The organism is Nitrosospira sp. TNL300 (assembly GCF_055385915.1).
This window is the reverse complement of record NZ_AP041005.1, coordinates 1,552,774-1,783,459: the sequence shown is the minus strand read 5'-3', so window position 1 is coordinate 1,783,459 and position 230,686 is coordinate 1,552,774. Positions and strand designations below refer to the sequence as shown.

The following is a 230,686-nucleotide window of genomic DNA, read 5'->3' as shown; positions in this document are numbered from 1 at the left end:
GAATGGCTCGAATCGTATTGTCAATATCGGTGGCAGCGGCGGCACTCTGACCTGGGGGAGCGGAAACTTTGTCCCCAGCGGACATGCCCTCATTCTCGGCACATCCAGCGCAAACATGCTGGATTTCCAGAATGGAATCGACCTCGGCGGGATAACCCCTACCATTCGAGTCCAAGGGGGCTCCATTGGCGGACATGCACGGATTAACGGTATTTTGTCCGGCACGGGAGGGCTTCAGGTGATTGGTACCGGGAACGACATGCTGGAGTTGACAGGGGCCAATACTTACTCGGGCGCTACCTTCATCAGCTCCAGCACCCTGGTTGTAAGTGCCGACAACAACATGGGGACTTCTACAGGGCCGCTTATACTTTTTAATGGCACGCTGCGAAATACCGCAAGCTTTACCACGACACGGAACATCTTTCTTAATTTTGGCTCAGGTACATTCCATACAGACGCGAATCTGGAGGTGGCCGGTTTCATCAACGGCATAGGCGGCAGTCTCATCAAAACCGGCTCCGCGCAGCTGACCCTGACTAATACTTATTTCGGTGACACCGTGATCAGTGCCGGAACACTCCAGGTCGGCAACGGTGGCACCACGGGCAGTATCACCGGGAACGTGATCAACAATGGCACGCTTGTGTTCAACCGTTCCGATGACACGAGCTATGGCGGCGCGGTTTCCGGAGCTGGAGGGTTAACCAAGCTGGGCCCGGGAAGGCTGACATTGACTGGTGAAAACACCTATATCGGCGGCACGACAATTACCGCCGGTGCCCTGCAAATCGGCAACGGCGGCACCACGGGCAGCATAGCCGGGAACGTCACCAATAACGGCACACTCGCGTTCAACCGTTCCAATGATATGAGCTATGGCGGCGTGGTCTCCGGAACTGGCGCGCTGAACAAGCTGGGCGCGGGAAGGCTGACATTGACAGGGGAAAACACCTATACCGGCGGCACGACAATTGATGCCGGGGCTCTGCAAATCGGCAATGGCGGCACCACCGGCAGTATCACCGGGAACGTGACCAATAACGGCACGCTCACGTTCAATCGTTCCAATGACATGAGCTATGGCGGCGTGGTTTCGGGAACTGGCGCGCTGAACAAGCTGGGTGCGGGAAGGCTGACATTGACAGGGGAAAACACCTATACCGGCGGCACGACAATTGATGCCGGGGCTCTGCAAATCGGCAATGGTGGCACCACGGGCAGTATCACCGGGGATGTGAATAATTTCGGCGGCACCCTCGAGTTCAACCGTTCGAATAACCTGGGCCATTCAGGGGCGATTTCGGGTTTTGGCACGATCGTCAAAGATGGGGCAGGGGCGCTGGAACTGACAGGGAATTCAGGAGGGTTTGTGGGTTCGATTCTCGTCAATTCCGGCACGCTTGCCGTCAATGGCGTCCTGGGGGGTGTGGTGAATGTGGATGCGGATGCCCGCCTTCAGGGCAACGGGGTGATCGGTACGGGAATTGTTGCTGGCACGATTGCTCCAGGAAATTCCATCGGCACGCTTGGGGTAAGCGGCAATTACACGCAGCTTCCCGGCTCCGTCTATGAGGTTGAAATCGACCCTGCCGGAAACAGCGACCGGATCACTGTTGCGGGCACGGCGAACCTCCATGGCGGCACGGTCGCGGTCACTCCAGCGATGGGTACCTATTCCGCCGGCACGCGCTACACCATCCTGACGGCGGCAGGCGGACGGACAGGAGCATTCGATGCGCTCAACCTTACCCGGACGCTGCCCTTTCTGGATGTGATATTGAGCTACGACCCGAACAACGTTTACCTCAATGCCAACCCCCTCGCATTTTGCGCTGTCACTGTTACAGCCAACCAGTGTGCGGCGGGCCAGGGCGTGGAGAGCCTGGGCTCCGGGCGTTCACTGTATGACATAATCACGGGTCTTCCTGATCGGGATGCCGCACGGCGGGCTTTCGACAGCCTCTCAGGGGAGCTTCATGCCAGCGCAAAGGGCGTCATGATCGAGGATAGCCGTTTCCTGCGCGAAGCGGTCAATGATCGCTTGCGCCAATCCTTTAGCTGGGCGGGCATCCCTGTTTCCCGGGCATCGGGGCAAACACTGCAAGAAAACAGGGCGACTGGCCATGCATTCTGGACCCGCGCATTCGGTTCTTTCGGACACCGTGGCGGAGACATGAATGCGGCGCGCATCAATCGGAACATCGGGGGCTTTTTCATGGGGGGCGACACCCTTATTGCCGATCTCCTGCGTCTGGGGATTGCCGGGGGCTACAGCAATTCGTCCTTCAATGTGAACGAACGCTTTTCAACAGGTTCAAGCGACAACTATCATGTGACGGCTTATGGGGGCACTCGCTGGCACGCTCTCGGCCTGCGTTTTGGCGGCGGTTATACTTGGCATGACTTCGAAACGAACCGCAATATTCTTTTCCCGGGTTTCAACAATCAGGTGAAAGGGGATTATCGCGGCCGCACCGGCCAGGTGTTCGGCGAGCTGGGCTACGAGTTGCCGTTCAAGAACGTTTCACTGGAGCCCTTCGCGGGAGTGGCGTATGTCAATCTCGCCACCAAGGGCTTCCAGGAGCGGGGAAGCATCGCAGCGTTGAGCAGCGCCAGGGATAACGAAGGGGTCACCTACAGCACGGTGGGCATGAATGCGGCGAGCATGTTTTCCACAGCAGGGGGGACGACCACAAGGCTGCGGGGCAGTCTGGGATGGCGTCATGCCTTTGACAGCGTTCCAACCCGCTCGGCCCTGGCTTTCAGTGGTGGCTCGACATTTAGTATTGCAGGCACCCCCATTGCGAAAGAGGCAATGATCATGGGGGCGGGTCTCGACGCAAACATTGGCAAGAACGCGATCCTGGGCATTGCCTACACCGGACAAGTATTTAGTAACGTCGTGGATAACGGTGTCCGGGCAAATCTCGACTGGAGGTTTTAGCCCGCGTTTCTCACAAATGGCAGGTGCATCGCGGCCGGAATCATGAGTAAGTTGTTTTACGAGAACGACTTAAATCATGGAAAGGAAGGGCCGCGATGCAGCACCGTGTAGCGTAAAAGCAATCCGCGCAGGACGTATTAGAGCTATCAAACTACTGTTCGCCGGCCGCTTTCTTGCCGAGATAGGCTGCCTGGCCCAAGCCGAATATTGACAGCAGGGTGGCATCGACATCCGGCATGGTAACCACCCGGCGGAATTCGATGTTCTCCATGAATTCGACTGCGGATATGGCATAAATGATTACCGTGAGGATGGTGATCGCCACCATCTGGAAATCCCCGAGATCCGGCTTATTGTTGTCGTCGCAGATGAGGTCAATCGCCCTTGGTTTGGAGGCAGGACGTTTCAGGTCAGGTTTTTCATCCACTTTGCCCGTTGTAATCGCTTTTGCTCCGGCAAATGTCAGGACGCTGATCCCGGAAAGAATGAGCAGGTGTGGCGGAATATCCACGCCGCCTACATAGCTCCAGCCTGCCGCTGTAATTCTGTGAGATACGATGGCGATATAGGCGCTGATGACCAGCCAGAACCAGAGGAAGGTCTGGAACATGGAGCTGCTGTAGCGGTTATCACGCCCGAGGTAAAGGTGAGTGGGGTGTCCGCGGGTGAAAATGTACGCAAGGATGAAAAGCACAAAGATCGCAATGAGTAGCGATGCCCAGCGAGCAGCGCGCCCGACGGGCTCACTCTGCCACTCGAGCGATCTGACGTGATTGATTCTAACCTGAGCAGTTTCGTCGGATGAGTTTATGCCACCTTCGCGTACGTACGTGGCCCTGATTCCATCGCCCTGTCGCATGGCGGACACCAGAGGCTTGAAATCGACGCCTGTCTGGAGCGGTATGTTCACCTCGTACTCCCGCTTCTCCGGCAGTTGCGTGCGTACAACGATCCAGGAGTCATCCTCCCCGATTTCCTTGATTGTGCCGACAATGGTTTTACCCACTATCTCGATATCGATGAGCGCATGGCCTCTCGCACGTGGGACGTAGGTAAGTAAAACCAGGTCGCCTGGATTGGGCCAGTCAGCCCTGAGCTCAGCCGGCGCTTCCTGGCGCGACGGAATAAATGTCTGCACATCCCCGTAAACCGATTTCACCGCCAGCGGGTCGGCCTGAACGACAATGCCCTCGAACTTTACAGGAACGGGATTGGGCGGAAGCTCCTCTTGCCTCCTTGCCGGTTGAGCCTGGGTCTGAGTCAGGAACCGGCGCTGTGGCTGGGGCTGAGACTGTAGTTGAGGCTGAGCCTGCGCTTTTGGATTGGCATTGGCATTCATGCTTTGGCTCTGGCCAATGCTGGGTGGTGGAACAGCCTCCTGACCATGAACTGGCGGCGTGAGCAGAAGAAGGGCGAGGATAAGCAAGAGTTTTCTGTTATTCATCCCATTTTGTTCCTGCGAAAGTGGATTCTATTTTCCCGGCAGTTCCGGTTAATGCTGCCATGGAATCTCATCTCATTCCTCCCACTCTCGGGGGCCATTACTGCCCGGTCGCAAAATATTCCAGCAGGAGTAGAAGTCCGTAGCCGCCGGACGGCAATGCGATCGCCGCCCCGAATATCGGGTGCTGGGTGAAGGGGAGGAAGGCCCCTCTTTTGTTATTTTTGATCGTGTGAGTTGCCCATTCGATCTGCTGCCTCTGCTTTATTTCTTCCGGTGTCTGGCCGGATAGCTGGATCAGCCTGCTCTCCAGACGCCTGATGGCCTCGTGCCGGGCTTTTTCGGCCGATCTTCGCAACGCCAGTGCATTCCCGACAACGAGTATCGCATTGAGGGAGAAGATAATGACCAGTGAGGCGGGAAATCCCCAGTTATCGATATAACCATGGCGTCCGATGATTAGCAGAACAATGATGATAAATGGGAAATAGATGAAATTGCCGATGACAGTCGTGCGCTCGGCAATCAGTTCGATGCCCAGCCATTCATCCAGGTTCTCCTTATTGATGCCGCTTTTGCCGGCTATTCTCCCGAGCGTGCCGGCAGGCCAATGGATTTTATTCGTGGCAATGCAATTGACCCAGCGCCGGCACAACCTTGTGGCATCCACCACATAAAATATCAGTATCATCATCGCCGTGCCGCTCATGATGATGAGGCTATTGCTTATCAGGAAACAGCCGGAACCCCGGCATGGCGTATTTGGAAAGCCGAACAGCATCATCGTCAGCCATGCAAAGCTTAATGCGACAACCAGTTGCGGCAGGCCACGGATTGCGAAATTTTTCAGGGTGCCGAGGGAAATATATTCTCGCCAGAGGCGAACAGCGTCGATCTCGTCAGTGCTTTGTGGACGCCAGACATGCAGCCCCAGGATATGGCGAATAGCGTGGGAAAAGATTCTGAACGGAAGCCTCTTGTGACTGGCGTCTTTTTCGGGATCACATAGGGAAGTATCGGTAAAACTTGTACCTTTATCTTCGAGATCCAATTCGTGCGTCAGAACATTTTCGTTATTTTTCATCTTCCGCCAGGAATACCATAAAAAGAGCAGGCTCATGAGCAGTGCAAGCAGGCGGATCGCCGCTGTTGGCCATGCGCTGATCCCTTCGGTGAACACGAAAGGCTCGCCTGCGACATCAAGCGTCTTCCAGGGTACCCATTTGACCAGACCGTAGCACGCACCGACCGCAACAATCAAACCTGCCCAGAACAATTTGGTCATGGCAAGGTTGTGAAAAAAATCGGCTACCCTGGTACTGATCAGTATGATGCCCAGAACGAGAATGATGATTGCGGCGAATGCTTCCGCCATCCACCTGAGATTTCGTTGCGTGTCGAAATAGGCGTCCAGATCGGGACGAGTCGGATGGATGCTTGGATAATGTGGCGACTCCAGGCGAGGATCGATACTGATATCGAAAGCTCCGGTCCTTCCGATCTCGTACAACCTCGTTCCGGTATTTGCAAAAAAATTATCCGGCTTGCTATCCCTGTTCCCTTTATTCTCTTCTGTTTTCAGCCTGACGCAATCGGGGCAGTTCGTTTCATCTGCATGAACAGGGGTGAGATGTCCGAGTGCCATCAAAGCTGCATAGAACAGGGATGTCTGGTAGCTATCCCGAAACGGGGGAATGGGTATTTGCAGCCCGGGTTGCAGCTCCAGCCCGAAGTGTGAGGCGATGACAAGATTGTGGGTAAATTCCCACTGGGCAGGATAGGCGAGCCTGGCATTGAGGTCGGTCGTGAAAAATATGGCGCTTGGAAACTGCTGGCGAAGCGCTTGAAGAATCAGAAGCTTGTCATAGACATCACTTCCCAGCACACCAATTGCCTTGAATTTTCCATCCTTCACTTCCTCCTGTTTCAGCGCCGCCGCCAGTCTGACGAGATAATCGATCTGGCTGCGGCCCTCAGGTCTTTGGCTCGCATTTCCCTTGGTCGGCGCTGATCTTCCTTCGTACCATGCCTTGCCCTTGGCCAGAACACCCTCGGTATCTTTATCGCTGCTCCTGTCTTCCGTTTTGCTGCTTTGCGTTGCCGGCAGTTCGCCGTCAAGCCCTGCAAGATACGAGTGGTGCGACACCCATTCTGGCCATTCGTCTCTACGCAGCTTATTCAATTCCGCCTCCAGCTCAGGGCCGGACCTGCCAGAGCCGGTTTCACTTGACGCTACTGCCACAAAGGTGCGTGGGAGGGCTCGTCCATATAGGGTATCCCATTCAGAAATCAGGGCCACCTTGAATTCGCAGGATTCTTTTGTATCTTTCCCGAATTTGCTTCCTGAACAATTCTTCAACCTGAGCTGGCGGCGGCTCAGTTCCTGAACCAGGTGCTCGGCCAGTGCTGCGTCTGTGCCAATCGTCCTGCGAAAGTTTTTAATACCCGCGCACGAAAACAGGCGTTCCACAATCAGCGGATTCTCCGCGGTTTCCGTTCGTCCGTCACCGCCATTGCCGGTGAGTGTTCTGCCGGGGCAACCGCAGAGCTTGTCGATGGCTTCCGCCGCTTCTTTTTCCGCCTTGCTTTTATCTGGGTAGGGTGAATCATCAAGCAGAAACGTATCTTCCGCCGTTGCCCAGGGTGAATAAAACTGAACGTTCCTCAATGCATCGAGTGGTGGATGGGAGGAAGGACATTCCCCGCTGGATTGCCTTGCCTCCTCGCCTAACTTGTCTTTTACCTCCTGCACCATTGCGCGCAGGCCGGTGGAGAATCTGGGACCTAGAACGTCATATGTCAGATTTATTCGATATTTACCGAATTTGCTGTCGAGGTGTGTCATCAACTCGCTCAAGGAGATGAACGGATTGCGGCCGAAGTCCTGCGCCTTAAGCCATAGAACAAGCACATGTGGTTTATTTTCCGGAAGTTTTTCCCTGGGAATGAATAGCTCGGCAGGGATCAGCACAGATTTGGTTGCCGCAACCTCTCGCTGCCCGTTCGATTTTTTCTCACATGTGCGATTCCACGTAAAAAAACGGATATATTCCCCCGACTCCGGCACGTACTCTGCGGCGCCAAAGGCAGAAACTACAGCATAACGATCATTGAGCCTGGTCTCAGCGCCACTGGAGTAGGGGCTTCCATCGACGAACACCGGCAGGACCTGGAGCTGGGAGGAAACGCCGGAATTTGCGAGAACTTCGACAAGTTTGTCCAGGTGATATGGATCCGCTTCTTCGCACATCGTCCCGGATATTTTCGGTTCGCTCAGCCGATATGCTTCTACCGCCTCGAATGGGTCCTGCCAGAGCCGTGACTGGACAATTCCCTCTTCCATGAAAACATGGGAACTGATCCCCTTGCTGATGGGCCGGGAGGTCTGGAGTGAGATTTCCTGGTAGATGAGAAAACTGCTGACCATCGCCAGTAGTGCAAAGATTCCAGTGAGTGGCAGTTTTGGCTTCTCATCCTGTTGTTCCGCCATGTGATGAGCCTTTCAGTTGGCGGGGCAAACGGCGGTTGGCCGGTTTCAAGACCGCGCCATAGCGAGTTGCGGGAGTCGGCAGTTGCAATTATGTATAGCACAAATGCCCGTAAATGCTGAATGTGTGCAGCCATCTAGCTATCGATGCCTGGGCCTGGAAACCAGTGATAAAGGACGTATGCTAGCCTTCATCCGCCTTGACTGGAAACGTTGCCGCCCGAAGATACAAACGTTGCCATATCCCCGAGTTGTACCTTGGTCCAATAGGCAAAGCTGTTCAAGCTGGTAATATGCAAACCGGGGAAGCAAGGGTGGATCGGAAACAGACAGCTTCTCCAGTAGCAGTAAACGAGGTAGAAGTAAAAGTCATGTACATATAATGAGTAGTAGAAGCAAACGCCACCGCGCCCGGCAGCAGGCCTCCTGCGTCGGGCTTTTTTTGGACAACTTTATCATTCCTTTTGAGACGTCCGCTGTGCGTATAAAAATCATAATTGTTGCGCTGGTGATTGGATTGGTGTGGAAGGGAGGAAAGGTGCCGGATAACGGCGATAGCAGCACATTGGTTTGTTCCTTTTTTACTGCAATGCTGGACGGGAAGGTACGGGGGAAATAGGCGACAGTTGGATTGGTATAACGTAATCCAGCCTACTTGTCATGCTGATTCCGGCACTGGGCCGATTAGATCATTCTCAGAGCAGGATTGCCTCTCCTAATCCCATTCATTTATCCTGCGAAAAAATACTATGGCCTTCGTCATTCCAGGCTATGAGCCGGAATGCAGCCTAGGCTCAGGACCTATTGATTTTGGGATTCACGGAAGTGAGCGGATGTGATTCACTTATGTCAGGAGGAGTTGCCATGAGTGATCTTTTTATGCTGTCAGAGAAACAATTCAACCGCATAAAGCCTTATTTTCCCTTGTCCCATGGGGTGGCGCGTGTGGATGATTTGCGGGTGCTCAGCGGGATTATTTACGTGATAAAGAACGGCCTGCAATGGAAGGACGCTCCCAAAAGCTACGGCCCGCACAAGACGCTCTACAATCGCTTCATGCGCTGGAGCAAGATGGGTATATTCAACCGCATTTTTGCGGAACTGGCTGGCAAAGAGGAAACGCCCGATCGGCTAATGATTGACGCCACACATCTGAAGGCGCACCGCACGGCAGCCAGCCTTTTAAAAAAGGGGATGTTCCCCGCCGTATCGGTCGCACCAAGGGCGGCTTGAATTCAAAACTCCATGCCGTGTGCGACAGCATGGGCAAGCCTGTTGTCCTGCTGCTCTCCGAAGGGCAGATGAGCGATTACAAGGGTGCGGCCCTGTTGTTGCCTGTTCTACCCAAGGCAAAAGAGTTGCTGGGGGATCGCGGCTATGATGCTGACTGGTTCAGGGCAGCCCTCAGAGAAAAGGGTATTACGCCCTGCATTCCCCCGAAGAAGAACCGTAAAACCCAGATCGAATACGACAGGGAACTCTACAAGCAACGCCACAAGGTAGAAAATATGTTCGCCAGGCTCAAGGACTGGCGACGCATCGCCATGCGTTATGACCGTTGCGCCCACACCTTCTTCTCCGCCATCTGTATCGCCCCTACCGTCATCTTCTATCTCAATTAATGAGTCCTGAGCCTAGTTGTATTCACCCTTTTACATTGCTACACTTGTTCAGTTTATTGTACAAGTTTGCAATCATCAATTTTACCGGCCATCTTGTGCGGTTCTAATTTTAGAGCGCGGCTGCATGAAATCGCAATGAGGAGCATTAGAAATGCGAATCGTAAATTTTTCCGAGGCCCGAAACAACTTGAAAGATATCATTGACCAGGTTGTCGCAGATGCGGATGTGACGGTCATTTCCCGCCGCGATGCGCCTGATGCGGTAGTAATGTCCTTGGATCATTACAACAGTTTGATAGAAACGGTACATTTGCTGAGTTCGCCAGCAAATGCTGCTCGCCTGGCACACTCAATCGCCCAGTTGCGGGCTGGTCAAGCTCAGTCCAGAGCTTTGGTCGAACCAGAAGAAAATGGGAATGCAGCCCAGTGAGGAATATAACCTTCACTGATGACGCATGGGAAGACTATATTTTCTGGCAGTATCAGGATAGAAAGACCTTAAAGCGGATCAATGAATTGATCAAATCCGCGCAACGTACCCCGTTTGAAGGGATCGGAAAACCTGAACCGTTACGGGAAAATCTATCTGGCTTCTGGTCCAGGCGGATTGATGAGGCAAATAGATTGGTTTACGAAGTGTCAGATAGCAACATCGCAATTATTTCCTGTCGCTATCATTACTGATGCAACTCCCATCCATGGCTGGGAGTTGTTAGGTTCGACTCTTCCGCAGGCCTATCCTGAGCCTGTCGAAAGGCTTGGGCTTAGCTAATCTATTATTCCGGCAAAAAACCGAACTCGACCGGAAAATTGACGTAAAAAAGGTCGATATTTTCCGCTTGCAGCAGATGCATGAAATTTTCGGCTTCTTCTTTACTGAGAACAAAACTGACTTCCACGGGCAAGTCCGGCGCCAGTTCAAGAAAGGTTTCCGTGTGCAATACGCCATGGCGACCGAAACCAGCCAAGGCGCGGGTTGCGGTACCGCCATTAAAGCCGCTTTTTTTTGCACGCTCCAGCAGCCACTCGTACAGCAGTATGCCATTATGCTCGCGGTATTCGCTTACGTAGAATTTGAGAAAGACTCCTTGCATATCCTCCTCCGTTTGCCCCTCTCATTCCCTGTATCATTCTTTCCCCGGATTTGGACAGTCCCGTTTTAATGCTGGGCCAGCCATTTGATGGTCATTATTCCCAGTATAGTCATCACGAGAGAGCCAGCAAGGTGTGAAAATATGATGACAAACGTCCAGGCATATTGTCCACGCAACAGCAGCGTGACGGTTTCGGCTGAAAAGGTGGAGAAGGTTGTCAATCCGCCGAGAAAGCCGGTGATGACAAACAGCCTTGCCTCGGGCGGGAGAAAGCTGTTGTGATGAAAATACTCGATTGCGACGCCGATAAGATAACCTCCGGTCAGGTTGGCGGCGAGAGTACCCAGGGGAAGGGTCGGAAACAGGGGGTTTAATGTCATCCCAAACCACCAGCGTAACCAGGCGCCCAGCGCCGCACCTGCGCCTACCGCTGTTAATGCATAGACGCCCATTGCTTACACCCGTGTCTGCAAGTTCAGCTATCTTCCATCGAGCGGTTATAAAGTCCTTCCCGCGCCAGGCCATTTAACTGGCAACGTTTGGAAAATGCGCGCTGTGCTTCAGCCACATTTTTTTCCTCTCCCTCCCAGGCGGCAAGAACCGGTTCCTGGAGCGCCCGGCCATAAGAAAAGCTGAGTTGCCAGGGGCAGTTTCCCCTCATGATGTTAATGGCATTCAGGTTATCGGTCGCTTCCTCGGGACTTTGACCGCCCGAGAGAAACACGACTCCCGGTACTGCCGCCGGGACATAACGGCGCAGGCAGCGGATCGTTGCTTCCGCAACTTGCTGAGAACTGACCTGGAGCGCGCATTTCTTTCCCGGAATGACCATATTGGGCTTGAGCAGCGTCCCCTCGAACACTACGCCATGGGCGTCGAGTTCCCCGAACAAAGTTTCGAGCATGGCGGAGGTGATGCTTTCGCACCGTCCGATATCGTGCGCGCCATCCATCAGAACTTCCGGTTCCACAATGGGCACCAGGCCGGCTTCCTGGCAGAGGGCTGCATAGCGAGCCAGAGCGTGACAGTTTGCCCGGATGGCATAGGCAGAAGGAAGGGATTGCTCATCGATTTCCATGACTGCTCGCCACTTGACAAATTTTGCACCCAACTGTTTGTATTCCGCCAGCCGGTCGCGCAAGCCGTCCAAACCTTCAGTGATTTTGTTCCCAGGTTGCAGCGCCAGCGGCTTCGCACCCTTATCCACCTTGATGCCCGGTATGATTCCCCGCTCCGACAGTACCTGTGGAAACGGTATCCCGTGCTTCGAACTCTGCCGTATCGTTTCATCATATAGGATGACGCCGCTGATGTAGCGTTCGATGCCCTCGGCAGTGAAAAGTAGCTCCCGGTAGCGGCGCCGGTTTTCCTCGGTGGATTCAACGTTGATCGGAGCAAAACGTTTTTTTATAGTGGGGTTGCTTTCATCCGCTGCCAGAATCCCTTTTTGCCTGGCAACAATGGCCTCCGCCACTGACTTGAGTTCATCGATGTTCATAAGCTTTTATCCTCCTTAAACAAGCGCAGATTCAGGACAGGTAGCCGGATATGCGATTTTTCAACCTCATTGCCGGATTACCGAATGGGCGGCGGTCCAAAAACACCCAGTTGCCACATAATGAGCAAGAGAATGAGGATTCCGATGGTCAAAAGATAGAATGGCCACACGGTTTTTTTATCTTCGTATGGATCCGCCAGAGAGCGGCGCGCCCCTTCCGGCAAGCGGGCGAGCCTGGTAAGGGATGTTCCAAACGGAATATTGATGCGTGCACGCGCATTGATGGCCCATCCATTTGCGTCCAGAACCGGACCGAGGTTGCGTTTTTTCAGCTTGAACCATGCGACCAGCATAGCGGGGCCGGAAACCAGCAATATCAGGCCGATTATCGCAAGCGGTATCTGCCAGAATTCAAGTCCCAGTATACCCGTGACAATGGAAGCAACGACACCTCCGATTGCGCCAAGAGCCAGTCCTATCGCTGCAAATATCCCGGCGAATTTGCCTACATCGAATGGTTGCGCGGAGGGTGGAGGAGGAGTGCCGCCGGAGGGCGGGGGGACACCGATCCCAACCGCCGCGGCGGTCAGTTTTTCATCTGCCTCGGCGGCTTTCCGGCTAGCCATTTTTTCCAGTTGCTCATTGATGAATTTCACCAGCTTTTTGTAGGGGGACCAGAAAGCTTGACGAATGCTGATAGGGTGGTCGATGATTCGCACGATCGTGGCATCCCAATCCTGGCCTTTTCGATCATAGAAAATGCCGTTCCGCCCGACCATCAGGAAATCGGAATCGCCGGCGGTAAAAGCGGCTGCGATACTCATTTTCTCGGTGCCACCCTTACGTATACAGTCGCAATATGCCAGATAGATTCCGCTCATGCTGGCAAACTCCGCATGCTTGGCAATGTCGTCCACTGTTACGCACAGATCACAACTTCGTCCGTCGAGATACAGTGTCCCCAACTGGAAGAGCGCTCTATCCCTGCCTGTATAAAAGCTGCGGAAGGATACGAAATTATTGACCAGATTGAACAGGTCACGGTTGTAGCGCAACAGTTTTTCCACCGAATGGATTGCCTTTACTTTCTCTTCTACCGCTTTATCCTGGCTAATCAGCCTGTCGATCTCCTCCTTGTGTCTGCCGGTGGAAATTTCGCGCAAGCGTTCGCCTCCAAGAGGTTCGACAGAGCAGGCAGGCTTGTTTGTCTGCCAGGCTTCGAATGCCGCAAACCTGTCGCATAGCGCTTTCCATTCCGAAGCCGATAAGTTTTCTTTCTCGCCGAGTGATGGTACGACGACCAGGCTGCGGAATGCATCGATTTCTTCCTGCCAGGCAGGATTGATTCCTGCCATTAATGGCAGAGGTTTTTCCGGCTCCACGGTGGCCAGAGGAAAGCTGGCGATATCCTCGCTTTTTGCCGACAATGTTTGCGCGGCAATGCCTTTGTAGTCGTCAGCAGAGCGGCTCAAGGGCACGGCTGAGCGTATGTCATAGGCGGCCAGCCGGCAGCGCGTGAAGTAATCATCGACTTTTTCTTTGACCGCGTAGAGGGCCTCTGCCGCTGCCTGCGTTTTGTTTCCCAGAAACCGGATACCGTCGTCACTTTCGCCCCTGGCTTGCCAAGCGGAATAGCCCGCAACTTCGGCAAAGAACGCGTCGCTGATTTCCTGATCGATGCCTGGCTTCCCGCTCACGTCGGTTGCTGATCCACGGCACTTCATGATGTCTTCCACGGTTGCGCGCAGTGCTGCATCGGAAATCTGGCTCGCGGTGATTACCCCATCGCCGTTGAAATCCAGTCCTGCGACAAACTTCTCGATGTCCGCCATATCGGCAAGAGAAATTTCAGGTGCATCGGGCTTACCGAGACTGCTCAAGATGTATTGTGCCGATGCCAGCACCTGCTGCCCCTCATCGGCGCTGTTGTCAATATCGGCCAGGGCAACACTGCCGGAGCCATTGATCAGCAGGTCCGGATTCCTCAGCAGCTTGCCTGCCCACGCGATCGCGGCGAGCACCTCATTTGCGTGCACACGTCCGTCATCGTCATGGTCGATCAGGTCGAGTGTTTTCGTGTCAAATTCTATGCCGCGTGTAGGGCAGCTCAACGCTACCCACAATTTCTGATCCAGGTCTTTTAATGCCAGCAGGTCGGCTCCGGTATCAATTTGTACCTGATCAAAACCGCCTGCCCGGAAAAATTTCCATTGGTGCGTGGTAGCCATTGTGTCTCCTTTATTTTTTTTGGTTTTATTCCTGAACTATGTCCTTATACAGAATTTATAGGCATAGCATATTTGTATGTGAACGGATAGCGTTGAAGTTTGCGGCGACCGCAGGGATAACGCTGCATCCGGGGAAAGGATTACGTTCACAGCGTCGCACTTTTGAATCAAAAAGCTATTTTATGGCCCTGCCGGCCATGCCATCGAAACCCAGTTTTATCAATGCCTTTCGCTCGGCTTCACTTTGGACGCCCAGCGCGATCGTTTTCATACCCAAGGCGTGAGCTTGCTCGCACAGATTTTTCAGGAATTTCTGGTTTGCTTTATTCTGGTTAATGCGATGAATGAAACTGTCGGTTACTTTAAGATAGCTTAGCCCGGCCCTGGCGAGACTTTCAATGCTGTCGAGATGGCGCCCGAAATTCCTGATACCAAGGTGGCAACCCAGCTGCCCGAAAACGTGGCAAAAATCGCAGAAGGCTTCGAACTTGCGAAAAGCACCATACTCCGGCACTTCGATCCAGAGTCGCCGGCACAGTTCGGGATGCGGACGCAGCAGTGCGTCAAGTTTATTGCGGAAACGATAGTTTGCGACTGTTTCAATCGATAAATCAACCGCGACCTCGCCAGTATTCGATTGCAGGAATTCCAGTGCGTGGCGCAATACCGCTACGTCAATGGGACCCGTGATGTTCAGGCGAGCGGCGATGTTGATAAAGTCGGACGCATCCAGCCAGCCGCCTTCCGGTTGAGCTTGCATGCGTGCAACGGCCTCCTGGTGCAGGACTGCGCCAGTGGGGTCGACAACAGGATAGAAAGCCAGCATGAAGCGGTTGGCAGTCAAAGCATCACTGAAAATGTGGCGCCAGTCGGCGATATTGAGGGAGACTGGAGAAGCCTGTCCTGATGGCGGGGCCGCGAGATGCCAGGCGTTTGCTCCGGTCTGCTCCGCCGTGGCCAGTGCTGCGTCTGCTCTGGAAAGAAGCTCGCTGAGCGTATCGCCGCGTTGATAGGGCACGGCTCCGATATGGCAGAAATCGGTGATCCTGTCACCGTCACGCAGCGGGAGTGCTGCGAGTTCCTCGGACAATCGCCTGGCAAATTTGGTCGCATTACTGACATCAGGAGTGAGAAGTGCGAAATCCGAGCCATTCAGGCGCGCAGCAAGCGGCGGAGAAGATGCGATCTCCTCGAATTCCTCGGTGATGCCGCCAATCAGTGACCCGACCCGATGAAGCAGTTCGTTTGCGCCAGCTCTGCCGAGTTTGCGGTTGATCTCTTCCAGATTATTGATGCGTATGAGGAAAAAAATTCCTCGCGTGCTTTGTATCTGGCCTTGTATCTGTCCTGTCGTCGCGTTTGCAACAGTTTCAGTTGGAGTGGAAGTCTTTTCCTCGTGCAGGACAACTTCACCATGTCCACCCATAGGGTGATATTCTCCCTCGCTGACCTCATCCTGGGTCGTGTCCTGTACTTCGCTGGCAGCCGAGGGTTTCTGTTCTATTTCATGGCCTTCTTCCCTGCTAATTAAAATCTGGCTAAGCTGGTTCATGAAGTACTCCCGTCGGGCCAAGCCTGTGACCGGGTCGAAGTTTATCTGCTTGTGCAAAGCTTCCAGGCGCTTGGCTTCTTCGATGCCGCGGTTATGCAGGCGTCTGATCATGTCATTGGTGGCGCGCGCCAAGCTGCGCAGTTCTGGTATGCGGGGTTCTGAAATAGTGAGAAAGCGGCGTTCCATGATCTCATCAGCCTGCTCGACCATCTCCGCCAGCGGTTTGTGGATACGCTGCAATATCATCGCCCCGATCAGCACACATACGATCGCTGCACCCAAAAACCAGAGCATCAGGGTTTTCGCCTGCTCCCAGAGCGCCTGATGCGCGAGCTGAGCCTGGCTGACCACCTTGATCACGCCAAAATGCAGTAAGGCGTCCGATACCTGGGCTTGACCCGGTGTTGCACTGATTGGAAAGAGACGAGTGAACCATCCGGGAACAGTCGTTTCTATCTTGTTCTGCACGCGTTCTGTGATCAGCTTGCCATCGGCGGAGGTGATTGAAATTGCCTGGTATTGGCCACTATCAAAAAATGCAGCGATTTGAAGACCGATGGTGATAGGGTCCTTGCGGAGTTGGGAAATCGAATATGCGAGAGAATTCGCGCTATCGATGTTTTTGCGGTGAAGCTGTTGCTCCAGATAGCTTCGTGTGCCAAGCAGACTTACAAAAAGGCTACCGGTAAAACTTGTGATGGTCACCAGGATAACGGCTAACCATAGTTGTCGAAAGAGAGACATTGAACGCCTTATTGTTTTAGACAGCGTCTTCAGGACAATGTCCTCCGCGGGCGCGATGACGGTTTCATCAAGGAATTATCAACCTGCGGTGGATTCCTGAGTTATGAGATTAGCACGGAGTGGACAGGGGTTCAATTTGCAGAAAACACATCCTGAGAAGGCAACGAGACGAAAGGCAACGAGACGACATCAAGAGAGATAGCCCATGCCGCCCACTTCCCATACTGCCTTCATTTCCCATCCGGATTGCCTGTTGCACGAAATGGATTTTTATCATCCTGAAAGTCCAGCACGGCTGAAGGCGATCGAGGACGAGCTATCTGCTTCAGGACTGATGGAGAAGCTGAGACATTATCCGGCGCCATTAGTGACTATCGGCCAACTGGCGCGTGTGCATACACAGGAACATATTGCAAGGTTGCAAGCAGCAGCCTCCCGTGCAGTTTCGGGAGGTTTCATGTACCTCGATCCGGATACCGCCATGAACCGCCATAGCCTGCGAGCGGCTTATCGGGCTGCGGGGGCAGCCGTCCTCGCTACTGATCTCGTGATTGGAGGAGTGGTGGAAAATGCGTTTTGCAGTATTCGCCCTCCGGGCCACCATGCCGAACGCGAACACTCGATGGGTTTCTGCCTCTTCAACAATATTGCCGTAGCGGTTGCCCACGCGCTTGAAACACATGCTCTGGAACGGGTCGCGGTGGTGGATTTCGACGTGCATCACGGCAATGGTACGGAAGATATCTTTCAGCACGATCCGCGCGTCATGATGGTCTCGACATTCCAGCATCCGTTTTATCCTTATAGCGGCATCGCAGGCCGCTCGGAGCGGATGGTCAATATTCCGCTGCCGGCAGGGAGCAACGGCAAGGTATTTCGGAAAGCAGTGGATGAATTCTGGTTGCCGGCGCTGGAAAGATTCGAACCGCAAATGTTGTTTGTTTCCGCTGGTTTCGATGCTCATGCCGATGATGAGCTTGCTTCTCTGAATCTGGTGGAAGACGATTATGCGTGGGTAACTGAAAAAATCAAAGAGGTTGCCCGCGTTTATGCAGGGAAACGTATCGTGTCGGTGCTGGAAGGCGGGTATGCGTTGGCTGCGCTCGGACGAAGCGTGGCAGCACATATAAAAATCCTTATGGAGTGCTGACAGCTCAAAACGTGCCCTCCAACGCCCACTATTCCAGGTACCCCTTCGACCCTTCCGGTTTGTCCTGAGAGCCCTTCCTCAAGCATGCCCTGAGCCTGGCGAAGAATTCAGGGTGAACGGGAGTGAAGGGCTCAGGGCGAACGGAGAAGAGGTATACAGGTCGAATAGGAGGAGGGTCAGGTCGAAAACAGGGGATTTTTGTTCAGGGGAATTTCCCCGAAGGCGTTTCGCTATTCTCCTATCAAGTCTATGATGGAAATAGCAAGGGAGGGATCAGACACGGTATTTTCCGCTCATATCGAAGAGGGTGGCATTGAAGGGCAACCATAAACTGGGTATTCCCCTGATTCTGTTAATCGTTCTCGCGGTCATGGTGGGGGCGGTATGGCAATACTTTGCCGGAAGTAAGCCAGGCATCAGGATAGGCGTATTGCACTCCCTCTCGGGTCCAATGGCCGCAAGCGAGAAACCACTGGTCGATGCGATACAGTTGGCTATTGAGGAGGCCAATGCCACAGGAGGTATACACGGTCATAAAATTGAAGCTGTGGTGGCGGATTGCAGGTCGGACGAGGCTCATTGCGCCCGCGAGGCCGAACGCCTGATTCTCGAAGAGAGAGTAGAGGCATTGTTCGGTTGCTGGACTACTACCTGTCGCAACCTCGTGAAACCGATCGTGGAACGGCACGATCACTTGCTGTTTTATGCGCTGCGGTATGAGGGCATGGAACAGTCGCCCAATATCGTCTACGGAGGTGCTGTGCCAAATCAGTTGGTGATGCCTGCCGTATACTGGGCGCTGGAAAACCTTGGCAACCGAAAACACCTGGGTACAAGGGGTAAGCGAGTCTATCTGACAGGATCGGATGACATCTTTTCGCGAGTCGTGAATATCCTTATCAAGGATCTTCTGGCAGCAAACGGCGCAATCGTGTCAGGAGAGCATTATCTGCCTCCGGGGTTCCAGGACATGGACTCTCTCGTAGCGGATATCGCGGAGCAACACCCCGATCTGATTCTGAGCACCATCGCGGGGGCCGACAATGCAAGTTTTTTTCAAACGCTGAACAGGAGAGGAGTCACAGCGGAGAGCATTCCGGTATTGTCGTTCAGTGTTACCGAGGTCGTGTTGTCGGCCCAGGATAAGATACCGATGACCGGACATTATGCTGCGCGCGCTTATTTCCAGACCATTCCTTCACCGGAAAATCAGTCATTCGTTCAGCGGTTCTGCGATCGCTATGGGGAGAACGCCGTTATTGACAGTCCGACAGAAACCTCCTACGTCAACGTGCACATGTGGATTCAAGCTGCCTCCGAGGCGGGGTCAGGTAATCTGGCAAAGGTACAGAGATTGATATTGCGTCAGAGCCTTCCTGCTCCGGAGGGGGTCGTGGCGCTTGATCCGGTTACGCGTCACGAATGGAAGATGGCTCGAGTTGGCAAGGTGCGGGAAGACGGTCAATTCGATATTGTCTGGGACTCCCTCCGGCCGCTGGAGCCATCGCCATTCCCGTCCTACCGATCGCGTGAAGAGTGGAACGCTTTGCTGGAAAAGGCACTGAACAAGCCCTCAACGTTGCAGACCACGCAATTCATGGGAAAACCCGTAGGCGGTTCCCCGGAGCCGGGAGGGTGAGACGATGATACGCTTTACCTCCCTTACACAGCGTTTTGCTGTCTGGTTTGTAGCCGTTTCCCTGCTGCCTATCCTGATCATCGGTTATGCCCTGTTGCGCACCTTTGAGACGGAGGCGGAAAAAAGTGCGATTCAACAGGTGTCAGCGATCGCCGACATGAAAGCGGAACAGATCGACAGCTATTTGCGCGAGCGTTTGCTGGACGCGAGGGTGATCCAGACTACCAGTACGGCGCGCATGGCTATGCGGGATTTCAGCCGTGTATATGCGAAGAGTGGAGTAGATTCCGATGCCTATCACCAGCTCGATGCGTTTTATCGCGAACAGTTCAAGCGCTTCGTGGAGGATGCAGGGTATTACGATCTGTTCCTCATCTCCCCCCAGGGCGAAATCGTCTACAGTCAGGCCCATGAATCGGATTTTGCGACGAGCTTGATTACAGGGCCCTATCGAAACAGCAGTTTTGCCCGGCTTGTGCGCGCCGCACTCCATACCTTGCAGGGGGGCGTCTCGGATTTCGAATACTACCCGCCCTCGAAAGGTGCGATTGCGGCCTTCATGGCATTGCCCATCATCGTTGATGGAAAACTGGAAGGTGTGCTGGCGTTGCAAATCTATAGCGAACGCGTGTTCGAGGTTGTGACTGATAATGTGGGACTGGGAGCAAGCGGTGAAACTGTCGTAACACGTCTTCTCAATGATCGCACTGCGCTTGTGATTGCGCCGCTCAAGCATGAATCCAATGCAGCGTTGGAGCTCAAGATACCTTTGACAAATCCCCCATTTTCAATCGCTATTCAGAGCGGATTGCACGGAGAGCGCGGGGGCGGAGTGAAAATGGATTACCGCAACAAGGAGGTAGTGGCCGGCTGGCGTTATCTGCCGCGCATGAACTGGGGCATCGAGGTCAAGATGGATGCGGAGGAAGTGTTTGCTTTCGTTCCCAGGGTGCGCAACTACAGTTTGATCATCCTGGGCTTCACCCTGATTGCCGCCATGCTGGGAGCATTGTTGTTTAGCCGGCGCGTGGTCACCACATTGAAAAACCTCAGCCATAGCGCGCAGCACATCACCAGCGGAAATCTGAAGCAGCGTGTTCCCGTTGCCGGATGGGATGAAATCGGTCAAATGGCCAGCACTTTCAATACGATGACTGAGCGCCTGACCGCCAGCAATCGCCAGCGTGACGTAGCCGAAAAAGATTTGCGCCAGCTCAATCAGAACCTCGAAAACCGTGTTGCCAAACGCACAGCTGACCTGGAACAGGCGAATGCGGTGCTTATCAGCAAGGAAGAGGAAATGCGCTCGATCGTGGAGCACATGGTGGATTGCATCATTACGATCGACGACAAAGGCATAATACGCTCGGTCAATCCCGTTATCGAAAAACTCTTCGGTTACACTCGGGAGGAGGCAATCGGTCAACCTATTTCCATTCTGATGCCCGAACCTTTCCGCAGCGGTCATGAGGGATACGTCGAAAGATACTATCGGACAGGGAGGGGCCGGTGTGAATTCGATCACATTCTGACGCTGGAAGTAGAGGGCGTGCATAACATTGGCATGGGCCGCGAAGTCGAAGGCCAGCACAAGAATGGCGAACTCATTGATCTGTACGTTGCGGTCAGCGAATACTTCGTTGGCGGGAAACGTTATTTCACGGGCGTTCTGCGCGATATCCGCGAACGCAAGCGGGTCGAACAGGCTCTGCGCAACAGCGAACAGCGTTTTCGAACCATCGTGGATAATCTGGCCGCGCTTGTTGGCGAAATGACGTCCGAGGGAGTGTTGGTGGAGATGAATCGTACCGCCCTGGAGGTGGGCGGCCTGCAGAGCCGGGATGTCATTGGCAAGTGTTTGGCCGAAACCGGGTGGTTTTCCTATAAGCCGGAGGTGCAGCAACAGATCCGCGACGATATCCGGCGGGCAGTGGCGGGTGAGATCGTTCGCCATGACGTCGAGATACACATCGCCAATGGCGATCTCATGACAATCGATTTCATGCTGGTGCCGGTGCGTGATGATAAAGGCAAGGTGATCAAGCTGATTCCGTCCGGCATCGATGTCAGTGAGAGAATCCGGATTCTCAAGGACCTCGAGCAGGCCAGGCATGATGCCGAGCAGGCCAACCAGGCAAAATCCATCTTTCTTGCGGCCATGAGCCACGAGATACGCACCCCCATGAATGGTGTGATCGGCATGGCTGACGTCCTGCAGCAGACCAGCCTGAGCGGTTATCAGATGGAGATGGTCGATCTCATCCGTGAATCGGCTTTTGCCCTGCTGGAAATCATTGAGGATATCCTGGATTTTTCAAAAATCGAGGCGGGAAGATTGGAAATCGAGCAGGCGCCGATGTCCGTGGAAAAAGTTGTGGAAAAAGCATGTGCCATGCTCGAAAGCCTGGCTGCCAGGAAGGCAGTGGAACTTACCCTGTTTCTCGACCCGGCGATACCTGATGAAGTTCTCGGTGATGCACTGCGGCTGCGCCAGGTGCTCGTTAATCTTGCCAATAACGCCATCAAGTTTTCCAGTGGATTACAGGAGCCGGGTCAGGTGTCAGTGCGCGCGCTGCTCGTTGACCGCGGCCAGGATACGGTAACGGTGGAGTTCGAGATAACCGATAATGGCATAGGTATGAACGAGGAGGTGCAATCGCGCCTTTTCACCTCTTTTACTCAAGGCGATACATCAACTACCCGGCGATACGGTGGAACCGGGCTGGGTCTGGCGATTACTCATCATCTGGTTCAGTTGATGGGAGGTAGTATCCAGGTGCAGAGCGCCCTGGGTGAAGGTTCGGTTTTCACTGTGCGATTGACGTTTGACCTCGTTCCTTCCTCGCACGTGGAAGATAAGGTTATCGATCTCACCGGCGTCTCCTGCCTTGTAATCGGTGCTGAAAAAGGTTTGGCGGACGATCTGGCGGTATATCTGAGATACAGCGGTGCGACTGCAGAGCGGATGATCGATTTGCCAGCCGCGCTCAAACGGATCGAGACGCTTCCGCCGGGACTATGGCTGCTGGTCATGGACGCCGGACATGAAACACCACCGCTTGAAGAATTGCGTGCTGCCTTCCGTTCCCGCCCCGACCTGGACCCGCATTTCGTAGTCCTCGAGCACGGTCATCACGAGCCTGATATTGAACCCCGCTTTGTCGTCATCCGCCGGGGACGCAGGCGGCATGAGCGTACCGAAGAGGTCGATACTGTTACGCTGGATGGCGATGTCATGCATCGTGACGCCTTCCTGCGGGCGGTCGCACTCGCGGCCGGAAGACTGCAGGAGGAATTACCCCCACCGCCATCCGAGGAAGTAAAGGCGGTGGCATTGCCGTCGCGAGAAAAGGCGCTAAGTGAAGGCCGCCTTATCCTTGTCGCCGAAGATAGCGAAATCAACCAGAAAGTGATCCGGCAGCAGCTTTCTCTGCTGGGTTATGCGGCGGATATTGCGAAGGATGGACGGGAGGCGCTCAAGCGCTGGGAAAGCGGTAACTACGCATTGCTGCTGACAGATTTGCACATGCCGGAAATCGACGGTTATGAATTGACTGCGGCAATTCGCGTCAAAGAGGGGGAGCACGGTGCTGCGCGCAAGCCCATTATTGCCATCACGGCCAATGCGCTCAAGGGTGAGGCTGAACATTGCCGTGCCGTGGGAATGGATGACTATTTGAGCAAGCCCGTGCAGCTATCGCATTTGAAAGCGGTACTACAGAAGTGGTTGCCTTCCCCTGCCAGCACTGAATTGCTCGAACTGGCTCCACCAGGCTCTACTGCGCCGGCGCCTTCCGCCACGGCCACACCTGTTGCTCCCGCTACGCCCGGGGAATCTGCTACTACCGGCGCCTCCGCTCTATCTACGGTTGCGGCAAAACCTGTCGATGTCAGTATCCTTGAACAGCTCGTAGGTAACGACCCCGCCGTGATCAGTGAATTCCTCCAGGATTTCCGGGTGAGCGCACGAAAAACAGCAGATGAGTTGCGAGCAGCGTGGCAGGCAGGTGATGGGAAAACAGCCGGCAGTATCGCACACAAGCTTAAGTCCTCGGCTCGCTCAGTAGGCGCATTGCAATTGGGTGAGTTGTGCGCTCAAATGGAACAGGCGGGCAAGGCGGGTGACATGACCCGGTTGAATGAGCTATTGCCATCTTTCGAATCGGAATCTGCTGCTGTGGATAAGTACATCGGGTCATTGGCATAATGTCGTCGTCTGACAGAAAAGTTGCCTCCAGCGACGTCCGGATTCAGCAACCTGACTGAACAATAACTGAAAAGATAAACGTTATGGTCGAACGATCGGCAGTGAAGATTCTGGTGCTTGATGACGAGTCTTTCATGCTCAAGCTGTTGAATCGCGTTTTATCCAACCTTGGATATGGCTCGATCACACTTTGTGACAGCGGGCGTGCCGCACTGGAAAAAATAGCCAATGCAGACGCTGATACAGTACCCAATGTGATTCTGCTGGATCTCAACATGCCCGAAATGGATGGGATCGAGTTCGTGCGGCATCTCGTGGATCTTCACTATCCCGGCAGCCTCATATTGGTCAGCGGTGAGGATGAGCGCATACTTCAGACGACTGAAAAACTTGTGCGCGCTCACAAGATTCCCATACTGGGTTACCTGCATAAACCAGTGACACCTGACGCTCTGGCCGCCATGTTGGGAAAGTGGGGATCGCCTTCCGCCAGTGTCCCTGGTACAACGAAGAAAGTCTACAGCGCGGATGAGCTTCGTACTGCCATAAAAGGGGGTGAACTGATCAACTATTATCAGCCCAAAGTCGCAGTGGCGAGCGGTGAAGTGGTCGGCGTAGAGACACTTGTAAGATGGCGTCACCCGACAGATGGAATAGTATTTCCGGATCAGTTCATTGGAGTGGCGGAAGCTTCGGGTTTGATCGATGATTTGACTCAGACCGTATTTACTGCCGCTATGATCCAGGCGAAAGCCTGGCAGGAAGCCAGGCTGCCGCTGCGGACTGCCGTTAATATTTCCATGGATAACCTCGCGTCGATCGATTTCCTGAACTTTGTAGCGGAAGCGGCGGCAAAGGAGGGGATAGCGCCCCAAAATGTGGTGCTGGAGGTAACTGAAAGCCGACTGATGCAGGATACACGGGCGCCACTTGAGATTCTGACGCGGCTGCGGTTGAAGCGTTTCCGCCTTTCCATTGATGATTTTGGCACAGGACATTCATCACTGGCCCAGTTACGCGACATTCCCTTCGACGAACTAAAGATAGATCAGGGTTTCGTACACCGCGCATCGATGGATGAAACCCTGCGCGCAATTTACGACGCGAGCTTGTCTTTGGCTCGACAGTTGAATATGGAAGTCGTGGCGGAAGGCGTGCAGGACCGGGAGGACTGGGACCTTCTGCGCCGTACCGGGTGCGATCTTGCACAAGGAACTTTTGTCTCGCGCCCCCTGCTGCCGGAGGAGATACCGGGCTGGATAGAACTGTGGCGGGAGCGGGTTCGAACCGAACTTTTTCCGACGGAAGATGTAAAGGAATAACCGGCAGAGCGGCAGGGCAGGAGCGATCTCTGCGGGACGGGAGTGTCCTCATTGAAGCAGCAACAGGGCGCACGCAGGTTGTGAGCTGTGAGAGGAAGGCAGCGGGAATTACTATGAAGTCCGCTTTCTGGATGAAGCGGGGGGATGAGTTTATTGCATGGAATGTAATCCGATCATATTGCCCTCGGTGTCGAGGACCAGGGCGATGAAACCATATTTACCGATGGACATTTTTTCCTTGAAAAGGCGTCCACCATGCTCGGCAGCACGACCGGCTTCTACCGCACAGTCCTCACACTTGAAATAAACCAGGGTGCTGCTTCCGCCGGACGGGCAACCCTCCATTTTTGCCAGCGCGCCCGCCGCGCCATAGCCTTCCTCTGACATGGGGAATGCCCACAGTTCTATATCAGGGCTTGGTATCCGCTCGAGCTTTCCTTGCAGTACGCCTTCATAGAAGGTTTTTGCACGTTCCATGTCCTGCACATAAATTTCAAACCAGACGACTGGATTGGTTTTCATGGCGTTACTCCTTGATGTTTATCGTCATCCCATATTTGCGGTAAATCCTCACCGGAAGCGCGCGTTGTACATCCAGCGCCGCTGCTTTTTTGCCTGGATTCGCGAAGCCTCCGGGTGAGCGGGATTGACAAGGATGTTTTTTTCTTCCGGCACGATGACAGATGGCACGAGCAGAAGTGCCGAACTTTCGGTCGTGACCCAGCGATCTCCAGCATCAAGGCTTGTTATCCCCGCCGGGATCGCATCCCACCTTATATGATCCTCCGGATTCAGGATGACGGCCGCCTTCCAGACATCGTCAGGCACCTCGATCGACACGAGGTATCGGTTGAGAGGCAGATCGCTCGCGTTGAGATGGGTTTCGGGTGCACAGGCTGAGTGGGCGATCAGCTAAATGAGCAGTGCTGCTGCCACACGCCGTTCTTCCGCCGATAATATGTTGTAAGTGCGGCAGGCGGCGGCGGTATCCATCACTTCTATGCCAATGCCGGACTCGATCAGGCTTCTGGTAAGTTGCGGATGGGGAAAACGCAATGTGACGCCCGTTCCGAAGAGGACCATTTCCGGTTGCAGCGAGAGGATGAACTGAAAGTGTTCGGTGTTGAGTTCCTCGAACGTTTTTGCCTCCCACTCTTCAATCAGGCGATCGGGCAACACGATCAGGCTATGATCGTAGCGTACGTGATTGATCATGACGTAGTCGGTTCCGTAACCAGTAAACAGGTTGTGCCCGGTAGGACCGGAAAGATGCAGTTTCACACAATACTCCATTTGCGGCAGTTTAGCGGGTCGGGTAACATTACATCTTTTTCCCGTCGCGATAAAGGTTTTGCGTCGAATAAAGCCGGAACGACAGAATCTCTTGATTTTCAATGCTCAACACTCGCCGGCGTTCCCGGTCACGGCGTTTTCCATCTGAACCCGGCATTGCAATGATCCTTCGCTGACCTTTGCTGTAACGCTTCTACCACCCATCTCTCCCATATCTGATGCAGCCCATCCTGAAATCCAGCAAGTTGGCCAACGTATGCTATGACATTCGCGGGCCGGTACTTGACCGGGCGCGGCAAATGGAAGAGGAAGGGCACCGCATCATCAAGCTCAATATCGGGAATCCGGCATCATTCGGTTTCGAAGCTCCCGAAGAAATTCTACAGGATGTGATGCATAACCTTTCCGCCGCTTCCGGTTACTGCGATTCGAAAGGACTGTTTGCGGCACGCAAGGCCATCATGCATTACACGCAGGAGAAGCGTATCGAGGATGTCCGGCTGGAGGATATCTACATCGGCAACGGCGTTTCAGAACTGATCGTGATGGCAATGCAGGCGCTGTTGAATACGGGCGATGAGGTTTTGATTCCTTCACCCGATTACCCGTTGTGGACAGCAGCGGTGGTGCTGGCTGGCGGTACTCCGCGCCATTATGTGTGTGACGAGCAATCGGGCTGGTTGCCTGATCTGGAGGATATTCGCTCGAAGATTACCTCGAACACCCGTGCGATCGTTGTCATCAATCCCAATAATCCGACCGGTGCGCTTTATTCAGACGAAGTGTTGCGTGAAATCATCGAGATCGCACGTCAGCATCAACTCATCGTCTATGCGGACGAAATTTACGACAAAGTCTTGTACGATAATGCGACCCACACTTCGATTGCTTCCCTGGCGGATGACGTGCTGTTCGTTACATTGAACGGATTGTCCAAGAATTATCGTGCTGCGGGATTTCGCTCGGGATGGGCAGTGGTTTCCGGAACAAAACACTATGCCAGTGACTATATCGCTGGTCTGACCATGCTGGCCTCCATGCGGCTGTGTGCAAATGTTCCTTCGCAGTTTGGTATTCAAACGGCGTTGGGGGGGCATCAAAGCATCAAGGATCTGGTCATGCCCACTGGGCGGCTTATGCGGCAACGCGATCTCGCTTGGAAACTGTTGACGGAGATTCCGGGTGTATCGTGCTATAAGCCACGGGCCGCAATGTATCTGTTCCCGCGTCTGGACCCCGCAATCTATCCGATCGAGGACGACGAGCAATTTGTACTGGATTTACTGCTGGAAGAGAAGGTGCTGCTGGTGCAGGGTAGCGGTTTCAACTGGCCGTATCCTGATCATTTCCGTGTTGTATTTCTACCTAACAGTGACGACCTGACCGAAGCCATTAGCCGCGTTGGAGGTTTTCTGGCCCGCTACCGCAGGCAGCACGGAACCGGGTGAGGCAAACTCAATCTCTGTAAACGAGAACGCCGCGTACGAATAAAAGTCTCTTTCAGCAAATATGGCAAATATGTCCGAAAAATTCATCATTACCGAAGATATGAAACCTATCAACGTGGGCCTGTTGGGGGCAGGCACTGTCGGTAGCGGCACGTTCGCCGTGCTCAAACGCAACCAGGAAGAGATTACGCGGCGCGCCGGTCGCAGTATCGTCGTTCGCATGATTGCTGATCGAGAGGAAGAGAAAGCCCGCCGGATTGCAGGCGACGATGATGTCATCGTCACGCGCGATGCGAATGAAGTGGTGATGAATCCCGATATCGATATCGTGGTCGAACTGATCGGTGGCTACACCGTGGCCAAGGATTTGATACTGAAGGCCATCGAGAATGGCAAGCATGTCATTACCGCCAACAAGGCATTGCTTGCTTCACATGGGACCGAAATCTTCGCCGCGGCGCAGAAAAAAGGCGTGATGGTGGCATTCGAAGCGGCGGTGGCCGGAGGCATTCCTATCATCAAGGCCCTGCGTGAGGGGTTGACTGCCAACCGCATTGAGTGGATTGCCGGCATCATCAATGGCACGAGCAACTTCATCCTCTCGGAAATGCGGGATAAGGGGTTGACGTTCGAAACCGTATTGAAGCAGGCGCAAAAACTGGGCTATGCCGAGGCCGATCCCACTTTTGACATCGAAGGTATCGATGCGGCGCATAAACTCACGATCATGGCCTCGATTGCCTTTGGCATTCCGATGCAATTTGACAAGGTATATACCGAGGGTATAACGAAATTGACCCGCGAGGATATCCGGTATGCGGAGGAACTGGGCTATCGCATCAAGCTGCTGGGCATTACGAAACGTACGTCCGGAGGAATCGAGTTGCGTGTGCATCCGACACTCATCCCTGCTCGCAGGCTGATCGCCAATGTCGAGGGTGTCATGAATGCCATCGTGGTGAGAGGCGATGCGGTAGGCTCTACTCTCTATTATGGTCCGGGCGCAGGCGCTGAACCTACAGGGAGTTCAGTCGTGGCAGACCTGGTGGATGTAACTCGCATGCACACAGCCGATCCCAAGCATCGCGTTCCTCATCTCGCTTTCCAGCCCGGACGCCTGTCAGATACGCCGATCCTCGCGATGGACGAGGTGGAAACGTCTTATTACCTGCGGCTGCGGGTCATGGACAAACCTGGCGCCCTAGCCGATATCACGCGTGTGCTTGCCGACCTCGGCATTTCCATCGAAGCCATGATGCAGAAAGAGCCAAGCGAAGGCGAAGACCAGGTGGATATCATTATGCTCACCCATTTGGCAGTGGAAAGGAACGTTAACGACGCTATCGCCCGAATAAAGCGATTGCCCATAACAACGGGCAAGGTGACCCGCATCCGACTGGAGCATCTGGGCAGCAAATAATTTCCAGAACTGGTTGCAATCTATACTGCTTCGCGGGTATGACGAGACTTGAGGAGCCTATTGCGAAAATTCCTCATCCCGCTTTCATATTTTATGCATCGCGTCACTTTTACCTTTTTGCGAATTTGTACAAGGCGGATTTAGGATAATGCTCTACATTTCCACTCGTGGCGGCATGCCGCCTAAAAAATTCTCCAGGATTCTTCTCGGCGGCCTTGCTCCGGATGGCGGCCTGACGATGCCGGAAACCTATCCGAGGTTCGATAGCGCCCAACTGCAGGAACTGCGTGGCATGGATTACCGGGAACTCGCATTCGAGATCCTTTCGCGTTTTGCGGATGACATTCCTGCCCCGGACCTGCACGACATCATTGCGCGAACCTATACCGCCCAGTCGTTTCAAAACGATGAGATCACACCGCTTAAAACCCTGGAACCGGGGCTGCACATACTCGGTTTGTCGAATGGGCCGACGCTGGCTTTCAAGGATATCGCCCTGCAATTACTGGGCAACCTGTTCGAGCACGCGTTGGACAAGAGTGGCGAGCAATTGAATATCCTCGGTGCAACTTCCGGCGATACCGGGCCGAGCGCAGAGTATGCCATGCGGGGCAAGCGCAGCATTCGTGTGTTCATGCTTTCGCCGCATGGGAAAATGAGCCCGTTCCAGACAGCTCAAATGTTTTCCCTGCATGATCCGAATATTTTCAATATCGCGATCCGTGGCGTGTTCGACGATTGCCAGGACATTATCAAGGCTGTCAGCAATGATTATGCGTTCAAGCAGAAATACCGTATTGGTACGGTTAATTCCATAAACTGGGCGCGCATTGCCGCTCAGATCGTTTATTACTTCAAAGGTTATTTTGCCGCCACCCGCTCGAATACAGAGCAAGTATCTTTCGCCGTGCCATCGGGAAATTTCGGCAACATTTGCGCTGGGCATGTGGCGCGCATGATGGGTCTGCCCATCAAAAAACTGATACTTGCCACCAATGAAAATGATGTACTGGATGAATTTTTCCGGACGGGACATTATCGCCCGCGCACAACCGTTGAGACTGTCCAGACCAGTAGCCCTTCAATGGATATCTCCAAGGCCTCGAACTTCGAGCGCTTCATTTTCGACCTGGCTGGAAGGGATGCCGCCAAAGTGAAGGAATTATGGCAGGCAGTAGATGAGGGAGGCGCCTTTGATCTCGTCAATACGCCTCTGTGGGAGAAAATCGAAGACTTCGGTCTTGTATCAGGAACCAGCAGTCATGCAGATCGAATCGCAACCATTCGTCGAGTGCATGATCGGTATGGGCTGGTGATAGATCCGCATACAGCTGACGGTGTGAAAGCGGGATTGGAACATCGTGACGCCAATGTGCCGCTGATCTGTCTTGAAACGGCATTGCCCGTCAAATTCTCGGCAAGTATTGTCGAGGCAATCGGACATGAGCCTCTGCGCCCGGCCGGGTATGAGAATATTGAAGAAAAAGCGCAGCGCTATGTAGTCATGGATGCTGATGCGGGGGCGGTCAAGGCATTTATTGTGGAGCAGGCGGGGCAGGCCCAAACCGCGGCTGCGGTATAGGCCAGCGATGAGACGGAAGGTGGAGCGCCAGTAAATATAAGCGCGGGGGGCATTATTCGCGCTGCTTTTCGGCTGCAGCAAGAAAATCATCCAGTATGGGACCGGAATCGAGCAAGTCTGTGGCGGGGCCATGGAATTCGGGATGCCATTGGAATCCCGTCACGTAGTTATCTCCGTGCATGCGTATTGCTTCGATGATGCCGTCAGACTCGGACACTGCCTCGACCATGGAATCCCGTCCCAGTTCCTTGATTGCCTGATGATGTATGCTGTTGACAAGGTGTTGGTAGCGATTGCCGTAGAGCCTCGCCAACCGGGAATTTTCTTCAATCAGCAACGCATGCCGATGCTGGTCATACAACACTGCATCTACGTGAATGAGGCATTCTGGGCGATCCGTCGCGATATCCTGGTACAGGCTTCCACCTAACGCTACATTGATGAGCTGGAGTCCGCGGCAGATACCTAATACCGGTTTTCTTTGTACCACACATTCCCAGAAAAGCTCCATTTCGTAAAGATCACGCACCCGGTCGCCGGACCACTCCGGCCGGTGAGGTGTTTCACCGTAGGAAACGGGAGATACATCCGCCCCGCCTTGCAGCACCAGGCCGTCGATTTCCCGGACGTAGTCGCTTATACGCACATGAGAACGCTCGACGCCGCCGGTTTCTATTGCCGGCAACATGAATGCCAGCGCTCGTCGGCGCATGATCCAGTGGGCGACAGTCTGTTCAAGGTATTGCAGGGTTTTATTGCGAAAACCCAGTTCAGGGGGCGGTTGATGCAGGATACGGGGTGACAGGCCGATACGTAACGGGCGGGGCATCTCAGGTAACGGATGAGTCCTCAGAAATATGAATGTAATTAGATTTTGGAATTTCCGCGGTGTTCTTCGTTACATATAGCTAGCCAGTGTGGTTAATACGCCCTGGATAACTTTGCGCCCTCCTTATAGTGGCCTAGCGGCAATCGAGCCGACGTTGCGCTACTTTGTTCCGCTGGTTTTTCTCATCGATCCGTTATCTAACTGACAGTTTTGACACTCCTCACGAGAATCAGTTTCCCATCCATAATTCGGCTTGCAATTGCATGACGTCGGCAAGGTTGTGCTCGCTCGCATAAGCCCTGCGCTGCCAGCTTGTGCCGTTGCCGACGATGAGTATTTCGCGGATGCGTTCCATCGCTTCCACCGCGCGCAGTTCTCTTGCGTGGTCGGAAATGTGTTCAAGCATCTCCATTATATCTTCCCGGATACTGCGCTGCTGGTGGGTACGAGGATCGATAAAGACGCCTTCCAGGCCAAAGCGGCATGCCTGGAAGCGATTGAACGTATATACCAGATAGTCATCCTCTTCGGGTGCCATACGCTGTTCCACCATGATGTATCTGGACATTGCCTGGATATAGCAGGCAATGGCAGCGGCAATCTCGACTGTAAGGGGCGTGTCGCACACTCTCACCTCGATGGTACCGAATTCGGGCTTTGGCCGTATATCCCAGTAAAAATCTTTCATGGATTCGACCACTCCCGTTCCAGCCATCTTGGCAAAGAATTTTTCGAAATCATTCCAGCGCAATACAAAAGGCGCTCTTCCACTTAACGGAAAGGAAAAAACGGAGTTCAGCCGCGCAGAGGCAAAACCGGTATCATGCCCCTGCACAAACGGCGAACTGGCTGACAGGGCAATAAAATGCGGAATGTAGCGCGAGAGCATATGCATCAGATGCAGCGCTTCGTCCGGACCGGGACAGCCGAGGTGTACGTGCTGTCCGAATATCGTGAATTGTTTAGCCAGATAGCCATACAGTTCCGAGAGGTAATGAAAGCGCGGCGCATCGGAAATCTTCTGCTCGCTCCAATGCTGGAACGGGTGAGTGCCTCCGCCTGCAACAGCAACGTTGAGAAAACGTCCGGCATCGGAAACGACATCCCGCAGGGCGCGCAGCTCCGCCACCAGCCCCGCATATTCCTGCTGCACCGAGGTGTTGATTTCGATCATGCTGCGCGTCATTTCCGGCTTGATTTCCCCGGGATGGGTGCGTTTTGCTACGCGACGCAAAATCTCGGGTGCAGAGGGGGCGAGGTTGTAATCGTTGCAGCCGAGCAGCTGCAGTTCAAGCTCCACTCCTATGCTCAGGGGACGGGAGGGCGCGAAGGGCATCAGGCTCATGGCATCAGGCTCATGTTTTTTTTTCCGGTGTTTCTCCGGCTCTTCGCAGGGCAACTTGCACCAGAATAGGTCCGGCCAATTCAAGTATGACGATCCAGCTCATCAGCACCATTCCAAGGCCGAACGCGAATTCGGGAAAATCGATTGCAGTATCCATTGTCAGCAGAAGCGCCACGCTTGACATGGGGACCAGTGCAATACCGAGTGATATCGCCTGACGCCAGCCAATGCCGCTGTGGGTTGCCAGCGGTAGTACGGCCAACAGCTTTGCAATGATTCGTACGACGATTAGCAGCAGAACCAGTAAAAAGCCATCCCGCAAGCCTCTGAGATCAGCGGCCAGACCATTCGCGATAAACATCAATACCACCAGAACAGCGCCCGCGGAGCCGAAGTGCGGGGGGAACGTGCGGGTGTGTTTGCGCTGGTAGCGGGTGATCAATCCGGCAGCAAGCAGGACAAGGATCGGGCTGAGCCTGAGCGTCGAGGCCATGATGGTGGCAAAGGCGATCATGCCGAACAGGATGAAGGAAAAAGTCTCCTCGTGTTGTCCCAAGTGGTGATGGATGCGTTCGAAGGTAACGCCGAACAACCATGCCAGCAACGCGGATCCCCCGAGGAGATAGAGCGGGGGGAATATGGTATGCACGAAGCTCGTGCCCGCCTGACCGTGCATGACAGCAACCGCCAGCTTGTGGAAAATCACCGCATAGATGGTGTTGAGCGCTGTCATGAGCAAGAGCCGATCGGTTACCTGACCCTGAGCGCGAGATTCCGTTACGGTGCGCACTATGATAGCGGGCGAGGTTGCGATTGCGATGGTTGCAACGACGGCAGCGGCAGTGCTGGTAACATCAAGCCATACCAACACCGAGAAGACAGCCCCAAAAGTAGTGATGGCTTCGAGAAGACTGGTGCCCGCAAGCCACGGGTTGGCTTTCAGCCAGCGCAGATTGACCTTGCTGCCCAACTCAAACAGGAGAATCCCAAGTGCGAGATCAACTACCAGGCGCCATTCGTCCACGGGGAGTTGAGGGATAAGACCCAATCCACCTGGCCCCAATACCGCGCCAATGCCGATATAGCCAACTATCCGGGGGAGCCTCAGATGACGTACCAGTGCTTCGCCCAGAAGTACAGCGACAACGAGTGTGAGCGCCAGCCACAGCGCTGGACTGATTTGAAGCGGCCACGCTGGAAGATAATCAGACCAGGTCATGCGTTTATGATCAAGTACTCCTGAGAATGAAGAACCGGCATGAGATTCATCCGACCGTTGTAAACGTTACTGTAAGACACATCGGTGCCTCCTTCAGACAAATGCGGATATTGGATCTGTTCAAATCCGGTAAAAACCGGCCAGACCCGAAACTGACTCCAGAAAGCGTTGTATTTTTTACTGCTTTTGCGGGATTATGAATGAGGTATTGAGTCAATATTGGGAGAGATGCCCGGATTATAAACCATGAATCGAAACAGGGATAACTCTTCGAAGCTGACGAATATGGGACAGACCGCAGTTTTTCTCATGATAGTGACCCTCAGGGAATTTTCAGTTGCGCAGCAGTCTGGGGTATGTGACGGGACGAACAGACAGGCTCTGATTCAGTGTTCAATAATTTCCAAGCTCTTCTTCAGCGGGCGGAGGTGCAGAAAAGGACCCGGCTCTCAGGAGTGGTTTTGAAACAACGGTCCGAAAATTTCGAAAGTTTTGCTCTCTTTTACACCTTTTTACCTTAACCAGCCTTCTCTTCGAAAATCACAGGCTGCGGGCTACGTGATCTCACCTGCTTCCCCAAATGGGTGAGATAGAGACATGGAAGCCGGGGAATGAAGGTAATCGACAGATCAAGTCAAGTAAATTGTTTCGCTCATACGGAAAAAACTTGGGAAAAACAGTCATCTATCCCCGATTTTTGCGCGCTGCAATTACCAGTGCGTATCGGCGCAACGAGACCGAGAGCGTGAATTGTTTATTGAGCCAGCTCGATTGGCCGCCGCTCAGCCGCGCGCGAACAGAGGAGCTCGCTCGTAAGCTGGTGACCTCGATGCAAGGCAAACACAGCCATAGGGGAAGCGTGGTTGCGTTGATGCACGAATTTTCCCTGTCGAGCCAGGAGGGTATAGCTCTGATGTGCCTGGCCGAGGCGCTGCTGCGCATTCCGGATCGGGAAACTGCCGATCGCCTCATACGGGACAAGATCAGCAAGGGCGACTGGCGCGCGCATGTGGGGCACAGCCCTTCGCTTTTCGTAAATGCAGCAGCCTGGGGCTTGCTGATCTCTCGCAAGCTGGTTTCGACCCACGGGGAGGGCGGGTTGTCGGCTGCATTATCCGGATTGGTGGAGAGGGGGGGCGAGCCACTGATTCGAAAAGGAATGGATCTGGCAATGCGTATGCTGGGCCACCAGTTTGTAATTGGCGAAACCATCGAGGAGGCACTGGAGCGCAGCCGGGAGCGCGAGATGCGGGGGTATCGTTATTCGTACGATATGCTGGGGGAAACAGCAATAACGGAGGCTGACGCCCAGCGCTACTGCGCTTCCTACACCTCGGCCATCCATGCTATCGGCAAGTGGAATGGCGGACGTGGTATTTACGAGGGACCGGGAATTTCAGTAAAGCTCTCCGCGCTGCATCCCCGCTATGTGCGCTCGCAGCGCGAGCGTGTGATGGCTGAGCTGTTGCCACGTCTTAAATCACTGCTGCTGCTTGCTAAGCACTATGACATGGGTCTCAATATGGATGCGGAGGAAGCCGATCGACTCGATCTCTCGCTCGATCTCCTGGAAGCGCTCTTGTTCGACCCGGATCTTGCGGATTGGGATGGCATCGGCTTCGTCGTCCAGGCCTATCAGAAGCGATGCCCGTTCATTGTCGATTGGCTCATCGAGCTTGGGCGCCGCAGTGGTCATCGCATCATGGTTCGACTTGTAAAGGGCGCATACTGGGATGCGGAAATCAAGCGTGCACAGGTAGAGGGGCTGGATGGCTATCCCGTTTATACGCGCAAGATTCATACCGACATATGCTATATGGTTTGCGCGCAGAAGCTTCTTCGCGCGGCGGAGGTGGTCTTTCCCCAGTTCGCCACCCATAATGCGCACACATTATCAGCCGTATGCCAAATAGCGCAGGATGCGGGTATCGAAGATTACGAGTTCCAGTACCTGCATGGGATGGGCGAGACGCTGTACGACCAGGTCGAACTCCTGGAGGAGGATCGGCTCGCAAAGCCGTGCCGCATCTATGCGCCCGTAGGCAGCTATGAGACGCTGCTTGCTTACCTCGTGCGCCGCCTGCTTGAAAATGGCGCAAATTCGTCATTCGTCAACCGCATTCTCGACGACGATATCAGTATAGAAGAGCTGGTTGCGGATCCGATCAGCCAGATCGAGCAGGAGGGGGTGCATCCTCATCCGGCGATTCCCTTACCCCGCGATTTGTACGGTCACAAGCGCAGGAATTCCGCAGGCTTTGATTTCAGCGACGAGCAGGCGCTGGCTACACTGGCTGCTGAATTGACTGAAATGGAAACGCGTGAATGGCGGGCTGAGCCTGTGCTTGCAGATGGTGGGCATGCCGGAAATGCAGGTTCACCGGTTCTCAATCCGGCTGACCACAATGATTCCGTCGGCATGGTGATAGAGGCGACCGAGCATAATATCGAAGTGGCGATCGCTGTCGCGCACGCGTTCGTGGCCGAATGGCAAAGTGTATCGCATGAAGCCCGGGCTGCGATGCTTGAACGGGCAGCGGATGCATTGGAAGCGCACCGTACGGAACTGATGGGGCTGGCGGTACGCGAGGCTGGCAAGTCGTTACCGGATGCAGTCGCGGAAGTGCGTGAAGCGGTTGATTTCTGTCGTTATTACGCGCAACAGATACGCGACCGGTCCAATACGAGTCCACCTTCAGCGCTCGGGCCTGTAGTCTGCATCAGCCCCTGGAATTTCCCCCTGGCAATATTCATTGGCCAGGTAAGTGCTGCACTTGCTGCCGGGAATCCCGTACTCGCGAAGCCAGCTGAGCAGACGCCCTTGATTGCCGCCGTGGCTGTCAGGCTGCTGCACGAGGCTGGCATTCCACGGCCAGCGTTGCAGCTTTTGCCCGGACGGGGTGAGAGGGTTGGAGAGCAGCTTGTCAAAGATGTCCGTGTGCGTGGAGTTATTTTCACCGGCTCCACGGAAGTTGCGCAACTCATTCATCGTGCGCTCGCTCTTCGTTCGCAGAAAGGTGAGATCCTCTTCATCGCCGAAACCGGAGGCCAGAATGCGATGATCGTAGATTCGTCCGCTCGTATCGAACAGGTTGTGCAGGATGCGCTGACGTCGGCGTTCGATAGCGCGGGGCAGCGTTGCTCGGCACTGCGGGTATTGTGCTTGCAGGAAGATATCGCTGAACAGTTGCTGGAGGTTCTGAGAGGCGCAATGATGGAACTCACGGTGGGTGATCCCCGGCGGCTCGCTACCGATGTCGGCCCGGTAATTGATGCAGATGCTCAGCATGCGCTGCTCGATCATATCGAAAAAATGCGCGCGGCAAGTCATGCCGTGTTCCAACCGGCGCTGCCGTCAGTTTGTACGAACGGCACTTTCCTTGCGCCCACTTTGATCGAGATTGATCATATAGATGAGCTGGAGCGCGAGGTGTTCGGGCCGGTGCTGCATATCGTGCGTTTTGCCCGCGAACGGCTGGGCGAGCTTGTTGGCCAGATCAATGCGACTGGTTATGGTCTGACGCATGGCATTCACAGTCGGATCGATGAGACCATTGATTTCATTACCAAGCGTATGCATGCCGGCAACATCTATGTCAATCGCAACATGATCGGTGCCGTGGTCGGCGTGCAACCCTTTGGCGGGGAGGGCAAATCGGGTACCGGACCCAAGGCCGGAGGGCCGCTCTACCTGCATCGGCTGATGCCTCAGACGCCCCTGTTGCTGGCGAATAACGGCGGCCTGCGGGTAAATAATGCGCCTGCTGAGCTGCAAGCTCTTGCCGATTGGGCTCGGCAAGGCGGACGGGACGTGCTCGCCTCGTTGTGCGAGGATTATGCGAGACGCACACCGCTCGCATTCAGCATTCCGCTACCGGGACCGACAGGCGAGAGCAATACATTGAGATTCGCCCCACGGGGAGTGGTAGCCTGTATTGCCATAGACGAAGACGCGCTGCTTGAGCAGATGGCGGCGGCGCTGGCAACCGGCAACCAGATTATATTGGCTGATAACTCGCCTTTGCACGCGTTACTGGATAAGCTGCCGCTCCAGGTGCGGGAGCGATTGCGCGTTGAGCGGAACTGGATCCACGCACCAATTTCTGCGGTACTCTATTCAGGCTCTGAAGACGAGGCGTACCGGCTTCGAAACGAGCTGGCGGAACGCGAAGGTGCTCTAGTCGCATTCATTACTGCCTCCGGTAACGATTTCCCTTTATACCGTTTGACGGCTGAGCGGGTGGTTAGCGTGAATACCGCTGCTGCTGGCGGCAACCCTGGCTTGATGGCACTTGATTTCAATGGTGACCCTATTGATTCTGAAACTTCAAGTGCCCAGAACGCGAACTCCATGTCCAACGCTAAAGTTTTCAACAATTGCTGACGTATTTCAATCTCGAACCTGATCCCGCAATTCTTATTTAAAAGCAGCAACGATTCAGGCGCAATGCATTACCCCGTCTGCGGAACATTTCATACAGCACCATTGTTACACACGACTATTTGTCATGACGACCCGCAATAGCACAATTGACGTGGCAAAAGGGATTGGCATTTTTTTTGTCGTGCTCGGACATAATTGGTTGTCGACACACGAGAAAAGCGAGCTCACCCGAGTTATTTTCTCCTTTCACATGCCTTTGTTTTTCTTCCTGGCAGGAATATTCCTGAGAGCACCGGACGGAATCCTGAGTTTCGCAATAGGCCGGACAGGATCGCTACTGAAACCCTATTTCGTTGTCCTGATAGCCTTGGGCGTACTCAAGATGCTGGGAGCCGCATTGGGTGTGAGTGGCGAAGCTGGCATGAGCGGCACCGGTTATTTTATAGGCTTGCTTTACGGTACCGGCGACACGATCGAGTGGATTGCCCTGTGGTTTTTACCGCATCTTTTTATCTCGCTGATCGCGTCACTGATCATTTTGAGGGCGATTGAAGCTTGCACGGACAACAAGGTATGGATAGTGTCAGTTGCCCTCATGCTCTTAGGGATGGGCATAGGTTCTATCGATGCCTATCGTTACCCTACAGTGGTCGCCGCAAGCGTTATGGGACCGGGGCGGTACCTCGGGCTTCCCTGGGGCGCTGACCTTATTCCAGTAACATCCTCCTTCATTATCTTCGGGTATCTGCTCGCTGAGCCTGCGAAATCGATGAGGTTTAACCTGCCCGGCTTATTTGTATCTGCCGTGGTGTTTGTTCCCTTGCACTTTTATTTTGATGACACCATTGATCTTAATGAAAGGATATACGATAGTGCGGTTGTATCGACCGTGGAGGCGGCGACAGGAATATATATAACGCTCAGTGTCGCTTCGTTACTGCAAAATTTTCCGCCCTTCAGAAAACCGCTGGCATACCTGGGATCAGGTACGCTTTTTATCCTGATCTTTCACGACTTCCTGCAAACACGGGCATTTGACGTGCTGCACTACATAAGCCCTTATGTGTATCTAAACAGCATTGTGAGTCTCGCATGGAGCATCACTGTGTCTTTGCTCCTATGGGAGGTGACTAAGCGTCAGCGGTTCCTGGCAAGATTGCTATTACCCACAAAAGACAACAGTCGTAGCGAGCCACAGTCAGGCGCCAGCCGATCTACAGCCTAAGGGGTTGCCAAGAAGAGCGGAAGTAGCGGAAGAGGAGCGCAACGCCACTCCCGCTATTTTCGCTTATGCACGCGCTGGTTGGCATACTCGGCCTGACTGCACCTGTTGAGGGGGCCATGTCAACTACGGGAAGAAAACCGCATCGACAAGTCTATGGCCTTTATATCCTTGGTAAGGCCGCCAATGGAGATGCGGTCCACACCGGTTTTGGCTACTGCGCGGACATTGTCAAGGGTAATTCCGCCGGAGGCTTCCAGCACTGCGCCTTTATTGGTTAGCCGCGCGTTCAATACTACTGCTTCCCTCAGTTCTTCGAGATCGAAGTTATCCAGCAGAATCAGTGTGGCTCCGGCATTCAAAGCGGTGCGAAGGCCTTCCAGTGTTTCCACTTCGATCTGGATGAATATCCCGCGAGCGGCAATTTTCCTCGCTGCGCGCAGTGCCGGTTCAATACCGCCGGCAGCCATGATATGGTTTTCCTTGATCAGAATGCCATCATATAAACCGATCCGGTGGTTTGTTCCCCCGCCGCATTTAACCGCATATTTTTGTGCCAGCCGTAATCCGGGCAAGGTCTTGCGGGTGTCGACAATGACCGCACCCGTTCCGGATATTGCATTCACGTAACATCGGGTCTGGGTGGCGACAGCCGAGAGCAGTTGCAGAAAGTTGAGGGCTGTCCGTTCACCTGTCAGCAGTGCTCTGGCATCACCCTTCACTTCACAGAGTTTCTGTCCGGCGCCGACTGTTTCGCCGTCCCGCGCATGCCAGCGTACTTCGACTTGCGGTTCCAGTTGCCGAAAGCATTCGTCAAACCATTGGCTTCCACACATCACAGCCTCTTCACGGCTGATCACAGTAGCGGTCGCAGTTTCATCACAAGGAACAAGGCCGGCGGTGAGGTCGCCAGCACCCACATCTTCAAGTAGCGCCTGGCTGACGTTATTCTTGATTTCGGTTTCCAGATACGTGAAATGATCGTAAAACATTTTTATTATGTTTACCGGAACGAATGGAGTATTTTAGCTGAATGCAATACGGAGGCGTCATGTCTGATGCGTTGAAAGTAATCTCATACGGTTTCGGCACGATTGTCGGTCTGATCGTGGTAGGGATAATCGTATTCTGGTTCATTCAGGATGTAACCCAGAAGAAGCATTCCATCCTGCGCAACTATCCAGTAATCGGGCGCTTGCGATTTTTCCTGGAGAAACAGGGAGAGTATTTCCGGCAATACTTCTTTTCCAGTGATCGGAGCGAAATGCCCTTTAATCGCGCTACCCGCTCATGGGTGTACAGGAATGCAAAGAATGAGGGTGGTATCGTCGGTTTCGGCTCGACCAATGATCTGCGCGAGCCAGGCTCTATTTTTTTCGTCAATGTCGCTTTCCCCGTATTGGAGAGCGACCGGTTGCCCACTCCGCCCCTGATGATTGGCGAGGGCTATTGCGAGCATCCTTTCCATGCGAAATCCATTATCAATATCAGTGGAATGAGCTATGGCGCGATCTCGGCGCCCGCAGTCCGCGCATTGTCACTTGGAGCGGCGGAGGCGGGATGCTGGCTGAACACGGGGGAAGGTGGGCTCTCACCTTATCATCTCGAAGGTGGTGGCGATATCGTCATGCAAATCGGTACTGCAAAGTATGGTATTCGCGACCAGGAGGGTAATTTTTCACCGGAGCGGGCAAAGAAACTTGCGAAGGTGGTCAAGGCATTTGAAATAAAGCTCTCTCAGGGTGCGAAGCCGGGTAAGGGGGGATTGCTGCCCGGAACCAAGGTAACCGACGAAATCTCGGCTATCCGCGGTATTCCTGCTCATCTTGATTCAATCAGCCCTAATCGTCATCGCGATATCGGGAACGTGGATGAACTGCTCGACAAGATCGCTCATATCCGCGATCTCACTGGGCGGCCCGTGGGTGTCAAGGCTGCTATCGGCGGGTGGCGCTTCATTAATGAACTGTGCGACGCAGTGAATCGCAGGGGTTCCGAATACGCGCCGGATTTTCTCAACATCGATGGTGGCGAAGGTGGCAGCGGGGCTGCGCCCCAGACTCTGTTCGATCATATGAGCCTGCCCATTGCGGAAGCGTTACCACGGGTGGTGGATGCATTACTGGAATCCGGCTTGAGAGACCGCATACGCGTGGTTGCAGCAGGTAAGCTGGTGACGCCGGCACGGGCGGCGTGGGCGCTGTGCGCGGGTGCGGACTTTGTCAACACCGCGCGTGGCTTCATGTTTTCACTCGGCTGTATCCAGGCCATGCGATGTCACACGAATACCTGTCCTACTGGTATCACCACCCATAATCGGCGTTTGCAGCGTGGCCTGGTGGTACAGGAGAAATACTTGCGCGTTGCCAATTATGCCAAAAACATGAACAGGGAAATCGATATGATTGCCTACTCCTGCGGCTTGCGCCACGCCCGCCAATTGAAGCGCGAGCATGTGCGCATCGTGGAAACGGCGGGCAAAAGTGTGGCTCTCAACATTTTGTATCCATATCCGGAAATACCTTCGCTTTGACTGGCATGCGGTACTGGATCATCCGATACAGCAATGGCTTTGCTTATTGCATCCTCTATCTCGCCGGAGGATTTGGACGCGTGAGGGATATCTTGAAAATTCCACTGTATCCCACATATATAAGAATCATTCACTACCCATAAAGGGCTTCTCATGCGTTTCGACAAATTAACCACAAAATTCCAGCAGGCGTTGTCCGATGCGCAGAGCATTGCCGTGGGCCAGGACAACCCTTATATTGAACCACAGCATTTACTGCTAGCACTCTTGCAACAGCAAGATGCGGGCACGGTTTCATTGTTGCAGCGCGCAGGTGCGAATGTGCCACCCCTGCGGGAAGCACTGAAAAAATCGATTGAGCGTCTTCCCAAAGTGGAGGGTACGGGCGGAGAGATCAACGTCTCGCGTGATTTGGGTAATCTGCTCAACCTGGCCGACAAGGAGGCGCAGAAACGGGGTGATCAATTCATTGCATCGGAAATGTTCCTGGTGGCAGCGCTTCAGGACAAAGGCGAGACTGGCAATCTGCTGAGGCAGAACGGAGCCAGTCGCGATGCGCTGGAACAGGCGATCAACGAGGTGCGCGGTGGCGAGAATGTCAGCAATCCTGAGGCCGAAGCCAGCCGCGAAGCTCTGAAAAAATACACGCTCGATCTGACCGAGCGAGCGCGCGCGGGAAAACTTGATCCGGTTATCGGACGCGACGATGAAATTCGACGTACTGTCCAGGTATTGCAGCGCCGTACCAAGAACAATCCGGTGCTGATCGGCGAACCGGGTGTCGGCAAAACCGCCATTGTCGAAGGTTTGGCTCAGCGTATCGTCAATAATGAGGTGCCGGAAACCCTTAAGGACAAGAAAGTGCTTTCGCTGGATATGGCCGCGCTGCTCGCCGGAGCCAAATACAGGGGCGAATTCGAGGAGCGTCTCAAATCTGTCCTTAAAGAGATTGCGCAGGCCGGCGGGAGCGTTATCGTCTTCATTGACGAACTTCATACCATGGTGGGCGCGGGCAAGGCTGAGGGCGCAATCGATGCGGGCAACATGCTCAAACCCGCGCTGGCGCGTGGCGAGTTGCATTGCGTGGGCGCCACCACTCTCGATGAGTACCGCAAGTACATCGAGAAAGATGCCGCGTTGGAGCGGCGTTTCCAGAAGGTGTTCGTTGAGGAGCCGACGGTCGAGGCAACTATCGCCATCCTGCGTGGCTTGCAGGAAAGATACGAGTTGCATCATGGCGTGGATATCACCGACCCGGCTATCGTTGCAGCGGCTGAACTGTCGCACCGTTATATCACCGACCGCTTTCTGCCCGATAAGGCCATCGATCTGATAGATGAGGCCGGGGCACGTATCCGGATGGAAATCGATTCCAAGCCGGAATCGATGGACAGGCTCGACCGGCGCCTGATCCAGCTCAAGATCGAGCGCGAGGCGGTGAAGAAGGAAAAGGATGAGGCCTCGCAGAAGCGTCTTGCATTACTGGAAGATGAGATAGCCAAACTCGAGCGCGAATACGCCGACCTGGAAGAAATCTGGAAAGCTGAAAAATCCCAGGTGCAGGGTACGCAGCATATCAAGGAAGAGATGGAAAAGGTCAAGCTCGAAATCGAGGCGGCGACGCGCAAAGGAGATTGGCAGAAAGTTTCCGAACTGCAATATGGACGCATCCCGCAACTGGAGGCGCAACTTCAGGCGCAGGATCGGCAGGGTGAAAAGGAGACTGTGGAGCAAAACAAGCCGAAGCTGCTTCGAACCCAGGTTGGAGCGGAAGAAATCGCAGAAGTGGTGTCGCGCGCTACCGGCATTCCTGTTTCCAAGATGATGCAGGGCGAACGGGAAAAACTCCTGAATATGGAACAGAAGCTGCACGAGCGTGTGGTGGGGCAGGATGAGGCGGTACGCCTGGTATCCGATGCTATCCGTCGCTCACGCGCAGGACTGGCGGACCCCAACCGTCCCTATGGTTCCTTTTTGTTCCTCGGACCGACGGGCGTGGGTAAAACAGAGCTATGCAAGGCGCTGGCTGGCTTTTTGTTCGATTCCGAAGAGCATCTGATTCGCATCGATATGTCCGAGTTCATGGAAAAACATTCCGTTGCGCGCTTGATCGGCGCACCGCCCGGATACATCGGATACGAGGAAGGTGGTTATCTGACCGAAGCGGTACGCAGAAAACCTTATTCGGTAATTCTGCTGGATGAGGTGGAAAAGGCACATCCTGACGTGTTCAACGTTCTGCTACAGGTGCTGGATGACGGACGCATGACAGACGGGCAGGGGCGCACGGTGGACTTCAAGAATACCGTTATCGTCATGACTTCAAACCTCGGTTCGCAAATGATCCAGCAGATGGCAGGGGATGATTACCAGGTCATCAAGCTGGCGGTCATGGGCGAGGTGAAGGCCTATTTCCGCCCGGAGTTCATCAACCGGATTGACGAGGTGGTGGTATTCCATGCGCTGGATGAGAAGCATATCAAATCCATCGCGCGGATACAGTTGCAGCAACTGGAAAGGCGTCTGGCAAAACTTGAGATGCACCTCAAGGTGACAGATGCGGCACTTGCAGAAGTGGCTCAGGCGGGATTCGATCCGGTGTTCGGCGCCCGGCCGCTCAAGCGCGCGATACAGGCCCAGATCGAGAACCCGCTGGCAAAGGAAATACTCGAAGGTCACTTCGCTGCGAAGGATACCATCACAGTCGATTCGAAAAATGGCGTGATCACCTTCTCGAAGGCAAGGGAATCCGTACCGGCTTGAGGAAATTTCCGGAAGCCAAGCGCTCTCTCCAACCCTCTCCTTGCCAGGGAGAGGGAGTGGATCGGGTAAGGCTGAAAGGAAATACCTGAATTACAGGACTTTTCCCATAGCCAATTATTGCTCATCTCAAGTTACTTGAGCATTGCGCGCAGCCTCCCCTTCTTATGCTTGGGAGAGCAACGATCCAGCTGCCAGTAGATTCGTCCAGAGTGTTTTGGTTTTCATGACCCTCATAGGATTCATCTAAGGTGCCGGGAACCCGCCTCTCCTGGTGTTGTCTGACAACGCGACCTGTACCGTTGCGAATATGCTTTGCCGGTACCGGATTCAGGTAAAATAGCCGTTTTTTTTCGAATCTACCTTCATGGATAACGTCGCAATAAAAGGCAGTCTGGTCGCCATTGTTACTCCGATGCATGAAAATGGCGAGCTGGATCTGGAGCGTTTCCAATCCTTGATCGACTTTCATGTGACGGAAGGAACTGACGGTATCGTGGTGGCAGGAACCACCGGCGAATCACCGACCGTGGATTTCGAAGAGCACCATCTGCTGATCAAAACCGCGGTGGAGCAGGCAGCCGGACGGGTACCGGTAATTGCGGGAACCGGCGCCAACTCCACGCGCGAGGCAATTGACCTTTCCATCTATGCGAAGAATGCGGGAGCGGATGCAAGCCTGTCAGTCGTGCCATATTACAACAAGCCCACGCAGGAGGGTTTATACCAGCATTTCAGAGCGGTGGCCGAGGCGGTGGATATCCCGCAGATACTATACAACGTGCCCGGCAGGACGGTGGCAGATATCGCCAACGATACAGTTCTTCGTCTCGCGCAAATTCCCAACATTGTCGGAATCAAGGATGCAACGGGTGATATCGGTCGCGGGTTCGATCTGTTGTGCCGTGCTCCCGAAGATTTTGCAATCTATAGCGGCGATGATGCCAGTGCCCTGGCTTTGTTGTTGCTCGGCGGGCATGGCGTTATTTCCGTCACCGCCAACGTGGCGCCGAAGCTCATGCATAAGATGTGCACAGCGGCGTTTGCGGGCGACCTGGCTGCTGCCCGTGCTGCAAACAGAAAGCTTTTGAGGTTGCACCTGGATTTATTCATAGAAGCCAATCCTATTCCTGTGAAATGGGCTGTTGCACAAATGGGATTGATCGGCGAGGGGCTGCGGTTGCCACTGACACCGTTGTCAGATCGATATCATCAGACTGTCAGAAAAGCGATGAGCGAGGCAGGAATCGATGTGGCGATATCTGTTTAAATGACTGCCCGAATTCGAGAGCCTGGGGCAGGATTTTCAGGAATCAAGTATTGCACATGAGATCGCAGATAATGGCTGCGCTGTGTCTGGCAGCGGCCGTTGCAGGATGCAGTGTTTTCTCGGACGTTTTGCCGGAAGCTAAAAAGATCAATTATAAATCGGCGGGCAAACTTCCGCCTCTGGAAATTCCACCTGATCTGACCGCACCGGGTTCGGACGAGCGTTATCATGTTCCGGATATCAGTCCCACCGGGGTTGCGACTTTTTCCTCTTACAACAAGGAGCGCAGCAAGACGGCAGGTATCACCACCGGAGGAGCCTCCATCCTGCCCTCGATGGATGAGGCCGGAGTACGGATGGAACGTTCGGGCACGCAGCGCTGGCTTGTTGTAAATGGCGAACCGGAGGAAATATGGCCGATCGTTAGGGATTTCTGGCAGGAACTGGGCTTTCTCATCAAGATTGAAATGCCTGAAGCCGGCGTGATGGAAACGGATTGGGCGGAAAATCGCGCGAAAATTCCTGAAGATATTCTTAGGAATACCCTCGGCAAGCTTCTGGACAGCATGTATTCAACGGGCGAGCGTGACAAGTTTCGCACGCGTCTGGAGCGCGGTGAGAACGGTACTACGGAGATCTATATCAGCCATCGCGGCATGGACGAGGTGATCGAAGGGGCCAACGTACGGACTGTATGGCAACCGCGTCCCTCTGATCCTGACCTGGAAGCGGAGATGCTTTCCCGCCTGATGATGCGCTTTGGCGTGACGGAGGAGCGCGCCAGAAGCGCAGTGGCGAGCATGGGCGTTCAGGAGCGTGCTCGCCTCAATGGCGAAAAAGGCGGGATACTGACCGTAACCGAAGCTTTCGACCGATCGTGGCGACGCGTCGGACTGGCGCTGGATCGTATCGGATTTACCGTCGAAGACCGAAACCGCTCTCAGGGGGTTTACTTTGTGCGCTATGTAAATCCGGATGCAGAAAACGGCGCAGGAATCGGTTTGCTTTCGAAGCTTGCATTCTGGCGGGGCGAGGATAGCGATAAGCCGGATCAATACCGCATACAGTTAAGCGAAGCGGGAGCCAATACTGACGTCACAGTGTTGAACAAGGATGGCGTGGCGGAGGATTCCGGTGACGCAAAGCGCATATTGAAGCTGCTGTATGAGCAGTTGAAGTAATCACCTTCGGTTGCTATTGCCCATATAGCTGTATGTCTGATTCATACCCGGTGCGACCCGATCCACCCACATGAGAGTTGCAGCGAGCCTCATGCGTTCAGATAGGCTTCGCTCCAACGATCCGGCGGTATTATCGGTGCTGCCGCCAGGTATCTCGGAGCGAAGGTTGATATGCTATCGGCAAGTTCCGGGTAAATCCGGTTATTCGCCGTGTAATATGCCGGCGAATGGCGCTCCGATCGCTTTATCGGGCAATAACTATGTTTTCAGCCTTGCATCCATTGTTATTTTTGCCTTGAATAGTTTGGATACGGGGCAGCCTTCCTTTGCCTTGCTGGCGATCTCTTCGAATTTCGCCTGATCTGCCCCCGGTATTTTGGCGGCAACGTCAAGGTGGATAGTGGTAATCTCGAAGCCTTCTCCAACTTTATCGAGCGTGACAGCAGCGTGCGTCTCGATTTTCTCCGGCGTCAAACCAGCTTCTCCGAGCATCAGGGAGAGCGCCATCGAAAAACAGCCTGCATGCGCGGCGCCGATGAGTTCTTCCGGATTCGTGCCCTTGCCATTTTCAAATCTCGATTTGAAACCGTAAGGTGCTTCGCTCAGCACACCCGTTTCGGTGGAAATCGTTCCGCCCCCGTCCTTGATTCCACCTTTCCAAACTGCCCACGCCTTCTTTGTAGTCATATTTCCTCCTCATATGGAAAAGTTATCGTTTACTTCCATCGTATAGCTTGATTATCAACAGGTGTTTCAGAAAATCGTTTTACCATCCTGGTTCTACCGCCCGGATATCTGCTTCATTTTTACCTTCGCTTCCAGCATGTCCCCTTGCTATTTCGGCCTGGACCGTTTCTATTCACGCTGTTTCTGTTCACGCTCATGGATTTTTTCTTCCTCTGCCTGTGCATTCCAGAGTATGGCGACACCGATGACTGCCGAGAGGATCGACCCGCCGAAAATTGCGATTTTGGCGGCCGCATAATCGCTTACCTCGGAGAAGGCCTGGCTGGCTATGAAAAGCGACATGGTAAAACCGATTCCGGCGAGTGCTCCTGCCCCCCCAAGCTGTCGCCAGGAATAGGCATCTGGTTTGGTGGCAAAGCCCAGTTGAACAGCGGTTACGGTAGCAGTGATAAATCCGAGAGGTTTGCCGATGACCAATGCTATTGCGGTGCCGAGCATTAACGGTACGTGCTCGCTTAATACGCTTGTCTCTACAACCACTCCTGCATTCGCGAACGCAAACACCGGCAATACCAGAAAGCTCGATCTTGGCGCCAGATGCCGGAGCATGCGATCAGCGGGAGATTCCAAACGGTCATGAATGGCATCCAACGCCTCCAGCGCAGGTTCGGAAGGACCGTAATGCATAACCTCCCTCCCGCGCCGGGTTTCGGCGGTCAGAATAGCATCCGCCTGAAGCATGAGTGCGCGAAGATTGGGCGGCGGGCGTGTAGGAATGAACAATGCGAGAATGATGCCCGCCAGCGTAGCATGTATCCCGCTTGCGTACACACAAGCCCACAGGGCGATTCCGAGAATCACATACGGAGACGCCCGATACACGCTGCCCTTATTGAGCAGTGCCAGTAATCCCGCAATCGCGGCTGCGCTGCCCAGATAACCGATATGCAGTTCACCTGAATAAAAAATTGCAACGACAATGATTGCCCCAATATCATCGACAATGGCAGCCGCGGTAAGAAAGACGCGTAGCTCGACAGGAACACGCCTGCCCATCATGGCAATCAGCGCAACCGCAAACGCCGTATCCGTTGCTGTTGGGATACCCCACCCATATGACCATGTGCCATCAGCCCCCTCCGATCCCGGAGCGATTGGCGGTCCTGACGGCACCAGAATCAGATAAAGCAAGGCGGGGGCAACCATGCCTCCAGTCGCTGCGGCGATTGGCAACATTGCGGATTGCCGGCCTGCAAGATGCCCCACGGTGAACTCACGCTTGATTTCGAGCCCGACAACCAGGAAAAAGATCACCAGCAATCCGTCATTTATCCAATGACGCAATGAAAGCTCAAAAGCGCTATGGTTGAACGCAATCCCCAGACGCTGCTCCCACATTTCATTGAAATCCGGGCCAAGGGCGGAGTTGCTCAGAATAACCGCGAGCCCGGTCGCAAGCAGCAGCATGATTCCGGTCGAAGGCGCCCATTTGGCAAAATCCAGCGCGGCAGCATGCACAACGTGGCCAAGCGAGCCAAGCATTGCTTCAGAGAGTGAACGCACATCCCAGGGGCCATCGTAACGTCGATCATTGATGAAGAATGTCGGGGTGACGGTGACGCCGCTGGCGGCTGCGCTGGCTATATCGGCATCTACGCGATCTCTTGCTCTTGCTGTTGCTTCTTGTCCGGCTCCTTTATTCCCATCCAGCTTCAAATCAGAAATAATGGCGTGCAGATCGTCTGCGTTCAGCTTGTCAGATCGGCTCATCAGTGCGACATGTAGGTTCCAGAATCGAGCGGGATCGTCGTATGATTCCACCAGCTCAGCTGCACGGCGCGCAATTTTGCTTCCTGCCAACGGGCGATGGCGAAATACATAGCGCATACGGTTGCCAAACCGACTTCGCAGTTCGGCAACGCGCTCGTGTGCCGAGCGTGAGGACACATCGGCGTAACTACCATACTCGACCAGGGTAATTTCGGCATCCGCTGGTCCCAGTGTATGATCATACGCTTCGTCGACCGGTCTATCGAGGCGATTTGGTGGCGGTTCAGGATTCATCAGATCGAGCGTATCAAATATATTCGCTCACTCCTGGCAATGGCGCCGAGGGTTTACTGCTTTTTGCTATCTATCCTGCTTGATGAATTGGGACTGCAAAGCGAACTGCTGCGCTTCGCTTAATAGATGAGAAACGGGTTGTATGTTTCTGCCAGCATGGGGGTCGCAAGCTCTTGGTCCTCAAGGCGTTCGATTGCTCTCGACAATGCGTCTCGAAGCTCTCGGGCCTGTTCGGCCTGCATTACGTAGGGCCTGCCGGGATCTGCCTCGGCAAGCTTTTGCTGCTCGTGAGATAAAAATGGAAACCGGACCGAGAGCAATCCATCGATAGGTTCTGTTTTTATTTCCCATCCCGTGATTGGGAATTGAAAAAGATCGTCACCCATTACAGCAACTCCTGTCATTCTCTGAAACCCGAAGCCTAGCAAAAGGAACGATTCTTTTTCGTTGGATAGCGCACATACAGGAACATTTGGCGTGCAACATGACCTGTTTCCCGTCTCCTCCGGAATTTACCCCTCAGACTTAGGGCCTCCTTAGATATAAGGCGTCCACCAGCTGCCGCGGTGCCGGGACTTGAATGCGGCGAACCGCCGGCAGATGGGATAGAGCACTGCGGTGACTACCACCCATACCAGGTAAACAATCGGAAGGCTGAATCCCCACCAGGGTGGAAATTCCCACGAAGAAGTCATGAATGAGCTGATATCGGCTCCCATTGCAAACGCAATGAGCAGGGCGAGCCCGTGGATAAAATACAGATGAATGAGATAGAAAAACAGGGGCACGCGCCCAAAGGTGATAAGAAAACGCCCCGCACCGCCATGCGGCCCATGCGCCTCATGCCACCATTCAAATGCAGATATCAATAGGAACATGAGTCCGAGCGTCATCAGGAGATAGAGCAGTGACGGCGGATATTTTGTCGTATTCAGGAAGGATAGCAGGGTAAACACCGAGGTTTCCTGCACAACCCATGGATCCGGATCGCCATAGATATTCAGGGCTCGGAGAATGAGGAAGCCTGCGACAAGAATAACGCCGCATTCAAGCACCGCCTTTATTCTTGCCTTTGATGGCAGTAGCATGATCGGGCCAAATGCGTAACCTGCGGCCATTACCCCGATCCAGGGGATGAGGGGATACACTACCGGGAAGTGGGGGATATGGAGCACACTTAACAGCCATCCTTTCCAGGTGAGCGAGCCGTCCGCTACCTGAAAATCCTCAAGCCGTATGCCGTCGAGCAGGTTGTGAGTCAGGATCATGCCGATACCAAAGCCGGCGATCGCCCATGGCGGCAGATAGACGAGTGCCGCGAGAGCAATCATCGACCAGCCCAGTGCCCAGATCACCTGCAAATCCATCAAGCTGTAATCCAGATTGAAGAACCAGGCAAAACGCACAACCGTCAGCTCAAGAAATACCAGCCACAACCCACGCAGGAGTAACCGTTTCGCCAGTTGTGAGCGCCTCATGCCTCTGGATGCAGACAGATAGGCGCTCGTGCCCGCCAGAAAGATAAATACCGGTGCGCACAGATGGGTGATCCAGCGGGTCAGGAAGATAGCGGGAGTGGTACGCGCAAGATCAGTGGAACTGAAATCCGCATCGGTGAAAAACCCCCGCACATGGTCAAGCGCCATGAACACCATCACCAGCCCACGCATGAGGTCGATGGACGTTATGTAGGGAGCACTGGTAGTGGAATTTACAGGTGAATGCGAGCTTTGCATGGATTTGCTTGAGTCTTTTCCTACTCCTGAATGTGGATTATCTGTAGCAATATCAACCTTCTTGCTTGCCGGATAGACCTGACTACGGGTTTTATAGAGTAATTCACGCTGGACCTCAAGTTTTATTGGAGCGATTGGTCCCGTGCTATTAATTCGGCGAACAAGGAGTACAAAAGTCATACCGGCGGAAGCCGGTATCCAGTGATGTTCAAAGCACGCTATTATTGGTTTGGGGGCTGGATTCCAGTTTACTGGATTCCGGACCAGGCCCGGAATGACGAGATTCATAGTATTTTCTGGCCTCATCAGTAGGATCTAGCAGACTGCCGGACTTAACCGGTGAAGGTTATGAAATGCGATAATCACAATAAGTTCATTCTGATTGCGAGCCCTGCCATGAGCAACTTTCGCCCGATAGGTCGCTCGACTGGATTTCTGCTGCCGCCGTCGGTGACTGGCAATGGCTATTTCAGTGAGGCGAATGTGAGCCGCTGCGAAGCAGCAAAGATTGTGCCGCTGATTTCCTAGGCCGTGAGCAGCATCACCTGGGCTGGAAAGAACGCTTCAAAGAAGCACCGCTGCCGGAAAACCCTCGCCGCTGGAGGCAATGGCGCATCGGCTGGCGACAAGAGAAGGCAAACGGTTGTATGCCCTGCGCAAGCAGATACCGGAATTCCTCGTTAAACTGGTGAATTGCCTGCGACGATCGGCTCAAGTACGGGAGTTTGTCCGATGGGATCAACACCACCACGGCCGGAGGTCAGTTAGTCTTTCATATCAGCCATCGATATAAAACGGGCATTGCTCAACCAGCATATTCTTTGAGCCTGTGAAGTAACACCTGACTTCTCATCCGGACGCAAATCGCTCGGAGCCGGGAACTTCGGCTGATCAGCAAGTTGTACGTTAATCGGTTGGAATAATAAGCGGCCGGAACATTTTTTTCCGGACAAGGCGTCGGTCTAACTTTAGATAATAAAGTCGTACACAGATGATTTTCAGCTCTCCAAAGTTCATCCTGTTATTTCTACCCATCGCGTTTCTCGGGTACTTTTTCCTGAATCGAAATCGGCTCATCCTGGCGGGCAAGGCTTGGCTGGTAATTGTGAGCCTGTTCTTTTACGCGTACTGGAATATCGCTTACCTGCCGCTTCTTCTTGGGTCCATATTATTTAACTTCGCGGTCGGCACGGTGCTTTCGCGGAATTCGGCCTGTTCGACCTCGGGGTGTTTATGGTTTTCTTCTCGTTTTGTTCTGGCGGGGGGTATTGCCGCGAATCTTGCGTTGCTTGGCTATTTCAAGTACGCAGACTTCCTGGTAGATAACATTAATAGCGTTTTTAACGCTGGCCTTATTTCGCCACACATTCTTCTGCCATTGGGCATCAGTTTCTTTACGTTCACCCAGATAGCCTACCTGGTGGACAGTTACCGGGGAGAGACGGGGGAATATGATTTCCTCAACTATGCGCTGTTTGTAACTTTCTTTCCTCACCTGATAGCGGGTCCGATCCTGCATCACCGCGAGATGATGTCGCAATTCAAATCGCGCTGGACCCTGGCGATACGCTATCGGAATATCGCCCTGGGGCTGTTTATTTTCAGTATCGGCCTGTTCAAGAAGGTAGTTATTGCAGATACCTTTGCGATCTGGGCAAATGCCGGCTTCGATATCACGGATGAGGGATCAAGCCTTGATTTTTTCAGTGCCTGGGCAGCGAGCCTTTCATATACCTTTCAGCTTTATTTCGATTTCAGCGGTTACTGTGACATGGCGATCGGTGCCGCGCTTCTGTTCAATATCTGGTTGCCCATCAATTTCAATTCTCCCTATCAGGCGCTGGATATTCAGGATTTCTGGCGAAGGTGGCACATAACACTCAGCCGCTACCTGCGTGATTACCTCTATATTCCGTTGGGCGGCAGCAGGTGTTCTACTCCGCGAGTCTATTTCAATCTCATGGCAACCTTTATATTAGGCGGACTCTGGCATGGCGCAAGCTGGATGTTCGTCATATGGGGCGCGCTGCACGGTATCGCGCTCGTTGCGTATCGGGCATGGAGCGGATCAGGTTTGCGCATGCCCAAAGCTGTGGCATGGCTGCTGACGTTCAACTTCATCAACATTTCCTGGGTTTTCTTTCGCGCCAGCACCCTTGACGATGCGCTGAGAGTGATATGGGGAATGATGGATATCAACTCGGTCATTAATTTGCCGCTGCTTCAGGTGCCAACAAGTAGCCTGGTTTGGGGCGGGTGGTTTTCGGATCATCTCCTGAGATGGCTGCCCGTTGGTCTTGCCGCAAACCTGTTCTGCTTCACCGTGATCCTGCTCACGCTGGGAATCATCGGTCAGAAGAATTCGTTTGAGCTGATGATGGGCGGTCAGGGCGCGATAAAGCTCTCGGGAGCGCTTCTGTTATTCTGCATCGCGATGTATTTCACGATGGTAACAACGAGTTCGATATTCCTTTATTTCAATTTCTGAGCGAACCTGGGCATGAAAAGAACAGTTTTTATGTTTGTTGGCGCGGCCCTGCTTGTATTGGCCGTGGTACCGGCTATCAATCTGAATGCAGGAATCTGGCAAAAGAATGACGGACAGGAATGGTGGAGCGAATCCGTACTCTATAACTTTGACTTTGCATTGCCCTTCCTGAGCCGGTTCTTTTATCCCCATGGGATTTCGACTAACCCCGACCAAGTGTTTATTGGAAAGGAAGACTGGCTCTATCTAGGGGAGGAATATGGAAAAACAATCACTGGTGTACGCCGTGGCGCAACTGTCGAGGATGAAAGAGTTGCCGGGGCAATCGGTCATGCGACTGCATCATGGAGCCGGTGGTTGAATCATAACGGCATTAGTATGTTTCGAGTCATGCTGGGCCCTGATAAGGCTACCATCTATCCCGAATTTCTCCCCGATTGGGCGCAGCCTGCTGCCGCGACAGCAACGGATACGTTACTGGCTAATGTTAAACGGGGACTTTACGTTGACACTCGTCCGGCTCTGAGAACGGCAAAATCTCAATTTTCAGAATCGCTCTACTACAAAACGGATACCCATTGGAATAGTCTTGGAGCCTGGGTGGCTTTTCAGGCTTTTGAAATGGACATTGCCCGCGCTGAACCGGGGCTCCGTCTGCTATCGGAGAAAGACGTGCGTGTTTTGGAGGTTAACCAGCGCCAGGGGGGTGATCTGGCGAAATTTCTGAGATTGAAGGAAACACTGCGAGATAACGAGGTCGTCATCGATATCATCAGCGATCGCCCTATCGAAACGAAGCAGTACGACTTTGAAACAGGCCGGCTCAAGCGATCTGGCGGGAATCCTCAAATTCATACCGCACAACGCCCGTTGCTTGTCAAATCGGAACAGGCCTTGAATCAGAAGCGAGTCCTATGGCTGCGTGACTCTTTTGGAACCGCAATGGCCCCGTTTATGGCTGCCACTTTCAGCGAAACGCTGCAACTTCACTATGACGCAGCAAACCCAGAGTTGTTTGCCTGGTTGGTGAACACCTTCAAGCCAGATTACGTCTTCATCACAGTAGTGGAACGGGGAGCTCGAAGGAAGAGGTTTGGAAGTCTTCCGCCATTGATATCCGCTTCCGGAAAACCGGAAATTTTGTCTCAGCAGCCGTAGCCCGTTATCGTCACGACCTATTCATTAACCTCCTTCCATTTAGCAGCTGCCAAACAAACCGCTTCACGCAGGGTGACGGCGCTGCTTCTGATCTCATCGCAATACAAGGTGAACCCGCCGCGACATTGCTGAGTAGGGCGCGTATAAACCGCCTGGTCGCAGTATTCGCTTAACCAGTCAAGTATCTCGGTATCTGAGAGATCAAGGGGGGCGGGACGATGTTCGGTCCACACTGCCATCCAGCTCATCCATCGTTCCACCCCGTTTCCCATCACGCTCTCCCTCGCTCTACCATAGTTTGCCCTTTCAAATCGGGCTCAAGTTCCGCGCCAGGCACGGCCTGGATATTTCTTTGTGCCTTTCCCTTCCCTGACCGCTTGTCTTTCGACGCCCTGAAGGTCTTACTCGATCGAGGCTATGCCTGAGGCAGGCTGCACGTCTGTTTCACGGATGTTGCAACACCAGGACCGATTAACTGCGGTGTTGCAACATGGAGAGCATGATACAAGTATTACTTGTAATTGTCAAGACCAACTTGTAAACAAGTTTACTTGTTTACAAGTATCGAATGAAAGGAGGGGTCGAGTTTTGAGTTAACGCCCCGGAACCCTGACGAAAGGAATTTCAGCCTGGCGCTCGTGCGTTCTGCCAGGGCCGAACTCCATCACATGATCATCATGAAGGATGACCGAATAATCGACAGTATTCGGATAGGGTCCACTGAATAAGGACCAGGTGTGCCGGCGATCGATATAGAGCAATGCCTCATAATCGCCACTGCGCTGATAGCCATCCGGATTACCCGCAATATTTATCACTTCCGCTTTTGTCATGCCTTCCCGGACGCCTGACATTTTTCCTGTGATAACACACGAAGAAAGCACCAGCATACTGAGCAAGGCAACAATAAGATTTTTCATATGAGCTCCTGATCGATAAAAAAGGCGAAAAAAGGAATAAGATATAAAAAACATAAAAATCAATATGTTATTTCGTGCTAAATTTCGGCCTTCCGGACAAATCAGCTCTCCAGTTCCCGGATAAGCAATGCAACTTCCGCTACTTCACCCAGCACCTCCTTTACTGCCTGCTCAAGTGTATACCTCCTTTTTTCGAGTTCCCGCAACTCCTCGGGGAATTGCATAATATATTTGTCGCGTTTTGCGCGTGCCTTTTCTGATACATGAAAAGCGAGCAGCATCTCCGTGCTGTCATACGGTAGTCTATTTGCTAATGGTCTCATGATGGCAGGAGTGTTACTGGCGTATCACTGGTCCAGGTTATTGTAAGGCGCACCCTCTTCTATTATCCCGATGATATTCACGAGTGAGTGACGCGAATATGTTCCGTATTTCCGTACGTATCTTTCCTTTTTATAAACATACTGATACAACAGAGTCAGCCTCGGCGTCTGTCATTTTTGCGGCGATCCGGTCCGTGCCTGGAAAACTGCCGTCTATCTGATTGCCGTCTTTCCTCTGACCTTCGTTCTACTCTCGGGCATCCGACGCGGAGGAAAAGCTGGAGGTGGATGAGGAGGCAGATCCGGTACCGGCAACGGTTTCAGATCTACCGAAGGAACCGCCTCAACCACTTCGGCAGATGTTTCGCCGACTAGGGCCTTGCTTATTGTTACCAGGCGCGCTGCATCTTCTTTAGACATGCGCCGCATTGCTTCGATAACCTGATTGATAAGTGCATCGTTCTCCGAAGCCGGTTTCTCAGCGACGCGGGGAGAAGTACCTCGAGTTCCACGTGCTGGATTCTCCGGCTGAGGCGATACAGTAGTATCAGGCGCAGCTGGAGAATCCAGTGACATTCCGAAATGCATCATCGCTGGGGGCAGCTTGAGCACTTCCGCGATCCTGTTCAGTCTTTTCCCACGAGGTTGCGTAGCGCCAGATTCCCACTGCTGAACCGCTTGTGGAGATACGCCCACGAGCTCGGCCAGCTCCGACTGGTTCAATTTAAGCTTTTCGCGTCCCTCGCGAATTATCCGCGCAATGTCCATGGCATCATAATACAAGCAATTCTTGCACCCCGGTTACAAGTTTCCCTTGACATATACAAGTAAAACTTGTAATAATATCTCTCATTGGAAATCTTCAAGCAAAAAAGGTTCACCTCACAGGGGACCACAAAGCAATACCACTTATCGTCGAACAAATAGCTCTGCACCCTGAATGACTACAGACGTATCGGGTAACTATCAGCAACAGCCTGTGGCACAGGCATTCACACAAGGACAGCTGCAACCATGGTGGAAAATTTTAAAGAAGGAATCGGAGCGTAGCCAATGAGAACGGGTATCAGAAGATCAGACATCGAAAAGAACGATATGCGCTTGCCTCTTGAGCGTTGGGAGTACGGAAATCCAGAAGCGGTTGCAGAGCGCAGACAGGCTCGATCATGCCACGGCTGTCGGCATGAATCGAAAATCCAGATGGGGTGGAATAACCTGGAGTTCTGTGAAAAAGGGCGAAAACACGGCGTTCGTTGTACATTTTTTTCAAAAAAGGGAATATGACAAATGAAGTTTAATGATCCGCAGCATGCATTGAGCTGGGCGTATGAAACCACTAGCCGCCCGATCGTAAAAATCTCATCCGTTAACGCAATGCGTGGACCTGACAGAGCAGGGGAGGGTGGCGCAAATGGCGAATTGACCGCGCACGATCTTCACGCGCAGGCAGCGCTGATTCTAAGCTTATGCAATCGCATATTATCTGATCTGCATATGGCGTACATAAATGTTCAATTCGGCCGGGAAGCGAGCGGGTTCGATCTGCTCAGTCGGCACCTCGCTGCAAATTTTGGGACGGGAATCCACAACCGTAGAGGTATCGAGCAGATAATTCGCGCCTACTGCGGCCAAAAGATCGGGTTGCGTGAAATCAGGAAAACTATGGCTTGTGGAATGCTCAAGGCGGCCTCATTGCGTAATCGTGGCTATGACGCGCTCGATCTGATTCATGATCAGGCGATGGATATGCTGCAAAGGGAGATGGAAAGCCGCGGTTTACTGCGGAGCCCGGTGGTCAGTGAAATGGCGTAATTAGATCAGACCAGAAGAAGATCGAGCTGATGCGCCGTAAACGTCTTGCCTCGGCTCGATCCTGGTTCCTCGCCGGTTCAGAAGGGTTCTGTAACGATTCTGCTTCTTTTCGGATTGGGTACGCCACCGCACAGAATTAGCCCGCTGATTTATGCAATTCTCAACTTAAGTGGTATGAACGCAAACAGAACGGTGAGTACCGGGTCTGTTTTATCACAGATAATCTACCCTCGAAGAACTTACCTATGAGAGAGAAGACGACTATCGTTTCAGTAGGAGTGAGCGGACTCGTGATAGCAATGCTTGCGGGATGCGGTACCCGCACCGCCCAGGAAGACGTCAGATCCATTAACTGGTATGAATCGCATGCAACGGAACGAACTGCAAAGCTAAAAGATTGCATGACCAACCCGCGCACGTTGGATGCAACGCCCGATTGTGTCAATGCGAGTCGTGCTGAAAATAACATTAAAGCAACGACTAAGTGGGCTACGCCAGACGAAGGTGTCCGAACTGAGCCGTCTATCGGAAATTAAGAGCGAACGGGAGAATGCTGCTGCCTTCGCGCGATGTAAGAAGGATGCTGCCTTTTCACGACGTAAAATAAAACACGAAATAAACGGATGTTGGTCGGGTGCTGCCGCACGGTTGTTGAACTACTGGGAACGTGAAGCCTGGCTCACAGTGCGTTGCACTTTATACATCGACGAGCTTTTCGAGTTTTCTTTGAAGAAAGCGGCTTGCCAACAGAGTGTTTTGATCGTACCAGGGGGAGGAGCCGGTACGATCTTTGAGTTTGAGAACTACTACAGCTAATGTTGTCCGACCGAACCGCGCCATGCTCCGGTTTCCTTTCCGTGGCTTTCGAGAAATTCCTTGAAGCACTGGAGATTTTCGCTCGTACGCGCCTTTACTGCCCCCAGAGCGTCCCCCAGCCCTTCAAGGAAGCCCTGCGGTCCATAATCCATCTTCAGCACCACTCGGGTTTTTGAGTCTGAGATTCCGTAGAAGCTTACAACACCCGAATTTTTGGCACCACTCGTGCTATGCCAGGCGATCCGCTGATCGGGAACCTGTTCCGTAATCTCGGCATCCCATTCTTCTTCCTTGCCTGCGATCTCTGCCCGCCAATGCAAGTGGGTGTCATCGATCTGTCGTACTTCGCGCACACCTTTCATGAACCTGGGAAATTCTTCAAATTGGGTCCATTGATTATATGCAGTACTAACCGGCACATTGATTTCGATAGAGTTTTCCACCGTCGATGTGTATCCGGAGTCCCTCGATTTCCTGAATGTTTTCGATAACATCACTCCCCCTGCAGCAACTGCGGCGAGTGCCACTATTCTTCCTAGCATTTTTACCTCCTGTAGACTTGATCATCGGACGATCCGGATTTTCCAAGGTAACGACGTGTCTCCAGCGACGTATCTTAACTCTATGAAAAATTGCTGATATCACAGGATAATAGGTTTCACGGACCATAGAATTCTGTGCGGTTGTGCACGTAATCGCAATTTCGCGACTCAATCAAGCAACTGCAGAGGCTGCATGTAGCCAAGGACAACGTTATCCAAGGTGCGCTATCGCACTGATGACTGGATATCGGCCAAATATCATTCAACTGTCAACTGAAATATGCAAAAAGCAGATTGCAGGAAAATCATCTCCTCAAAGACGATTGGGCGATTGAAAAATGAATATGCCAGGGTTTACTGCCGAAGCGGCAATATATAGAACGAGTTCACAATATACAGGCAGCCATATAGCCCAACATTTCGGATCAGGCCTCAACAATAGCCTTGTCATTTCCCCTCAAGCATGCGGTTTTGGTAGAAACATTCTTTGTAACGGCTGGATTCTGGGTTGCATCGGATGCACTGCATTTTTTCCGTCGGTTCCCGGCATGATTGCATGCTATGCGGCCTGCATGGGCTCGATGTTCGCCTATTGCCGTGACTGTCTGGACCTTATCGATATACCGGAGAATGGTAATGGTAGCGGTGGTGGTGGGGGAGGAGGATCCCCTGCCGGAGGTACCTGTTTCCCGAATAAATGCTGCGAGTGGGGTGAAAACGGCGAGTGTACGCTGTGCATTCCCCGGAACGCTGCTTGCCCATAATGGGTAAAAGTAACTGAATCAAAAAGACAGTTCTTGGACAGGGAGAGGTCGGCTGCCATAAATCCCGATTGCGCAGATCCTCAAGGAGCGGTCGGTTAGATTTCTATTATGGCTTTCAAGGGCAGGTGATCCGATGCAATCTGCGCGAGGCCGCTGGTATGAGCTTCGAGGCTTTTCAGTCGGCGGCGCGGATGCACCCATAGACGGTCCAGCGCCATGAAAGGTTTTCGCGCGGGAAATGTGGCGCAATGAGGGGGACGCTTGAAGTGAGCGTGCAACCAGCGAAGAGGGCGTCCCCACAGGAACCATTCATTGAGGTCGCCCATTAACACATAGGTCTCCGTAAGACGGATTTCAAACAGCTTAAGCAGGTGGCGCACCTGTTGCCGTCGTTCCCAAGGTCGCAGGCCGAGGTGGGTTGCAACCACATGCACCTGTCGCTCGTTCCAGACAAGAGTGACATCGAGCGCCCCACGCGGCTCCCGCCCCGGCAGGGTGAGATCTATCCGATTTACCGCCACGACCGGAAGCTTCGTTAACAGGGCGTTTCCATAATGGTGTGTTCGGCGCACCAGGGTTGGTCCGGCAATGGCGGTGAGCCCGGTCTTCGCTGCGAAATAATCCAGCAGGTCATAACCTTCAACCTGGTGATGCTCTACTTCCTGCAGAGCAACTACATCCGCATTCATCTCCTGCAGAACGTCTATGATGCGGTCAGGTTTAAAGCGTCCGTCGGCGCCGATACAACCGTGTATATTGTAGGTGGCCAATGTCATCTGCATAGAATTTCATGAATTCCCGTTTTCATGTCCGAACAGGTGTTTAAACTGAAAGCTGCCGGGCTGAAAGCAGAGAGCCAGCGCCTGGCTAAGCTTCAGTCAGATTGAGTAACTGGCGAAGCGTTCATCGTCTCACGCCGGCGGTTCACCCATCTCCAGCCTGTCCATGCGATAACGATTATGATCGCAGCAACGGCAACCAATGCGGCAAACGCGGGCAGATCAGGCTTCTGGATAGTGGCAGCCAGCTGATCCGTAAAAACGGATATGCCGGTTATCCCTGGCAGCAAGCCTACTGCGCTTCCCAGCATGAAATCCCGGAAACGGATCCGCGACGCTCCTGCAACGAGATTGATAACCGTGAATGGAGCGAGCGGTATAATCCTGAGAGCGATGATAGTCATCAGACCGCGTCGGGCCAGGCGTTTGTTCAGTTCCCTGATTTTTTTCCCGGCAAAGCGCCAAACTGTATGGCGCCCTATCAGGTGGCCGATACCGTAGCTGGAGGCCGCACTCAATAGCGCACCCGCCATCGAATAGAGAAAACCGTACCAGGGGCCAAATACCAGCGCACATACCACAATAAGCACAGTGAGGGGAAATGCAACCAGACCAGCCAGAAGGAATATAGCGAGCGTAATGAATGGAGCAGCTGGAGAGCGCTCGAATTCGGCGGCAAGCGTTACCAGGGTACTAACGTCTATCCATTCCTTGAGTGGCGACCAGCGCCATGCGGCTGCGAGCGCCAATACACTGACTAGTATCGAAACGATAAGACCAATGTGACTTCGCGCAGGGGCGCGCTCTCCCTCGGGAATAAGCTTCGCCATCAGCAGGCTCGCATCGAGCGGTTTGTCCGGGTCCACGATATCCTCGTCCGGCACCAGGGCATCCACATCGACATCGACTCGAAACTGCCATGGACGTAAGGTACGGCCATGACCTCGCAACGCTTCAATCGTATGTATCAGCGACCCTTCCTGCGCGAGGCGCTCCTCGATTTTGTCGGCGTCCATGTCTAAATGTTCGGCAAGCAGGCAGGTTCTAAAACCGGCTATTGCCCGGCCTATATCCTCTCTGCCATTCGCTTCAAGCATAAGATCACATTCGGTATCCAGTCCCATGGAGCGATTATTGAGATTGGCTGATCCGATGCGCAGCCGCTCATCGTCAATGATGATGATCTTGGAGTGGACGTTGACGCATTCGTTGACAAGCCCGGGTATGCACGGCTCGTAAAGGGCCAGGCGCTGGTACCGATCTGCGGCGACCAGGCGCTTGAGCAAGCGCTCGCGCAGCACATCCATCGTGTATTGCGATAGCCAGCCGACTGTCTGTTCCGCCAGCAGCATGACGACTTCCGGTCCGTGTTCTTCCTCCAGCCGCCGGACCAGTGCATCCGCTACGATGTGGGTAGTAAAATACTGCGCTTCGATGTAGATGCTATCGCGCGCGGAAGTGATCAGATCCAGTACGAGTCGTTCCACCTCGCGCACTTCTTTCTGGTTTTCATATTCGGGAACAGTGCGAGCGATAGCCACCTCAACGTTCTCGGCGTCCGGCACAATATAGTCGGGCCAATAATTTACCCTGGTCCTGATCCTGGGCGCAGAAAGTTTCTGCCCGGTTGCAAGGAACCAGCGCTCACGCGCCAGCTCACCCAGTGAGGCCGCGATCGGACCGGAGACCATCATCTGAATATCGTGATAGGGCTGCGGTATGGGTTCTGTTAGCAAATCGCGGCGGCGCTCGTCACAAGCCGCGTGCTCGGTGGTGTCCCAGCGACCCAGCGTCAGGTCCAGCCCACCCACAAACGCCACCTGGTCGTCAACTACCACGACTTTCTGGTGATGAGAGGCCCCGGTCGGATGATGATCATCAAGATGAAAATGCAAGCGTCGGTGGCCATTCCATCGTTGTTTATAGAGAGGAAGCCATTCGCGGTCAGTTGCAAACAGCATGACGAAATCCCAGTCGAGGACATGAACATGGAGATTTCTGTTACGCTTGACCAGGCTGTTGAGGAAGTCACCGAGGGTGATGGGCCAACCATCGGGTTCCTCATCCCGTACCAGTTTCAACCTGCTGTCGATGTCCCAGGCCATGATCAATACGGAATGGCGGGCGTGTTTTACCGTTTCCCGGAAAGCACGAAAAAAATCTGCTCCATCAACGATAAAAGCAGCCTTGTCCGCGTGCTTGATGCGCCAGCAGTTATTCCCCGGCTTCAGGATGGATGATCCGTTCATTGCTTTTGAGATTTGCACCGGGAAGTATGATAAAGACTTTTGCAGGGCTTAAAACTTGCACTCTTGCACGAGCGGCGGTTAGAGGCTCTGTGAGCAAGCTGAATTCCTCCAGACCGCTGACGGCTGCAATATGAGCAAGCAATTCCGGCCCACCTGCCGCGTCAATCTCTTCGAGTTGAGCTGGGGGTTCTCCGGAATGGAGCGTTTCAAACAGGGCGTGGTTGTAGTTGGAGGGGAGGGTTACTTCTATTCGCTGCGCCCCTTCCAGTAACAGAGGTATTGATTCAATCGTTTCACGTCCACGCCAGGGCAATTTGATCAGAGGTTCTTTTTCCATTTCAAAGTTATCCTATGGCTGAGAAGCTGCTTCGCCCTTAAAAATAACTCAGCACCAGGCATGACTCGCGGTCTACTGGAGCATCCTGTTATGGCCGTTCGTTGCGCACGGCGAAACTCCGGATGGGGGATTGGAGATGAGTCGGCTCTGAGCTCTGGAATGCCGAGGTTATACATGGGCGATGAAGGCGATAATGCCTGAGCTATCGCTTTGTGTTCCGTTCGTTTTCGTACATACATAAAGGGCACGGGCTTGATAATGGAGGATGAAGCGCTCTCGATGTAAACGGGGAGCGAAGCGCTTGGGCAAACCGGGATGGGGAGAGAGCAACCGTGTCAAGGGGTGATTAAATTCTTCCAGGGGGTTTGAGTTTTTATAATCACATTTACGGTTGTCAGGAGTTTGCGCATGCAGGCTGTCATGGCTACCTTGAAAGGTTTGCCAGAGGCGATCAGGCGTTCAAAGAATTGCCTGATTGCCGGGTTACAGCGTTTGGCCGTCAGAGTCGCCATATACAGCACGCAACGCACGTCGCACCGCCCTCCCCGAATGTATCGCTGTCCACGCCTCTGGCCGCTGTCATCATTGAAGGGGGCTACGCCAGCCAAAGCAGCAATTTGTCCCCGATTGAGGCATCCCAGTTCAGGCAGTCTGGCAAGCAGGGTGAAGATCGTTACCTTGCCCACGCCTGGTATGGAATCCAGCAGTTCCACTTTCTCCTTCCATGCCTCCGAGTTACGCAGCCGCTGATCCAGGTCACGCTCGAATCTTTCAATGCGCCGATCCAGCCAGACAATGTGTTCCTTGATATCACGCTTTGCCACCGGCAATACTGTTCCCAATCGGGCCTTTTCCTGGGCACGCATTACCACCAGTTGCATGCGCCGATCCAGAAGCTCCGCCAGCTCGCGTTGCGCTTCATCAGGCAGAGCACGCACAGGTGGATCAATGACCTGGCCAAATAGCGCCAGCACTCGGGCATCAAGCCGATCTGTCTTGGCTAGAATACCGCTTGCTTTGGCAAAGTCACGCACCCGTTTGGGATTGATCACCACAACCGGCAAACCCGCTGCCGCCAGGCAAGCAGCCAGGTTGGTTTCATATCCGCCGGTTGCTTCCAGCACAATACGCTCCACTCCACTTCCCCTTAACAATTCAACCAGGGCTGCAATGCCTTCCTCATCATTGCTAAACTGCTGGGGCGCACTCTGCGGCAAACAGTCAAAATCAAGCCAAGCCTTGCTAACATCAATTCCCACAAATTTAATTTCCATATTGCTTATCCCTGCCTTGTATTCAATGCGGTTTGTCACCTCACAACCGTTCGGGTTTGGGCAACTGGCAATTAATCAGTTGGGACTGTCGATCTTCGCTCTCTCCCGAACTTGACATGCAGAGCCTGGGCCAGTCGATCTGGCAATCCCTAAATGCTATTTTCTAACATACAAGGGCTACGGGTTTGATGCGTAAAGATGTGGCTGCGATATATCGGGGGATGTGGTTTCGGTATATCGGGGTGGAAGCTCCCACAGCGCGATTCGAGGGTTCGAAAGGTGCAAGCCGGGTAACAGCTACCAGTTATCAAGTACATTCAATCGCATTTGCAAGGTCTCAATTTCATCCAGTAACTGCAGGGCAAGCGCAACTCCCGCAAGATTGATACCAAGATCGCTTTGCAGCCGGAGCGCAATTCTGGCGCGACGCATCTGTGTCCCAGTGAAGCGCCAGCAATGCGGTTCATGCTCTTCCGCCATAATCTGTGGGGTGATCAATCCTTCATCTACCAATTCGATGATATAGCCACTTTGTACCGAGCATGCGTGACTGAACTCCGCCAGTGTCAACGCGTTCTGTTCATCGACAAGAGTTACCGATAGTTCCGGCGGTGGCGAAGGCGCGTTGTTTCGATGCCCGTTTTCGTCGTTCATGCCTGGACTCCCAGTTTGGCTCGCGGGTTGAACGATTTGAATTGCTCCGCCATGCTGCGGTAAAAGGCCTTGTCTCTTTCATCGGTGGCAGGGGGCGGTGCAATGCGCAATACGACGTAGAAATCTCCCGGCGTTTTACCGGGAATACCGCGTCCTCTCAATCGCAGTTTCCGTCCGGTAGTGGAATCGGCAGGTATTTTCAAGTCAACCATTCCTTCCGGAGTAGGAACAGTGACCGTTGCGCCCAGGGCCGCTTCCCACGGTGCTACGGGCAGGTCAAGATAGACGTCGTACTCATCCACTCGATAGATGGGATGGGGGCGAAACTCGATTTCCAGATACAGGTCGCCCGCTTTTCCCTGACCGTGACCCGGAGCACCCTTACCAGCGAGGCGAATGTACTGCCTCGGTCGGATACCACGAGGAATAACTACATTCAACTTATGCTCGCGGGTCGATACATGTCCTTCTGCATCGAGCTCTGGTACTTGCAGCGAGATGGTACGGGTAGCGCCGTGATATGAATCTTCCAGATCGATCATTATCTTGGCGTACCGATCCTCGCCAGGGGCATGAAAGAAAGCTCCACCAGGCCCTCCATGGGTTTCTCCTCCGCGTCTCGCCTGCTCTGCCCGAAAACTGCGTCCAAACAGGGATTCGAAAAATTCGCTGAACTGGGAAGCATCCGCTCCTGTAAATCCCTGTTGCGAAAACTCGAAGCCGGCGTTCCAATCCGGCGGAGGACGAAATTCCTGATCGGCTTTCCAGTTTGTGCCAAGGCGGTCATACGCTACGCGCTTCTCCGGATCTTTGAGCACCTCATAGGCTTCACCCAATTCCTTGAAGCGGGCTTCTGCCTGCGGATCCTTGCTGACATCCGGATGATATTTGCGTGCCAGTTTCCGGTAGGCGCGCTTGATGTCATCCTGAGAGGCATCGCGGGGGACGCCCATGATTTTGTAGTAATCCTTGAATTCCATTGCGATTACAGTGGAAAGAGACCGTTATGGGATTGAGATTCCAAGCATAGCCAATCCCGCCGGAGAATGTAACTACTACCGTACCAAACTTTAACTGAAATGGCTTATTTAATGGCGACCTGAAGCAGGATTACGAGCAAGATCGACGTTGCCGACGCAGTCAAGGAGTAACCAGTCGTAGCGCAGCCTGCTGATGCCACGGGGTATCCGGCACGTTGGAGCAGGCATCTGGAAGCCCATCGTCGTCTTATATCCTCGTTATAAAGACTTATGGGGTCACTCCATGAGGCCATTTCTCATAATCGGTACCCCATTTTTTGGCCCGCCAGGCGAGCGCAAGGAGTAATAATCCCGAAACGATGGCGTACATGGCGATCATCCAAACCAGTGCCAGTGCGCCAGCACCGGGGAAGAAAAACACGAACGCACCGAACGCAATGGAGATGATGCCGTTGAGAATCAGGAATCCTTCTCCATGGATGGTTTTGCGTAATCGGATGGCCATTGCAATATCCACAATCCCGCTTGCCAGTGCGGTTGCCCCTATTACCAGCACGAGCACTACGGCCGTCAGATCAGGAAGCATGAACGCTGTTACACCCGCTCCAATCCCTACCACTCCCCACAACAGCATCAGCCACCAGTCATGATGGGTTTTCCGGCTTTGGAATGCTGCCACAGCGGACACCACGCCCTGAATAAGAGCATAGGCAGCAAACATGATGAGCAGCCACAAGAGCGTGATTCCAGGCCAGAGCGCTGCCAGGATGCCGAACACCAAGGATATGACGCCCCGGAGCGCCAACGAGCGCCATGATTTAGAAAACAGTTCGTTCATGATATCACCTCTCTTTTTTCAAAGTGACGTGTACAAAGAATGAACATGCAGCGCATTCGACGGGCAACCGCAAGGTGCTGGACGGCCAGACCTCTCCGCAATTTTAGAAAATCCATTTATCACTAAAGAAAAAAATGCCCCACAGCGTTCAGTGTTATTGACATCTTCCATTAATTCAGTGACTGGTGCCGTGCGTTAACCGACATAAGACGAATGAGTACAAGAATAAATTTGGGGGTTATGTGCGTTGGGGCACAGCCCGAGGACGGTAGATGCAATAAGGTAAGGATAATTTTATACGGATGCTCCTGGTTTGAAGCGGCGTTTCAATTTCCACCTTTCCTTTCAGTAAGTATCTTTCAATATATTGACGGGTGATATGATGACTACAGAAAACAAGCCCCCTTCCAAACGAATAGAATGCGAGGAAACCGGGGTGCTGACGGAACGGGTGGATCTGCCCAATTCGAAACCGCGTGCCAAAGATAAGGAAGAACATCAGACGTTGCTACCTCATGAGCGCGACGAGACAACGAGGCCGACGGGTACGAGCCGTCCCGGGGATGAACATTCACGTGAGGTAATCGAACAGGCGCATGAAGATACGAAGCAGGGTCTGAAGGATACAGACCGGCGTGGAATACCATCCGATATAGTTGATTCTGATATCCCGGCTGCAGATGATATTCCGGGTGTTTCTCCTGATGATAAAGCAAAGAAGCGTTAATGCGCACACCTATTGTTTACTCACTGAAGAAACTGGGGCAAGCTAATGAGAGCTATTGAACGCATTCTTACAGGTGCAACTGTATTTGCATTTGTCCTGGCAGGTATTACCTCCAGTCCTGGCTTTGCTCAAACAAGATCAGATCCATCCTCTACTCCTGCTGCGCTCCCACCTGTGCAATCACAAGGCCAGACCGAATATTTGACAGGAGGCATCGGAGCGGATGAGTCGGAGGCAATATTGCAGCAGGCACGTTCATGGCCGCTGGTACTCGAGCTTGCCCAGAGTGGGCCCGCTCGTGCTGCCTACATCAGCGATGTTCGCGTTACGATCAAGGACGGGTCTGACAATGTGATTCTGGATACAGTTACCGAAGGTCCCTTTCTGCTTGTCAGGCTCGCACCTGGAAGATATTCGCTCGATGCTTCTTATGAATCGAAGACGCTTCATCGTGATGTGAGTATAGGGAAAGGGGGCAGCAACAAAATAATGTTGCTATGGCCTGCTCCCGGGAACGAGGAAGGCAGGTAATGGTAAGTTCAGAGGATGCCGTTAGAGATTTATCACGAAGGATCCTGGAGAGTACACCCCTTAACCCATGAACGGCAGAAGCTACGGGCAAAGCCTATAACCCAGCTTGTGCAAGCGGTTCTGAATGTCGGTAGAGGCAATGGCGGCATGTGCCGCGGCAACACTGATCTGATTGAGTCCAACCACATCTCCCACCGCATATACACCGGCCACAGTGGTACGCTGGTACCGGTCGACAATCAGCTTCCCCTCTCTATTACAGCGTGCGCCAAACTGAACCGCCAGTTGGGATCGAGGGTTCTCGCCCAGCATCGGGTAGATTACATCGAACTGAAGCTCTTCTCCATTTGAAAGGCGTATCGAAGGTTTCGATTCTCCCGTTATATGGAGGCTGCCGAGCGCGTCCTCAATTACCTCGACATTGACCTTACGAAGCCTTTTTTTTTTCGGCACTCGTCAGTTCGGCCTTGACCTGATAGATCAATGTCACGTTCCGGCTGTATGTTCGCAGAAACATAACCGGATAAGTCCTTTCCTTATACACGTCTTCCAGTCGCTGGTATCCAGTCTCGAGTCAGCAGTTCCCGTTGCCACCAATATCGTAATGGCACGGATTATTGACATTCCACTACCCCCGCCCCCATCCCTACCCCTATGGCGGCTAGTTCCGCTGCCGGCACTATTGCTCACGTGTGCCTCAAAAAAATTTTCAACCTGCTTGAGTCGCATGACCTCACGGCCTGTACTTCAACGCCGTACTGCGCCGCCTGTAAGCGCAGGCGCTTCAGAAATTCCTTTCCCGAGATACCCGTGGGAAAGCCGGGGCAGTTATGGGTGGTAGGGATGAGCGCTGCGCGGCTGAATCCACTGTCAACAATTGCAATATTGCGCCGAAAGCGAGCGAGATAAATTGCTGCGGTAAGTCCACCCGGGCCAGCCCCGATGATCAAGCAGTCGAATACTCCAGTTGATTTCACATTGCTAACTCCATGGCACGCTTTAGCGGAAACTCACACCGCTATTTATTTATTGGTGGAGAAGAAGAACAGCATTTAAATGCTTTCCAAATAATACCGCTGAATTCTTTTCGGTTCGGTTCGTGACAACACATAATCGACCCAAATGAAAGGCCCTTGACCGTTGCTGCAACGCTCTGCAATAGAAGAAAGATTAGCTTATGTATGATGGCGTACTGAAAAAAGCCGGGCGAGGACCTACTCTGCGTTCACGTGGTGCGAAGATTACGACTAATTTCAGGAGGATCGGTGATGGGAACGGCCAAGGAAAAAGATAATAAATCTACCATCGGGGGACCGACTAACCCGACTGGCTCGCCGGCGAACGAATTCACCCGAAAGCTCTCTGCTACTGACGAACTCGCAGCGGCAATACCTCATAATGCCAACAAGGCAGGAGAGCATGGAGAAGCCTCCACTTCTCCCGATGAAGGCCAAACGGTAGCACCTTCCGATCCCTTTGTTACAGGCAGTACATTAACGGAGACCGTTGCTTCGCCAAAGGTCGGTTCAGGCGAACCTCGGCTACGTTTCAACGCCGGCAACGAACCGCTGGACAGGGTTAGGGCCGATGCAAACAGCCAAGCGCTCACAACCAATCAAGGCGTTCCTGTCGGCGATAATCAGAATTCCTTAAAGGCGGGTTACCGTGGTCCGGCATTGCTGGAAGATTTTATTCTGCGGGAAAAGATCACTCATTTCGACCATGAACGCATCCCTGAGCGCGTGGTTCACGCCCGCGGATCTGCTGCGCATGGATATTTCGAATGTTACGAGTCACTGGCCCAGTATACGTGCGCTTCCCTGTTTGCCGAGGCGGGGAAACGCACTCCTGTTTTCGTCCGTTTCTCCACAGTGATCGGGGAGCGGGGATCCGCAGACACTGCGCGCGATGTCCGAGGCTTCGCAACCAAGTTTTATACGGACGAAGGCAACTGGGATCTGGTAGGAAATAACATTCCAGTATTTTTTATACAGGATGCCATCAAGTTTCCCGATCTGGTGCACGCAGCCAAACCCGAACCGCATTTTGCGGTTCCACAAGCTTCCACCGCGCATGACACATTCTGGGATTTTGTCTCACTCATGCCGGAATCAGCGCATATGCTGCTGTGGGTAATGTCTGATCGGGCTATTCCACGTAGTTTCCGAACAATGCAAGGTTTTGGCGTCAATACATTTCGCCTGGTAACAGCGGAGGGTGAGTCGCGATTCGTTAAGTTTCACTGGCAGCCACTCGCAGGAACCCATTCTTTGGATTGGGACGAGGCGGTCAAAATATCGGGAGCCGATCCCGATTTTCACCGACGCGACTTATGGGAAGCAATAGAGTGTGGCATATACCCTGAATACGAGTTGGGCATGCAGATTTTTACCGAAGAACAAGCGGAACAATTCAGCTTTGACGTGCTCGATGCGACGAAGATTGTTCCGGAGGAGTTGGTCCCGGTCAAGCCGGTCGGACGCATGATCCTCAATCGAAATCCGGACAATTTTTTTGCAGAAACCGAGCAGGTGGCCTTTTGCGCGGCGCATGTCGTTCCTGGGTTGGATTTCAGTAATGACCCCCTCCTTGCTGGACGCATTCATTCCTATGTCGACACCCAATTGACACGCTTGGGCGGGCCGAATTTTCACGAGATTCCAATCAATTCGCCCATTGCACAAGTTCACAATAACCAGCGGGACGGGATGCATCGCCAAAGCATCAATAGAGGTCGGGTTTCATACGAGCCGAATTCCCTTGCGGGAGGTTGCCCCTTTCAAGCGGGTGCAGCCGGCTTCAGGTCATTTTCCGAACCTGTGAAGGGCGATAAGGTACGCGGTAAACCTGAGCGGTTTGCGGACCACTACACGCAGGCGGCCCTGTTCTGGAACAGCCAAAGCGCTGTGGAAAAGGCTCATATCATTCGTGCCTTTCGTTTCGAACTCACTCGCGTCCAATCCCCCGCCATAAGGCGGCGGGTGGTGGCAATGCTCGAAAATGTTGCAAGCGATCTGGCTGAGTCTGTTGCTCGCGGTTTGGGTATGGATACTTTGCCGCCACCCCTACCCAAAGCCCTGAAGAAAGATGTCATGCCGGAGGTTTCTTCATCTCCCGCTCTGTCACTTTTTGTTCGTCCCGGCGATGGTGGCATCCGTATGAGAAGAATAGCGATCCTCGTTGCAGATGGCATAGATGGAAGGATTGTGACATTGCGTGCCAGACTGCTGGGAGAACAAGCGGTGCCGCGCTTCGTTGGGGCACGTCTGGGTTCAATCCGGACCACAGAGGGAAAAATCGAGGTGGATGTAACGCTGGAGGCCATGCCATCAGTCCTTTTCGACGCTTTGGTAGTGCCCGGTGGGAGCGAGGGTGTAGACGCGCTCATGCGTCTGGGTCAGGCGCTGGAATTCGTCAAGGAGCAATATCGCCATTGTAAACCCATACTGGTGCTGGGCGATGGCAGGAAACTGATCGAAGCTTCCGGTATAAAATGGACATTGCCGTCAGGCGGACAGGATAGCGGACTTCTCCACTTCGAAGATGAAGATATCGGAAACGCGTCAACCCGCTTCATTGAGGCTATAGCAGCGCATCGTCATTTTGAAAGGGAAATGGACCCTTCGCCTGTTTAGAGCGCTTATTTATTTTATTTTGGCCGGGAAGGCCGAAATCCTTGGATTATTACGGCGAGTCTTGTAGCTTTATAGAATATTGTCGTCGGAACAAGCAATTCGAATTGTTGTTCCTACCTCCCTGCATCACCAATTGTATCCATAGCCGACCAATGTTCGATCGACTTGATCGACCTCGCAAACCAACCGTTTTACCATGTCACTGAACAAAATCCTTACCTTCGTGGCAATCGGCATACTATTGCCGATTATTTCAGTAAGTCAGGCTGGGGCGGAAGAACAAGCAACCCAATCCCCACTTACTCCCGCTCAAGCCAAGCGGACGTTATCGATTCTTCAGGACGATGCAAAGCGTGCGGAGCTCGAACAGACGTTAAGGGCAATCGCCCAAGCGACGGCGGAAGCGCCGTCGGCAAACACGTCAGACGAAGTTTCCGCACCCGCTGCAACTTCTGATTCTGACCAATCTCCTGCTGCCGTACAAACCAATGGAGCCTCGTCATCTGGCACTGCATCAGCAGGGAGTGTTCCTATTGAAATCGCCAAGGGTGGACTTGTCGCCCAGGTATTCGATCTCATCGGCGAGCGGCTGCACATCGTTGTGAATCAGTTACGGGCAGCCGTTCAAACACTTCTCCAGATAAGAACAGTGGGCGATTGGTGGCAGCACAATCTGGGTGTGCCGGAACGCCGTGCGATTGTCCTGGATGCATTATTGGAAGTTGCTCTCATACTTGGCGGAGGACTATTTGCCGAATGGGTCCTGAGACGGGCCCTGCGGCACCCGCGGAGAATGATTGAAGACCGTGCAGCGGTTCGCCAAAACGCGATTGACCAGCAGATTGATCGGCAAAAGGACGACGAGGAAAGGGCGAAAGAAAAAGTAGGGCCGGAGAAGGAGGTGGACCAGGCTGCTCCTCATCTTCAATCTGCGACGAGCATGCATGCTGCCCCTGGCCTTGGTACGGGCAGGGCAACGGCTGTCGACAGGCATTGGAGCCTGTTGCGTCGCTTTCCATTTGCTCTGGGTTACTGGTTGCTCGAATTGGTTCCAGTGGGGGGGTTCGTGGCGGGGGCCACTCTGCTCCTGACTGTGTTCGGGGGAAGATCGTCAATATTCTACACGACTACGATTCCGCTCATCAGCGCTTATGCCACTACACGAATTGCACTGAGTACCGGTCATCTCATGGCGTCACCAATCGGGCAGCGCTTGCGCCTGATGCATATCAGTGACGAGGCGGCAAATTTCCTGAACCTTTGGTTGCGACGCATTGTCATCGTCGCTGTTTTTGGTACTGCCATTGCCGATATCGCCCTTGAAACTGGAGCGACCCTCGACACTCATGACGCGCTTTCCAAACTGGTGGCTCTCATTGTCCATATCATGCTGCTAATAATGATTTTTCGCAGCCGTAAGGAAGTGGCAGCAGCGATCCGTGGTTCCGCCGAAAACAGTCAAGTCCTGGCCGGACTGCGGAGGCTATTGGCTGATAGCTGGCTTTTCGTGGCAACGTTTCTTATCGTAGGCGCCTGGCTGTTGTGGTCGATGGGAGCAGAAAATGGGTTTCAGCAGGTGCTCCACATCTTTGCGCTATCAGCCGTGGTTGTTATCAGCGCGAGCCTTACATCGATTTTTGTTCTGGGCGCAATCGACCGCGCATTCATTGCCGATCGGAAAAATACGCCCGAGCAGCAAGGACAGCAGCTGTTCGAAGGATCAGCCGAAGCTGGAACAAAAAGCCCTTATCACCTGCTGATACATCGTGCGGTCTCGTTGTTGATCGCTGTTGTTACCGGGCTCGTATTGCTTCGGGTTTGGGGCGTGGATACTTTGTCCTGGTTTGAAAGCGGATCAGTTGGCCGGCGGGTGGCTTCGGCTGTTGTTACAATCACGGTTACCTGTACTTTGGCACTGGCGGCATGGGAGTCATTGAATACTGCGATCTCCCGACGCATCGATCAGTGGGGGAAGGCTGGCGATATCGCGCGCGCGGCCCGTCTGCGCACCCTCCTGCCTATGCTGCGCACGACCATATCCGCTGTCTTTATCCTGATAGTGCTGCTTACAGCACTGGATGAGCTTGGCATCACCATTGCGCCCCTGTTGGCCGGCGCCAGTATCATCGGAGTTGCATTGGGTTTTGGTTCACAGAAGCTGGTGCAGGATTTCATCACCGGAATTTTCCTGCTCATGGAAAATGCCATTCAGGTTGGCGATTTCATCACAGTGGCTGATCTTTCAGGATCGGTCGAGCATTTGTCGATCCGCACCGTCCGGCTGCGCGCGCCGGATGGAGCGCTGCACGTGGTTCCGTTCAGTTCGGTTTCAACCGTCACCAATACCAATCGTGGCATCGGGAACGCTTCGATCAGGGTCAGCGTGGCCGCTGATTCGGATGTCGAGAAGGTGTTTGCTGCTATCAGAAGTGTAGTGGATGATATGCGCACCGATCCCTGCTTCAAGGACCTCATCCTGTCAGAAGCTGATATCTGGGGCGTCGACCAGATGGATGGGTTCATGATTACCATCCTTGGACAGATACGCGCGCTGGATAAAGGCCGATGGCCAGTACAGCGCGGCTTCAACTTACGAATTCTTGAATGTTTCCGTGAATCGAACATCCAGTTCGTCAATCCTCAGGAGCGGCAGGTAGTGATGGAGAATAACGAAATCCAAGTTGGCAGCGAGCCATCTAAGCCCAGCATTCAAACCCCATAACATTCGATTGCATCCAATTTTAGACCGGCTGCATGGAAATAAAGAGAACAAAGGGAATCCTTCCAAGGAAGGCATGGCAAGCAAGGTATAGCTCAGCATGAGTGCGTTACCGAACAGAGAGGGATGTTCGTTATTTTTAGAATAAGTTTTATGTGGATTAAGTTGAAAAAGCAGCGCTTCACGGGAGAATGGTATGAGCTATGAACGCTATGAATATAACGTCCATGGATTGGATAAAATTGTCGACGGCACCAGCCCTATGCCCCGGTTCATGGGTGCGACATGGCCAATAGGAGAGGACGTCTACAATAACAAAGGCGAGAAACTGGGTGAGATCAAGGAAGTCATGCTGGACGTGGAAAAGGGAAGAGTGGCCTACGCAGTATTGTCTTTCGGCGGATTTTTCGGGGTTGGCGACAAGCTCTTTGCCGTGCCGTGGAACGCACTTACGTTGAAGCTGGAAACGCTGGACAAGCGTTTCATACTCGACGTAGAGAAGGAACGGTTCGAATCGGCGCCAGGCTTCGATAAGGACAACTGGCCCGATATGGCTGACGAAACCTGGATTAATCACCTCCACGCCCACTATGGCGCCGGGCACTATCTAGACGATAGACGAGAGTAGAAGAGTTTATCTTGCCGGTCTATTGCCAGTCAGTTTGCATCTCTCGCAAGACGGATGCCTGAAAACTGCCAGCATGTATTCGCGGGGAAGAAATTACGAAAACTTGCCCGTATCCGCTCTTTTGGAATCACGCATGAGCCACCGCGCAGCACATACTGGTTCACCATCGACCGGCTGTTATATTCGCCTACCGCCTCATCCCAGACAAAGGACATCGGTTCGTTCTCGTTGGGTTTTGCAGGATTGTAACCCGGATAAGGGGAGTAGCTCGACTGCGTCCATTCCCAGGCATCACCATAGAGTTGAGCAAGGCCTCCGGTATTTGCAGATGGCGTAGCCTCGCCTGCGGAGGAGGGATGAAAACGGTTGTTATCAGCGAAGCAACCTTCTATTTCCTGTTGAGAAGCAGCATTTTCCCATTCAGCTTCCGTGGGGAGCTTGGCGCCTGCCCATCGCCCAAAGGCATCGGCTTCGTAGAAGGACACATGAATGACCGGCAGATTCAGCTCCAGTGGCATGGTACCACTGAGGGTGAATTCCTCCCATCCCTGATCGCTTTCCCGCCAGTAAAGAGGATGCGACCGGCGGTTGGCTTTCATCCAGTCCCATCCTTCGGAAAGCCACAGGCCAGGATTGTCATATCCGCCGGCCTTCATGAATTCGAGGTATTCGCGATTGGTGACAAGCCGGGATGCGAGCTGGTAGGGTTCCAGGTATTGCTTGTGACGGGGCGATTCATTGTCGTAGCTGAACCCGTCTCCCTTATAGCCTATTTCAACGAGACCCCCATCAAAACGACACCATTCTAGGGACGGAGGGGCGGGGGAGCCAGGGAGCGGATGGCTATTATAGGAAGGATTCAAAGGGCTTTGAGAAAACAGATGCTTGACGTCGGCCAGCATAAGTTCCTGGTGCTGCTGCTCATGATGCATTCCTAGCACCGCGAGCATACGCAGCATTTCGTCTTCTTCGGAGCGTTTCAGGACCTGCTCCATACGCTCGTTGACGTTATTGCGGTATTCTCGGGTCAAGGACAAGGACGGGCGGGTGAACAGCCCGCGTTTCGGATCAGGGTGGGTCTGACCCGATTTATTGTACGAACTGAACATCGTGAGAAAAGCCGGGTGAAATGGCGTGAAGGGCTTTTCATAGTGCTGCAGTACAAACTTCTCAAAAAACCATGAAGCATGCCCCAGATGCCACTTTACCGGGCTTGTCTCGGACATGGATTGCACGCAACAGTCCTCGTCGATCAGAGGTTCGATCAGGCTTAAGGTCCGGTCGCGGATCGAGGAATATTTTGCGAATAAAGAAGAGGCCACGCATTACTCCGGTGATATGCCCGCAGTCCCATCTGGAATTACTCTCCGCCCCAGCTTTTATTGTTGATCGAAGAGCGAGAGGATGCCTCATTTTATAGAGGCTGGATATGCGCTAAAAGGAATAGGCATTAAACAAGAGGTCGAATACTAATTGTGCGATTCTCAATTACACCTCAAAAAGTAAAATATGCGGTAAAGGTTTAAAAAAGAGGCGTGAGTCACTATCCAATTTTTTCATACACTGCCAGATGATTCCAGGCAAACCGCCTGGCAATCCATTTACCCACCGGACTACGCTCCGCATAGCTCTTATCCAGTAATGACAAATTGAAAAGGTCCACTGAATCCAAGCAACGAAAACCGTTACGCAAAAACATTTCATCGAATGATTGAGCTGAGTAGCAACGGGATGCTCTACCAATATCTCTCCAGCTTGTCCCACCACCGCCCGACCAGGTCCCTGTCCGGATTAATGCATAGTTAGAATGCAGCCAGGATTTGTAATTTGATTTGTAATTTTTTATTCGAAATAGGTTGAGGAGAAGAGCGCCATATGTGAAAAAACTGACTCTGTTTGTGCAAGTTGCAACAACTAGGCCGCCGTCCCGCAATTTTTCTCGAATACGCCGGGTAAAGAGATCGTGATCCTGAATGTACGGGTAGACGCCCAATATCGAAATAGCATCGAACCTGTCATGAAAAGGAACGTCGTTTTCTTCGTTGACGCAAAAACGGTTTGACGATAACCCGAACTCTTCCCCATTCTTCTGTGCGATTTTAAGCATTTCAGGGGAAAGATCGCATCCAAAGGCTTCGTATCCGCGAGAAGCCATGTTCCCGACCAGAAAACCTTGCCCGCATCCAAAATCCAGATATTTCCCAGTGGGACAGTGCTTTTGTACCAACTGCCCCGCGATTTCTGCTCTCGTCCTATAGTATGATCCCTTTCTGGTCTTATTCTTATACTCGGCAGCCCAGGCCTCGGCCATAGAATCCCACATTTGTCTTAACTCATTCATATTTTTTCAGTTTGTAAGTGTTGGTTAATTGAAGTAACACGCTTCCAAATCGTCCAAACTTGAACAGTTCTCATATCACAATAGGCTCCTTTGCGCAAATTTGTCAAGAAATTTATCCCCGCTATGGTGTCTGATTCTGCTTATCCAATCTCCTTTCCCTACTCCATACACGCTGAACACTGAGGCGATTTGATGCTCTAATATAAAGATAAAGGAATCGGCTTCTTCAAGATATCGGCAAACCTGATTCTGCCTGTCCTAGTCTTCAAGTAGCCAGTCCGCGTGTTCATTCAATCTAGGGGATATATGAGCCAAAGTAATCTTCGGCCGAGTACCCAGGTCACCCCGCTATTAGACCTTTGCGACGCGCAGTTCGATAATCGTTTTGTGCGTGAGCTACCGGGCGATCCAGAAACGCGCAATGTTCCCCGTCAAGTGCTCAATGCCTGTTATACGCTAGTGAAACCTACGCCTGTTCGCTCACCGCGACTCCTCGCATGGGCGGATGCAGTGGGCGAAATGCTGGGTATTGCCCGGCCGGAGTCTCCGGTTTCGCCAGCAGTGGAAGTGCTTGCCGGTAACAGAATTCTGCCAGGCATGCAGCCTTATGCAGCACGTTATGGCGGACACCAGTTCGGACACTGGGCAGGGCAGCTTGGCGATGGGCGCGCCATTACCTTGGGGGAATTGATCAGCCCAAACGGTAAGCGCTACGAACTGCAACTCAAGGGTGCAGGGAAAACGCCCTATTCGCGTACCGCGGATGGACGTGCGGTCCTGCGTTCTTCCGTACGCGAGTTTCTGTGCAGCGAGGCGATGCACTCCCTTGGGGTGCCTACTACGCGGGCATTAAGCCTGGTCGCGACAGGGGAACCGGTGATACGGGATATGTTTTACGATGGGCATCCGGAGGCGGAACTGGGCGCGATCGTTTGCCGCGTCTCGCCTTCGTTCCTGCGTTTTGGCAATTTCGAGATACTTGCCGCGCAGAAGGAGCCGGAACTTCTTAGACAGCTCGCCGATTTCGTGATAGGCGAGCATTTTCCGGAACTGGTCTCGTCCCATCGGGCACCTGAAGTTTATGCGAAATGGTTCGAGGAGGTTTGTCGCCGCACAGGTCTCCTCATCGCGCACTGGATGCGTGTCGGTTTCGTTCACGGCGTGATGAATACGGACAATATGTCCATACTGGGGCTGACGATAGATTATGGTCCTTATGGATGGCTCGAAGGTTTCGACCTGCACTGGACGCCTAATACCACTGACGCACAGGGGCGGCGTTATTGCTATGGTAACCAGCCCAAGATTGCGCAATGGAATCTGACGCGCCTGGCCGGCGCGTTGACGCCACTGATCGAGGATGACGCTGCGCTGGAGCATGGGTTGGCAGTCTTTGGTGAAACATTCAATAACACATGGAGCGGCATGCTGGCCGCCAAGCTGGGGTTGGCCTCTCTTGAGCACTCCGATGACGATTCGCTTTTGAGCGATCTATTCGAAACACTGCAACAGGTTGAGACGGATATGACATTGTTCTTTCGCTGCCTGATGAACATTTCTCTGAATCCGATCCCCGGAAACGGAGCAGCAACTCTCCATGCTCCAGAAAGCCTGGAAAGCGTGGACCAAATGAACGATCGTGGACTGGTCGAGCTATTCCGCCCGGCGTTTTACGACGAGCACCAGGCATTTTCTCATGCGCACCTCACACGACTGGCCGGCTGGTTGCGACGCTATATCGCAAGGGTGCGCCAGGAAGGGGAGCCCGCAGATATGCGTTACCATCGCATGAGCCATGCAAATCCCAAATATGTGCTACGCAACTATCTCGCACAGCAGGCGATAGAAGCACTGGAGCGGGGGGACGACTCGGTGATAACGCGGTTGATGGAAGTGCTGAAGCACCCCTATGACGAACAGCCCGAGCACGAGGATCTTGCGGCAAGACGTCCGGAGTGGGCGCGTAACAAGCCCGGCTGCTCCGCTTTGTCGTGCAGCTCCTGAGCACGTTTATTGGGATAACGACGTGTTTCTGATGTAGGACCAGGAGTTGCAGTGGAAAGAAGGACATTTGCATTTCCGGCATTTGCACTTCTTTTTTGTAAAAAGCACGAAAACCAACGGGAAGCTTGCGATCGGGCTCGGAGATCAGTTTCCATACCTGCTCAACATCCGGCGCTAACGCTCCTCTCATCTGGATGGCGCATGGGTCAAGGATTTTCTACTCAAGCAATCCGCGTTGCTGGTATCGTTTGCCGCCGCAAATGCCAGTCGTGTTGCTGCTGACCTATTTCCTGCTTGCGGCCGGAACACATTTCCGCCGTAAGCTTCTAAAACTGGTTGGGCCATCGCTGACACGCAAGAAGGATGCAGTCCGAATACTGGAGGAAGTGCATTTACAGGTCCAGCGCTACTTGCTTGTCTTGATCATATCGAATACCTTGATCGCCGTACTCACCTGGTGGGCACTCGAATTGTATGGATTGGAACACGCCGGGGTATGGGGGGTCGCTGCCGGGGTATTACGTTTTGTTCCTTATCTCGGGACGATGATTATCCTGTCCGCAAGCGGCATGGCGGGCTTGCTGCAATTTGGTTCCCTTCCGCTTGCGCTCGCGATGGCGGCGACAACAGTTTTCATTTCCGGCTCCATTGGAATGTTGTTCGGCACCTGGTTACAGGGAAGATTCGCGCAGGTGAATGAGGCGGTGCTGTTCATCGCGCTGTTATTTTTTGGCTGGCTGTGGGGCGTGGCCGGTTTGCTTCTGGGGGCGCCGCTATTGGCCGTCGCAAAAGTGGTTTGCGACCGCATCGAATCGCTCAAGCCCGTGGGTGAAATGCTGGGGTGATAGCCTTGGGATACCCCGTTTGGAGTTGTTATGGACGGATGGGGCCCGAAATATATAAAACGATAGTATTGGAGTCTTCCGATATTTTACATCTCGTGCCTGAAATCCTGCTAAAAGGTGCACGGCATTATTGAGTCGGCGAGCAAACAGTACAAACGTCATACCGGCGAAAGCCGGTATACGGTGACGTTCAAAGCACGCCATTACTGGTTTGGGCTGGATTCCGGGTCAAGCCCGGAATGACGAGATTCATAGTGTTTTCTGGCTGAATCAATAGGAGACCGAGTGGAACCAGATCGATTGGAACATACGTCATGACGCCATGGCATCGAACCAAAATTGTTTGTACGCTGGGCCCTGCAACGGATGCATCCGGAGTTATCGAAGGTCTGATTAGCGGAGGAATGGATGTCGCTCGCGTCAATGCCTCGCATAGTGATCACATCACACATTCGCGCCGCATCGAACAAGTTCGCCGGGCGGCAAATGAAGCCGGGCAACCTGTAGCTATTCTTGTCGATCTGCCCGGTCCAAAGTTTCGTCTTGGCAATCTGCCCAATGACTGTTGCAGACTGGCTGAAGGCGCTATCGTTACGCTTGTGGAAGAGGGCAGGGCGGTAGAGGCGGCTACTGATGATACGGACGGCAGTCGGTTGCCGGTGCGCGACCCAGCATTACTTCAGGCGCTGCGTGCAGGGGAGCGGGTGTTCCTGGCTGACGGATCGGTCGAGCTTTGTGTAGAGGCCGGGGCGACGGCTCAGCCTGGATTCGACGCAACCCGGGTCCGATGTGAAGTTCTTATCGGCGGTGTTGTGCGCTCCGGGTCCGGTATCAATGTTCCTGAATCGGCCCTGCTTGAGCTCGTTCCGACTGACGATGACCGTCAACATCTTGCCTTTGCGCTTTCCCGGCAGGTGGAATGGATAGGAATTTCCTTTGTTCAGTCAGCTGATGATATCCACCGTGTGCGTGCGCTGCTTCCTTCCACTGGTGGACCGCTCGTGATGGCAAAGATAGAAAAGCGCAAGGCACTCGTCAATCTGGAGGAGATTGTGGAGGCAGCCGATGGGGTAATGGTGGCGCGGGGAGACCTGGGGGTGGAAACCGATCTCGCCGAAATTGCGCTGATACAGAAGCGGATTATATCGGTGGCGAACGCTCGGGCACGTCCCGTAATTACCGCTACCCAGATGCTCGAATCCATGGTGGCGTACGAGCATCCGACACGTGCAGAGGTAACCGATGTGGCCAATGCGGTGCTGGATGGTACAGACGCCGTGATGCTTTCCGCCGAAACGGCAATCGGGCAGTTTCCCGCTGCGGCTGTGAGGATTCTTAATCGGGTGATTGCCGCTACCGAAGCAAGACATAACAAATCCGGCAAACTCGAGAATGCGGCCTGGTATGACAAGCGCGCGTTGAATGAGATGCAGTCCGTCAGCATATCGGGCTCGAAACAGGATAATCTTGGCTTTTCCGCTTGTGAGCTTGCAGTACGTATGGGCGCCCGGGCTGTGGTTGTTTTCGTTCAATCCTTGGCAGCAGCGCTGGAAGTTGCGCGTTTCCGGCCGCAACTGCCCATCGTTGCGATCACCGGTTCTGCCACGCTATATCGCAGCCTGGCGCTGGCTCATGCGATTGCACCGCTTTTATGCACCGAATGCAACGCTACTGCCGAGCCTCGAAGTTTGATAACGAAGGCAGGGGTCTGGTTGTTGGCACAAGGATTGGCGCGGCCGGGGGACGAAGTCGTTCTTCTGACCGGGTCACAGATGATTGACGGAAAACTGGATACCTTGCAGATCGTTCAGCTGGCTTCCTGATTCAATTCATTCGGCACACTACGCTTTGCTTATTGACGTTCCACCATGTCGTCCGTTGTCACTACACGATTACGGCCTCTTTTTTTCGCCTCATACATTGCCGCATCTGCCCGCTCAAGCAGTGATTCTCTGGATTCCCCAGGTTTCAGCATTGCCACGCCCAGGCTGATGGTAATGTGGATGTTAAGTTTTTTTATGTGAAATGGCGTCCTCATGACTCCCAGGCGTATGCGTTCGGCAATTACCTTCGCCAATTCGAGGTCAGTGTCCGCCATAATGACGACGAACTCCTCCCCGCCGAACCGGCCGATCATGTCGAAGTCGCGGGTCGCGGATTTTATACGCCTCGCCAAATGCCGCAGCACCAGATCACCGACCATGTGGCCGTAGGTATCATTGATTTTCTTGAAGAAATCTAGATCCGACATGATGAGGCACAAAGGGCTGCGTTCGTGGCCTCTACGCACCGCTCGTTTGATGTGGTGTTCGAGAGACTCCATGAGCCTTCTGTAGCTCATCATGCCTGTCAGTTCGTCGGTCCAGGCTCTTTGCTGCAAGCGCGATGCTTCTGCGCGCAGTTTATCCAGCTTTTCTTCCAGCTCGTAGAGCTCCGGAAGGCGGTAACCTTCGGCGGCAAGGTACAAGTCAAGTGCAGTGAGATTGAGGATGACGTTCAGAAGTGCTCTGTTTTTATCCGCATTAAGATCAGATTTGTCCGACAGATTGTCTATCAGCGCCTGCTGTATCAGAAAGGAAGGAAGCTGCAAGGCTCCCAGTGGGATGTTTGCACGCGCGAAAGCAGCAGCCAGCGCCAGCCGCTCTTCAAAATAACCTGGAGTAGCAAAATTTTTGCCAAAGGATCGCAAGCGATATTTCCATTCCTGCTTGAAGGCTTCGGTACCGATATCCCTCTCGATCAGCTCAAAACTATCACTGCCCGCAATTACGGCAAAGCAGGAATTGATTATTTCATCGACCCTTTCAGGGATGATTTCGGTCAGCAGGCTGCTTGCGGCTACTTTTTCATGATCCGCATCCAGTCCCAGCAAGGAAAGCGCCTGCTGGATTCGGTCTTTGTCGAATCCGAGCGTTGCGCAATGCGGCGTTGCTTCGGTATTCACTTATTTGTGGACGATCGTGTGCGAGAAAATCCTGTGGTTGAGCGGTTGCGACGTAAAGGATAACGCATTATTCTCCCTCATTGCTATTCTTACTATTGGTTTCCTTATCTGGCCAGGAGCCAAACGCAGCCCTTCTGGAGTTTTTTATGAATATCAGCCGTAGAATAGTACTCGGCTCTGTTATTGCTTCTTTTGCACTGGCCGGCTGTACTTCGCCAAAAAAGTCTTTTCTGGGGGCATCTTTTCCCAAGGTAACCTATAGGGACATCGCGGAACGAAATGTACCGCTTCGGTTAAAGCTCAGTGTCGAATTTCAGCGCAATGGCAAACATTTTCCCAAAGGCGATATCCCCTTGAAGGACTATGCCAACGCAATACTCAGGGATACGCGGGTAGTGGTACCAGTGCTTGATCGGGCGGAGGGAGAGGTCAGGGTGGTCTTGAATAACATCGCTGACAGCGGAACGGTCGCGTCGGAGGCTGCACGAACGGGATATCCGCTGTGGGTGACTGGCAAGACGATTACGGACGCATATGAATTATCCATGTTCATCACGACCAAGGAGGGGACGATCAGCCGGACAGGAATAAAACAGGCTGTCCATACCGCGATTGGCAATATGAGCATACCGGAGAATGTGCTGAGTTTTCCTCAGGACCAGGCCTTCGGAAAAGTGCTGGAACAGATGATTCTGCAGGCGCTGATGGAGATGCAGCAAAGTGGAGAGCTTACATGGTTGAGTTTACCAGTTATCGTTTTATCGGAAGAAACGACGCATAGGTATTGGCTTAGTGCCCCGGCAGAACATGTCTTCGGAGCGGTTCGGTAGCCGGCCCCTCGATTACCGCGCCATCGGGCGCGAAGCGGCTTCCGTGACAGGGGCAGTCCCAGCTTTTTTCCACTGCGTTCCAATGCACCCTGCACTTCATGTGGGTGCATACAGGCGAAACGGCAAACAATGTACCCTCGGCATCTCTGTAAGCAGCCAGCGATTCGCTCTCGAATTTGACTATCGCGGCCTTGCCCGGCATGAGTTGAGACAGTGGCATAGCCTCCCGGTCGGTGATGTAGTCCTTGATGAAGGACTTCATTACCGTGATATTTTCCTCGACCATGCCCTTTACGCCTTTTACCGGTTCAAAGCGGCTTGCCTTGACAAGCGGAGCAAAGACATTGTCATGCCCCGCAATCTGGTCAGCAATGAGTGAGGCCGCAAGAGTTCCATAGGTCAGGCCATCGGTTTCAAATCCGGTCGCGATGAAACAATCCGTTGCATCGCGGCCGATATATGGCAGACCGTCGGCAGCCCTGTAATTCTGGGCTGACCAGTGGTAATCAATTTCCTTCATGCCAAGATATTCGCTTGCTGCCGTTTCCAGCCGGTCGATGCTGGTCCTGGTATCCTGCTGTCCGGTTTTATGCTCTTCGCCGACACAGATGAGGTATGTCGTATCCCCGGCATCCAGAGTACGAACCGAAAGCCTCTCCAGGCCGCTGCTCCAGAAGATTCCTGCGGGATATGCATCCCTGGGGATGCGCATGGCAAGTCCGTATTCCCGGTTCACTATCATTTCGGTCTGCACGAGATGAATACCCTTGGGCGAGTGAGTTGCAAGCACGATTTCCCTGGCAGTTACTTTGCCGTTAGCGGTACGTACGACACGCTGATCCGCATCCACTTCCAGGACCATCGAATTTTCGAAGATGCGGCAGCCCTGTTTTGCCGCCTGCTGCGCGAGTTCGCGGACATATGTCTGCGGATGGAACTGGGCCTGGTTATCCAGGACCAGCACTCGTCCATGTGGAGCGGGAAAAGGATGCGGAAGCTTGTCTTCCAGACGCACCGATAATCCTGCATTGAGCGAACCTTCGTATTCCTGTTGCACGCGATCCTTTCCCCCTGCGGAGGTAGCGTAGCGGTGCAATGGGCAACGTCGAAATTCGCAGGGGATATTGTATTTTCGCACCCGCTCCTCGATCTGATCCACTGCCTGGTGTCGGGCAGTGGTGACAGCATGAGCAACATCCTTGCCCCATCGCTCGACGATGGGATGAATACCACGGCTTAGGGTTTCGTAAAGGTTGCCAGTGGAGTTTCCTGTGCTGCCGAAACCACAATCACGCGCTTCCAGCAACACCGTTCCGATGCCTTGCTCAGTCAGATTCAAGGCCAGGGATACACCGGTTATGCCGCCGCCCACAATCACGACATCCGTGGTGAGTTCTTCCTGCAACATCGGGAAACCGGCAGAAGGCGCCGTGGCACGCCAGACAGAAGTTGTGTCCATCATGTATTCCTTTTTTATGCGACATTTTCAAGTTACGGGTATCGGCTTACCCGACCCGACCCGACCAGTGCTCAGTGCTCAACTTGCTCACGCATTGGCAAGCGGCTTTTAACAAATTCTCTTCCCGTTGAACAGCGGGATGTGGAAGATTGCTCGTTAGCATTAATGATTCTCCGGGCTCTTTCTGTACGCTACGACACAAAGCACCTGCCAGAAATCAATGGGTCGGAGTACTCCGACCCATTGATTTCTGGCAATCGTTCCGAACCTCTTGATCACTGCTGCCATCGTATCCCGGGAAAAGTCAGCGAGATCGGAAATATCGGGTTCCCCGACAGTTTTCGAGCCATGGCTGCCTGTGCAGCTTCATGCTGCTGCTGATCATGCCGTTTTATGAGATCATCGGGTGTCATGAGAAGCTTGCCGAAGATATTTATTGTGGTTGGGATGGGTCATTATGGAAAAGAACGGTATGAAACTGGAATCTCTGGCATTGCATTACGGATATAAATCAGAAGCCTCGACGAAGGCTGCGGCGGTACCGATTTATCAGACGACTTCCTATACGTTTGATAATACGCAGCATGGAGCTGACCTGTTTGACTTGAAGGTGCCGGGAAATATTTATACCCGGATAATGAACCCTACCAATGCGGTGCTGGAGCAGCGTCTGGCAGAGATGGAGAGTGGAGTGGGTGGATTGGCGGTTGCGTCAGGCATGGCTGCAATTACTTACGCCGTCCAGTGCATCGCCAATGCCGGCGACAACATTGTGAGCACCAGCCAATTGTATGGAGGTACGTACAACCTGTTTGCGCACACTTTTCCCAGGCAGGGAATCGAGGCGCACATGGTATCGCACGATGATTTTGATGGAATCGAGCGATGCATAGACGATAAAACCCGGGCAGTTTTTTGTGAATCCATTGGAAACCCCTCGGGAAATGTTGTCGATATCGAGAAGATCGCCGAGATTGCCCACCGGCACGGTGTGCCCCTCATTGTTGACAGTACGGTTTCCACCCCTTATCTATGTCAGCCTTTCAAGCTCGGAGCGGATATCGTTGTGCATTCGCTGACGAAATATATCGGTGGACATGGTACGACGGTCGGAGGAATGATTATCGATTCGGGGCAATTCGACTGGGTAAAGCATAAGGACCGCTTCCCCTTGCTGAACGAGCCTGACCCTTCATATCATGATGTTGTTTATACAGAAGCATTTGAAGCGGCGGCCTTTATAGGTCGCTGCCGGGTTGTGCCACTGCGCAACACTGGCGCAGCGCTGGCGCCCCACAGCGCATTTTTGATACTACAGGGACTGGAAACGCTGGGTTTGAGAATGGAGCGGCATTGCGAAAATGCCTTGAAGGTGGCGCAGTATCTGGAAGCGCATCCCGTCGTTGAGCGCGTTAATTACGCAGGTTTGCCCAGCAGTAAATATCATGATCTGTGCAACAGGATCAGCAAAGGGAAAGCATCCGGCCTGTTGAGCTTTGAGATCAAGGGGGGAGCGGTTGCCGGCAGCGAGTTTATCGATGCCCTGAAGATGATCCTGCGGCTGGTCAATATCGGCGATGCCAAATCGCTTGCCTGTCATCCTGCAACAACCACTCACAGGCAGTTGAGCCCCAATGAATTGAAGGCTGCGGGAGTTTCACCGGGTCTCGTGAGGATATCGGTTGGAATTGAACATATTGACGATATCATCGAGGATATCGGGCAGGCGCTTGATGCCATTACCTGACTTTACGCTGTGTTCAATCGGTCCGCCAGGACGCCTCCTGAAGCATCGAGATGGAGTGGTCCAGGAAAAGTTCGATTTTGCGCCTGAGATCGGTTGACATCGTGATTTGCCTGGATCGCTGATCTTGAAGGTCCATTCGCTCGATGAGCAAGCCGTGATCAATGGCAGTCTGGATATATTTGATTGCTGTCCGCTGACTGATGTGCGGCATGAGCTTATATAACTCGGATTTGCGGAAGGTGTCCTCTGAACTGTTAATCTTGAGCCACATCTGCGTGAAAAGGTCGTAGTAATTCAGGTCATGGAAAAGTTTGTTTCCAAGAACCTCTATCCAGTACTGATCGAGATCTGTCAGCAGTTGAACGAACTGGCGACGCCGGGCGTTTGACTGTTTATAAAGTCCGGTCATTTTTCCTTTCTTTTCCTTCCCTTTGTTTTGGAACCATGGGTTTTATTATAGCGGCAGAATAATACATATATACATGCACTTTTGCATGTATAATTGCGATATATATAAGATTTGACATGCCTTCCAGGCGGCTTGCGGAGGCGCGAAGGGATAACTGTTGAGAGCTATAAAACCATGTTCACGAAAATCGAGAAAACATACTTTCGCTATAAAGGGAGCTTGCTTCCGAGCGTTTCAGCCCTGCTGTATTGCCACTTGAGCTATCTGGGAGGATTCGCGCTTATCCTGTCCCTGCACCCGGTTCTTATGATGATCGGCACATTTGCCGTGGCTCACGGTATGGTGATTGCCTCGTACCTGATTCACGAGTGTGGCCACAATACGCTGTTCAAATCACCGCAGCATAATGCGCTTCTGGGTAGCATGCTGAACTGGTTGACCGGCGGTTGCTATGGCACCTTCGCAGATTTGCGGGAAAAGCATATGCGGCATCATGTGGATAATGCGGATGTGGTCGAGTTCGACCATAGGGGTTATCTTGCCCGTCATCCCATCCAATGTAAATTTGTGGAAGTGCTGGAGTGGCTGTATGTGCCCGCTATAGAGCTTCTTATGCACGGTGTGCTCGTTTTTGCGCCATTCATCTTCGAGGAGAAAAAAGATCAACGGCTTCGTACAGCACGAATTATTCTTGTCCGATTCAGTCTGCTTGCGGTGCTGTTCCTGTATTCTCCATTTGCCTATCTATGTTACCTGATCGCCTATATCATATTTCTGACAATCCTGCGCTTCATGGATGCGCTTCAGCATAATTATGACATTATTATAGGATTCGATAACGATGTAGAATTGGTGAAATACCGGGGTGACCGGAATTATGAGCAGACTCACACATTCAGCAACCCGGTTTCGATCAGACATTCATGGTTGAATCTCATTACTCTCAACTTTGGCTATCATAACGCCCACCACAGTCGTCCGACCATGCCCTGGCATGAGTTGCCGGAGCTGCACAAGGTGCTGTACGGGGCACAGTATGAGAGCAGGGCGCCATTTATCATCCCGTTCCGGAAACAACTTGCCAGCTTTCATAAGAGCAGGGTTGCGCGCGTAATGGGTGATGACAGGGAAGCCCAAGGGAATCTTTTCGCACATCGGCTCCAAGATGGTTCCGCCGTCGGCGCGAACGGTGTATCTTTCCTGACCCCGTTCTAAAAACTGCTGCTAACGCCGCGAGTTCCTTTGCGGCAATGGGCACTTCTTTTATCGCTTTATCGCTAACGTCATTTGCTATGGACAACCAGGGACGATCGCACGATTAACAGTCAGATCAGAGCATCAGTTTCGCCTTGGCAAGTACCGGTCCAGAAAATCCAGTATGCGATTTTCGTATTCCCTGCCTGCGTAGGTATGCATATTGAAATGTCCTCCGCCCGGAACAATCCATAATTCTTTTGGTTGACGGGCAGCAGTAAACAGCCTTTCGGTTTCCGCTACTGTCGTATGCCGATCGTCAGTCCCCGAGATCAGCAGAAGAGGAGAGTTGAGATTACCGATGCGATCGATCGGATTCAACTCGTCACGATTTGCATCGAGACGAAAGGAGAGCTGCCATAGCAGCAAGGGGGAGAAAACCGGCCCGAAGTTTCCAAGGTGAAGTCTAAGACGGTTGTCCACCGCTTCCTCGATGGTAGGATGAAGGGATTCGAGCACCACGGCATCGAGCCGCAGTGGATTTTTCGAGAGCACAATAGCGGCTGCACCGAGCGAGACGCCAATCGCACCGATCCGTTCGCCGGGAAAGGTATTACGTAGCCAGGCGATAGCCGCTTCCACATCTTCAGCTTCGCGGACGCCGAACGTAATGCGCTCTCCCGGCGTTTCACCATGTGCCCGTAGATCGATGAGGAGGGCGCTATATCCCTGCCTGTTCAAAAATCGGGCGCGGCTCAGCATTTCCACCCGATTGCTCCTGAGAGAATGAACTAGCAGTACCGCACCAAGCCCGCGTACCCCTCGTACCAGCCATCCATGCACGTTCGAGCTTGCCTCGCGGGCATCGGTGTAGACGGGAATCTCCACCGGTTCGACCGGCAGGTCGATCGAGAGAGTATTCACCGCCGTGGGTACTGCTCCAGACAAGAGTTCACCCACCCCAAGCGCTGCCAGCAGGATGACAGCAACGCAGGAGGAAAAGAAAAAAATCCCGATCAGAATCCAGCGACGCATTTTCTACGAAAATAATACTGTAGTGGTGACTGGATACCGGCTTCCGCCGGTATGACGTTTGTACTGCTTGCTCGCAGACTCAATAAAGCATTTAGAGATTGACCGTTTCCGCAGGAGGGGAAGGTTGAGAAGGCCTATTCTGGGCCGGAACGGCGGGAATAAGGAGCAGGCCAGATCCAGCCGCACTGTAAATAACCCACGACTAAAGTTGCAGGCTTTATTGTGAAACATGGATATTGCCAACCACATTCCCAACATAAGGCGTATTTACAACCGCCCTTGGCAAGACAGCGGTCCTGCCAATCCGGGCAAGGTTTCGACTTGCATTCAAGTCGGAGTGCGCCCGGAGACCACACGAACACTCGAAACGATGCCTGGCGCGTTTGCCAATGTCCCCACATTCCGCGCACGTCTGGCTGGTGTAGGCAGGATTGACGTACTCAACCGCCATTCCTGCCGCGCTGGCCTTGTATTCGACAAAGGTTTGCAGTTGGCGGAAAGCCCAGCGGTGCAGCCTCCCGCGCACCCTTTTCCCCGCCTTGATTCTGGCCCGGATGTGAGTCAAGTCTTCCATCGTTATTTTGGCAACGCCCGCTACTACAGCCGCATGGACGATGGCTTTGCTCGTTTCGTGATTAACGTGTTTCACGCGCCGCGCTTCCTTGCCGGAGACCTGCCGGAGCCTTTGTATCGCGCTCTGGCTGCCGTTGGACTGGAGACGGCGGCGCAGGGCAAGGTAACGGTCGCGTCTGTCCCGCAGTTGATCGCCGCCAAATACCTTGCCCAGGCTGATGGCTGCGAGATTATTTTCCCCGACATCCACGCCCATCACGGGACCGGATGCTACTTGTTCCCCATCGCCGGATTCGACGACGAGATTGAAGAACCACTTACCTTTACGGAACACCAACTCAGCTTCCTTCGGCGCTCCGCCCTGAAGGATGCGGCGCTGATGCTCGCCCAGCATCAAAGGGACGACGATACGGCCATTGAGAGTGTTGAGCGAAACAGTGTCGCCTTTGATGGTGTAGGTGCGCTTGTCGTAATGCACGCTGCCTTGATCGAAACGGATTGTGGGCACTGGCGCATCCTTGCTAATGCGTCCAGGTTCCTTTTGTGCCCTGTATGCCTTGCATACCGAGAAGATGGCATTGCAGCACATTTGGCTGCCCAAAGGCGTTGCTTCCCTCAGCATCGCATAGCCACGTTGATGCAGCCCCACGCGATTCCACAGTCGATGTTCCCGCACCAGCGGCACAAGACGGTTGCACGCCTCCGCATAGGCAATGCGCACGGCACAAAGCACTTCCGCCTGCTCAGGCGTTACGTTCAGCCGAATGGAGGCTGTGCGCATCATGGCTTATCGTCTCTTCGTCACGTGTTCGGATCGCTCGATGTAGCGGCGGATGGTTTCGGCGCTGACGTTGCCTGCCGTGCCAACATAATAGGACGGAGACCACAAGTTGCCATCCCACAACCGCTTCTTGAGAACAGGGTACTTCTGAAACAGACGGCGTGCAGTCACGCCCTTGAGTATCTTGACTGCATCGGCCACGGCAATGGCGGGCGGGATGCTGAGGAACAAGTGGATGTGATCCGGCTGGATTTCCCTGGAGATCATCGGCCAGGCACGTTCCGCGCAGATTGCATCCAGCATCGCTCCAGTTTCTTCGGCTACCGTTCCTGTCATCACATCGTGCTGGTACTTCGGACACCAGATCACATGGTATGACGTCTGATAGGCACAATTCCTGTTAGTTACTACTTCAACCATATGGGCAATTCTACACCACATGGTACGCTTTGCGTACCCGCAATTCCTCCCGCGACTGAAGTCACAGGTTTCCTTGCGAGAGTTCTATGAAACCCGCTGCCGCTTCCATCCGACCAGACTGTCGATGGAGGCAATCAGTTCGTTTGATTCGACAGGCTTGGAGAGGTGCATCTGATAACCCGCCATCATTGCACGGGTACGATCTTCCGAATGAGCGAACGCGCTCAGTGCAATCGCTGGTGTCTCCCCTCCGTGGATTGCAGGAAGCCTTCTCACTTCGCGAATAAGCTGGTAGCCGTCTTTTTCCGGCATGCCAATGTCGCTGATCATCACATCCAGCGTCTGGCTTTTCAGTATCAACAGTCCTTCCATGGCGTTTGCTGCGGTGATGACCTCAGCCTGGTGCTGCGCGAGCACCTTATGGATGAGCTCGCGCGCATCCCGATCGTCGTCAATGACGAGAATCCTCATGCCGGATAGGAGGGTATTGCCATCCCTCTTGGTGGAAGGTGTGGCGGCAGACAACTGTTGTTTATCCATGCCGTCCTTGATGGGGGCGGGTGGTAAGGTGACGATAAATGAAGCGCCCTGACCTTCTCCCTTGCTCTCTGCGCGAACCGTTCCACCATGCAGCCCCACAAGCTGCTTCACGATGGCAAGTCCCAAACCCAGGCCTCCATGATTTCGGGTGAGGGAAGAGTCGGCTTGCCGGAAACGATCAAAAACGTATGCGAGGAATTCAGGTTTGATACCCACCCCGGAATCTTTTACGATGACCCTAAGCTGCGATGCGGCGTGTTCCACGACTACCTCTACAGTGCCGCCGTCAGGCGTAAATTTGACAGCATTGGAAAGAAGGTTCCAGATTATCTGCTGAAGGCGATGGTTGTCACCTAGAACCCATCCTGCAGTGGCATCGATCGTTCTTAGGATACATATTCCTTTAGTTTCGGCTGCGGGTGCAACAGATTCGACTGCTGCCTCGGCTATTGCGCCGAGGTCCAGTTCCTGCATATCCAACCGGATCTTGCCAGAAATGATGCTGCTCATTTCAAGGAGATCTTCGATAAGCTTGTTCTGCGCCCGAGCGTTTCGCTCGATGGTTTCCAGACCCCGCTGAATGTCTTCGTTTTTCATTGTTCCCTGCAAGATGAGCTGCGACCACCCGAGAATGGCATTAAGCGGTGTTCTGAGTTCGTGGGACAGGGTTGCCAGGAAATCATCCTTGATGCGGTTCGCGCGTTCGGCTTCGCTTCGCGCAATCCGTTCATTTTCAAGGAGCTGTTTTTTCTCTTCGTTCGCGCGTTTGAGCGTATCGATATCCGTGTTCGAACCGACCCACATGGATATATACCCTTTCGCATCGCGCCGTGCCTGTGACTGAAGCAGGTGCCAGCGGTAAGTGCCATTTGCCTGGCGGAAACGGCACTCCATCTGCAGATGCTCCCCGGTGTTGAGCGAGTGTTGCCAGCGCCGCACGCACTCCGGGATGTCATCGGGGTGGATGAGCTTGGTCCATTCCCAGCCCTGCATTTTCTCAGGGGCAAGACCAGTGTAATCCTTCCATTGCTGATTGAAATAATCCACCGCTCCATCCGCGCGCGCAGTGAATATTTTCTGCGGCATGGCCTCAGCCATGAAGTGTAGGCGCTCGGTACTTTCCTGCAGCGCATCTTCGGCATGTTTACGCGCCGTGATATCTCTAAAGCTCCATACACGGCCTACGCATAACCCTTTTGCATACTGAATCTTCGAAAACCGTTCAAACACCCGGCCATCGGCAAGTTCCAACAAGTCGTACGTTTCAGGCGGCCAGGTAGCATATATTTCCTCTATCCTCTCAAGATATTGCTTCGGGTCGGCCAAGTACCTGCAACTGAGCTTCTGCAGTTGCCTGTGCTGACGCAATTCAACGATATCGGGGAGCTGAATCTGCCACATCTGTAGATACCTTTCGTTGTAGCGAAGCAGGTGGCCATACTCGTCGGTAACCAGAATTCCGTCGGCAGTGGATTCTATGGTTGCTCGCAGGATAGATAGTGACTCATCAAGCTGCTTCGTCTTATCCTGAAGGGCTCTTTTGACCTGCTGGAGCTCATGCTCGACCCGTTGGCCGGCCTGAAGTACGGCGTTTGTATGCAAGGTAACTGACTGCGGCAGGCTTTCATCATTATTATCCATTATCTGTTTTATTCCCCTTTATGAAGTTTGTCCAAGCCAGGGTGGCTTTAAGCGGTAATCACCGGCAGCAGACACACGTGTAAACTGACCTTCAACTGTTCAAGAGTTTTGACAGTCATATATAGAGGAGGTTTTATTTATTGGGTCTCTGCAAACTCAAGACTGCCCCTGACCGCTGGCCGTCATGAATGATTCAAACAGGACTTGAGGGGGATCCTGACTTGTTGATGTCGTGGCTGTGCGCAGAAGGAGGGGAAGTGTGTTCCTCGTGTATGGTGTGGCGAGAATTGGAGCATTTTACCGGACATTCGCATTAGAGCGTCTCCAGATCATATTGAAGTCAGTCATGAATCGGAAATTTGGAGAGCTTCGTTCAGGTTCCGGAGCATGAGTTATGCTAGGCTTTGAACAGGATTCTCAACAATGCGTAATATCAATATTGTGTCAGAAAGAGGAAGGGATGAACGAGCGGGAAACCAAAAGCTCTACAGATCTGCCCGGGTGGCTTCGAGGCAGCGAAATGGGTGAACTGATTTTTGCCCATGATTGGATCGATTCGGGTCTTGGACCTATATCGGTATGGTCGCCTGCTCTTCGATTCGCAGTCAGTATGATGTTGCTGATGCCTTCGGCCGTCCTGTTACTGTGGGGACCGAAACTGATACAAATCTATAACGATGATTATCGCAATCTGATGGCTGCCAAGCATCCGGATGGATTGGGACAACCCGTTTCGGAGTGTTGGCCAGAGGTATGGCATTTTCTTGCGCCCATCTGTGAGGGGGTGATGGAGCGGTGTGAGTCCTTCAGCTTTGATGATCAACCGCTCGTCATTAATCGAACCGGAAACCCTGAAGAGGCTTTTTTCAAACTCACCTACAGCCCCATCCCCGATATCAAGGACAGCTTTTCCAGTGGCGCTTCCCCAGATGCGAAGCAAACTGGAGTGTCGGGTGTGCTGGTGACGGTAACCGAGACAACGGAGCTTGTCCGGGCACGTGCTCATGAAGTGGAGAAAATCAGGTTCAAGGAGGCATTGGCTGAGCAGGCGCTTCATGAGAGCGAGCAGCGCTTCCGCCGGGCACTCGAGATTGAGACGGTCGGAGTTATTTTCTTCAATAGCGAAAATCGGATTACTGAAGCGAACGACGCCTTCCTGGAGATGAGCGGCTTCAGCCGGGAAGATGAGCGAGCAGGGGTGCTGCGATGCGATGAGCTAACCCCGCCGGAGTGGCAAATGACTACTTCCCGGGCTGCAGAGGAACTCAAGGCAATGGGACGCACCGCCCCTCATGAGAAGGAATTATTTCGCAAGGATGGCTCCCGCTGGTGGGCATTAATCGCGATGAAGCAACTCAACGGCAACGAGGCGGTAGCATATGTGGTCAACATAACGGAACGCAAACGCGTCGAACATAGCCTGCGCGAGAGCGAGGCAAGATTCCGTGCGCTGGCCGAGGCTTCCCCAGCATTGATCTGGCAGGTGGATCCACAAGGAAATGCGGTTTATCTTAACCAGCGCTACCACCAGTACATGTTTGGGAAGAGTCTGGAAGAGCTGATGCCGACCGGATGGCGCCGAATTCTCCATCCTGACGATGCACCGGCGTATCTTGCCGCATTTGAGCGGGCGCTGCATGACCGCGCGCATTTGAGACATCGGGTCCGGGCCAGGACAGCCGAGGGAGAGTGGCGCTGGCTGAAATCGTATGCCTTGCCGTGGTTCACCGCCAAGGATGAGTATGCCGGACATGTGGGCATATCGATAGACATTACTGAAGCAGTAGCTGCGGAAACTGCTCTGCTGGAGGCCGACCGTCGCAAGGATGAGTTTCTGGCTACGCTGGCGCATGAGTTGCGTAATCCGCTTGCACCGATTGTCAGCGCGCTGACACTCATTGCACGCCCCGATGGAGCGGCCGAAATACCTCGTCTGTTGCCCGTCATCAGCCGGCAGGTCAACTACATGGTTCGACTGGTGGATGATCTCCTGGAGATATCGCGCATCACCAGCGGAAAGGTTGAATTGCGCCAGAAACCCACTGATCTGGCCATTGCCTTGCACAATGCAGTCGAGGCCAGTATGGATCAGATAAGGGAGAAGGAACTCGAATTGAGCGTATCCATCACCGATACACCTTTGATTGTGTATGGGGACATGGTGCGCCTGGAACAGATCTTCGCGAATCTGCTCAACAATGCTGTGCGTTACACCGGGAGGGGTGGGCAGATCTGGCTTACTGCCCGCCAGGAAGACTATAAAGCTGTCGTATCCGTGAAGGACAATGGTATAGGAATATTACCGGGGATGCTGCCGCGTTTATTCGATATGTTTGCGCAGGAGCGGCGCAGCGGCATGGGCACGCAGGAGGGATTGGGCATCGGTCTCAATCTGGTGGACCGCCTTGTCCAGATGCACGGCGGCAGTGTCGAAGCCTCGAGCGAAGGGAAGGATAAAGGCAGCGAATTTACAGTGCGCCTGCCTTTGTCCGAGATTACTACAGATAGAAGAAGTGGCCAATCCACGAAGGTGACTTTCGCACCGCATGAACTACGCGTGCTGGTAGTCGATGACAATCAGGACGCTGCGGAGGTCCTGTGTATGTTGTTGCAATCAATGGGAGTGGATGTCAAAGCAGTGGATAGCGGACCTGCCGCACTTGCCACGATTCCCCATTACCTGCCTGATGTGGTTCTGATGGATATCGGTATGCCGGGGATGGATGGTAACGAGGTAGCACGACGTATCCGCGCGCAGCCGCAGTTCAACAATATAAAGCTCATCGCGCTGACCGGCTGGGGTCAGGAAAAGGACCGACAGCTGTCGCACGAGAGCGGCTTCGACCATCATCTGACCAAACCGGTAAACTTCAAAGTCCTGACAGAACTGATTGCTTCGATCTAACCGTGCGTTTTGTCTTCCAGGTTGTCCGGCTGGTCTTCGATTCGGGTGAAAGTAATTGCAATTACCGGTGCATCAAGCGGCGTAGGCCTTGCTACAGCAATGCTTGCAGCAGAACGGGGGCAAAGCGCGTTCTTGTTGCCCGTAGCGCTAAAACACTCAAACATCTGGTTGCAAGGATAGCAAACGCGGGAGGGCAGGCTATCGATGTTGTCGCAGATGTTGCCGATCGGGAAAAAATTCGCCTCGCGGTACAAGCCGCTTGATTTTTTGGGTTATGTGGGACTCCGTACATAAAACAGCAGATATGCCAATTAAGATGAAATTCGTCTCTGTACCGGAACCCTTCACAGGTCCTTAAATAGCCAGAGATATAGCAGAGATAAGGCTTCCGAAGACATGACAGAACATCTGGAATGTAGGCAGATGTTCAACGGGAATTCTCAATATTTTGTACAAGGAGGTAAACATGCCTTCATCAAAAAGCGGTGGTGGCAATACCAGCAAGCGGGGTTTCGCTTCCATGGATCAGGAGAAACAACGGGAAATCGCGAGTAAAGGTGGAAAAGCGGCTCATGCAAAAGGCACTGCCCATGAGTTTTCTTCGGAAGAGGCCCGCGAAGCCGGACGGAAAGGTGGCGAAGCATCTCATGGAGGTGGAAGAGGCAGCTCTTCAAGCCGTGGCAGTTCATCCAAGCAGCATGGCAAGGCAGGTAACTGAAACGAACAAAATCATTAGGGAGGGCTTGCTCAGAGATTCCTCAAGTGAAAAAGGTGAGTCCATTTATCTTTTTTCATTCTGAAATAATCAGTCAGGGATTGACCATCGGTTGCAAGCAGTAATCAATAACCGTTTTGATCAGTTGCGGCAAACCTCGCCCTTCAGGGCGGGGAAGGATAGCGCAGACTTTATTGCCCTCCTTGCTTTTGCCGTTCAACGCGGCGTCTGCTGCTGTTCGATGTACTGGCGGATGATCTCAATGGGGGCTCCACCACAACTTCCGGCGAAATAGCCTGGCGACCACAATGCGCTGCCCACAACTTCTTGCGGATGCCCGGGTAGTTCTTCTTGCGGATCATGCGACTGAGACGCCTTTGAGGCTGTTCACCAGGCTGGAGACGGACACCTTCGGTGGATAGTTCACCAGCAGGTGAACGTGGTCACCCTCGCCGTCGAACTCCACAGCTCCGCCTCGAAGTTGGCGCAGACACCTGAGAAGATGCCGCACAGCTCGTCGAGGATTTCCTTGTGAATACTTCGCGGCGGTATCCGGTCACGAAGACCAGGTGAACGTGCATCAGGAAAACGCAGTGCTGCCCGTGCCGCATATCGTTTTCATAGGCCAGGAGTATAATTCCGGCCATGCAACGCCTCCAGGCCTTCAAATATGAACTCATGCCCGATGGCGACCGGCAGCGTCAGATGCGCCGCTTCGCCGGGTCGTGTCGTTTCGTGTTCAACAAGGCGCTGGCGTTGCAGAAGGAGAACCACGAAGCGGGCGGCAAGTTCATCGGCTATGTTGCGATGGCAAAGCAACTGACGGCCTGGCGCAACAGCGCCGAAACATCCTGGCTGAAGGATGCGCCCGTCCATCCGCTGCAACACGCACTCAAAGACCTCGAAAAAGCCTACAAAAACTTCTTCGAGAAGCGCGCCGACTTCCCGCGCTTCAAGCGCAAGGGGCAAGGCGATAGCTTCCGCTACCCCGATCCGGAGCAGATCAGGTTCGATCAGGTCAATGGCCGCATCTTCCTGCCCAAGCTGGGCTGGCTGCGCTACCGCAACAGTCGGAAAACGCTGGGCGAGTTGCGCAACGTCACCGTCAGCCTGAGTGGCGGCAAATGGTTCGTCAGCATCCAGACGCGCCGCGAGGTCGAGCAGCCGCTTCCGCACGGCGGCGCGGTCGGTATCGACATGGGCATTGCCCGCTTCGCTACGCTCTCCGATGGCAGTTATCTTGCTCCACTCAACAGCTTCAAGCGGCACGAGGTTGCATTGCGCAAAGCGCAGCAGGCCATGAACCGCAAACAGAAGTTCAGCAGCAACTGGAAAAAGGCGAAAGCCAGGGTCCAGCGCATCTATACCCGTATCGGCAATTGCCGCCGCGACTATCTGCACAAGGCCACGACCACAATCAGCCAAAACCACGCGATGGTGTGTATCGAGGATTTGCAGGTTCGCAATATGTCCAGGTCAGCGGCAGGCATAAGCGAACAGCCGGGCAAGAACGTTCGGTAATCCCCCCGGAAAATAGCTGTGATCGGAAGTAGAATTTTCTACTGAAGGAGAGCAGCTATGAAGAAAGCGCGTTACACGGAAAGCCAGATATTCAAGATTCTTAAGGAAGCGGAAAGTGGAATTCCGGTACCCGAGTTGTGCCGCAAGCACGGGATGAGCGATGCCAGTTTTTATAAATGGCGCGCCAAATATGGCGGGATGGACTTATCGAACATGACCCGGTTGCGCGAGCTGGAAGAGGAGAACCGGCGGCTGAAAGCAATGTATGCTGAATCCAGGATGGATTGCGAAATCCTGCGTGAGGCGCTGGCAAAAAAGTGATGAGGCCATCTCTGCGCAAAGAGATGGCCGGGCAGGTGGTAAGGAAGGGGGTTGCCATCAAGCGCGCATGCTGGTTATTTTCGATCTCCGAGACCTGTTATCGCTATCGGCTTAAGCTCTCAGATGAGAATGGCAGGATTGCGGAGTGGTTGTTGCGCTTGGCCTATACGCATCGCACTTGGGGATTTGGGCTGTGTTTTCTCTGGTTGCGCAATGTCAAGGGGATGCCCTATAACCACAAACGGGTGTATCGCATCTATCGGCAATTGGAATTGAATTCGCGCATCAAGCCCAAGCGGAGGATGAAGCGAGACAAACCAGAAGCCTTGGCAGTGCCACAGCGGATCAATGAGGTGTGGTCGATGGATTTCATGCACGATGCCTTATCGGATGGTCGCAGCTTTCGCACCTTTAATGTGATCGATGACTTCAACCGCGAGGGGCTAGGCATCGAAGTGGATCTGTCGCTGCCTTCCGCGCGTATCATCCGGGCACTGGAACACATTATCGAATGGCGCGGAAAACCAAAAGCGCTTCGGCTGGATAACGGCCCCGAGCACATCAGTCACGAATTCCGCCAGTGGGCAGAAAGCCAGAGAATCGAGTTGCGGTTTATCCAGCCTGGCAAGCCTGCACAAAACGCCTATGTGGAACGGTTCAATCGCACAGTGCGGCACGAATGGCTGGACCAGACAATCTTCCAGTCAATAGCACATGCACAGCAAACCGCAACACAGTGGCTGTGGCGCTACAACGCTGAAAGACCCAATACCGCCATCGGCGGGGTAACACCTTATCAGAAGTTGGCAATGGTCGCCTGAACACTACTCCTGGGCACAGCTAAAAATGGGGGGAGTACCGTTCGAGCCAAATCCGGCCTGAACAAATCCATCCTCGATCAAGGCTGGTTCGAGTTCCGCCGCCAACTGGATTACAAGCTGGCGTGGAACGGCGGGCATCTCATCGCCGTGCCGCCGCAGAACACGAGCCGCACCTGTCCGTGCTGCGGTCATGTGTCGGCGGACAACCGGCAGACGCAAGCGCGATTTGCGTGTGTCGAATGCGGGCTCACAGAAAACGCCGATATGGTCGGCGCGATCAATATTCTAAGGGCGGGATACGCCCGGTTAGCCTGTGAAGTGAGCGGTGCGGTAATGCCGCCAGCAGCAGGAACCCACCGAAGCGGCTCAGGGGCGGCTCAATGCCTCTCCTGAGCGCCGTAGGAATCCCACGCCTTCAGGCGGGGGAGGGTGTCAAGGTTACAGTACGAACGTGATAGCTGCGTGTCTCAGTATCCACTTCCCTCTCCTCCAAGTGGGGAGGGGCTAAATAATGCTTCCCCAAGTCTTCTCCCATGCAGGAGAAGAGGTAAATGTGCTTCCCAAATCCCCTTGCGCGCGAGAGGAGATAACCGGTATTTCTCCAATTCCTCCACTTCGCCGTCATTCTTCTTGGACACCGGCACTTTCCCGCAGTCGCTCCATCCAGATTGTTCAAAAAAGCCATTTTCCGCGTAAACCTCGAGTGTGATCAGTCGTTATAGCGGCTGAATCAGCCCGAGTGTATCCGAGTGGATAAAGCGCATTCGAACCTGCTGGCTATTGCTGGAACAGGAGCCGAAACGTCCCTGAATTCGATCTATTACGAGATCATCCCTTAAGTTATCTTGCTCGCCGTTACACAACCGGTGAAAAAAGGTTTCCCTGAATTTTTCCCACGATGAATATGTCGATCAAAACCTGCTTCACGCATCGGGTTTGCAGCGAGGCGAAATTCACCCCAGTCAAAATTCATCCCAGGCGAAATTGATTCTCATTTGCATCCCCATTCCTAGTCAGACTCCTGTGTTTTTTCAACCCTGAGGTTCTTTTTACATGTTCGCTTTTTTTGAGCAGCGCGTTCGGCCCACTGTCGTCCCTAAAAAATCCCCGCCCCCGGAGCTGCTGGCATTCTATTGGCACTTTATCAGCCAGACGAAAGGTTTATATGCAGCACTGTTTGCTACCGGATTAGCCGTGGCTCTCATCGACACGCTGATCCCCGTTTTCATCGGCCGGCTTGTAGAGGTGATGGAGGCGACCGCACGTGTTGCCGCATTGCGGGATGCAACTTCAATGTTATTCGGCATGGCACTGCTGGTGCTGATCGCCAAGCCGCTCGCGATTCTGACCGATAGTCTTGTGCGTCATAACGCCGTAGTGCCTGGGGTAACCAGTATGATCCGCTGGCAGAGCCACTGGCATGTCATCCGGCAGAGCTGGTCGCTCTTTCAGAACGATTTTGCCGGACGCATGGCAAACCGTGTGATGCACATGGGCGATGCGGTGCGCGAATGTGTTGTGTCGAGCATTCATGCCATCTGGTACATCGCAGTGTATGGTGTTTCTTCGTTGTGGCTGATGAGCGAGGCGGACTGGCGGCTTGCGATCCCCACGGTATTATGGTTCATCGCATACGTATTTTTCCTGTGGTACTTCGTGCCACGCATGCGTGACCTGGCAAGAAGCAGCAGCGAGCGACGCTCCGCCGTGATGGGGCGTGTGGTGGATAGCTATAGCAACATCCTCACTGTTAAGCTGTTCTCGCGTGCGAGCGACGAAGACGCTTACGTGCGCGAAGCAATCGAACATCATACGATGGCCATTGCCGCTCACATGCGCATGATCACGAAATTCTCCACCACATTATCCCTGCTCAATGCGCTTCTGCTAGCAGGCACGACCGCGATCGGCATCATGTTGTGGTCCCAGGGAAAACTCGACGCGGGTGCAGTGGCTATGGCCGTGCCGTTGGCCTGGACGATCGCCAATGCCGCGGGATGGGTCAGCTGGGAACTGAATCGGGCTTTTGAACACATGGGCGTGGTCCAGGAGGGCATGCAAACCGTTGCCGTGACGAACGCTCTGGCGGACAAGCCCGGTGCGCACGAGCTGGACGCCAGCGAAGTACGTGGAGAAATCCGTTTCGAGAGATTGACCTTCACATTCGGCCGGAGCGACGGCCGCAAGGTGCTTGACAGTCTCAATTGTGTCATTCGACCGGGTGAGCGCGTGGGGCTGGTAGGCAGTTCGGGCGCTGGCAAATCCACGTTGATCAATCTGCTGTTGCGCTTTTACGAGATGGAGTCAGGCAATATCCGCATCGATGGGCAGGATATCCGCGAAGTGACGCAGGAGAGCCTGCGCCGTTGCATCGGCGTTGTAGCGCAGGATGTGTCCCTGCTGAACCGCTCCATTGCCGAAAACATTGCCTATGGTAGTCCGGGAGCAACCCTGGAACAGATTGAGGCGGCTGCCAAGCGAGCCCAAGCGCACGACTTTATCATGAGTCAGAGGGATTGGCTGGGACGCACCGACTACGATGCGCATGTAGGCGAGCGTGGCGTCAAGCTCAGCGGTGGGCAGAAACAGCGTATTGCCATCGCCCGTGTCATGCTCAAGGACGCTCCGATCCTGATACTGGATGAAGCTACCTCGGCCCTCGATAGTGAAGTGGAGCTTGCGATTCAGGATCAGTTGATGGGGCTGATGGAAGGCAAGACAGTGATTGCGATTGCACACCGCTTATCTACCATTGCTTGCCTGGACCGATTGCTGGTGCTCAAGGATGGATGTATCGTCGAGGAGGGCACGCACGAGGAACTTCTCAGGCAGAGTGGCCAGTACGCCATGCTCTGGCGGCATCAGTCGGGAGGGTTTCTTTGATTTGCGGAAACGGGATGGTATTGATGAAAGGCTTTCGCTGCTATCTGCTTTTTCTTGTTATATAGATATATAAACGCGCTTCGCCCCTTGATTCCCTCCTTTCAATTGAAACCCGTTTTCGACAAGAGTTTCGAAGGTTGAAGGGGGGAAGCGCTGAGCAGGCAGATGGTTCGGATTGCTCCCTGTCCTGAACCCCTAATCCATCGGGCCCACAATAGCGTTCGCGCTGCTCCAGAGTTAGTCGTGGGCCATATCCTTCAGTCTTGCCACTCTAAGGGTTTCCCTTAGCATAAAACCAGAGTTTCCCCAATATACGCATAGTGTTGACTGAGATAGGATAAAGTCACTTTCATCCTGTTTGGGTTCATTACTATCATGAAAACGAAATCAGGAAATATCTTCGCAGTGTTATCGATGGCAGCCTTGCTGGGTTCGATGAGCTCCCTGGCGATTGCAGCCGACCCCATTGACACTCCTGAGATTCGTGCGGCTGTCCAGAAAGCCACGACCCGGAGCGATCATGAGGCCGTAGCGAAATATTATGAAAATGCCGCTATGCAAATGCAGGCAAAAGTGAAGGAAGAAAAGGAATTGCTGGAGCAGTATAAGAATAAAAGCTATCTTTATGGCAGGCAAGCTCAGGATCTGCAATCGCATACTGCAGCATTAATACGTCGTCACGAGCAGACCGTCGCGGCCGACATGCAAGAAGCCACCTTGCATCGTCAAATGGCATCGAAACTTGATCAAAACCATGCTGCGTCCGACCCCCAAAGTCCGGCAATGTGAGTAACTGCAACCAGGATATAGGATAAGCCCGGTGTTCAGTAACCTTGAACGTCGGGCTATCCTCCCGGTCGTCGTGTCTTGCGGTGGTCGTATAGGAATTTACCCATGATAAAATACGTTATCATGAGTAAAATTAGAGTTCGTGAGTCTATCTCTCAACAAAAAAAATCCTACGAAATGGGCTATTAGCAGTAGAGGAATTCTTTGGCGTACCCGCTCCTGAATTGCTTGCACTCCTTTCTTCCATGTATAAACTCCTCAAATTGATTTAGTGGCAAAGGTGGACTGAACAGATATCCCTGATACGCGCTGCATCCATGCATAACGAGAAAATCCTTTTGTGCCGGGGTTTCCACCCCCTCGGCAATTACCGATAACCCCATGCTTTTAGCAAGAAGTAGAATCGCACGAATGATCGTAGCGTCGTTATTATCAATTAGAACATCTCTTACAAATGATTTGTCGATTTTTATCCAATCCAACGGCAAGCGTTTAAGGTAGTAGAGTGAGGAATAGCCGACACCGAAATCATCCAAGGCGAAGTCCACGCCCCTGGCTTTCAGTGTCATCATTTTTGCAATGGTATCGTCCATATTTTGCAGCAGGATGCTCTCCGTCAGCTCAAGCTTGAGTTTTTGCGGATTGGCACCACTCCGATCGAGAGCAGAAACTACTTGCTCGACGAAGTCTGACTGACCGAACTGGCAGGGGCTTATATTCACCGCCAGATCAAGTTGGGCTGTCTTCTGATACCTCGACCACATTGCAAGCTGATCACAAGCAGCTTCAAGCAACCATCCACCCAAAGGAAGAATCTGTCCAGTTTCCTCGGCCTGGGGAATGAACTCGGAGGGAAGCAAAAGGCCGCGCCGGGGATGTTGCCATCGCACAAGCGCTTCGGCTCCTATAATCCCGCAGCTATCCATTTGCGGCTGATAGTAGAGAACAAACTCATTTCTCTCCCAGCTTTTGCGTAAATCTGATTCAAGAGCGGCACGGGTATTCATTTCTGCTTGCATGTTCGGATTGAAAAAACATACGGCGTTGCGGCCAGAAGCTTTTGCCTGATGCATCGCCAGATCCGCATGCTTGAGCAACTCATCTGTTGTATCTGCCTCACCGTTAAACAGCGCAATGCCAATACTCGTCGTTATGTGGTGCCTGTATGCACCAAGATTAAAGGGTCGATTGAAAGCACTGCGAATCCTCCCGCAGATCTTTTTTACCTCAGCCTCAGCAACAGCTTCGTCATCACTCGAGTCTGTTGTCAGTATTACCACGAATTCGTCACCGCTCAATCTGGCTACCGTGTCACTTTCACGCACGCATGAGGTCAGGCGCGGAGCGACTTCTTGCAGCAACTGGTCGCCGAAATGATGGCCAAACGTATCATTGAGCAATTTAAAATTATCAAGATCAATGAACAGTAGCGCACCCGTCTGCCGATTACGGGCCCTCACCGCCACCACCTGCCGGAGCCGGTCCAGCAGGAGCTGCTTATTGGGTAACCCGGTCAAGGGATCGTAGAAGGCGAGATATTGAATCTTCTTCTCCGCTGCCTTACGCTGGGTAATATCGGTATTGATCGCAAAGACAAACTCTGGCTGTCCCTCGTCATCTCTAACCAAAGTCCAATGTGCTTCCACGGGCAATATGCTTCCATCTTTCCGGCGCTGCGCGATTTCACCTCTCCATTCCCCCGAGTCCAGTAGCAGGTTTGTTGCTTCATTGAACGGCGAGAGGTCCTCGTACAACACCTCTACCGATCTGCTGGACATCTCCTCGGAAGCCCATCCGTAAAGCCGCTCAGCCCCCTGATTCCAGAACTGGATGCGATGATGAAGATCGCGCACAATGATTGCGTCCCTCGCCTTGTCGAGCAAGGAAGCCTGCTGGCGAATGCGCCTATCGGCTTCCTGGCGCGCCCGCTCAGACTCCTTGCGTGCGGTAATATCGTGAAAATAAATGGCCAAGCCTTCTTCCGATGGATAGGCGTGTACCTCGAACCATTTGCCAAGGGGAGTATAGAACTCGTCAAACGTCACTGCCGTATTTTCCGTGAGCGCTCGATGGAATTTATGATCAAAGGTGGTTCCGATAGCCTCATCAAATTCCTCCCAGACCACTTTGCCCAAAAGATTGCTACGTTCGCGACATAACAGATTTTCTGCTTCCTTATTTACATAGGTAAAGCGCCATTCCCGGTTCAGAGTGTAAAAAGCCCCGGTAATGCTCTCCAGAATCCTCTCCGTGCGAAGCCTTGCATCTGAAAGTTCGCGTGCTGTTGCCTGCTGTTCCTCTATGGCCGAAAGCAGTTTTTTATTGACACGCACCAGTGCTGCTGCTTTCTCTTTGTTCGATGCAAGAACAAAAGAAACCAGGGTGGTCAGAATACTGACTAGAACACTCCCGACTAGGACGAGAAACGGCTCATAACCTTTTACAGCCTTTTCAAATAGAGGGCGTGAAGACGCTTCGATCGCCGCACTTTGCTCCTGTAAACCCTGAGCAAAAGAGCAGCCTATCAGGGTGAGCGATATAAAAATCGTAAATGTTAAAGTAGCGATAGCCCAAGGAGAAAGCAAGAACTCAACAGAAAGTAGACTTACCTTTTTATCCACAGGCCCGATTTCTTTTCTAACCTTCTCCTCATTATCCATAAACAGTTCGCCTCTTAACGTTAAGCAGGTCTAAACATCTTAACGGATTTAATAATTTCCTACCTCTGTTATGTTTAGTAAAACTTGACATCATAATCAAGCTTTACTAATCTTGGAGACAAGCAACACATCTAATAGGGGGAGTACAGCGTGGGTATGGGACCGAGGCTTATACAGCTACGGCATAAATATAACTTGAATCAAACCCAATTAGGAAAATTGTGTGGAGTGACGAAGGCAGCCATATCTCAATGGGAGACGGGAAGTACGATGCCTGACATAGCCAAACTAAAGAAATTGCGTTCCGCACTTGTCTTTTCACTAGATTGGTTAATCACCGGAGAAGAGCCAATTACGCCATTGCTCCTAGCGGACCGGCGACAAGGCAACAGACGTCAATGGGAACGTCGCTTAATCGATAGGGTAGATTAGATTTAAAACCTGATAGCAGCCAGCCCCCCATCGAGATGCGGCAGCAATGCGATTTTGAGCGAAATCTGGGAAGTGCTCAGCTACAGGTTTTGTAAAAGGTGAAATTTTTAAGGGAGGCCGGCAGCGCATTGCAGAAGTATCGCGTCTTGCTGTAATCTCCAGCTACAGAAGGCGTAAAGGCGAAGCTGGCAGATCGCTTGTCATTTCAGACGATGATTTTAAAACCTCCCGATCGCCACGCTTTCTGTACATTCCAATCAGTCTTTATCTCGCTACTTTTGCAATGGCGCGATTGAACAAGATTGATACCGTATTCGTTCTCACTGAGGAACGGCTCGCACATCACTTCGCCAAGCTCGGTTTCGACCAGAAATTTATCGGTGGCCCCGTCGATCATCATGGCCTTCGAGTCCCCTCGATGATGAATGTCGGAAAAACGATCAGCAACATGCGTGCTAACTTGCGCCACTCTACCTGGAGATTGCAATAAACATAGAGAAGCATCTTCAGTTGAGCAAACGACCATTAGGCCACATGGTAGAGTCATAGAAGAACTTCACGACAACTGAAAACGATTTGCGTGAAAACTTGCAGTTGGGAGATTGACGTATATAAGAATCCTGCGCTTCCAGTATCGCAGATCAAGCAGAGCAAACTAAGTTTTATCCATGCTGTTCTGTTCCAACATTGCATACCGCTCCTCGGAATCACGAGGCTTTGCTAAAACCAATTAGTTCGATCGAATCGAAGAAAATTAACAGTCAAGAACGAGTAATGAAATTATGACCAATAGGTAAATTAATCCCTTTGCGATGGATAATAAATCCCAAATCGTCCCATTTAAGGTTAATCGCGGTCATTGCCCATATTATAAATCAGCCTAGATGATTGCCTGATGAGAAAGCACTGTGCAAGTTATTCAATGAACAAGGTATTCACGACCCAGCCAACGATTAATAGCCCCAAAATAAGTGTTTCAGACGCTGTAACTTCGGCTATTAACATCTCCGATTTCGAAGTCTTTCCTATTTTCTGAATGGAACCGAAGGTAATACCAACAGATTTTGGCAAGCTTGTTCTTGATGAAATGCCCGGCGGCGCAATTGTTACCACCGCCGATGGCGTTGTCGTTTACTGGAACAAGGGCGCGCAATCTATATTTGGCTATACAGTGGCGGAAGCCTTGCAAAGCAAGCTTAGTGAACTTGTTGGCGCTTCCGATCATCAGTGGAAGATCGGCCAGAGCCTGAAAGATGCGCTCGAGGTAAGGGCTTCAGTAGGCGAGATGTTATGTCGCAAAAAAGACGGCCTGCTGATCCATGTAAACATTTCATGCAAGGTACTGTCGCAGGAACAGCGACAGTACAGCTACGTCCTGATTACCAGTACAGATATCACGCATATCAAGGCATTACGCGACGCCAAGCTGATCGGCACCAAATTCGGCAATTTACTCGATTCAACACCAGATGGAATAGTCATAGTGAACTCGACAGGGCGGATAGTCCTGGTCAACGCGCAAGCGGAGAAACTGTTTGGATATAATGCAGATGAACTTTGCGGCCAGCCCATGGAAATGCTGCAGCCACCGCGCAAGCGCGACCTCCATTCGGGAGAGCGCGCAGCTTACTTTGCCTACCCCCACATCCGGACGGTGGGCGCCGACTGGGAGCTATACGGGTTTCGCAAGGACGGTACCGAATTTCCAGTGGAAATCAGCTTGAGTCCCATTGAAATGGATGAGGGCAGGTTTAGCGTGAGTGCAATTCGCGATATTAGCGATCGAAAAAAAGCCGAGCAGAAATTTCGTGGCCTGCTGGAAGCCGCGCCGGATGCAATCGTCATTGTGAATCGCAATGGTGAAATTGTGCTGGTGAATTCCCAAACCGAGAAATTGTTTGAATATCAGCGAGAACAGCTGCTCGGTAAAAAGATGGAGATTCTTATTCCGCCTCGTTACCGTTCAAAACATCCCGGATTTAGGGAAAATTTTTTCCGTGCGCCCCGCACGCGCCCAATGGGGATTGGACTCGAACTCTATGGCCTGCGGCGCGATGGTACTGAATTTCCTGTTGAAATCAGTCTTGGCCCCATTGAGACTGAAGAAGGGATCTTGGTATCCAGCGCTATCCGCGATATCACTGAGCGCAAGCGTACTAAGGAAATCCAAACTCAGCTCAGACGCGATCTCACTGAGCGCGAAATAGCGGAAAAGGCGCTTTTTGAAGAAAAGGAACTCCTTCGCGTCACGCTGAGCTGTATTGGTGATGCTGTTATCACAACCGATACGGAAGGAAGGATCACCTATCTGAATCCGGTTGCAGAAGCCATGGCGGACTGTAGTTCTGATAACGCAAAGGGTTTGCCTCTTCAAGATGTATTTCAAATCATCCATGCGGAAACTAACGAACCAGCATCTAACCCGGCCGAAAGGGTTTTAAGGAATAAGGAGACTGTAAACCTTAATTCGCATGCGCTTCTTATACGGCGAGATGGTCAAACCTTCCCGATCGAGGACTCGGCCGCGCCCATTCAAGATCAAAACGGCGCAATTATCGGCGTCGTGCTAGTGTTCCGTGACGTTAGCCATGCACAGAAGTTGGCGATGGAAATGCGACATCAGGCGACGCACGATGCACTGACTGGTCTGATCAATAGGCACGAATTCGAGCGGCGCCTGAAACAGGCACTGGAGAGCGAGGAACAGACTGACGAGCATGCTTTGCTTTATCTTGATCTTGATCAATTCAAGATCGTAAATGACACTTGTGGCCACTTGGCAGGGGACGAGTTATTGAAACAGCTCACCAGCCTCCTGCAAGCAAAGCTGCGGAAGGATGATACTCTGGCGCGCCTTGGAGGAGATGAATTCGGCGTATTGCTTGAGAAATGTTCAAGGGGACCCGCCCTTCGCATAGCTGAAGTGCTGCGGCAAACCGTACAGGAGTTTCGTTTCGTCTGGGAAGAGCGGTTGTTCTCACTCGGGATAAGCATCGGACTGGCCACCTTCTTCAGTGGCGGGCAAACTTTCTCGGACGTTTTACGCATGGCAGACACAGCTTGCTTTCTTGCCAAGGATAATGGTCGCAATCGCGTTCAACTCTATGCTTCTGATGACAAGAACCTCGAGAAACGCCGTGGTGAGATGGGATGGGTGGAACGTCTGCACAAAGCACTTGATAAGCAGCAGTTCGTGCTGTATTCACAGAAAATAATGCCGCTTTCTGACAGATCAACACACTCTAACCACTACGAGATATTGTTGCGAATGAAAGGAGAAAATGAAGAGCTCATACCTCCCATGGCCTTCATCCCCGCCGCGGAGCGCTACGGCCTCATGCCTCAAATCGATAGATGGGTAATCGCTAACGCTTTTGCCCGATATGCTTCCTATCACCTGGGAAACAGCACAAAAGACACTTGCACTATCAATCTCTCAGGTGCATCGATTTGCGATGAGGATTTATACGATTTCGTGGTCGACCAATTCAAGCAATCTCGGGCTGATCCTGCCGGGATCTGTTTCGAGATAACGGAAACCACGGCAATCGCAAATCTTACTCAGGCTGCCGCATTGATCCGCAAGCTAAAGGAGCTCGGCTGCCGCTTCTCCCTGGATGATTTTGGCAGTGGAATGTCCTCGTTTACCTATCTGAAGCATTTACTTGTGGACTATCTAAAAATCGATGGGGCATTCATCAAGGGCATAATCAGTGACCCTATTGACCATGCCATGGTTGAGGCCATTAATCATATAGGCCACGTAATGAAAATAGAGACGATAGCGGAATGGGTAGAGGACCAGTCTTTTCTCGAGGTACTGCGAAGGATAGGTGTCGACTATGCCCAGGGATATGCGATTGAAGAGCCGCGCCTAGCTATGACGCTTTGCCAATGAATCTTGCACGTCCTCAGGTTCAATAGGTTCAACGGAATATACACACCCTGCGCGAGCAGAACCCCCGGCGGTTGCCAGGCACATCTTTCCAAACCCGTCTCATTACAGGTGCTAGTCGAGGCAATTACAGGTATCATAATATGCCTAATAACTTGTCTAATTAAAGGAGACGGAGGCGCAATTTCTACTTTTTTCTTTCTCGTCCTTGTCCCTTTTCTGGCGTTAAAGCGACAACTGCCCCCTTATCGAAGCAGTATAGGAAACCACCGTGAGAGTCACTAACAAACCTATTCTTCTCGTTGAGGACGACCAGGTGGACATGATGAGGATTACTCGTGCTCTCAAGGAAATCGGTGTTACAAATCAGATTGTGCACCGGGAAAACGGGGAGGATGCCCTAAATTACCTGTGGGATGAGGATAGTGAGAAGCCCTGTCTCATCTTGCTGGACTTGAGCATGCCTATCATGAATGGGATCGAATTCCTGCAGGCAGTGAAAAAAGACGAGAGGCTCAGACGTATTCCCGTGGTGGTACTAACCACTTCCGATGACCAACAGGACAAGCTAAACGGCTTCAATTTCGGCGTTGCAGGATATATGGGGAAGCCCGTCGACTACCCGCAATTCGTGGAGGTCATACGGTCAATCGATACGTATTGGACCATTAGCCAGATGCCGTAATCAGGAGCAGAAATTCTCTGATCAATACGAAGTGGAGTACGCAATCCTAAGGAGCTACCAGTGTCAGATGAACGAACGGCAGGAAAGAGTTGGCGAGTTTGTGTCCCCTGTCAATAAAGATGCAACCACGTCTGCACTATTCTTCTTTTGGTCGGCTATTCGTGTACCGAACCGACAGTAGTTGACCTTATCCTCCAGAAGCAGGTTGGGCAGTTGGTAACCAATCGCCAACCTGGACCGGGTCAACGTGTCAGTTTCCCTTCCGTTATTCCTGCTCTTCAGTAAGTTCTTCCTTGCGGGCAGCTATTTCAGTGCCAATTTCTTCAAGATCGATTTTCGCTTTTTCCACCTTGGGAAATATCTCGTTCTGTTCTTCCTCTATATGGTGATTAACGTATTCGCCGAGGACGCTCACCATAGCATCGTACATAGGGTCCGTGCTGTTCATTGATTGGATTTTTTCAATGAGATCCTTAGCAGCTTGATGCTCCACAGCTGCTTCGTTCATCAGATCATCATCATCAATTGCTTCACGCGCGGCAGGATAGAATATTTCCTCCTCCAGTTGCGTATGGATCGTGAGTTCCTTGCAGATCTGCTGCACGAGCTCTTCCTTGCCTTCCTCCTGCTTTTTGTGCAGCTTTTCGAACTCCTTGAACATCTTCTTGACTTTGTTGTGGTCGTCAGTCAGCAATTTGATTGCGTCATGTTTGGACCTTCTCGTGGTTTTGTGCTCTGTGGTTTTATGTGAAGTGGTTTGCGTAGTTGGCATGATGATCTCCAATGGAATGTAGGGTTGAACGACTTGCTGTTTATCGCTAGCTCATGAACACACGAGCATGAACGAAAGATAATCTTAAGGATTGCATAGTTCTGTACGACAACCCACACTGTTCTTTTCCCCGCTTCCGCCGTTTTCGTGATTTGCAGAAATAGAAATGAAAGCCAGCGCAAGAAGCACGACAGTAGCTACGGCATGAAGGACAACCCGACAAGAGGCGGCATGGAAAAGAATCTAAAAGAGTCTAGGTAGCAGCAAGTCCGGTAGCGCGGGGAGCGGGGTGAACGGTTCCGGTGGTTCAAAGTCACCGAAGGGAAGTGCATTGGGTGGATCAACCGGGGATAAGGGGTTCAGCAACGTGAGGGAAAATAGAGGAGGTAAGGGTGCGCGTGGCATCATGGGCGGTAGCACCGATACAAAAGCAGGCCATGCCGGAGAAAGCATAGGCAGTGGCGGTACCGGAAAGGGCGACAAGTCGAAGCTTGACGCGAGCGGGAAGGCTATCCTCCAAAAGTCCGGTCTTGCCGTTTGAACCAGGAAAGTGCCTCATCAAAATGCCGGGGTTCAAAATCTGGCCAGAATTCGTCCCGTATATAAAAGTCCGCGTAGACTGATTGCACAGGCAGGAATCCACTTAAGCGGCGTCCGCCTCCCCACCGCACGATCAGGTCCAGGCGGGATACGGCGCTTGAACGCAGTCCCCCATTTTTAAGCCCGGCGAGGTCCCATTCCCAACCGTAATTGATAAGCAGGTTTACCTTCATGCCATTCCCCCGGCGAATCCTGAATGTTTTCAAAATTTCTGGAAATTGCGCAGAGGTCTCATCTCCCACTACCAGAAGGGCTGCTCCGCGCCGCGCAATTTCAAAAGCAAATGCTACTGATGCATCGGTAAAGGCACGTTTTTGAGCGTCAGGCCGCTTTGTATTGTCTTGTGTAAAGCAATAAATGGACGCTTCAACGATGCCCTGTTCTCTGCAGATTTCGTACAAAGATAGTCCCGGGTCTATGCCGAAGCTGTATCCGTCTTCTTTGCCCATGCCACGGTTTAAGGCCCAGCGGCGGTTGCCGTCAGGGATGAAACCAACGTGGAGCGGAACGTTTTTTCGTGCCATCGTAATTCCCGGTAGCCCACATCCAGTACACACCGATACTCATCATATGTGCTCTTACCCAGCATTGTGGGGCGGCGAATGTATGAAATAGGCCAATACTAGGTCTAATTTTTTATTCCCGGCTGTGCGAGAGCGCACATAGCGACTCTTCGTTTATCCACACACTTCCATTGCCATGCCGGGGCGCTACGGACCGCCCATTGTTGCTAAATTGCTGTCCGAAGTAATGGGTTCCATGCTGGATTTCAGGAGTAAGAGTTCACTGCGCAGTTACAGGATCTACATCAACGGTGACACGATGGTTTTTGAGGATATCAAGGAAATTCCAAAGCACTATCCAGCTGTCGACTTGGTTCTATTGCATCTGGGTGCCACGCGGCTGCTTGGCTTTGTCACCGTAACAATGGATGCCAAAGAGGGTGTCAGAATTATGCAAATCATTGTTCCCAATAAAGCTATTCCTATCCACTACGACGATTATGATGTCTTCAAGTCTCCTTTGAGCGATTTCAAGGAGGAAATAGAGCGCGCGGGTTTACAGGACAAGATCATTTATCTGGAGCACGGTGACACATATGAGTTTCGTCCTACAGAGAAATAACTGCTCTCGTCCGAGGCTTTCAAACCATTATGAGGTGCCCGAGCCCTTGCCCTTGCCCTAAGTCAGCCCCAGAGAATTGGGATGGAGTATGACAGTGCCAGGGGCACAGGGCTTCTTCGATACAACCACTCTTTTCCCTTCCTACATATACCCTTCATTGCCTTATAAGTGGTGTGTGCGTAAGCGTACGGAAAGCCCTCACGATTTGAGTAGCATTTAAGTTCAGCAATTTTGCTGGATTAATCTGGAGGAACTACCATGGAAAATATTTTAATACTGAAAAAATTAGCGCAGTCTGTCGTGATTGCCGGCGCAATCGCTTTTAGCGCCACAAGTGTAGCCCAGGCGGCAGGTACCGGTGAGCAGACCGGAGAATATGGAGACATGTCCGGGCAGGGAAAAGGGAGCAACGCACCCGAGCCACGGGGTTATCAGCAATCGGGCTCTGGTTCAGGGCAAGGTTCCGGCCAGGCCGGGTATGACAAGCCGCATGACAAAAAGCATGATATGCACGATAAATCTTATGAAAAACGCTCCGGACAAGGTGGGGGATCACAGGGGGGAGGATCCTCCGGCCAGTCTGGCGGCGGAGGATACTAGTTTCTTTGATATTATGCATAAGGCGCGGCCAGTGATATAACGCTGAGCCCGCCTTTTCTCCAATATTCCTTTAGAAGTACCTCGGTGCGTATTCGCTGGGTCAGTATCCTTTCCTGTGCCATAGAGTTCTCCTCTTCATATCGTCCTCTACTTCCATTCCATCTTTATTCCATGATGCGGTTCTCCCATCAATGTAGGGAGCAGCTTCCAGCAACAGCACCTCAAATCCGTTGTGGGTTAGGTCAAGCGTTGCAGACAGGTCTGCAAGGCCGCTGCCGATGACAATGGTTTTGGGCTTACGTATGATAAGGACAGGGGATACGGCTGTTGGATCTGGTTTTGGCAAATGAATGTTGCGTCGCGGGGACGCAACATTCTACTTCTCTCATAGCTTCCACAGGAAAGTGCCAGAACGGTGGGGAAGTATTCCGGCGGGATTTTCTATCACTTGAGAGTAGATTTGACTTTTTCTGCGTGCTCGAGGTGCGAGACGAGTATTGGACGTGTTTTAACCAGCAATGCCTTCAGTTCCTCGTTCTTGACGTTGGGCACGAGTTTGTTGTCGGCAACTTCGATCACCTTCTTATGAAGCGCGATTTCGCCGTCAATGTATGCTTTGTCGAATTCCTTCCCGCTCAATCCCTTAAGTTTTTCGAGACCGGCTTTGGCGTCGTCCTTCAAGCTCTGACTGATGGCGTTGTCCTTGGGGGTTACATTGAGTTTTTTCGCAAGCTCAGTCGCTTGCCGGTTGCTGTCCGTATGATCCGCGATCATTCGATGCGCGTATCCGTGAACGTCTTCGTTCGAGGCCTTTTTCTTGGCCAGGTTTCCATTTTCAATATCAGCGGTGTTCGCAGTTACCACAATATGTGCGATTTCCGCATCAGTGAGAGCACCTTGGGCATCTGCCGCTTGTACGCTGACGGTAAACGCAGGAAGCATCAGAGCCATTGCCAGTATGACCGATTTTTTCATAATTCTTCTCCTAAGTATGATGTGTTTGGAATGCTTGCGTTAATAAAAATATGGACTTGATAAGGAATATGTAGCGGAACCGCTACTTGACAATGATGGGGCTGAGCTACGAAAGTTTCTGTGCGCTACCAGACACAACTATATGTAGTGTGGATGTTGTGCGCTATCGCACCGAGTTTTGGCCGCCAGTGAGGGGAGAATAGGACATATGTAGATGTAATTGACCGATAAACCTTGCAGGAGCCATCATGGAAGATCCACGGGAAACCAAAGATGAGGAATTGAGGGAAGACGAGGCAACGGCTCAAATGCCGGATGAAGCGGATGAGGGTGTGCTCGTCGATGAAGAAACCCGCGGAAACAGAGTTCAGGAAAAGATAGGGAACCGTGGAACCAAGAAACAGGAAACTCAGGAGGAAGCGAAAAAATCAATTACCGGAACTGAAGCGCACCACGATCCGAGAAACGAGAACCCGGATTCCGGTCCGGCTCCCCTCAAGCGGTATTAATTTTTCATCCCTTTTGTTCGGTAGAACCGCACATACCACTTTCCGCTTGGCAATTCCCTCCAGAGTGCACGTTCTCGACGGGCCGAAGCACGAGGCTACCAAGAGTGATCGTAGGATAGGAAAAGGATAGCTGATGCGCAGTTTCAAGGCACAAGAAAGGCCGTCTGTCCGGCTGCTGTTGTCAGTGTTGTCATGGCTCACCACCTTGCAGCGGATTCCCGATCCTGCTGTTCAATCTGCAATCGCACAGCATTTCCATCTGCTGATGCTGCACCCAGCAGCCGACAGTATAGATATCCAGGCCGGAATATATATGGCGAGAAGGACGGGCATGGATTCGGCGGGGTTGCTTGCGCGCTATACGGTTATAACTACAAGCCTTCATTGACGAATGCCATACTCTTTGTCCGATAATTGATATTTGCAAGGTCTTATGTTGGATGTAAGCAGCATCGAGATGGGAATGAGCCGTAGTAACGATATCCGGAGCACAACCTCTGCCACTTGGCCTAATGGCATAAGTTTTCAGCCATGGGCCTACAAAACGCAGCTTAGCAGTAACACCGAAGGTACATTTCAGAATAATACGAATAATGTGAATGACTCCTCCCGCCTGATATTCAATCAGCCGGACAGCGTCCACCATGACAGTACGATTTCGGGTTCGGACTTCCTGAATAAAGCCGGCTTGGGTATGCCGGCATTATCGGGAGATTCGGGAGCATTCGGTGAGCATATCATTGCCCAAAGCAGCATCCTGACGGTAAATGGAATGCTGGGCGGAACGCTGCACGTGTTGCCCCATGCTTCCCTAGTCGCTTCACTATCCTGACAGCGAATAGCGGCTTGATCGGAAAATTCGATTCACTCACTCATAGCCTGGTCAACCTGGGTATCTCCTATGATCCTACTCACGTCTACCTCGATGTTTTGCGCTTTTGCGATATCGGCGAGACGCCTAATCAGTGCGCTACAGGAAGCGCAGCCGAGCGGCTAGGCGCCAGCAATCCTATCTATAAAGCGATTGTCCATCAGCCAGATCAGGAGAGCGTGCGCCAGGCTTTTAACAGTCTTTCCGGCGAAGGGCATGCGAGTATTCAGGGCATGATCATTGAAGACAGCCGTTTTATACGGGGAGGCGGTTTCAGACCGGGTCAGGCAAGCTTTCCATCTGGCGGGTGCGCAGTCCTCTGATACTCCTGGACATATTCTTCAACAGAACTCTGCTGCTAATGGGGCATTGTGGGGACGTGTCTTGGGTTCGCAACGGAATAGTCCTCGCCGGAGGCGTGGATGCGCATGTCCTCGGAGCAGCGACTCTGGGTATTTATTACCAGGGACAAATTCTTCACAACATTGCCGATCATGGTGTTCGGGCAAACTTCGGTTGGAAATTCTGAATTTGACGTCTGGCATTTTTTCAATCGGCTATTCCCTCACACTCTGCTTTTCCAGGGGGTTTATATTTCCGTCCTCCTCTCCCCGCAAAGCCATCTGCCGATGCAGGGGATATGTCAGGAAATGCAAGTTGTCAAGCAAACTCAACCTTGATCATTGAATCGTTTTTCTAATGTCATGGGTGTCTGTTATAGTGTTTCCCCAACTCAAACCAGTACGGAAGAGAGCGACGCAACCTATAATAGCTGACGGCGGAACAAGGTAAACTCCACATTTTATCCACGCAAACATAAAGGCTTATCCGTAACCCACCGATAAAGCAATGAAATGTCTTTTCGGCTAAGATTCTGCCTGGAGGAATAATATGAGAAAGACAAAATCCGTAAGGACTGTGACAGCGCTCACGCTCTCAATATCAGTCGCCGCGGCGATGATCGCGGATATCGCGTGCGCAGCTGCGGAAACAAACACGGCCAAAGGATTCCGGTGGAGAGATGCCGCAGAAGTCTATTCCAAGGTTTGTAGTTATTGCCATGAAGGTCAGGTAGGGCCTCGCCTTTTCGGTCGAGAACTTTCGCCGGAATACACCCGTGCCATCGTACGGAACGGGAGCAGGGCGATGCCTCCATTCCGGCCGTCGGAAATCGACGATGAGTCGCTGGCGAAATTGGCCGAATATATTCAGCGCAATTAATCGGCAAGGTGCGGGCTGAGGAGGGAAATCGTGGACGTACGCAGGCGTAATCTCATGAAAGGCTTGGTGGCGGGAGGAGCGCTGTTGGCGCTTGAAATCCCTCTCCGGGTGTTTGCAAGTACAACGGCTGGAAGCGTGCGGAAATTTGGATTACTCCTGGGAAATACTCCAGCAGATGCGGCATTTGCAGCAGGAGTGCGCACTGCTTACGCTCTCAGCAGTAATGTACGGCTAAACGGAATTGCTGAAAGTGAGGCGGCAGGGCGAGCGGAATCGATTGGGAAAGCCTGGTTTTCTCCACCCCGCGTGATAAAACTGAAAGGTGGATTGCTTAACGAGTATGAGGCAGTGGCGAAACTGCTGGAAGGTGCCCGTGGAGTGCGTTGGATTGCCGTCATGGATGATGCCAGTGCGGCGGTTTTCATGGAATTGATGCGCAGTGCCGGTGCGGGGCTGATTCTTCGGGGTTCACACGCATTTTCCGGTCATGGCGCCTTCGGCCGCTCCAGCTTCTCCCGAGATACTCCCGAGCTTCGGCATGTGTGGACTGCCACATCGCCAGAATTCAGTGCGGGTGATGTCCTTGCGGAGAAGCTTCTTCCGGGTTACAACAGTTTTTCTATTGTAGAGGATTTTCTTTCAAGCGAACATTCCGCTGCCGGAATGCATGCTCGCAGAGTAAATAAGCCTAAACCTGGCTTTCTCAGTTACCGATTGGATGGATTTGATGATATTCATCTTCACTGTTCCGGTCTTTCGGCAGCAGACGGCTGTGAATCGGTAGGTTGGAGCAAGGCAGGCACGTGGGTGCCCCTCAAAGGACAGGAGCTGGAATCGGACGAGGGTTCAACGCGACCGAAGCATGCGCAGATGCAATTGACCGGCTGGATTGAATCCGTAGGATATGCCGCCATGACTGCCGCGATGGGATTGCATTCATATCAAATCCCTTGCTCCCAACGCGCATTTGTACATCAGCTACCGCTCGGGCCACATCCTCGACGGAATGTGCGCGCCGAACGATTCGCCTCATTCGTAATAGAGACCTAACCCGGATAGGAGCAGGGGATTCAAAATGTCAAACAAATATATCGCACTGCCGAAAGGAATATCCGAAAAGACTTTCGATTCTGCCATAGCGGATTTTCGCAGTGTACTCGGCGACGCAGCCGTGTTTATCAGCGCACAGCAGCTTGCCCCTTACATCAAAACGATGATGCCCGTGCCTGATTCGGATCACACTCCATCCGCCGCGTTAATGGCGACGACAGTGGAGGAGATCCAGAAAATTGTCGGGATATGCAATCGGTACAGGGTTCCCATCTGGACCATTTCCACTGGAAAAAATCTGGGCTATGGGTCGGCGGCACCGGCTGAACGCGGGCAGGTGGTCCTCGATCTCAAGCGAATGAACCGCATACTGGAAGTCGACAAAGATCTGGCTTATGCCTTGGTTGAGCCGGGAGTGACTTATAAGCAGCTCTATGACTACATCGCGGAGCACAAGCTGGGCTTATGGTTATCCATGCCCGCCCCTTCGGCAATTGCGGGACCCACTGGCCACACACTGGACCGGGGAGTTGGGTATACGCCCTATGGGGAGCAATTTCTTTTTGCCTGCGGTATGGAAGTGGTTCTGGCAAATGGCGAAGTGCTGCGCACCGGAATGGGGTCGATGCCGAATTCCAATACCTGGCAGGTGTTTAAGTGGGGATACGGGCCCTATCTGGACGGAATTTTTACTCAATCCAATTATGGCATTGTCACCAAGTTCGGCTTCTGGCTTATGCCCGCCCCGCCTGCTTTCAAACCTTTCGTCATTCAGTACGAGAATGAGGAAGATATCGTGGAGATCGTGGAAATCATTCGTCCATTGCGCATCAGTGGGGTGATTCCAAATGCAGTTGTCATTGCCCATGCGTTATATGAAGCGCCCGTCAAGGCTCGTCGCAGTGACTATGTGACCGGCCCAGGGTCTATTCCGGATGCGGCGGTGCGCAAGCTCGCGAAGGATCATCATCTGGGTATCTGGAACGTGTATGCCGCACTGTACGGTACGCCGGAACAGATCGAGGTGAACTGGAAGATTGTGACCCAGGCGTTCGGTAGATCCGGCAAAGCGAAGATTCTGACCGAGCGGGAGGTGGGCGACGATCCTGCCTTTAAATATCGCGCATCTCTCATGCGCGGCGACATGACACTTCAGGAGTTTTCATTGTACAACTGGCGCGGGGGCGGCGGCTCCATGTGGTTTGCGCCGGTGTCTCAAGCAAGAGGAAGCGAGACGCTGAAACAGATGGCGTTAACCAAGCAGATTCTTGCCAAGTACGGTCTGGATTATTCCGGGGAATTCATCGTCGGAATGCGCGATATGCATCATATCGTAGACGTGCTCTATGACAAGACCGATCCGGGTCAGGTCAAGGCGGCATACCAGTGTTTCGATGAACTGCTGACAATCTTTTCTGCGCAGGGGTATGGGACCTACCGCGTCAATACGGCGTTTATGGACAAGGTGGCGGAAACATACGGACCGGTACAACGTCAAGTCCACAAGACACTAAAGAAGGCGCTGGATCCGAACGGTATCCTGGCGCCGGGAAAATCCGGTATTCGCTGACCTTTGGCTGACCGATAAATTAAATCGGCCGGCAGGACAATATATTTTCAGTGAAGGAAGGCGGCCTCCATTAGGGAATGGTCGCCTTTTTAATCAGGATTAATCAGGATAGTCCGCGCCGGCTTCTTCTTGTCCCGATCCACCCGATCAATGTAAGCCCGGCAAGCATCATCGCGTAAGTTTCAGGCTCAGGAGCAGGGGACAATGGCCCTTGTTCAATGGCAAGATTCACGCGGGCAGAAGTGGAAGGATTGAACCGAAGATTCTCGACATTAATAAGCAGTTCATCCCCCACCAGACGCACATCCGATGGTTGCAATCCCAATGTTGTCACGTTGTTGTCAATTTCTGCTGCGGCAATGCTCCTCGCGGTCTCGCTGTCAAACTGAAAAACAATTGTATTCTGGAACCCGGCACCCAGTCGTGCGAAAGGGGTTGAGTTGGCAAAGTCGATGGTAATGTGGTCGTTGGCGATATCGATAGCAGCATTAACAAGATTTGACGCGAATTCAGACTGCCCTCCTGTTGCCGGATTGAGGAGGTTCACGATGAACTGCGTCGGGCTGCTATACTCGGGAATCAGCTGGCGGGTCATTATTGCCACGTGGGGGTATTCGACTCCTGGTCCCGCCGTCACTGTCCGCTCAAGAGAGGTAATAACCGGGGAACTGGATGATGTATCCTGAAGAATTGTTCGAAGGGTGACGTCGGCACCGTTCAGTCCCGCATAGGCGGGCATGGTTAACAGGAGAGTTGTTGTCAGAACAAGCTTTTTCATCTATCGCTCCTTGTATTATTAATGTTAGAGAGTTACGAATCAGCTAAAACATTTTGTGAATATGGCACTTGGAATTCAATTCTATACTATAGCTAAAATTGAGGATGAGGTAATTTTTTATATGGGTGAAAATTTCTGTCGCGCTTCTATGTGAAAGAGTGAACGGGGCTTGTGATAGATAAATAGAGGAGGCTGTATAGATGGAAATCCGGGCAGCGACGATTCGACAGAAGGGCGGATCCTTCAGGATCGAGAATTTGACTCTGGATGAGTCACGGCCAGAAGAGATACTGGTTCGTATCTTGGCTACTGGGATGTGCCATACCGACATGGTGGCGCGCGATCAGCTCTATGATGTCCCCCTGCCGATCGTGCTTAGGCATGAAGGGACGGGTGTTGTCGAGCGAGTAGGCAGCAACGTGAAGAAAGTGGCAGCAGGAGATCACGTAGTGCTGACCTATATGTGGTGCGACCACTGCAGGCCGTGTCTCCAGGGTGATTTAACCTATTGCCAGAATTTTTATGCGCTGAATTTTGGCGGCGCCAGGGAAGACGGCAGCAGTTCCACTCGCGATGCGCATGGTTTCGCTTCATGACCATTTCTTCGGCCAGTCGTCGTTCGGGACCTTTGCTCTTACCCACGAACGTAATGCGATCAAGGTGCCGAAAGAAGCTCCGCTGGAACTTCTTGGTCCGCTTGACTGCGTCTATAGCTCCACTTCTTGCGTATACGGGGAGGACAGAGAGAAAACCGCTTCCCGCGAATATCGCACTCAATCCTCATGCAGTAAGCGAAAACGCTGTGCGAGAAAGTCAATGAGCGTTCGCACCGATGGCAGAAGGCCGCGCCGAGATGGAAATACAGCGTGGACAATTTCCCGGTGAGGGGTCCAATCGGGTACGAGTCTGACCAGCGAACCTGCCGCCAAATGATCACGTACCATCAGCACAGGTAGCTGTACTATTCCCACACCCGCCAATGCCGCATTTCTTAAGGTAATCATATCGGTGGTGATTAAACGCGGCATGTGATGAAGCGTTGCCTGGGCGCCATCCGGGCCATGCAGCACCCAGTTGTGGATTTGCTGAGGCATCCCCAGTCCGAGGCTAGGCCAACTGCTCAACTCGCCAGGTGTGCGAGGAAAACTGAAGTGCCGTACAAGCGCCGGACTGCCCACCAGACACTGTCCCCGATCAGCCAGGACCCGCATGACCAGATCACTATCCTGCAACGGTGGGGGTCGCACGCGAATGGCCACATCCACTGCTTCGCTCAGCACATCCACACGCCGGTTGGTGGCCTCGAGATGGAGCGTGATGCGCGGATAACGCACCATAAAGTCGGCCAGCATCACCCCAACATTCACATGCAGCAGCGCCACGGGACATGTCAGACGGACGACACCCCGAGGTTCAGCTTGCATTGCGTCTATTGCTTCCTGAGCGGCCTCCGCTTCCACGAGCATCGCTTTGCAATGCTCGTAATAGGTCTGTCCGACTTCAGTAATCGCAAAGCGCCGTGACGAACGCTGGATCAGGCGCACCCCAAGCCGCTCTTCCAGCGTTGCGATGCGGCGGCTGAGCTTTGATTTGGGCACTCCCAGCGCCCGGCCTGCCTGCGTAAAGCCGCCGTAATCGACTGCCTGAACATAGTAGTAAAGGTCATTCAAATCTTGCACAGCAGTTGCCCATCGTCCTAAAAATAGGACTCTCATAGCTATTTTAGCAGCCTACACACTTACTGGTTTCGAATCTATACTTTCATTACATTCTATTAATCAGGAGTTCGACATGAAAAGAATTCTCGGTATTTATAATGCACCTCGTTCCCATTGGGTGGGAGACGGCTTCCCCGTGCGTTCCATGTTCTCGTACCAAAGTCACGGCAAGCAACTCAGTCCTTTCCTGTTGCTCGATTATGCAGGGCCAGCCGATTTTTCACCTGCTGACAGGCCTCGCGGTGTGGGGAAACATCCGCACCGCGGTTTTGAGACAGTCACTATCGTTTACAAAGGTGAGGTGGCGCACCGCGACTCGACCGGACAAGGTGGAACTATCGGTCCAGGTGATGTGCAGTGGATGACGGCGGGCGGAGGCATCCTGCACGAGGAGTTCCACTCCCCAGCATTCACTGAATCCGGCGGCATACTGGAAATGGTACAGTTGTGGGTGAATCTGCCAGCCAGGGACAAAATGACTGCGCCCGGCTATCAAGCCATCCTCGACCGTGATATCCCAAGGGTAGCACTCCCTGACGAGACGGGAACGGTTCGCGTGATTGCCGGCGAGTATGCTGGTCATGCGGGTCCAGCCAGAACCTTCACGCCAATGCACGTCTGGGACATGCGACTGAAACAGGGGGGGATCACAGAATTGACACTTCCTGAAGGATGGAACACGGCAGTGATTGTTCTGCATGGGACCGTGCTCGTGAATAGCGAAGCAGTTGCTCGTGAGGCGCAGATGGTGGTATTGGATCGGGCGGGTCAAAACCTCTCGATTGAAGCCAACAACGACGCTGTAGTGCTGCTGCTAAGCGGCGAACCCATCGACGAGCCCATTGTCAGCCACGGCCCGTTCGTGATGAACAGTCAGCAGGAAATTATCCAGGCCATGAACGATTTCAACAGCGGTCGCTTCGGGCAAATAACCCATTAGTCCCAGGTTTGCCGTTCCCGGCGGAGCGGCAGCTATGTTCAGTCTGGCAGTGATCATTAATGCTTGATCTTGGGGAGAAAGGTCAGTGGGCGCAGGAAGTCGTGAGGCGAAATCACGAACATCCAGTTTTTATTGCTTCATTCTTCACTGCGCCCTTATCTATACAAAATCACTCACAATAAGGAGTTACTCTATGAATTCAGAAAAGAAGGAGAATTCTTCGTCGCATTACGGTTTCTGTGCAGCACAAGCCGCGGCAGTATGTTTTTAATGCAGATGTGTGGGCAGGACCGAGCGCGGGCGGATAGCAGCAATTCGTTCCTTCGCTTTTAGCTATCACAATGAACGAAAGGAAAAACATGACTCTTAGACTTCACATCATTATCTGCAGTACCCGGCCCGGCCGGGTTGGACCATCCGTTGCCAGATGGTTTCATGAATTTGCTGTACAGCACGGAAAATTTGAGGCAGTCCTGGTCGATCTGGAGGAATTCAATCTGCCGGTATATGATGAGCCCGAACATCCGGTTCGTCAGCACTACCAGCATGAGCATACGAAGAAGTGGGCGGCCAGTGTCGATGCGGCAGATGCTTATGTATTTGTGACGCCAGAATATAATTTCGGGGCCCCGCCTTCTCTCCTGAATGCACTCAACTATGTTTACAAGGAATGGAATTATAAGCCTGCGGCACTGGTAAGCTACGGTGGAGTATCAGGTGGCATGCGCGCAGCACTGGTTGAAAAACTTACTCTTACGACACTGAAAGTGATGCCCATGATGGAGGCGGTTGCGATCCAGAATGTATCGGCAAATCTGGATGATGTCGAAAATTTCGTTCCGAACGACCACCATATGAGTTCAGGCGCATCCTTGCTCAACGAACTCTATAAATGGGCGGTGGCATTGAAGACGATGCGACAATGAACTTTAACCCTGTTTATCGTAGTCAACTTCATTATTACTCTTGAAATGCCCCGGATCGGCGCATTGCTTTCGTTATCCCGTGAACACCATACATCACTGGTAGTGGCGCGGGATGCGCGACGTGCAGCCAGTACCGGCGACCCAGCCACATTATCCGCAGCTATCAAGCGTATCGAGAGCCATTGGGCTACGCTTCTAGTCCGGCATTTCGAGGTGGAGGAACGGCTGCTGGAAACCGTGGGGAGCGCCCTCGATGCAGAAGTGGCAGCACGAATTCGCGTAGAACACGAAGAGTTAGGGAGATTGGCCTGCAATAGCTGCGAGCTTGACCCGATGGAGCGGTTGCGCCGATTCAGTGACCTTCTCGGTTCGCATGTACGTTACGAGGAACGAATCATTTTTCCACAGCTGCAATCACATTCCGGCATTATCAATGCGGATGTATAGCTTGTGCGGCCGCTCAAATTTTTCAGAAAACCTGTTAGTCGAAAGGAGACGTATGAATTTTCCAGATTTCTATGAAAAAGCGCCTGTTGTACGCACTCGCGACCCATTTGCCGCCATGCTGGGTGCCGCCCGTGATGGCGTGCTGGAATACTGTTATGTGGATGCCGTGCGCCTTGCCGGGCATTCCTGCCCTACGGTTGCGGGCGCGTTTCTGGTCGGGCGGGCAGCATTGGCTGCTCTGTACCCTGATGAGCCTGCCGAACGCGGCAGTATTGCCGTGCACATGCCAGCGCCTGAGCACGAGGGTGTGACGGGTGTCATGGCGCAGGTGCTGACCTTGCTCACAGGCGCTGCTTCCGGCAACGGTTTTCATGGTATTCGGGGACAGTTCAGGCGCAAGGGTTTGCTCACTTTCGCGGAGCAACGGGAAGGAGAGGCGATTACCTTCAAACGTCTCGATACGGGCGCAAGCGTAGCGGTGCATCTCAACGTTTCGCCGATGCCGGCGGATCCCGCTCAGGGAGAGCGGTTGACGGCTATCCTGGAAGGTCATGCTAACGACTTGCAGCGCGGGGCGTTTGCACAGGCGTGGCAGGAACGTGTACGCCGCCTGCTATTGGAGTTTGCGGATGATCCCGATGTGATAAGAGTGAGACCTGTATGATAGCTTGCAATAGCATTTGGCACTCCAATCCAGATAGCAGGGGAAATGCTGCGTGACCTGAAAGCTGGCACAATCTGCAGGACAATCAGGCAGCAAGGCAGGCGATATACCGGGTTTCGGATTTTTTCTTCTTTCAAAGGCCTTCATGCCAGTACGGATCATTGAGGCTCCCCTTGTTGTCGCGTAGGTGGTGTTCTACCAGGAGGCAAAATTGTGCTATGGCTTTTCTGCGGCGGAAGCTCGCCATTTATCGTGTAGATGGGGCATGGTCCTGAATGCCCTGGTATTGAGGGGGATCGCGTTGAGGTGATTTTGATTACTCGTTGGGCACCCGTTCCTGCCGTTGCTTCCGCAGCTGCATCTCTGTTCAGATTTGGGGGATTACAAATGATATAGCCGTTGAATTTGTGAAGAGGTGTCCCGGGCGGCATGTAACTGCCGGGGTATTGAAAGCCGGATACCGTATCCATATAAGGCTGCATGGGCAGCACAATGACTGGCCGGCCAAACGAATGCGTGTTGAACACGGCGTCACGGCGGTCATGGAGAGCTTGTGGGGATACACCAGGTTGATTTACGGGTGTCGAGGAAAAGAGGGATGGGTAAAAAGAGCTGCCAGGGACACTTGGCGTCAATTCCGCTGTGGGTCCGGCTACCGGAACAGTGCCTTCTGGTGCACCTATCTCTCCCGACCCCAACTCTTGTGCTGTTGCGTTATTTGAATATGGCAGACCAAATATAAGAAGCGTTACGAGTTTTTTTATCACAGAATTTCGCTTAAAAAGTATGGATAAGGCTTTGGAAGCAGGAGATAGGATGGTATTTAGTGGACGACCCAACAACCTTTAATTTATAACACTGACGGGAGAAAAATCAATTTTGCTGTGGTTGGATAATTCAGGGGAAAAAATCCCTTTCTCTTAAAGGTCAAGTTGAGGGCAACAAATAGCTTGACAATAGCCGGTAACGGTGTATAATTCGTCTCCATATTGTGGATTGTCGTGCACGATCACAAAACTAAAAACTCCGCTGTAGCGGTTGTACATCCACCCGTCTCGTGCGGGTTTTTTATTGCCCGCTTTTTAAGCGGGTTTTTTATTGTCTGTCGAAGCCTGATACCCACGCATAGTATAAAATAAGAAAGATTGGCAAGTAAGCTGTTTTTTACTTGTAATAGCAGGGGTAATAAAACTTCGGCAGAAGATAAAAATGTTTGCAAGAAACTGTACCTTGGCTATGGTGTCAGAAAATAATTGAACTGTATGCCATGCCTGCTTAGACATCTTACAGCTTCATTATTGATGTCAGAAGACGGAGCTGAGACAGTGCGATAGGCTCGGTGCTTCGATAAACATCCCCTGAGTCTCGTTCGTCACCTCGATCCTTGCAACTTAGATCGGAGCGAATGGAAAACAAAGGACGGAGAGCAACTCTAGATCAGCTGTTCACATGTTCAGTTAATTCTATTGAATCAGCGAGCAAACAGTACGAACGTCACTGTTGAGTGTGAGTTGGATTCCGGGCCAAGCCTGGAATGACGAGATTCATAATATTTTCTGGCCGAGTCAATAAGCCTGTATCCGGTATTTGCAGTAACAGCAACCCGCCTCGAGCGGGTTTTTTTATGTCCGCTTCTAGCGGATTTTTCGAGGCAATAATACAAATGTTTACCAGAAAATGATTGCGGCAATCAAATCAATGATTAGTGCCGTCAAACCAGTAATTGAGGCAATCAGACCAAGGATTACAGTAATCCTGGTTGCCATTTTTGCAGCGCTTGCTTTTACCGGTGGATACTTTGTCAGTGATTGGCGATCTGAATCGCAGATGCAGCGCTTGAGTTCACAGAATGCAGTATTGTCGGCAGCAAACGAAAAGTGCGCATTGGATATCCAGTCGGTGAGGACAGCGATGAGTACGTTGACAGAAGTGGCGGCTGAGAGAGAAAAAAATGCAGCCGAGGCAATGCGTCATGCGACTGCTGCTGCGGCAAAGCACACGAGCCATGCAAAGAAAATACGCACCCTTCCATCAGTAGCACCCGGGCATCAGTATGAGGCAATCACGAGAGAGCAGATAGAGTATGTGCAGAGCCGCCATCAGACCGATTAGATTCAACCCCGTGTATCTCCATAGCGCCTCCTCGCGATTCAATCGCTGCCTGCTAGCCCACCTGGCGCTGGTTTTTGCGACCTTATTGGTCGGTTGTGCGGGGAAGCCGGTGATTCAGACTCAGGTGATCGAGAAACCTGTTGCTGTCCCTTGTCTCGTTGATACTCCCTCCGAGTGCAAGTCGGCCTATGCGATTGATCGCGTGTCAATCAAGGACGACCCTCTGACGATCAATAGAGCGCTGCGTACGGAAATAGAAGAAAGATCGGCATGTGAGGTCAAATTACTTGCTGTATTGAGAGGATGCAAGAAGGGTATGAGGAGCCTGTAAAAGGAAATGGAAAGGGAAGCGCTGATAAAGCCGGACATGTGGAAATTCGAGAGTGAAGTATCCAGCGAGGAAACAGAAAAGGGTGCAATAAGCGTAGAGCCTGCGAGTCCGAAAAAGAGCAGTCGAGCCATAAAGAGGCGTGAGGTAGTTGATGCGATCTTTGCTGGCATTTCACTTGGAAAGTCGGCTCGTGCGATGTGCGTGGAGGTCGGTATCAGTCAGAGGGTTTTATGGAACTGGCTGGCTAGTGACGAAGAGCTTATGCGCCAATATCAACGCGCCAAGGAGCTTTGCGTGGATGCCTACGCGGAGGAAATCATCGAAATTTCGGACGAGGGATCAAGAGATACGTATGTCGATGAGAAGGGGCGGGAGGTCATAAACCGGGAGGTTATTGCACGCGCGCAATTGCGCATCGATGCGCGCAAGTGGTATGCCGCACGACTGGCACCAAGGAAATATGGCGACAAATTACCTGTCACACACGAAGGCGGCGATGCCAGGAAATCTACAGTGCATAACATCGCGATAGCTTTTGTCGCTCCGGAAGATAGAGGCAATGAGCCAAATGTATCGTCGTAAATGGCGGCTCGAGTGCTATGACTTCCCATAGAGCTGAATTTCCGTCAAAGCTCAGATTTCTGTTTGAACCGGCACGCTACAAGGTTTTATATGGGGGGAGGGGAGGAGCGAAATGCCTCGGCCTTGGAACGCCTGTCTTGATGTTCGATGGAACAATCAAGGCTGTGGAGGAGGTTGGGGTTAGGGATCTGGTAATGGGGCCTGATTCAACCCCAAGAACGGTTATCTCCACGATTCGTGGAGAGTCTGAACTTTTTAGAGTTTCTCAGACTTCCGCCATGACATACGTTGTTAATGATGAGCATATACTTTCCCTCAGAAAATCGAAATCAAGTTCGATGGATACGGGCGGCACCATGCCAAGTGGAAACCTCAGAAGGCCAAGAGGCAGATATCCAGATTGGCCCGATGTGACAAACATCCGAATTGGGGATTACATAGCGCAATCGAAGCGCTGGAAAGATCACTTTCGCGGATATAAGGCTGGTCTGATTCAATTTGATCAGCGTCCAGTTCCAGTTAATCCTTATCTACTCGGTGTGTGGCTTGGCGACGGTCTTCATCGTGAGTTGATGATTACGTCTGCCGATGAAGAAATTATTGAATGGATGCGCGAGTTTTGCGTTGAGAATGATCTGGTTTTTACCAAAGGCGGCAAGAAAGGAAATCTTGCTTCTGATTACAGGCTAGGCAGGAACCCAGCAAACGGGCGAGAAAATCCAGTATGGCGTGGGTTTAAAGAACTTGGTGTCGTATCGAACAAGCATATTCCGCAAATCTATCTATCAAACAGCGAAGAGATCAGGCTTCAAGTGCTTGCTGGGCTGATTGATACAGATGGATCGATGGCTAGAAATGGTTACAAGATAGCGCTTGCAAACGAGAGGCTTGCTAATGAAGTAAAGCTCTTGGCCGATACACTTGGTTTCCGTACTTCTATTTCCAAAAATAGAACAGTCTGTACAAATAACGGGGTGCACGGAGTTGCTTGGAGAGTTGGAATCAATGGAGATTGCTGGAAGATTCCATGCAAGGTGAAGCGGAAGCAGATAAAGAAGGAAGACTACAATCCAAATAAGGACAAGATGCTGTCCTACCTCAGTATAAAGAGTGTGGGTGTAGGTCCTTACGCCGGGTTTGCTATAGATGGTGATCACTTGTTTTGCCTGGCTGATGGTACGGTGACACATAACTCGTGGGGTGTTGGCAGGGCATTATTGATTCAGGCGGCTGCAACCCCATTGCGCATCTTGTGTGCGAGAGAATTTCAGAATTCTATCGTCGAATCTGTGCATCATTTATTGAAAGCTCAGATAGAGGCCATCGGTTTAAGCTCATTTTACGAAGTGCAAAACAACGTTATCCGTGGAGCAAACGGTTCCGAGTTCATCTTTGCCGGTCTGCATAGCAACGTAACCAGGATCAAGTCGTTCGAGGGTGTGGACAGGGTCTGGGTGGAAGAAGCACAGACAGTGAGCAAGACAAGTTGGGATACGCTTATTCCGACTATTCGTAAAGAGGGGTCGGAAATCTGGGTGACTTACAACCCTGAGCTCAATACCGATGAGACTCATCAGCGGTTTGTAGTCAATCCCCCTGTTGACGCTGTCGTAGTAAAAATCAATTGGAATGACAACCCATGGTTTCCGGAGACCCTGCGACGGGAAAAGGATGAACTGAAAGCGCGTGACCCGGATGCTTACCAGAACGTATGGGAAGGGAATTGTAGGGTAACGTTGGACGGAGCGGTTTATGCGAAGGAGCTTCGATTGGCACAGGAAGAAGGAAGGATACGGAGTGTGCCATATGATGAGGCAAAGCCGGTACACACCTTCTTTGATCTCGGCTGGGCCGACAACACCAGCATCTGGTTTGCGCAGACCGTTGGCAACGAACTCAGGTTGATCGATTACTACAGTAATAGTCAGATGCCAATTCAGCATTATATCGGAGTGCTGCAAAACAAAGGGTATATGTACGGTACAGACTGGTTACCACACGATGCCAAGGCTCGGACGTTGGCAACCGGACGTAGCGTGGAGGAAATTATGCTTGCAGCGGGGCGAAAAGTAAGAATCGTGCCAAATCTCTCCATTCATGATGGTATCAACGCGGCGAGAACCGTCTTTCCACGTTGCTATTTTGATGAGCTGAATTGTGCAGAAGGCCTGCAGAGCCTGAGGCATTATCGATTTGATGTCGATCCCGATTCCGGTCAATTCAGCGCAAGACCCTTACATGATTATCACAGCCATGCAGCCGATGCCTTTCGCTATTTTGCTGTGGCGATCGAGGAGGATAAACCGGCTGTGAGTGCACGAGGCATTAATATGAAAGGTTGGCGGGCATGACTCAGGCAGGTGTTACGGCAGATATTTCAATTGAGGCTTACGACAAAATATGTCGCGATATTCGGGATCAACCGAAGTGGCGAGCGGACTCGGACACGGACTGTGATTATTACGACGGCGCGCAGACCAGCGCGGAGGTGATCGAGCGGCTGAAGATGGCAGGTATTCCCCCTCAGGACTCCAATCTGATCAAGCCGACGATCAATGCAGTGTTGGGGTTGGAAGCGCGTAGCCGAACTGATTACAGGGTAACCGCGGATGATGAGAGTCAGGGGGAGATCACGGAAGGTCTTTCCGCAAAAATCAAGGAGGCCGAGACCGAGTCACGCGCAGACCGGGCCATGTCAGACGCGTATTCCAGCATGATTCGGGCGGGTATCGGGTGGGTGGAAATATCCCGGGAATTTGATGCGCTCAAGTATCCGTATCGTGTCCGGGAGGTGCATCGTAACGAAATTTACTGGGACTGGAGTTCAAGAGAGCCGGATCTGTCCGATGCTCGATATTTGCGACGAGATAAGTGGATAGACCGGCTTCAGGCTGCACTTATGTTCCCGGACCGGGCGGAAATCATTGCAAATAGCTGGAAGGGATGGAACGGCACCGATGTATATGAAGGTTATGACAACGGCTTGGCGAGAGCGTATGAGATCGAGCAGGCATGGAGTCGCAACCAGGAAGACTACCTGAACCGGAACTCGGGTATGGTCAGGCTTTCCGAATTATGGTATCGGCATTTCGAGGATGCATACGTCCTGGTATTGCCTGATGGGAAGATAATCGAATACAGCGAGGATAATCCATATCATCAGGCAGCGGTTGCCCAAGGTCTCGTGCAGGTCCAGAAGTCGGTTCTCACCAGGATGCGGGTTTCAATCTGGTTGGGGCCGCATAAACTCATGGACGTTCCGAGTCCATTACCTCATTCAGATTTTCCATACGTTCCATTCTGGTGCTTTCGCAAGGATAGGAGCCGAGCTCCCTACGGGTTGATTCGTGACATGCGGGGACCCCAGGATCAGATAATCGATCTGGATATTCTTCTCTACGAAGTCCTCAATTCGGTAAAAGTCGAAGTGGACAATGATGCGCTCGATCTCAGCCAGAATTCTTATCAGGAGGTTGCCAATAATATAAGCAGTCTGCGCTCGATGACCATTCTCAACTCTCAGCGAAGGAATGCCAGCGGCTTCAGGGTGATACGTGAGCATCAGCTTGCCGCCCAGGTGTTTCAGCTCGTGCAGGAACGCAAGCGCAGAATCGAAGAAGTGGGGGGAATCTACCGCACTATGCTGGGAGCACACACCTCAGCAAGCAGCGGTGTGGCGATCAACAGTCTGGTGGAGCAGGGTTCGACCGTGTTGGCGGAGCCCAATGATAATTTTCGCCATGCTCGCCGACTTGTTGGCCAGCAACTTCTTGCGCTGATCAAGGAGGACATGATTGGAAAACCAGCGCAAATTACAGTCCAGCAAGGTAATAAACCCAAGGTGGTTTATTTGAATCGCCAGCTGGATGATGGGTTGGTACACAACGACATTGCTTCTGCAATGGTCAAAGTTGTGCTTGAGGATATTCCCGCTACTCCGACATTCCGGGCGCAGCAGTTGCAAGCCATGTCGCAAATCGTACAAGCCGCACCCCCTCAGTTCCAGGCCGTGCTTTATCCGGTAATGCTCGAGCTGTCCAATGTTCCGAACCGGCATGAGCTGGCCTATCAGTTAAGGCAGGTGGCTGGCATCCGTGATAACCCGCAATTGCAGGCCATGCAGCGGATGATGCAGGAGGCGCAAGAGCAGATTGGTGAGTTGCAGCAGAGATTGGGAGAGGCTGAGCAGCAGCTTAAGGACAAATCACGCGAATTTGACTTGAAAGAGCGTGTGCAGGCGCACAAAGAGGATATGGATGACGCAAAACTCCGTCTGGGGGCGGAGAAGATTGCTGATTGTCATATAGGTAACGCATTATCCGCATAAAAGGAGTAACAAAATGATTCGGTTTCTGAATGACGAAACTGTGGCGGGATACAGATACGGTAGGGGTGCAATTTCCAGGTTTGATGATGTGACTGAAGCGATTTTGATTGCTCAAGGTGATGCTGAAGATTATCCAGCAGTTACTAAGCCGGTAGAGGTGCTGTCGAGTTCGGCCGTGGCTGCCTCATGCGCGTTGACGGCGGCGGATGAGGTTCTGGGATCGTTCACTGTTCGCGCGGGAATCATAGGCGTCAACAGCATCATTCAGATCGAACCACTTTGGACATTCACCAACAGCGCGAATAACAAGATTCTGAAAGTCAGGATTGGCGGCGTGACGGTCTACAGTGCCACGCGCACTACGTCTGTCAAAGAAGCGCCGCTGATCGTCCTGGCAAACCGTAATTCGCTGGCATCGCAGATCCAGCCCTATGACAATGCGTACGTGACGGCAGGCGCAGGCGAGCCGGCAACCTACACCATCAATTTCGCCAATCTGGTGACAGTAGACATTACCGGGCAGAGAGCAAACAGCAGCGACACTCTCAAGCTGGAATACTTTCGCGCCCTGCATTTCGTGGGGGACTAAATGGCAAACTGGTTCGTTCGTCCTAACACATCGCACAGCGGGATGCGCAATGGACAATCCTACGCTTCTGCCTGGGGCGGCTGGACTGAAATTGTTTGGGGCGCTGGTGGCATTGTTCCTGGAGATACTCTCTATGTATGCGACTCACATACTTACAGTGCCATTCTCGCAATCGGCAACCACGGGGCGACGGCAGGCAGTCGCGTGACCATTCGAGGGGATTACCCAGGGCATTCCGGATCAATCACGTTCGGAGCCGGGGTCTACTACATTGATGGCAACAGAAACTATACGACCATCACCGCTCTGACAATCAATGCGGGGAGTGACGCCTGCATCTCGCCTGGGGGTCAACCGAATAAAGGTCTTTGGATCACAAACAATACATTTTCCTGTGGCGCTCAAGCCGCAATCAAGTTTAGAGCCTTCAATACGTGGGGCTATGAGGACACCATCATCAGCGGCAACACTTTTAATGGTGGCTCGGGATCGCCAGGGGGGGGATGTATTCAGTGGTACGTGACAGCTGCAGTAACAAGTACGATAAAGCGGCTGACTATCAGCAATAACACGTTTTCCAGAAACTCAGCGCAGCGAGCAACTGTTCAACTTCTTGCTCTATTCGGGACGGCCCTTGAAGGCTGCACAATTGAAGACCTTATCGTTTCTGGCAACACGTTTGAAAACTGCAACAGCGTGGCACTGGAAGTGGAATGCAAAAAAACGGTGGCGGCAGTGACTGTCGGAGCGAATCGTGGAATCAAGGTTTACGACAATATAATCAGGAATCAAGGCCTATCTGGCACATTTGGAGGGGGGTTCGCGGTTAGTGGCTTCGAGCTGTCCGCAACAGCAGACTTTGGAACAAACGACATCTACAACAACTGGTGTTCCGGGCTTCATGGGCTGACAGGCTTCTGTAATCCCCTGTATGGTACATATCGAATCTTCAACAATTATGCCGAAAACATCACAACAATCAGCATAGACGGCTGCGGCGTGCTGCCTGACCACGGTTGTCATGATACTGTTATATTCAACAACGAATTCCGAGATATACACGGTGACGGCGCTTCAACCTATACAGCTACCGGATTTGGGATACTGGTTCTTGATGCCACCAACATTACATGTTACGGCAATCTGATAGTTAACTGTCAGGTTGGGGTCGGATTCGGCAACAAAGGGCCGGGGCAATCCTCCAATATTTTCAACAATACGTTCGTTAATTGCGCACTGCATGCGGCATATCTGGTCGGTGGCGCGAACAATACGACAAATCTTGTGCGCAATAACATCTTCACTACGCGCAATTCCCTTCCAGCCGTCAAAGTTGATTCCACTGCGTGGACTGGGGAATCTAATAACTGCTTTTATGGATTTGGCGTACCAGTCGCGCACACTCTGGCAGCATCGACAATTACAGGCGACCCACAACTGGATAATTCATATCGCCCTCTGGCGGATGCTATAAAGCGCAAGGGCGTCTACCTGGGGGGCAAGGACTTCTACGGAAAACAGTTTTATAACACTCCCAATATTGGGGCAGTGGAAGACGTAACGAACACTCCGCGTTATACGTTGAGATATAGATAGAGCTTACCAGAATCAATCAAGAGCCGCCTCTGGAAACATTGGCGGCTTTTTATTGGTTTTCGCTCACGTGAATGCGCTAGCCGCAATATGTAGTCGTAGTGTTGAAACCCCTGATCAATGCGCTTTTGTGCTTGCTCGGGGGTTTCTTTTTTGAACCCTGCTCAAGACTGCTCACTGGGTTAAGTAGTTTGGAGAAAAGATGGAAGTGGATCAGCTTACGGGTGAGCAAATTCGCAAATCTTGCACCGGAACAAATCGAGATATTGGAAAGCGACCTGGGCAAGCTTGCGGAGATTCTAGGCGCAGGGGAGGTACCGGAGGAAGAGGGAAAGGAGAAATCCAGCACCGATGTGAAGGACCCTATGTTCAGCAAGGAGAGCGACGATGAAGGTGAAGATGAGCCTGTCGTTCTGAACAGGAGCGGCAAGGGAACTATTCCCTATAAGCCTATAAGAAGCACAAGGAACTGCGGGTAGAGAACGATTTGATATTTAAATAAACGGAAAGGGCAAATATGATTCGATTTTTGAATGATACAACTGTAGCAGGATATGTCTACGGAAAAGGAGCTGTTGTGTCCTTTGATAAAAGTGTTGAGAATAATCTGATAGCGCTGGGCTCTGCTAAAGCAAACGATCCCGGCGCATTCCATCCTTATTACCACTTTCATGGCTTCGCCGGAAACCAGGTTGCAGACGACGATAAATTTTACGACCTGACAGGACTAAACCATGCTTCACGTGGCGCAAACTTGTCTGTCGCGCAACTCTGGACAACAAACTCTGGCTATGCGTCTACGATTGACCCGATAAGCGGCGCAACCGATTCCGTATTGCGTATTCCCAATCTAAACTTCGATTATGCGAGTGGCGAGAAGCTGATTATCTGGTGGCTTGGCAAAGTCACAGCCGAGAGTTCGTACGCTCGAATGATGGGCGATGGCTATGGTACAACTGCAGGGCAGCGGGGCATTCGCATCTTTTTGTCTACAACCGGAATCATTAGCTTTGCCCTCACGGGTGCTACCGAAGCCTATTCTTCAAATGCGCACAAGAGCATTTCGGGCGGTCTGCACAGTTTCGCTATAGCCGTGGACGGCGCAGGGGGGCAGCACGGTATATGGGTGGACGAGGAGTATTCTCTCTCTGAAGGTTCATACACTTCCCTAGTCGGCGGGATAGACACACGCAATTCCAACACATTCAACGTAGGTACGTTCTTTCCTGTGTCTGCCAACTCCACTTTTGGTATCGCAATGGCGACGAGGGCTTTGGTAATACTTAGGCTTCCATCGAACTACACAATGCCCTCTGTTGGGACATTGACGAGCGTTTTTCAACAGCTTCGCTCGAATCCGGGCCATCTCATTTTGGAGAGCGCATTCTGATGACTCAGTTATTCAATTTTCCTCTTGACGTTGACTTCTCGGGTACGTACTTACAGGGAAATGGCGTTGCTGGGCCGGGGGATGATATGCGGACCGGAATTTCTGATCGACTTGAGATTATTAACGGAGTGGCCAGGACAACGTTGTACGGGACGGATCAGCAAACAAACTTCGGGTATAGAAGTGAAATACGGTTCGGGTCATTCCCTAATTCTGGCGAGTGCTGGTCCTCGATAGATTTCATGATTGATCCGCTGTGGACAACGAACAACATTGCTACCATCGGTTCCTGGTATCCGACACCGGATGCCGGGGAAGAGTTGCTGGTTAAGCACGTCAATATTGGTTTGCGTCTGGTGGATAGAGATACGCTCTTTGTTAATGTGCCTGCTGCGGTGTTGCCTGCTGTAAGCAATATAGGCAAGACAGTTGTAGTCACAAAACTACAGCAAGGGCGCTGGTACAACATCACGATCAGGATAAATCTACAAACAACTGCTGTGGGCTGGCGTGAGGTTTATCTGGATCGTGTGAAGATTTTCGGAGAGTACAACGTGCCTACAGCTTATGAGGACGCAAATGGTCCCTATTTCAAGATGGGGCCAAGAACGCTCGCCCAGGACTATGACAAGGTGAGAATGTGGGTACGAAATGCTAAACAATGGTCGGGGAATGAAAACTTCTCCACGGCTATGGGCGGGGTGCCAGTATCTCCTTTGAGAATGTTGCGGCAATAACGTTTAATCAGGGTCTATCGAGCCGCCTCTGGAAACACTGGCGGCTTTTTATTGGTTTTCGCTCAGGCGCACGCACTAGCGACAATATGTAGTGGTAGTCCCCGAAACCCTTGGATAACGCAATTCGCAATTCTTGTGCTTGTCCAGGGGTTTCTTTTTTGAACCCTGCTAAGGGCAGGCCCGCTCACTGGGTTAAGTAGTTTGGAGGAAAGATGGAAGTGGATCAGCTTACGGATGAGCAAATCGCAAATCTTACGCCGGAACAAATCGAGATATTGGAAAGCAATCCGGACAAGCTTGCGGAAATTCTAGGCGGGCAGGAAGTACCTGAGGAAGAGGGAACGGAGAAATCCAGCTCTGATGTGAAAGACGACGCGTTCAGCAAAGTGAGCGACGATGAAGGTGAAGATGAACCTGTCGTTCTGAACAAGAGTGGCAAGGGAACTATTCCCTACAAGAAGCACAAGGAACTGCGGGTAGAGAATTCAGCGCTGCGTGAGCAGCTAAAGTCCGCGCAAGGCAAACTTGACGAATTCCTGGCGCGGAAAGAGGAAGCAAAGGAAGTAGAGACCATTGCGCTGGATGAAAAACTCAAGACGCACCTTGAGGCCCTGAAGGAAGAGATGCCTCAACTTCATCAGGTACTCAGTGCACTGCTTGAGGGGAGTCGGAAGCAAGGCGAAAGGCTGGAGCAAACGCTGCTGGAGCTGGAGCGCGAAAAGGAGGAATCCGAGCGCATAAGCCAACTGAGCACTGCAGAGCAAGTCGCTGAGGCAAAAGATAATAACCACGATCTGGTGCATTGGGAAACTAATGACGCTGACGCCTGGGAAGAAGCACTGAAGCAGGACGAAATTCTGAGAACCAATACGAAGTGGGTGGGAAAGCCTTACGCGGAACGGTTCCAGGAGGTTGTCCGGCGTGTCAGGGCGATTATGCCGGAAGCCTCCACTCCAAAAAAGAAGCCCGATCCGGGGATGATGAAAGCGGATGTGCAAGCCAAGCTTGAGGCAGCCCCGGTGAGGAAGCCTGTAACTCTATCGGATATTCAGGGTGGAGCAAATCCAGCCTCTGAACGTGAGCAACTTGAGAATCTGAGTCCTTTTGAACTTGCTCAGAAGTTGATGAAGATGCCCACGCATCAGGCGGCAGCCCTGAGAGCCGAACTTGATTAAGGATTATTGATTAAATGGCTGAAACAAACGTAGCAAGCGGAAGTTCACTGGCAGTCAAACACTATAGCGCGGCGCTCTTCGCCAACACGCTCAAAGGATCCACAGCGATTGACAGTCTTGTCGGTCCGGTCGAGCCTTCGGTAGCAATGCAGAAAATTGCTGGGCAGACAAATCCGGGTATGCCTGTTGTGCGTATCGATAATTTGATGAAGAGTGCTGGCGATGTCGTATCGCTCGATCTGGTCGATACCGTGGGTGGCGAACCGCTGATGGGCGATGTCAATCGTGAAGGACGGGGCAGTGCGCTTTCGTTTTCCTCGATGGAGATCAAAATCGATCTATCCAGTAAGGTCATCGATGCGGGTGGCAGCATGTCGCAGCAGCGCACCAAACATCAGTTGCGTGAAATTGCCCTGGCACAATTGTCAGGTTATTTCCCCCGTCTCGACGCTCAGGAAACACTGGTACATCTCGCCGGCGCGCGCGGATCGCAAACTGGTTCGGACTGGACAGTACCGCTTCAAAGCGCACCGAACTTCGGTGCCATAATGGTGAACCCCGTGAAGGCACCTACCTATAACCGCCATTTTGTAGTGAACGGCGCTAATCTGACTTCAGGGGGGCAGCAGTTGGGATCCATCGTTTCAACGGATGCCCTGCGCTTGTCGCATCTGGATCTGCTGCGCAAGAGGCTCGATGACATGGATCAGCCGCTGCAATCCGTCAAACTGGCAGGGGATCGGGCCGCGCAGACTTCCAAGATGTGGGTATTTCTCGCCACACCCAATCAGTACTCGCTCCTTTTGACCGAAGGTTCGTTACGTGCATTCCAGCAGAACGCTATCAATCGGGCGGCATATTTTGACGAGCGCCACCCGCTGTTTGCCGGTGAGGTTGGAATGTGGAATGGTATTCTGGTGATCAAGAATGAGCGCGCGATCCGCTTTATGCCCGGCGAAAGCACGAAGATAGTTACCGCAGCAAACGCGGCAACTGCAACAGAAACCGATCAAGCTGTCAATGGAGCATTGACTGCCGGCTATGCGATTGAGCGCGGATTATTATTGGGCGCACAAGCACTGGGTGTCGCTTATGGAAAAACCAGGGTCAGCGGAATGCAGTTCGGATGGAAGGAGCATTGGTATAACTTTGAAAGTAACCTGGAAGTGATGGGCGAGAAGGTTTGTGGCAAAGCGAAAACCCGTTTCTCTATCGACGATGGAACAGGTTTCAAGGTGCCCACCGACTTTGGTGTGATTGCGGTTGACTCGGTTGTACCACTTTAATCCGTTTTAACCGGTTTTAACCCGTTTGATACGTGAAAGCGGGACTTTAATGTTCCGCTTCACCCATCATTTCTTCGAGAGATATAGATAAATGGCCACTTTTAGCGCACCAGATCTGAACAGCAAAGCGATGCCTATGGGCAATTATGGCAATGCCGCGGTGGTTTATGGGACAGCAACGCCCTTATCCGGAGTAGTTGGAAGCATCTACCGTCCGGTCAGAATCCCGGCTGGCATGAGTGTTACAGCGTTACGGATAGTAAATGACGATATGGATACAGGGGGCACCACATTTGCTGTAAAAATCGGCTATACCCCAGTCGACCCCGGGCAAGGTCCTGTCGAGGATGATGATTATTTTTCCGCGGCTACAACGATTTTATCCGGTGTGGCTCTTACCGATCTGAGATTTCAACCCATCAAATTCGAAAAAGATGTGTACGTCATCCTGACAGTAACTGTACCGGCCACTGCGTTTGTTTCGGGCAATATTACTGCAATCATTGCGGGCGAGGCGACAGGCGTCAAGTAAAAGCAAGCAGTAATCAGGAAGTCAAAGGCGATTCCCAGAGTCTCTGGGAATCGCCTTTTTATTGAGGATTTCATATGCCAAAAGTCAAATATATTGCCACCGGCATCAAGATTGACAGCATCAATGGCGTGGGGCTGCGCTGGGAACCGGCTCAAGTGCGGAATGTAAGCGCTGAAGTTGCTGAGAGGCTGCTCGTCTACTCCGATACCTGGATGCGCGTCTACGATGAGGCCGTGGATAACGTTGTGCCGATCGGACTGGCGCAGGCAGAGAAACCGGTTGAAGAGCCGCTGCCGGTGATCGACTTTCATTCCATGAGCAAAAAAGCTCTGCTTGAGTTTGCCGAGCGTAAATACAATGAACGGCTGGATAGGCGTCAAAACGAGGGAACCATACGGCATAAAGTGATTACCCTGTTTTCCAAGAACGAGACGCCGGACTGATGTCATTCTCATATCAGTCAATCGTCGAGCTGGCTCGTATCCCGCTGAATGATGAAGACAAAACGCGTTACTCGGATACTGTGTTGCTGTCCTTTGCCAATCAGGGGATGTTGCAGATTCTCAGACGGCGGCCGGATCTGTTCATAGGTGAGTTCAACAACCTGCCCGATGGGGAACGCGCCCTGGATGATGCTTTTCCGCTACCGCCTATATGCCTCCAGACAGTAGCAGATTATGTCACGGCCAGAGCAGAAATGTCTGACGATGAGCATGTCAATTCCGGGCGTGCGGCTCTGTTCATGCAGTTGTTCGGCTCCGAGGCGCAACCATGAAACTCTGGAGCGATTTTTATGATCTGCTGATGCCAGATCTGCCTGGATGCCCATCTGCTGCAGCCGACAGTGCATTGCGTCAATCCTCTATAGCGTTCTGTGAGCAATCCCTGGCCTGGCAAACCGAGCATCTGCCTGTCTTCGTAATGGGGGGCATTGCGGAATATGCCTACTCCCCCCCTGAAGGCGCGGCAGTTCATGCCATCATACATGCAGTGTTGGATGGAGGAGAAATAGAGTCTTTTCCCTGCGAGAAGAACATCACGATCAAAAACTTGCGTCGCCAAACTGGTAAACCACGATATGTTCTTGGCGGTCCATCTTCGCTGACCCTGGTTCCAACTCCGGATAGTAACGGGATATTGACAATAACAGTCGCGTTAAAACCTTCGGCCATCAGTACAGGGATTGACGATGCGCTATTTCACGAATATCGCGAAGCCATCATTCATGGCTCGATGGCGCGGCTAATGCTGTCACCTAAAAAGCCCTATACCAATATCCAGCTAGCCGCCTATCACCAGCAACAGTTCATTATCAAGACGGCGGCGGCAGGCATGAGAGTAGCCAGAGGCTATGCCAGAGCGCCCTTCCAGACAGCAATCCTGAGACGAAGATAAAACATGGGACTCAAGTTCTCGAATTTTGGCAAGGCCATCATCAGTTCCGCTCCCAGTGGGACAACGGGATTGAGCTTCACGGTGGAGGCCGGCAAGGGCGTTCTCTTTCCATCGCCAGGCATCGGCGATTATTTCTATGGCATATTCAAGGATGCTTCCGGCAACCGGGAAATTGTTAAAATCGAGGCACGTACGACCGATAGCTTAATCATCGCGCAAGGAGGACGAGGACTGGATGGTACATCTCCCCGTACCTGGGCAGCAGGCGATTACTTCGTTGCCGGTGTGACCAGCATCGCCTTGCAGGAATCCCTTGCAAATCCAAATCTCCAGGCGCTTGGCGCCCTGGAAACGTCAGCCGATAAGATGGCGTATTTCACTGGAGTGGGCACAGTCGCATTGACGAATCTGAGTTCCTATGTCCGGAGCTTGCTGGATGATGATAATGCGGCGGCTGCGAGAGCGACACTGGGCGCTGCGCCTGCCAGCCTCATTCCCCCCGGAACTGTTATGTCATTTTTTCAGGCGACGGCTCCGGCAGGCTGGACTCAGGTCACGACCCACCATAATAAGGCACTGCGTGTTGTGGGAAGCACCGGTGGCGGTTCGGGCGGTTCAGTCGCCTTTACGTCAGCCTTCACATCGCAGGCGGTTTCCGGCTGGAACAGCGCGACGACATTGACTTCGGCACAGATACCGGCGCATACACACTCGATTTCGACGTATGGAGATGAAACCGGAGCCGGCTTTGTTTGTGCCGGCTCTGGCCCATTCGTCAGTAATATAAATTCGTTCGAAAACACGGGCGGCGGCGGCTCACACAGCCATATTTTTACCGGCACGGCCATCAACCTTGCCGTGCAGTACATCGACATAATCATAGCGAGTAAGGATTGATGGAAATACGTACAGCGAATTGTCCCCTGGGAGCAAAGTGTGAAGAGCTTAAGCTCGAAGACAGCAAACCTGTCCTCTATCGATGTCCATGGTATGTGCAGGTTCGCGGCGTAAATGTCAACACAGGACAGGAAACCGATTCATGGGGATGCGCTATAGGCTGGCTGCCCACACTGATGATCAACGCAGCCAATGAATCCCGCAAGGGCGCTGCGGCGACAGAATCCTTCCGTAATGAGATGGTGAAGCACAGCGAGAAAACCCAACAAGTGCTGCTTGTGGCAGGGCAAGTGGCGAACAGGAAGGTCCAGGGTAACGGTTTATTGGAGCAGAGCGAGATATGCGAGTGACAATCATTCGGGACGACAGCGCGGTTGGAGTAGATGGCGTATTCAGGCGGGTCGATTTATCGTCGTTGAGGGCCAATGTGCGCGCTGTGCAGTGGAACGGTACAAGCGGCCACATAGAGTATGACGATATTGCAAATACGCTGTTCACAAACATAGCAGAGTTTCAGTCATTTGTGGATCTATGGAAAGCCGCGGCGTCAGAACAAATCACCTCGTTGACTGCACCGAGTCCGGATCAAATGAAAGCAGCGGCCGTGGCTCGTATCAACACTGCTTATCAGTCCAAGGTAAGGGAATTGACAGCAGTTTATCCAGAGGAAGAAGTGAAGAGCTGGCCGTTACAGGAAGGGGAAGCAAAGGCATGGTTTTCGAATCCTCAAGCCCATACTCCCTGGCTGGATAGCGCTGCTGAGGCGCGAAGTATGAGTAAGGCAGATCTGGCAGCCAAAATAACTGCCAAGGCCGCTGCATTTGCAGGGGTGCATGGTCAACTGACGGGTAAGAGGCAGAGATTACAGGAGATGATTGCTGCCCTCGGCGATTTTCCCATCCGGCAGCAATTGGATGACATCAAATGGTAAACATATGATCGAAACTTTTTGAACAAGACAGCAAGATGCGGCGTAGCCGCTTTTTTTTTTGCCCGAACGGGCTTTTTTATTCAATACCCAGGAGGAATTATTGTGACCATGTTTCAACGCAAGCGCATCAAAGCCATTCAGGAAGAGGTGGAAAGACAACATGCCGCAGTCGAAGCCCGCGCAGACGGTTTATTGGAAAAGTTGAAGGGGTCGAAATGGACGGCCGCAATATTGCTGGGTGCGGTCGTATTTTCAATCGTGGTTTTGTGGAGTTTGTCCTGATCATGTCGGATGATGAAGGCGACCATGAGATCGCAAACAGGATCGAGAGGCGGCGTGGGCCATCTACCTACACATTATCCTTCAGTGGAATTATTGCAGTGGCGGGTCTTGTTGCATCCGGCGTAGCGACGTACAACGCGCTGCAAAATGATATTGCGACCCTGAAACGGGGTGAACTGTATCAGGAAAGAACCAATGAACGCCTTGATGAGGAAATCAAATCGGTGAGGGCCGAGCAGCGTGAAACGATGAAGGAATTCAACGACAAGCTCGACAGAATCATCGAAAAATGGGCGAGAGGGAGAAAGGCATGAGATATTTGCTTGGAGCCTTGTTTCTGGCGTCGTGCACCATGTTTACGCCCCTGGTGACGAATGAGCCGCTGGTGACGAATGAAACGGCAACGGAGCCATCTGTTCCAGCTGTCCAACCGCAAACATCGATGAGCGTCGCGGAGGTTCCGGAGCCAAAATCCAAGGCAGCATCTCCCGTTTCGGAAATATCCTCCTGCGCCACACTGGATGCAGGCGATCTGAAGGAGACCATAAAGGCGAAGCTGGATTGCATCACAGAAAATACTCCCTGACATATGTACCCGATACGGATAAATGAGCATGGAACACAAGGGGTCATGAGATGAGCAAGCCATTGTTTAACCAGGGAAGGTCTGCTGTAGCGCTATTAGTGTTGGCAGCATCAACGCTGGTTGGGATCGCGGTGCACGAGGGGTATAAGAATGAGGCGTATATCCCTGTGCGTGGGGATGTTCCCACCATCGGGTTTGGTACGACCGCAGGTGTGAAAATGGGAGACAAGACAACGCCGGAGCGGTCTTTAGTCAGGCTGCTGGACGAACTAGAGGGCGTTTATGCCGCTGGAGTGAGGCGCTGTGTGACCGTGCCTCTCTATCAGCACGAGTATGAAGCGTATGTGAGTCTGGCTTATAACATCGGTGTCGGTGCTTTCTGTCGAAAGGCATTACCCGGAAAACCGCCTAATCTTATCGACCTGATCAATGCCGGACGGTATGTGGAAGCGTGTGCGCGCATAGAGGCATTCAAATATGGTCCCGGCAAAAAAATATTACCAGGCCTCGTGAAGAGGCGCGCTGAGGAACGGGCATTATGCGAGGGCCGAAGAACTGGTTTAAGGCATGATAGTTCTTCCGGAATAGGAGATCTGGCGAAGTGAGCGCATTCAGGATTTCCGGATTTTCCGGCCTTGTGCCACGGCTGGCAAAGCATTTGCTCAGCTCGAACCAGGCGCAAACGGCGACCAATTGCAACCTTGCCGGTGGAGATTTGCGACCCAGAAACGCATCGCTACTTGTGTTTTCTCCACAGATAGATGGCGAGATCCGGTCGATGTTCAGGATGGAAAAGGATGGAAACGAGAAGTGGCTAGCCTGGAGCCGGGATGTAGATGTAGCCCGCTCGCCTGTTGCGGGGAATACACCGCAGCGATTCTACTACACGGGTGACGGAGAACCTCGCACCTCTGACTTTGAAATGGCGACTGCCGGCTCCGGGATTTATCCATCCACCTGCTACGTACTTGGCGTTACACCCCCAGTCAACGAACCACTGGTAATGGCGTCAGGTGGAAGCGGAGTAGTGACTTCCCGGGCCTATGTTTACACATTTGTCACGCAATGGGGGGAGGAGTCGCAGCCTTCCCCCGCTTCCATAGTGACCAGTGGAAAGATAGACGCAACCTGGATGATTTCAAATCTGGACGCAGTACCCCCCAACTCCGGGACAATTATTGCTGTTTTCAAGAATTCTCCAGCTGCCGGCCAGGCGGAAATCAACCTTGATACCGTCTTCGGTTTAAGAGCGCATGAGGAAATCAGGTTTGAATCGGTATCAGGCATGACCGACTTGAATGACCGATTTACCCTGATAAGCGTAGACCCGATAACGAAAAAGGTTGTCATATCTCTTTCTACAGACCAGGTCTACGCTGGAGGTGGGGAGTGGAAGCGCCAGGCCCCACACAATACCGGGGGGATGAACAAGCGAATCTATCGGACGCTTACCACTTCGTCAGGGAGCGAGTATCGCTACGTCGCAACACTTTCAGCGGTTACGAAAAGTTATAGTGATACTGTTCCTGATACGGTGATTGCATTAGGAGAAGTATTGTCCTCCACGAACTGGGAAATGCTCCCGGCCAACATGAAAGGCATTGTTATGCTTGCGAATGGAATTGCCGCAGGATTCACGGGTAATGAGGTACTTTTCTCAGAACCGTTCAAACCTTATGCCTGGCCCACCTCGTATCGCCAGACATACGATCAGGAAATTGTGGCGATCGCTGCGATGGGTACCACGCTGGTTGGTATGACCAAGGGCAATCCTTTCACCATTACCGGGGTTGAGCCTGCGACCATGGGGGGAGGAATGGAGAAGCTGGGGGTAGCGTGGCCTTGCATGTCGAAGCGAGGAGTGGCGAATTTTGCATTTGGTGTTGGATATCCTGCTCCGCAAGGGATGGTAATGATTGGGACAAGTAGCGATATTGTCACAAAAGACCTGTTTACCCAGAAGGAGTGGTCCGAACTGAATCCTGACACCTTTATCGCTACCTCTGCCGATAACCGCTATTACTGCGGCTATTCGGCTGGAGATAGCTCCCTCATGTTCGTGATCGATAAGGCAGAGAACGCATCCTTTTCAAAAATCAACCAGAACATCAGTTGCATCTGGACAGATCCCATAACCGGCAAGCTTTACGTCGCCACAAACAAGAAAATCTACGAATGGGAAGGGGATGCGGGGACCAAGCTTTTCTATGAGTGGAAAAGTAAACGGTTCGTTACTGCGCCGCCAGTTAATTATGGTGCGGGGAAGATTGATGCCGATTTTGAAATGACGGAAGAAGAAAGAGCAGCGGCACAATCCTCCTATAACGAGACTATCGCTGCTAACCAGATATTGATCAGTTCTTATTCCATGAACGACGGACTGGCAGATACATGCCTCGGTGAATACGAGATTGGGGGTGATGCGGCACAGGATATTCCTCTCTTATCCATGGATTCCCTGCAATTTCAATTATGGAGCGATGGGGCGCTGAAGTTTACCAAACAGGTCAGGAATAGCCGAGCGTTTCGACTCCCCGGCGGCTATAAGGCTGATAATGTCGAGTTTGTGCTATCTGGCAATGTGAAGGTAAACAGTGTCGTCCTGGCTGAAACAATGGATGGATTGAAGCAGGCATAACTGCCATAAGTTCCCAATTGAACGGCTGGATTGGCACTCTCGGTTAGATCTCTCGAACCGCTCAAGGTATTTCAAGCAGCTTTCTTCTTCCTGATTTTTGTCACTCAAACGTAAGCCGCTCCTATTCGGGCGGCTTTTTTTACTTTAAAAAGGAATTTTGTATGGCGAAATACGTTCATTCCGACGTTCTGGATGGTGGATTGAATTCGATAAAGAACAATGCGAGCCGCATGCTGCTGTTGAAGGCATATTCCTTTGCTGACAGCTATGCAACCGTTAATGCTAATGCAATTTGTGCGGTTGCAATGGCGCCCGGAGACTATGCGCTGTCAGGGGCTGACGGCGTAGCTCGCATTCTGACGGTCGCGGCCCGCAGTGGAACAGCGTCAGCCAATTCTGGCGCCGCTCCCGATCTTCACATTGCCTTCACGGACAACGCGAGCAAAGTTTTGCTGGTGACTGATGAAACCACCGATCAGGTGGTAACGAGCGGCAATACAGTCAATTTCCCGAGCCTGACTTACACGAGCTCCCAGCCCACCTAACCAACTGGCGATATTCCGGAAATTAAACTATGGCAACATTTACCCAAGCACAGGGGGCGCGCACCCTGATATTCGACATCGGCACGCTGGGAAGCGGCTACTTCAACGTATCCCCCGTCATCGACCTTGGCCCCAACATCCCGCTCGATGTCACCCTGGAAGTCGAAGCGGACCCCAGCGGCGCGCCGACAGGCAACAAGCAGCTCGTGCTGTTTGCCAAGCTCTCGCTCGATAACGTCAATTTCAGCAGCGGGCCGGAGATCGTCGGGTCCGATGCTACCAACGAGGCCGACCTGCACTGGATAGGTACGGTACCTTGCTTTGATGCCAACGTGCACCGGAAGATGTTCAGCCTGCAGGGCTTGCCCGCCGCGCGCTACCTGAAGCTCGTGGCAAAGAACGAGACGGGCGTGACCCTGGCCGGGGGCAAGGTCTACCGCGCGGACATCACGGGGGCTACGGCCTGAAGTGGCTGAAATAATCCTGCCTAGCCGGTTCAACGCGCAGCCGCAAGTCTCGGTCGAGCTTGCCCCTTACTGGAAACGAGGCGCGGCCCTTGTCGCGCCCTTGACCGAACAGTTCGCCCGGGATATTGCCACCCGCAACAATTTTTCACCGGGTGCTGCGGCAGCTCCTGCGCTTGTCACGAGGAACCAGGGCAGGGCGCTGTATTTCAACGGATCGACAACCAGGCTCGAAAGCACGCGGACGATAACTCCCGCAACGACTTTCACGGTATTCGCGTGGTGCAGGCCAGCTGCCCTGAGTGCTTATGCGCGCATCGTCGAGACAGATTTTGCCAGCGGATTCTTCCTTGGGCTCAATACCGGCGGCAAATACTGCTGGATCGTCAACAATGGCACCCCCGAGGGGTGCGTAGGCGGGCAGCCGACAGCAGGGCAGCGGGATTTTGTCTGCGGCGTTTTCGACGGCTCGAACCGAATCCTGTATGTGAACGGTGTTCAGGTCGCCATCAATCCGGCTACCGCGCCCACCGCCGGGCGAACGGTGTACGTGGGGGCGTATGGCCTTGGCGGCGCTCCATCCTACGCCTTCAATGGTGACATCGATACGGTCGGGATTTTTGACCGGGCTTTTGCTCCCGCCGAAATATTCGCGCTGCGCGAAAACCCGTGGCAGTTATTCAAGGCTCCTGCAAGAAAGCTGTGGCTTGGTGATACAAGGCTTGGATTAAGCGGTGTAGCTGTAATACAGGTAAATAGCGGCAGGGCGGTAGAAATTACTCAACACCACGTGCTTGCTGTTGCGGGATTAACACAAGTAGATGACATCAGTACGAGCAAGATCGAACAGAATCAAGTTCTTGCGACGGCTGCTCCCGTTCAATCCAACCTTGGTAGCGCTGCTGGCATTACCAGAAGTATTGCCCTGGCGAGTGCCGTAATTGCGCCAGGCAGAACCTTGAGCTCGGGGGAAGTAAGTCAGGCGCATATACTCGGTGGGAAGGGGTGGATACAGGGGAAGACCCTCCCACGCGCGGCAATCACGCAAACTCACACCCTGGTTGAAGCCAACCTGGCGCAGCTTAATGCGGGTGGCGTTCTCCCCATATCCGTCGGCAGTGGGACGCTTGTCGGCACGCCTTCCGCCCAAGCCAATGCTGGTGCAATGGGCGTTGTTACCCAGATACACCTTCTTGTCGCTACCTTTTGCAGCCAGATCAATAAAGCGAGCGCCAAAGCGATAAGTGATGGGGTTGTGATTGAATCCGCGCTTATCAGCAAACCTGCCGAAGCGACCCATATCAAGAAGCCCGGCATTCCGGTTGGAACACCTCCCTGGCTGAAAATCATGCTTGAGATACTGACCGGGCGGCGCGGAAACCGAATAACGCTTCCCGCCTTTCGCACACTTACATTCTCAGCTCCTCCTACCCAGGCTGAATGCGAGGCGTTGTATGCGTACATAAATTCTGTTCGCGATTCTCTCGAACAGCTTATTTCACGTATGGATGGATGATGAATACTGAACTGATTTCGCTGCTCAAGGCAAATGTAGGCTTGACCCTGACATCTGATCTGGCTGCTGATATCTGCGTTGCCGCCAACCGCATGGAGACACTTGCGCATCTGAGAGATATTGCACAGATCAAGCCTCGATATAACGGCCCCCTGGTATTTGCTGTAGAGCGTATTGAGAACATTCCAGAAGAAATAAAGCATTTGCATCGCGCCCATTGGAATGAAACCGAGGGACACAGGCATCGGCTACCGTTTCAGCCGGATTACGAGACTTTTATCCGATATGAGCAGGCAGGCCGCTACCTTCTTTTTACCGTAAGGAGCGAAGGGAAGTTATTGGGCAATTGCGCCATGTATCTGGACAAGAGCGCTCACACGCAAACACTTATTGCCACGGAAGACACACTGTATCTTTTGCCCGAGGCACGACGCGGTACTATTGCCAAGCGTTTTGTAAGGTATGTCGAGAATGCCATGAAATTGCTTGGCGTTCGAGAAATCAATATTACCGTAAAGACAGTTAATAAGGCCGGACGATTTTTCCGATTGCTAGGCTACAGGCACGTAGAAAATGGATTGACCAAAATATTGGAGATTGAAAATGTGTAGTTCAAAGCCACCAAGACCGGATCCGCTCATTGGGCAGGCGGCAAAACAACAGGCTGATATCGCGCAACAACAACTGGATGTAGCAAAACAGCAGCTTGAATGGGAGAAGGACAGAGCCAGGGTGCAGGACCCGCTGATCCAGAAAATTGTTGATCAGCAGATTGCGGCAGGCGAAGTCAATGCAGCGAGGGCCGAATCGCAATGGCAGGCATACCGCAACCTGTTTGCGCCGATAGAAGAGCGCATGGTAAGAGAGGCCAGCGAATTCGACTCAACCGAACGTAAAGAGCGGATGGCGGCCGAGGCGGGCGCGGATATCGCAAAAAATTATGAGAGCGCCTTGGATTTGAGCCAGCGAGCAATGGCACGTATGGGAGTCAATCCCAATTCAGGCAAGTTTCAAGGCCTGGCCCACGAGATCAGCCTTGGGCTTGCCAAAGACACAGCGGGGGCAATGAATAAGGCCCGACGCGAGACGGAATTGCAGGGCATGGCCATGCGGCAAGGCATGGCCCAATTTGGGCGTAATATGCCCACTACGGGAATAGCTACCGATGCGGCAGCACTCAATGCGGGAAACGCCGCCACTGAGAATCTGGCAACGAAAGCCGGGCTGCATACCACTGGCATGAATGCAGCGCAACACTGGTATGACGGCGCTCTCGGCGCGAATAACTCAGCCGGCAATCTGATGCTGAATCAGTATCAGGGCCAACTGAATGCATGGCAGCAACAGCAGCAGAATAAAGTGGGAGGACTCAGCGGGTTAGGCAACCTGATTGGTACTGTGGGCGGAGCTTACCTCATGAGGACACCCGGGTTGCGAACGGGCGGTGTTATCAGAAACTACAATGCCTATGGTTTATCCGCATTGAAACGCGAAGGCTATGCGGATGGTGGCATAGTACAAGGCCCCGGTACCGGCACCAGCGATTCCATTCCAGCTTCGATTGAGGGTATGCAACCCATCCGGTTATCCAACGGCGAAGCGGTACTCAACAGGAAAGCGGTGGAACTGGTAGGAGAGGATTTCATTCACCGGCTCAATGGTGCATCAGAGTTGGCGAAGCGCAAGGCGACAGTGAATAAATACAGCAGGGAGGGAGACTATGCTTGAAAGTTTGGGCGCATTTGCTGGCGGCCTTGCACAAGGTGTGCGCACGGGGCAGGATATGAAGCTGCGGCAGCAGGATGCCAACCGGTTGAAAAAGGCGGATGAGCGCGAGGCGGAGTTACATCGGGCGAGGATCGACAAGGCAGATTTCAACAAGGAAAAACGCGAGCGGCTTCGTGCCGCCAACGATGAGATAGCGATTCCATGGCAACAGGATAAGCAGAAGCCATCTACTCCTGGTTACTCGGCGCCCGGCCTGAGTTCAGGAGTGGCGAAAGTACCTGCTGTCGTAGAAGCTGGTGTTGGGGGGCTTTCCGGCCTGAGCAAACCAGCAATACAGATTCCATCGGATGAAATGATCGCCAAGCGCATGTTGACTGGCAACCTGCTTGAAGACGCGGATGAACTGACGCGCATGGCGAACATTTACAAGAAATACGGCCTTCTGGAAGAAATGGCGCCCTGGATGAACAAAGCTTATGCAGCGAAGAAAAGGGGAATTCCTGATGCCCTGAACTCCCTGTTAACAGGGAACGCGAGGAAAGCCAGGAAAATTCTTGAAGAAGGCGGATTTGCACTTGCAGATGATCCTTTGCGACTGGATTCAGACGAGCAACAAAATGTGTGGAGATTCCGATTCATGGATGGCGGCGAGACGGAAATCGATCTGAAGGAATTTGCGAGAAGGTTTTTTCCTTCACAAATCCAAAAGTAGTCGTCATATTCATATCTAAGTGATTGTGCACGTTCTCCGGTCGAAAGCCGCAGACCTTCTTGCTCCATTGCGCGTCGCGCGAGTTCGATCGGGAACAGTACAAAGTGCGCAGCCTGGTTGAGCGATTCTTCAATCGGCTCAAACAATTTCGTCGCCTCGCAACCCGCTATGACAAATTCGCCAACTGCTTAAATGCTTTCTTGCATCTAGCTTGCGCCTACACCTGGCTACTGTGAACACGCTCTAGTGAGCAGCGCGCTTCGTCCATGGCCAATTTTCACTGCTCGGTCTCGCGCTTTTTTTAATTGCGCTATGACTGCCAGGCTCCAGACGAAGATTAAGGAAGAGGAAAAAACGAAGAATCGGAAGTGATTTGAAGGGAATAGAAGCATATGTGCCGCAGTAAAAACAAAAGGCAGGATAAATAAACAGTAAAAATGTACCTTGCCTCTATTTACCTGATCTCTGTTTAGCCAGAACAAGTAAAGAGCTAGCACGTAGACCACCGTGTGAGAATGGGAAAATAAGCTCTGTAACAATAACGCATAAGGTATTACGTAGTCCCCGACCTGATGAGAAATAACGATATTTGTGGGATATGGGCTAAGCGAGCCGACAAAGGTGAAGTTGAAAAGCGTTAGGTATCCATAGTTTCCAGTTAACTTAGTAACTAAAATATAAATAGCAGCAGCAGACAAAAGTGAAAATAATGAAATAAACCTATCCCCTTGGCGATAGGTAAATATCATTAAAAGCCCCGAAAGTAATATGAAATCCGTCCTGATCACGGGAAGGATGGCCGCAACAAAAAATTCTAGCTTTCCTTTTCTAATTAAACTGTATATTCCTAGAAGCGAAAAGAAACAGGCCATTGCGTCAGGTGTCGAAAGCCCGGCGATCTCCGAATATCCGGTTAGCACAACAATAAACGGAAGTATTGCTATCGAGACTGTGGCTTCTAAAATAATTAAGCCTAGTATCAGGACAGACAACGAAGCGAAGATTGCGCTGATCACGTAGGTTGCTTTCGTGTAACTCAAGCCGAAGTGCTTGAAGAGCCGTATTAATTCGACATATGCAACTCTAGGTGAATAGAATGGGAGTTGCTGCTCTAAAGAAGCGGGATCTCTAAATACCGTTTCTCGATACTCCCCTGTTACCAGTTTCGAAAATCTTTTGGCACTTACCCCCTTCTTTATGTCTCCATACGTTTCCCGCGTCAAGTCCACTCCTCTATAGCCGTCCTCGTAATAAGCAGCGGCGACGTATGCAATCATGTCCCAGTTGCGCTCCGGTTTCATGATCCCATATATCAAGATGGCTGCTCCCGTGGCAATAATGATTAAATACCTGAAAGCCATTAAAAGTTCCGCGGGTTTTATTAATACCTTGGATTAATACAAGAATTAAGGGAGGTACTCCTCGCCACCCGAACTGAGCACGAGAAGTGCAAGCCACTCTACAGTCTTCCAAGAATTGCCACCGTCACCACACTGAGGCAGCCCCTTCTAAGGTTTGACAATTGGAGAAAACTCAGGGGAAGAATTTGGAGATGTATTTTTAAAATACAATCCGAATTTAGCCACTAAACGACTTCCTTAAGATTCACATTAAGCTCAGCTGTTTTGCTAATTCCAAGACTCTTTCTTCTCTTGCCCAAGGTCGTTTTTGACGTGAAAAAATTCTTAACATCAAAGCTATTTCTAAGCGATCAAGTTCGATAAGAAGGGGCCCTTTTTTGGGGACAAAAACTAGGCACTTGATACCTAATTTTGTTAAACCTGTAATAGCTCTAACAGTGCTAGTTCAGCGCCATAGCGGCTACTAGAGTGCGATATAAAACAAATGCGCATCTTAATCTATGCTTGAACGACAACCCTTGGTAGAAAGCAGGGAGGTGGGGATAAACTTTATAAATGGTAAAAAAGGTTACGCAAAGAGCCAGTTAGGTTTTATTCTCTACTACTTTGCTTAAAAGATCGAATACTTCATTCGCATACCGCTCTTGAGTGAATCTCCTCTGAGCCCAAGCGTGGGCAGTCGTACCTAGGCGATATCTTTCATTCGGATTTTCATATAAAAACTGTATTTTATCAGCCAGCTGAATGTGATTTCCCCATTCGTATAGGAAACCATTTTCACCATTTCTAATGAGTTCAATTGTTCCACCTCGCCCACTGCTAATCACAGCCTTGCCTGCAAGCATTGCTTCAATCGTAACGCGAGAAAAAGCTTCCCATTGCGAACATATTAGAACAACATCGGCCATTCGGATAAACCGAATTGGGTCGTTTGAATATCCGATAAAATGCACGCGGCGCTCTAGGCCTAGAGTCTTAACTTGCCGTTCTAACTCCGCACGAAAACATGCCTCGCTATCACCAACCAAGACTAGATGAACATCTATTCCACGTCGAACCACTTCAGCTATTGCTGAGATCGCTCCATCTTGTCCCTTTGCAGGTTGTAAAGAGCCTACGACCACACATTGAAATTTGTTTTTCTTCAAATCTAAATAAGGTTTATTATCACTGCTACCGCTAAGGGATATAGACTGATAAATTACATGCATTCTTTCTAATTTGATATAACGAGAGTAGTCTTTTGCAATAGAGTGCGAAACTACGACTATAAAGGCGGACAAGCGATCTATCAGGAACGCTGCACAACGATTACCCACGTCAAACTTTAAATCTGGATTTCTGTAAGCTGACTCATGCAAGTGCCACACGTGCGGCTTCCGAACTATCCAAGCCGCAAGGGCGCCTGTATTTACAGCGATTGTATTTGTGTAAACTAAATCGCAGTTCCAATTTCGAATTATCCACGCCATTCGAAGGACTGCTATTAATCCTTGCAGAGTTCGTAGAATGCGAAGGGGAAGAGCTCTCCCTTTTGATTTCCACCACCAGCGATAATTCAACTGGCGCCATTTTATGCCTAGCCCATCCAGATCTGAAAGGAGTGGACCTTTCTTTGGTACGAATACAAGGCACTCGACACCGAGCTTATGTAATCCTTGTAGTAATTCGAGAAGAGCCAATTCTGCCCCATTTCGCCGGGCAGTGTGGGATACAAAGCAAACTCGCATTAGATTTGATATCTAGATTTTCGATCAGTTTCTTTTACTGATTCTTGGTTACATATTGTGTGAGCTAGTAAAGACTCGAGTTGAGGTATTTCCTATTCCTTTATACGAGATGAAGATGGCCGTCACTACAATAAGGAGGAAAATAATTTGTCGAAAGAATACAAGATTATCAACCAAACCACACACGAAAATAAAACTGACTAAAGCAGTGGCAAGTGCCGCATGCCCTCGCGTAGCTAGGGTCTGAAACCAACCCCATAAGAGTAAAGCATAAGCCATCAGGCCGAGAAATCCGACGTGCATTCCAATCTCGATCCAATCATTGTGGTAGTGATAAGTAGTACTATGAAACTGCAATACCTTTTTATATAGACTACTCTTATATTTTCCAACTGTATTATTGAAATAAACTGCGGCCATCCCTGTGCCATGACCAAAAAAGGGATGTTCCTTAATTCCTTGGATACCCACATCCCAAAGGGCTAGCCGGTACCCTATGCTGCTATTAAAGTTTTCTTGCTCTAAAAGCTCAATGTCGTGCTTTGCTTGACCCAATCTTTCCCCAAAACTGGAGCTATTGTAGGCAGAGAAGCTTGCAGCAAAGGAGAGAATCGCTATAAAGGTAAAGAGTCCTGTGAGTTTTTTTCTGCAAAGGAAGAAAACTAGAAATACAGAGGAAATGAGAGTGGCTACGAGAATTCCACGCGCATTCTGATTAAACTGAATAAAAAGTAAAAAAAGGGCGAGAGCCCAAAAAAGTGCTTTTCCTGTTTTGTTTTTGCTTGCGCCTGTAAGGTAAAGCGCTAGTATGACTCCTATCCCAAGCATTGATGAAAAATGAAGGTAAGGCATCCCCAAAGCCGGAATACCTTGTACGCCCATTACCAGCCAGTGATATAAGCCGATGAGTAGCGCTCCAAAATAACCGAGGAGCGCTCCATAGATTGCCCAAGGTAGACGTTCCTTATTTAAAAGACCTAGATAAGGAATAAAAACGAGAAAGGCAAAATATCTTCGCCAGACCTTGAAGCCAAGATCAGGGTGATCGCTCCAGAGTATGCCAAGGGCGAGGACAAAGCATAACAGAAGCATGCCGATTACTAGAGGTTCCCTGACTGTTTTTCCAAAGCGACCCAGTCCTCCATCTATCACCCAGGCGAGCGGCAGCAGATAATAGGCATAAAAGCTCAACCCTTTGTACCAGAGCGCTATGCCAAAAAAGAATAGCACGGACTTTGCCAGCACATCGCGCCAGGCGTTTGCAGTGGGTTGCATAAGGCTGATGGGATGAGCGGATGTTGACATGACTCGTTCTTGCCGTTTACAAACCGGCTATATTAAGATGCTGGCGTATGTTCTTCAATCGCCAGCTGATCGCAGCGATATCAGCACGAATATAAGTCGCTCGCTTTACCAAATTTGCGCGGAAAGCCCCTCCATTCATGGGGGAGATGGATAGCGCGAACGCTGGAAGCGTCCATCCAAATTTATAATTTGAGCCATGCAACGACTCCAGGCCTATAAATTCGAGCTAAAGCCCAACGGCGAACAGCAGCGCAGCATGCGCTGCTTCGTCGGTTCGTGCCGGTTCGTCTATAACAAGGCGCTGGCGTTGCAGAAGGAACGACACGAGCAGGGCGAGAAGAAGCTCGGCTATGCCGGGTTATGCGCGCTGCTGGTTGAATGGAAGGCAGAGGCTGCCACGGCGTGGCTGGCAGAAATCCCTTCCCAAGCCCTGCAACAGACACTCAAGGATCTGGAGCGGGCCTACGCCAACTTCTTTGCCAAGCGTGCCGACTTCCCGCGTTTCAAGAAGAAGGGTCGGAGCGACAGCTTCCGCTATCCGCAAGGGGTGAAGCTCGATCAGGCAAACAGCCGCATCTTCCTGCCAAAGCTGGGCTGGCTGCACTATCGCAACAGCCGAGACGTGCTCGGCACGGTGAAGAACGTCACCGTCAGACAGTCCTGCGGCAAGTGGTACGTTTCGATCCAGACCGGGCGGGAAGTCGAGCAACCGATACCGAAAGGCTGCGCTGTCGGCATCGACATGGGCATCGCCCGCTTCGCCACGCTGTCGGATGGCAGTCACCTTGCGCCGCTCAACAGTTAGCCGCAAAACCAGGTTCAGCAACAACTGGAAGAAGGCCAAGGCCAGAGTCCAGAAGATTCATGCCCGTATCGGCAACGCCCGCCGCGACTACTTGCACAAGGCCACGACAGCTATCAGCCAAAACCACGCGATGGTGTATATCGAGGATTTGCAGGTTCGCAATATGTCCAGGTCAGCGGCAGGCAGCACTGAACAACCGGGTAAAAATGTTTGGGCCAAGTCTGGCCTGAACAAAAGCATCCTCGACCAAGGATGGTTCGAGTTCCGTCGTCAGTTGGACTACAAGCTGGCGTGGAATGGTGGCTGGCTCATCGCCGTACCACCACAGAACACCAGCCGCACATGCCCATGCTGCGGCCATGTGTCCAAAGACAACCGCCAAACGCAAGCGCAATTTCTTTGTGTGGAATGCGGCTTCGAGAAAAACGCCGATGTGGTCGGCGCAATCAATGTTTTAAGGGCGGGACACGCCCGGTTCGCCTGTGAAGTGAGCGGTGCGGTAATGCCGCCAGCAGCAGGAACCCACCGAAGCGACCCAGGCATTCGCCTGGGCGCTGTAGGAATCTCCGGCCTTTAGGCCGGGGAGGATGTCAAACATTTCTCTGACTTGCCGCAACCTTTGATCCGTGCGGACGAAAGAAGGAATTATGGCTGAGCTGGTGCAATCACATTCTGTCAATCACGGGAGGCGCTATATGAGTCGAATCATTTATATTTCAGTATCAGTTGCACTACTCATTACCGCGTTTGCCGCAAACGCGGGGATCTTCGAAAAAGGTGCTTGGTCCGCCAGCGGCTGCGGCGCGATGCCTGAAACGCCAGTGGTGGATTCAAGCAGTGTTGATGCCTTCAATCGGAGTGTGGGGAAGATCAATGAGTGGCAGAAACAGATACAGACTTACCACGACTGTATGATCAAGGAGGCTAATGCCGATAACGCCGCCATCAACAGGTCGGCCACTTCCGAGCAGTCCCGTATAAATGAGGCGGTAGAAAAAGTTAATAAAGAAGCAGCGGCGGGAAAGCAGAAGGTGGAACAGACTTCCTCCCGTTCATCGTCAGGTTCTTCTTTTCCCTCTCTGGTTCCTCCTCCTGGGGGTGGGATGGGTGGTCAGCCGGGCTATTAAAAATAAGGAAGGTTCCCGTTTGATTTGGATTTGTTGATTGGAATGCGCGGCAAACCTCGTCCAAGTGATCTGGTTGCGAAGCAACCTTTAGGCGAAGCCGTCGAACCTGGTCGGGGAAGGATAGCGCGGACTTTGTTGCCGTCCTTGTTTTTTACTTGCATTCGTTGTATTTTCCTTTTTGCTACCAGTGGGCAATTGCGCCCTCAATGACGGCATGTATGTAATACATATAAGTTTCCCTCTCACGAGGCTACCGCCGGATAGGCGGAAAGTAACGCTTGCGGAGACATGAGTCGCACAGTAAGGCCCTCAGCCCAAGAACCAACCGAAGCGGCTCAGGAGTGGCTCAATGCCGCGCCTGAGCGCCGTAGGAATCTCCAGCATTCATGCCGGGGAGGATGTCAATAGCAGGAGAGGCTCAGTCAGCCTCTCGCTGCTTCTTCAATTGCCCGATGTCCCGACGGAAAGCAAAAACCGTTGAAAATCCTGAACCTTGCGCTCGTCGCTATCGGGACCGGCTTGCCGAACCTCGTGCTCGCATCGGATTCGCCTTCTGTACGATCCAAGACTCCGACTAATACCGCGGCCGAGGCACAGCCAGTCGAAGCATCAGGGAAGTCTTTGCCAGTTCTCAATCCAGTCGTTATTACCGGCACCCGCACTGAACAATCGAGTTTCTCCTTGCCGATGTCTATCGATGTGGTGGAGACAAAGGTTATTCAGGAGGCTCAGCCCCGGATTAATCTTTCTGAGGCTCTCTCTCGCGTTCCAGGTCTCGTCATTCAGAATCGTCAGAATTACGCACAGGATCTGCAAGTATCCAGCCGTGGCTTTGGCGCGCGTTCCACTTTCGGCATTCGTGGCATACGCATATTCGTCGATGATATTCCCGCCACCATGCCGGATGGTCAAGGCCAGGCGGCGAATATCAACCTCGGTTCAACCAAGCGTATCGAGGTATTGCGCGGGCCATTCTCTGCCATCTATGGCAATGCCTCAGGGGGGGTAATACAGGCATACACGGAGGATGGCCCAAACGAAACCACGTTATCCGGAACCCTCCTGGGCGGCAGCTACGGCACCTCTCGCGGGGAGATCAAGCTGGGGGGGGCATTGGGTGGAACGGATGTTACAGTTGGTCCATTCAACTACGTAGTCGATCTTTCCCGCTTTCAGACAAGCGGCTACCGCGATCACAGTGGGGCAACGCGTTATCAGGCCAGCGCAAAAGCTACGTACAGGTTTGACCACGACGCGACACTCACTCTGGTAGCCAATGAACTGCATCAGGGCAACACGAAGGATCCGCTCGGGCTCACGCATGCTCAGGTTATCGAGAATCCCCGCCAGGCGGATATCAGCGCTCACACCTTCAACACCCGCAAGAGTATCGACAATACTCAGGGCGGTGCGGTTTATGAACACAGATTCTCTGCTTCGAACAAGATCAAGCTGATTGGTTATGCAGGAACCCGGCAGATAGAGCAGTTTCTTGCTGTACCACGCGGCGCGCAGGTTCCTGCAACCAGTTCGGGCGGTGTGGTCGATCTTGATCGGCAATTCGGGGGAGCAGGCTTGCGATGGACGTATCGGAGCAGGGGAGAACGTCCGTTCACGTTGACCGCAGGTATCGAGTACGAAATTTTCAAGGAGCGCCGCAAGGGGTTCGAGAATTTCTCTGGCGCAATCCTTGGTGTGCGTGGAGATTTGCGCCGTAATGAAAATAATACCGTCAGCAGTTTCAGCCAATACGGGCAGGCCGAGTGGCATTTTACGCAGTCATGGACGCTTTCTGCCGCAGTGCGTTACACCGATGTGAAATTCAAGTCCGAGGATTTTTTTGTCCGCCCCGGCAATGGCGATGATAGCGGCAGCTTGGCTTTTCGCAACGTGAATCCAGTGCTGGGTTTGCTATACAAGGCGACACCGACGCTCAACCTGTACGCCAGCGGCGGATGGGGTTTCGAGACACCCACCTTTACAGAACTTGCCTATCGGCCGGATGGTGCCTCCGGCCTCAATTTTTCTCTTCGACCCAGCGTGAGTCGCAATATCGAGGCGGGGGTCAAGTGGCTGGCTACGGATAATACACGCATCAATCTCGCGCTTTTTGAGAGTGTGGTTACCGATGAGATTCTGCCGGCAACCAATATTGGAGGTAGAGCTACTTTTCAGAATGCGACCGATACCAGGAGACGAGGCATAGAGCTTGCCGCTGTCCACCGCTTCGGTGCGGATCTTTCTGCATATTTGTCTTATACCTTTCTTGATGCCAGGTTTCGCGATTCCTATACCTATCAGCCACGAGTGGGCATTCCTTTCGTAACTGTAGCGGATGGCAACTTCGTTCCCGGTATACCGCGCAATACCGCCTATGCCGAACTGGCTTGGCGGCGCGGCCTGCCGGGGTTTTCGGCAGTAATCGAGGCAATCTATCGTGATAGGGTTTACGCCAACGATACCAATACAGAAGCCACAAAACAGTACGCCATGGCAAACATCCGGTTTGCCTATTCACATCAGTTGGGTCGTTTGAAGCTCAGCGAATTCATCCGAATAGACAATGTAAGCGGTGCAAAATATATCGGTGCGGTAATTGTGAATGAAGGCAACGGGCGTTTTTACGAACCGTCGCCGGGGCGGAACATAATAGTGGGTTTGAATGCAAGTTATGTGTTCTAGATAGGCGAAGAGGCGGTGCAGGAATGAATTGCTCTATTCAGCAGGCATTATGATGGGAAGCGAATAACGCTATTTCTACGCTATTTCCTTGAGAGATCCTTGGAGAAGTATATTCAGTAGCATTTTTAGCATATTGCTATAGCTCATTCCTGTGTGCCACCGTACGGACGAGTGTGAGGAAACATGCAATATTCTTAAATGAATACATTCCATTCGAAAGGGACGGTATGAAGGGATTGAGCGGGCATTTTTTAATTATTTCGTGTTTTGCTTTACTGGCAAGCACTGGACTGCTTAACCCTGTGCAAGAGGTGTTCGCACAGGAATCCTCGGAACCCCATGCCAACCCAGGAGGTGAGGCAAAAACGCCCAAAACGAAAATTCTGGAAGCAGGCGCAAAGCTGTTGCAGAGCGGTTCTCCCTTGAAATCATTTGACATTTATCTGGTCGGTTTCCATCCAATGAAGGATTCTCCGGAAGATCAGATGGAGGCTCATCACTATTGCCACCAGGTAAACGAGGATTTTGCGCAGTGCGCGTTATTCGATGGCAACACGGAGGATGCAAATCTGAACGGCATTGAATTCATCATCTCGGAAAAGCTTTTCAACACGCTACCCGAAGGGGAAAAAAAGTACTGGCATCCGCATAACGGCGAAATTCTTTCCGGGCAGCTTGTAGCTCCCAACATCCCCGGCATTGCAGAAAAAGAGTTGATGAAAGGGAAGATGAACAGCTATGGCAAGACCTGGCACGTCTGGAACACGGGCTACGAAGGTAAGCTTGGGGATGCGCTACCCCTCGGTCAACCGATGTTGGGCTGGTCTTTTAATCATGAAGGAGAAGCAGTGCCTGGATTGGTCGAAAAGCGAGACAAGAATATGAAAATAGACAGCGAGGAAAAGCGCAGACAGCGCGCAGATTTAAAACAACTTGCCAAACCGCAGTCGGGCGTTGATGACCTTAAAGGCCGATTAACTCGGCCGATGAAGGATATACCCGGTGTAATCGACAACAAAGCTCAAGAAAAAAATCAATAGGCAGTATTCCTTTCAGAATTCATATTTTTATTGTAACCGCTCCAGTTCCGATTCAGAGGCAATTTCCAATGCGACAAATTGGGTGAATTGCATTCTGGAGAAATTGTTGTCAGCCACCAGCAAGATAGTGCGTTTGCCCTTGAATTCGGGACCAAAGGTGATGCCTTCTATGTTACCAATAGCCAGAGCCGAGCCATCCGTATTTTTCAGGTCTGACATATCGAGCAAGAGAACTTTTCTTATCGGAGAGATGCTCTTGCCCACGATCGATTCCATTCCGGAAATGTTGGTGGCGTTCCTTGCATCGGCATAATAAAGCCGGACGGTATAACCAGTGTTAATGCGAGCGAGTGTGATTGTGCTGGGATTTAGTGCACGCTCGATAGTGATGAATTGGCGATCGCCGATGGCGAGGAAGTCGCTCACTCCGATGATAGCGAAACTGCCGAGCAAGGACGGCGCGGACGTAACAGGCTCAACATCGTAAGCATACTCCGCGACTGATTTCCCGGTGGCAATGTCGAAGGCAAGGATACGTGCGCGTGATCCTCTATAGGCGTTGGCAGGGGGAGAATCCTGAACCAGGCCGTTTTCGGTAGCCGTATACAGGGTTGTACCATCGGTGGAGATTGTCAGGCTCTCAAACCCCAAATTGTCGTGAACGCCCTTACTACCGGTAAATGTCCACACACGGGAGCCGCTGGGAGAGTAGTAAACGGGAACAACGAAATCGCGAGAATGGCTGCCATCAGCATTCATTTCGCGTACCGCAGGGCTGCGGAAACCCGATATCTCCCGGCGGCCTTCTTCGCTCCAATAAACCTTGTTGCGGTTGCCGTCAAAGCGGAGACCTTCCGGATCCACGGAGTTTTTCTCGAACGCACCCCCACCGGGTTGCTGGATCGTGGTTACGGCATGAAAGGTCACGCCTGCCATACCGGGCTCGGCCGAGCGCTGGAATTTGGCGAGATCCAGGGATAATTCGTAAAATCGCGCTGGATTGGTTCTGCTGCGATCATCGCTAATGGACAGGTAACGGGTGGTGCTTGCGTTGTAGTCCAGAGACGACAACCCGCCGACAGTTGTCCCTTTGAATTTTGTCTGAGTGGGTACGATTTGCTGACCAATATAATTGAGAACAAAACTTGCGGAGTCAGCGGCGCGAAGTGGAGGGGCAAAGCTTATTTGCAGGACGGCAAGGGCAGCAAGGAAGATTATTCTCATGAGTATCAGTTACTGGAGGAAGATCGGGGAAACTGCATATTATCCATAGCCGGAAAACACGCTGTCCATGGTGCAACTGCTTTTTGTCGCCAAGCCTTGAAATATAACAAAACTCTCTTTTTTCCCAGCTAAGATAAAGGAATAACACATCGCTTCCGATAGAGCTACAGAATATGTGATGACCCGCGCTCTTGATGTCAACGTGATTGGTATACGCGGAAGCTTCTGGACAGCATTCGGCATATTCCTGCTTGTATCTTTTGTTTCCGGATGCGCCAGTTTCAGGGAAGTGAAAGTTTTTGCCGCTCTTTCTTCAGATGCGGCAAGTTATGATGCCCTCACGAGGGACTATGTGGCCGCACTTGATCGCCGCAAACAATACCAGCCAGAGAAATTCCACGGCGAGCTGGAAGCACAGAAAATACGACGGGAGGCGCAGCGAGCCAGCCTGGATCTGCTCCAGCAAACCGTGACAGACTATATGCAAGGTTTAGGCAACCTGGCCGCCGGTAACACTCATCCCTATGATAAATCACTAAAAGAATTGAGTACAAATCTCAGCAGGGCGACACTGCTGACTTCCGAAGAGAAAGAGGCGGTGGGAGCACTATCTACGCTGCTCGCACGCGCTGTAACTGCGGGTTATCGGCTCCATGAACTCAGGAAACTGGTCCGTGATGCAAATCAGCCGCTTCAGCATGTAATTCAGGCTACGCGAAAAATCGTGGAGAAGGGCATGATTGCCGATTTACAGGTAGAAACGGCGCTGCTCGGCAGGTATTATGACAATTTCATGTATGCGCCGGACAATCCCATGGAACCTGTTGCAATGGCGCTTGCAAGAGAGGCGAAGGCCGAATCGCTGGGCCGTGTAAATACCCGGATCAGGAGTGCGCAGGGTTATATTGCCGTGCTGGATAAAATCGCTAATGCGCATCAGTATCTGTATGAGCACCGCAAAAAGATCGGCAGTAACGAGTTGGACAAGCAATTCAAACCCTATGTCGCAGACCTTCGCATGGCTTACCGGCATTTGCTCGATGTTTCGCATTAAAAGAGACTAACAAAGAAAGAGAATAAACGCATGGACAAGCTTTCGTCCGATGACGCTTTCGAATTGGGCAATCAGTTCCGGGATGCAGCAATTGCGCTCGGGGACTGGCGCATCCAGCATCGTGCCAGCTTGAGCAAGGCAGAGTGGGATGAGCTCGATTGTCAGGAGATTTTACTTCTGAATACAGCCTCCAGCCTTTACACAAGTGCGATAGGGCTGGTATTGGCAGATAGCCAGCTTGCGTTTGAGCGACTGCAGTCGAGCGTCAAGGAGGCAAAAGCAGCAGTAAAGCATATCACCACCCTGAAGCAGGCGCTTGATCTCGCATCCGCACTGGTTCTTCTGGCTGGCGCAGTTTATTCAGGCAACGCGGCGTCACTTCCTTCCGCAATCGTTGCCCTGGAAGATGCGGCTGAGGCTATCGTTGGCGGTACTGATTCGCGAACCGGCTGATCGTCCAAGCAGGAGTTTTGCGTCGGCAACCGTACGGTTTCCATGCAGTCATCCGCTTCAGTAAAGTAGCGTAACCGCATCTGACATCATCGGTGAATAAAAAATTCGTCCTTATAGGAATAGCAGCAGGGCTTGCCCTGATTTCGGTGGGAACGGTAAGCTGGTTTTTAACCCATAAGGAAAGCAATGGCGAGTTCCTGACACTCTTTGGCAATGTGGATATCCGCCAGGTTTCTCTCGCCTTCAACGGAAACGATCGGATCGCTGAAATGCGTGTGGAGGAAGGAGATCGGGTCAAGGCAGGACAAGTTCTCGCAACGTTGGATACCCGGATTCTCACGTTGCAAATTGCGCAAGCCGAAGCCCAGGTTGCCACCCAGGAGCAGGCGCTGTTGCGGCTTGAGAATGGCACCCGCCCCGAGGAAATAGCACAGGCCCGGACTGAGGTTGCTTCCGCTCAGGCCGATGCCGATCTCGCCAAACAGTTTCTGGGCCGCTTGATGGAGATTGAAAGTGACTCGGGTGCTGCCGTCAGCAAGCAGGATCTCGACAATGCCAGGTCTCGCCATCGAGTGGCTGTGGCGCAACTCGAAAATCGCAAAAAGGCACTGCAACTGGCATTGATCGGGCCGCGTAAGGAAGATATTGCGCAGGCGGAGGCGCAGTTGAATGTTTTTCGTGCTGAGCTGGCCTTGCTGCGGCACCAGCTTGATCTGGCCGAATTGAAAGCTCCTATTGATGCTGTCATACGCTCACGTCTGCTCGAACCGGGAGACATGGCTTCGCCACAACGTCCGGTTTATGCGCTTGCAATAACCGATCCGAAATGGGTTCGAGCCTATGTATCCGAGATTGATCTCGGCCGCATCCAGCCCGGCATGAGCGCAGAGGTTGTTACTGACAGTCATCCGGAGGAGCCCATTCATGGTCGTATCGGCTATATCTCGTCGGTTGCCGAGTTTACCCCAAAGCCTGTACAAACCGAGGAACTGCGCACCAGCCTCGTTTATGAGGTACGGGTGTATGTGGAAGACGCGGGAGATAGGCTGCGTCTGGGCATGCCCGCCACCGTACATATCGCTCTCGGAAATAATGGAAATTCCAATGAAGTGAAGCATTGATGGAGCAAACGCAGCCCGCACTGGTAGCAAATGATATTTACAAGCGCTTTCCGGTCAAAAAAACCGGCCAGATCGTGCAGGCTGTCGCAGGCGTTTCCATGGAAGTGTCCGCAGGTTCGCTTACTGCGCTGGTCGGACCGGATGGGGCCGGCAAGACTACTCTCTTGCGCATGTTCGCGGGTTTGATAAAACCGGATGACGGACACCTCCAGGTATTGGATGTGAATGTCGTAACCGACCCGCAGACAGTGCAGGATCGCATAAGTTATATGCCGCAGCGCTTCGGCCTGTATGAGGATCTGAGTGTCCAGGAGAATCTCGATCTTTATGCAGACCTGCATGGCGTGCCGCAGGAAATACGCCGGCAGCGCTATCGCCGACTGTTGGAAATGACTGATCTCACCCGCTTCACCCAGCGTCCGGCGGGAAAACTGTCAGGAGGCATGAAACAGAAGCTGGGTTTGGCATGTACGCTCGTGCGTTCTCCCGAGCTGCTGCTGCTTGATGAGCCGACAGTGGGCGTCGATCCGTTGTCGCGACGGGAGCTATGGGAGATCATCGGACAATTGATCGATGAGGAGCAACTGACGGTGTTGATTACCACAGCCTACCTCGATGAAGCAGAGCGTTGCACCAGGATTCATGTGCTGGAGGAGGGCAAACTGCTTGCCGAAGGCCCACCTGACGAGATACGGCAGTACGCACGCGATCTTTGCTTTGTCGCTGTTCCACCCCAAGGTCAGCCTTCACGAGTTCTGCAGGCACAACTTCTGGATGATTCCAGAAATATCATAGATGCCGTGCCCCAAAGTGGGGCAGTGCGTTTTATCCGCCGCCCTCATGCACGGCAGCAGGATATCGATGCGCTGTTGAGCGGTATTGAAGCCATCCCGATGGAAGCACGTCTTGAAGACGGGTTTATGGTACTGCTGCGTGAACAGCATCAGATGAGTCCGCCAGATACTCTCCTATTCGAGAAGCCGGCACTGTCTGCAACTACCTCGGGAGAAAATCGGCAGTCCGATGAAAAGATCATTGAGGTACGTGATCTGGTACGAAAATTCGGAGATTTTATCGCTGTCGATCATGTGTCCTTCTCGGTGCAGCGCGGCGAAATCTTCGGGTTGCTGGGGCCGAATGGAGCGGGCAAGACCACCACCTTTCGCATGCTTTGCGGCCTTCTACCTGCAAGCAGCGGTTTTCTCCAGGTGGCGGGGGTCAACCTTCGGCATGCGCGTGCTCCCGCGCGCCGAAGGATAGGCTATGTTGCGCAGAAGTTTGCACTTTACGGCGATTTGACCGTGCAGGAAAACCTTGAGTTTTTCGGTGGCGCCTATGGTCTTTTCGGCGAACGGCTGCGCAAGCGTATTCAGACCGTCACTCAGCAATTCGATCTTGCAGGGAGGGAACAATCTCCCAGCGGGATGTTACCGGGAGGTTTCCGCCAAGGGCTTGCCATGGCGGTTGGCCTGCTGCACGAGCCTGAAATCCTGTTTCTGGATGAGCCCACGAGCGGGATCGATCCACTCAGGCGGCGAGAGTTCTGGCGTCGCATTACTGCACTGTCGGAAATGGGCACCACGATCATCATTACAACTCATTTCATGGAGGAGGCGGAGTATTGCGATCGTATCGTAATCCAGGACAACGGCAGGTTAGTGGCCATGGGAACGCCATACGAGGTTCGCGAGCAAGCCGGGGGGAAGGATGCCACGCTGACGATGGAAGAGGCATTCATTCGTATCGTTGCTCGCGAGCGGGAACGAGATAAATCGACTGAAAGAGCACCGAGCTTATGAGTGGAAAAAACAGTCAATCAGGCCAGCGGGGTTATCTCGGCTTTCAGCTACGCCTCATTTCCCTGATTCGAAAGGAAATACGTCAACTGTTGCGAGACAAAAGCAATCTCGCAGTTGGAATTGGCTTGCCCATCATATTGATCCTCATTTTCGGTTACGGCTTGTCACTTGATGTCAGGAATGCGCACATTGCAATCGTACTGGAAGATGCATCACCCACTTCGGTCGACGTTGTCTCAGGCCTGGAACTTTCCTCGTATATTTCACCTGTAAGAGTTCCATCCATGCAGGAGGCAGAGCGCTTGATGCTGGCGCGCGAAGTAGAGGGAATCTTCCGGGTACCCAGCGATTTTTCCCGACGATTGGGGGAAGGCGAGGCACAAGTCCAGTTTCTGGCCTATGGAACAGATTCCACCCGCGCAACAATCATTCGAAACTACATCAACAGTATTGTTGGCCAGTGGACGTTGCGACAGGCTGATCGAAAAGCAGATTCGCCGGTTACGACCGAGGGTAGAATCACGTTGGTGGAACGCTTGTGGTTCAACTCCGCCAACTCCAGTACATGGTATCTGGTGCCGGGCTTGATCGTTCTGATCATGACACTCATCGGAGCCTTTCTCACCGCGATGGTGATGGCGCGAGAGTGGGAACGCGGCACCCTGGAAGCATTGTTCGTCTCGCCCGTGCGCCCCACGGAAATCCTGCTGGCGAAAATTGTCCCCTATTTTCTGGTAGGTATGATGGGTCTCGGGATATGCCTGGCCGCGGCGCATTTTCTGTTCGAGGTGCCTATACGCGGCTCCCTGCTGATCCTGCTGGGCGGCTCGATGCTCTATCTATTGGTGGCGCTGGGTTTCGGCCTGGTCATCTCGTCCATTACCAAAAACCAGTTCACTGCCAGTCAAATCGCAATTATTACCAGCTTCATGCCATCACTCATGCTTTCCGGTTTTCTCTTTGACTTGCGCAACGTGCCTGTTGTCATTCAGCTGGTTGGAAAGATTCTACCGGCCACTTATTTCATGGAATTGATCAGGACGTTGTATCTCGCTGGCGATGTGTGGCCGCTGATAATACGGAATTATGCGATTCTCACAGGCTATGCAGTGTTGCTGCTCGGCCTCGCGCGCTTTGTTACCCGCAAGAAACTGGATTGACCTCATGCTCGACCTCGTGCGCCGCATTATCAGTCTGTGCCGCAAGGAGTTTCTGGCGATCCTGAAAGATCCTGCCAATCGGGTCATTCTTGTCGTCCCGTCGCTGGTGGAAAGCTTTTTATTCGGCTACGCTGCCACTTTTGATCTCATCAACGTGCCTTATGCCTTGCTTGATCAGAGCCGCGGTGGTGCCTCCGTTGAATTGATAGCGCGTCTGGATGGAACCGGTGTTTTTCAGCGTGTCGCAACCTTGCAAACACAGCGGGATATCGCGGGAGTGATCGATTCCCAGCAGGTCCTGATGGTAATACAGATCGGACCACGCTTCGAGCAGCAAGTGAATGCAGGCGAGCTTGCCCCGGTACAACTGATTCTCGATGCGCGCAACTCCAACAGCGCCGGCTCTGCCGCGGGGTATGTCGCTTCAATTATCGAATCATATAACACGACGTTAGGTGGCAACGCGAGGCAGCCCCTTACAGTTGAGACACGCGCTTGGTACAACCCCAATCTGGAGACCCGCTGGAATCTGATGCCGGGCTTGATCGCCTCGCTCAGCATGATACAGACAATGTTGCTGGCTGCGCTCACTGTTGCCCGTGAGCGCGAGAACGGTACGTTCGATCAGTTACTGGTGACACCGTTTTCACCCATGGAAATCATGGTAGGCAAGGTGATTCCAATCGTTGCAATAGGTCTGCTGCAATCCACCATCGTCCTCCTGGTGTCGCTCTACTGGTTCGAGGTGCCGCTTGCCGGCTCGCTGGTAACACTCTATACCGGTTTGGCATTGTTCATGATTGCCAGCATAGGACTGGGTCTGGCGATTTCAGCGGTTTGTACCACTATGCAGCAGGCCATGCTCTATACTTTCATGCTGGTGATGCCGCTCATAATGCTTTCAGGCCTGACCACACCGGTGCGCAACATGCCGGAATTTCTTCAAACTGTTACTCTGGCCAATCCCCTCCGCTTTGCTGTTGACCTGATGCAGCGCGTGTATCTGGAAGGGGCTGACTTGCTCATGGTCGGCTATGATCTGATTCCGCTCCTGATCATGTCGGCAGTTACGCTGCCTTTCGCCGCATGGCTGTTTCGCAACCGGTTGCTGTAACCCGAAATCAAGCGGGCCACAGGCGCTGTGAACAGAACACTTTTGCTGTTTAGCCCTTTCCAGTATGTTCCCCGCTCATCCTTCCGATGACCATTGCTCTGTAAAAGGTTATACAGATAGATAATGCGAATGTGGTTGTTATTTTACTTTCCTTGGCTATAAAGAATGGCAGTAGCACAAACCGAAGCATTGCTATCGCAGAGCGCTCCACTCATTTCAAATGACGGGGGAAGTCAAAAATGGAAAAAATTCTGGAAGTTCTTGATGTTGAGTTATTTGTTCTGGAAAATCATCCGCCTAAATTGCGAATTAGCGCGTCAGGAAATATACCGGGCGAGGGTTGGACAAATCCGCGGTTAGAACCTGTTGTCTTCATTCAGCCGCCGCCAGACGGCATTTATGATTTTGATTTTGTCGCTGATCCACCGCATCAAGAACCTGCCACAGACGCAATTACGCCTATCGGTGTCGTTCACCTCTGGGACCCCCTGCCTCCCGGTGCAAAGGGGGTTCGGATACACGTCAAACACGATTCAAAAAAGGCATTGCTGGGCAATTCCGAACACCTGGAGAGAAATCCCAGCCTGGGCAATTCTGAACACCCGAAGAGAAATCCCAGTCGTTTTACATTTGTTGATCAGGAAGGTGTAAAACGCGTCGTTTTTTTTCCTCAAGCAGTGGGTCCGTTGGGTGCGAAAGAAAAGCCACAAGAGGCCTCCCTAGAATATACAGGCTCGGAAGGCCATTTCGTATTTCGCGGAGCACAGATTACTCAGCAGCAAACAGTAATGGGGACGCTTATCTCAGTAAATTTCAGGTCTGGCGCTGCGGATGAACCTTCTATGGATTTCGCACTGGTTCTGCCACCAGTTGAGCTGGGAGAAGAGTTGCGGCAGACCTTCAAGACAATGGGCATCCTGATTCACGGCCGTGGCTTTGTCGTAGATCGTACTGGAGCCCAGCTCACGTACGAGACCGTGAATCTTGAAGGTATCGCGGAATATATCCCCGTTCTTTGAGTAAACTCGAAAGTCGTGCCAGATGAAGATGAGCGTTTAAACGTTCATCTTCCATCAAATCTGGAGAGTTCCGCATCTCTAAAACCGTCTCTTGTCGGAGAGAAAATCATGAAAATTACTCCTAGGCTCAGGACTCATTAATTGAGATAGAAGATGACGGTAGCGGCGATACAGATGGCGGAGAAGAAGGTGTGGGCGCAACGGTCATAACGCATGGCGATGCGTCGCCAGTCCTTGAGCCTGGCGAACATATTTTCTACCTTGTGGCGTTGCTTGTAGAGTTCCCTGTCGTATTCGATCTGGGTTTTACGGTTCTTCTTCGGGGGAATGCAGGGCGTAATACCCTTTTCTCTGAGGGCTGCCCTGAACCAGTCAGCATCATAGCCGCGATCCCCCAGCAACTCTTTTGCCTTGGGTAGAACAGGCAACAACAGGGCCGCACCCTTGTAATCGCTCATCTGCCCTTCGGAGAGCAGCAGGACAACAGGCTTGCCCATGCTGTCGCACACGGCATGGAGTTTTGAATTCAAGCCGCCCTTGGTGCGACCGATACGGCGGGGAACATCCCCTTTTTTAAAAGGCTGGCTGCCGTACGGTGCGCCTTCAGATGTGTGGCGTCAATCATTAGCCGATCGGGCGTTTCCTCTTTGCCAGCCAGTTCCGCAAAAATGCGGTTGAATATACCCATCCTGCTCCAGCGCATGAAGCGATTGTAGAGCGTCTTGTGCGGGCCGTAGCTTTTGGGAGCGTCCTTCCATTGCAGGCCGTTCTTTATCACGTAAATAATCCCGCTGAGCACCCGCAAATCATCCACACGCGCCACCCCATGGGACAAGGGAAAATAAGGCTTTATGCGGTTGAATTGTTTCTCTGACAGCATAAAAAGATCACTCATGGCAACTCCTCCTGACATAAGTGAATCACATCCGCTCACTTCCGTGAATCCCAAAATTAATAGGTCCTGAGCCTAGCTCTAAAATCCAGAGCCTGATGCTGGTAGCAGCCCTGAGTATCGGACTTTGTTTTGTTTCCCCTGTGTCCGCACGCTCATATATCCTGGACATCAATAGCAAAACACTGACTGATCTCGGGACGCTGGGAGGAGATTCCACTGGTGCCTATGACATCAATGATGCCGAGCAGGTGGTGGGCTACTCCCGCACAGCCGCAGGTGATGAGCACACTTTTATCACCGGCCCCAATGGCGTGGGCATGACAGACCCCAATTCGCTGGTTGAGCTGCCGGCCGGAATTGTTCTAGCGAGCGCTGCCGGTATCAATAACATGGGACAGATTATTGTCTACGCTTCCACTATCCCCACTATCCCCGAGCCTTGCCGTATCATGCTCTTCTCGGGATACGATTGATTTGCTCCTGGGTCTGATGGCTGTTATGTCGCCCCGTCGCATGACTGCTTGAGCAAAGGCTGATCCAGCCCTGTGGAAGAGCGTGCGTCCCTTGTTTTTTTCGGACCTGGGAGTGAGAAGAAGTGTGGAGGCAGCAAAACCATAAGTGAGTCGTGCAGATGGGGCAGAAGCGGAAGACAAATATCATTTCATGTGAAGAGGCTCAAACACTGGCAGGACTTTTTGCCATTCGGGTCAAACGTACCCCGCGATCGATAGCTTACCGGCAGTTTGATGTCGAGAGCGGGAAATGGCGGGAATATAACTGGCAGGAAATCGGTGAGCGCGTGGCGCGCTGGAAGCGTGCGCTGATGCGGGAGAATTTCGAACCGGGTGATCGTGTTGCGATCCTGCTGCGCAATTCTATTGAATGGGTCTGCTTCGATCAGGCTGCACTCGCTGTCGGACTCGTGGTGGTGCCTCTGTACCCCTCTGACGCGTCTGATAACATCGCCTACATTCTCGAGGATTCCGGCACCCGGTTACTCCTGGTAGGCACTCAAAAGCGCTGGGAAACGCTCGCTCCCCGGTGCAAACATCTTACCGAATTGCACAAGATACTATCTGTTGAAAACCCGGTAGCCGATGGTAGCGAGGGCAGGATGTTGCAGGGTGTGGATGAATGGCTGAAGGAAGCAGATGAGCATGCCAGCGATCAGGAGGATGGGGGCAATTCTGGTAGCAAGGGCAAATTTCACGCGTCCGATCCTCACGCGCTTGCCACACTTGTTTATACTTCCGGAACGACCGGCAAGCCTAAGGGTGTCATGCTTTCGCACTTCAATGTGCTTTGGGATGCGGAGGCAACACTTCAGGCTATATCCGGCTATCCGGAGGACGTCTATCTCTCGCTCCTGCCGCTCTCCCATATGCTCGAGCGCACTGTTGGCTATTACGTTCCCCTCATGGCAGGGAGCAGCGTGGCCTATGCCCGTTCTCTGAAAGATTTGCCGGAGGATTTGAAATCCGTGCGGCCTGGTGTATTCGTTGCCGTGCCGCAAATTTATGCGGGTATTCGCAACAAGATGAACCAGCAGGTGCATGAGAGAGGACGGATTGCCAAGTTGTTGTTCGATTGGACTGTTGCACTTGGTTGGGAACACTTTACCGCTGTGCAAAGGCAGGGGAAGGAGCGACTATGGCACCGAATGGCATGGCCCCTTTTACGCCAACTGGTAGCTGACAAAGCGTTGGCCGCATTTGGAGGGAGGCTCCGGCTTGCGGTAAGTGGAGGCGGTCCACTTGCCACGGATGTTTCAAAGCACTTCATTGGGTTGGGCTTGCCGCTTCTGCAAGGTTATGGATTGACTGAAGCCTCCCCGGTTCTGACAGCTAATCGCATGCAAGATATCGTGCCGGAATCAACGGGGAGCGCATTGTCTGGCGTAGAGCTTCGTATCGGTGAGCAGGATGAACTATTGGCTCGCAGTCCGGGCGTCATGCTCGGCTATTGGAACAGGCCCGAAGAAACCCGCGCTGCGATTGATGCAGAGGGTTGGCTGCATACCGGTGATCAGGCACGTATTTCTGACAATCATGTTTTTATCAGCGGGCGGATCAAAGAGATTCTGGTCACCTCCAGCGGCGAAAAAGTACCACCGGCAGATTTGGAGATGTCTATCATTCAGGAACCCTTGTTTGACCAGGTAATGGTGGTAGGCGAGGGAAGACCCTATCTAACGGCCCTGGTGGTAGTGAACAAGGGGGAGTGGCGGAATCTTGCCTCCAGTCTCGACCTGAAAGCGGACGAGGCCAAATCACTGACACATTCGGCTACCCGAGCAGCCGCTTTGAAAAGGATCAAGGCAACCTTGCGGGGTTTCCCCAAATACGCCCGAATTCGGGCAGTACATCTGTCACAGGAACCCTGGAAGGTGGAAGACGGCCTGCTGACACCCACCCTGAAACTGAAACGTTCAGAAATCGAAAAGCGCTTCGCGAGGCAGATTACCGAACTGTACGAAAAAGGATAACCCAGGTTAGCGGCAACTCATTGCCGTTAACCAGGATCAACCGTTATAACCATTATTTCTGCTCGCGCAGGCGATCGGCTTGATCTTCCATCTGGTCGGCACGATTCTCAGCCGATTCCCGCGTAGCTTCCGCAGCTCGCTCCGTGCTGTTGGCATTCATACCCGGATCTTGTTTTTCTATGCTGTCCGCGGTTGCTTCCCCCTCCTTTCGCACCACATCCGCCTTATCTTCCTTTGTATCGGCCTTCTGTTCCAACGATTGTTCCCGCACTGCTTCCTGTTTGGATTTACAGGCGGGAAGCCCGAGCGCCAGCGCCAGCATGGTTGCGGTAAGAACAGGTTTCAGATAGCTCATAATGTTACCCTCCGGTTATTTTCGAGCTACCACTATAGCCGCCACCGCTGTTTTTTTCTGTACGGTAGCACACGCGATTGAGTAAAAAGACAGATTATTTCACTACTCCCCTACTTCATACCGGCATTTGCTTTCTTGAAGAACTCTGTATCACGAACGTAATCAGGCCGAGCCCCGCCAGCAGCAGAGTATAGGATTCGGACTCCGGGATAGAAGGAACTTCAGAGATATAAGAAGCGCCGACTGAGGTGGAGCTGGCATTCAAAATATCCAGTACCCAATGCGAATCACGGCCACCGAAGTTTGTATAGCCGGTACCGTGGAAGCCATCAGCTAACAGGCGTCCATTGGCAAAGCTGATATATTGAGTGACGGTGGCAGTATAATTTCCAGCGGAGAGATCGCGCGTCAGCAAAGAGTCCAAAGCATATCCGCTGACCGAATCGGGGACCAGATGGCTGTCATCATTCTGCCCGACCAAATTTCCCGATCCGTCAAATAATGCAACGATGGGATCGAATCCTCCTCGGGCAACCTCCGCTCCAGCGGCGTTTGTCCCTCCGGCGTAAGACCAGGTACGCAAGGTAACGTCAGACGTCGGCGCGGTCACGGTAAAGTTGAACTCCTGTACCTCGTCATCATGTTCAAAGTTTCCCGTGAAAGAAAAATCGGCCGCGTTTACGCTACCAGTAACGAATCCCAGGGCAAGAATGGCGGCATGAATTTTTTTCATTCTTATTTCTCCTCAAGAAAGCTGCGCTGAATAACCTGATCTGAACCGGCAAGGGCGGTGTTAGCGTCAAAAACCGCTTAATAACCTCATCGGTATTTTAAAACGTATGACAAAATTGAAATTTTTCAAGCTATATGAACCGTTTGGGCTATTGTTATCTTCCGCTCAAAGTCGCAAATAATCCGAGATTTCATAACGAACAGGCTGGCAATTAACCGACCAAATTAAAATACCCCCATCCTCTCCCTGGATACTATGTTCGATAGCGCACCGAGCCACGCAGAGATAGAGTATATTTGTGCGCGTTTATAGTCTCTGATAAGCAATTCGCCAGGTTGCTGGATTGATGGGTTCGTGTCCGCGGCAATCCCAACATCAGGATAAATCCTTCGTCTGGCTTGGGCTGCCACGCTTCCGGGAAGTGTCATTTTTATAACCGGAAGGAACAAACGATTCGTGCCATCTGGCGAGGCAGTGGAATAGAAGTTTTTTTGGATTTTAATTGCAGCAGTGCAGCCGGGCCTATTGGAAGGCTCGTTTTCAGCCCTAGAGGAGGAGCGTATGCCGAAATGTGACGGATGCGGGAACGACTACGATAAAGCCTTTCAGGTAATCGTTTCGAATAAAACCTACACGTTTGACAGCTTCGAATGTGCCATCAACCAGCTTGCGCCTACCTGCACCCACTGTGGTGTTCGAATCATTGGGCACGGCCTGGAGAAAAGCGGGGCAATGTTCTGCTGCAATCATTGTGCAGAAAAAGAAGGTGTGACGGAACTGCGCGACCGCTCATAGAAAACCTCCTTCTTTCAATCTTGCCCTATTTCTATTCGGCCTTTTGGCTCTCCTGGTTTGGCGGCATGCAGCATGCGGTCCTTTGCCAACCTGTCGAAAGAACCTTGCAACGAAACCTTATATTGTTGCAGAAACGGCTCTGGGAGCTTTGAGACGCATCGCTGTCTTCACAGCGCACATCCCGCATGAGGATAAACCCGCCAAGGCCGCAGTCAAAATATGCCTCACACCCTGGTTGCGGTGGAACTTGCCGAAAAAAACTCTTCCACCTCAGCCAGATTGCGTGTGCGCTTCATGGGTGGCAGGCTCTGCCAGATTTTCCTGCCATAGGGCCTGCTGATCAGGCGTGGATCGCAGATCATCAGTACGCCACGGTCGGTTTCATCCCGGATCAATCTGCCGGCTCCCTGTTTCAGATTGATCACTGCGCGCGGCAATTGATACTCCATGAAGGCATTACGGCCTTCCTTGTTGATTTTGTCGATACGTGCGGCAAGCACCGGGTCATCGGGAGGAGCGAAAGGAAGTTTGTCGATCACCACCAGGGATAATGCTTCTCCACGCACATCCACGCCCTCCCAGAAGGATTGGCTGCCGATCAGGATTGCATTGCCCATCTTCCGGAAGCGCTCCAGCATGTGGGAGCGCGAACCCTGGCCTTGCAGCAGCAGAGGATAGTCGAGTCTTTCCTGCTTGAGTGCCTCCAACAGCAGTTCATATGTCTTTTGCATGGCACGCAGGCTGGTGCACAGGAAAAATGCCCTTCCCCGGCTGGCCTTCAATACCGGCAGGGCTGCCTTCACCAATTCTTCGGTATATCTGCTGCTGTTCGGTTCCGGGATGCCTGTGGGAACATAGAGCAAAGCCTGATGGGCAAAATCAAAAGGACTCTCCCAGCACGCGGAATGCGCAGGGATGGTTCCCGTATTCAACCCCATTTGCTCATTGTAATGAGAGAAGTCACCCTTGACTGAAAGGGTTGCGGAAGTAAATATCCACGCGCGCGGAGGCCCGCTTAATTGCTTGTTGAATATCTCCGCAATGGAAAGCGGGGTGGCATTGAGTTGCAGTGCCTGGCTGAATACTTCAACCCACCGCACGAAGCCTTCGGCTTCAGCCTGCTCTTGCCAGCGTTTTATGCGGCTGGCGATTTCCAGCGAACGCTGCCAGCAATTTTCCAGGCCCTCCGAGCGTTCAGCCTGCTTTTCGAGCAGATCGACCAGATTGCCCAGTTTTTCCTGCAAATCACTCAGCGCACCGGCAAATTTTGCGTTTGCCTTGATTGCAGCTACTGGCATGCGCATGTTCTCACCTTCCACAGTCAAGCGGAAATCGCGCGCGGCCTTTTCCATTGCCGCAATAGCGGGGGGTAGGGGAGCAAAATCTTTTGCGCTCCGCAGCGCTTCAGCCTCGCTGTCCCGGGCCAACTCCAGCAATTGGCCGGTGCTGACCGATTCCCCAAAGAATAGACTGGCTGTTTCCGGTAACTGGTGAGCCTCATCAAATATCACTGTATTGCAGGTGGGGAGCAATTCCGACAGCCCTTCATCACGTAGCATGACGTCGGCAAAGAACAAATGGTGGTTTACCACCACCACATCTGCTGACAGGGCCTGTTTGCGTGCTTCCATGACAAAACAGTCCTTGTAGTGCGGGCAATTCGAACCAAGGCAATTATCGCGGGTGGAGGTGACGTACTGCCAGATGGATGCATTTTCTGGTACTTCACTCAAACCGCTCTTGTCTCCGCTCTTGCTGACCTTGGCATAGCGTTCAATCAAGTTCAGATACTTTACCTCTTCGCGGCTGACGAGGGCAGGGCGGCTTTCCTGGAAGGTACGTTCCAGATGATAGTGACAAACATAATTTGCCCGCCCCTTCAATAAAGCCACGGTAACGGGAATCTCAAGCGCGCTGCGCACGGTAGGAATGTCACGGTTGAACAACTGGTCTTGCAGAGTCTTTGTCCCGGTGGAAATAATCACCTTTCCACCTGTCAGCAAGGCAGGTACCAGATAGGCGAAGGTTTTACCTGTGCCCGTCCCGGCCTCGGCAATCAGGATCGTGCTGGAGGCAATGGTATCAGCAATTGTTTGAGCCATTTTCCTCTGCAGTGAACGCACTGTATAACCTGGCACACTACGGGCCAGAGCACCGCCGGCAGAGAAAAAAGAATTGATATCAGGCATGGAAGGTATCGATCAACCTTCCATCATGATATCGCAGTGTCAGGAATAAGGCATCCTGGCTACGGGTGCTGCAAGGGTAGGGGGCTATAGCTGGATTGATTTATGCGGGCTAAGGCAGATCAAGGCAGGCTAAATGAGCCGCTGTAGGAGGCAGGTGCACTCCATCAGCGCTTCCTTATCGATCCGGCCAGAAAACACTATGAATCTCGTCATTCCGGGCCTGACTCGCATCCAGCAAACCGGAATTCAGCCCTAACCAATAATGGCGTGCTTTGAACGTCACTGGATACCGACTTCCGCCGGTATGACGCTTGTACTTTTTGCTCGCCGAATTAATAGGTACGCCGTTTACAGTTATTTTATACTGTTGTTGACCCTGGTTCCGAATGGTTTGGGTTTGGGAAAATATTCAGGTCTGTGCGATAAGAGTCCCGCTTTTCATGAAAGCGCCCTTTCCTGATTACCTCAGATTTTTCCGGTGCTCTTTCATGACGAGCATCCAGAACACCCTGATGGGTTTTGTCCCAAAACGTCCAGCACAACGGATCGCTGTAGAAGTCTCTTTTCTGCGCCATATTGTGCGCCAGCCGGTTAAGCGTTCCAATGCTGAGCAGCGCAAAGATAACCAGAATTATCAGCGGGAACCACCTTTTTAACAATGATACCTCCATGGCCTATGCCGGACTGTTTTTATATCATCGATTAAAGGCCGTTTTGACGATAGGATAGCACACAGGACTTCGTCACCGGGCCTTATTTCCTGCGAGTTACTCGCATACACACAGGCAATGCCAAAAGATGCCTTGCGATACCTCAATTACTCCAGTTATTGGTTTGTTGTGGATTGGAAACCCCACCGGCTGCTTGGTGTGAGGATACAACGTAACCCTCCTGTTCGAGCCTTGCCGCTATTTGATGATGCAAGGCTGCTTTGCCAAGGCTTGCCTTGGCTGCATGCTCGTACCTCTGCATCAACGCCCAGGTATGCGATTGCTGATCCTGCGCCAGCCGTCCGTATAGATAGCTTTTTTCCTGATAATGATCGAGCAGTTTTCGTTGCTCGTTTGCTCTCGCGCGCATTTCTTCAGCCAGACTCTCAAAGTGCTTTGTCAAAGCGTAATGATCCTTATATGTTCTGGCCTCCTCCACCGTTTTCAGGAGAGCAGGACTGTTGACTGCTTCATATGGACTCATGGGGGCGCATGAAGACAATAGCACGAGCATGAATACAATCGCTGGAAAACTTCTTATTGTCATACGGGCGCCTGATCTGAAGCTGGGTTGAACCGGGGAAGTGCGCGATGCGGAGGACGTTCTGCTTATGGATAGGGTATCAATCGGAGGGTACTTTGTCAACTTGTTTATGTTTAAAGTGTCTCAACATTCAAGGAAGAGTAAAGTAGAGGGTGGGACAGGCAAAACAAAAATAAAGATGAACATTAAAACCAGAACCCGACATAGCTTTTGAAAGTCATAACTTGTTTATTGCGCGGGATATGCCTCTATAGAGTGAGGGCAGTCAGATTGCGCAAATGAATGCGGTGGCGTCTCAAGGTCTTGAGAAGGCAGGGAGTGATTCCGCTGGTATTGCATCTGACGGGAGGAGATGCATCCCGGCCCCTTTAGCGGATCATGACGGAGAGACGCCGCCGCTCCCATTTGATGGGCTCCCGGAGGGAGCAGCGCGATTGAAATGAAAGTGTTTCCTGAAAGGCTACGCGTACAATAAAACAGTACGCCTATGCCGCCAGCAGACCTTCCTCTATGAATGAGGCGGTAAATGTTGAGATGATTTGCGGATCCGGCAAAATCAGGTGCTCGTTCTTGTCTTTGTAATCCAGTCGGCTGAGCATGTCCTTGATGACATTCAGCCGGGTCAGCTGCTTGTCGTCCGCATGCACGATGATCCAGGGCATAATCAGATTATGCGTATGCGTCAGCATCTTGTCGCGTGCTAATGTATATTCATCCCATTTTTCGAGAGCATACTCGTCGAGCGCGCTGATTTTCCATTGCGCCAGAGGGTCCTTTCTGCGCTGGCTCAGCCTTTTTTCCTGTTCAGGTTTACTGATATCGAGATAGTACTTGAGGAGTTTGATACCGGAGCGTCTGAGCATGAGCTCGAACTCGACCACTGAATCCATGAATTCTTCATACTCGGTATCGGTACAAAAACCCATTACCTTCTCCACACCCGCCCGGTTGTACCAGCTGCGGTTAAACAGCACGAGCTCCTGCGCTGCGGGAAGGTACTGCACATAACGCTGGAAATACCATGTGTTGCGGTCGCGGTCCGAGGGTTTGCCGAGTGCGACAACGCGCGTTTCACGCGGACTCAGGTGCTCGGTGATCCGCTTGATCGTGCCGTCCTTGCCGGAGGCATCCCGCCCTTCCATGATGATCAGAATCTTGTCATCGCATTCGATGAGGTGCCGTTGAAGCTTGACAAGTTCAATCTGGAGTTTGTATAGCGTGTCCTCGTAGTCTTCCTTGGATATTTCGGGCGCACCTGCTTCCTTTTCCTTCTTGTCTTCCTTTTTGCTCATGGTCAGGTATTTCTCCTTGCAGAATTCCGAAACCGCCAGCAGATGCGAGGCATCCAGTGTCGATAGGATCGAGGCTCTACTTGAATTTATCCAACCCTCTACTATGATAAAACAACAGTTGTTGAAGAATCGAGACGGTTGGATACGGGTTTTCCTTTATAGCACGTAACTCTTGTTCTAAGAGGATAGATACCTCATACTGGATAATATGATGTTGCGCGTGCGCATATTCTTATCGATTCTGATCATATTGTCGCTGCCCCTGCAAGGTGCTCTGGCTGCTATCATGCCGCTATGCGCTCAAGCCAGAAATATATCTGTATCTGGGGGACCTGAAAATCAAATTGATCATGAAGCCCCTTCCGCAGCTTGCTCCTTGCATGACAGTAGCGATCACAAACAACCGGACAGCCAAACGGATGGTGATAACGTAGAGGGTGGGGCGGATTTGACCCTTTCCTGCGATGGGGTCGTTTGCCACATAAGCAGTAATGGTCTGCCATCTGCGGCGTCTGCACTCAATCTTCCTGGCGGATTTTCTTACGCCATCCTGCCTATTTTTCGCCTTTCCTCGTTGGTTCTTCAACAGCCGCAACGGCCTCCTCTAGTTTAATCTCTTACTCGTATTAAACCAGCACAGCCGGACAGCGGGCCTTTTGCTGCTCAGCGTTTTTGTAGGGGTCGTTTCCCCCCTGATGAAAATTCCGCCGGCTATTTTTCTATTGCTGAATTGGTAAATCCCGACGGTTATATATTTTCAAGGAGGTCAGGATGATTACGCCACTCTTTGCTGTACTGCAACTGGCGCCAATATTTGCGTGCCTATCTGCCCAGGCCCTTGAGGTCGGAGCCGCTCAACCGGCTCCGATTGATTCCAGGCAAATTGCCCTTTCAATGATGTATGAGTCCGTATTGTTTAATGATCGGCTATTCCACAAGCAGAACTTTGAACTAGCGAAGGACAAGAAAACAATCGCTGCGAGTGCGTCCGAGACTACAAAACCGGCTACACCTGCAAATCTTATTCCCGGCAAGGGAGTAGTAGTAAAGGTTGATCGCGCCAATGCCCTCGTCAGGATAAACCATGATCCTATCCCTGCTCTGGATTGGCCCAGGATGACAATGGCTTTTCGCCTGAGGGAGAGCGCTTTGGCTGAACAGGTCAAGGAAGGCGATGTAGTGGAATTCTTCCTCGAAAAATCAGGTTCAAATTACATCATCGTCAAATGGCGGAAAAAAGCTCCAACAGGATCGGTGAGCTCGCGATGATTCCCATCGGAATCATCGCCCCCGTGCTTGCCGCCGTCATGGTTTCTACATTTGCCCACGCGGAAGTTTCATCCCGGGCAGGTAGAGGAGAGTCTACACAGGCTGCTCCAGAACAATTTGCGGAAGCCTTTGCGGCGGCAAATCCCCAAAACTCGGCTTCGCTGGCTCCCCTAACCACCCTGATTGCGGAAGCCCTGGAGAATAATCCGGAAATCCAGGCCGCGCTGCGGGAGCGGGAAGCAGCCCAGCAGAGAATATCGCCTGCGGAAGCGCTGGATGACCCTGTTCTGGAAGCAGGAGTGATCAATGCCCCGTTGGCATCTTCCACTTTTAACCGTGAAGACATGACCATGAAAATGATCGGCCTGTCCCAGCGATTCCCTTTTCCAGGGAAACGCGGTTTGCGTAAAGATGTCGCCGCCAAGGATGCAGAGGCTATCGAATATGGTTACCAGGAGACCATAAACCGTGTCGTGCGCGATATCAAGGTCACGTATCTCGATCTGGGCCTCACCCTTGAAATGACCCGCTTGGTCGAAAAAAACAAGCTCATCCTGGAAGAGCTTCTCCACATTGCTGAAGATCACTACGCGGTAGGGCGAGGAAACCAGGCCGATGTGCTAAAGGCCCAGACGCAGGTATCCAGAATGGCGGATGAACTGCTGAAGCTTGCAAGAGAAAGACCGGTAATCGAAGCCGAACTGATACGTGCGCTCGGCTGGAGCGGAAATAAGCCGCTGCCAGTGCCCGCACCCCCGCAATTGCGCGAGGAAACCCTGAACCTGGAATCGTTGCTTGAGACCGCCCTGACCCAGCGCCCGCAATTGCTGGCACTGCAAAGTCTCGTTGCCCGCAACGACAAAGCGCTGGAACTTACGCGCAAAAATTATTATCCCGACTTCGATGTGCGCATGTCTTACGGGCAGCGTGACAACATGCTGGACAATAGCCGGCGGCCGGACATGGTGAGTCTGACAGTGGCGATGAACCTCCCCGTGTGGCGCGGCAACAAACTCCAGCCACGCGAAGCGGAGTCGCTGGCAATGCGTGATCAGGCCCTGAGCACTTATGAAGCGCAACGCAATGAGGTGGCAGCAAGACTGCGCCAGCAGACAGCGCTGGCCGAGCAAAGCCTGAAGTCCGCGCGGCTCTACCAGACAGCCATCCTGCCACAGGCCCGGCTTACCGTGGAATCCACCCTGGCGGCTTATCGGGTTAACCGGGTTGATTTCATGACACTGCTCGACAGCCAGATGACAGTATTCAACTCCGAAATCAGCCTGGCGACGACCATGGCAGGTTACAACAAGGCGCTTGCGGAGATCGATCTGCTCGCTGGTAAATCGCCAGTCAACTTACCACTCACCCCCCGGGAGCCTATGTCAAGGGAGCGCATGTGAAGCTTGCCGTCAAATCAATAGCTTTTGTCGCTCTGGCTGCAGCCTTACTCGTCGCAGGGTACTGGTGGGGTGCAACCCGGCCTTCGACCTCTGCGGCTAATGCCTCGGGTGCGGTTTCAGCCGACGGTAAGCGTGAGAGGAAAATTCTCTATTACCGCAACCCCATGGGTCTGCCGGACACTTCGCCGATACCAAAAAAAGATCCCATGGGCATGGACTATATGCCTGTTTACGAAGGCGAGGAATCCGCTTCCGCCGATGCGGCAGTCAAGATCAGCATCGACAGGATACAAAAACTGGGAGTAAGAACCGAGCAGGTCAGCATGCGCGCACTCACCCGCACCGTAAGGGCAGTAGCGACAGTGCAGGCGGACGAACGGCGGCTGCATATCGTGGCGCCCAGGTTCGAGGGGTGGATCGAGCGGCTCCATGTCAATACGACGGGACAAGCGGTTAGAAAGGGTGATCCGTTGATGGACGTGTACAGCCCCGACCTGATCACGGCACAGCACGAATATCTCATCGCCCGGAGAGGAATAAAGGACGTGGAGGATGGCGGCCTTGAGGTTCAGGCGGGGATGGAACGGCTGACTGAGAGTGCCTTGCAGAGACTGCGCAACTGGAACATATCGGAGGCTGATCTACAGATACTCCGGCAAGAAGGTCATATCAGACAATATCTCACGTTGCGTTCCCCGGTAAACGGCGTTGTGTTGGATAAGTCCGTTATTCAGGGACAGCGCTTCATGGCGGGAGAAACGCTGTATCGGATCGCCGATCTCTCCAGAGTCTGGATGCTCGCAGATGTATTTGAGCAGGAGCTTGCCATGATACACACGGGCCAGACTGCCACCATCCGGATTGAAGCCTATCCGGACGAGATATTCACGGGCGAAGTGACGTTCATATACCCCACGGTCAATCCGGAAACCCGCACCGCCAAGGTGCGCATCGAGTTGCCCAATCCGCAAGAGCTGCTGAAACCAGCGATGTATGGGAAAGTGGAGTTCGTTTCAATCCAGCGTAAAGACAGAGTGCTCGCCGTCCCCGAATCGGCCGTACTCGATGCCGGTACCAGGCAGTCTGTGCTGGTGGATCTGGGGGAGGGCCGTTTTGAAACGAGGCTCGTGAGGCTGGGCAAGCACGCGAATGGCTATGTGGAAGTCCTGGATGGGCTGAAGGCCGGGGAAATGGCTGTGGTAAAAGCCAATTTCCTCATCGACGCCGAAAGCAATCTCAAGGCTGCGCTGAACGGTTTTGACCGCAGCAGTCAGGACTTGGTGCCTGGCGAAGCGAGGGAGAGACGCCAGATCGTCCCTGGCTCATCCGGGACTGTACCAACTGTGCCTTTACCTCCGTCTCCATTTTCACCGATGAGTCATAGCGGCGAGGGTGTCATCGAAGCGATCGACGTGGCCAATACAACGGTAACCCTTGCTCACGGGCCAATCGCAAGCTTAAGCTGGCCGGCTATGGTAATGGATTTCAAGGTTCGGGACCCAGCATTGCTGCGAACAGTGAAACCCGGCCAGGAGATTGTTTTCGAGATAACGGAAGCATCGCTGGGCGAGTATGTCATCGTTCGTATACAAACTCCTGTGGCCGATGCCGCCGGCGATAACAGGAAGAACAACAGGAAGAAGCACTGAGATGGTCGGCAATATCATCGAATGGTCGGTGCGGCACCTCTTCCTGGTGCTGGTCGGGACATTCTTCGTAATAGCCTGGGGCGTATATTCGGTATGGAAGACACCGGTCGATGCGATTCCGGATCTTTCGGATGTGCAGGTCATCATTTATACGGAATATCCAGGCCAAGCGCCCCAGGTAGTCGAGGATCAGGTTACCTATCCGCTCACCACCGCCATGCTGAGCGTGCCCAAATCCAGGGTAGTGCGTGGTCTCTCCAGTTTTGGCGTGTCGTTCGTATACGTCATCTTCGAGGACGGCACAGACATCTATTGGGCACGCTCGCGCGTATTGGAATATTTGAGTTTTGCAGCTGCTCGCCTGCCCAGGAATATAAAGCCTTCACTTGGTCCGGACGCCACCGGAGTAGGCTGGGTTTATCAATATGCCGTAACTGCAAAGAACCATACCCTCGACGAGTTGCGCGCCCTCCAGGACTGGTTCTTGCGTTATCAGCTAACCGCGGCGGAGGGCGTGGCGGAAGTGGCCAGCGTAGGCGGGTTTGTACGAAGCTATCAGGTTACGGTGAATCCGCAGCAGCTACAGGCTTACGGCATCCCGTTAAAGACCGTGTCCCAGGTTATCGCTGCCAGCAATCGCGATGTGGGAGGGCGTGTGATCGAGCTTGCGGAGACAGAATATGTGGTGCGCGGCAAAGGCTATTTGCGCGGGATAGACGATCTCGAAAAACTCGTCGTCAAGGCGGAGAAGGGTACGCCGGTGCTGTTGCGCGACATTGCCCGGGTGGAACTGGTTCCTGAGGAACGTCGCGGCATAGCCGAGCTTGACGGCGAAGGAGAAGCTGTCTCGGGTATTGCAGTGGCGCGGCATGGCGAACATGCTCTCGATATCACACGCAATCTCGAAAAGAAGCTCGCCGAGATCATGCCGGCCCTGCCGGAAGGTGTTTCAATTCGGTCCCTCTACGATCGCTCGGATCTGATCCACCGCGCCATCACGACGCTGCGTGAAGTGTTGATCGAGCAGATCATTATTGTGGCGCTGGTTTGCGCGGTCTTCCTCATGCATGTGCGGAGTGCCCTGGTGGCGATCATCATGCTTCCCATCGGCGTACTCATCGCTTTCATCGCGATGCGGTTCCTCGGCATCAATTCCAACATCATGAGCCTTGCGGGCATCGCTCTCGCAATTGCGGAAATGACCGATGCGGCGATCGTCATGATCGAGAATGCACACAAGCATCTTGCGCGCGTTGGTCCGGAAGTTTCAAGTACAGTACGCAAAGATGCCGTCATTGATGCCTGTAAGGAAGTTGGTCCATCGCTGTTCTTCAGCCTGTTGATTATTACCGTGTCGTTCCTGCCTGTGTTTACCCTTGAAGCGCAGGAAGGGCGCATGTTTCAGCCACTGGCCTATACCAAGACTTTCGCCATGGCGGGTGCCGCCTTGCTTTCGATCACCCTGGTTCCAGCCTTGATCCTGCTTCTGATCCGTGGTCACATTCCGCGTGAGCAGGATAATCTGCTGGGCCGTTTCATGATCCGGGCTTATCATCCGGTAGTGGGCCGGGTGATGCATTGGAAAAAGACAATCGTTCTGGCAGCGCTTGCTGTGCTTGGGATAACCATTTATCCGGCACTCAAGCTGGGCACGGAGTTCATGCCGGCATTGAACGAAGGCACACTTCTTTACATGCCAGTGACCTTGCCGGGCATTTCCGTGACGAAAGCAGCTGAGATATTGCAGACGCAGGACAAGATCATCAAAAGCTTTCCGGAGGTGGCATCAGTGCTCGGTAAAGCGGGGCGAGCCAATACTGCAACCGACCCGGCGCCGCTGGAGATGGCTGAAACCATCATCAACCTGAAACCGGAGGCTGAATGGCGCCCCGGGATGACCGTGGATAAATTGATCGCTGAAATGGACCAGGCGCTCCAGATGCCCGGGGTCAGCAATGCCTGGACCATGCCGATCAAGAACCGGATCGACATGCTTGCCACCGGCATACGCACGCCAATTGGCGTCAAAGTGTTCGGCAAGGATCTGGATGAAATCGAAATCCTTGCCCGACAGATCGAGACAACGGTAAAAACGGTGCCTGGAACAACGAGTGTCTATGCGGAACGCATTACCGGCGGTTATTACCTCGATATCGAGCCGGACCGCATGGCGCTTGCGCGCTATGGGCTGGCCGTAGGGGACTTGCTGGACGTAATCTCGGTGGCACTGGGCGGCGAAACGGTAACCACCACCGTGGAAGGGCGGGAACGCTTCGCTGTCGCCGTGCGCTATCCGCGTGCATTGCGCAGTGATCCGCAGGCAATCGCTACCCAGGTGCTGATACCCACCATGGACCAGGCAATGATCCCGCTCGGGCAACTCGCGCAGGTGAAACTCCTCCAGGGCCCACCGAGTATCCGCACGGAGAACGCGCTGCTGTCGGCTTACATCTTCGTCGATATCCGCGACCGCGACATCGGCAGCTATGTCGCGGAAGCCCAGCAAGCAGTACGTGAGCAGGTGCGGTTTCCGCCGGGGTATTACGCAACCTGGAGCGGTCAGTTCGAATACATGGAACGTGCTGTCGAGAAGCTGAAGCTGGTCGTGCCGCTCACGGTCCTGATCGTATTCCTGCTTGTATATCTGAACTTTCATCGACTTACCGAGACGCTGATTGTCATGCTTTCGGTTCCTTTTTCCTTGGTCGGCGGCATCTGGCTCATGTATCTGCTTGGCTATAATATGAGCATCGCAGCGGCAGTTGGCTTTATCGGGCTCATCGGTATCGCGACTGAAACAGGAATGGTCATGCTCACTTTTCTCGATCGAGCGTTGGCGAATATCACGGCGACGCGACAAGCCGAAGGCAAAAGAGTTACCGTTGAAGATCTTTACGGGGCAGTGATCCAGGGCGCGGTATACCGGATACGTCCGGTGATGATGACCATCGCGGGAAGCGTCGTTGGACTGCTTCCCGTCATGTTCAGCACAGGCACGGGCTCCGAGGTGACACGGCACATAGCCACTCCCATGGTGGGCGGAATGGTTTCCACTACAATACTGACGCTGGTCGTATTTCCGGCCGTCTTCGCTCTGGTCAAGGGAATCGCTGTACGGCAATCATTCCGAGTCTGAGGCCCGGCAGCGTTGTCGGCTTACAGCCGTAGCAATGTTAAAAACCGATAACTTGAAAAGCGCCTGATAAAAGAATATGGCACCTGCAAACCAGTGTTGCAGGATGGAGAACGAAAGGGAACTCGAAGAATATGGGACACGTCCCTATTATTAGGGCAAGCGCACCCAGGACCTCAAGGCGCATGGTCAAAGATTAATGACAACAGCGCATGAAAATCGTCCGAACGATAAGAGCTGGCCTACTCGGGTTCGTTCAACAGGGAGAGATATCATGAAAAAGCCATTCTCGTGCAGCTTGATTGCTTTTGCTTTCCTCGCAGGATGTTCTACGATGGATTATGCTGCGGATGAACATGAGGGTAAGGCTCTCCAGGAATTGACGCTGGCAGTCAGAAGCGCTGAAAATGAGGACGCAGGAGGCATTATCGCCCATACTGAAAAAGCGAAGAAGCACCTGATCGAGGAAAACCGCGAACATCCTTATACCCAACCGTTCATATCGATATATGGACAGTTTCCGAAAGCGGAACATGATATGGAGACATTCGAAGAAATGGATAAGGCGATCGGGGAAGCGAAAAAAGGGCACTTTACAAGAGCCGCGGAGGCAGCCAGAAGAGCTTCTGTTCATCTGAAACAGAAAGCCCGGTCGAAATAGCATGGAACGAGAAGAAGATCCGCTCTGGTACAAGGACGCCATCATCTATGAATTGCACGTCAAGACATTCTTCGACAGTAATGGCGACGGCATAGGAGATTTTTCGGGCCTGATCTCAAAGCTCGACTATCTGGCGGAACTGGGCGTCACCGCGCTCTGGCTTCTTCCATTCTATCCGTCTCCGGGACGGGACGACGGTTACGATATTTCCGATTACCACAGTGTGCACCCGGATGTCGGCACCTTGGAGGATTTCCACCGGTTTATCGCGGAAGCTCATGGCCGGGGTTTGCGCGTAATCACGGAACTGGTGCTCAACCATACTTCCGATCAGCATCCGTGGTTTCAGGCAGCCCGCCGCGCTCCGCCAGGGTCCGTCAAGCGCGACTATTACGTATGGAGCGACGACAACACCCGGTACAGGGGTGCGCGCAGTATTTTCACGGACACAGAGGGATCCAACTGGGAATGGGATGATATTGCCAAAGCCTATTACTGGCACCGCTTTTTTTTCCATCAGCCAGACTTGAATTTTGACAACCCGCATGTCTTTAACGCCATGATGCATGTGATGCGGCTCTGGCTGGATGCGGGTGTCGATGGCATGCGGCTGGATGCCATGCCCTATCTGTGCGAGCGCGAGGGGACCACCTGCGAAAACCTGCCGGAGACTCATGCGGTGATCAAACGCATGCGTTCCGAACTGGATAAGCACTACCGCAACCGGATGTTCCTGGCTGAAGCGAACCAGTGGCCGGAGGATGTACGCGAGTATTTTGGCGATGGCGACGAATGCCATATGGCTTTCCATTTTCCACTCATGCCGCGAATGTACATGGCTATTGCGCGCGAAGATCGTCACCCCATTGTAGAGATCATGGAGCAGACACCAGACATCCCCGAGAACTGTCAGTGGGCTGTGTTTCTGCGCAACCACGACGAACTGACATTGGAGATGGTCACCGATCGCGAGCGGGACTATCTTCACCAGACATATGCAATTGACCCCCAGGCCCGCCTGCATCTCGGTATTCGACGGCGTCTGGCGCCACTGATGGACAATGACCGGCACCGAATTGAATTGATGAATCTGCTGCTCATGACCATGCCGGGGTCGCCCGTGCTTTACTACGGAGATGAGATCGGCATGGGGGATGATCTCCTCCTCGGTGATCGCAACGGTGTGCGCACACCCATGCAGTGGTCAGGAGGGACTAACGGCGGATTTTCCACAGCCGATTCTCAACAGCTTTTCCTGCCGGCTATCGTCGATCCCGTATATGGGTTTGGTGCAGTGAACGTGGATTCACAGGCGCGTAATTCGTCATCCCTGCTCAACTGGATGAAGCGCCTGATTGCGATGCGCAAGGCGCACCGAACCTTTGGCCGGGGCACGCTGCGTTTTTTGCGGCCTGGCAATCGCAAGATTCTTGCCTATCTGCGTGAGCATGAGGATGAAACGATTCTGTGCGTGGCTAATCTGTCCCGAGTCGCGCAGCCCGTAGAACTGGATTTAAGCCAATTCAAGGGAAGGGTACCGGTTGAATTGATGGGTCGCACGGCATTCCCGCCTGTGGGTGAACTGCCGTATCTGCTCACCTTGAGCGCTCATGGCTTTTATGCTTTTCGCCTGGCAGGCGACGTGGCCGCCCCTGCGTGGCATGAGGAGCGCCAGGTATCCCCGGATCTGCCTGTCCTTGTGCTCATGGAGCCGGGTTGGGGCACACTGTTGAACCGGGGCGATGGTGGCGGGGGCATGAAAGATCTGATGGCTCGCCGTGCACGCGAGCAGCTCGAGGGGCAGATCATGCCACGCTTCTTTTATTCCCAACCCTGGTTTTTGATGAGGAACCTTCCCGTCAGAAAATTCGAGCTCGGGGAGATGCACGAGTGGTCGACAGAACAGGGAAGCTGGCTGCTGGTCATCGTTGTTTTAACGCTGGCCAATGGTGAGGCCTATCGTTTTGCCGTGCCTCTGGCGCGCGTCTGGGAGGACGAAGACGAGGCGATTGTGAGCACGCTGCTGCATGCCACACTTGCAAAGGTACGACATCATGCGCGAACAGGCGTGCTGTTCGACGCATTCTGGGATGATAACTTCTGCCGCGCCATGGTCTCCAGCATGCATGATGGCTCAGCACTCGTGTTTGATGATGGGCAAGTGTCTTTCCATGCAACCAGCGCTTTTCCCGGGCCGGTGGTTTCAGGCGCGTCAGCAACGGTGACGCGGACAGTTTCGGAAAGAGGGCGATTGTTCGTGAACATGGGCGACCGACTGATACTGAAAGGATACCGCTGGCTTCTTCCCGGCGTGCACCCCGAACTGGAGATGTCGCGTTTTCTGACGGAGACCGCCAAATTTACTCACATGGCGCAACTGGCGGGTACCGTGGAGTACATGGATGGCGAGGGACGCAATTCCACTCTGGCAATCCTCGAGCACTACGCCGAGAATCAGGGTAGCGGCTGGGCTTATACGCAGGACTATCTGCAACGCTACCTGGATGAGTTCCGCACACAACAAAAGCGTCCCATTGATGCGCGGCATGCTGCCTACATGACCCTTATCAATACGCTGGGATTGCGTACGGCTGAATTTCACCAGGCACTTGCGCAGCCGGATGCAAACGGCGCCTTCGGTGTCGAGCCCATTACCATCGAAGATCTTATGGAGTGGGTGAACATCGTGCGCGCGCAGATGGATGAAATGTACAAATTGCTGGAAGCGAAATGGCCAGATCTGCCCAACTCCGCACCCGGGATTGGTAACGTCGGTAATGATCTTTTATCAGCCCGGCCGAAATTCTACCGTCGTATCACCCGGGTGGCAGCCATACATCCCGAGGCCTTGAAGGCGCGCTGTCACGGAGATTACAGCCTGCGTCAGGTGTGGCTCTCGAACAATGATTTTCTGATTACGAATTACGGCAGTGGACCCGAACGCGCATGGCGTGAGCGCCGCTGGAAACATAGTCCTCTCCGCGATGTGGCAGGCATGCTGTTTTCGTTTTCCGAGGTGGCGGCAGCGGCACTGGAGCATGTTACGGATGAATATCCGGAATCAACCGCTATGCTTGCACAACAAGCTGATAAATGGCAGACGCTTGCCAGCGCCGATTTCCTCAAAAGCTATCGCAGGGCGATGAAGGGAAATTCGCTGTTTCCCGCTGATACCGGAGTAACCGATGCTTTGGTTACGCTCTTCATGGTGGAAAAAGCTGTTGCCAGCGTGAGTAACGCACTCGCGCAACAATCGAAGTCAGTCGGTGGAACCATGCAGCGGCTGATGCGGTTGATGCAACGCAGAAGGTAGAACAGGTGAAGAGGGGAAGACGTGCCGACAAGAATCCATCAGATGCCCCATGAGATGCTCCATGAAATGCCGTATGGCGCGCAAATTACGGATGGGGGAGTACGCTTTCGTCTTTGGGCGCCGGGGTGCAAGCAGGTGGGATTGTATCTCGCGGGCGGACAAATGAAAGAGGGGCGCGAATCGATGCGCGCAATGGATGCACGGGAAGAGGGGTGGTTCGAGTCGATTGTAGCGGAAGCAGGCGCAGGGATGCGCTACGGGTTCGACGTGAACGGTGTCCGTGTTCCCGATCCCGCCTCGCGCTTCAATCCGGATGATGTGCATGGTTTAAGTGAGGTGATCGATCCTTCGGCTTTCGCCTGGCGGGATGCAAAATGGCGTGGACGGCCATGGGAAGAAGCGGTAATTTATGAATTGCACGTAGGCACATTCTCACCCGAAGGTACTTTCAAGGGCGTTTCCCAACGGCTCGACTATCTGGCCGAACTCGGCGTGACCGCCATTGAGCTCATGCCGATTGCCGATTTTCCGGGCTCGCGAAACTGGGGCTATGACGGCGTCCTGCCCTATGCGCCGGATAGCCGTTACGGACGCCCGGAGGATCTCAAGGAACTGGTTCAGGCTGCACATGAACGGGGCATGATGGTTCTGCTCGATGTCGTCTACAATCACTTCGGGCCGGAAGGAAACTATCTTCACCTTTATGCGAAAGAATTCTTTACCGAGCGCCATCACACTCCATGGGGCGCGGCAATAAATTTCGACGGACCTGCAAGCCAGGAGGTACGCGGGTTTTTCATCCACAATGCGTTGTATTGGCTGCAAGAGTATCACTTCGATGGCCTGCGGCTCGATGCAGTACATGCAATCATCGACCATTCCAGTCCGCACATCCTTATCGAGATCGCGGAGCGTGTACGTGCTGAGGTCGATGCAGAGCGCCACGTACATCTGATCCTGGAAAACGATGCCAACAATGCTCGTTACCTGACAAACGGCTGGTACGACGCTCAATGGAACGACGATATTCATCATGCCCTGCATGTGCTCTCCACGCAGGAGAACGATGGATACTATACGGACTATGCCGACAATCCGGTACGTCACCTCGGACGCTGCCTGGCGGAAGGATTTGCCTATCAGGGAGAGATATCCGTTTATCGCGATGATACGGCGCGCGGAGAGGCGAGCATTCATCTGCCGCCCCAGGCTTTCATTTCCTTTCTGCAATCCCACGATCAGGCAGGCAACCGTGCGTTCGGCGAGCGTATTACCCATATTGGCGAGGAAGCATTGACACGTGCGGCCGCAGCCATCTATTTATTGGCGCCCAACATTCCCATGCTGTTCATGGGCGAGGAATTTGCCGCAAAGTCGCCTTTCCTGTTTTTCTGCGACTTCGGAGGGGATCTGCGCGAAGCTGTGACACAGGGACGACGCAGGGAATTCGCCCGCTTTGCGCATTTTGGGCAAGGCATGATCGAGCCAGCGATACCCGATCCGAATGCTGTTCAGACTTTTCTTATCTCGAAAATCGACTGGGATTCACTCAACGATGAAGCGCACCTTGTCTGGCTGGAGTATTACCGCAACCTGATGAAGCTTCGCAGGGAAATTATCGTGCCGCGTCTTCGCGGAATGAAGGGTAATTCAGCACATTTTGAGGTATTCGCGTCGAAGTGCCTGCGGGTCTGCTGGCAGTTGGGGGACGGTTCCACTTTGCGCCTATTGGCGAACTTTTCCGACGCGAGCGTGACGGCTCCCGAGTACGCCGGGCAGATCGTGTTTGCCTCGTCCGGTGCAATACCAGCATCTTCCCGCGCAACGAAAAGTACCCTGGCGAAAAGTATCCTGGCGCCTCGTTCGGTAGTTTGGATGCTCGAACCGGCTGCCGGTAAATCGGCTGCCGGTAAAAGTAAAAGCAGTTTTACCTGATAACAGCCGCCGAGGCTGGAATGAAGGGAAAGCACAAGGGAATTCCAAGGGAGAAGCATGAGCAATCCACTTGACCAGCTGTGCGAATTATATGGCGTGCTATCCTCCTACAGCGATATCTGGGGAAATACCCGCCACACTTCGGAGGAAGCAAAGCGCGCTCTACTCCGGGCAATGGGGGTTGCAGCGGCCACGGAAGAGGAAATTTCAGCCTCCCTGCTCGCATTCTTGAGACGCAAATGGGAGCATGTGTTGCCGCCCGTACAAGTGGTGCGGGAGTGGATGCGACCTTATCGCATTGCAGTCGCGCTACCGGCCACCGAGGGCAAGGGAGCCCATCGCTGGCGCTTGTGCAGGGAATCCGGGGCTGAAGACCATGACGAATTTATTCCTGACGGCTTGGAGGAGGTCGAGCGCTATCGTTTCACCGCTCCCGACGGTTCCGGCAGTTTCGATGCCTTCGATGATCCCGGCGGGCAGGAACTGGTGCGGCGAATCCTGGTGCTGGATCTCCCTGTGGAATCAGGGTATCACCGCCTTTCTATCGAAAGGAGCGATGGCCATGGCCTGGCTGAAATGCCATTTATCGTGGCTCCCGCCATCTGTTATTGGCCGCCAGGCATCGAGGGTGAGAGGCGGGTGTGGGGCCCCGCTCTTCAGCTATACGGTATTCGTTCCCAGCGCAATTATGGCATCGGGGATTTCAGCGATCTTCGGCGCCTGGTCGAATTCTATGCCAGCGCGGGGGGAAGCACGCTGCTGCTCAACCCGCTTCATGCGTTATTTCCCGACGCTCCGGAACACACCAGTCCGTACAGTCCCTCCAGCCGCACCTGGTTCAACCCGCTTTACCTGGATGTGGAAGCCATACCCGAATTTGCGGGATGCGAGGAGGCACGCTCAATAGTGCTCGCGCCGGAATTCCAGGCGCGGCTGCGCGCGCTTCGTGCTACCGAACAGGTGGATTACAGAAGTGTTGCGGAGGCGAAATCGGAAGTCCTCGTCTGCCTGTACCGGTATTTCCGTGGTACCCATCTGGCGCAAAATACTGGTCGCGCGCGTGTTTTTCGTGCTTTCCAGGCCGAGCACGGCGAGACTCTTCGCAAGCAGGCACTGTTCGAGGCGCTTCAGGAATATTTTCGGGCAGAGGACAGCTCTGTATGGGGGTGGCGCGTGTGGCCCGAGGCATACCGTGATCCCGCAGCTCCGGAGGTAGCCGCATTCTGCGAGGCCCATCTCGATCGTGTGGAATATTTCGAATACCTGCAGTGGCAGGTTTCCCTGCAACTGGGAGCGGTCGGTACACGTTCATGGGAAGTGGGTCTCAACATTGGTTTAATGTTCGATCTAGCTATCGGCGTAGCGGAAGGTGGCGGGGCAACGTGGTCCCGCCGTGAACTTTACGCACTTGAAGCCAGTGCAGGGGCGCCACCCGATGACTTCAACCGTCTGGGGCAGAACTGGGGTCTGCCGCCCTGGATTCCTCATCAACTCACTGCATCCGCTTATGCACCTTTCATTGAAGTGCTGCGCGCCAACATGCGGGACAGCGGCTCGCTGCGCATAGATCACGTAATGGGCCTGCGCCGCCTGTTCTGGGTCGTGCGCGGGCTGCCCGCAACGGAGGGCGCGTACATACGCTATCCCTTTGAAGATATGCTGAGCATCCTGGCGCTGGAGAGCCAGCGCAACCGCTGCCTGGTGGTAGGTGAAGATTTAGGGACAGTACCACCGGAAGTACGCGAAGCTTTGTATCCCGCAAACGTGATGTCCACACGGTTATTATATTTCGAGCGGCGCGACGACGGGCAGTTGAAGCCGCCGCAGGAGTACCCGGCAAATGCCGTAGTGGCGGTAACAACCCACGACCTTCCGACCCTGGCGGGATTCTGGCAGGGGCTCGATATTGATCTGCGCGCCCGTCACAATCTGTTTCCCGAGGACGAGATGCGTAACAGGCAAATCGTGGAGCGCGCGGCAGACCGTGCACAGCTCCTGGTGGCATTGGAGGGTGAAGGCGTATTACCGTCGAGAGGCGGGCTTCATCAGGTCGGCTTCCCGGAAATGACGGCGGAACTCGCGGCAGCAGTGTACACCTACCTGGCCCGTGCACCGTCGAAACTTCTGCTGCTGCAACTCGAAGATGGCTTCGGAGTACTTGAGCAACCGAATCTGCCCGGCGCGACAGGAGGCGCTTACCCATCCTGGCGTCTCAAACTACCCCTCAATCTGGAGGAGTGGCAGGAAAGCGTCTGGCTGCAGGGAATAATGCTGGCATTGCGCCGGGAGCGTCCCTTATCGCAGGTGTCCACCTCCTCAGAGGGCGAGGTCGCGCAGGATGTACAGGCACAGATTCCGCGGGCAACTTACCGCTTGCAATTGAATCGGGACTTCAACCTGAGGCAGGCAACGGAACTGATCCCGTACCTGGATGAGCTGGGTATCAGTCATTGCTATCTTTCGCCCCTCCTCAAAGCGCGCCCTGACAGTGCCCATGGCTATGACGTAACCGACCATGGCAGGCTCAATCCAGAGATCACGAGCGCCCGGGACTTCGAACGGTTTGCTGCTGCCTTGAAACGGCATGGAATGAGCCAGATCATGGATGTGGTGCCCAATCACATGTGCATCACTGGCGCTGATAACGAATGGTGGCTGGATGTACTGGAAAATGGCCCCGCGTCCCGGTTTGCCAGCTATTTTGATATTGACTGGTATGTGATGGGAGAGCATCTGCCAGGCCAGGTGCTGCTGCCTGTCCTGGGCGATCACTATGGCGCGATTCTGGAGAACGGCGAACTCAAACTTGTGTTCGACCCCGAACAAGGCTCCTTCAGTGTCTTTTATTACGAGCACAGGTTTCCTGTGGACCCGCGTGAATATCCGCGCATTCTTGGATACGAACTCGAACGTCTCGGGATGCGGCTGGGGGAACAGCACCCGGAGTTTCTGGAACTCCAGTCTCTGATCACGGCGTTTAACCATCTGCCACTGCGCGACCGCATTTCCCCCGATGCAATCACCGAACGAGCGCGCGACAAGGAGATACACAAACGCCATCTGGCTTCACTGCTCGTGATGAGCGCAGACATTGCCCAATTCGTTCAGGAGAATGTGTCTGTTTTCAACGGGGACGCGCCGAAGGAGCGATCCAGGAGCTTCGATCTTCTGCATGAACTGCTGAGCTTCCAGGCCTACCGTCTGGCTTTCTGGCGCGCCGCAGCGGACGAGATCAATTACCGCCGCTTCTTTGATATCAATGATCTGGCGGCGCTGCGCATGGACAACCCGGAAGTGTTCGAAAGCACGCACCACCTGATTCGCGAACTCATCGTGCGCGGGTATGTGAGCGGGTTACGCATCGATCATCCGGATGGCTTGTACGCACCCAAGGAATACTTCGAGCGTCTGCAGGCAATGGCCGCCGCAGCATTGTTTCCGGGAAAGGTGAAGGAGGGCGTCAAGTCGCTCTACATCGTGGCGGAGAAAATACTTGCGTCACATGAACATCTTCCGAAGACCTGGCCCATCCATGGCACTACCGGATACAACTTTGCCGCGGTTTGCTCCGGCCTTTTTGTCGATACTGGCGCTGCCGACCATTTCACTCGTATCTATGAGCGCTTTATTCGGACACGTTTGGATCTCGGCGCAATGATACGAGCGAACAAACACTTGATCATGGAAAGCGCGCTGGTAGGTGAGCTTCAGGTACTGGCTATACAATTGGCGCGTATTGCCAAAGGTGATCGCCGCACGTGCGATTTTACCTTCAACAGCCAGCGCAGTGCTCTCGCCCAGGTTGTCGCCAACTTTCCTGTCTATCGTACCTATGTGTCCGACTGCGAAAGCTCCGCCGAAGATGTCCGGTATGTTGACTGGGCCGTAGAGGTAGCGAAAAAGCGCAGCCAGGTGGTCGACACCACGATCTTCGATTTCGTGCGGGAGGTGTTGCTGGGTCGGCAGGCCAAAGGTCAAGGCGAAGCATACAGGAACGCCATATGCACCTTTGCCATGAAGTTTCAGCAGTACACCAGCCCGGTAATGGCCAAAGCGATGGAGGACACGACCTTCTACCAGTATAACCGCCTGGTATCGCTCAACGAGGTCGGCAACGAGCCGCAGCGATTCGGGGTGTCCCTCGCAGCGTTTCACCGGGAAAATCAGGAGCGTGCAACCCATTGGCCGCATGCCATGCTGTCCACTTCAAGCCATGACAGCAAGCGCTCGGAGGACGTGCGTGCGCGAATAAGTGTTCTCTCCGAAATACCCGATCAGTGGGCGCAGGCTCTCAAGCAATGGAACAGACTCAACCGCAGCAGCCGCCGGGAACTGGACGGCACTTATGCTCCAAGTCGCAACGACGAGTACCTGTTATATCAGATATTGCTAGGGATATGGCCTTTCCACAAACCGGACGATGAGGAATTGGCGGAGTTGTCCGACCGCGTGGTCACCTATATGCGCAAGGCGGCACGAGAGGCGAAGGTGAGCAGCTCCTGGATCAACCCGAATAGCGAATATGAGGCAGCAATGCAGGACTTCGTGCATGCGCTTTTCTCCGAGCAGCCCACCAATCTGTTCCTGCGCGACTTTCTGCCTTTCCAGCAGCGGGTTGCATGGGCGGGAGCCTTCAACAGCTTGTCACAAGTGTTGCTCAAACTTACGTCACCAGGAGTACCCGACATCTACCAGGGCAATGAAACATGGGATTTCAGCCTCGTGGACCCGGACAACAGGCGTCCTGTGGACTATACGGCTCGTCGCAGGGCCTTGCAGGCCATCCGCTCGATGCATGCTGAAGAAGGCTCTGGTGCATGCGCCCAGCATCTGATGGAAAACCTGGGGGACGGCCGGATCAAGCTCTATCTGACCTGGAAAGCGCTCACATTCCGCCGCGAGTACGAACAGCTTTTCCGCGAGGGCGACTACCTGCCGCTAAAAGCGCATGGGGACTGTAGTGAACATGTGTGTGTGTTTGCACGGCGCCACGAAAATGAAATTCTTGTCGTTGCCGTACCGCGATTGCTCGGCCGCCTCCTGGGAGAGCAACACCGATTCCCGATCGGCAAATCCATCTGGACCGACACCTGGGTGGAACTGCCTGCAGACGAGTTGCGCGAGAAGTGGATCAATGTGTTGACTGGCGAGATATTCACCACGCAGAGGGTGGGGAAGGCGTGCAGGGGATTCCGGCTGGCTCAGCTTTTCGGCATGCTTCCTTATGCATTGCTATCCCCTTTCGAGCAGACAACTGGATGAAGCGGGGATATTTGCAGAAAGTCATCCTGGATGAGAGAGCTTCATGTCTGGCGCTGCAAAAGCACCAGTGACCGAGGCATGACTGACAGAGTCGCTCCAGCTTCGAGTCCGGGTTTATCTGCTGCATTCTCTACCCAGCCCTCGTTGGTGTCGAGTATCTTCTGCCAGCGTGGCCCCCATCGGGTCGGAGGCAGAACGAAATCGATCGGCTCAAAATGCGCATTGAAAATCAAGTAGAAGCTGTCATCCTTCACCGGCTCTCCTCGTGCATTGGGATTCGGGAAACTATCCCCGTTGAGGAAAATTCCCAGACTTTGAATCACATCGTCACCCCACAACTCCTCGCTGGCCTGTTCGCCCATATGATTGAACCACGCAATATCGTCCTGACTCCCGCCGTGGATGGGTTGACCCTGAAACCACCGTCGCCGGCGGAAGACCGGGTGATCGTGGCGGAAACGAACAAGACGCCTGGCAAATTCCTGTAAACCGGTATCCACCTTATTCCAATCCACCCAGGAAATTTCATTGTCCTGGCAGTATGCATTGTTGTTCCCCTGCTGGGTGCGACCTGATTCATCCCCCGCGAGCAACATGGGCACGCCCTGTGACAACATCAGGGTAACCAGGAAATTGCGCTGCTGCCGGGCGCGCAGCGTAAGCACTTCTGTGTCATCCGTAGGGCCCTCGACACCGCAATTCCAGGAACGGTTATCGTCCGTGCCGTCCCTGTTGTCCTCGCCATTGGCCAGATTGTGTTTTTCGTTGTAAGACACCAGATCACGCAGCGTGAAACCGTCGTGCGAGGTGACAAAATTGATGCTTGCAAAAGGATGACGCGAATTCCCCTCGTAAAGGTCTGAACTTCCGGTAAAACGGTAGCCGAATTCGCTTAGCGTGGGTTCCTGAGTGCGCCAGAAATTGCGAATAGAGTCCCGGTACTTGCCGTTCCATTCAGACCAGCCTGACGGAAATTTCCCCACCTGGTAACCGCCTTCTCCCAGGTCCCAGGGTTCCGCGATCAGCTTGATTTGGTTCGTAACAGGATCCTGCTGGATAATGTTGAAAAATGCATTAAGCATTTGCACCTCATGCAGTTCGCGTGCGAGCGCAGATGCGAGATCGAAGCGGAAACCATCGACGTGCATTTCCAGCACCCAATAGCGAAGAGAATCCATGATCAATTGCAGCACATGCGGCTGCCTCATATTAAGGCAGTTGCCTGTGCCAGTGTAATCCCTGTAGTAACGCCGATCCTCCATGAGTTGGTAATAGTAGGCGTTGTCGCTCCCCTTCAGGGATAACACTGGCCCAAGATCGTTGCCTTCCGCAGTGTGGTTGTACACCACATCGAGGATAACCTCTATGTCCGCCTGATGCAGAGCCTTGACCATTTGCTTGAATTCGGCACTTGCGGCTCCTGGACGCTTGTCCGCGGCGTAGGCGCTATGGGGGGCAAAATAGGCAATGGAGTTATAACCCCAGTAGTTGCGCAAACCCTGATCCAGAAGATGTTTGTCCTGCACAAAGTAGTGCACTGGCAGCAGCTCGACAGCCGTGACCCCAAGCTGCTTCAGATACTCGATGGAGGCGGAGTGTGCGAGACCTGCATAAGTGCCCCGCAGTTCAGGGGGTATGTCCGGATGTTGTGCCGTGAATCCCTTGACATGCAGCTCATAAATGACAGTTTCGTGCCATGGACGCTGAAGCTGGCGATCCCCTGACCAATCGAAAAACGGTTGATGAACGATGCTGCGGGGCATGAAAGGCGCGCTATCCTTGTCATTCCGTGCATCGTGGTCATCGAAAAGATAGGGGAATACAGCTTCATCCCAGGTAATGTCGCCATCGATCCCTTTTGCATAGGGATCGAGCAACAGCTTCGCGGGATTACAACGATTGCCTTGCTCCGGGGCCCATGGCCCATGCACCCGAAAACCATAACGCTGTCCAGGTTCTACCCCAGGCAGGTAGCCGTGCCAGCAGTATCCTCTCACCTCGGGCAAACCTACCCTGGTTTCGCGACCGGCTTCATCGAACAGGCACAGTTCGACGCGTTCCGCCACCTCGGAAAACAGCGAGAAATTGGTTCCCGCTCCATCGTATGTCGCCCCAAGGGGGTAGGGGGTGCCTGGCCAGATTTTCATTCGGGTACCTGCGTCAAAGTTGCGGAATGCTGCTATAACTTACAGTGCTATATCATTTTAGGAACAGCCAAAAGAGAGATAGCAAATGAAAATTCGCTTATTTTTTGTAATTCTAGCAGCCCTGGCCCTCATATCCTGTGCCCACATCGATCCCCATCCCATGGATATGACAAGCGCCATTCGGAGCGCGAAAACCAGTAAGGATCATTATGCCTTGGCCCGGCACTATCAGGCTGCGGCGGAAGCCATGCAGGCGAGGGCAAATGAGCAGAAAAGGTGCCTGACCGAATATCGGAAACACGGATATTACTATGGCAGAAAAACCATCGATGTGAAAGAACATGCCCAAGCACTCGCTCGCATCTATGAGGAAGCTGCGGAGGAAAACAGGAGGATGGCGGAGTCTCACCGTGAGATGGCGGAGGAAGCGAAGCAGTAGAAGCAGCAGTAAACTGGAGTGCATAACGCCACAATTTTTTACCACTCCCGGGAATTCTATTGACGAATAATACACCTCTTCCGGAATCGGAATTGACGTGTCCTTACTGTAAGCACGTCAAGCGAGAGATCATGCCGGTTGACGCCTGCCAGTTTTATTATGAATGCGAAGACTGCAAGGCACTGTTGCGGCCTCGTTCGGGTGATTGCTGCGTCTTTTGTTCCTTCGGGTCCATTAAATGCCCTCCGGTTCAGATGCAGGCGTGCTGTTCATTCTGCCCTGAGCCTGCCGAAGAGCTTGTTATGGATCATGCCCGAATGAAGTGACGGTTGAATTGCCGCGAAGCGGCTGATCACGCATTCGTACTTCCTGGCTGCTGCCGATTAAAAATCCGCGTCCAGGACTATGCGGTAGCGCGCCTTTCCAGCAGTCAGATGCGCAACCGCTTCATTGACCCTGCTCATGGGAAAGCGCTCTACCTGAGGCTGAATGCCGTGGCGGGCAGCAAAATCCAGCATATCCGATATCATCGCAGGCCCACCGGTCGGTGACCCTGAAACGTTCTTCTGTCCACTCAAAAGCTCGAAAGCGGGGATGGGCAGGGGCTCGAGCACTGCGCCAACGAGATGCATGCGTCCTTTCGGCTTCAGCGTCTGGAGCAGCAATGCCCAGTCAAGCGGAACATTGACGGTCACCAGCAGAAAATCGAGCGAGCGTGCTGCCGAGCGAATTTCGTTGCTGTTACGACTGGAGAGAACACGATGAGCGCCGAGTGCGCGCATTTCTTCCGCCTTTGAAGGATTGGAAGAGAAGGCCGTAACTTCGCAACCCCAGGCATTCGCAAATTGCAGCGCCAGATGACCAAGGCCGCCAATACCGACGACACCTACATGATCGGTCGGCTTTACATGGGCCGCAAGCGGCGCAAATACGGTAATCCCCCCGCAGAGTAACGGGCCTGCGGAGGAACTTTCAAGCTTCTCAGATATAGGAATGGCCCACGCCCAGTGCGCTCGCACTCTGTCGGCAAACCCCCCATAATGCCCGATGATTGTCGCGGTGGCTTTTGCACAAAGGTTGTGATCGCCGGTCATGCATTCATGGCAGTGCATACAGCTGCCTGCATTCCAGCCAACCCCTACCCGCTGCCCGATTTGCAATCCCTTTGCCTGTTTCCCCATCGCGACAATCCGACCGATGGCTTCGTGGCCAGGAATAACGGGATACTGCGTGATACCCCAGTCATTATTCAGTATTGAAAGGTCGGAATGACAAAGACCGCAATGCTCCACCGCAATTTCCACTTCCTCCGGCGCGAGAGGCCCGGCGTCATAGGTGAATGATTCGAGTTTCTGCTTGGGGCCGTGCGCGGCGAATCCGAGAATCTTCGTCATGTTCTTTCCTTTTCTTTTTTGGTAAGCTACGGTGTGATCCCATGGAATTTTTCCATCAGCAACGCTGTCCCGCAAGGGCGGCACATCCATGCAACGCTTCCATCAGTCTTTTGAACTCGGGATCTTCGTTGAGTATTTGTTGCCCGACCACCCGTAGTTTATCTACCGTTTCTCGGGGCAATTCCAGAGTGGTAGGAAGATTTTTGAACCAGTTTCGCTCGTCGGCGGCTTCGATGTATTCAAACGCCACCTCGATCGGAAAGAATTCAATCTGGTGCGGTACGGGAATATCCAACTCGCACCGCGGACCTTTGTTGGCAGCCAACTCCTTGCATCCGGATACCAGTCGCATCGATTCGTTGAACTCGTTTACCGTCTGCCGCAACAATTCAAGGGTATCGAATGAATAATTGCCCAATGGAACCACAGCCGCGGCAGTCAGGGTATCAACGAGCCCGGGAACCTCTGGAATCCGATCCCGGCTTGTGGCGGGGTTTGTGCCGGCATTCACCACGATTACCACCAGTTTATCCACTTTCTTCTGGTTTATCAGGCGAAGCACGCTCCAGGAGTTATTTAAACTGTTAATCGCCGTGAGCGGCTCCCGCAACCCGATATTGTCTGCCACGCCGCCGTCGGTCAGGTGGATGTATTTACGCGGGTTGTGTTCGATATCGGTATACGAAAGCCTGTTTTCCGCACGCGCCGCTCGACGTATATTGATGCGCGACTTATGATCCTGAGCGGCAAGATTCACCCATTCAGGCTGATGGTAGCCGCATTTGCCCGCATAGTTTTGAAAAGTGAGAGGCGTAAGTCCTCCCGGATACGCCGAGGATGCCGCTGCTGCCCGTCCCAGTGAAATTCCTGATAGGTCTGAGCATAAAAGGTCAAACTGGTCTTGAGTAAAGGGAAATTGCGTTCCCGTCGTCATATCCGTGGCATTCAGGATCACGAAAGGTCGTCGCCCCCGGGCAATTACTTCCGCATAGGTGCCTGTTCCAAATACCTCCTGGTCATAAAACTCCGCAGCCAGGTCACTGCGCCCGAAGCTCGCTCCGCCGAGCTTCAATAGCCCCGCTGGAGTCAGCGTCGCGTCAATCAATTCGGATTGGATGGGTCTGTAGAGAAAGCGATTCGGGAATTCGTCAAAAATCCGCAATCCATACAGGGCGTAATAGGCGGCAGGAAAACTTCCCCCGGATATCGATGAAATTACATCAACTTCCTCCAGCAACGATATTCTCCGGTTTTCCCATTGGATCTGGGTGTCGCGGAGAGCTTCCAGCACTCCATAAGATAACGCCGCTGCCCGGGTACCGCCGCCCGAGAAAACCAGAATGACAAACAGTTTATCACTATTGCTTCCTTGCTCCAGTTTTTCGAAACGGTAACCTGAGGAGGGATCGTACCTGGCCAAGGGAGGATTTACCTGAAAGGAGCCACATCCGACCAGCAACAGGGCTCCAGCAAGGGCAGCCATGCATGTGCGAAGTCGGATACTCATACCTACCATTTCTTGATAAAGGCAATTTTCATGGGAAGCAGAACATTGGTTCCCTTAACCATGACTTCGCAAAAGACGGGGTCACAGTCCTCCGGAGGGCCCAGAGTAAATTTGTGCGTGCCTGCATCCATCTGGAGGACTTCATTGGTATAGCCGGTCAGATCGCCGTCGACATATACCTGCCTCCGAGTTGGATAGCTAACTATTACGAACTCCACACGACTTATTCCTTTCAAGTGGATTGGAGTTATGCGGAAATTCAGACCCTCAGGAGTACCTTTATTAACGTATCGAGGAATAAGGAATGTGCAGCAACCAGACCCTTATCGCTAAGCCTTACTTAATTGGCTAAACCTCTGAGTGCCTATGACTCGCGAGAAGATATCCATTGTTTCACCCGCTTGGACTGGATGATCTTGTAACCAAGCAGGGTCAGCAGCAGAGCGGCTATCATTGGGCCGACCGCGGCACGAAAAGTTTTTGCGTAATTTATCATTTCTACGCGCAACGGATATTCGTAGCGCACGGGAGGCACTGCCTCACCGGTTATGAAAACCGTATACTCTCCCTTGTCCAGGGCGGTTTCCCCCTTGATCACTCCATCAGGGTGATAGCTCGGCCTGACATAAGATACCGTTTCATCTTCTGTTTCATTGCTTCCTCTTACAATTCGCATCCCGATGGGGATATCCCGTAATGCGGGATCCACGAGGTCAACCACCAGAAACGTGTTTCCCCCTTTGGGAATTTCGGTGCAGTATTGATCTGCAGGCTCATACTGCGGCTGATAGGCACTTAAATGAACCATGCTGCTGTCGCCAAGCCGTCGCATGCAGCTATCTTCCTCCATCGAGACTTTTCCATGAGCGGTCGCCAAACCGCTGTATAACGTTGCTACCAGGACAAGAATCGATGTACCGGCTTGTATCGCTTGCTTCATCATCTACTCCTCTTGATTTGTATTTGCTTGCCGCTGCCTTTCAGCCTCATATCGTCCATCCAGAAAGGCATAACCTTCGCTGGACAAGCTATAACGCGCTATCTGATCCAGATGAGAAATAAAGTCGTTCCGAGGAAAAAAATTGTATTGGCAATCACCAGATAGAGTCTCAATTCTCGTATTTGGTTGCATATTGAAAGTATAATAAATGAATCGTATCGGAAAAATCAAACATAATGTGAGCATGATTAAAGACCAGAACAAGCGTTCTTCCTGTCCCGTTAGCTGCGCACTGGATATCCTGGGTGACAAATGGACTTTGCTTGTTATTCGCGACATACTGTTCAAGGACAAGCAGCATTTCCGGGATTTTCTCGCTTCACCCGAAAAAATTGCATCCAATATTCTTTCAGATCGTCTGAAAAAGCTGGAGGAGTGCAATATCATTTCAAGGCAGCGCGATCCTCTTAATGCAAGAAGGGTCATTTATACGCTCACGGAAAAAGGAAGGGATTTGTCCCCGGCTCTTCATGCGCTCATACACTGGGGCGCCAAGTATGACCCCGAGAGTAATAAACAGCCATGCTCGCTGGAGCATACCGGGAGAATGTCTGAAACCTGACTGGAGTGGCAGCGCCGGGCGTTTCCTCGGGAAAGCTTTCTTTCTGAAGCTTCTTCAAATGCTATTAAATAGATGGCATGATTGATAAGACCGAAAAGCAGAAAATGCTGAATGGAGAACTATATCGCTCCAGCGATCGACTGCTGGTCGAGGAAAGAAAGCGTGCCAAAAGATTAGCGAAGGCTTTCAATGACAGCCTTCCGGACGAGACTGAAAAACGATCTGCAATTTTGAGGGAACTGCTCGGAACATCGGGGTCAAACCTCCATATCGAGCCGCCGTTTTATTGCGACTACGGTTACAACCTCGTGGTAGGGGATAACTTCTACGCCAACTTCAATTGCATCGTGCTGGATTGCGCGCAAGTCATCATGGGGCATAACGTCTTTCTGGGCCCGGCGGTGCAGATCTATACTGCAACCCACCCCCTTGCAGCGGAGGACCGTGATACCGGCCTGGAAGCCGCTAAACCCATTACGGTGGAAGACAGCGTCTGGATTGGCGGTGGGGCAGTCATCAATCCAGGCGTCACGATCGGACGGGGCACGACTATCGGGCCGGGTAGCATTGTTACCAGAGACATTCCCGCAAACGTTTTCGCTGCAGGAAATCCTTGCAGGGTGATACGTCACCTTTCATAGGAAAAACTCTCCCCGCACAGTTGCAACTTACCCTGACTACCCGTGTCAATGGGTAAATGTAGCACTCATAAAATGCTTGGGAATGGAAAGCTTGGCCGGAGATACCATTGCCATACACTGAAATCCCTGATGATCTCATTTATGCCTATCGCTCGGCTTACTATCGGGCGGGCTTAGGCCATGAGGCAATAACGTTGCATGTGGACCAGTATTCCGAGCCCCTGGCAAGGCTCTTAGCAGCATCTGGCCATCGTTGTGCGGCATTCATCACCGCCTGCAACCCCTTTGGTGCGGCGGAAAGTCATGAAGTGAACATGAAGGCATGTCTGGATCTCCGGAAGAGCCTCGATCGGTATGTTGCCAGGCAGAGCCAGATTATCGAAGGCGAAGGCATCGATCCTGCCGGAGCGTGGTCGTCGGAAAAAAGCTTTCTCGTGCTTGGACTGAATCTGGAGACAACAAAGGCGCTTGGAAAGGAATTCGGGCAAAACGCGGTTGTCTGGATGGAGGCGGAAGCAATTCCAAGGCTCGTTCTGCTTCGCTGATCGGCCTGCGTCAGCAGGTCGATCAGCATAAACAGCTGTTGATGACAAAATGTTCAGGTGCCATTATGATCCTCTTCTACGAGGCATCTCCAGAAGCGAATAAGGAATGAAATGAATATAGAAGAGTTGAATAAAAACCACGGGATCGAGGGGCAGGCCAAATTCATGGAGGGGGCAGGGGGATTCCCCTTTATCATGGTCGATAATGCCAAGGGTAGCGCAGTGATCTCTGTTTATGGGGGGCAGGTATTGTCTTTTCAGCCTGCAAATGAGCAGAACCTGATGTTCCTGAGCGAAGCTGCATATTATGAAGCAGGTAAAGGTATCAAGGGCGGCGCTCCCATCTGCTGGCCCTGGTTCGGCCCGGATCCGGAACAGCAAGGGCGTCCTGTACATGGTTTTGTGCGCAACCGGCTCTGGAACGTCATTAAAACGGAGGCGACTGGAAATGGCGATAGCAAGGTGACGCTCGGTTTGACCGACACAGCCGAAACAAGGGCTATCTGGCCGCATTCGTTCGATCTGGATCTCGAAGTCACAGTGGGAGAATCCCTGAATCTTGAGTTGATCACGCGAAATAAAGATACCGTGCCTTTTTCAATCACGCAGGCGCTGCATACCTACTTCAGGGTCGGGCATATCGATCAGGTTACCATTCTCGGTCTCGAGGGGGTCGCGTATCTCGATAAAGTCGACAATTACGCTCAAAAAACCCAGGCAGGTGCAATAACGATCAATTCCGAAGTCGATCGCATTTACCAGAATGTGCAGAAAGAATTGGTGATCGACGATATTGCTTATGATCGCCGGATTCGCATTCGAGCGAGCGACAGCAGGACTGCTGTCGTATGGAACCCCTGGGCGAAAATTTCTGCACAGATGGGCGACCTGAAGGATGACGACTACGAACGCTTTGTTTGCGTTGAAACCGCGAATGCTGGGTCAGAAGTGGTGGAAATTGCTCCCGGCAGCGAATACAGAGTAGCCGCAAACTACCTGATAGAGCGATATATTCCCGAGCTGAAACCGGCTGCTTAATTGAGCACTGCTTTGTGTACGCGTCGAGGAGAGAGCTCTAACCCGTCAAATATCCGTCAAACTGCTAAAGGCTATAAACCGAGCCGTAACCTATCAGTAGGCCGGCTCCGCCCGACCTACAATTGTCATTGCCATATTATGTTTTTGTCATTCCTGCGAAAGCAGGAATCTACCAGCGGTGCGCAGAGCTTCATCCTGCCTCACATACTGACTTCCTCCCATAATTTCTGCAGTCGTTTGACCGAAACAGGGTAGGGCGTTTTCAATTCCTGGGCAAACAGCGAAATACGGAGCTCCTCGATCTGCCAGCGGAACCCAACGAGCTTGGGATCATCGGTTCCCCCCTTGCGATGTTTTTCAAGGCGCTGTTCATACCGGTTCCATAATCCGGCAATGGCAGCAGCGTGACGCGCGTCGCGCTCAGGATTGGCGCCATACTTATCCAGGCGGAGGATCATGCCTTTCAGGTAGCGCGGTAAATGCTGCAAGCATTCCCAAGGGGTGGCGCTCAAAAATCCCGGATAAATGAGGTTGCGGAGTTGGATCATCAAGTCCGCTCCCGGATTACCAGCGTTACCGCCACCTGCTGCGCCGGTTTTTTGCATGCCAACCTTACCCGTTCCTCCGATTGAAGAAACCCTGGCCATCAACGACTGGTACTCGTCCGCAACGCTTTGCACGATGCGAACCAGACCCTCAGCCACGGCAGGCAGTCGCGCGCGAGCACGCTGGCGCTGGGCGACAAATTCCTTTTCACTGCGGGGCAGCGCATCATCCGCAATAAAGGCGCGATCTGCAACCGCATTCAATATATCTTCCTTGAGCAGATCAGGCTTGATGAGCGTATGCAGTTGAAAAGCCGCCTGCGCCAGGTATCTGCCCTTTCCACCCTTTCCCCCCTTTGTCCCCTGTCCTGACAGATCTTTTTCCAGCTGCTTCATTTGCTCCTTCAGATCGAAGCGCAGCAATTGACGCACGCCGCTACGCATGCTGGTCTCTGCCGTTTCCCGCGTGTCGAACAGGCGAATCGATACTTTTCCATCCCGTTCGGCGAGAGCAGGAAAGCCGGTCATGCTCTTTCCTGCGCGGTTGAAGGTAATTTCTTGCGGCAGATCGCCAAAATCCCAGTGTTTTACATCATCGCGTTCAAGAGGATTATGCTCGCCTGCCTCGGAACGGGAGAATGTCAATTGTGCTGCCTGTCCGAGTTGTGCTTTCAGTTGTCCGAGGTCACGGCTCATTGCCAACTCTTGCCCCGCATCGTCCACAATTCTGTAGTTCATCATCAGATGCAGAGGCGGTTTTTCGTCCCGCCAGACATCCGGCGGGACGGTAATGCCAGTCCTGGTCCGGATAAACCGGGCCAGTGTCTCGGCCAGGGGCAAGGGGAGGGGTGCAGGCGGCGAAGTTGCTGCTGCATGTTCTGCGCTTTCCAGGAACTGCGTTACAAACTCCGGGACGGGTACAACGTAGCGGCGTATCTGTTTGGGAAGCGCTCGCAGGTACCAGGTTATTTTTTCACGAATCAGTCCCGGGACGAGGTTGTCGAATTGCGCCGCATCCAGCTTGTTCAGCAGCGGCAACGGTACGGTAATGGTGACCCCGTCCAACACGTGTCCAGGATCGAAGCGATAGGTGAGCGACAGGTGGAAGCCGTCTACGAGCAGGGTATCGGGAAACCGCTCTTCCGTTACGCTCTGCGCGGTATGGCGCATCAGGTATTCTTTGGTAATGTAGAGCAGGCGGGGATTGTCACGCTCAGCCTGTCTGTGCCATTTCTCGAAAGCTGCGCCGTTGCTGATCCCCTGGGGGATCAATCCATCGTAAAACGCGAAAATTTCCTGTTCATCCACCAGCACATCCGGCCGGCGGGTTTTATGTTCGAGAGCGGCAACATTGGCGATAAGCTCGCGATTGTGCTCAAAAAATGGGGCCTGGGTAATGTATTCCCCTGCTACGAGGGCCGAGCGTATGAAAATCTCGCGTGCTTCTCTCGGGTTGATATTGCCGTAGTAGACACGCCGCTTCGGTATTACTGTCAATCCATACAGGGTCACCCGCTCGAATGCCGATACCTGCGCTGATTTCTTCTCCCAGTGCGGGTCGAAATAGTGCTTCTTGCAAAGCTTTCCACCGATCCTTTCCACCCAGGCAGGATCGATTTTCGCTACACCTCGACCATAAAGCCGGGTGGTTTCCGTCAGCTCTGCAGCGACGATCCATTTGGGTTTAGCCTTTTTCAGCACGGAACCTGGGAAAATCGAAAACTTGACGCCGCGCGCTCCGAGGTATTCGTTATCCTCGTCGATCTTGAAGCCGATATTGCCGAGCAACCCCGCGAGAAGCGCCCGATGCATTTCATCGTAGTTCGCCGGTATCTCGTTGGGTTTCAATCCTGTTTCCACTACCAACGTATGCAATTGACCATGGATCTCACGCCATTCGCGCATTCTGCGATGCGACAAAAAGTTTTCCTGGCATTGCTCGATCAACTTCCGGTTGGATTTTTTATGCTTGATCAGGTCATCAAAAAAATCCCACAGCTTCAGATAACTCAGAAAATCGGAGTGCTCGTCCTGGAAGCTCTGGTGGGCCCGGTCTGCGGCTTCCTGCCGTTCGAATGGACGGTCTCGCGGGTCCTGCACGCTCAGGGCAGAGGCGATGATAAGCACCTCGCTCAGGCAGTTTTCCTCCTTCGCCGCCAGGATCATGCGGGCGATCCTGGGATCGATGGGAAACCTGGCCAACCGCCAGCCGATGCTGGTAAGGGCGTTGTTGTCATCCACCGCGCCGAGCTCAGTCAGTAATTGATAGCCGTCCACAACCATGCGTGGCAGGGGCGGTTCGAGGAAAGGAAAATTCTCGATTGACCCAATTTTGAGAGATTTCATGCGTAAAATCACGGCGGCCAGCGAAGAGCGCAGGATTTCCGGATCGGTGAATTCCGGGCGGGCGAGGTAATCCTGTTCGGAATAAAGTCGGAAACAGATACCGCTCATCACCCGGCCGCAACGCCCTGCGCGCTGGTTAGCGGAGGCGCGTGAAATTTTCTCCACCTGCAACTGTTCCACCTTGTTGCGATAGCTGTAGCGCTTGATGCGTGCCACCCCCGTATCGATCACGTAGCGAATGCCCGGGACGGTCAGCGAGGTCTCGGCCACATTGGTGGCCAGCACGATGCGCCGCAGACTGCTGCCATCAGACTTGAAAACCCGTTCCTGATCGGCATAGGACTGGCGCGCGAACAATGGCAGAATTTCGGCACCAGCGCGGCCCGTGCCAGGACCACCAAAAGCATGCTTGCGCAGCGCCTCGGCCGTATCGCGGATTTCCCGCTCGCCGGGCAGGAACACCAGTACATCACCCGGCCCACGGCGATTGATTTCATCCATCGCATCAAGGATAGCCTGCTCCATGTCGCCCTCATCCCCGTCTCTATCCTTCTGTCTATCCTTTTGTTTATCCTTCTGCCTGTCCTTATCTTTATCCCTGGTCTTGTTCCTGGCTTTATCTTCATTCCGATCTTCCTCGGTAGCGGAAGCAGCGCGAGCCGGGGCCTCGATGGGTCGATAACATACTTCCACCGGATACATGCGGCCGGATACTTCAATCACAGGCGCACTATCGAAATGCGCGGAGAATCGCTCGGCATTGATGGTTGCGGAAGTAACGATCAGCTTGAGATCCGGCCGGCGCGGCAGCAGTTGCTTGAGATATCCGAGCAGGAAATCAATGTTCAGGCTGCGTTCGTGCGCCTCATCAATGATGATCGTGTCGTAGGCAAGAAGATTCGGATCGCCCTGGGTCTCCGCCAGCAGAATGCCGTCCGTCATGAGCTTGACATACGTTTCCGGGCTCACCTTGTCCGAAAAGCGCACCTTGTACCCTACTGCATGCCCCAAGGGACTCTTCAGTTCCGAAGCGATTCGTGCCGCAACGGTCCGTGCCGCGATGCGGCGAGGCTGCGTGTGCCCGATCATTGCATGCACGCCCCGCTCGAGTTCAAGGCAGATTTTCGGCAATTGCGTGGTCTTGCCCGAACCGGTTTCACCGCTGACGATCACTACCTGGTTTTCCCGAATCGCCTGTGCAATCTCCTGTCGCAGAGCTACTACAGGGAGGTCTTCGGGGTAAGCCGGCCTCGGCAGGTTAGCCAGACGCCATTCAAAATTCCTGCTCTTGGCGCTAACGATAGGAGAATTTTTCATAATCTTTCAATAGATCAATCTATCTTCCTGATAGATTTTCATAGGAGGAGTGCAGCAAAGCGTAACCCATCAGCGCGAGGGGGCAATCCATCAATAACGACGGTCATGGCTGATTGCCCTCATTTCATCCACAAATACTACGAATACCGGTAAGACATGTACATGTATAAGCTCCAGTTTTGGATGCACAAGCAACAAAAAGCTTGATTTCTTATGCCCATCAGCTATGTTTAATGGTGGGAAGACTAGTCATTTGATGCGAGAGCATAACCAGCCGCTATGCTTGTTGCAGCAACAGAAGATATTCGGGGCCTTGGATACATAAACTGCTGTACACTGTACTGAACCAGTTTTTACATTGGGCTCTAATAACAATGGCTTGTGAAGAGGTCTTCCATGCCTGGAAATCGTTTCCAGTTAAGTCGCAAAGAACGTCAGAAAGATGCTGCATATGAGTTCTCCCTCCCTTTGCTGCTTTCCTCGAATGGGCTGAACAAGTATTAAAAAAATAACCGATAGCGGACATAGAAACCGACCCAACCATGCGAGCTACCATCCAGTTCAGTCAGCCAGACAAGAAATTCGACATTCTACAAAAGCTGTTCAGCTTCGTTAAAGGTTTCAAAAATCTGCGCCAGCACATTCTGGAGCAGGGCATATTGCTGGAAAGGTTGAATTCAGGCGAAATAGAGAATGTGCAGCGAGCGCTTGCAGGTATGAATTACCTGGAACCCAGGGTCATAGATAACTCGGTGCGTATTTTCGTCACCGACGGGGAACTTCGCGCGCTGTTCGACCTGATGATACCTGTTTCCCGCAAACAGAATGATTTTTCCCGAATCTTGTGGGAACGTGGTTTTACGATTGAAGAACTATCGCAGGATCAGGCGGAAAACCTGAAGAACCAGCTTTCGGCCATCGCCACCGTGACCATCGGTCCGGATGTCCCACGGACCAGGATTTATACTGTTAGCGGGCAGATTTTCCAGGAAGATGGGGCTCCGCTGCGCGCAAGCGGCTTTACCGTTTGCGCATTCGATGCTCTCTCGGGGAATACATTTGTACGGTGTGGCGCAATAGGCGCGGTTCAGGACGATGGATTCTATCGTATCGACTATGCCTGGCGTTCGAATGGACGAAAAGGTCCTGATCTGCTTGTGCAGGTACTCGATCCGGGGGGCGGCATTGTAGCTGAAGCAAGGAAGAATCCAGCTGCGATTCAGGAGTTCCTTGATATCACAGTTAAAACGCTTTGCATCGTTCGGGGCACAATTCGCCAAGTGGATGGCTTCCCACTTCCTCATCTCCTCGTCCGTGCATTTGATCGGGACATGCGATCAGAGACATTGCTGGGCCAGGAAATCACGGATGCGGAAGGAAGCTATCAGATTACATATAGCACAAACAAGCTCCGGATGAAGGACAAAGCGGATCTGATCGTGCGCGTTTTCGAACCGTCCGATAGCGAAGGCAAAGAAACAGGAGACGAGATCGGATTTTCAGAAATCATATTCAATGCTCCACTACAGCAAGTGGTCGATCTGGAGGTCGAATCGGGAAAATTCCGGGGACCATCCGAGTATGAGCGATATATTGCTGCGCTGAAGCTGCTTATTGATGGTGAGCCTGTTCACCAATTGACCGATAAGGATTTAAGTTTCCTCGAAGGTAAAACAGGCATTCCGCTGGAGCACCTGAATTATCTTCGGCTGGATGACCAGTGGTGTTTTCATTACGCCATGGAACCGGCTGTGGTCTATAGTCTCTTACGTCAGGGACTGCCCGCCGACCTGCACCACCTGTTGACCGAAAAACCAACCCGTCTACAAGAGGCGCTCAAGGCATCCCTGGCGCACAACATCGCGCCAGCGACTCTTGCGGATAAAGTTGATCAGGCTATAAAGCCACTTCTTTCCCTTGCTGATTCGATGGTCTTTGAGCTTGAAAGAAGGGCAAAGTAAGCAACTCTCATAAACAGCGGCCTGTTTAACCAGATTCCATCCAGCCGAAATCAATATCGCGTTCCATGCGGCAGGAATCTCCTTCTCCAGCATTTTCGCGACCAGGGTCTATAGTTAGATTGTCTGTATAAGGATATCCGGATATCTGCTTCAGCGGAATCTGCTAAATCTGCTTGCAAAAAGCTGTGTGAAAAGGCTGTGTGCCATGACCCTTCGCGTTCGCACTAAACGGATTTTGTCTATCTCATTTATGATATTAGGCGGAATACTGATGTTCTTCGCGCCGGAAGATATCTGGATCGGCGCACTTCTTTTCATCCTTGGTCTCGGCATCGAAATCGCGGGACTAATGCTCGGACACAACAAATAGCAAGCGGAGTACGAATTATTGCTATCCAGGATTGTGGAAAAGGAGCATCGATCTCGCGCGCTCAGGAGATCCCCTCGCCAACAGGGGCAGATTGATTGGAACAGATCAAGTTCCGCGGGCATAAAAAACCCGAAGACGTTATCGACTTCGGGTTTAAAGTTTCCACTTACAAAGGAGGGATCACTTGTCCAACGGCTTATATGATAAAACTGTTACAAATAAAGTCAAGAATAAAGTGTATGAAATTGAGGCGCAGTGATTCCTCGATTCATCAAAACTTCATCCCAGTGTGCGGCGCCTGACCAGCAGCATCAACGCGCCAAGTCCCCCCAGCATCATTGCATAAGCGGAAGGCTCAGGGACGGGTGTGAGGACACCAAACAAACCGTGGGCTTCCTCATTGGGTCCTGCCGTGAAATACAGCAGATGACTGCTGCCTGCCATGGTATCGTTCCCCGGTGAAATGGACCATAAGCCGTCAATCACTACGGGGTGATTGTTGGCATCGAGCACCTGGCCGAGAAAAGCATGCGTATTGGCATCGTAAATATTGATATGGCCATCACCGAAATTTCCTACCAGCAGATCACCGGCAGCGGAACCAAACGAAGAAGGCGCTACAGCCAAACCCCACGGGGCATTCAAGGTTCCTCCGGATGCAACCCGCGCAACGAAATCACCGTTCAGAGTGTATTGGTCAACGAAACCCAGCCCGGCCCCGGCCACTTCGTCATCCTTGCTTGCATTCTGCAGGGCATAGGTCACATACAGCGATCCGTTGAGATTCTGGACGTTGAAAGGAGCATATCCACTGGGAAGGCCGGGATCGGTAAACGAACCAGCCAGTGATGGCGCCGCTGCATCTCCCTTGTGAACATCCACCGTCCCTGCTTTGAAGTTGGCCGCGTAAAGATAATCGTGTCCCCCGGTGTTGCCGATAGCGGCACCCTTATAACTGTTGCTCGCGGATGCCGGCACCAGCGTGTCTGCCGGTATCAAACCCGTCGTACCCAGAGCGGGACGCCAGCCCGAAACTGTGCCATCTTCGCTTACGAACAGAAAGCGATTGTCCCCAAATGATGATGCACTGTTGAATACCTGCCCGGTCACGCTACCCTCGCCCGGGATGGAAACTGTCAAGGGTCGCTGGGCAGTCGCCTGTGTTGCTGGATTCACACCATACAAACGGACTGTTCCGCCATCAGTCGAAGAGACCCAGAAGGGTCCGCCAGGAGCATAGGACATTCCCCACGCATTCTTGAGACCGGCGTCGGTAATCTGTGCGGCATGAGCAAGCTGATCATCGGTCACAAGATTGGTGGGTGTGAATGTAACCGCCCAGGCAGGAATGGTCAGCAGGGATGCCACGACGCCTGCTGTAAGTGAAGGCAAATAGGATCGAATCTGTCGCATGATATTTCCCCTAAAATATTAATAAGAAAGAATTTCAGTGCCACCTGTCAGCTTCTACCCCTCTTTGCCCCTTATCTGTCTCCTGTTCCTTTTTCCGAATAGAAGTGGCGCGGCGAGCAGCGTACAACAACACAAGCTCACCGCTACGGATCTATCATTTATGGGGCTCGATTGGATTTAACACAAATTGTGTGATGAAATTGTTTCCATTACATAAAGAATTCGTGAAATTGCAGTGTCGATAACTTTTTTATAGGGGCATCCACTTCGGGGGCATCCACTTCGCGCCCGCTTAACCAGGGAGCAATCGGTGAGTTGTTCAGCATGCGGCTAAAACTTGACAAACTGCCAGCCAACCTATAACAACAATTGGAAAAATCCTTTACCTGAAAAGGGAGATTAAGCAAAGGGAAGGGGGAAAGAGAGCAACGATTTTCACGGTACACTATTTTTTAATTACCGGAGATGGTAGTGTCCGTCTTTATGTGCAAAAAGCTTTATTGGATCTTGATGATGCAGTGGTTGTGGTTCGGGATGAAAAGGGTGAGATCAACCTCAAATAAAGCATCAACCTGACCCATTATGATGCATGCGCGGGTCTGCTTTCAGAGAGGATGAGAACCATGAACACCAATGATCCCTCTCAGCGCGTGACCACGGTTTACCTCCTGCGCCACGGACAGACGACATACAACATATCGGATCGCCTGCGCGGTCGCGCTGATCTTGAGCTTACCGCGACGGGACGCGTTCAAGCCGAGGCGCTAGGGCAATTGTTTGCCGGTATCGTCCTGTCGCGCGCAGTGTCAAGCCCACTGCAGCGCGCGCTCAAGACAGCCGAACCCGTGGCACGCGCGGCCGGCCTACGAGTCGAGACGATGGATGGCCTCAACGACCGCGATTACGGCGAGTGGACCGGCGTCGAGCGCAGCGAGGTATTGCAGCGCTTTGGCACCATCGACGCCGCGCCAGGCGTGGAACCCTGGGACGCCCTGTGCCAGCGCGTAAAGCAAGCGTTCGACTCCCTGCTTGCCACTTCGAGCGGCCCAGCCATCGCCATCGTGGGGCACGATGCGACCAACCGCGCGCTGCTGGCTGGGCTGATCCCAAAGCTCAGTAAGGCGCCGGAAGACATACCGCAAGCCAACGGCTGCTGGAACCGCATCGAATGGAACGGCGGCCATTGGACGCTGACCGTGCTCAATGCGACGCCCGGGGACGGGCAGCACCCCTGACACACCGACACCGGAGCAGAGCAAGCAGAGCCAAGTCACCTCGACAAAAAAGCGCAGACACTCCATGGCAGTCACCATTCGAGAACTCAAAACGCGCGAAATTCTTGATTCGCGCGGGCAGCCTACGCTTGAAGTGAGTTGCTCGACCAATCACGGGCAGAAGGTGGTCGCGGGCGTTCCGGCAGGCGCTTCGACCGGCACGCGCGAAGCGGTGGAACTGCGCGATGGCGACCCCAAGCGTTTCGCTGGTGGCGGAGCTCTCAAGGCTGATCAGGAAAAAAGACTGCGGGAAGCACTTGCGGGCCCGACGACCGGAAGCGGGTAGTAAGATGAATGCGCTGACTTCATGGTTGTTCCGTGGCGGGCAGAGAGCTCTCAGATGGTTCAATTTTCGAGCGTCCCTCGCGCCTTGCCCTGACCTCCTTGGTGTCCAGATCCAGGACACGCGGATCCCTGGCTGCTGAATCGGCAACAGGCTGTTCCTCGATGCGGGGTTCCGCCTTTGCATGGCTCCCTGTATCCTTATCTTCCATACTCCTGGCTTTAGCCGATTTACTCACGGCGGATCTCGCCTTCGTACTGTCGGCATCTCGGGCAATCTCTCCCCGGCTCCTTGTGGGCTCATCATACTTTGCCTTCAGGTCGTTGCTGATCGCAGCATAATTGCGATATTCGTTTTGCATCTGTGATTGCAGTTGCAAATATTGAACGCTATAAGCCACGCGGGCACTTTCCAGTTGCTGTAACCGGATTTCCAGTTGGCGCCTGTTATGGGAATTGTCCTTGGCTTCGACGGTTTTTGCTGCCAGAGATACTTCCTGGATTTTTTGATTCAATAGCTTGAACAAATGTGCCATGTTATTTGCAGCAGCACTATAGCGCCGATGGTGCAGTTGCATCTTCTCGAATTCGGTCAATGGCTGCCCCCGCGGACGCGAAGCAGGCTCAGCCGTGTTCGTTGCCGGTCTGTCCTGCCGATTCCGTTCCGCCTGCTGGGCAGCGGCGCTGGAAACGCTGGAAATCGAGGTGCTGAACACCAGTGCAAATAAAACCGCCCAGCGTGCGAATACGCTTCCAATATCATCAGTCATGAATGAACTCCTGATTGCCTTTTGTATTTGCGCCTTTTGTGTGTTTTTGTACGCACTGTGGAACAGTATAACTGTTTACCCTTATGTTTTTACCCTTATCCAGGCTTGCGGCTTGCAGCTTCTTTTTCTCCAGCTCGGTTAAATGGATTTGCAGCTATTACCTTCCACAAGTATAAGTTAAACTCGCCTCGAAGCAGACCAGGCTGCCTGACTGGACACGTTTCCTTCCGGCCCGCAAACAATAGCAAATAGCATTGCCAGTATCGTAATTCTCAGGAATGACATCACACTAATGAGGGGCAAGTTCATCACTCTGGAAGGAATCGACGGCGCAGGCAAGACCACACATCTCCGGTGGCTGGAGCATCTCCTGAAGGAAAAAGGAAATACCGTGATTGTCACACGTGAACCTGGAGGCACTCCTTTGGGCGAATCATTGCGCGGCATCCTGCTCGATGGCCGGCAGGCGATGCACGCGGAAACCGAGGCACTGCTGATGTTCGCCGCTCGGCGCGAGCATCTGGACAAGGTCATCCTGCCTGCTTTGAGCCGCGGCGACTGGGTAATATCGGACCGTTTCACCGATGCCAGCTTTGCCTATCAGGGCGGGGGGAGGGGATTATCCCTGCAGAAATTGAATGAACTCGAACGGTGGGTGCAGGGTAAGTTTCAGCCGGATGTTACCCTTTATCTCGATGTGTCTGTCGCATCGGGAAGGCAGCGAACCAGCAACATCAAGCAGGCGGACCGGTTTGAAAAAGAACAGGATGAATTTTTCCGGAGAGTACGAGAGGCATATCTGGAGCGGGCAAAAAAATTTCCTGAAAGAATACGGGTGATAGACGCCAACCAGTCGCTGGAGGATGTCAGGAGGTCCGTTGAAAAAAGTATTGCAACGATTTGCGTATGAGCAATATTTACGGATGGCAGGACGAAGTATGGCGGAAACTTGTGGGTCCGCTGGGCCACGCCCTGCTGTTACGAGGCAGAAAGGGACTGGGCAAGCTTGCGTTTGCCCGCTATCTGGCGAAGTCCAGGCTCTGTGAAAATCCCTCTGTCGAAGGAAAGGCGTGCGAGGTCTGCGCAAGCTGCCACTGGTTTGAGCAAGGCAGTCACCCGGATTTCTGCCTTGTCGAGCCCGAAGCGATCACGGCAACGTCCGGCTCGGGAGAGGGAGCGGGTGAGGAAGGTGTGGAAACTGGAGATGAGGCAGAAGCTCAATCTTTTTCCAGGGCAGCGAATCAGGCCACCGGCAAGTCCGCAAAAAAACCCAGCAGACAGATAAGTATCTCGCAAATACGGGAGCTGGGCGACTTCGTCAATATTACCAGCCATCAGAACGGCTATAAGATCATCCTGATCCATCCGGCGGAAACCATGAATACGGCTGCTGCCAACGCCCTTCTGAAGAATCTGGAAGAACCGCCGCTCCAAACGTTGTTCATACTGGTAACGCATCAGGCACAGTACTTATTGCCGACCATCCGCAGCCGTTGCCGCCAGATCGTCATGCCAGCCCCCGATGCGGCCTCCGCAGCACTGTGGTTAAAACAGCAGGGTGTCAAAGCGCCTGAAAGATGCCTGGCCTCGGCTGGCTACGCTCCCCTGACCGCACTGGAATTCGCGAACGAAGATTATCTTGTGCGGCACAGCGCCTTCATCCAGCAGATCAGCACTCCATCAAGTTTCGACGTGCTGGCACTGGCAGAGGAAATGCAGAAATCGGACCTTGTCATGGTGGTCAGCTGGCTGCAAAAGTGGTGCTACGATCTGATGAGTTTTCGTATGGCGCAGAAGGTCCGCTATCATCTGGACATGCTCGCGCAAATAAAATCCCTGGCATCCGGGCTTGATCCGTATTCAATGGCAGCTTATTTGCGGGCCCTGGATAAAACGCAGCAGCTTGCCCGGCATCCGCTCAATCCAAGATTATTTCTGGAAGAACTGCTGTTTTCCTATGTGACGGTGTTATCCGGGGAATCCAGGAATCGGAGCAAGGCCGGCTGAAAGGATCTGACAGAGGCCTGCCATGACTGCTTCTGGAATAGATCCATGAATAATCCTTCTTATCCTTCCGCGGAATATCGCAATCAACCTACAGCTCTTGAGTACTGCACGGTAATCGCGAGATCGAATTACGTTATGTCGTGCATCAAGTCTCAAAAAACAAAAGCTGAGCTTTTCTCATAGCCTTTGCTGAGCCTCTGGATCAATCGCAGCAAGACCTCCTAGTGTAGCGAAGTGCTCTTGATGGAACTTATAATCAGGCTATAAACCGCACTTTGTGCAGGCGATTCTTCTCGGACGCCAGTTGGCTGACCAGCTTCTGTCGCTGGCGCGAGATCAGGCGCAGCTCGCGCATCATTGCAGGCGGTATGAACGATCCGCGCAGCAGTCCGGCCCGTGCGAGGGTGGCCAGCCACTGTGCATCGCCGACATCGGTTTTGCGTCCCGGGACATTCCCGTCATGCCGATCTTGCCGACTTTATGCTGTGGTGGCTGAACCGGTAAGAGCGACCAATTTCTGCTCAGCCGACAACAAACGCTGTTCGAGCGCGCCGCGATCCTGCAGCCAAGTGTGCTTTTCCTGCGCCAAATGATCGACGCGCTCTTCGGCACGGCGCACTTGGTCGGTCAGCATACTGGATGCTTGTTCTTGGGCTGCCAGCGCTGCCCGCATGTCGCTTAGCTGCTGTCGTGCGACTGTCAATCGCGCGACCAAGTCGTCTTTCGCTGTCATCAGATCCCGAACCTGGTCAGTAAGACGGTCTCGCGCCGAGCGCACCGCTGTCAATTCCTCTTGTGTCGCATGGAGGGCCTGATCCTGGCGGTCACACTCGGCGGTAAAATTGGCGATGAGCATTTCCTGCTGGCCGATTGTCGTTTGCTGTACAGCGGTCTGTCGGTTTGCGCTGGCCAAATCCTGTTCGAGGCGAGCGATACGTTGCTCGTACGCTTGGCGTTCTTCAGCACGTTGGGCTGCAGTCGCTTCCTGATAGTGCTCAAACTGCGCGCGTGTCTGTGTCAGTTGATGGTCTAGCGTCGTCACCTCGCTGGCGCGGTCGGCCAAGCGCTGTTGGAAGCCGACGTTCTCCGCCTGAGCCGTGGCGAGCGACAGGCTCTGAGCGTGATGCGCCTCCTGTAACTGTGCTAGTGCACAGCGCGTTTGAGCGAGATCCTCTGACAAATTTGCCTTGGTCTTCAAAGCGGCCTGCAGTTCATCATTGAACTGCTGTTCGCGTTCGCCTGCAACGTGAAGCTCTTCGGCGTGCTGCTGCTTGGCTTGATCGAGCTTGCACGTCAGTTCGGCTTGCATATGTTCGTACAGTCCCGTGACCGCCTGGAGAAGCGACGCCGGCAAGCCGGATTCAACGGCCGCCATGGTGTCTTGCTGCTCGGCTTTCCAGCGCTTGAGAAAAGGCGCGATGGTACTTTTGCTGCCGGTGCCGCCCAAGGCTTCGCGGACGCTGTCGACGGTGGGATTTTTGCCTGCCCCTATCAGTTGGGCGGCGGCTTGGGCGACATGAGAATACAGAATACCGGCACGGGCCATAGCGTCTTCCTCAAATAAAGTAATATAATACGTTATACGTAATATTACGATAAATTACGTTAAAAATATATGCATGAATTTAAAAATAATAGTTGCGATAATTTATGTTATCGTGACTTAATGTCGAATTCTGCATCACTCTTGACGTAACGTAACCAAAAACCGCGAAAGTGAGCGACAAAAATGGGTATGGAAGAAAAGAAGCCGGAAAATGTCGTTTTGTCGGGAAATCTGTCAAAACGTAACACGGGTACGCTCATTTCCGAACATGAAATGTGGGAGCGCCACCAGCGTTTTATCTCGGCGGCAACCTCGGAAAACACGCGCCGCACCTACCGCTCGGCGATCCGACATTTCTACGCCTGGGGCGGAGCGCTGCCTTGTGATTCGGGGGCAGTGCTGCGGTATCTGCTGGCTTATTCCGACTCCCTGAACCCGCGCACGCTGGCGCTGCGGCTGACGGCGCTAGCGCAATGGCATGCGTTCCAGAGGTTCCCGGACCCGACCACCGATCCGAGCGTGCGCAAGACCTTGAAGGGCATCACGCGCACCCACGGCAAGCCGAAGAAGAAGGCGAAGGCGCTGCCAATTGAGGACTTGGAAGCGATCGTGGCCAAGCTGGAGCCGGACATCAGCCTGATTGCGATACGGAATAATGCACTCTTGCAGATCGGCTTTTTCGGCGCGCTGCGCCGCAGCGAGTTGGCCGCACTGATGGTGGAGGAATTGGCTTGGGAAACGGACGGTTTAGTGATCACGCTCGCGCGCTCGAAGACCGACCAGGAAGGGGAAGGTGTCAGCAAGGCGATTCCCTACGGCGGTCCGGATGGAATATGCTGCCCGGTTCGCGCCTTGAAGCGCTGGCTGGAAGCGGCGAACATCATTTCGGGGGCAGTGTTCCGGCGCGTCACTCGCTGGGGTGCCATCGGCACTGATCCGCTGAGCGACGGCAGTATCAACGATATTCTGGAGGCGTGTGCCAAAGCGGCGAATCTAGCATACGTCCCGGAACTCAGCAGCCATAGCTTGCGGCGGGGCTTGGCCACCAGCGCACATCGATCCGGGGCTGATTTCAAGGACATCAAGCGGCAAGGTGGCTGGCGACACGACGGCACGGTGCAAGGATACATCGAGGAAGCTGGGCGATTCGAGGCCAATGCCGCCTTGGCGCTGCTGCGCCGAAAGGGGAAAAATGAGGCATCAAAACCTTAGGGTCTGTTGACGTTTCACATTGGTAGCCAGAGGATCATACAGGCCATGGCTACCACACTCTCGTAATTTCTCTTCAGCTTGTCGAATCGTGATGCTACGGCTCGATAATGCTTCAAGCGGGCAAAGGTGTTTTCCACCAAATGCCGATAACGATACAATCCTCTATCCAAATCTGCATTGCCTTTGAGCGAATTACGCTTCCTGGGAATGACTGACTTTGCCCCTTGCGACTCGATGGTTTCGCGGATTCGCTCGCTGTCATAGCCCTTGTCCGCGATGATCGTTTCCACCTGCGGGAGTCTGGCAATCAGCTCCGGTGCCACCGTGCAGTCATTGACTTGTCCCCCGGTGATTTCAAATTCAATCGGGAGACCATGGGCATCCACTGCCAGGTGAATCTTGCTGGTGTTGCCTGCCCGACTTTTCCCGATTGCTTCATCCTCACTACTGGCAGCCCCAGCGCTATGCTGATGTGCCTTGGCATAACTGCCATCGATAAAAGCCCACTCCAGGTCAGGTTCGACCACGAGCGCCTTGAAAATCCCGGTCCACTTGCCTGCGGCAGACCAGGCATTGAAGCGCTTGTAAATTCTGTTCCAGCCGCCAAACGCCTGCGGCAGGTCCCGCCAGGGGCAGCCTGTACGCATCCGGTAGAGCATGGCCTCGACGGTCATGCGCAGATCAGGCTTGTCGTATATGGCCTTCTGCAGCAGAATCTTATGCAGCTTCGACCAATGCTCGTCACTGAGCAGCAATCGGGGCATCGAAAACTCGTGTTGTTACTGTATGAGAGCTTTAACAATACGAGTTTTCTTCCCAATGACAAAACCTTGGATCAAAACGTCAACAGACCCTAGCGTATGATTTTTTCCGAATTCTACGGCGTCCCCAGTATTCAAGAATTAAAAGGTGTTGCAGATTTGAATTCCTGGAAGTCCATTCGTGATCATCTGGAAATAAAAACAGCAGGAGATTCTGCACGGAGAAGGCTTCAAAAATGGGTTGAAAGCAATCGGCTGTTATGGCCGCGAGTACCGGATACGGGTAGTTAGGGCCTGTGACGTCATTTTTGCACCTGGATACTGCTGTTGAGGCAGAGTGAGAGCGATTTACCCACCGGCGGTGGTTGGAGGCGTTAATATACAGAGCCTACTATCGGGATTTTTTTCCGTGTGATATGTTCGATTAAGCGACTATTTGGAATCAATAGCGGCGATAATCAACTGACGCCCATAAGCCAGCATCCCTGGATCAGAGGAATAATTGCTGTTGTCGTCATTTCCTCCTTTCTCCTTTTTGACCGGGTTCCACCATGTTTGTCGATTCCCATTGTCATCTTGATTTTCCCGATCTCGCGAGCAGGCTGGATGAATTGCTGGCACGAATGCGGGAAAATGACGTCAGTCATGCACTCTGCGTGAGTGTCAATCTCCAGGATTTTCCCCGGGTCCGCACTCTTGCCGAGAACTATCCCAATTTATACGCCTCAGTCGGCGTCCACCCCGATTATGAAAATCTCGCCGAACCGCAGGCGGCACAATTGGCGTCTTTGGCTGATCATCCAAAGGTGGTGGCGATAGGTGAAACCGGACTGGATTATTTCCGCCTCAAGGGCGATCTCGAATGGCAGCGGGAGCGTTTCCGTCAGCATATCCGCGCTGCCCGCCAATGCTCGAAACCGCTCATCATCCACACGCGTGAAGCCGCTGCCGATACACTGAGGATCATGGCGGAGGAAGGTGCGGACAAGGTGGGAGGAGTCATGCATTGCTTTACGGAAAGCTGGGAAGTAGCGCGGCAGGCGATGGAAATGAATTTCTATATATCGTTTTCAGGCATTGTCACGTTCAAGAATGCCGTTGCGTTGAAGGATGTAGCCAGAAGAATCAGCCTGGACAGGATATTGATAGAAACGGACTCACCCTATCTTGCTCCCGTGCCGTATCGTGGCAAGACAAACGAACCCGCGTTTGTGAGAAACGTCGCGGAAGAAATAGCGGCGCTGCGCGGCATCCCTATCGAGGAAATCGGCAGGATCACGACCGATAACTTTTTCAACTTGTTCAAAGCGGCCTGAATTATGAGTTCATCCAGAAAATTATTTATGGCTGGTCTGGTGCTTGCTGCCAGTCTCTCTCAGCAGCCTTATGCAATGGGTGGGGTTTATGAAGATTTGCGCTGGGCGGCTGAAGACAATAATACATCCGATATCAGCAAACTGCTCGCAAAGGGCGCTGATCCGAATACACCCGATGAGCAGGGAAATACGCTTTTAATGGCTGCTGTCCGTCATAAAAATGCCGATCTTGTCGATCTGCTCGTTCAGGCCGGTGCCCGGCTCAACCTTCGCAACCGCTATGGCGAAACAGCGATCATGCTCGCAAGCCTGCACGGTCTGGAAGATATTGTCCGAAAACTGTACATCAAGGGAGCGGAAATCAACCATGAGGGATGGAACCCGCTGATTTATGCCGCAACAGGAGGCCACCCCCGGATCATCCAACTCTTGCTGGAAGGAGGTGTGCCGATCAATTCAACATCCGATAATGGAACGACTGCGCTTATGATGGCCGCGAGAGGCGGGCATGTTGAAGCCGCAAGAGTTCTTCTGAAAAACGGCGCCGACCCCAATCTAAGGAATGAATGGGACAAAACCGCGTTGCAGTGGGCATTGAGCAAAAACCACAGTAACGTGGCAGAATTACTGAAAGCGAACGGAGCAAAGGAGTGAGGAGTGGAAGTCATCGACTTCAATCACTATAATCTGCGTGCCCCACGAGAATTGCTTGATAGCCTCAAGGCTTTTTATTGCGATGTAGTAGGACTCGCGCAGGGTTTTCGCCCCCCGTTCGAAAGCTTCGGGTACTGGCTTTATGCTGGTGATAAATGCGTACTTCACCTGAGTGAAGCGGCCGTGGATGAAGTGCGGCATACCCACATATCGACTACTTTCGATCATGCCGCATTCACCTGCACCGGACGCCCTGAAATGGAGGAAAGGTTGAAGCAGCACGGCATCCTGTTCAGAAAAGGCCAGGTACCTGCGCTGGGCATTACTCAGTTATTCTTTAAAGACCCTGCCGGAAATGGCATCGAGCTGAGCTTTACCGATCAACTCGCAGATCAGTCCGCAGAATAGATTCGGAATTTTTTCCCTGCAGCTTGAATTTGCGGAATAAACGAGCAAACGGGAATCAGGCTACCGTTGCAAGAGGAAACAGAAGAAGAGGGACAGCATCGCCTTCATCCGCAACTATTGATCCGGCCAGAAAATACTATGAATCTCGTCATTCCGGGCCTGACTCTGAATCCAGTAACCCGGAATCCAGCCCAAACCAATAATGGCGTGCCTTGAACTTTACTGGATACCGGCTTCCGCCGGTATGACGTTCGTACTTTCGTACTGTTTGCTCGCCGACTCAATAATCAAAGAATGAAATGAACAAACCGCTACACGATAAAGTCGCTATCGTCACCGGCGCATCACGCGGCATTGGTGCCGAAATAGCGCGCACATTAGGAGGTGCGGGCGCAAACGTAGTCGTGAACTATACTAAAAACAGGGAAGCGGCCGAGGCAGTCTGCACCGCAATCCAGCAGGCAGGCGCAGAGGCAATTGCTATCAAAGCGGATGTCAGTAATTCAGCTGAAGTTTGCAGTCTCTTCGATGCCGCAATCGATCGTTTTCAGCGCCTGGATATTCTCGTCAATAACGCGGGCATGCTCCTGTCCAGAAAGATGTCTGACATCAGCGACGACGAGTTCGACCGCGTTCTGGATGTCAATGTGAAAGGCGTTTTTTATGCTCTCCGGGAAGCTGCTGTCCGGCTCGAGGATGGAGGTCGTGTGGTGAATTTATCCAGCACTGTTACACGGCTGATGCTTCCCAATTATGGCGCCTATGCGGCCAGCAAGGGTGCTGTCGAACAACTGACGCGCGTCTTCGCAAGAGAAGTTGGGGATCGCGGCATCACTGCAAATATCGTTTCGCCAGGACCGGTCAATACGGAAATGTTCACTACGGGAAAAAGCGAAGAAACGATAAGACGGATGGCAGCGATGTCTTTCCTGGGGCGCGTAGGAGAGCCGGAAGACATAGCGCGAGTTGTCCTCTTTCTGGTGAGCGAGGAGTCCGGCTGGGTTACCGGACAGAACATCAGCGCCAGTGGAGGCGCGGCATAAAATCTGTTTCGCTGGTTGCAAATTGATTCTTCCCGGGATCGACTCAGAAAACAGAAAAACTTTATGACAGGAGAAAGACATGTCTGAGCTGGTGGTAGTGGGTTTTAAAGATGCCGAAGAAGCCGATCGTGTTTTGCTTAGACTTGCCAAATTGAAAAAGGAACACCTGATAGATCTTGAGGACGCCGTTGTCGTCATCCGCGACGAGGCCGGCAGGGTCCACCTCAAGCAGAGCATTAATCCTACCATTGAGGGAGCGACGACCGGCTTCATGCTCGCTTCCGGCAGCTTATGGGGAGGGCTGATCGGACTGCTATTCATGCATCCGATTGCCGGCTTTGTATTGGGCGGTGCAATCGGCGTCGGGGCAGAGGCGCTGTCCGGCTCTCTCGCCGACTACGGTATCAACGATGATTTCATCAAGTCGTTGAGTGAAACCATCCCCGCCAACTCATCAGCGCTTTTCATTCTCGTGCGCAAGGCGCAACCGGAAAAGGTTCTGGCGGAGCTCACCGGCGTTAAAGGCAAGGTCCTGCGAACGTCCTTGTCTCCCGAGCAGGAGAAAAAACTCCAGGAAGCCCTGGCAAATTCAACACCCCCCACAACATAGCTGAGACGTAGAAAATGTAGGGTGCAATAAGCAAAGATTCATACCGATCGTCGTAAAGGTCAAACCCTGCTGAGTCCCCCGGCATAGCCGGGGGCTTACCTCTATGAGTTATTGCACTGAAAACGAGGGAACCCCCGTCTTATTGCGTTCCTGGATCTGCACGCAAACGCCGCAATGCGGCCATGATAACTAAAAGGCCTGCACCGAACATCGGAACAGTTGAAGGCTCAGGTACAACGGATACGCCATCAATCATTGCACGAACATGAACGTTTTCTCCACCCAGCGGATTTGCCGTGATAAAACCAGTTCCAGGCACAAAGGTGATCGGTGATGTGGAGAAGAGGAAGCCTGGCAATGATGGGTTCGTGCCTCCAGAAAT

General features: G+C 52.8%; 204 protein-coding genes and 1 pseudogene (2 of these 205 running past the window's edge). 132 read left to right on the top strand and 73 right to left on the bottom strand.

Translation table 11 applies throughout. The features are described from left to right. Positions 1 to 2,947: the 3' portion of an autotransporter outer membrane beta-barrel domain-containing protein gene (locus tag ACZ5BW_RS08195; protein ID WP_464538795.1), read on the top strand. The gene continues 248 nt to the left of window position 1, outside the view; only the last 2,947 of its 3,195 coding nucleotides appear in the window; its start codon lies beyond the left edge, outside the window; it ends in the stop codon at positions 2,945 to 2,947. Between the two features lie 151 nt (positions 2,948 to 3,098). On the opposite strand, the gene ACZ5BW_RS08190 is transcribed toward ACZ5BW_RS08195, so the two are convergent. Together ACZ5BW_RS08190 and ACZ5BW_RS08185 are read right to left on the bottom strand one after the other, a co-directional pair. After that, positions 3,099 to 4,391 (bottom strand): hypothetical protein, encoded by a 1,293-nt coding sequence (locus ACZ5BW_RS08190; RefSeq protein WP_464538793.1) that lies wholly within the window; start codon positions 4,389 to 4,391, stop codon positions 3,099 to 3,101. Positions 4,392 to 4,488: 97 nt separating this feature from the next. After that, a complete protein-coding gene (locus tag ACZ5BW_RS08185) occupies positions 4,489 to 7,878 on the bottom strand; it encodes a hypothetical protein (protein ID WP_464538791.1) in 3,390 nt (1,129 codons plus the stop codon). Between the two features lie 861 nt (positions 7,879 to 8,739). On the opposite strand from ACZ5BW_RS08185, the gene ACZ5BW_RS08180 reads away from it, so the two are divergent. The 3 genes from ACZ5BW_RS08180 (at position 8,740) to ACZ5BW_RS08170 (ending at position 10,181) form a co-directional block, all read left to right on the top strand. After that, positions 8,740 to 9,497 (top strand): IS5 family transposase gene (locus ACZ5BW_RS08180; RefSeq protein ID WP_464538789.1). Its coding sequence is split into 2 segments (ribosomal slippage): positions 8,740 to 9,073 and positions 9,073 to 9,497, totalling 759 coding nucleotides; the frame shifts between segments, so codons are not numbered across the junction. A gap of 187 nt (positions 9,498 to 9,684) precedes the next feature. Next, on the top strand, positions 9,685 to 9,927 hold the full coding sequence (locus tag ACZ5BW_RS08175) for a type II toxin-antitoxin system Phd/YefM family antitoxin (protein ID WP_464574125.1): 243 nt from the start codon (positions 9,685 to 9,687) through the stop codon (positions 9,925 to 9,927). After that, positions 9,924 to 10,181: a Txe/YoeB family addiction module toxin gene (locus ACZ5BW_RS08170; RefSeq protein ID WP_464538785.1), complete on the top strand. Its 258-nt coding sequence runs from the start codon at positions 9,924 to 9,926 to the stop codon at positions 10,179 to 10,181. The genes ACZ5BW_RS08175 and ACZ5BW_RS08170 overlap by 4 nt, the downstream gene beginning before the upstream one ends. A 92-nt stretch (positions 10,182 to 10,273) precedes the next feature. On the opposite strand, the gene ACZ5BW_RS08165 is transcribed toward ACZ5BW_RS08170, so the two are convergent. The 5 genes from ACZ5BW_RS08165 to ACZ5BW_RS08145 all read right to left on the bottom strand — a co-directional run bounded on the left by ACZ5BW_RS08165 (position 10,274) and on the right by ACZ5BW_RS08145 (position 16,613). Beyond that, a complete protein-coding gene (locus tag ACZ5BW_RS08165) occupies positions 10,274 to 10,591 on the bottom strand; it encodes a DUF190 domain-containing protein (protein WP_464538783.1) in 318 nt (105 codons plus the stop codon). Between the two features lie 65 nt (positions 10,592 to 10,656). Then, complete coding sequence (gene crcB / locus ACZ5BW_RS08160; protein ID WP_464538781.1) at positions 10,657 to 11,043, bottom strand: fluoride efflux transporter CrcB; 387 nt, start codon at positions 11,041 to 11,043, stop codon at positions 10,657 to 10,659. A 23-nt stretch (positions 11,044 to 11,066) separates the two neighbouring features. Further along, complete coding sequence (locus tag ACZ5BW_RS08155; RefSeq protein WP_464538779.1) at positions 11,067 to 12,089, bottom strand: class I fructose-bisphosphate aldolase; 1,023 nt, start codon at positions 12,087 to 12,089, stop codon at positions 11,067 to 11,069. A 77-nt stretch (positions 12,090 to 12,166) separates the two neighbouring features. After that, the gene (locus tag ACZ5BW_RS08150) at positions 12,167 to 14,317 is read right to left on the bottom strand and encodes a hypothetical protein (protein WP_464538777.1); all 2,151 of its coding nucleotides are present in this window, start codon (positions 14,315 to 14,317) and stop codon (positions 12,167 to 12,169) included. Between the two features lie 175 nt (positions 14,318 to 14,492). Then, entirely contained in the window at positions 14,493 to 16,613 is a 2,121-nt protein-coding gene (locus ACZ5BW_RS08145; protein WP_464538775.1) for a bifunctional diguanylate cyclase/phosphodiesterase, read from the bottom strand. Between the two features lie 205 nt (positions 16,614 to 16,818). Between ACZ5BW_RS08145 and ACZ5BW_RS08140 the strand changes: the two genes are divergently transcribed. The 4 genes from ACZ5BW_RS08140 to ACZ5BW_RS08125 all read left to right on the top strand — a co-directional run bounded on the left by ACZ5BW_RS08140 (position 16,819) and on the right by ACZ5BW_RS08125 (position 24,931). Then, positions 16,819 to 17,763: a histone deacetylase family protein gene (locus ACZ5BW_RS08140; RefSeq protein WP_464538773.1), complete on the top strand. Its 945-nt coding sequence runs from the start codon at positions 16,819 to 16,821 to the stop codon at positions 17,761 to 17,763. 313 nt (positions 17,764 to 18,076) lie between these two features. Then, complete coding sequence (locus ACZ5BW_RS08135) at positions 18,077 to 19,402, top strand: ABC transporter substrate-binding protein (RefSeq protein ID WP_464538771.1); 1,326 nt, start codon at positions 18,077 to 18,079, stop codon at positions 19,400 to 19,402. A gap of 4 nt (positions 19,403 to 19,406) precedes the next feature. Then, positions 19,407 to 23,609 carry a PAS domain S-box protein gene (locus ACZ5BW_RS08130; RefSeq protein ID WP_464538769.1) on the top strand — a complete coding sequence of 1,401 codons (4,203 nt, stop codon included), beginning with the start codon at positions 19,407 to 19,409 and terminating at the stop codon, positions 23,607 to 23,609. Positions 23,610 to 23,692: 83 nt separating this feature from the next. Next, entirely contained in the window at positions 23,693 to 24,931 is a 1,239-nt protein-coding gene (locus ACZ5BW_RS08125) for an EAL domain-containing response regulator (RefSeq protein ID WP_464538767.1), read from the top strand. Positions 24,932 to 25,081: 150 nt separating this feature from the next. On the opposite strand, the gene ACZ5BW_RS08120 is transcribed toward ACZ5BW_RS08125, so the two are convergent. The 3 genes from ACZ5BW_RS08120 to ACZ5BW_RS08110 form a co-directional block, all read right to left on the bottom strand. Then, positions 25,082 to 25,453, bottom strand: a complete 372-nt coding sequence (locus tag ACZ5BW_RS08120) for a VOC family protein (protein ID WP_464538765.1) — start codon at positions 25,451 to 25,453, stop codon at positions 25,082 to 25,084. A 48-nt stretch (positions 25,454 to 25,501) separates the two neighbouring features. Then, on the bottom strand, positions 25,502 to 25,771 hold the full coding sequence (locus ACZ5BW_RS08115; protein WP_464538763.1) for an RES family NAD+ phosphorylase: 270 nt from the start codon (positions 25,769 to 25,771) through the stop codon (positions 25,502 to 25,504). A gap of 72 nt (positions 25,772 to 25,843) precedes the next feature. Continuing rightward, on the bottom strand, positions 25,844 to 26,212 hold the full coding sequence (locus ACZ5BW_RS08110; protein WP_464538761.1) for an Mth938-like domain-containing protein: 369 nt from the start codon (positions 26,210 to 26,212) through the stop codon (positions 25,844 to 25,846). A 230-nt stretch (positions 26,213 to 26,442) separates the two neighbouring features. Here ACZ5BW_RS08110 and ACZ5BW_RS08105 point away from each other — a divergent pair, with 230 nt between their 5' ends. The 3 genes from ACZ5BW_RS08105 to thrC all read left to right on the top strand — a co-directional run bounded on the left by ACZ5BW_RS08105 (position 26,443) and on the right by thrC (position 30,674). Then, complete coding sequence (locus ACZ5BW_RS08105; protein ID WP_464538759.1) at positions 26,443 to 27,672, top strand: pyridoxal phosphate-dependent aminotransferase; 1,230 nt, start codon at positions 26,443 to 26,445, stop codon at positions 27,670 to 27,672. Between the two features lie 100 nt (positions 27,673 to 27,772). After that, entirely contained in the window at positions 27,773 to 29,092 is a 1,320-nt protein-coding gene (locus ACZ5BW_RS08100) for a homoserine dehydrogenase (RefSeq protein ID WP_464543675.1), read from the top strand. A gap of 148 nt (positions 29,093 to 29,240) precedes the next feature. After that, positions 29,241 to 30,674, top strand: coding sequence for a threonine synthase (gene thrC, locus ACZ5BW_RS08095; protein ID WP_464538757.1), 1,434 nt, complete (start codon positions 29,241 to 29,243; stop codon positions 30,672 to 30,674). Positions 30,675 to 30,726: 52 nt separating this feature from the next. On the opposite strand, the gene ACZ5BW_RS08090 is transcribed toward thrC, so the two are convergent. From ACZ5BW_RS08090 to ACZ5BW_RS08080, 3 genes are all read right to left on the bottom strand, one after another. Beyond that, positions 30,727 to 31,503, bottom strand: coding sequence for a gamma-glutamyl-gamma-aminobutyrate hydrolase family protein (locus tag ACZ5BW_RS08090; RefSeq protein WP_074974533.1), 777 nt, complete (start codon positions 31,501 to 31,503; stop codon positions 30,727 to 30,729). 229 nt (positions 31,504 to 31,732) lie between these two features. After that, positions 31,733 to 32,848, bottom strand: a complete 1,116-nt coding sequence (locus tag ACZ5BW_RS08085) for a YbdK family carboxylate-amine ligase (RefSeq protein WP_464538754.1) — start codon at positions 32,846 to 32,848, stop codon at positions 31,733 to 31,735. Positions 32,849 to 32,858: 10 nt separating this feature from the next. Beyond that, positions 32,859 to 34,067: a cation:proton antiporter gene (locus ACZ5BW_RS08080; RefSeq protein ID WP_464538752.1), complete on the bottom strand. Its 1,209-nt coding sequence runs from the start codon at positions 34,065 to 34,067 to the stop codon at positions 32,859 to 32,861. A gap of 667 nt (positions 34,068 to 34,734) precedes the next feature. Here ACZ5BW_RS08080 and putA point away from each other — a divergent pair. Beyond that, positions 34,735 to 38,451: a trifunctional transcriptional regulator/proline dehydrogenase/L-glutamate gamma-semialdehyde dehydrogenase gene (putA, locus tag ACZ5BW_RS08075; protein ID WP_464538750.1), complete on the top strand. Its 3,717-nt coding sequence runs from the start codon at positions 34,735 to 34,737 to the stop codon at positions 38,449 to 38,451. A 124-nt stretch (positions 38,452 to 38,575) separates the two neighbouring features. Further along, positions 38,576 to 39,676: an acyltransferase family protein gene (locus ACZ5BW_RS08070; protein ID WP_464538748.1), complete on the top strand. Its 1,101-nt coding sequence runs from the start codon at positions 38,576 to 38,578 to the stop codon at positions 39,674 to 39,676. Positions 39,677 to 39,795: 119 nt separating this feature from the next. Here the strand turns inward: ACZ5BW_RS08070 and nadC are convergent, their stop codons facing one another. Then, positions 39,796 to 40,665 (bottom strand): carboxylating nicotinate-nucleotide diphosphorylase, encoded by an 870-nt coding sequence (gene nadC, locus ACZ5BW_RS08065; protein ID WP_464538746.1) that lies wholly within the window; start codon positions 40,663 to 40,665, stop codon positions 39,796 to 39,798. A gap of 59 nt (positions 40,666 to 40,724) precedes the next feature. Between nadC and ACZ5BW_RS08060 the strand changes: the two genes are divergently transcribed. From ACZ5BW_RS08060 to bamC, 4 genes are all read left to right on the top strand, one after another. After that, complete coding sequence (locus tag ACZ5BW_RS08060; RefSeq protein WP_464538744.1) at positions 40,725 to 42,206, top strand: FMN-binding glutamate synthase family protein; 1,482 nt, start codon at positions 40,725 to 40,727, stop codon at positions 42,204 to 42,206. Positions 42,207 to 42,359: 153 nt separating this feature from the next. Beyond that, on the top strand, positions 42,360 to 44,969 hold the full coding sequence (clpB, locus tag ACZ5BW_RS08055) for an ATP-dependent chaperone ClpB (protein ID WP_464538742.1): 2,610 nt from the start codon (positions 42,360 to 42,362) through the stop codon (positions 44,967 to 44,969). A 364-nt stretch (positions 44,970 to 45,333) separates the two neighbouring features. Beyond that, positions 45,334 to 46,236, top strand: a complete 903-nt coding sequence (gene dapA / locus ACZ5BW_RS08050; protein WP_464538740.1) for a 4-hydroxy-tetrahydrodipicolinate synthase — start codon at positions 45,334 to 45,336, stop codon at positions 46,234 to 46,236. A gap of 56 nt (positions 46,237 to 46,292) precedes the next feature. Continuing rightward, the gene (bamC, locus tag ACZ5BW_RS08045) at positions 46,293 to 47,417 is read left to right on the top strand and encodes an outer membrane protein assembly factor BamC (protein ID WP_464538738.1); all 1,125 of its coding nucleotides are present in this window, start codon (positions 46,293 to 46,295) and stop codon (positions 47,415 to 47,417) included. A 258-nt stretch (positions 47,418 to 47,675) separates the two neighbouring features. On the opposite strand, the gene ACZ5BW_RS08040 is transcribed toward bamC, so the two are convergent. From ACZ5BW_RS08040 to ACZ5BW_RS08025, 4 genes are all read right to left on the bottom strand, one after another. After that, entirely contained in the window at positions 47,676 to 48,104 is a 429-nt protein-coding gene (locus ACZ5BW_RS08040) for an OsmC family protein (protein ID WP_464538736.1), read from the bottom strand. 168 nt (positions 48,105 to 48,272) lie between these two features. Next, the gene (nhaA, locus tag ACZ5BW_RS08035) at positions 48,273 to 50,168 is read right to left on the bottom strand and encodes a Na+/H+ antiporter NhaA (protein ID WP_464538734.1); all 1,896 of its coding nucleotides are present in this window, start codon (positions 50,166 to 50,168) and stop codon (positions 48,273 to 48,275) included. A gap of 119 nt (positions 50,169 to 50,287) precedes the next feature. After that, positions 50,288 to 50,554, bottom strand: coding sequence for a hypothetical protein (locus ACZ5BW_RS08030; protein WP_464538732.1), 267 nt, complete (start codon positions 50,552 to 50,554; stop codon positions 50,288 to 50,290). A gap of 150 nt (positions 50,555 to 50,704) precedes the next feature. Next, positions 50,705 to 51,904, bottom strand: a complete 1,200-nt coding sequence (locus tag ACZ5BW_RS08025; RefSeq protein WP_464538730.1) for an acetyltransferase domain-containing protein — start codon at positions 51,902 to 51,904, stop codon at positions 50,705 to 50,707. A gap of 348 nt (positions 51,905 to 52,252) precedes the next feature. Here ACZ5BW_RS08025 and ACZ5BW_RS08020 point away from each other — a divergent pair, with 348 nt between their 5' ends. The 3 genes from ACZ5BW_RS08020 (at position 52,253) to ACZ5BW_RS08010 (ending at position 55,550) form a co-directional block, all read left to right on the top strand. Continuing rightward, on the top strand, positions 52,253 to 52,432 hold the full coding sequence (locus ACZ5BW_RS08020; RefSeq protein WP_464538728.1) for a hypothetical protein: 180 nt from the start codon (positions 52,253 to 52,255) through the stop codon (positions 52,430 to 52,432). Between the two features lie 463 nt (positions 52,433 to 52,895). Further along, positions 52,896 to 54,392: an MBOAT family O-acyltransferase gene (locus ACZ5BW_RS08015; protein WP_464538726.1), complete on the top strand. Its 1,497-nt coding sequence runs from the start codon at positions 52,896 to 52,898 to the stop codon at positions 54,390 to 54,392. Positions 54,393 to 54,404: 12 nt separating this feature from the next. Then, on the top strand, positions 54,405 to 55,550 hold the full coding sequence (locus ACZ5BW_RS08010) for an alginate O-acetyltransferase AlgX-related protein (RefSeq protein ID WP_464538724.1): 1,146 nt from the start codon (positions 54,405 to 54,407) through the stop codon (positions 55,548 to 55,550). 17 nt (positions 55,551 to 55,567) lie between these two features. Here the strand turns inward: ACZ5BW_RS08010 and ACZ5BW_RS08005 are convergent, their stop codons facing one another. The 4 genes from ACZ5BW_RS08005 to ACZ5BW_RS07990 all read right to left on the bottom strand — a co-directional run bounded on the left by ACZ5BW_RS08005 (position 55,568) and on the right by ACZ5BW_RS07990 (position 57,516). Continuing rightward, positions 55,568 to 55,822, bottom strand: a complete 255-nt coding sequence (locus tag ACZ5BW_RS08005) for a hypothetical protein (RefSeq protein ID WP_464538722.1) — start codon at positions 55,820 to 55,822, stop codon at positions 55,568 to 55,570. Between the two features lie 321 nt (positions 55,823 to 56,143). Next, positions 56,144 to 56,470 carry a hypothetical protein gene (locus tag ACZ5BW_RS08000; protein ID WP_464538720.1) on the bottom strand — a complete coding sequence of 109 codons (327 nt, stop codon included), beginning with the start codon at positions 56,468 to 56,470 and terminating at the stop codon, positions 56,144 to 56,146. A 101-nt stretch (positions 56,471 to 56,571) separates the two neighbouring features. Further along, positions 56,572 to 56,793: a hypothetical protein gene (locus tag ACZ5BW_RS07995; RefSeq protein WP_074974545.1), complete on the bottom strand. Its 222-nt coding sequence runs from the start codon at positions 56,791 to 56,793 to the stop codon at positions 56,572 to 56,574. Positions 56,794 to 57,006: 213 nt separating this feature from the next. Further along, positions 57,007 to 57,516 (bottom strand): helix-turn-helix domain-containing protein, encoded by a 510-nt coding sequence (locus ACZ5BW_RS07990; RefSeq protein ID WP_464538717.1) that lies wholly within the window; start codon positions 57,514 to 57,516, stop codon positions 57,007 to 57,009. Between the two features lie 564 nt (positions 57,517 to 58,080). Between ACZ5BW_RS07990 and ACZ5BW_RS07985 the strand changes: the two genes are divergently transcribed. From ACZ5BW_RS07985 to ACZ5BW_RS07975, 3 genes are all read left to right on the top strand, one after another. Then, positions 58,081 to 58,605 (top strand): hypothetical protein, encoded by a 525-nt coding sequence (locus ACZ5BW_RS07985; protein WP_464538715.1) that lies wholly within the window; start codon positions 58,081 to 58,083, stop codon positions 58,603 to 58,605. 245 nt (positions 58,606 to 58,850) lie between these two features. Further along, complete coding sequence (locus tag ACZ5BW_RS07980; RefSeq protein ID WP_464538713.1) at positions 58,851 to 59,141, top strand: EexN family lipoprotein; 291 nt, start codon at positions 58,851 to 58,853, stop codon at positions 59,139 to 59,141. Then, positions 59,050 to 59,421 (top strand): hypothetical protein, encoded by a 372-nt coding sequence (locus tag ACZ5BW_RS07975; protein WP_464543755.1) that lies wholly within the window; start codon positions 59,050 to 59,052, stop codon positions 59,419 to 59,421. Before ACZ5BW_RS07980 ends, ACZ5BW_RS07975 begins: the two co-directional genes overlap by 92 nt. On the opposite strand, the gene ACZ5BW_RS07970 is transcribed toward ACZ5BW_RS07975, so the two are convergent. The 8 genes from ACZ5BW_RS07970 to ACZ5BW_RS07935 form a co-directional block, all read right to left on the bottom strand. Further along, positions 59,418 to 59,963, bottom strand: a complete 546-nt coding sequence (locus tag ACZ5BW_RS07970) for an SRPBCC family protein (protein WP_464538711.1) — start codon at positions 59,961 to 59,963, stop codon at positions 59,418 to 59,420. The genes ACZ5BW_RS07975 and ACZ5BW_RS07970 overlap by 4 nt on opposite strands. A gap of 859 nt (positions 59,964 to 60,822) precedes the next feature. Next, a complete protein-coding gene (locus ACZ5BW_RS07965) occupies positions 60,823 to 61,509 on the bottom strand; it encodes an endonuclease/exonuclease/phosphatase family protein (protein WP_464538709.1) in 687 nt (228 codons plus the stop codon). A 92-nt stretch (positions 61,510 to 61,601) separates the two neighbouring features. Next, on the bottom strand, positions 61,602 to 63,755 hold the full coding sequence (locus ACZ5BW_RS07960) for a VTT domain-containing protein (protein ID WP_464538707.1): 2,154 nt from the start codon (positions 63,753 to 63,755) through the stop codon (positions 61,602 to 61,604). Beyond that, on the bottom strand, positions 63,721 to 64,092 hold the full coding sequence (locus ACZ5BW_RS07955; RefSeq protein WP_464538706.1) for a hypothetical protein: 372 nt from the start codon (positions 64,090 to 64,092) through the stop codon (positions 63,721 to 63,723). The genes ACZ5BW_RS07960 and ACZ5BW_RS07955 overlap by 35 nt, the downstream gene beginning before the upstream one ends. A 335-nt stretch (positions 64,093 to 64,427) precedes the next feature. Then, on the bottom strand, positions 64,428 to 65,366 hold the full coding sequence (locus tag ACZ5BW_RS07950) for an IS110 family RNA-guided transposase (protein WP_464538705.1): 939 nt from the start codon (positions 65,364 to 65,366) through the stop codon (positions 64,428 to 64,430). 297 nt (positions 65,367 to 65,663) lie between these two features. After that, positions 65,664 to 66,020: a chaperone modulator CbpM gene (locus ACZ5BW_RS07945; RefSeq protein ID WP_464538703.1), complete on the bottom strand. Its 357-nt coding sequence runs from the start codon at positions 66,018 to 66,020 to the stop codon at positions 65,664 to 65,666. Further along, entirely contained in the window at positions 66,017 to 67,000 is a 984-nt protein-coding gene (locus tag ACZ5BW_RS07940; protein ID WP_464538701.1) for a DnaJ C-terminal domain-containing protein, read from the bottom strand. The genes ACZ5BW_RS07945 and ACZ5BW_RS07940 overlap by 4 nt, the downstream gene beginning before the upstream one ends. Positions 67,001 to 67,268: 268 nt before the next feature. Next, on the bottom strand, positions 67,269 to 67,838 hold the full coding sequence (locus ACZ5BW_RS07935; RefSeq protein WP_113068483.1) for an HdeD family acid-resistance protein: 570 nt from the start codon (positions 67,836 to 67,838) through the stop codon (positions 67,269 to 67,271). 379 nt (positions 67,839 to 68,217) lie between these two features. Here ACZ5BW_RS07935 and ACZ5BW_RS07930 point away from each other — a divergent pair, with 379 nt between their 5' ends. Further along, positions 68,218 to 68,565 carry a hypothetical protein gene (locus tag ACZ5BW_RS07930; protein WP_464538698.1) on the top strand — a complete coding sequence of 116 codons (348 nt, stop codon included), beginning with the start codon at positions 68,218 to 68,220 and terminating at the stop codon, positions 68,563 to 68,565. Between the two features lie 45 nt (positions 68,566 to 68,610). Then, the gene (locus tag ACZ5BW_RS07925; protein ID WP_464538696.1) at positions 68,611 to 69,096 is read left to right on the top strand and encodes a hypothetical protein; all 486 of its coding nucleotides are present in this window, start codon (positions 68,611 to 68,613) and stop codon (positions 69,094 to 69,096) included. Between the two features lie 81 nt (positions 69,097 to 69,177). Here ACZ5BW_RS07925 and ACZ5BW_RS07920 read toward each other — a convergent pair whose 3' ends face one another. Next, positions 69,178 to 69,549, bottom strand: coding sequence for an FAD-dependent oxidoreductase (locus tag ACZ5BW_RS07920; protein WP_464538694.1), 372 nt, complete (start codon positions 69,547 to 69,549; stop codon positions 69,178 to 69,180). A 233-nt stretch (positions 69,550 to 69,782) separates the two neighbouring features. Then, positions 69,783 to 70,073: an NAD(P)/FAD-dependent oxidoreductase gene (locus tag ACZ5BW_RS07915; RefSeq protein WP_464538692.1), complete on the bottom strand. Its 291-nt coding sequence runs from the start codon at positions 70,071 to 70,073 to the stop codon at positions 69,783 to 69,785. A 291-nt stretch (positions 70,074 to 70,364) separates the two neighbouring features. Between ACZ5BW_RS07915 and ACZ5BW_RS07910 the strand changes: the two genes are divergently transcribed. The 3 genes from ACZ5BW_RS07910 (at position 70,365) to ACZ5BW_RS07900 (ending at position 76,078) form a co-directional block, all read left to right on the top strand. Next, positions 70,365 to 72,731, top strand: a complete 2,367-nt coding sequence (locus tag ACZ5BW_RS07910; RefSeq protein ID WP_464538690.1) for a catalase — start codon at positions 70,365 to 70,367, stop codon at positions 72,729 to 72,731. A 196-nt stretch (positions 72,732 to 72,927) separates the two neighbouring features. Then, positions 72,928 to 75,453 (top strand): mechanosensitive ion channel domain-containing protein, encoded by a 2,526-nt coding sequence (locus ACZ5BW_RS07905; RefSeq protein ID WP_464538688.1) that lies wholly within the window; start codon positions 72,928 to 72,930, stop codon positions 75,451 to 75,453. Between the two features lie 193 nt (positions 75,454 to 75,646). Then, a complete protein-coding gene (locus tag ACZ5BW_RS07900; RefSeq protein WP_464538686.1) occupies positions 75,647 to 76,078 on the top strand; it encodes a PRC-barrel domain-containing protein in 432 nt (143 codons plus the stop codon). 29 nt (positions 76,079 to 76,107) lie between these two features. Here ACZ5BW_RS07900 and egtB read toward each other — a convergent pair whose 3' ends face one another. Both egtB and ACZ5BW_RS07890 read right to left on the bottom strand, forming a co-directional pair. After that, positions 76,108 to 77,400 (bottom strand): ergothioneine biosynthesis protein EgtB, encoded by a 1,293-nt coding sequence (gene egtB / locus ACZ5BW_RS07895; protein ID WP_464538684.1) that lies wholly within the window; start codon positions 77,398 to 77,400, stop codon positions 76,108 to 76,110. A gap of 221 nt (positions 77,401 to 77,621) precedes the next feature. Continuing rightward, entirely contained in the window at positions 77,622 to 78,419 is a 798-nt protein-coding gene (locus tag ACZ5BW_RS07890; protein WP_464538682.1) for a class I SAM-dependent methyltransferase, read from the bottom strand. A 306-nt stretch (positions 78,420 to 78,725) separates the two neighbouring features. On the opposite strand from ACZ5BW_RS07890, the gene ACZ5BW_RS07885 reads away from it, so the two are divergent. The 3 genes from ACZ5BW_RS07885 to pyk all read left to right on the top strand — a co-directional run bounded on the left by ACZ5BW_RS07885 (position 78,726) and on the right by pyk (position 83,091). Next, positions 78,726 to 80,423 (top strand): protein adenylyltransferase SelO, encoded by a 1,698-nt coding sequence (locus ACZ5BW_RS07885; RefSeq protein WP_464538680.1) that lies wholly within the window; start codon positions 78,726 to 78,728, stop codon positions 80,421 to 80,423. Positions 80,424 to 80,683: 260 nt separating this feature from the next. Further along, positions 80,684 to 81,268 (top strand): AI-2E family transporter, encoded by a 585-nt coding sequence (locus tag ACZ5BW_RS07880; protein WP_464538678.1) that lies wholly within the window; start codon positions 80,684 to 80,686, stop codon positions 81,266 to 81,268. Positions 81,269 to 81,582: 314 nt separating this feature from the next. Beyond that, positions 81,583 to 83,091, top strand: a complete 1,509-nt coding sequence (pyk, locus tag ACZ5BW_RS07875) for a pyruvate kinase (RefSeq protein ID WP_464538676.1) — start codon at positions 81,583 to 81,585, stop codon at positions 83,089 to 83,091. 29 nt (positions 83,092 to 83,120) lie between these two features. Here the strand turns inward: pyk and ACZ5BW_RS07870 are convergent, their stop codons facing one another. Continuing rightward, positions 83,121 to 84,212: a diguanylate cyclase gene (locus ACZ5BW_RS07870; protein WP_464538674.1), complete on the bottom strand. Its 1,092-nt coding sequence runs from the start codon at positions 84,210 to 84,212 to the stop codon at positions 83,121 to 83,123. 146 nt (positions 84,213 to 84,358) lie between these two features. On the opposite strand from ACZ5BW_RS07870, the gene ACZ5BW_RS07865 reads away from it, so the two are divergent. Then, on the top strand, positions 84,359 to 85,042 hold the full coding sequence (locus ACZ5BW_RS07865; protein ID WP_464538671.1) for a hypothetical protein: 684 nt from the start codon (positions 84,359 to 84,361) through the stop codon (positions 85,040 to 85,042). On the opposite strand, the gene ACZ5BW_RS07860 is transcribed toward ACZ5BW_RS07865, so the two are convergent. After that, positions 85,002 to 86,504, bottom strand: coding sequence for an FAD-dependent oxidoreductase (locus tag ACZ5BW_RS07860; protein WP_464538669.1), 1,503 nt, complete (start codon positions 86,502 to 86,504; stop codon positions 85,002 to 85,004). The genes ACZ5BW_RS07865 and ACZ5BW_RS07860 overlap by 41 nt on opposite strands. Positions 86,505 to 86,973: 469 nt before the next feature. Between ACZ5BW_RS07860 and ACZ5BW_RS07855 the strand changes: the two genes are divergently transcribed. Next, a complete protein-coding gene (locus ACZ5BW_RS07855) occupies positions 86,974 to 88,248 on the top strand; it encodes an O-acetylhomoserine aminocarboxypropyltransferase/cysteine synthase family protein (protein WP_464538667.1) in 1,275 nt (424 codons plus the stop codon). A gap of 13 nt (positions 88,249 to 88,261) precedes the next feature. Here ACZ5BW_RS07855 and ACZ5BW_RS07850 read toward each other — a convergent pair whose 3' ends face one another. Beyond that, on the bottom strand, positions 88,262 to 88,657 hold the full coding sequence (locus ACZ5BW_RS07850) for a MarR family transcriptional regulator (RefSeq protein WP_464538664.1): 396 nt from the start codon (positions 88,655 to 88,657) through the stop codon (positions 88,262 to 88,264). A 174-nt stretch (positions 88,658 to 88,831) separates the two neighbouring features. On the opposite strand from ACZ5BW_RS07850, the gene ACZ5BW_RS07845 reads away from it, so the two are divergent. After that, complete coding sequence (locus ACZ5BW_RS07845; protein ID WP_464538662.1) at positions 88,832 to 89,872, top strand: fatty acid desaturase; 1,041 nt, start codon at positions 88,832 to 88,834, stop codon at positions 89,870 to 89,872. Between the two features lie 123 nt (positions 89,873 to 89,995). Here ACZ5BW_RS07845 and ACZ5BW_RS07840 read toward each other — a convergent pair whose 3' ends face one another. The 4 genes from ACZ5BW_RS07840 to ACZ5BW_RS07825 all read right to left on the bottom strand — a co-directional run bounded on the left by ACZ5BW_RS07840 (position 89,996) and on the right by ACZ5BW_RS07825 (position 94,841). Then, positions 89,996 to 90,886 carry an alpha/beta hydrolase gene (locus ACZ5BW_RS07840; protein WP_464538660.1) on the bottom strand — a complete coding sequence of 297 codons (891 nt, stop codon included), beginning with the start codon at positions 90,884 to 90,886 and terminating at the stop codon, positions 89,996 to 89,998. A gap of 217 nt (positions 90,887 to 91,103) precedes the next feature. Continuing rightward, positions 91,104 to 92,243, bottom strand: coding sequence for an RNA-guided endonuclease InsQ/TnpB family protein (locus ACZ5BW_RS07835; protein ID WP_464538657.1), 1,140 nt, complete (start codon positions 92,241 to 92,243; stop codon positions 91,104 to 91,106). A 3-nt stretch (positions 92,244 to 92,246) separates the two neighbouring features. Continuing rightward, entirely contained in the window at positions 92,247 to 92,660 is a 414-nt protein-coding gene (gene tnpA, locus ACZ5BW_RS07830) for an IS200/IS605 family transposase (RefSeq protein ID WP_464538655.1), read from the bottom strand. A gap of 84 nt (positions 92,661 to 92,744) precedes the next feature. Beyond that, a complete protein-coding gene (locus ACZ5BW_RS07825; RefSeq protein ID WP_464538653.1) occupies positions 92,745 to 94,841 on the bottom strand; it encodes a PAS domain-containing hybrid sensor histidine kinase/response regulator in 2,097 nt (698 codons plus the stop codon). 460 nt (positions 94,842 to 95,301) lie between these two features. Here ACZ5BW_RS07825 and ACZ5BW_RS07820 point away from each other — a divergent pair, with 460 nt between their 5' ends. From ACZ5BW_RS07820 to ACZ5BW_RS07810, 3 genes are all read left to right on the top strand, one after another. Then, positions 95,302 to 97,746, top strand: a complete 2,445-nt coding sequence (locus tag ACZ5BW_RS07820; protein WP_464538651.1) for a PAS domain-containing hybrid sensor histidine kinase/response regulator — start codon at positions 95,302 to 95,304, stop codon at positions 97,744 to 97,746. A gap of 2 nt (positions 97,747 to 97,748) precedes the next feature. Further along, positions 97,749 to 98,009: a hypothetical protein gene (locus tag ACZ5BW_RS07815; RefSeq protein WP_464538648.1), complete on the top strand. Its 261-nt coding sequence runs from the start codon at positions 97,749 to 97,751 to the stop codon at positions 98,007 to 98,009. Between the two features lie 203 nt (positions 98,010 to 98,212). After that, positions 98,213 to 98,464 carry a KGG domain-containing protein gene (locus tag ACZ5BW_RS07810; protein ID WP_464538646.1) on the top strand — a complete coding sequence of 84 codons (252 nt, stop codon included), beginning with the start codon at positions 98,213 to 98,215 and terminating at the stop codon, positions 98,462 to 98,464. Between the two features lie 213 nt (positions 98,465 to 98,677). On the opposite strand, the gene ACZ5BW_RS07805 is transcribed toward ACZ5BW_RS07810, so the two are convergent. Continuing rightward, positions 98,678 to 98,782, bottom strand: a complete 105-nt coding sequence (locus tag ACZ5BW_RS07805; protein WP_464538643.1) for a transposase — start codon at positions 98,780 to 98,782, stop codon at positions 98,678 to 98,680. A 37-nt stretch (positions 98,783 to 98,819) separates the two neighbouring features. Continuing rightward, positions 98,820 to 98,927, bottom strand: a complete 108-nt coding sequence (locus ACZ5BW_RS07800) for a transposase (protein WP_464538639.1) — start codon at positions 98,925 to 98,927, stop codon at positions 98,820 to 98,822. A gap of 179 nt (positions 98,928 to 99,106) precedes the next feature. Here ACZ5BW_RS07800 and ACZ5BW_RS07795 point away from each other — a divergent pair, with 179 nt between their 5' ends. From ACZ5BW_RS07795 to ACZ5BW_RS07775, 5 genes are all read left to right on the top strand, one after another. Then, complete coding sequence (locus tag ACZ5BW_RS07795) at positions 99,107 to 99,982, top strand: RNA-guided endonuclease InsQ/TnpB family protein (RefSeq protein ID WP_464538637.1); 876 nt, start codon at positions 99,107 to 99,109, stop codon at positions 99,980 to 99,982. A gap of 57 nt (positions 99,983 to 100,039) precedes the next feature. Further along, positions 100,040 to 101,124, top strand: a protein-coding gene (locus ACZ5BW_RS07790) for an IS3 family transposase (protein ID WP_464538635.1) whose coding sequence is annotated in 2 segments (ribosomal slippage) — positions 100,040 to 100,301 and positions 100,301 to 101,124 — 1,086 coding nt in all. Because the reading frame shifts where the segments join, the coding sequence is not laid out codon by codon here. 9 nt (positions 101,125 to 101,133) lie between these two features. Continuing rightward, on the top strand, positions 101,134 to 101,517 hold the full coding sequence (locus ACZ5BW_RS07785; RefSeq protein WP_464543674.1) for an RNA-guided endonuclease InsQ/TnpB family protein: 384 nt from the start codon (positions 101,134 to 101,136) through the stop codon (positions 101,515 to 101,517). Between the two features lie 660 nt (positions 101,518 to 102,177). Beyond that, positions 102,178 to 104,007, top strand: coding sequence for an ABC transporter ATP-binding protein (locus ACZ5BW_RS07780; protein WP_464538633.1), 1,830 nt, complete (start codon positions 102,178 to 102,180; stop codon positions 104,005 to 104,007). A gap of 414 nt (positions 104,008 to 104,421) precedes the next feature. Then, positions 104,422 to 104,796 carry a hypothetical protein gene (locus tag ACZ5BW_RS07775; protein WP_464538631.1) on the top strand — a complete coding sequence of 125 codons (375 nt, stop codon included), beginning with the start codon at positions 104,422 to 104,424 and terminating at the stop codon, positions 104,794 to 104,796. Between the two features lie 185 nt (positions 104,797 to 104,981). Here ACZ5BW_RS07775 and ACZ5BW_RS07770 read toward each other — a convergent pair whose 3' ends face one another. After that, positions 104,982 to 107,456, bottom strand: coding sequence for a putative bifunctional diguanylate cyclase/phosphodiesterase (locus ACZ5BW_RS07770; protein ID WP_464538629.1), 2,475 nt, complete (start codon positions 107,454 to 107,456; stop codon positions 104,982 to 104,984). Between the two features lie 156 nt (positions 107,457 to 107,612). Between ACZ5BW_RS07770 and ACZ5BW_RS07765 the strand changes: the two genes are divergently transcribed. Beyond that, complete coding sequence (locus ACZ5BW_RS07765; protein WP_464543673.1) at positions 107,613 to 107,888, top strand: helix-turn-helix domain-containing protein; 276 nt, start codon at positions 107,613 to 107,615, stop codon at positions 107,886 to 107,888. Between the two features lie 205 nt (positions 107,889 to 108,093). Here ACZ5BW_RS07765 and ACZ5BW_RS07760 read toward each other — a convergent pair whose 3' ends face one another. Further along, positions 108,094 to 108,288 (bottom strand): hypothetical protein, encoded by a 195-nt coding sequence (locus ACZ5BW_RS07760; protein ID WP_464574122.1) that lies wholly within the window; start codon positions 108,286 to 108,288, stop codon positions 108,094 to 108,096. Positions 108,289 to 108,924: 636 nt separating this feature from the next. Between ACZ5BW_RS07760 and ACZ5BW_RS07755 the strand changes: the two genes are divergently transcribed. Together ACZ5BW_RS07755 and ACZ5BW_RS07750 are read left to right on the top strand one after the other, a co-directional pair. After that, on the top strand, positions 108,925 to 111,786 hold the full coding sequence (locus ACZ5BW_RS07755; protein WP_464538625.1) for a PAS domain S-box protein: 2,862 nt from the start codon (positions 108,925 to 108,927) through the stop codon (positions 111,784 to 111,786). 268 nt (positions 111,787 to 112,054) lie between these two features. Beyond that, positions 112,055 to 112,468: a response regulator gene (locus ACZ5BW_RS07750; RefSeq protein WP_464538623.1), complete on the top strand. Its 414-nt coding sequence runs from the start codon at positions 112,055 to 112,057 to the stop codon at positions 112,466 to 112,468. Positions 112,469 to 112,733: 265 nt separating this feature from the next. Here ACZ5BW_RS07750 and ACZ5BW_RS07745 read toward each other — a convergent pair whose 3' ends face one another. Then, positions 112,734 to 113,252, bottom strand: a complete 519-nt coding sequence (locus ACZ5BW_RS07745; RefSeq protein WP_464538621.1) for a hemerythrin domain-containing protein — start codon at positions 113,250 to 113,252, stop codon at positions 112,734 to 112,736. Positions 113,253 to 113,529: 277 nt separating this feature from the next. On the opposite strand from ACZ5BW_RS07745, the gene ACZ5BW_RS07740 reads away from it, so the two are divergent. Further along, positions 113,530 to 113,781 carry a hypothetical protein gene (locus ACZ5BW_RS07740; protein ID WP_464538619.1) on the top strand — a complete coding sequence of 84 codons (252 nt, stop codon included), beginning with the start codon at positions 113,530 to 113,532 and terminating at the stop codon, positions 113,779 to 113,781. On the opposite strand, the gene ACZ5BW_RS07735 is transcribed toward ACZ5BW_RS07740, so the two are convergent. Then, the gene (locus tag ACZ5BW_RS07735) at positions 113,750 to 114,364 is read right to left on the bottom strand and encodes an undecaprenyl diphosphate synthase family protein (protein WP_464538617.1); all 615 of its coding nucleotides are present in this window, start codon (positions 114,362 to 114,364) and stop codon (positions 113,750 to 113,752) included. The genes ACZ5BW_RS07740 and ACZ5BW_RS07735 overlap by 32 nt on opposite strands. A 175-nt stretch (positions 114,365 to 114,539) precedes the next feature. Between ACZ5BW_RS07735 and ACZ5BW_RS07730 the strand changes: the two genes are divergently transcribed. Together ACZ5BW_RS07730 and ACZ5BW_RS07725 are read left to right on the top strand one after the other, a co-directional pair. After that, positions 114,540 to 114,965, top strand: coding sequence for an MBL fold metallo-hydrolase (locus ACZ5BW_RS07730; protein ID WP_464538614.1), 426 nt, complete (start codon positions 114,540 to 114,542; stop codon positions 114,963 to 114,965). A 258-nt stretch (positions 114,966 to 115,223) separates the two neighbouring features. Then, entirely contained in the window at positions 115,224 to 115,565 is a 342-nt protein-coding gene (locus ACZ5BW_RS07725) for a hypothetical protein (protein WP_464538612.1), read from the top strand. Positions 115,566 to 115,665: 100 nt separating this feature from the next. On the opposite strand, the gene ACZ5BW_RS07720 is transcribed toward ACZ5BW_RS07725, so the two are convergent. Next, the gene (locus tag ACZ5BW_RS07720; protein ID WP_464538610.1) at positions 115,666 to 115,911 is read right to left on the bottom strand and encodes an NAD(P)-binding protein; all 246 of its coding nucleotides are present in this window, start codon (positions 115,909 to 115,911) and stop codon (positions 115,666 to 115,668) included. Positions 115,912 to 116,009: 98 nt separating this feature from the next. Further along, positions 116,010 to 116,540 carry a DUF4142 domain-containing protein gene (locus tag ACZ5BW_RS07715; protein ID WP_464538608.1) on the bottom strand — a complete coding sequence of 177 codons (531 nt, stop codon included), beginning with the start codon at positions 116,538 to 116,540 and terminating at the stop codon, positions 116,010 to 116,012. 248 nt (positions 116,541 to 116,788) lie between these two features. On the opposite strand from ACZ5BW_RS07715, the gene ACZ5BW_RS07710 reads away from it, so the two are divergent. The 7 genes from ACZ5BW_RS07710 to ACZ5BW_RS07680 all read left to right on the top strand — a co-directional run bounded on the left by ACZ5BW_RS07710 (position 116,789) and on the right by ACZ5BW_RS07680 (position 121,761). Then, positions 116,789 to 117,049, top strand: coding sequence for a hypothetical protein (locus ACZ5BW_RS07710; RefSeq protein ID WP_464538606.1), 261 nt, complete (start codon positions 116,789 to 116,791; stop codon positions 117,047 to 117,049). 133 nt (positions 117,050 to 117,182) lie between these two features. Then, positions 117,183 to 117,437 carry a hypothetical protein gene (locus ACZ5BW_RS07705; RefSeq protein ID WP_464538604.1) on the top strand — a complete coding sequence of 85 codons (255 nt, stop codon included), beginning with the start codon at positions 117,183 to 117,185 and terminating at the stop codon, positions 117,435 to 117,437. 75 nt (positions 117,438 to 117,512) lie between these two features. Continuing rightward, positions 117,513 to 117,881, top strand: a complete 369-nt coding sequence (locus tag ACZ5BW_RS07700) for a hypothetical protein (protein ID WP_464538602.1) — start codon at positions 117,513 to 117,515, stop codon at positions 117,879 to 117,881. A gap of 14 nt (positions 117,882 to 117,895) precedes the next feature. Then, positions 117,896 to 118,243, top strand: a complete 348-nt coding sequence (locus ACZ5BW_RS07695) for a hypothetical protein (protein ID WP_464538599.1) — start codon at positions 117,896 to 117,898, stop codon at positions 118,241 to 118,243. Between the two features lie 568 nt (positions 118,244 to 118,811). Continuing rightward, complete coding sequence (locus ACZ5BW_RS07690; protein ID WP_464538597.1) at positions 118,812 to 119,141, top strand: c-type cytochrome; 330 nt, start codon at positions 118,812 to 118,814, stop codon at positions 119,139 to 119,141. 30 nt (positions 119,142 to 119,171) lie between these two features. Then, positions 119,172 to 120,191 (top strand): hypothetical protein, encoded by a 1,020-nt coding sequence (locus ACZ5BW_RS07685; RefSeq protein ID WP_464538594.1) that lies wholly within the window; start codon positions 119,172 to 119,174, stop codon positions 120,189 to 120,191. 25 nt (positions 120,192 to 120,216) lie between these two features. Beyond that, positions 120,217 to 121,761 (top strand): FAD-binding oxidoreductase, encoded by a 1,545-nt coding sequence (locus tag ACZ5BW_RS07680; protein ID WP_464538592.1) that lies wholly within the window; start codon positions 120,217 to 120,219, stop codon positions 121,759 to 121,761. A 103-nt stretch (positions 121,762 to 121,864) separates the two neighbouring features. Here the strand turns inward: ACZ5BW_RS07680 and ACZ5BW_RS07675 are convergent, their stop codons facing one another. Further along, the gene (locus ACZ5BW_RS07675) at positions 121,865 to 122,539 is read right to left on the bottom strand and encodes a PEP-CTERM sorting domain-containing protein (RefSeq protein ID WP_464538590.1); all 675 of its coding nucleotides are present in this window, start codon (positions 122,537 to 122,539) and stop codon (positions 121,865 to 121,867) included. 200 nt (positions 122,540 to 122,739) lie between these two features. Here ACZ5BW_RS07675 and ACZ5BW_RS07670 point away from each other — a divergent pair, with 200 nt between their 5' ends. After that, on the top strand, positions 122,740 to 123,135 hold the full coding sequence (locus ACZ5BW_RS07670) for an alcohol dehydrogenase catalytic domain-containing protein (protein ID WP_464538588.1): 396 nt from the start codon (positions 122,740 to 122,742) through the stop codon (positions 123,133 to 123,135). Positions 123,136 to 123,312: 177 nt separating this feature from the next. Here the strand turns inward: ACZ5BW_RS07670 and ACZ5BW_RS07665 are convergent, their stop codons facing one another. Beyond that, positions 123,313 to 124,218, bottom strand: coding sequence for a LysR family transcriptional regulator (locus tag ACZ5BW_RS07665; protein ID WP_464538586.1), 906 nt, complete (start codon positions 124,216 to 124,218; stop codon positions 123,313 to 123,315). A gap of 112 nt (positions 124,219 to 124,330) precedes the next feature. On the opposite strand from ACZ5BW_RS07665, the gene ACZ5BW_RS07660 reads away from it, so the two are divergent. From ACZ5BW_RS07660 to ACZ5BW_RS07495, 34 genes are all read left to right on the top strand, one after another. Beyond that, positions 124,331 to 125,197 (top strand): pirin family protein, encoded by an 867-nt coding sequence (locus tag ACZ5BW_RS07660; protein WP_464538584.1) that lies wholly within the window; start codon positions 124,331 to 124,333, stop codon positions 125,195 to 125,197. Between the two features lie 359 nt (positions 125,198 to 125,556). Then, positions 125,557 to 126,123, top strand: coding sequence for an NADPH-dependent FMN reductase (locus tag ACZ5BW_RS07655; RefSeq protein ID WP_464538582.1), 567 nt, complete (start codon positions 125,557 to 125,559; stop codon positions 126,121 to 126,123). 45 nt (positions 126,124 to 126,168) lie between these two features. Continuing rightward, positions 126,169 to 126,570 (top strand): hemerythrin domain-containing protein, encoded by a 402-nt coding sequence (locus tag ACZ5BW_RS07650; protein WP_464538580.1) that lies wholly within the window; start codon positions 126,169 to 126,171, stop codon positions 126,568 to 126,570. Between the two features lie 52 nt (positions 126,571 to 126,622). Next, positions 126,623 to 127,234, top strand: coding sequence for a hypothetical protein (locus ACZ5BW_RS07645; protein WP_464538578.1), 612 nt, complete (start codon positions 126,623 to 126,625; stop codon positions 127,232 to 127,234). A gap of 1,698 nt (positions 127,235 to 128,932) precedes the next feature. Beyond that, positions 128,933 to 129,346, top strand: coding sequence for a hypothetical protein (locus ACZ5BW_RS07640; RefSeq protein ID WP_464538576.1), 414 nt, complete (start codon positions 128,933 to 128,935; stop codon positions 129,344 to 129,346). A gap of 337 nt (positions 129,347 to 129,683) precedes the next feature. Continuing rightward, positions 129,684 to 130,259, top strand: a complete 576-nt coding sequence (locus tag ACZ5BW_RS07635) for a terminase small subunit-like protein (protein ID WP_464538574.1) — start codon at positions 129,684 to 129,686, stop codon at positions 130,257 to 130,259. A gap of 17 nt (positions 130,260 to 130,276) precedes the next feature. Then, complete coding sequence (locus tag ACZ5BW_RS07630) at positions 130,277 to 132,610, top strand: PBSX family phage terminase large subunit (protein WP_464574120.1); 2,334 nt, start codon at positions 130,277 to 130,279, stop codon at positions 132,608 to 132,610. After that, positions 132,607 to 134,586, top strand: coding sequence for a portal protein (locus tag ACZ5BW_RS07625; protein WP_464538572.1), 1,980 nt, complete (start codon positions 132,607 to 132,609; stop codon positions 134,584 to 134,586). The genes ACZ5BW_RS07630 and ACZ5BW_RS07625 overlap by 4 nt, the downstream gene beginning before the upstream one ends. Positions 134,587 to 134,599: 13 nt before the next feature. Further along, a complete protein-coding gene (locus ACZ5BW_RS07620; protein ID WP_464538570.1) occupies positions 134,600 to 135,175 on the top strand; it encodes a hypothetical protein in 576 nt (191 codons plus the stop codon). Continuing rightward, entirely contained in the window at positions 135,176 to 136,771 is a 1,596-nt protein-coding gene (locus ACZ5BW_RS07615) for a right-handed parallel beta-helix repeat-containing protein (protein WP_464538568.1), read from the top strand. It abuts the gene before it with no gap. A 221-nt stretch (positions 136,772 to 136,992) separates the two neighbouring features. Next, entirely contained in the window at positions 136,993 to 137,247 is a 255-nt protein-coding gene (locus ACZ5BW_RS07610; RefSeq protein ID WP_464538566.1) for a hypothetical protein, read from the top strand. A gap of 98 nt (positions 137,248 to 137,345) precedes the next feature. Further along, complete coding sequence (locus ACZ5BW_RS07605) at positions 137,346 to 138,158, top strand: hypothetical protein (RefSeq protein ID WP_464538564.1); 813 nt, start codon at positions 137,346 to 137,348, stop codon at positions 138,156 to 138,158. Beyond that, positions 138,158 to 138,895, top strand: a complete 738-nt coding sequence (locus ACZ5BW_RS07600; RefSeq protein ID WP_464538562.1) for a heparin lyase I family protein — start codon at positions 138,158 to 138,160, stop codon at positions 138,893 to 138,895. Before ACZ5BW_RS07605 ends, ACZ5BW_RS07600 begins: the two co-directional genes overlap by 1 nt. Positions 138,896 to 139,107: 212 nt before the next feature. Beyond that, positions 139,108 to 140,070, top strand: a complete 963-nt coding sequence (locus ACZ5BW_RS07595) for a hypothetical protein (protein WP_464538560.1) — start codon at positions 139,108 to 139,110, stop codon at positions 140,068 to 140,070. 14 nt (positions 140,071 to 140,084) lie between these two features. Continuing rightward, positions 140,085 to 141,356 (top strand): phage capsid family protein, encoded by a 1,272-nt coding sequence (locus ACZ5BW_RS07590; protein WP_464538558.1) that lies wholly within the window; start codon positions 140,085 to 140,087, stop codon positions 141,354 to 141,356. A 91-nt stretch (positions 141,357 to 141,447) separates the two neighbouring features. Further along, positions 141,448 to 141,888 carry a hypothetical protein gene (locus ACZ5BW_RS07585; protein WP_464538556.1) on the top strand — a complete coding sequence of 147 codons (441 nt, stop codon included), beginning with the start codon at positions 141,448 to 141,450 and terminating at the stop codon, positions 141,886 to 141,888. A gap of 74 nt (positions 141,889 to 141,962) precedes the next feature. Further along, on the top strand, positions 141,963 to 142,331 hold the full coding sequence (locus ACZ5BW_RS07580) for a hypothetical protein (protein WP_464538554.1): 369 nt from the start codon (positions 141,963 to 141,965) through the stop codon (positions 142,329 to 142,331). Further along, positions 142,331 to 142,663, top strand: coding sequence for a DUF6682 family protein (locus ACZ5BW_RS07575; RefSeq protein ID WP_113068172.1), 333 nt, complete (start codon positions 142,331 to 142,333; stop codon positions 142,661 to 142,663). The genes ACZ5BW_RS07580 and ACZ5BW_RS07575 overlap by 1 nt, the downstream gene beginning before the upstream one ends. Then, on the top strand, positions 142,660 to 143,283 hold the full coding sequence (locus ACZ5BW_RS07570) for a phage adaptor protein (protein WP_464538552.1): 624 nt from the start codon (positions 142,660 to 142,662) through the stop codon (positions 143,281 to 143,283). Before ACZ5BW_RS07575 ends, ACZ5BW_RS07570 begins: the two co-directional genes overlap by 4 nt. Before the next feature lie 3 nt (positions 143,284 to 143,286). Further along, a complete protein-coding gene (locus ACZ5BW_RS07565; protein ID WP_464538550.1) occupies positions 143,287 to 144,180 on the top strand; it encodes a hypothetical protein in 894 nt (297 codons plus the stop codon). Continuing rightward, positions 144,180 to 144,530: a hypothetical protein gene (locus tag ACZ5BW_RS07560; RefSeq protein WP_464538548.1), complete on the top strand. Its 351-nt coding sequence runs from the start codon at positions 144,180 to 144,182 to the stop codon at positions 144,528 to 144,530. Before ACZ5BW_RS07565 ends, ACZ5BW_RS07560 begins: the two co-directional genes overlap by 1 nt. Then, positions 144,521 to 145,111 carry a hypothetical protein gene (locus ACZ5BW_RS07555; protein ID WP_464538546.1) on the top strand — a complete coding sequence of 197 codons (591 nt, stop codon included), beginning with the start codon at positions 144,521 to 144,523 and terminating at the stop codon, positions 145,109 to 145,111. The genes ACZ5BW_RS07560 and ACZ5BW_RS07555 overlap by 10 nt, the downstream gene beginning before the upstream one ends. 102 nt (positions 145,112 to 145,213) lie before the next feature. After that, on the top strand, positions 145,214 to 145,393 hold the full coding sequence (locus tag ACZ5BW_RS07550) for a hypothetical protein (RefSeq protein ID WP_464538544.1): 180 nt from the start codon (positions 145,214 to 145,216) through the stop codon (positions 145,391 to 145,393). 2 nt (positions 145,394 to 145,395) lie between these two features. Next, a complete protein-coding gene (locus ACZ5BW_RS07545) occupies positions 145,396 to 145,707 on the top strand; it encodes a hypothetical protein (protein ID WP_464538542.1) in 312 nt (103 codons plus the stop codon). After that, entirely contained in the window at positions 145,704 to 145,979 is a 276-nt protein-coding gene (locus ACZ5BW_RS07540) for a hypothetical protein (protein WP_464538540.1), read from the top strand. Before ACZ5BW_RS07545 ends, ACZ5BW_RS07540 begins: the two co-directional genes overlap by 4 nt. Positions 145,980 to 146,029: 50 nt before the next feature. Next, complete coding sequence (locus tag ACZ5BW_RS07535; protein ID WP_464538538.1) at positions 146,030 to 146,584, top strand: lysozyme; 555 nt, start codon at positions 146,030 to 146,032, stop codon at positions 146,582 to 146,584. Continuing rightward, positions 146,581 to 148,617, top strand: coding sequence for a hypothetical protein (locus ACZ5BW_RS07530; RefSeq protein WP_464538536.1), 2,037 nt, complete (start codon positions 146,581 to 146,583; stop codon positions 148,615 to 148,617). Before ACZ5BW_RS07535 ends, ACZ5BW_RS07530 begins: the two co-directional genes overlap by 4 nt. Positions 148,618 to 148,778: 161 nt before the next feature. After that, on the top strand, positions 148,779 to 149,162 hold the full coding sequence (locus tag ACZ5BW_RS07525; protein ID WP_464538534.1) for a hypothetical protein: 384 nt from the start codon (positions 148,779 to 148,781) through the stop codon (positions 149,160 to 149,162). A 29-nt stretch (positions 149,163 to 149,191) separates the two neighbouring features. Further along, positions 149,192 to 149,629 (top strand): hypothetical protein, encoded by a 438-nt coding sequence (locus tag ACZ5BW_RS07520; RefSeq protein WP_464538532.1) that lies wholly within the window; start codon positions 149,192 to 149,194, stop codon positions 149,627 to 149,629. A gap of 1 nt (position 149,630) precedes the next feature. Then, complete coding sequence (locus ACZ5BW_RS07515) at positions 149,631 to 151,142, top strand: LamG-like jellyroll fold domain-containing protein (protein WP_464538530.1); 1,512 nt, start codon at positions 149,631 to 149,633, stop codon at positions 151,140 to 151,142. Beyond that, entirely contained in the window at positions 151,139 to 151,753 is a 615-nt protein-coding gene (locus ACZ5BW_RS07510; RefSeq protein ID WP_464538528.1) for an N-acetyltransferase family protein, read from the top strand. The genes ACZ5BW_RS07515 and ACZ5BW_RS07510 overlap by 4 nt, the downstream gene beginning before the upstream one ends. After that, complete coding sequence (locus ACZ5BW_RS07505) at positions 151,746 to 152,870, top strand: hypothetical protein (RefSeq protein WP_464538526.1); 1,125 nt, start codon at positions 151,746 to 151,748, stop codon at positions 152,868 to 152,870. The genes ACZ5BW_RS07510 and ACZ5BW_RS07505 overlap by 8 nt, the downstream gene beginning before the upstream one ends. Next, entirely contained in the window at positions 152,863 to 153,582 is a 720-nt protein-coding gene (locus ACZ5BW_RS07500; RefSeq protein WP_464538524.1) for a hypothetical protein, read from the top strand. Before ACZ5BW_RS07505 ends, ACZ5BW_RS07500 begins: the two co-directional genes overlap by 8 nt. 104 nt (positions 153,583 to 153,686) lie before the next feature. Then, the gene (locus ACZ5BW_RS07495; RefSeq protein WP_464543671.1) at positions 153,687 to 153,818 is read left to right on the top strand and encodes a transposase; all 132 of its coding nucleotides are present in this window, start codon (positions 153,687 to 153,689) and stop codon (positions 153,816 to 153,818) included. On the opposite strand, the gene ACZ5BW_RS07490 is transcribed toward ACZ5BW_RS07495, so the two are convergent. The 3 genes from ACZ5BW_RS07490 to ACZ5BW_RS07480 all read right to left on the bottom strand — a co-directional run bounded on the left by ACZ5BW_RS07490 (position 153,810) and on the right by ACZ5BW_RS07480 (position 157,978). Next, positions 153,810 to 154,943: a hypothetical protein gene (locus ACZ5BW_RS07490; RefSeq protein ID WP_464538522.1), complete on the bottom strand. Its 1,134-nt coding sequence runs from the start codon at positions 154,941 to 154,943 to the stop codon at positions 153,810 to 153,812. The genes ACZ5BW_RS07495 and ACZ5BW_RS07490 overlap by 9 nt on opposite strands. A 584-nt stretch (positions 154,944 to 155,527) precedes the next feature. Then, entirely contained in the window at positions 155,528 to 156,673 is a 1,146-nt protein-coding gene (locus tag ACZ5BW_RS07485) for a glycosyltransferase family 4 protein (protein ID WP_464538520.1), read from the bottom strand. A gap of 48 nt (positions 156,674 to 156,721) precedes the next feature. Further along, on the bottom strand, positions 156,722 to 157,978 hold the full coding sequence (locus tag ACZ5BW_RS07480) for an O-antigen ligase family protein (protein WP_464538518.1): 1,257 nt from the start codon (positions 157,976 to 157,978) through the stop codon (positions 156,722 to 156,724). Between the two features lie 196 nt (positions 157,979 to 158,174). Here ACZ5BW_RS07480 and ACZ5BW_RS07475 point away from each other — a divergent pair, with 196 nt between their 5' ends. The 5 genes from ACZ5BW_RS07475 to ACZ5BW_RS07455 all read left to right on the top strand — a co-directional run bounded on the left by ACZ5BW_RS07475 (position 158,175) and on the right by ACZ5BW_RS07455 (position 163,632). Continuing rightward, on the top strand, positions 158,175 to 158,783 hold the full coding sequence (locus ACZ5BW_RS07475; protein ID WP_464538516.1) for an RNA-guided endonuclease InsQ/TnpB family protein: 609 nt from the start codon (positions 158,175 to 158,177) through the stop codon (positions 158,781 to 158,783). Next, positions 158,764 to 159,360: an RNA-guided endonuclease InsQ/TnpB family protein gene (locus tag ACZ5BW_RS07470; protein ID WP_464538514.1), complete on the top strand. Its 597-nt coding sequence runs from the start codon at positions 158,764 to 158,766 to the stop codon at positions 159,358 to 159,360. Before ACZ5BW_RS07475 ends, ACZ5BW_RS07470 begins: the two co-directional genes overlap by 20 nt. A 118-nt stretch (positions 159,361 to 159,478) precedes the next feature. Further along, positions 159,479 to 159,910: a hypothetical protein gene (locus tag ACZ5BW_RS07465; protein WP_464538512.1), complete on the top strand. Its 432-nt coding sequence runs from the start codon at positions 159,479 to 159,481 to the stop codon at positions 159,908 to 159,910. A gap of 477 nt (positions 159,911 to 160,387) precedes the next feature. Beyond that, positions 160,388 to 162,592: a TonB-dependent receptor family protein gene (locus ACZ5BW_RS07460; protein ID WP_464538510.1), complete on the top strand. Its 2,205-nt coding sequence runs from the start codon at positions 160,388 to 160,390 to the stop codon at positions 162,590 to 162,592. Between the two features lie 227 nt (positions 162,593 to 162,819). Next, positions 162,820 to 163,632: an OBAP family protein gene (locus ACZ5BW_RS07455; RefSeq protein WP_464538508.1), complete on the top strand. Its 813-nt coding sequence runs from the start codon at positions 162,820 to 162,822 to the stop codon at positions 163,630 to 163,632. Positions 163,633 to 163,659: 27 nt separating this feature from the next. On the opposite strand, the gene ACZ5BW_RS07450 is transcribed toward ACZ5BW_RS07455, so the two are convergent. After that, entirely contained in the window at positions 163,660 to 164,856 is a 1,197-nt protein-coding gene (locus ACZ5BW_RS07450; RefSeq protein WP_464538506.1) for an esterase-like activity of phytase family protein, read from the bottom strand. 178 nt (positions 164,857 to 165,034) lie between these two features. Between ACZ5BW_RS07450 and ACZ5BW_RS07445 the strand changes: the two genes are divergently transcribed. From ACZ5BW_RS07445 to ACZ5BW_RS07415, 7 genes are all read left to right on the top strand, one after another. After that, positions 165,035 to 165,910 (top strand): hypothetical protein, encoded by an 876-nt coding sequence (locus ACZ5BW_RS07445; protein WP_464538504.1) that lies wholly within the window; start codon positions 165,035 to 165,037, stop codon positions 165,908 to 165,910. A gap of 30 nt (positions 165,911 to 165,940) precedes the next feature. Continuing rightward, the gene (locus ACZ5BW_RS07440; RefSeq protein ID WP_464538502.1) at positions 165,941 to 166,363 is read left to right on the top strand and encodes a hypothetical protein; all 423 of its coding nucleotides are present in this window, start codon (positions 165,941 to 165,943) and stop codon (positions 166,361 to 166,363) included. A gap of 92 nt (positions 166,364 to 166,455) precedes the next feature. Beyond that, positions 166,456 to 167,484: an HlyD family secretion protein gene (locus ACZ5BW_RS07435; protein WP_464538500.1), complete on the top strand. Its 1,029-nt coding sequence runs from the start codon at positions 166,456 to 166,458 to the stop codon at positions 167,482 to 167,484. Further along, positions 167,484 to 169,283 carry an ATP-binding cassette domain-containing protein gene (locus tag ACZ5BW_RS07430; RefSeq protein ID WP_464538498.1) on the top strand — a complete coding sequence of 600 codons (1,800 nt, stop codon included), beginning with the start codon at positions 167,484 to 167,486 and terminating at the stop codon, positions 169,281 to 169,283. Before ACZ5BW_RS07435 ends, ACZ5BW_RS07430 begins: the two co-directional genes overlap by 1 nt. Continuing rightward, on the top strand, positions 169,280 to 170,443 hold the full coding sequence (locus ACZ5BW_RS07425; RefSeq protein ID WP_464538496.1) for an ABC transporter permease: 1,164 nt from the start codon (positions 169,280 to 169,282) through the stop codon (positions 170,441 to 170,443). The genes ACZ5BW_RS07430 and ACZ5BW_RS07425 overlap by 4 nt, the downstream gene beginning before the upstream one ends. 4 nt (positions 170,444 to 170,447) lie before the next feature. After that, positions 170,448 to 171,557, top strand: coding sequence for an ABC transporter permease (locus tag ACZ5BW_RS07420; protein WP_464538494.1), 1,110 nt, complete (start codon positions 170,448 to 170,450; stop codon positions 171,555 to 171,557). 239 nt (positions 171,558 to 171,796) lie between these two features. After that, a complete protein-coding gene (locus ACZ5BW_RS07415) occupies positions 171,797 to 172,576 on the top strand; it encodes a hypothetical protein (protein WP_464543636.1) in 780 nt (259 codons plus the stop codon). Positions 172,577 to 172,713: 137 nt separating this feature from the next. Here ACZ5BW_RS07415 and ACZ5BW_RS07410 read toward each other — a convergent pair. Next, positions 172,714 to 173,471 (bottom strand): IS5 family transposase gene (locus tag ACZ5BW_RS07410; RefSeq protein ID WP_464538886.1). Its coding sequence is split into 2 segments (ribosomal slippage): positions 172,714 to 173,138 and positions 173,138 to 173,471, totalling 759 coding nucleotides; the frame shifts between segments, so codons are not numbered across the junction. A 95-nt stretch (positions 173,472 to 173,566) separates the two neighbouring features. Here ACZ5BW_RS07410 and ACZ5BW_RS07405 point away from each other — a divergent pair. Both ACZ5BW_RS07405 and ACZ5BW_RS07400 read left to right on the top strand, forming a co-directional pair. Then, complete coding sequence (locus ACZ5BW_RS07405; protein ID WP_464543635.1) at positions 173,567 to 173,944, top strand: hypothetical protein; 378 nt, start codon at positions 173,567 to 173,569, stop codon at positions 173,942 to 173,944. A gap of 158 nt (positions 173,945 to 174,102) precedes the next feature. Beyond that, positions 174,103 to 175,956, top strand: coding sequence for an AMP-dependent synthetase/ligase (locus ACZ5BW_RS07400; RefSeq protein WP_464543634.1), 1,854 nt, complete (start codon positions 174,103 to 174,105; stop codon positions 175,954 to 175,956). 52 nt (positions 175,957 to 176,008) lie between these two features. On the opposite strand, the gene ACZ5BW_RS07395 is transcribed toward ACZ5BW_RS07400, so the two are convergent. Beyond that, positions 176,009 to 176,311, bottom strand: coding sequence for a hypothetical protein (locus tag ACZ5BW_RS07395; protein ID WP_464543633.1), 303 nt, complete (start codon positions 176,309 to 176,311; stop codon positions 176,009 to 176,011). Between the two features lie 115 nt (positions 176,312 to 176,426). Next, positions 176,427 to 177,044: a DVUA0089 family protein gene (locus ACZ5BW_RS07390; RefSeq protein WP_464543632.1), complete on the bottom strand. Its 618-nt coding sequence runs from the start codon at positions 177,042 to 177,044 to the stop codon at positions 176,427 to 176,429. Between the two features lie 561 nt (positions 177,045 to 177,605). On the opposite strand from ACZ5BW_RS07390, the gene ACZ5BW_RS07385 reads away from it, so the two are divergent. Further along, on the top strand, positions 177,606 to 177,839 hold the full coding sequence (locus ACZ5BW_RS07385) for a hypothetical protein (protein ID WP_464543631.1): 234 nt from the start codon (positions 177,606 to 177,608) through the stop codon (positions 177,837 to 177,839). Between the two features lie 224 nt (positions 177,840 to 178,063). On the opposite strand, the gene ACZ5BW_RS07380 is transcribed toward ACZ5BW_RS07385, so the two are convergent. Next, positions 178,064 to 180,028: an ATP-dependent DNA helicase gene (locus ACZ5BW_RS07380; protein WP_464543630.1), complete on the bottom strand. Its 1,965-nt coding sequence runs from the start codon at positions 180,026 to 180,028 to the stop codon at positions 178,064 to 178,066. A 488-nt stretch (positions 180,029 to 180,516) separates the two neighbouring features. Here ACZ5BW_RS07380 and ACZ5BW_RS07375 point away from each other — a divergent pair, with 488 nt between their 5' ends. Further along, entirely contained in the window at positions 180,517 to 180,684 is a 168-nt protein-coding gene (locus ACZ5BW_RS07375; protein WP_464543629.1) for a hypothetical protein, read from the top strand. A gap of 157 nt (positions 180,685 to 180,841) precedes the next feature. Here ACZ5BW_RS07375 and ACZ5BW_RS07370 read toward each other — a convergent pair whose 3' ends face one another. Then, the gene (locus ACZ5BW_RS07370) at positions 180,842 to 181,222 is read right to left on the bottom strand and encodes a hypothetical protein (protein ID WP_464543627.1); all 381 of its coding nucleotides are present in this window, start codon (positions 181,220 to 181,222) and stop codon (positions 180,842 to 180,844) included. A gap of 545 nt (positions 181,223 to 181,767) precedes the next feature. Next, positions 181,768 to 182,574 (bottom strand): polyphosphate kinase 2, encoded by an 807-nt coding sequence (gene ppk2, locus ACZ5BW_RS07365; RefSeq protein ID WP_464543626.1) that lies wholly within the window; start codon positions 182,572 to 182,574, stop codon positions 181,768 to 181,770. A 208-nt stretch (positions 182,575 to 182,782) separates the two neighbouring features. Here ppk2 and ACZ5BW_RS07360 point away from each other — a divergent pair, with 208 nt between their 5' ends. From ACZ5BW_RS07360 to ACZ5BW_RS07320, 9 genes are all read left to right on the top strand, one after another. Further along, on the top strand, positions 182,783 to 183,187 hold the full coding sequence (locus ACZ5BW_RS07360) for a hypothetical protein (protein WP_464543625.1): 405 nt from the start codon (positions 182,783 to 182,785) through the stop codon (positions 183,185 to 183,187). Between the two features lie 158 nt (positions 183,188 to 183,345). Further along, positions 183,346 to 183,843 (top strand): copper-binding protein, encoded by a 498-nt coding sequence (locus tag ACZ5BW_RS07355; RefSeq protein ID WP_464543624.1) that lies wholly within the window; start codon positions 183,346 to 183,348, stop codon positions 183,841 to 183,843. After that, a complete protein-coding gene (locus ACZ5BW_RS07350; protein WP_464543623.1) occupies positions 183,840 to 185,243 on the top strand; it encodes a TolC family protein in 1,404 nt (467 codons plus the stop codon). The genes ACZ5BW_RS07355 and ACZ5BW_RS07350 overlap by 4 nt, the downstream gene beginning before the upstream one ends. Continuing rightward, entirely contained in the window at positions 185,240 to 186,892 is a 1,653-nt protein-coding gene (locus ACZ5BW_RS07345) for an efflux RND transporter periplasmic adaptor subunit (RefSeq protein WP_464543622.1), read from the top strand. Before ACZ5BW_RS07350 ends, ACZ5BW_RS07345 begins: the two co-directional genes overlap by 4 nt. 1 nt (position 186,893) lies before the next feature. Continuing rightward, on the top strand, positions 186,894 to 190,028 hold the full coding sequence (locus tag ACZ5BW_RS07340; RefSeq protein ID WP_464543621.1) for an efflux RND transporter permease subunit: 3,135 nt from the start codon (positions 186,894 to 186,896) through the stop codon (positions 190,026 to 190,028). 271 nt (positions 190,029 to 190,299) lie between these two features. Next, entirely contained in the window at positions 190,300 to 190,686 is a 387-nt protein-coding gene (gene smbP, locus ACZ5BW_RS07335) for a small metal-binding protein SmbP (RefSeq protein WP_464543620.1), read from the top strand. 1 nt (position 190,687) lies between these two features. Continuing rightward, positions 190,688 to 193,999, top strand: coding sequence for a maltose alpha-D-glucosyltransferase (gene treS, locus ACZ5BW_RS07330; protein WP_464543619.1), 3,312 nt, complete (start codon positions 190,688 to 190,690; stop codon positions 193,997 to 193,999). Between the two features lie 21 nt (positions 194,000 to 194,020). Continuing rightward, the gene (treZ, locus tag ACZ5BW_RS07325; protein WP_464543618.1) at positions 194,021 to 195,934 is read left to right on the top strand and encodes a malto-oligosyltrehalose trehalohydrolase; all 1,914 of its coding nucleotides are present in this window, start codon (positions 194,021 to 194,023) and stop codon (positions 195,932 to 195,934) included. Positions 195,935 to 195,991: 57 nt separating this feature from the next. Further along, entirely contained in the window at positions 195,992 to 201,196 is a 5,205-nt protein-coding gene (locus ACZ5BW_RS07320) for a malto-oligosyltrehalose synthase (protein ID WP_464543616.1), read from the top strand. Positions 201,197 to 201,237: 41 nt separating this feature from the next. Here the strand turns inward: ACZ5BW_RS07320 and glgX are convergent, their stop codons facing one another. Continuing rightward, entirely contained in the window at positions 201,238 to 203,343 is a 2,106-nt protein-coding gene (gene glgX / locus ACZ5BW_RS07315) for a glycogen debranching protein GlgX (protein ID WP_464543615.1), read from the bottom strand. An 85-nt stretch (positions 203,344 to 203,428) separates the two neighbouring features. On the opposite strand from glgX, the gene ACZ5BW_RS07310 reads away from it, so the two are divergent. Continuing rightward, the gene (locus tag ACZ5BW_RS07310; protein ID WP_464543614.1) at positions 203,429 to 203,782 is read left to right on the top strand and encodes a hypothetical protein; all 354 of its coding nucleotides are present in this window, start codon (positions 203,429 to 203,431) and stop codon (positions 203,780 to 203,782) included. Positions 203,783 to 203,913: 131 nt separating this feature from the next. After that, complete coding sequence (locus ACZ5BW_RS07305) at positions 203,914 to 204,108, top strand: GDCCVxC domain-containing (seleno)protein (RefSeq protein ID WP_464574216.1); 195 nt, start codon at positions 203,914 to 203,916, stop codon at positions 204,106 to 204,108. Positions 204,109 to 204,165: 57 nt separating this feature from the next. On the opposite strand, the gene ahr is transcribed toward ACZ5BW_RS07305, so the two are convergent. The 4 genes from ahr to ACZ5BW_RS07285 form a co-directional block, all read right to left on the bottom strand. Then, the gene (gene ahr, locus ACZ5BW_RS07300) at positions 204,166 to 205,176 is read right to left on the bottom strand and encodes an NADPH-dependent aldehyde reductase Ahr (RefSeq protein WP_464543612.1); all 1,011 of its coding nucleotides are present in this window, start codon (positions 205,174 to 205,176) and stop codon (positions 204,166 to 204,168) included. A 55-nt stretch (positions 205,177 to 205,231) separates the two neighbouring features. Next, entirely contained in the window at positions 205,232 to 206,683 is a 1,452-nt protein-coding gene (locus tag ACZ5BW_RS07295; protein ID WP_464543611.1) for a patatin-like phospholipase family protein, read from the bottom strand. Positions 206,684 to 206,685: 2 nt separating this feature from the next. Continuing rightward, positions 206,686 to 206,901 carry a hypothetical protein gene (locus ACZ5BW_RS07290; RefSeq protein WP_464543609.1) on the bottom strand — a complete coding sequence of 72 codons (216 nt, stop codon included), beginning with the start codon at positions 206,899 to 206,901 and terminating at the stop codon, positions 206,686 to 206,688. Between the two features lie 146 nt (positions 206,902 to 207,047). Then, positions 207,048 to 207,626 (bottom strand): hypothetical protein, encoded by a 579-nt coding sequence (locus ACZ5BW_RS07285; protein ID WP_464543608.1) that lies wholly within the window; start codon positions 207,624 to 207,626, stop codon positions 207,048 to 207,050. Positions 207,627 to 207,867: 241 nt separating this feature from the next. Between ACZ5BW_RS07285 and ACZ5BW_RS07280 the strand changes: the two genes are divergently transcribed. From ACZ5BW_RS07280 to ACZ5BW_RS07265, 4 genes are all read left to right on the top strand, one after another. Continuing rightward, positions 207,868 to 208,245: a winged helix-turn-helix transcriptional regulator gene (locus ACZ5BW_RS07280; protein WP_464574214.1), complete on the top strand. Its 378-nt coding sequence runs from the start codon at positions 207,868 to 207,870 to the stop codon at positions 208,243 to 208,245. 77 nt (positions 208,246 to 208,322) lie between these two features. Further along, entirely contained in the window at positions 208,323 to 208,886 is a 564-nt protein-coding gene (locus tag ACZ5BW_RS07275; RefSeq protein ID WP_464543605.1) for a sugar O-acetyltransferase, read from the top strand. 107 nt (positions 208,887 to 208,993) lie between these two features. After that, positions 208,994 to 209,431: a DUF3293 domain-containing protein gene (locus ACZ5BW_RS07270; RefSeq protein WP_464543604.1), complete on the top strand. Its 438-nt coding sequence runs from the start codon at positions 208,994 to 208,996 to the stop codon at positions 209,429 to 209,431. A 111-nt stretch (positions 209,432 to 209,542) separates the two neighbouring features. Then, complete coding sequence (locus ACZ5BW_RS07265; protein WP_464543603.1) at positions 209,543 to 210,469, top strand: D-hexose-6-phosphate mutarotase; 927 nt, start codon at positions 209,543 to 209,545, stop codon at positions 210,467 to 210,469. Between the two features lie 200 nt (positions 210,470 to 210,669). Here the strand turns inward: ACZ5BW_RS07265 and hrpA are convergent, their stop codons facing one another. Then, positions 210,670 to 214,677: an ATP-dependent RNA helicase HrpA gene (hrpA, locus tag ACZ5BW_RS07260; RefSeq protein ID WP_464543602.1), complete on the bottom strand. Its 4,008-nt coding sequence runs from the start codon at positions 214,675 to 214,677 to the stop codon at positions 210,670 to 210,672. Positions 214,678 to 215,219: 542 nt separating this feature from the next. Between hrpA and ACZ5BW_RS07255 the strand changes: the two genes are divergently transcribed. Then, a complete protein-coding gene (locus tag ACZ5BW_RS07255) occupies positions 215,220 to 216,638 on the top strand; it encodes a hypothetical protein (protein WP_464543600.1) in 1,419 nt (472 codons plus the stop codon). A gap of 649 nt (positions 216,639 to 217,287) precedes the next feature. Here the strand turns inward: ACZ5BW_RS07255 and ACZ5BW_RS07250 are convergent. Then, the gene (locus ACZ5BW_RS07250) at positions 217,288 to 218,421 is read right to left on the bottom strand and encodes a TIGR03118 family protein (RefSeq protein WP_464543599.1); all 1,134 of its coding nucleotides are present in this window, start codon (positions 218,419 to 218,421) and stop codon (positions 217,288 to 217,290) included. A gap of 623 nt (positions 218,422 to 219,044) precedes the next feature. Here ACZ5BW_RS07250 and ACZ5BW_RS07245 point away from each other — a divergent pair. Together ACZ5BW_RS07245 and ACZ5BW_RS07240 are read left to right on the top strand one after the other, a co-directional pair. Further along, positions 219,045 to 219,656, top strand: a complete 612-nt coding sequence (locus ACZ5BW_RS07245; RefSeq protein ID WP_464543598.1) for a histidine phosphatase family protein — start codon at positions 219,045 to 219,047, stop codon at positions 219,654 to 219,656. Between the two features lie 64 nt (positions 219,657 to 219,720). After that, positions 219,721 to 219,981 carry a hypothetical protein gene (locus ACZ5BW_RS07240; RefSeq protein WP_464543597.1) on the top strand — a complete coding sequence of 87 codons (261 nt, stop codon included), beginning with the start codon at positions 219,721 to 219,723 and terminating at the stop codon, positions 219,979 to 219,981. A gap of 19 nt (positions 219,982 to 220,000) precedes the next feature. On the opposite strand, the gene ACZ5BW_RS07235 is transcribed toward ACZ5BW_RS07240, so the two are convergent. Then, positions 220,001 to 220,747 carry a hypothetical protein gene (locus ACZ5BW_RS07235; RefSeq protein WP_464543596.1) on the bottom strand — a complete coding sequence of 249 codons (747 nt, stop codon included), beginning with the start codon at positions 220,745 to 220,747 and terminating at the stop codon, positions 220,001 to 220,003. A 292-nt stretch (positions 220,748 to 221,039) separates the two neighbouring features. Between ACZ5BW_RS07235 and tmk the strand changes: the two genes are divergently transcribed. Next, a complete protein-coding gene (tmk, locus tag ACZ5BW_RS07230) occupies positions 221,040 to 221,657 on the top strand; it encodes a dTMP kinase (RefSeq protein ID WP_464543595.1) in 618 nt (205 codons plus the stop codon). Continuing rightward, entirely contained in the window at positions 221,654 to 222,754 is a 1,101-nt protein-coding gene (gene holB, locus ACZ5BW_RS07225; protein ID WP_464543594.1) for a DNA polymerase III subunit delta', read from the top strand. Before tmk ends, holB begins: the two co-directional genes overlap by 4 nt. A 271-nt stretch (positions 222,755 to 223,025) precedes the next feature. Here holB and ACZ5BW_RS07220 read toward each other — a convergent pair. Together ACZ5BW_RS07220 and ACZ5BW_RS07215 are read right to left on the bottom strand one after the other, a co-directional pair. Continuing rightward, a pseudogene (locus ACZ5BW_RS07220) lies at positions 223,026 to 223,220 on the bottom strand (IS110 family transposase); the annotation flags it as partial. Positions 223,221 to 223,232: 12 nt separating this feature from the next. After that, a complete protein-coding gene (locus tag ACZ5BW_RS07215) occupies positions 223,233 to 224,300 on the bottom strand; it encodes a DNA-binding protein (protein WP_464543593.1) in 1,068 nt (355 codons plus the stop codon). A gap of 189 nt (positions 224,301 to 224,489) precedes the next feature. Here ACZ5BW_RS07215 and ACZ5BW_RS07210 point away from each other — a divergent pair, with 189 nt between their 5' ends. Continuing rightward, entirely contained in the window at positions 224,490 to 225,512 is a 1,023-nt protein-coding gene (locus ACZ5BW_RS07210) for a site-specific integrase (protein ID WP_464543592.1), read from the top strand. A 14-nt stretch (positions 225,513 to 225,526) separates the two neighbouring features. Here the strand turns inward: ACZ5BW_RS07210 and ACZ5BW_RS07205 are convergent, their stop codons facing one another. After that, positions 225,527 to 226,276, bottom strand: a complete 750-nt coding sequence (locus ACZ5BW_RS07205) for an IS5 family transposase (protein ID WP_464543591.1) — start codon at positions 226,274 to 226,276, stop codon at positions 225,527 to 225,529. 548 nt (positions 226,277 to 226,824) lie between these two features. Between ACZ5BW_RS07205 and ACZ5BW_RS07200 the strand changes: the two genes are divergently transcribed. From ACZ5BW_RS07200 to ACZ5BW_RS07180, 5 genes are all read left to right on the top strand, one after another. Beyond that, positions 226,825 to 227,589, top strand: coding sequence for a TatD family hydrolase (locus ACZ5BW_RS07200; RefSeq protein ID WP_464543590.1), 765 nt, complete (start codon positions 226,825 to 226,827; stop codon positions 227,587 to 227,589). Positions 227,590 to 227,592: 3 nt separating this feature from the next. Next, a complete protein-coding gene (locus tag ACZ5BW_RS07195) occupies positions 227,593 to 228,243 on the top strand; it encodes an ankyrin repeat domain-containing protein (protein WP_464543589.1) in 651 nt (216 codons plus the stop codon). A 3-nt stretch (positions 228,244 to 228,246) separates the two neighbouring features. Continuing rightward, on the top strand, positions 228,247 to 228,651 hold the full coding sequence (locus ACZ5BW_RS07190) for a VOC family protein (RefSeq protein ID WP_464543588.1): 405 nt from the start codon (positions 228,247 to 228,249) through the stop codon (positions 228,649 to 228,651). A 299-nt stretch (positions 228,652 to 228,950) separates the two neighbouring features. Next, a complete protein-coding gene (locus ACZ5BW_RS07185) occupies positions 228,951 to 229,694 on the top strand; it encodes an SDR family oxidoreductase (protein WP_464543587.1) in 744 nt (247 codons plus the stop codon). A 79-nt stretch (positions 229,695 to 229,773) separates the two neighbouring features. Beyond that, on the top strand, positions 229,774 to 230,304 hold the full coding sequence (locus ACZ5BW_RS07180) for a DUF1269 domain-containing protein (protein WP_464543585.1): 531 nt from the start codon (positions 229,774 to 229,776) through the stop codon (positions 230,302 to 230,304). Between the two features lie 139 nt (positions 230,305 to 230,443). Here the strand turns inward: ACZ5BW_RS07180 and ACZ5BW_RS07175 are convergent, their stop codons facing one another. Beyond that, positions 230,444 to 230,686, bottom strand: partial view of a PEP-CTERM sorting domain-containing protein gene (locus tag ACZ5BW_RS07175; protein WP_464543584.1) — the final stretch only. It continues 945 nt past the right edge of the window; only the last 243 of its 1,188 coding nucleotides appear in the window; its start codon lies off the right edge, out of view — the gene reads right to left on this strand; the stop codon is at positions 230,444 to 230,446.

What these genes read in the sequence shown, in the direction of transcription:
- ACZ5BW_RS07395 (WP_464543633.1), bottom strand. Translation starts at nt 176,311, where the DNA reads ATGAGCTATCTGAAACCTGTTCTTACCGCAACCATGCTGGCGCTGGCG.
- ACZ5BW_RS07520 (WP_464538532.1), top strand. Translation starts at nt 149,192, where the DNA reads ATGGCAACATTTACCCAAGCACAGGGGGCGCGCACCCTGATATTCGAC.
- ACZ5BW_RS07385 (WP_464543631.1), top strand. Translation starts at nt 177,606, where the DNA reads ATGCCGAAATGTGACGGATGCGGGAACGACTACGATAAAGCCTTTCAG.
- ACZ5BW_RS07840 (WP_464538660.1), bottom strand. Translation starts at nt 90,886, where the DNA reads ATGCGTCGCTGGATTCTGATCGGGATTTTTTTCTTTTCCTCCTGCGTT.
- ACZ5BW_RS07510 (WP_464538528.1), top strand. Translation starts at nt 151,139, where the DNA reads ATGATGAATACTGAACTGATTTCGCTGCTCAAGGCAAATGTAGGCTTG.
- ACZ5BW_RS07235 (WP_464543596.1), bottom strand. Translation starts at nt 220,747, where the DNA reads ATGACTGATGATATTGGAAGCGTATTCGCACGCTGGGCGGTTTTATTT.
- ACZ5BW_RS07735 (WP_464538617.1), bottom strand. Translation starts at nt 114,364, where the DNA reads ATGGCACGAAAAAACGTTCCGCTCCACGTTGGTTTCATCCCTGACGGC.
- ACZ5BW_RS07940 (WP_464538701.1), bottom strand. Translation starts at nt 67,000, where the DNA reads ATGGAATTCAAGGATTACTACAAAATCATGGGCGTCCCCCGCGATGCC.
- ACZ5BW_RS08040 (WP_464538736.1), bottom strand. Translation starts at nt 48,104, where the DNA reads ATGACTACAAAGAAGGCGTGGGCAGTTTGGAAAGGTGGAATCAAGGAC.
- ACZ5BW_RS07655 (WP_464538582.1), top strand. Translation starts at nt 125,557, where the DNA reads ATGACTCTTAGACTTCACATCATTATCTGCAGTACCCGGCCCGGCCGG.
- ACZ5BW_RS07245 (WP_464543598.1), top strand. Translation starts at nt 219,045, where the DNA reads ATGAACACCAATGATCCCTCTCAGCGCGTGACCACGGTTTACCTCCTG.
- ACZ5BW_RS07485 (WP_464538520.1), bottom strand. Translation starts at nt 156,673, where the DNA reads ATGCGAGTTTGCTTTGTATCCCACACTGCCCGGCGAAATGGGGCAGAA.
- ACZ5BW_RS07675 (WP_464538590.1), bottom strand. Translation starts at nt 122,539, where the DNA reads ATGAAAAAGCTTGTTCTGACAACAACTCTCCTGTTAACCATGCCCGCC.
- ACZ5BW_RS07825 (WP_464538653.1), bottom strand. Translation starts at nt 94,841, where the DNA reads ATGGATAATAATGATGAAAGCCTGCCGCAGTCAGTTACCTTGCATACA.
- ACZ5BW_RS07185 (WP_464543587.1), top strand. Translation starts at nt 228,951, where the DNA reads ATGAACAAACCGCTACACGATAAAGTCGCTATCGTCACCGGCGCATCA.
- ACZ5BW_RS08185 (WP_464538791.1), bottom strand. Translation starts at nt 7,878, where the DNA reads ATGGCGGAACAACAGGATGAGAAGCCAAAACTGCCACTCACTGGAATC.
- treS (WP_464543619.1), top strand. Translation starts at nt 190,688, where the DNA reads ATGGAACGAGAAGAAGATCCGCTCTGGTACAAGGACGCCATCATCTAT.
- ACZ5BW_RS07215 (WP_464543593.1), bottom strand. Translation starts at nt 224,300, where the DNA reads ATGGCCCGTGCCGGTATTCTGTATTCTCATGTCGCCCAAGCCGCCGCC.
- ACZ5BW_RS08150 (WP_464538777.1), bottom strand. Translation starts at nt 14,317, where the DNA reads ATGGCTACCACGCACCAATGGAAATTTTTCCGGGCAGGCGGTTTTGAT.
- ACZ5BW_RS07540 (WP_464538540.1), top strand. Translation starts at nt 145,704, where the DNA reads ATGAGATATTTGCTTGGAGCCTTGTTTCTGGCGTCGTGCACCATGTTT.
- ACZ5BW_RS08125 (WP_464538767.1), top strand. Translation starts at nt 23,693, where the DNA reads ATGGTCGAACGATCGGCAGTGAAGATTCTGGTGCTTGATGACGAGTCT.
- dapA (WP_464538740.1), top strand. Translation starts at nt 45,334, where the DNA reads ATGGATAACGTCGCAATAAAAGGCAGTCTGGTCGCCATTGTTACTCCG.
- ACZ5BW_RS07320 (WP_464543616.1), top strand. Translation starts at nt 195,992, where the DNA reads ATGAGCAATCCACTTGACCAGCTGTGCGAATTATATGGCGTGCTATCC.
- ACZ5BW_RS08030 (WP_464538732.1), bottom strand. Translation starts at nt 50,554, where the DNA reads ATGGGTGACGATCTTTTTCAATTCCCAATCACGGGATGGGAAATAAAA.
- ACZ5BW_RS07355 (WP_464543624.1), top strand. Translation starts at nt 183,346, where the DNA reads ATGATTACGCCACTCTTTGCTGTACTGCAACTGGCGCCAATATTTGCG.
- ACZ5BW_RS07730 (WP_464538614.1), top strand. Translation starts at nt 114,540, where the DNA reads ATGCCGGGGCGCTACGGACCGCCCATTGTTGCTAAATTGCTGTCCGAA.
- ACZ5BW_RS07255 (WP_464543600.1), top strand. Translation starts at nt 215,220, where the DNA reads ATGCGAGCTACCATCCAGTTCAGTCAGCCAGACAAGAAATTCGACATT.
- ACZ5BW_RS07415 (WP_464543636.1), top strand. Translation starts at nt 171,797, where the DNA reads ATGGAAAAAATTCTGGAAGTTCTTGATGTTGAGTTATTTGTTCTGGAA.
- ACZ5BW_RS07760 (WP_464574122.1), bottom strand. Translation starts at nt 108,288, where the DNA reads ATGATGATCGACGGGGCCACCGATAAATTTCTGGTCGAAACCGAGCTT.
- ACZ5BW_RS07420 (WP_464538494.1), top strand. Translation starts at nt 170,448, where the DNA reads ATGCTCGACCTCGTGCGCCGCATTATCAGTCTGTGCCGCAAGGAGTTT.
- hrpA (WP_464543602.1), bottom strand. Translation starts at nt 214,677, where the DNA reads ATGAAAAATTCTCCTATCGTTAGCGCCAAGAGCAGGAATTTTGAATGG.
- ACZ5BW_RS07305 (WP_464574216.1), top strand. Translation starts at nt 203,914, where the DNA reads ATGCCGGTTGACGCCTGCCAGTTTTATTATGAATGCGAAGACTGCAAG.
- ACZ5BW_RS07210 (WP_464543592.1), top strand. Translation starts at nt 224,490, where the DNA reads ATGGAAGAAAAGAAGCCGGAAAATGTCGTTTTGTCGGGAAATCTGTCA.
- ACZ5BW_RS07360 (WP_464543625.1), top strand. Translation starts at nt 182,783, where the DNA reads ATGATGTTGCGCGTGCGCATATTCTTATCGATTCTGATCATATTGTCG.
- ACZ5BW_RS07755 (WP_464538625.1), top strand. Translation starts at nt 108,925, where the DNA reads ATGGAACCGAAGGTAATACCAACAGATTTTGGCAAGCTTGTTCTTGAT.
- ACZ5BW_RS07505 (WP_464538526.1), top strand. Translation starts at nt 151,746, where the DNA reads ATGTGTAGTTCAAAGCCACCAAGACCGGATCCGCTCATTGGGCAGGCG.
- nhaA (WP_464538734.1), bottom strand. Translation starts at nt 50,168, where the DNA reads ATGAATCCTGAACCGCCACCAAATCGCCTCGATAGACCGGTCGACGAA.
- ACZ5BW_RS07985 (WP_464538715.1), top strand. Translation starts at nt 58,081, where the DNA reads ATGAAGTTTAATGATCCGCAGCATGCATTGAGCTGGGCGTATGAAACC.
- ACZ5BW_RS08010 (WP_464538724.1), top strand. Translation starts at nt 54,405, where the DNA reads ATGAAAAGAACAGTTTTTATGTTTGTTGGCGCGGCCCTGCTTGTATTG.
- ACZ5BW_RS07705 (WP_464538604.1), top strand. Translation starts at nt 117,183, where the DNA reads ATGCGCAGTTTCAAGGCACAAGAAAGGCCGTCTGTCCGGCTGCTGTTG.
- ACZ5BW_RS07445 (WP_464538504.1), top strand. Translation starts at nt 165,035, where the DNA reads ATGACCCGCGCTCTTGATGTCAACGTGATTGGTATACGCGGAAGCTTC.
- ahr (WP_464543612.1), bottom strand. Translation starts at nt 205,176, where the DNA reads ATGACGAAGATTCTCGGATTCGCCGCGCACGGCCCCAAGCAGAAACTC.
- ACZ5BW_RS07595 (WP_464538560.1), top strand. Translation starts at nt 139,108, where the DNA reads ATGGAAGTGGATCAGCTTACGGATGAGCAAATCGCAAATCTTACGCCG.
- thrC (WP_464538757.1), top strand. Translation starts at nt 29,241, where the DNA reads ATGCTCTACATTTCCACTCGTGGCGGCATGCCGCCTAAAAAATTCTCC.
- ACZ5BW_RS08140 (WP_464538773.1), top strand. Translation starts at nt 16,819, where the DNA reads ATGCCGCCCACTTCCCATACTGCCTTCATTTCCCATCCGGATTGCCTG.
- ACZ5BW_RS07890 (WP_464538682.1), bottom strand. Translation starts at nt 78,419, where the DNA reads ATGAATGAGTTAAGACAAATGTGGGATTCTATGGCCGAGGCCTGGGCT.
- tmk (WP_464543595.1), top strand. Translation starts at nt 221,040, where the DNA reads ATGAGGGGCAAGTTCATCACTCTGGAAGGAATCGACGGCGCAGGCAAG.
- glgX (WP_464543615.1), bottom strand. Translation starts at nt 203,343, where the DNA reads ATGAAAATCTGGCCAGGCACCCCCTACCCCCTTGGGGCGACATACGAT.
- ACZ5BW_RS07660 (WP_464538584.1), top strand. Translation starts at nt 124,331, where the DNA reads ATGAAAAGAATTCTCGGTATTTATAATGCACCTCGTTCCCATTGGGTG.
- ACZ5BW_RS08105 (WP_464538759.1), top strand. Translation starts at nt 26,443, where the DNA reads ATGCAGCCCATCCTGAAATCCAGCAAGTTGGCCAACGTATGCTATGAC.
- ACZ5BW_RS07995 (WP_074974545.1), bottom strand. Translation starts at nt 56,793, where the DNA reads ATGAGACCATTAGCAAATAGACTACCGTATGACAGCACGGAGATGCTG.
- ACZ5BW_RS07725 (WP_464538612.1), top strand. Translation starts at nt 115,224, where the DNA reads ATGGAAAATATTTTAATACTGAAAAAATTAGCGCAGTCTGTCGTGATT.
- ACZ5BW_RS07200 (WP_464543590.1), top strand. Translation starts at nt 226,825, where the DNA reads ATGTTTGTCGATTCCCATTGTCATCTTGATTTTCCCGATCTCGCGAGC.
- ACZ5BW_RS07960 (WP_464538707.1), bottom strand. Translation starts at nt 63,755, where the DNA reads ATGAACGGATCATCCATCCTGAAGCCGGGGAATAACTGCTGGCGCATC.
- ACZ5BW_RS07580 (WP_464538554.1), top strand. Translation starts at nt 141,963, where the DNA reads ATGCCAAAAGTCAAATATATTGCCACCGGCATCAAGATTGACAGCATC.
- pyk (WP_464538676.1), top strand. Translation starts at nt 81,583, where the DNA reads ATGACGCCATGGCATCGAACCAAAATTGTTTGTACGCTGGGCCCTGCA.
- smbP (WP_464543620.1), top strand. Translation starts at nt 190,300, where the DNA reads ATGAAAAAGCCATTCTCGTGCAGCTTGATTGCTTTTGCTTTCCTCGCA.
- ppk2 (WP_464543626.1), bottom strand. Translation starts at nt 182,574, where the DNA reads ATGAGCAAAAAGGAAGACAAGAAGGAAAAGGAAGCAGGTGCGCCCGAA.
- ACZ5BW_RS07240 (WP_464543597.1), top strand. Translation starts at nt 219,721, where the DNA reads ATGGCAGTCACCATTCGAGAACTCAAAACGCGCGAAATTCTTGATTCG.
- ACZ5BW_RS07680 (WP_464538592.1), top strand. Translation starts at nt 120,217, where the DNA reads ATGTCAAACAAATATATCGCACTGCCGAAAGGAATATCCGAAAAGACT.
- ACZ5BW_RS07885 (WP_464538680.1), top strand. Translation starts at nt 78,726, where the DNA reads ATGAGCCAAAGTAATCTTCGGCCGAGTACCCAGGTCACCCCGCTATTA.
- ACZ5BW_RS08155 (WP_464538779.1), bottom strand. Translation starts at nt 12,089, where the DNA reads ATGAACATCGATGAACTCAAGTCAGTGGCGGAGGCCATTGTTGCCAGG.
- ACZ5BW_RS07945 (WP_464538703.1), bottom strand. Translation starts at nt 66,020, where the DNA reads ATGAACGACGAAAACGGGCATCGAAACAACGCGCCTTCGCCACCGCCG.
- ACZ5BW_RS07810 (WP_464538646.1), top strand. Translation starts at nt 98,213, where the DNA reads ATGCCTTCATCAAAAAGCGGTGGTGGCAATACCAGCAAGCGGGGTTTC.
- ACZ5BW_RS07645 (WP_464538578.1), top strand. Translation starts at nt 126,623, where the DNA reads ATGAATTTTCCAGATTTCTATGAAAAAGCGCCTGTTGTACGCACTCGC.
- ACZ5BW_RS07310 (WP_464543614.1), top strand. Translation starts at nt 203,429, where the DNA reads ATGAAAATTCGCTTATTTTTTGTAATTCTAGCAGCCCTGGCCCTCATA.
- ACZ5BW_RS07350 (WP_464543623.1), top strand. Translation starts at nt 183,840, where the DNA reads ATGATTCCCATCGGAATCATCGCCCCCGTGCTTGCCGCCGTCATGGTT.
- ACZ5BW_RS07950 (WP_464538705.1), bottom strand. Translation starts at nt 65,366, where the DNA reads ATGGAAATTAAATTTGTGGGAATTGATGTTAGCAAGGCTTGGCTTGAT.
- clpB (WP_464538742.1), top strand. Translation starts at nt 42,360, where the DNA reads ATGCGTTTCGACAAATTAACCACAAAATTCCAGCAGGCGTTGTCCGAT.
- ACZ5BW_RS07910 (WP_464538690.1), top strand. Translation starts at nt 70,365, where the DNA reads ATGGGAACGGCCAAGGAAAAAGATAATAAATCTACCATCGGGGGACCG.
- ACZ5BW_RS07480 (WP_464538518.1), bottom strand. Translation starts at nt 157,978, where the DNA reads ATGTCAACATCCGCTCATCCCATCAGCCTTATGCAACCCACTGCAAAC.
- ACZ5BW_RS07630 (WP_464574120.1), top strand. Translation starts at nt 130,277, where the DNA reads ATGACTTCCCATAGAGCTGAATTTCCGTCAAAGCTCAGATTTCTGTTT.
- ACZ5BW_RS08080 (WP_464538752.1), bottom strand. Translation starts at nt 34,067, where the DNA reads ATGACCTGGTCTGATTATCTTCCAGCGTGGCCGCTTCAAATCAGTCCA.
- ACZ5BW_RS07845 (WP_464538662.1), top strand. Translation starts at nt 88,832, where the DNA reads ATGTTCACGAAAATCGAGAAAACATACTTTCGCTATAAAGGGAGCTTG.
- ACZ5BW_RS07390 (WP_464543632.1), bottom strand. Translation starts at nt 177,044, where the DNA reads ATGAAAAAAATTCATGCCGCCATTCTTGCCCTGGGATTCGTTACTGGT.
- ACZ5BW_RS07440 (WP_464538502.1), top strand. Translation starts at nt 165,941, where the DNA reads ATGGACAAGCTTTCGTCCGATGACGCTTTCGAATTGGGCAATCAGTTC.
- ACZ5BW_RS07250 (WP_464543599.1), bottom strand. Translation starts at nt 218,421, where the DNA reads ATGCGACAGATTCGATCCTATTTGCCTTCACTTACAGCAGGCGTCGTG.
- ACZ5BW_RS07400 (WP_464543634.1), top strand. Translation starts at nt 174,103, where the DNA reads ATGGGGCAGAAGCGGAAGACAAATATCATTTCATGTGAAGAGGCTCAA.
- ACZ5BW_RS07275 (WP_464543605.1), top strand. Translation starts at nt 208,323, where the DNA reads ATGATTGATAAGACCGAAAAGCAGAAAATGCTGAATGGAGAACTATAT.
- ACZ5BW_RS07865 (WP_464538671.1), top strand. Translation starts at nt 84,359, where the DNA reads ATGAATATCAGCCGTAGAATAGTACTCGGCTCTGTTATTGCTTCTTTT.
- ACZ5BW_RS07710 (WP_464538606.1), top strand. Translation starts at nt 116,789, where the DNA reads ATGGAAGATCCACGGGAAACCAAAGATGAGGAATTGAGGGAAGACGAG.
- ACZ5BW_RS07715 (WP_464538608.1), bottom strand. Translation starts at nt 116,540, where the DNA reads ATGAAAAAATCGGTCATACTGGCAATGGCTCTGATGCTTCCTGCGTTT.
- bamC (WP_464538738.1), top strand. Translation starts at nt 46,293, where the DNA reads ATGAGATCGCAGATAATGGCTGCGCTGTGTCTGGCAGCGGCCGTTGCA.
- ACZ5BW_RS08060 (WP_464538744.1), top strand. Translation starts at nt 40,725, where the DNA reads ATGTCTGATGCGTTGAAAGTAATCTCATACGGTTTCGGCACGATTGTC.
- ACZ5BW_RS08015 (WP_464538726.1), top strand. Translation starts at nt 52,896, where the DNA reads ATGATTTTCAGCTCTCCAAAGTTCATCCTGTTATTTCTACCCATCGCG.
- ACZ5BW_RS07380 (WP_464543630.1), bottom strand. Translation starts at nt 180,028, where the DNA reads ATGCCTGATATCAATTCTTTTTTCTCTGCCGGCGGTGCTCTGGCCCGT.
- ACZ5BW_RS07450 (WP_464538506.1), bottom strand. Translation starts at nt 164,856, where the DNA reads ATGAGAATAATCTTCCTTGCTGCCCTTGCCGTCCTGCAAATAAGCTTT.
- ACZ5BW_RS08120 (WP_464538765.1), bottom strand. Translation starts at nt 25,453, where the DNA reads ATGAAAACCAATCCAGTCGTCTGGTTTGAAATTTATGTGCAGGACATG.
- ACZ5BW_RS07500 (WP_464538524.1), top strand. Translation starts at nt 152,863, where the DNA reads ATGCTTGAAAGTTTGGGCGCATTTGCTGGCGGCCTTGCACAAGGTGTG.
- crcB (WP_464538781.1), bottom strand. Translation starts at nt 11,043, where the DNA reads ATGGGCGTCTATGCATTAACAGCGGTAGGCGCAGGTGCGGCGCTGGGC.
- ACZ5BW_RS07700 (WP_464538602.1), top strand. Translation starts at nt 117,513, where the DNA reads ATGAGCCGTAGTAACGATATCCGGAGCACAACCTCTGCCACTTGGCCT.
- ACZ5BW_RS07285 (WP_464543608.1), bottom strand. Translation starts at nt 207,626, where the DNA reads ATGATGAAGCAAGCGATACAAGCCGGTACATCGATTCTTGTCCTGGTA.
- ACZ5BW_RS07900 (WP_464538686.1), top strand. Translation starts at nt 75,647, where the DNA reads ATGAGCTATGAACGCTATGAATATAACGTCCATGGATTGGATAAAATT.
- ACZ5BW_RS07295 (WP_464543611.1), bottom strand. Translation starts at nt 206,683, where the DNA reads ATGAGTATCCGACTTCGCACATGCATGGCTGCCCTTGCTGGAGCCCTG.
- ACZ5BW_RS07975 (WP_464543755.1), top strand. Translation starts at nt 59,050, where the DNA reads ATGCGAGTCGTGCTGAAAATAACATTAAAGCAACGACTAAGTGGGCTA.
- ACZ5BW_RS08085 (WP_464538754.1), bottom strand. Translation starts at nt 32,848, where the DNA reads ATGAGCCTGATGCCCTTCGCGCCCTCCCGTCCCCTGAGCATAGGAGTG.
- ACZ5BW_RS07490 (WP_464538522.1), bottom strand. Translation starts at nt 154,943, where the DNA reads ATGGCTTTCAGGTATTTAATCATTATTGCCACGGGAGCAGCCATCTTG.
- ACZ5BW_RS07565 (WP_464538550.1), top strand. Translation starts at nt 143,287, where the DNA reads ATGGGACTCAAGTTCTCGAATTTTGGCAAGGCCATCATCAGTTCCGCT.
- ACZ5BW_RS07650 (WP_464538580.1), top strand. Translation starts at nt 126,169, where the DNA reads ATGCCCCGGATCGGCGCATTGCTTTCGTTATCCCGTGAACACCATACA.
- ACZ5BW_RS07765 (WP_464543673.1), top strand. Translation starts at nt 107,613, where the DNA reads ATGGGACCGAGGCTTATACAGCTACGGCATAAATATAACTTGAATCAA.
- ACZ5BW_RS07545 (WP_464538542.1), top strand. Translation starts at nt 145,396, where the DNA reads ATGTCGGATGATGAAGGCGACCATGAGATCGCAAACAGGATCGAGAGG.
- ACZ5BW_RS08165 (WP_464538783.1), bottom strand. Translation starts at nt 10,591, where the DNA reads ATGCAAGGAGTCTTTCTCAAATTCTACGTAAGCGAATACCGCGAGCAT.
- ACZ5BW_RS07935 (WP_113068483.1), bottom strand. Translation starts at nt 67,838, where the DNA reads ATGAACGAACTGTTTTCTAAATCATGGCGCTCGTTGGCGCTCCGGGGC.
- ACZ5BW_RS07620 (WP_464538570.1), top strand. Translation starts at nt 134,600, where the DNA reads ATGATTCGGTTTCTGAATGACGAAACTGTGGCGGGATACAGATACGGT.
- ACZ5BW_RS07640 (WP_464538576.1), top strand. Translation starts at nt 128,933, where the DNA reads ATGATTAGTGCCGTCAAACCAGTAATTGAGGCAATCAGACCAAGGATT.
- ACZ5BW_RS08100 (WP_464543675.1), top strand. Translation starts at nt 27,773, where the DNA reads ATGAAACCTATCAACGTGGGCCTGTTGGGGGCAGGCACTGTCGGTAGC.
- ACZ5BW_RS07180 (WP_464543585.1), top strand. Translation starts at nt 229,774, where the DNA reads ATGTCTGAGCTGGTGGTAGTGGGTTTTAAAGATGCCGAAGAAGCCGAT.
- ACZ5BW_RS07590 (WP_464538558.1), top strand. Translation starts at nt 140,085, where the DNA reads ATGGCTGAAACAAACGTAGCAAGCGGAAGTTCACTGGCAGTCAAACAC.
- ACZ5BW_RS07340 (WP_464543621.1), top strand. Translation starts at nt 186,894, where the DNA reads ATGGTCGGCAATATCATCGAATGGTCGGTGCGGCACCTCTTCCTGGTG.
- ACZ5BW_RS07795 (WP_464538637.1), top strand. Translation starts at nt 99,107, where the DNA reads ATGCAACGCCTCCAGGCCTTCAAATATGAACTCATGCCCGATGGCGAC.
- ACZ5BW_RS07555 (WP_464538546.1), top strand. Translation starts at nt 144,521, where the DNA reads ATGCGAGTGACAATCATTCGGGACGACAGCGCGGTTGGAGTAGATGGC.
- ACZ5BW_RS07570 (WP_464538552.1), top strand. Translation starts at nt 142,660, where the DNA reads ATGAAACTCTGGAGCGATTTTTATGATCTGCTGATGCCAGATCTGCCT.
- ACZ5BW_RS08025 (WP_464538730.1), bottom strand. Translation starts at nt 51,904, where the DNA reads ATGCAAAGCTCGCATTCACCTGTAAATTCCACTACCAGTGCTCCCTAC.
- ACZ5BW_RS07820 (WP_464538651.1), top strand. Translation starts at nt 95,302, where the DNA reads ATGAACGAGCGGGAAACCAAAAGCTCTACAGATCTGCCCGGGTGGCTT.
- ACZ5BW_RS07925 (WP_464538696.1), top strand. Translation starts at nt 68,611, where the DNA reads ATGAGAGCTATTGAACGCATTCTTACAGGTGCAACTGTATTTGCATTT.
- ACZ5BW_RS07780 (WP_464538633.1), top strand. Translation starts at nt 102,178, where the DNA reads ATGTTCGCTTTTTTTGAGCAGCGCGTTCGGCCCACTGTCGTCCCTAAA.
- ACZ5BW_RS07625 (WP_464538572.1), top strand. Translation starts at nt 132,607, where the DNA reads ATGACTCAGGCAGGTGTTACGGCAGATATTTCAATTGAGGCTTACGAC.
- ACZ5BW_RS07955 (WP_464538706.1), bottom strand. Translation starts at nt 64,092, where the DNA reads ATGGAAAAAGAACCTCTGATCAAATTGCCCTGGCGTGGACGTGAAACG.
- ACZ5BW_RS07860 (WP_464538669.1), bottom strand. Translation starts at nt 86,504, where the DNA reads ATGATGGACACAACTTCTGTCTGGCGTGCCACGGCGCCTTCTGCCGGT.
- nadC (WP_464538746.1), bottom strand. Translation starts at nt 40,665, where the DNA reads ATGTTTTACGATCATTTCACGTATCTGGAAACCGAAATCAAGAATAAC.
- ACZ5BW_RS07455 (WP_464538508.1), top strand. Translation starts at nt 162,820, where the DNA reads ATGAAGGGATTGAGCGGGCATTTTTTAATTATTTCGTGTTTTGCTTTA.
- ACZ5BW_RS07280 (WP_464574214.1), top strand. Translation starts at nt 207,868, where the DNA reads ATGATTAAAGACCAGAACAAGCGTTCTTCCTGTCCCGTTAGCTGCGCA.
- ACZ5BW_RS07465 (WP_464538512.1), top strand. Translation starts at nt 159,479, where the DNA reads ATGAGTCGAATCATTTATATTTCAGTATCAGTTGCACTACTCATTACC.
- ACZ5BW_RS07965 (WP_464538709.1), bottom strand. Translation starts at nt 61,509, where the DNA reads ATGCAGATGACATTGGCCACCTACAATATACACGGTTGTATCGGCGCC.
- ACZ5BW_RS07575 (WP_113068172.1), top strand. Translation starts at nt 142,331, where the DNA reads ATGTCATTCTCATATCAGTCAATCGTCGAGCTGGCTCGTATCCCGCTG.
- ACZ5BW_RS08130 (WP_464538769.1), top strand. Translation starts at nt 19,407, where the DNA reads ATGATACGCTTTACCTCCCTTACACAGCGTTTTGCTGTCTGGTTTGTA.
- ACZ5BW_RS07375 (WP_464543629.1), top strand. Translation starts at nt 180,517, where the DNA reads ATGACGAGCATCCAGAACACCCTGATGGGTTTTGTCCCAAAACGTCCA.
- ACZ5BW_RS07770 (WP_464538629.1), bottom strand. Translation starts at nt 107,456, where the DNA reads ATGGATAATGAGGAGAAGGTTAGAAAAGAAATCGGGCCTGTGGATAAA.
- ACZ5BW_RS08000 (WP_464538720.1), bottom strand. Translation starts at nt 56,470, where the DNA reads ATGAAAAATCTTATTGTTGCCTTGCTCAGTATGCTGGTGCTTTCTTCG.
- ACZ5BW_RS07370 (WP_464543627.1), bottom strand. Translation starts at nt 181,222, where the DNA reads ATGAGTCCATATGAAGCAGTCAACAGTCCTGCTCTCCTGAAAACGGTG.
- ACZ5BW_RS07265 (WP_464543603.1), top strand. Translation starts at nt 209,543, where the DNA reads ATGAATATAGAAGAGTTGAATAAAAACCACGGGATCGAGGGGCAGGCC.
- ACZ5BW_RS07635 (WP_464538574.1), top strand. Translation starts at nt 129,684, where the DNA reads ATGGAAAGGGAAGCGCTGATAAAGCCGGACATGTGGAAATTCGAGAGT.
- ACZ5BW_RS07535 (WP_464538538.1), top strand. Translation starts at nt 146,030, where the DNA reads ATGAGCAAGCCATTGTTTAACCAGGGAAGGTCTGCTGTAGCGCTATTA.
- tnpA (WP_464538655.1), bottom strand. Translation starts at nt 92,660, where the DNA reads ATGGTTGAAGTAGTAACTAACAGGAATTGTGCCTATCAGACGTCATAC.
- ACZ5BW_RS07880 (WP_464538678.1), top strand. Translation starts at nt 80,684, where the DNA reads ATGCCAGTCGTGTTGCTGCTGACCTATTTCCTGCTTGCGGCCGGAACA.
- ACZ5BW_RS07560 (WP_464538548.1), top strand. Translation starts at nt 144,180, where the DNA reads ATGGAAATACGTACAGCGAATTGTCCCCTGGGAGCAAAGTGTGAAGAG.
- holB (WP_464543594.1), top strand. Translation starts at nt 221,654, where the DNA reads ATGAGCAATATTTACGGATGGCAGGACGAAGTATGGCGGAAACTTGTG.
- ACZ5BW_RS07430 (WP_464538498.1), top strand. Translation starts at nt 167,484, where the DNA reads ATGGAGCAAACGCAGCCCGCACTGGTAGCAAATGATATTTACAAGCGC.
- ACZ5BW_RS08020 (WP_464538728.1), top strand. Translation starts at nt 52,253, where the DNA reads ATGAAATGCGATAATCACAATAAGTTCATTCTGATTGCGAGCCCTGCC.
- ACZ5BW_RS07405 (WP_464543635.1), top strand. Translation starts at nt 173,567, where the DNA reads ATGCTGGTAGCAGCCCTGAGTATCGGACTTTGTTTTGTTTCCCCTGTG.
- ACZ5BW_RS07690 (WP_464538597.1), top strand. Translation starts at nt 118,812, where the DNA reads ATGAGAAAGACAAAATCCGTAAGGACTGTGACAGCGCTCACGCTCTCA.
- ACZ5BW_RS08090 (WP_074974533.1), bottom strand. Translation starts at nt 31,503, where the DNA reads ATGCCCCGCCCGTTACGTATCGGCCTGTCACCCCGTATCCTGCATCAA.
- ACZ5BW_RS07850 (WP_464538664.1), bottom strand. Translation starts at nt 88,657, where the DNA reads ATGACCGGACTTTATAAACAGTCAAACGCCCGGCGTCGCCAGTTCGTT.
- ACZ5BW_RS07980 (WP_464538713.1), top strand. Translation starts at nt 58,851, where the DNA reads ATGAGAGAGAAGACGACTATCGTTTCAGTAGGAGTGAGCGGACTCGTG.
- ACZ5BW_RS07525 (WP_464538534.1), top strand. Translation starts at nt 148,779, where the DNA reads ATGGCGAAATACGTTCATTCCGACGTTCTGGATGGTGGATTGAATTCG.
- ACZ5BW_RS07835 (WP_464538657.1), bottom strand. Translation starts at nt 92,243, where the DNA reads ATGATGCGCACAGCCTCCATTCGGCTGAACGTAACGCCTGAGCAGGCG.
- ACZ5BW_RS07585 (WP_464538556.1), top strand. Translation starts at nt 141,448, where the DNA reads ATGGCCACTTTTAGCGCACCAGATCTGAACAGCAAAGCGATGCCTATG.
- ACZ5BW_RS08070 (WP_464538748.1), top strand. Translation starts at nt 38,576, where the DNA reads ATGACGACCCGCAATAGCACAATTGACGTGGCAAAAGGGATTGGCATT.
- ACZ5BW_RS07905 (WP_464538688.1), top strand. Translation starts at nt 72,928, where the DNA reads ATGTCACTGAACAAAATCCTTACCTTCGTGGCAATCGGCATACTATTG.
- ACZ5BW_RS07775 (WP_464538631.1), top strand. Translation starts at nt 104,422, where the DNA reads ATGGCAGCCTTGCTGGGTTCGATGAGCTCCCTGGCGATTGCAGCCGAC.
- ACZ5BW_RS07600 (WP_464538562.1), top strand. Translation starts at nt 138,158, where the DNA reads ATGACTCAGTTATTCAATTTTCCTCTTGACGTTGACTTCTCGGGTACG.
- ACZ5BW_RS07475 (WP_464538516.1), top strand. Translation starts at nt 158,175, where the DNA reads ATGCAACGACTCCAGGCCTATAAATTCGAGCTAAAGCCCAACGGCGAA.
- ACZ5BW_RS08145 (WP_464538775.1), bottom strand. Translation starts at nt 16,613, where the DNA reads ATGTCTCTCTTTCGACAACTATGGTTAGCCGTTATCCTGGTGACCATC.
- ACZ5BW_RS08190 (WP_464538793.1), bottom strand. Translation starts at nt 4,391, where the DNA reads ATGAATAACAGAAAACTCTTGCTTATCCTCGCCCTTCTTCTGCTCACG.
- ACZ5BW_RS07670 (WP_464538588.1), top strand. Translation starts at nt 122,740, where the DNA reads ATGGAAATCCGGGCAGCGACGATTCGACAGAAGGGCGGATCCTTCAGG.
- ACZ5BW_RS07195 (WP_464543589.1), top strand. Translation starts at nt 227,593, where the DNA reads ATGAGTTCATCCAGAAAATTATTTATGGCTGGTCTGGTGCTTGCTGCC.
- ACZ5BW_RS07855 (WP_464538667.1), top strand. Translation starts at nt 86,974, where the DNA reads ATGAAACTGGAATCTCTGGCATTGCATTACGGATATAAATCAGAAGCC.
- ACZ5BW_RS07425 (WP_464538496.1), top strand. Translation starts at nt 169,280, where the DNA reads ATGAGTGGAAAAAACAGTCAATCAGGCCAGCGGGGTTATCTCGGCTTT.
- ACZ5BW_RS07615 (WP_464538568.1), top strand. Translation starts at nt 135,176, where the DNA reads ATGGCAAACTGGTTCGTTCGTCCTAACACATCGCACAGCGGGATGCGC.
- ACZ5BW_RS07205 (WP_464543591.1), bottom strand. Translation starts at nt 226,276, where the DNA reads ATGCCCCGATTGCTGCTCAGTGACGAGCATTGGTCGAAGCTGCATAAG.
- ACZ5BW_RS08005 (WP_464538722.1), bottom strand. Translation starts at nt 55,822, where the DNA reads ATGGGAAACGGGGTGGAACGATGGATGAGCTGGATGGCAGTGTGGACC.
- ACZ5BW_RS07970 (WP_464538711.1), bottom strand. Translation starts at nt 59,963, where the DNA reads ATGCTAGGAAGAATAGTGGCACTCGCCGCAGTTGCTGCAGGGGGAGTG.
- ACZ5BW_RS07930 (WP_464538698.1), top strand. Translation starts at nt 68,218, where the DNA reads ATGATGACTACAGAAAACAAGCCCCCTTCCAAACGAATAGAATGCGAG.